This window comes from Kocuria sp. WN036 (genome assembly GCF_002287015.1).
Classification (GTDB): Bacteria; Actinomycetota; Actinomycetes; order Actinomycetales; family Micrococcaceae; genus Kocuria; species Kocuria rosea.
Window position 1 is genome coordinate 112,138 of record NZ_NSKF01000001.1, and the last position, 192,462, is coordinate 304,599.

The 192,462-nt window shown below is 73.4% G+C and carries 183 protein-coding genes, 3 tRNA genes, 1 pseudogene and 2 riboswitches (1 of these 189 only partly in view); of the genes and pseudogenes, 82 read left to right on the forward strand and 105 right to left on the reverse strand.

Features of this window, described 5'->3' with window-relative positions; translation table 11 throughout:
• A protein-coding gene (locus CK505_RS18985) for an HNH endonuclease signature motif containing protein (protein ID WP_095649838.1) crosses the window boundary here: on the forward strand, positions 1-3 show its 3' end. The gene continues 1,860 nt to the left of window position 1, outside the view; the window shows 3 of its 1,863 coding nt (coding positions 1,861-1,863); its start codon lies beyond the left edge, outside the window; it ends in the stop codon at positions 1-3.
• A 264-nt stretch (positions 4-267) separates the two neighbouring features.
• On the opposite strand, the gene CK505_RS00525 is transcribed toward CK505_RS18985, so the two are convergent.
• The 4 genes from CK505_RS00525 to CK505_RS00540 all read right to left on the reverse strand — a co-directional run bounded on the left by CK505_RS00525 (position 268) and on the right by CK505_RS00540 (position 3,756).
• The gene (locus CK505_RS00525; protein WP_095649839.1) at positions 268-1,560 is read right to left on the reverse strand and encodes a CAP domain-containing protein; all 1,293 of its coding nucleotides are present in this window, start codon (positions 1,558-1,560) and stop codon (positions 268-270) included.
• Positions 1,561-1,698: 138 nt separating this feature from the next.
• Positions 1,699-2,424, reverse strand: a complete 726-nt coding sequence (locus CK505_RS00530; RefSeq protein ID WP_095649840.1) for a hypothetical protein — start codon at positions 2,422-2,424, stop codon at positions 1,699-1,701.
• A gap of 13 nt (positions 2,425-2,437) precedes the next feature.
• A complete protein-coding gene (locus CK505_RS00535; protein ID WP_095649841.1) occupies positions 2,438-3,361 on the reverse strand; it encodes an ATP-binding cassette domain-containing protein in 924 nt (307 codons plus the stop codon).
• Positions 3,358-3,756, reverse strand: coding sequence for a GntR family transcriptional regulator (locus tag CK505_RS00540; RefSeq protein ID WP_017833036.1), 399 nt, complete (start codon positions 3,754-3,756; stop codon positions 3,358-3,360). The genes CK505_RS00535 and CK505_RS00540 overlap by 4 nt, the downstream gene beginning before the upstream one ends.
• Before the next feature lie 112 nt (positions 3,757-3,868).
• Between CK505_RS00540 and CK505_RS00545 the strand changes: the two genes are divergently transcribed.
• The 5 genes and pseudogenes from CK505_RS00545 to CK505_RS00565 form a co-directional block, all read left to right on the forward strand.
• Positions 3,869-4,675, forward strand: a complete 807-nt coding sequence (locus CK505_RS00545) for an exodeoxyribonuclease III (protein ID WP_095649842.1) — start codon at positions 3,869-3,871, stop codon at positions 4,673-4,675.
• A 6-nt stretch (positions 4,676-4,681) separates the two neighbouring features.
• Positions 4,682-5,554 carry a hypothetical protein gene (locus CK505_RS00550; protein ID WP_255250853.1) on the forward strand — a complete coding sequence of 291 codons (873 nt, stop codon included), beginning with the start codon at positions 4,682-4,684 and terminating at the stop codon, positions 5,552-5,554.
• 213 nt (positions 5,555-5,767) lie between these two features.
• Positions 5,768-6,073: a DUF4193 domain-containing protein gene (locus tag CK505_RS00555; protein WP_035925540.1), complete on the forward strand. Its 306-nt coding sequence runs from the start codon at positions 5,768-5,770 to the stop codon at positions 6,071-6,073.
• Positions 6,074-6,133: 60 nt separating this feature from the next.
• Positions 6,134-7,381, forward strand: coding sequence for an MFS transporter (locus tag CK505_RS00560; protein WP_095649843.1), 1,248 nt, complete (start codon positions 6,134-6,136; stop codon positions 7,379-7,381).
• A gap of 60 nt (positions 7,382-7,441) precedes the next feature.
• Positions 7,442-8,392, forward strand: a pseudogene (locus CK505_RS00565) (Gfo/Idh/MocA family protein); the annotation flags it as partial.
• Here the strand turns inward: CK505_RS00565 and CK505_RS00570 are convergent.
• On the reverse strand, positions 8,335-9,861 hold the full coding sequence (locus CK505_RS00570; RefSeq protein WP_095649844.1) for a carboxylesterase family protein: 1,527 nt from the start codon (positions 9,859-9,861) through the stop codon (positions 8,335-8,337). The pseudogene CK505_RS00565 and the gene CK505_RS00570 overlap by 58 nt on opposite strands.
• Before the next feature lie 233 nt (positions 9,862-10,094).
• Between CK505_RS00570 and CK505_RS00575 the strand changes: the two genes are divergently transcribed.
• Both CK505_RS00575 and CK505_RS00580 read left to right on the forward strand, forming a co-directional pair.
• Positions 10,095-11,111 (forward strand): DMT family transporter, encoded by a 1,017-nt coding sequence (locus CK505_RS00575; RefSeq protein ID WP_095649953.1) that lies wholly within the window; start codon positions 10,095-10,097, stop codon positions 11,109-11,111.
• Positions 11,112-11,181: 70 nt separating this feature from the next.
• The gene (locus CK505_RS00580; protein ID WP_095649845.1) at positions 11,182-12,888 is read left to right on the forward strand and encodes a glycoside hydrolase family 13 protein; all 1,707 of its coding nucleotides are present in this window, start codon (positions 11,182-11,184) and stop codon (positions 12,886-12,888) included.
• 142 nt (positions 12,889-13,030) lie between these two features.
• On the opposite strand, the gene CK505_RS00585 is transcribed toward CK505_RS00580, so the two are convergent.
• The 6 genes from CK505_RS00585 to CK505_RS00605 form a co-directional block, all read right to left on the reverse strand.
• Complete coding sequence (locus tag CK505_RS00585; protein WP_095649846.1) at positions 13,031-13,528, reverse strand: hypothetical protein; 498 nt, start codon at positions 13,526-13,528, stop codon at positions 13,031-13,033.
• Positions 13,525-13,683, reverse strand: coding sequence for a hypothetical protein (locus CK505_RS18320; protein WP_017833025.1), 159 nt, complete (start codon positions 13,681-13,683; stop codon positions 13,525-13,527). Before CK505_RS18320 ends, CK505_RS00585 begins: the two co-directional genes overlap by 4 nt.
• A 66-nt stretch (positions 13,684-13,749) precedes the next feature.
• The gene (locus CK505_RS00590) at positions 13,750-14,211 is read right to left on the reverse strand and encodes a hypothetical protein (protein ID WP_017833024.1); all 462 of its coding nucleotides are present in this window, start codon (positions 14,209-14,211) and stop codon (positions 13,750-13,752) included.
• A gap of 106 nt (positions 14,212-14,317) precedes the next feature.
• A tRNA-Phe gene (locus CK505_RS00595) sits at positions 14,318-14,390 on the reverse strand.
• Positions 14,391-14,453: 63 nt separating this feature from the next.
• Positions 14,454-14,527 (reverse strand) — tRNA-Asp (locus tag CK505_RS00600).
• 79 nt (positions 14,528-14,606) lie between these two features.
• Positions 14,607-14,679: transfer RNA gene (locus CK505_RS00605), tRNA-Glu, on the reverse strand.
• A gap of 165 nt (positions 14,680-14,844) precedes the next feature.
• Here CK505_RS00605 and CK505_RS00610 point away from each other — a divergent pair.
• Positions 14,845-15,189, forward strand: a complete 345-nt coding sequence (locus tag CK505_RS00610) for a metallopeptidase family protein (protein WP_172604431.1) — start codon at positions 14,845-14,847, stop codon at positions 15,187-15,189.
• Positions 15,190-15,199: 10 nt separating this feature from the next.
• On the opposite strand, the gene CK505_RS00615 is transcribed toward CK505_RS00610, so the two are convergent.
• Positions 15,200-16,279, reverse strand: coding sequence for a universal stress protein (locus CK505_RS00615; protein WP_095649847.1), 1,080 nt, complete (start codon positions 16,277-16,279; stop codon positions 15,200-15,202).
• Positions 16,280-16,459: 180 nt separating this feature from the next.
• On the opposite strand from CK505_RS00615, the gene CK505_RS00620 reads away from it, so the two are divergent.
• Positions 16,460-17,821, forward strand: a complete 1,362-nt coding sequence (locus CK505_RS00620; protein ID WP_095649848.1) for a D-arabinono-1,4-lactone oxidase — start codon at positions 16,460-16,462, stop codon at positions 17,819-17,821.
• A gap of 115 nt (positions 17,822-17,936) precedes the next feature.
• Here CK505_RS00620 and CK505_RS00625 read toward each other — a convergent pair whose 3' ends face one another.
• From CK505_RS00625 to CK505_RS00660, 8 genes are all read right to left on the reverse strand, one after another.
• Positions 17,937-19,364, reverse strand: a complete 1,428-nt coding sequence (locus tag CK505_RS00625; RefSeq protein ID WP_095649849.1) for an FAD-dependent oxidoreductase — start codon at positions 19,362-19,364, stop codon at positions 17,937-17,939.
• A gap of 99 nt (positions 19,365-19,463) precedes the next feature.
• A complete protein-coding gene (locus CK505_RS00630; protein WP_095649850.1) occupies positions 19,464-20,447 on the reverse strand; it encodes an ABC transporter permease in 984 nt (327 codons plus the stop codon).
• A complete protein-coding gene (locus tag CK505_RS00635; protein WP_017833018.1) occupies positions 20,437-21,210 on the reverse strand; it encodes an ABC transporter ATP-binding protein in 774 nt (257 codons plus the stop codon). The genes CK505_RS00630 and CK505_RS00635 overlap by 11 nt, the downstream gene beginning before the upstream one ends.
• Entirely contained in the window at positions 21,207-22,343 is a 1,137-nt protein-coding gene (locus CK505_RS00640) for an ABC transporter substrate-binding protein (RefSeq protein WP_017833017.1), read from the reverse strand. The genes CK505_RS00635 and CK505_RS00640 overlap by 4 nt, the downstream gene beginning before the upstream one ends.
• Position 22,344: 1 nt before the next feature.
• Entirely contained in the window at positions 22,345-23,736 is a 1,392-nt protein-coding gene (locus tag CK505_RS00645; RefSeq protein ID WP_255250855.1) for a sulfate adenylyltransferase subunit 1, read from the reverse strand.
• Positions 23,737-23,738: 2 nt separating this feature from the next.
• Positions 23,739-24,671 carry a sulfate adenylyltransferase subunit CysD gene (gene cysD / locus CK505_RS00650; protein ID WP_031282790.1) on the reverse strand — a complete coding sequence of 311 codons (933 nt, stop codon included), beginning with the start codon at positions 24,669-24,671 and terminating at the stop codon, positions 23,739-23,741.
• Positions 24,672-24,697: 26 nt separating this feature from the next.
• A complete protein-coding gene (locus CK505_RS00655; protein WP_017833014.1) occupies positions 24,698-25,465 on the reverse strand; it encodes a phosphoadenylyl-sulfate reductase in 768 nt (255 codons plus the stop codon).
• Positions 25,462-27,156, reverse strand: a complete 1,695-nt coding sequence (locus CK505_RS00660) for a nitrite/sulfite reductase (RefSeq protein ID WP_017833013.1) — start codon at positions 27,154-27,156, stop codon at positions 25,462-25,464. The genes CK505_RS00655 and CK505_RS00660 overlap by 4 nt, the downstream gene beginning before the upstream one ends.
• 288 nt (positions 27,157-27,444) lie before the next feature.
• On the opposite strand from CK505_RS00660, the gene CK505_RS00665 reads away from it, so the two are divergent.
• Positions 27,445-28,914 (forward strand): NCS2 family permease, encoded by a 1,470-nt coding sequence (locus CK505_RS00665; protein ID WP_017833012.1) that lies wholly within the window; start codon positions 27,445-27,447, stop codon positions 28,912-28,914.
• Positions 28,911-29,300, forward strand: a complete 390-nt coding sequence (locus tag CK505_RS00670; protein WP_095649851.1) for a YchJ family protein — start codon at positions 28,911-28,913, stop codon at positions 29,298-29,300. The genes CK505_RS00665 and CK505_RS00670 overlap by 4 nt, the downstream gene beginning before the upstream one ends.
• A 10-nt stretch (positions 29,301-29,310) precedes the next feature.
• Here CK505_RS00670 and CK505_RS00675 read toward each other — a convergent pair whose 3' ends face one another.
• The 3 genes from CK505_RS00675 to CK505_RS00685 form a co-directional block, all read right to left on the reverse strand.
• Positions 29,311-29,676: a VOC family protein gene (locus CK505_RS00675; protein WP_017833010.1), complete on the reverse strand. Its 366-nt coding sequence runs from the start codon at positions 29,674-29,676 to the stop codon at positions 29,311-29,313.
• 9 nt (positions 29,677-29,685) lie between these two features.
• On the reverse strand, positions 29,686-30,570 hold the full coding sequence (locus CK505_RS00680) for an SDR family oxidoreductase (protein WP_017833009.1): 885 nt from the start codon (positions 30,568-30,570) through the stop codon (positions 29,686-29,688).
• Positions 30,571-30,681: 111 nt separating this feature from the next.
• Positions 30,682-31,707: an AraC family transcriptional regulator gene (locus CK505_RS00685; protein WP_095649955.1), complete on the reverse strand. Its 1,026-nt coding sequence runs from the start codon at positions 31,705-31,707 to the stop codon at positions 30,682-30,684.
• A gap of 69 nt (positions 31,708-31,776) precedes the next feature.
• On the opposite strand from CK505_RS00685, the gene CK505_RS00690 reads away from it, so the two are divergent.
• The 4 genes from CK505_RS00690 (at position 31,777) to CK505_RS18990 (ending at position 37,874) form a co-directional block, all read left to right on the forward strand.
• Positions 31,777-33,324, forward strand: a complete 1,548-nt coding sequence (locus tag CK505_RS00690) for an NAD(P)/FAD-dependent oxidoreductase (RefSeq protein ID WP_095649852.1) — start codon at positions 31,777-31,779, stop codon at positions 33,322-33,324.
• Positions 33,321-34,256 (forward strand): alpha/beta fold hydrolase, encoded by a 936-nt coding sequence (locus CK505_RS00695; RefSeq protein ID WP_095649853.1) that lies wholly within the window; start codon positions 33,321-33,323, stop codon positions 34,254-34,256. Before CK505_RS00690 ends, CK505_RS00695 begins: the two co-directional genes overlap by 4 nt.
• Positions 34,257-34,617: 361 nt before the next feature.
• Positions 34,618-35,988: a polysaccharide lyase family 1 protein gene (locus CK505_RS00700; RefSeq protein ID WP_095649854.1), complete on the forward strand. Its 1,371-nt coding sequence runs from the start codon at positions 34,618-34,620 to the stop codon at positions 35,986-35,988.
• Positions 35,985-37,874, forward strand: a complete 1,890-nt coding sequence (locus tag CK505_RS18990) for a pectinesterase family protein (protein ID WP_095649855.1) — start codon at positions 35,985-35,987, stop codon at positions 37,872-37,874. The genes CK505_RS00700 and CK505_RS18990 overlap by 4 nt, the downstream gene beginning before the upstream one ends.
• 72 nt (positions 37,875-37,946) lie before the next feature.
• On the opposite strand, the gene CK505_RS00710 is transcribed toward CK505_RS18990, so the two are convergent.
• From CK505_RS00710 to CK505_RS00735, 6 genes are all read right to left on the reverse strand, one after another.
• Positions 37,947-38,822, reverse strand: a complete 876-nt coding sequence (locus CK505_RS00710; RefSeq protein ID WP_095649856.1) for a helix-turn-helix domain-containing protein — start codon at positions 38,820-38,822, stop codon at positions 37,947-37,949.
• 43 nt (positions 38,823-38,865) lie between these two features.
• The gene (locus CK505_RS00715) at positions 38,866-39,765 is read right to left on the reverse strand and encodes a macrolide 2'-phosphotransferase (protein WP_095649857.1); all 900 of its coding nucleotides are present in this window, start codon (positions 39,763-39,765) and stop codon (positions 38,866-38,868) included.
• Complete coding sequence (locus CK505_RS00720; protein WP_017833003.1) at positions 39,755-40,654, reverse strand: spermidine synthase; 900 nt, start codon at positions 40,652-40,654, stop codon at positions 39,755-39,757. The genes CK505_RS00715 and CK505_RS00720 overlap by 11 nt, the downstream gene beginning before the upstream one ends.
• Positions 40,651-41,193, reverse strand: coding sequence for a GNAT family N-acetyltransferase (locus tag CK505_RS00725; RefSeq protein WP_081994313.1), 543 nt, complete (start codon positions 41,191-41,193; stop codon positions 40,651-40,653). Before CK505_RS00725 ends, CK505_RS00720 begins: the two co-directional genes overlap by 4 nt.
• Positions 41,190-41,507 (reverse strand): thiamine-binding protein, encoded by a 318-nt coding sequence (locus CK505_RS00730; RefSeq protein ID WP_017833001.1) that lies wholly within the window; start codon positions 41,505-41,507, stop codon positions 41,190-41,192. The genes CK505_RS00725 and CK505_RS00730 overlap by 4 nt, the downstream gene beginning before the upstream one ends.
• A gap of 132 nt (positions 41,508-41,639) precedes the next feature.
• Positions 41,640-42,209 carry a rhodanese-like domain-containing protein gene (locus CK505_RS00735; RefSeq protein WP_035925495.1) on the reverse strand — a complete coding sequence of 190 codons (570 nt, stop codon included), beginning with the start codon at positions 42,207-42,209 and terminating at the stop codon, positions 41,640-41,642.
• Positions 42,210-42,331: 122 nt separating this feature from the next.
• Between CK505_RS00735 and CK505_RS00740 the strand changes: the two genes are divergently transcribed.
• The 4 genes from CK505_RS00740 to CK505_RS00755 all read left to right on the forward strand — a co-directional run bounded on the left by CK505_RS00740 (position 42,332) and on the right by CK505_RS00755 (position 46,636).
• Positions 42,332-42,589 (forward strand): metal-sensitive transcriptional regulator, encoded by a 258-nt coding sequence (locus tag CK505_RS00740; RefSeq protein WP_017832999.1) that lies wholly within the window; start codon positions 42,332-42,334, stop codon positions 42,587-42,589.
• Positions 42,590-42,670: 81 nt separating this feature from the next.
• Positions 42,671-44,764 carry a phosphate acetyltransferase gene (gene pta, locus CK505_RS00745; RefSeq protein WP_035925493.1) on the forward strand — a complete coding sequence of 698 codons (2,094 nt, stop codon included), beginning with the start codon at positions 42,671-42,673 and terminating at the stop codon, positions 44,762-44,764.
• Positions 44,765-44,831: 67 nt separating this feature from the next.
• Positions 44,832-45,989 (forward strand): acetate/propionate family kinase, encoded by a 1,158-nt coding sequence (locus tag CK505_RS00750; protein WP_095649858.1) that lies wholly within the window; start codon positions 44,832-44,834, stop codon positions 45,987-45,989.
• Positions 45,990-46,132: 143 nt separating this feature from the next.
• Positions 46,133-46,636 carry a hypothetical protein gene (locus tag CK505_RS00755; protein ID WP_095649859.1) on the forward strand — a complete coding sequence of 168 codons (504 nt, stop codon included), beginning with the start codon at positions 46,133-46,135 and terminating at the stop codon, positions 46,634-46,636.
• A gap of 31 nt (positions 46,637-46,667) precedes the next feature.
• Here CK505_RS00755 and CK505_RS00760 read toward each other — a convergent pair whose 3' ends face one another.
• The 3 genes from CK505_RS00760 to CK505_RS00770 are packed head-to-tail and all read right to left on the reverse strand — an operon-like array spanning position 46,668 to position 48,993.
• The gene (locus tag CK505_RS00760) at positions 46,668-47,129 is read right to left on the reverse strand and encodes a MarR family winged helix-turn-helix transcriptional regulator (protein ID WP_095649860.1); all 462 of its coding nucleotides are present in this window, start codon (positions 47,127-47,129) and stop codon (positions 46,668-46,670) included.
• On the reverse strand, positions 47,126-47,809 hold the full coding sequence (locus CK505_RS00765) for a CE1759 family FMN reductase (RefSeq protein ID WP_095649861.1): 684 nt from the start codon (positions 47,807-47,809) through the stop codon (positions 47,126-47,128). The genes CK505_RS00760 and CK505_RS00765 overlap by 4 nt, the downstream gene beginning before the upstream one ends.
• On the reverse strand, positions 47,806-48,993 hold the full coding sequence (locus CK505_RS00770; protein WP_017832993.1) for an LLM class flavin-dependent oxidoreductase: 1,188 nt from the start codon (positions 48,991-48,993) through the stop codon (positions 47,806-47,808). Before CK505_RS00770 ends, CK505_RS00765 begins: the two co-directional genes overlap by 4 nt.
• 126 nt (positions 48,994-49,119) lie before the next feature.
• On the opposite strand from CK505_RS00770, the gene CK505_RS00775 reads away from it, so the two are divergent.
• Positions 49,120-51,534, forward strand: a complete 2,415-nt coding sequence (locus tag CK505_RS00775; RefSeq protein ID WP_095649862.1) for a TIM-barrel domain-containing protein — start codon at positions 49,120-49,122, stop codon at positions 51,532-51,534.
• A gap of 70 nt (positions 51,535-51,604) precedes the next feature.
• Here CK505_RS00775 and CK505_RS00780 read toward each other — a convergent pair whose 3' ends face one another.
• Positions 51,605-52,162, reverse strand: a complete 558-nt coding sequence (locus CK505_RS00780; protein ID WP_095649863.1) for a hypothetical protein — start codon at positions 52,160-52,162, stop codon at positions 51,605-51,607.
• A 125-nt stretch (positions 52,163-52,287) separates the two neighbouring features.
• Here CK505_RS00780 and CK505_RS00785 point away from each other — a divergent pair, with 125 nt between their 5' ends.
• From CK505_RS00785 to CK505_RS00795, 3 genes are all read left to right on the forward strand, one after another.
• Entirely contained in the window at positions 52,288-52,752 is a 465-nt protein-coding gene (locus CK505_RS00785; protein ID WP_095649864.1) for an OsmC family protein, read from the forward strand.
• Positions 52,753-52,907: 155 nt separating this feature from the next.
• A complete protein-coding gene (gene ppk2, locus CK505_RS00790; RefSeq protein WP_095649865.1) occupies positions 52,908-53,843 on the forward strand; it encodes a polyphosphate kinase 2 in 936 nt (311 codons plus the stop codon).
• Between the two features lie 10 nt (positions 53,844-53,853).
• A complete protein-coding gene (locus CK505_RS00795; RefSeq protein ID WP_095649866.1) occupies positions 53,854-54,297 on the forward strand; it encodes a DUF1772 domain-containing protein in 444 nt (147 codons plus the stop codon).
• 49 nt (positions 54,298-54,346) lie between these two features.
• Here the strand turns inward: CK505_RS00795 and ppc are convergent, their stop codons facing one another.
• Positions 54,347-57,163, reverse strand: a complete 2,817-nt coding sequence (gene ppc, locus CK505_RS00800; protein ID WP_017832988.1) for a phosphoenolpyruvate carboxylase — start codon at positions 57,161-57,163, stop codon at positions 54,347-54,349.
• 225 nt (positions 57,164-57,388) lie between these two features.
• Between ppc and CK505_RS00805 the strand changes: the two genes are divergently transcribed.
• Entirely contained in the window at positions 57,389-57,919 is a 531-nt protein-coding gene (locus tag CK505_RS00805) for a hypothetical protein (RefSeq protein ID WP_017832987.1), read from the forward strand.
• A 43-nt stretch (positions 57,920-57,962) separates the two neighbouring features.
• Here CK505_RS00805 and CK505_RS00810 read toward each other — a convergent pair whose 3' ends face one another.
• Positions 57,963-58,466, reverse strand: coding sequence for a phosphoribosyltransferase (locus CK505_RS00810; RefSeq protein WP_017832986.1), 504 nt, complete (start codon positions 58,464-58,466; stop codon positions 57,963-57,965).
• A 125-nt stretch (positions 58,467-58,591) separates the two neighbouring features.
• Here CK505_RS00810 and CK505_RS00815 point away from each other — a divergent pair, with 125 nt between their 5' ends.
• Together CK505_RS00815 and CK505_RS00820 are read left to right on the forward strand one after the other, a co-directional pair.
• Positions 58,592-59,167 (forward strand): cysteine hydrolase family protein, encoded by a 576-nt coding sequence (locus tag CK505_RS00815; protein WP_095649867.1) that lies wholly within the window; start codon positions 58,592-58,594, stop codon positions 59,165-59,167.
• A gap of 158 nt (positions 59,168-59,325) precedes the next feature.
• Complete coding sequence (locus CK505_RS00820; protein ID WP_095649868.1) at positions 59,326-61,278, forward strand: hypothetical protein; 1,953 nt, start codon at positions 59,326-59,328, stop codon at positions 61,276-61,278.
• 123 nt (positions 61,279-61,401) lie between these two features.
• Here CK505_RS00820 and CK505_RS00825 read toward each other — a convergent pair whose 3' ends face one another.
• The 6 genes from CK505_RS00825 to CK505_RS00850 form a co-directional block, all read right to left on the reverse strand.
• Complete coding sequence (locus CK505_RS00825; RefSeq protein ID WP_035925669.1) at positions 61,402-62,118, reverse strand: cation diffusion facilitator family transporter; 717 nt, start codon at positions 62,116-62,118, stop codon at positions 61,402-61,404.
• Positions 62,115-62,447: a helix-turn-helix transcriptional regulator gene (locus tag CK505_RS00830; protein WP_095649956.1), complete on the reverse strand. Its 333-nt coding sequence runs from the start codon at positions 62,445-62,447 to the stop codon at positions 62,115-62,117. Before CK505_RS00830 ends, CK505_RS00825 begins: the two co-directional genes overlap by 4 nt.
• Positions 62,448-62,488: 41 nt before the next feature.
• Entirely contained in the window at positions 62,489-64,186 is a 1,698-nt protein-coding gene (locus tag CK505_RS00835) for a heme peroxidase family protein (protein ID WP_176475249.1), read from the reverse strand.
• Positions 64,187-64,351: 165 nt separating this feature from the next.
• Positions 64,352-64,891, reverse strand: coding sequence for a signal peptidase I (gene lepB / locus CK505_RS00840; protein WP_095649870.1), 540 nt, complete (start codon positions 64,889-64,891; stop codon positions 64,352-64,354).
• Between the two features lie 69 nt (positions 64,892-64,960).
• Positions 64,961-66,823, reverse strand: coding sequence for a multicopper oxidase family protein (locus tag CK505_RS00845; RefSeq protein ID WP_255250856.1), 1,863 nt, complete (start codon positions 66,821-66,823; stop codon positions 64,961-64,963).
• 47 nt (positions 66,824-66,870) lie between these two features.
• Positions 66,871-67,422, reverse strand: a complete 552-nt coding sequence (locus CK505_RS00850) for a hypothetical protein (RefSeq protein WP_141246754.1) — start codon at positions 67,420-67,422, stop codon at positions 66,871-66,873.
• Positions 67,423-67,752: 330 nt separating this feature from the next.
• Between CK505_RS00850 and CK505_RS00855 the strand changes: the two genes are divergently transcribed.
• The 3 genes from CK505_RS00855 to CK505_RS00865 all read left to right on the forward strand — a co-directional run bounded on the left by CK505_RS00855 (position 67,753) and on the right by CK505_RS00865 (position 70,924).
• Positions 67,753-68,712: a BTAD domain-containing putative transcriptional regulator gene (locus CK505_RS00855; RefSeq protein WP_176475250.1), complete on the forward strand. Its 960-nt coding sequence runs from the start codon at positions 67,753-67,755 to the stop codon at positions 68,710-68,712.
• Positions 68,713-68,870: 158 nt separating this feature from the next.
• Positions 68,871-69,536 carry a response regulator transcription factor gene (locus CK505_RS18325; protein ID WP_052132837.1) on the forward strand — a complete coding sequence of 222 codons (666 nt, stop codon included), beginning with the start codon at positions 68,871-68,873 and terminating at the stop codon, positions 69,534-69,536.
• Positions 69,533-70,924 (forward strand): sensor histidine kinase, encoded by a 1,392-nt coding sequence (locus tag CK505_RS00865; RefSeq protein WP_095649875.1) that lies wholly within the window; start codon positions 69,533-69,535, stop codon positions 70,922-70,924. Before CK505_RS18325 ends, CK505_RS00865 begins: the two co-directional genes overlap by 4 nt.
• A 29-nt stretch (positions 70,925-70,953) precedes the next feature.
• Here the strand turns inward: CK505_RS00865 and CK505_RS00870 are convergent, their stop codons facing one another.
• The 6 genes from CK505_RS00870 to CK505_RS00895 all read right to left on the reverse strand — a co-directional run bounded on the left by CK505_RS00870 (position 70,954) and on the right by CK505_RS00895 (position 79,444).
• Positions 70,954-72,006, reverse strand: a complete 1,053-nt coding sequence (locus CK505_RS00870) for an LLM class flavin-dependent oxidoreductase (protein ID WP_035925458.1) — start codon at positions 72,004-72,006, stop codon at positions 70,954-70,956.
• A 91-nt stretch (positions 72,007-72,097) separates the two neighbouring features.
• A complete protein-coding gene (locus CK505_RS00875) occupies positions 72,098-72,814 on the reverse strand; it encodes a hypothetical protein (protein WP_035925455.1) in 717 nt (238 codons plus the stop codon).
• Positions 72,815-72,965: 151 nt separating this feature from the next.
• Positions 72,966-74,810: a gamma-glutamyltransferase gene (ggt, locus tag CK505_RS00880; RefSeq protein ID WP_095649876.1), complete on the reverse strand. Its 1,845-nt coding sequence runs from the start codon at positions 74,808-74,810 to the stop codon at positions 72,966-72,968.
• 45 nt (positions 74,811-74,855) lie between these two features.
• Positions 74,856-78,386 (reverse strand): proline dehydrogenase family protein, encoded by a 3,531-nt coding sequence (locus tag CK505_RS00885; RefSeq protein ID WP_095649877.1) that lies wholly within the window; start codon positions 78,384-78,386, stop codon positions 74,856-74,858.
• Positions 78,387-78,517: 131 nt separating this feature from the next.
• The gene (locus CK505_RS00890; RefSeq protein ID WP_095649878.1) at positions 78,518-78,991 is read right to left on the reverse strand and encodes a DUF2867 domain-containing protein; all 474 of its coding nucleotides are present in this window, start codon (positions 78,989-78,991) and stop codon (positions 78,518-78,520) included.
• Between the two features lie 54 nt (positions 78,992-79,045).
• The gene (locus CK505_RS00895; protein ID WP_035925442.1) at positions 79,046-79,444 is read right to left on the reverse strand and encodes an NUDIX hydrolase; all 399 of its coding nucleotides are present in this window, start codon (positions 79,442-79,444) and stop codon (positions 79,046-79,048) included.
• Positions 79,445-79,599: 155 nt separating this feature from the next.
• Here CK505_RS00895 and CK505_RS00900 point away from each other — a divergent pair, with 155 nt between their 5' ends.
• A complete protein-coding gene (locus tag CK505_RS00900) occupies positions 79,600-80,673 on the forward strand; it encodes a low specificity L-threonine aldolase (protein WP_095649879.1) in 1,074 nt (357 codons plus the stop codon).
• An 84-nt stretch (positions 80,674-80,757) separates the two neighbouring features.
• Here CK505_RS00900 and CK505_RS00905 read toward each other — a convergent pair whose 3' ends face one another.
• Complete coding sequence (locus tag CK505_RS00905; protein ID WP_095649880.1) at positions 80,758-81,381, reverse strand: TetR/AcrR family transcriptional regulator; 624 nt, start codon at positions 81,379-81,381, stop codon at positions 80,758-80,760.
• Positions 81,382-81,486: 105 nt separating this feature from the next.
• Here CK505_RS00905 and CK505_RS18330 point away from each other — a divergent pair, with 105 nt between their 5' ends.
• Together CK505_RS18330 and CK505_RS00910 are read left to right on the forward strand one after the other, a co-directional pair.
• Complete coding sequence (locus CK505_RS18330) at positions 81,487-81,624, forward strand: hypothetical protein (RefSeq protein ID WP_176475251.1); 138 nt, start codon at positions 81,487-81,489, stop codon at positions 81,622-81,624.
• Entirely contained in the window at positions 81,621-82,334 is a 714-nt protein-coding gene (locus tag CK505_RS00910) for a DUF899 family protein (protein WP_095649881.1), read from the forward strand. Before CK505_RS18330 ends, CK505_RS00910 begins: the two co-directional genes overlap by 4 nt.
• A 36-nt stretch (positions 82,335-82,370) precedes the next feature.
• On the opposite strand, the gene CK505_RS00915 is transcribed toward CK505_RS00910, so the two are convergent.
• The 5 genes from CK505_RS00915 to eat form a co-directional block, all read right to left on the reverse strand.
• Entirely contained in the window at positions 82,371-83,147 is a 777-nt protein-coding gene (locus CK505_RS00915; protein WP_035925435.1) for a 3-oxoacyl-ACP reductase, read from the reverse strand.
• 81 nt (positions 83,148-83,228) lie between these two features.
• Positions 83,229-84,590: an aldehyde dehydrogenase gene (locus CK505_RS00920; RefSeq protein WP_095649882.1), complete on the reverse strand. Its 1,362-nt coding sequence runs from the start codon at positions 84,588-84,590 to the stop codon at positions 83,229-83,231.
• Positions 84,587-85,417 carry a gamma-glutamyl-gamma-aminobutyrate hydrolase family protein gene (locus tag CK505_RS00925; protein ID WP_095649883.1) on the reverse strand — a complete coding sequence of 277 codons (831 nt, stop codon included), beginning with the start codon at positions 85,415-85,417 and terminating at the stop codon, positions 84,587-84,589. The genes CK505_RS00920 and CK505_RS00925 overlap by 4 nt, the downstream gene beginning before the upstream one ends.
• Positions 85,398-86,780 (reverse strand): glutamine synthetase family protein, encoded by a 1,383-nt coding sequence (locus CK505_RS00930; protein ID WP_095649884.1) that lies wholly within the window; start codon positions 86,778-86,780, stop codon positions 85,398-85,400. The genes CK505_RS00925 and CK505_RS00930 overlap by 20 nt, the downstream gene beginning before the upstream one ends.
• Positions 86,781-86,860: 80 nt before the next feature.
• Positions 86,861-88,291 carry an ethanolamine permease gene (gene eat / locus CK505_RS00935; RefSeq protein ID WP_095649885.1) on the reverse strand — a complete coding sequence of 477 codons (1,431 nt, stop codon included), beginning with the start codon at positions 88,289-88,291 and terminating at the stop codon, positions 86,861-86,863.
• Positions 88,292-88,472: 181 nt separating this feature from the next.
• On the opposite strand from eat, the gene CK505_RS18335 reads away from it, so the two are divergent.
• From CK505_RS18335 to CK505_RS00950, 4 genes are all read left to right on the forward strand, one after another.
• Positions 88,473-88,613 (forward strand): hypothetical protein, encoded by a 141-nt coding sequence (locus CK505_RS18335; RefSeq protein ID WP_176475252.1) that lies wholly within the window; start codon positions 88,473-88,475, stop codon positions 88,611-88,613.
• A gap of 170 nt (positions 88,614-88,783) precedes the next feature.
• Positions 88,784-89,542: a FadR/GntR family transcriptional regulator gene (locus CK505_RS00940; protein ID WP_017832965.1), complete on the forward strand. Its 759-nt coding sequence runs from the start codon at positions 88,784-88,786 to the stop codon at positions 89,540-89,542.
• 54 nt (positions 89,543-89,596) lie between these two features.
• Positions 89,597-89,700: riboswitch (TPP riboswitch) on the forward strand.
• Positions 89,701-89,744: 44 nt separating this feature from the next.
• Complete coding sequence (locus CK505_RS00945) at positions 89,745-90,509, forward strand: 3-oxoacyl-ACP reductase (RefSeq protein ID WP_095649886.1); 765 nt, start codon at positions 89,745-89,747, stop codon at positions 90,507-90,509.
• Positions 90,509-91,831, forward strand: a complete 1,323-nt coding sequence (locus CK505_RS00950; protein ID WP_095649887.1) for an LLM class flavin-dependent oxidoreductase — start codon at positions 90,509-90,511, stop codon at positions 91,829-91,831. The genes CK505_RS00945 and CK505_RS00950 overlap by 1 nt, the downstream gene beginning before the upstream one ends.
• Before the next feature lie 232 nt (positions 91,832-92,063).
• Here the strand turns inward: CK505_RS00950 and CK505_RS00955 are convergent, their stop codons facing one another.
• Both CK505_RS00955 and CK505_RS00960 read right to left on the reverse strand, forming a co-directional pair.
• Complete coding sequence (locus tag CK505_RS00955; protein ID WP_095649888.1) at positions 92,064-93,512, reverse strand: OFA family MFS transporter; 1,449 nt, start codon at positions 93,510-93,512, stop codon at positions 92,064-92,066.
• Between the two features lie 170 nt (positions 93,513-93,682).
• Positions 93,683-95,986 carry a glycosyltransferase gene (locus tag CK505_RS00960; protein ID WP_141246755.1) on the reverse strand — a complete coding sequence of 768 codons (2,304 nt, stop codon included), beginning with the start codon at positions 95,984-95,986 and terminating at the stop codon, positions 93,683-93,685.
• Between the two features lie 427 nt (positions 95,987-96,413).
• On the opposite strand from CK505_RS00960, the gene CK505_RS18340 reads away from it, so the two are divergent.
• Both CK505_RS18340 and CK505_RS00970 read left to right on the forward strand, forming a co-directional pair.
• Positions 96,414-97,064 carry a LuxR C-terminal-related transcriptional regulator gene (locus CK505_RS18340; protein WP_176475253.1) on the forward strand — a complete coding sequence of 217 codons (651 nt, stop codon included), beginning with the start codon at positions 96,414-96,416 and terminating at the stop codon, positions 97,062-97,064.
• A 350-nt stretch (positions 97,065-97,414) separates the two neighbouring features.
• On the forward strand, positions 97,415-98,836 hold the full coding sequence (locus CK505_RS00970) for an FAD-binding oxidoreductase (RefSeq protein WP_095649891.1): 1,422 nt from the start codon (positions 97,415-97,417) through the stop codon (positions 98,834-98,836).
• 9 nt (positions 98,837-98,845) lie between these two features.
• Here the strand turns inward: CK505_RS00970 and CK505_RS00975 are convergent, their stop codons facing one another.
• The 3 genes from CK505_RS00975 to CK505_RS00985 are packed head-to-tail and all read right to left on the reverse strand — an operon-like array spanning position 98,846 to position 101,942.
• Entirely contained in the window at positions 98,846-99,157 is a 312-nt protein-coding gene (locus CK505_RS00975) for an AzlD domain-containing protein (RefSeq protein ID WP_035925411.1), read from the reverse strand.
• A complete protein-coding gene (locus CK505_RS00980; RefSeq protein WP_035925410.1) occupies positions 99,154-99,888 on the reverse strand; it encodes an AzlC family ABC transporter permease in 735 nt (244 codons plus the stop codon). Before CK505_RS00980 ends, CK505_RS00975 begins: the two co-directional genes overlap by 4 nt.
• Positions 99,885-101,942, reverse strand: coding sequence for a glycoside hydrolase family 15 protein (locus CK505_RS00985; RefSeq protein WP_035925407.1), 2,058 nt, complete (start codon positions 101,940-101,942; stop codon positions 99,885-99,887). The genes CK505_RS00980 and CK505_RS00985 overlap by 4 nt, the downstream gene beginning before the upstream one ends.
• Before the next feature lie 98 nt (positions 101,943-102,040).
• Here CK505_RS00985 and CK505_RS00990 point away from each other — a divergent pair, with 98 nt between their 5' ends.
• From CK505_RS00990 to CK505_RS01000, 3 genes are all read left to right on the forward strand, one after another.
• Positions 102,041-102,352 carry a metal-sensitive transcriptional regulator gene (locus CK505_RS00990; RefSeq protein WP_017832956.1) on the forward strand — a complete coding sequence of 104 codons (312 nt, stop codon included), beginning with the start codon at positions 102,041-102,043 and terminating at the stop codon, positions 102,350-102,352.
• A gap of 44 nt (positions 102,353-102,396) precedes the next feature.
• Positions 102,397-102,606 (forward strand): heavy-metal-associated domain-containing protein, encoded by a 210-nt coding sequence (locus CK505_RS00995; RefSeq protein ID WP_017832955.1) that lies wholly within the window; start codon positions 102,397-102,399, stop codon positions 102,604-102,606.
• A gap of 67 nt (positions 102,607-102,673) precedes the next feature.
• Positions 102,674-104,896 (forward strand): cation-translocating P-type ATPase, encoded by a 2,223-nt coding sequence (locus tag CK505_RS01000; protein WP_244296712.1) that lies wholly within the window; start codon positions 102,674-102,676, stop codon positions 104,894-104,896.
• Positions 104,897-104,979: 83 nt separating this feature from the next.
• Here CK505_RS01000 and CK505_RS01005 read toward each other — a convergent pair whose 3' ends face one another.
• The 4 genes from CK505_RS01005 to CK505_RS01020 form a co-directional block, all read right to left on the reverse strand.
• Complete coding sequence (locus tag CK505_RS01005) at positions 104,980-105,171, reverse strand: hypothetical protein (protein ID WP_017832953.1); 192 nt, start codon at positions 105,169-105,171, stop codon at positions 104,980-104,982.
• A 219-nt stretch (positions 105,172-105,390) separates the two neighbouring features.
• Complete coding sequence (locus CK505_RS01010) at positions 105,391-105,840, reverse strand: hypothetical protein (protein ID WP_017832952.1); 450 nt, start codon at positions 105,838-105,840, stop codon at positions 105,391-105,393.
• Positions 105,841-105,900: 60 nt separating this feature from the next.
• On the reverse strand, positions 105,901-106,491 hold the full coding sequence (locus tag CK505_RS01015) for a DUF308 domain-containing protein (protein ID WP_017832951.1): 591 nt from the start codon (positions 106,489-106,491) through the stop codon (positions 105,901-105,903).
• 67 nt (positions 106,492-106,558) lie between these two features.
• Positions 106,559-108,109 (reverse strand): PLP-dependent aminotransferase family protein, encoded by a 1,551-nt coding sequence (locus CK505_RS01020; RefSeq protein ID WP_126346891.1) that lies wholly within the window; start codon positions 108,107-108,109, stop codon positions 106,559-106,561.
• A gap of 94 nt (positions 108,110-108,203) precedes the next feature.
• Between CK505_RS01020 and pdxS the strand changes: the two genes are divergently transcribed.
• Together pdxS and pdxT are read left to right on the forward strand one after the other, a co-directional pair.
• Positions 108,204-109,169, forward strand: coding sequence for a pyridoxal 5'-phosphate synthase lyase subunit PdxS (gene pdxS / locus CK505_RS18640; protein ID WP_217987511.1), 966 nt, complete (start codon positions 108,204-108,206; stop codon positions 109,167-109,169).
• On the forward strand, positions 109,163-109,768 hold the full coding sequence (gene pdxT / locus CK505_RS18645; RefSeq protein ID WP_211309910.1) for a pyridoxal 5'-phosphate synthase glutaminase subunit PdxT: 606 nt from the start codon (positions 109,163-109,165) through the stop codon (positions 109,766-109,768). Before pdxS ends, pdxT begins: the two co-directional genes overlap by 7 nt.
• Before the next feature lie 25 nt (positions 109,769-109,793).
• Here pdxT and CK505_RS01030 read toward each other — a convergent pair whose 3' ends face one another.
• The 6 genes from CK505_RS01030 to CK505_RS01055 all read right to left on the reverse strand — a co-directional run bounded on the left by CK505_RS01030 (position 109,794) and on the right by CK505_RS01055 (position 116,180).
• Positions 109,794-110,678, reverse strand: a complete 885-nt coding sequence (locus CK505_RS01030) for a YgcG family protein (RefSeq protein ID WP_141246756.1) — start codon at positions 110,676-110,678, stop codon at positions 109,794-109,796.
• 135 nt (positions 110,679-110,813) lie between these two features.
• Positions 110,814-111,707: a universal stress protein gene (locus tag CK505_RS01035; RefSeq protein WP_095649895.1), complete on the reverse strand. Its 894-nt coding sequence runs from the start codon at positions 111,705-111,707 to the stop codon at positions 110,814-110,816.
• Positions 111,708-111,746: 39 nt separating this feature from the next.
• On the reverse strand, positions 111,747-112,739 hold the full coding sequence (locus CK505_RS01040; protein ID WP_031282733.1) for a universal stress protein: 993 nt from the start codon (positions 112,737-112,739) through the stop codon (positions 111,747-111,749).
• A gap of 50 nt (positions 112,740-112,789) precedes the next feature.
• Positions 112,790-114,142: an MATE family efflux transporter gene (locus tag CK505_RS01045; RefSeq protein ID WP_095649896.1), complete on the reverse strand. Its 1,353-nt coding sequence runs from the start codon at positions 114,140-114,142 to the stop codon at positions 112,790-112,792.
• A gap of 75 nt (positions 114,143-114,217) precedes the next feature.
• On the reverse strand, positions 114,218-115,675 hold the full coding sequence (locus CK505_RS01050; protein ID WP_095649897.1) for a benzaldehyde dehydrogenase: 1,458 nt from the start codon (positions 115,673-115,675) through the stop codon (positions 114,218-114,220).
• Between the two features lie 127 nt (positions 115,676-115,802).
• A complete protein-coding gene (locus tag CK505_RS01055; RefSeq protein ID WP_017832942.1) occupies positions 115,803-116,180 on the reverse strand; it encodes an RNA-binding S4 domain-containing protein in 378 nt (125 codons plus the stop codon).
• A gap of 291 nt (positions 116,181-116,471) precedes the next feature.
• Between CK505_RS01055 and CK505_RS01060 the strand changes: the two genes are divergently transcribed.
• Together CK505_RS01060 and CK505_RS01065 are read left to right on the forward strand one after the other, a co-directional pair.
• Positions 116,472-117,320, forward strand: a complete 849-nt coding sequence (locus CK505_RS01060) for an ABC transporter substrate-binding protein (RefSeq protein ID WP_095649898.1) — start codon at positions 116,472-116,474, stop codon at positions 117,318-117,320.
• A gap of 148 nt (positions 117,321-117,468) precedes the next feature.
• Positions 117,469-119,448, forward strand: a complete 1,980-nt coding sequence (locus CK505_RS01065; protein WP_095649899.1) for a M13 family metallopeptidase — start codon at positions 117,469-117,471, stop codon at positions 119,446-119,448.
• 42 nt (positions 119,449-119,490) lie between these two features.
• Here the strand turns inward: CK505_RS01065 and CK505_RS01070 are convergent, their stop codons facing one another.
• From CK505_RS01070 to CK505_RS01080, 3 genes are read right to left on the reverse strand one after another with little or no spacing between them, the layout of a single operon-like run.
• Positions 119,491-121,011, reverse strand: a complete 1,521-nt coding sequence (locus CK505_RS01070; RefSeq protein WP_035925380.1) for an APC family permease — start codon at positions 121,009-121,011, stop codon at positions 119,491-119,493.
• A gap of 2 nt (positions 121,012-121,013) precedes the next feature.
• Entirely contained in the window at positions 121,014-121,883 is an 870-nt protein-coding gene (locus CK505_RS01075; protein ID WP_017833993.1) for a universal stress protein, read from the reverse strand.
• Positions 121,880-123,316, reverse strand: a complete 1,437-nt coding sequence (locus CK505_RS01080; RefSeq protein WP_017833994.1) for an NAD(P)/FAD-dependent oxidoreductase — start codon at positions 123,314-123,316, stop codon at positions 121,880-121,882. The genes CK505_RS01075 and CK505_RS01080 overlap by 4 nt, the downstream gene beginning before the upstream one ends.
• 110 nt (positions 123,317-123,426) lie before the next feature.
• Here CK505_RS01080 and CK505_RS01085 point away from each other — a divergent pair, with 110 nt between their 5' ends.
• On the forward strand, positions 123,427-124,173 hold the full coding sequence (locus tag CK505_RS01085; RefSeq protein WP_369680084.1) for a TetR/AcrR family transcriptional regulator: 747 nt from the start codon (positions 123,427-123,429) through the stop codon (positions 124,171-124,173).
• A 17-nt stretch (positions 124,174-124,190) separates the two neighbouring features.
• On the opposite strand, the gene CK505_RS01090 is transcribed toward CK505_RS01085, so the two are convergent.
• The 3 genes from CK505_RS01090 to CK505_RS01100 form a co-directional block, all read right to left on the reverse strand.
• Positions 124,191-125,624: an aminobutyraldehyde dehydrogenase gene (locus CK505_RS01090; RefSeq protein WP_095649901.1), complete on the reverse strand. Its 1,434-nt coding sequence runs from the start codon at positions 125,622-125,624 to the stop codon at positions 124,191-124,193.
• A gap of 162 nt (positions 125,625-125,786) precedes the next feature.
• On the reverse strand, positions 125,787-126,014 hold the full coding sequence (locus CK505_RS01095) for a sulfurtransferase TusA family protein (protein WP_095649902.1): 228 nt from the start codon (positions 126,012-126,014) through the stop codon (positions 125,787-125,789).
• 33 nt (positions 126,015-126,047) lie between these two features.
• Entirely contained in the window at positions 126,048-127,103 is a 1,056-nt protein-coding gene (locus CK505_RS01100) for a YeeE/YedE family protein (protein WP_095649903.1), read from the reverse strand.
• A 141-nt stretch (positions 127,104-127,244) separates the two neighbouring features.
• Between CK505_RS01100 and CK505_RS01105 the strand changes: the two genes are divergently transcribed.
• Positions 127,245-127,742 carry a DUF427 domain-containing protein gene (locus CK505_RS01105; protein WP_095649904.1) on the forward strand — a complete coding sequence of 166 codons (498 nt, stop codon included), beginning with the start codon at positions 127,245-127,247 and terminating at the stop codon, positions 127,740-127,742.
• On the opposite strand, the gene CK505_RS01110 is transcribed toward CK505_RS01105, so the two are convergent.
• From CK505_RS01110 to CK505_RS01120, 3 genes are read right to left on the reverse strand one after another with little or no spacing between them, the layout of a single operon-like run.
• The gene (locus CK505_RS01110) at positions 127,711-129,117 is read right to left on the reverse strand and encodes an MFS transporter (RefSeq protein WP_217987512.1); all 1,407 of its coding nucleotides are present in this window, start codon (positions 129,115-129,117) and stop codon (positions 127,711-127,713) included. The genes CK505_RS01105 and CK505_RS01110 overlap by 32 nt on opposite strands.
• 10 nt (positions 129,118-129,127) lie before the next feature.
• Positions 129,128-130,132, reverse strand: a complete 1,005-nt coding sequence (locus CK505_RS01115; protein WP_095649906.1) for a PDR/VanB family oxidoreductase — start codon at positions 130,130-130,132, stop codon at positions 129,128-129,130.
• A 9-nt stretch (positions 130,133-130,141) separates the two neighbouring features.
• Positions 130,142-131,257 (reverse strand): aromatic ring-hydroxylating dioxygenase subunit alpha, encoded by a 1,116-nt coding sequence (locus tag CK505_RS01120; RefSeq protein WP_017834002.1) that lies wholly within the window; start codon positions 131,255-131,257, stop codon positions 130,142-130,144.
• 174 nt (positions 131,258-131,431) lie between these two features.
• Here CK505_RS01120 and CK505_RS01125 point away from each other — a divergent pair, with 174 nt between their 5' ends.
• The 6 genes from CK505_RS01125 (at position 131,432) to CK505_RS01150 (ending at position 137,121) form a co-directional block, all read left to right on the forward strand.
• Positions 131,432-132,046 carry a PadR family transcriptional regulator gene (locus CK505_RS01125; protein WP_017834003.1) on the forward strand — a complete coding sequence of 205 codons (615 nt, stop codon included), beginning with the start codon at positions 131,432-131,434 and terminating at the stop codon, positions 132,044-132,046.
• A 177-nt stretch (positions 132,047-132,223) separates the two neighbouring features.
• Positions 132,224-133,183: a hypothetical protein gene (locus tag CK505_RS01130; protein WP_095649907.1), complete on the forward strand. Its 960-nt coding sequence runs from the start codon at positions 132,224-132,226 to the stop codon at positions 133,181-133,183.
• 83 nt (positions 133,184-133,266) lie between these two features.
• Positions 133,267-134,319 (forward strand): zinc-dependent alcohol dehydrogenase family protein, encoded by a 1,053-nt coding sequence (locus tag CK505_RS01135; protein ID WP_095649908.1) that lies wholly within the window; start codon positions 133,267-133,269, stop codon positions 134,317-134,319.
• Positions 134,320-134,351: 32 nt separating this feature from the next.
• A complete protein-coding gene (locus tag CK505_RS01140) occupies positions 134,352-134,855 on the forward strand; it encodes a hypothetical protein (protein ID WP_141246757.1) in 504 nt (167 codons plus the stop codon).
• Positions 134,856-134,970: 115 nt separating this feature from the next.
• Positions 134,971-135,159, forward strand: a complete 189-nt coding sequence (locus CK505_RS01145; RefSeq protein ID WP_035925348.1) for a CsbD family protein — start codon at positions 134,971-134,973, stop codon at positions 135,157-135,159.
• A 294-nt stretch (positions 135,160-135,453) separates the two neighbouring features.
• The gene (locus CK505_RS01150) at positions 135,454-137,121 is read left to right on the forward strand and encodes a nuclease-related domain-containing DEAD/DEAH box helicase (protein ID WP_095649910.1); all 1,668 of its coding nucleotides are present in this window, start codon (positions 135,454-135,456) and stop codon (positions 137,119-137,121) included.
• Positions 137,122-137,143: 22 nt separating this feature from the next.
• On the opposite strand, the gene CK505_RS01155 is transcribed toward CK505_RS01150, so the two are convergent.
• The gene (locus tag CK505_RS01155; protein ID WP_095649911.1) at positions 137,144-138,178 is read right to left on the reverse strand and encodes a DUF368 domain-containing protein; all 1,035 of its coding nucleotides are present in this window, start codon (positions 138,176-138,178) and stop codon (positions 137,144-137,146) included.
• 139 nt (positions 138,179-138,317) lie between these two features.
• Between CK505_RS01155 and CK505_RS01160 the strand changes: the two genes are divergently transcribed.
• The 8 genes from CK505_RS01160 to CK505_RS01195 all read left to right on the forward strand — a co-directional run bounded on the left by CK505_RS01160 (position 138,318) and on the right by CK505_RS01195 (position 145,328).
• A complete protein-coding gene (locus tag CK505_RS01160) occupies positions 138,318-139,760 on the forward strand; it encodes a sodium/glutamate symporter (RefSeq protein ID WP_095649912.1) in 1,443 nt (480 codons plus the stop codon).
• Positions 139,761-139,766: 6 nt separating this feature from the next.
• A complete protein-coding gene (locus CK505_RS01165) occupies positions 139,767-140,525 on the forward strand; it encodes a dienelactone hydrolase family protein (RefSeq protein ID WP_095649913.1) in 759 nt (252 codons plus the stop codon).
• A 271-nt stretch (positions 140,526-140,796) separates the two neighbouring features.
• Complete coding sequence (locus tag CK505_RS01170; protein WP_035925329.1) at positions 140,797-141,018, forward strand: hypothetical protein; 222 nt, start codon at positions 140,797-140,799, stop codon at positions 141,016-141,018.
• A gap of 103 nt (positions 141,019-141,121) precedes the next feature.
• Positions 141,122-141,994, forward strand: coding sequence for an N-acetylglucosamine kinase (locus CK505_RS01175; protein ID WP_095649914.1), 873 nt, complete (start codon positions 141,122-141,124; stop codon positions 141,992-141,994).
• A gap of 34 nt (positions 141,995-142,028) precedes the next feature.
• Positions 142,029-142,943, forward strand: a complete 915-nt coding sequence (locus CK505_RS01180) for a DMT family transporter (protein WP_095649915.1) — start codon at positions 142,029-142,031, stop codon at positions 142,941-142,943.
• Positions 142,944-142,988: 45 nt separating this feature from the next.
• The gene (locus CK505_RS01185) at positions 142,989-143,195 is read left to right on the forward strand and encodes a hypothetical protein (protein WP_017834015.1); all 207 of its coding nucleotides are present in this window, start codon (positions 142,989-142,991) and stop codon (positions 143,193-143,195) included.
• A 55-nt stretch (positions 143,196-143,250) separates the two neighbouring features.
• A complete protein-coding gene (locus CK505_RS01190) occupies positions 143,251-144,405 on the forward strand; it encodes an FAD-binding oxidoreductase (protein WP_095649916.1) in 1,155 nt (384 codons plus the stop codon).
• Positions 144,406-144,542: 137 nt separating this feature from the next.
• Positions 144,543-145,328 carry a VOC family protein gene (locus CK505_RS01195; protein ID WP_095649917.1) on the forward strand — a complete coding sequence of 262 codons (786 nt, stop codon included), beginning with the start codon at positions 144,543-144,545 and terminating at the stop codon, positions 145,326-145,328.
• Positions 145,329-145,346: 18 nt separating this feature from the next.
• Here CK505_RS01195 and CK505_RS01200 read toward each other — a convergent pair whose 3' ends face one another.
• Positions 145,347-146,180, reverse strand: a complete 834-nt coding sequence (locus CK505_RS01200; protein ID WP_095649918.1) for a hypothetical protein — start codon at positions 146,178-146,180, stop codon at positions 145,347-145,349.
• The gene (locus CK505_RS01205) at positions 146,177-146,971 is read right to left on the reverse strand and encodes a hypothetical protein (RefSeq protein ID WP_017834019.1); all 795 of its coding nucleotides are present in this window, start codon (positions 146,969-146,971) and stop codon (positions 146,177-146,179) included. The genes CK505_RS01200 and CK505_RS01205 overlap by 4 nt, the downstream gene beginning before the upstream one ends.
• A gap of 65 nt (positions 146,972-147,036) precedes the next feature.
• Here CK505_RS01205 and CK505_RS01210 point away from each other — a divergent pair, with 65 nt between their 5' ends.
• A complete protein-coding gene (locus CK505_RS01210) occupies positions 147,037-147,246 on the forward strand; it encodes a hypothetical protein (RefSeq protein ID WP_017834020.1) in 210 nt (69 codons plus the stop codon).
• 84 nt (positions 147,247-147,330) lie between these two features.
• On the opposite strand, the gene CK505_RS18995 is transcribed toward CK505_RS01210, so the two are convergent.
• The 4 genes from CK505_RS18995 to rhaI are packed head-to-tail and all read right to left on the reverse strand — an operon-like array spanning position 147,331 to position 154,638.
• On the reverse strand, positions 147,331-149,856 hold the full coding sequence (locus tag CK505_RS18995; RefSeq protein ID WP_095649919.1) for a glycoside hydrolase family 3 C-terminal domain-containing protein: 2,526 nt from the start codon (positions 149,854-149,856) through the stop codon (positions 147,331-147,333).
• 50 nt (positions 149,857-149,906) lie between these two features.
• On the reverse strand, positions 149,907-151,379 hold the full coding sequence (locus tag CK505_RS01220; protein WP_017834022.1) for a rhamnulokinase family protein: 1,473 nt from the start codon (positions 151,377-151,379) through the stop codon (positions 149,907-149,909).
• A 5-nt stretch (positions 151,380-151,384) separates the two neighbouring features.
• Positions 151,385-153,430, reverse strand: coding sequence for a bifunctional rhamnulose-1-phosphate aldolase/short-chain dehydrogenase (locus CK505_RS01225; RefSeq protein WP_017834023.1), 2,046 nt, complete (start codon positions 153,428-153,430; stop codon positions 151,385-151,387).
• Between the two features lie 41 nt (positions 153,431-153,471).
• Positions 153,472-154,638, reverse strand: a complete 1,167-nt coding sequence (rhaI, locus tag CK505_RS01230) for an L-rhamnose isomerase (protein ID WP_095649920.1) — start codon at positions 154,636-154,638, stop codon at positions 153,472-153,474.
• A gap of 333 nt (positions 154,639-154,971) precedes the next feature.
• Here rhaI and CK505_RS01235 point away from each other — a divergent pair, with 333 nt between their 5' ends.
• The 3 genes from CK505_RS01235 to CK505_RS01245 all read left to right on the forward strand — a co-directional run bounded on the left by CK505_RS01235 (position 154,972) and on the right by CK505_RS01245 (position 157,925).
• A complete protein-coding gene (locus tag CK505_RS01235; protein WP_095649921.1) occupies positions 154,972-155,340 on the forward strand; it encodes an L-rhamnose mutarotase in 369 nt (122 codons plus the stop codon).
• Between the two features lie 83 nt (positions 155,341-155,423).
• Positions 155,424-156,722, forward strand: coding sequence for an MFS transporter (locus CK505_RS01240; protein WP_095649922.1), 1,299 nt, complete (start codon positions 155,424-155,426; stop codon positions 156,720-156,722).
• A gap of 177 nt (positions 156,723-156,899) precedes the next feature.
• Positions 156,900-157,925 carry a LacI family DNA-binding transcriptional regulator gene (locus CK505_RS01245; protein WP_255250857.1) on the forward strand — a complete coding sequence of 342 codons (1,026 nt, stop codon included), beginning with the start codon at positions 156,900-156,902 and terminating at the stop codon, positions 157,923-157,925.
• Between the two features lie 48 nt (positions 157,926-157,973).
• Here CK505_RS01245 and CK505_RS01250 read toward each other — a convergent pair whose 3' ends face one another.
• Positions 157,974-158,657: a maleylpyruvate isomerase family mycothiol-dependent enzyme gene (locus tag CK505_RS01250; RefSeq protein ID WP_217987513.1), complete on the reverse strand. Its 684-nt coding sequence runs from the start codon at positions 158,655-158,657 to the stop codon at positions 157,974-157,976.
• Positions 158,658-158,759: 102 nt separating this feature from the next.
• Here CK505_RS01250 and CK505_RS01255 point away from each other — a divergent pair, with 102 nt between their 5' ends.
• Entirely contained in the window at positions 158,760-159,212 is a 453-nt protein-coding gene (locus CK505_RS01255) for a MarR family winged helix-turn-helix transcriptional regulator (protein ID WP_031283282.1), read from the forward strand.
• 3 nt (positions 159,213-159,215) lie between these two features.
• Here CK505_RS01255 and CK505_RS01260 read toward each other — a convergent pair whose 3' ends face one another.
• The 4 genes from CK505_RS01260 to CK505_RS01275 form a co-directional block, all read right to left on the reverse strand.
• Positions 159,216-159,398 (reverse strand): PspC domain-containing protein, encoded by a 183-nt coding sequence (locus CK505_RS01260; RefSeq protein ID WP_017834030.1) that lies wholly within the window; start codon positions 159,396-159,398, stop codon positions 159,216-159,218.
• A gap of 83 nt (positions 159,399-159,481) precedes the next feature.
• Positions 159,482-159,967: a pyridoxamine 5'-phosphate oxidase family protein gene (locus tag CK505_RS01265; RefSeq protein ID WP_017834031.1), complete on the reverse strand. Its 486-nt coding sequence runs from the start codon at positions 159,965-159,967 to the stop codon at positions 159,482-159,484.
• A 161-nt stretch (positions 159,968-160,128) separates the two neighbouring features.
• Complete coding sequence (locus tag CK505_RS01270; protein WP_095649924.1) at positions 160,129-160,719, reverse strand: hypothetical protein; 591 nt, start codon at positions 160,717-160,719, stop codon at positions 160,129-160,131.
• Positions 160,716-161,735: a bile acid:sodium symporter gene (locus CK505_RS01275; protein WP_095649925.1), complete on the reverse strand. Its 1,020-nt coding sequence runs from the start codon at positions 161,733-161,735 to the stop codon at positions 160,716-160,718. Before CK505_RS01275 ends, CK505_RS01270 begins: the two co-directional genes overlap by 4 nt.
• A 75-nt stretch (positions 161,736-161,810) precedes the next feature.
• Here CK505_RS01275 and CK505_RS01280 point away from each other — a divergent pair, with 75 nt between their 5' ends.
• Positions 161,811-162,986, forward strand: coding sequence for a PP2C family protein-serine/threonine phosphatase (locus tag CK505_RS01280; RefSeq protein ID WP_095649926.1), 1,176 nt, complete (start codon positions 161,811-161,813; stop codon positions 162,984-162,986).
• A 33-nt stretch (positions 162,987-163,019) separates the two neighbouring features.
• On the opposite strand, the gene CK505_RS01285 is transcribed toward CK505_RS01280, so the two are convergent.
• Both CK505_RS01285 and CK505_RS01290 read right to left on the reverse strand, forming a co-directional pair.
• On the reverse strand, positions 163,020-163,331 hold the full coding sequence (locus CK505_RS01285; protein WP_095649927.1) for a hypothetical protein: 312 nt from the start codon (positions 163,329-163,331) through the stop codon (positions 163,020-163,022).
• 339 nt (positions 163,332-163,670) lie between these two features.
• Positions 163,671-164,156, reverse strand: a complete 486-nt coding sequence (locus tag CK505_RS01290; RefSeq protein ID WP_035925279.1) for an Lrp/AsnC family transcriptional regulator — start codon at positions 164,154-164,156, stop codon at positions 163,671-163,673.
• A 164-nt stretch (positions 164,157-164,320) separates the two neighbouring features.
• On the opposite strand from CK505_RS01290, the gene CK505_RS01295 reads away from it, so the two are divergent.
• The 6 genes from CK505_RS01295 to CK505_RS01320 all read left to right on the forward strand — a co-directional run bounded on the left by CK505_RS01295 (position 164,321) and on the right by CK505_RS01320 (position 171,717).
• The gene (locus CK505_RS01295) at positions 164,321-165,580 is read left to right on the forward strand and encodes an MFS transporter (RefSeq protein WP_095649928.1); all 1,260 of its coding nucleotides are present in this window, start codon (positions 164,321-164,323) and stop codon (positions 165,578-165,580) included.
• 146 nt (positions 165,581-165,726) lie between these two features.
• Complete coding sequence (locus CK505_RS01300; protein ID WP_095649929.1) at positions 165,727-166,359, forward strand: dihydrofolate reductase family protein; 633 nt, start codon at positions 165,727-165,729, stop codon at positions 166,357-166,359.
• A 391-nt stretch (positions 166,360-166,750) separates the two neighbouring features.
• On the forward strand, positions 166,751-167,659 hold the full coding sequence (locus tag CK505_RS01305; protein ID WP_176475254.1) for an SPFH domain-containing protein: 909 nt from the start codon (positions 166,751-166,753) through the stop codon (positions 167,657-167,659).
• A gap of 79 nt (positions 167,660-167,738) precedes the next feature.
• On the forward strand, positions 167,739-168,860 hold the full coding sequence (locus CK505_RS01310) for an alcohol dehydrogenase family protein (protein ID WP_255250858.1): 1,122 nt from the start codon (positions 167,739-167,741) through the stop codon (positions 168,858-168,860).
• Between the two features lie 37 nt (positions 168,861-168,897).
• Complete coding sequence (locus tag CK505_RS01315) at positions 168,898-170,079, forward strand: SGNH/GDSL hydrolase family protein (protein ID WP_095649931.1); 1,182 nt, start codon at positions 168,898-168,900, stop codon at positions 170,077-170,079.
• 297 nt (positions 170,080-170,376) lie between these two features.
• A complete protein-coding gene (locus CK505_RS01320) occupies positions 170,377-171,717 on the forward strand; it encodes a serine hydrolase (RefSeq protein ID WP_095649932.1) in 1,341 nt (446 codons plus the stop codon).
• Here CK505_RS01320 and CK505_RS19045 read toward each other — a convergent pair whose 3' ends face one another.
• On the reverse strand, positions 171,718-172,284 hold the full coding sequence (locus CK505_RS19045) for an LssY C-terminal domain-containing protein (protein ID WP_095649933.1): 567 nt from the start codon (positions 172,282-172,284) through the stop codon (positions 171,718-171,720).
• 97 nt (positions 172,285-172,381) lie between these two features.
• On the reverse strand, positions 172,382-173,350 hold the full coding sequence (locus tag CK505_RS01330) for a GlxA family transcriptional regulator (RefSeq protein WP_095649934.1): 969 nt from the start codon (positions 173,348-173,350) through the stop codon (positions 172,382-172,384).
• Positions 173,351-173,511: 161 nt separating this feature from the next.
• Between CK505_RS01330 and CK505_RS01335 the strand changes: the two genes are divergently transcribed.
• The gene (locus CK505_RS01335; protein ID WP_095649935.1) at positions 173,512-174,120 is read left to right on the forward strand and encodes an isochorismatase family protein; all 609 of its coding nucleotides are present in this window, start codon (positions 173,512-173,514) and stop codon (positions 174,118-174,120) included.
• A 74-nt stretch (positions 174,121-174,194) separates the two neighbouring features.
• On the opposite strand, the gene CK505_RS01340 is transcribed toward CK505_RS01335, so the two are convergent.
• From CK505_RS01340 to CK505_RS01365, 6 genes are all read right to left on the reverse strand, one after another.
• Complete coding sequence (locus tag CK505_RS01340; protein ID WP_095649936.1) at positions 174,195-174,764, reverse strand: DapH/DapD/GlmU-related protein; 570 nt, start codon at positions 174,762-174,764, stop codon at positions 174,195-174,197.
• Between the two features lie 60 nt (positions 174,765-174,824).
• The gene (locus CK505_RS01345) at positions 174,825-175,868 is read right to left on the reverse strand and encodes an NAD(P)-dependent alcohol dehydrogenase (RefSeq protein ID WP_095649937.1); all 1,044 of its coding nucleotides are present in this window, start codon (positions 175,866-175,868) and stop codon (positions 174,825-174,827) included.
• Between the two features lie 544 nt (positions 175,869-176,412).
• The gene (locus CK505_RS01350; protein WP_176475255.1) at positions 176,413-177,564 is read right to left on the reverse strand and encodes an AI-2E family transporter; all 1,152 of its coding nucleotides are present in this window, start codon (positions 177,562-177,564) and stop codon (positions 176,413-176,415) included.
• Between the two features lie 252 nt (positions 177,565-177,816).
• The gene (locus CK505_RS01355) at positions 177,817-179,268 is read right to left on the reverse strand and encodes an L-lactate permease (protein ID WP_255250859.1); all 1,452 of its coding nucleotides are present in this window, start codon (positions 179,266-179,268) and stop codon (positions 177,817-177,819) included.
• 382 nt (positions 179,269-179,650) lie between these two features.
• On the reverse strand, positions 179,651-180,238 hold the full coding sequence (locus CK505_RS01360) for a helix-turn-helix domain-containing protein (protein ID WP_058874577.1): 588 nt from the start codon (positions 180,236-180,238) through the stop codon (positions 179,651-179,653).
• Between the two features lie 228 nt (positions 180,239-180,466).
• Complete coding sequence (locus CK505_RS01365; protein WP_058874578.1) at positions 180,467-181,423, reverse strand: DMT family transporter; 957 nt, start codon at positions 181,421-181,423, stop codon at positions 180,467-180,469.
• A gap of 684 nt (positions 181,424-182,107) precedes the next feature.
• On the opposite strand from CK505_RS01365, the gene CK505_RS01370 reads away from it, so the two are divergent.
• The 7 genes from CK505_RS01370 (at position 182,108) to CK505_RS01395 (ending at position 186,966) form a co-directional block, all read left to right on the forward strand.
• On the forward strand, positions 182,108-182,962 hold the full coding sequence (locus tag CK505_RS01370; RefSeq protein ID WP_095649940.1) for a DUF2382 domain-containing protein: 855 nt from the start codon (positions 182,108-182,110) through the stop codon (positions 182,960-182,962).
• Between the two features lie 209 nt (positions 182,963-183,171).
• Positions 183,172-183,456, forward strand: a complete 285-nt coding sequence (locus CK505_RS01375) for a hypothetical protein (protein ID WP_141246758.1) — start codon at positions 183,172-183,174, stop codon at positions 183,454-183,456.
• Positions 183,457-184,045: 589 nt separating this feature from the next.
• The gene (locus tag CK505_RS18345; protein ID WP_154676745.1) at positions 184,046-184,195 is read left to right on the forward strand and encodes a hypothetical protein; all 150 of its coding nucleotides are present in this window, start codon (positions 184,046-184,048) and stop codon (positions 184,193-184,195) included.
• Between the two features lie 124 nt (positions 184,196-184,319).
• Positions 184,320-185,117, forward strand: coding sequence for a GAF and ANTAR domain-containing protein (locus CK505_RS01380; protein ID WP_229586967.1), 798 nt, complete (start codon positions 184,320-184,322; stop codon positions 185,115-185,117).
• Positions 185,118-185,383: 266 nt separating this feature from the next.
• On the forward strand, positions 185,384-185,650 hold the full coding sequence (locus CK505_RS01385; protein ID WP_095649942.1) for a hypothetical protein: 267 nt from the start codon (positions 185,384-185,386) through the stop codon (positions 185,648-185,650).
• Positions 185,651-185,816: 166 nt separating this feature from the next.
• Positions 185,817-186,455, forward strand: coding sequence for an NAD(P)H-binding protein (locus CK505_RS01390; protein ID WP_176475256.1), 639 nt, complete (start codon positions 185,817-185,819; stop codon positions 186,453-186,455).
• Positions 186,456-186,573: 118 nt separating this feature from the next.
• Positions 186,574-186,641, forward strand: a riboswitch (guanidine-III (ykkC-III) riboswitch).
• 10 nt (positions 186,642-186,651) lie between these two features.
• Positions 186,652-186,966 carry a multidrug efflux SMR transporter gene (locus CK505_RS01395; protein WP_095649944.1) on the forward strand — a complete coding sequence of 105 codons (315 nt, stop codon included), beginning with the start codon at positions 186,652-186,654 and terminating at the stop codon, positions 186,964-186,966.
• 420 nt (positions 186,967-187,386) lie between these two features.
• Here CK505_RS01395 and CK505_RS01400 read toward each other — a convergent pair whose 3' ends face one another.
• From CK505_RS01400 to CK505_RS01430, 6 genes are all read right to left on the reverse strand, one after another.
• A complete protein-coding gene (locus tag CK505_RS01400; protein WP_075873016.1) occupies positions 187,387-187,599 on the reverse strand; it encodes a hypothetical protein in 213 nt (70 codons plus the stop codon).
• 40 nt (positions 187,600-187,639) lie between these two features.
• Positions 187,640-188,101, reverse strand: a complete 462-nt coding sequence (locus CK505_RS01405; RefSeq protein ID WP_095649945.1) for a hypothetical protein — start codon at positions 188,099-188,101, stop codon at positions 187,640-187,642.
• Between the two features lie 466 nt (positions 188,102-188,567).
• Entirely contained in the window at positions 188,568-189,092 is a 525-nt protein-coding gene (locus CK505_RS01410) for a hypothetical protein (RefSeq protein ID WP_141246759.1), read from the reverse strand.
• A gap of 165 nt (positions 189,093-189,257) precedes the next feature.
• Positions 189,258-190,421: a glucose-1-phosphate adenylyltransferase family protein gene (locus tag CK505_RS01415; RefSeq protein WP_095649947.1), complete on the reverse strand. Its 1,164-nt coding sequence runs from the start codon at positions 190,419-190,421 to the stop codon at positions 189,258-189,260.
• A gap of 198 nt (positions 190,422-190,619) precedes the next feature.
• Positions 190,620-191,531 (reverse strand): polyphosphate kinase 2, encoded by a 912-nt coding sequence (gene ppk2, locus CK505_RS01420; RefSeq protein WP_075873020.1) that lies wholly within the window; start codon positions 191,529-191,531, stop codon positions 190,620-190,622.
• A 748-nt stretch (positions 191,532-192,279) separates the two neighbouring features.
• Positions 192,280-192,462: ATP-binding protein (locus CK505_RS01430; protein WP_176475257.1), on the reverse strand; the 183-nt coding region annotated here is incomplete at its 5' end.

Below are 192,462 nucleotides of genomic sequence, written 5' to 3' on the forward strand. Positions count from 1 at the left end.
TGAGACCGGCGAGCCCGCGGCCTCCTGGGCCCGGCTCCCCGAGGCCGGTGTCGTGGTGAGGTGGTCCGGACCGGCCGCGCGAGCGCGCCTGTTGCCCACGGCCGGGAACGACCCGCAGCCGTTTCCCCTGAGCATCCCCTCAGGTCACCAGGGCCGGAACCGCGGTGGAACCGCCGGACGATCCGACGAACCGTGCGCGCCACGTCGGAACACCCCCGGCTCGGCCGATCCCACCGCACGGAGAGACCGACTTCAACCGCTTCGGGCTCAGCGGGTGGCCCAGGTGCGCCCCGCGGCGTAGTGGACGGTGACGCCCTTCGAGAAGCGCTGGCGCACCTCGGCGCCGTAGCGGTACTCGTCGGTGACGGGGAAGCCCCAGCCGCGCTCGGAGCCGGCGGCCTTCCAGGCCCGCCCGATGGCCCCGTACTGCTTGACCGCGCGGGAGCCCGTCCCGGGACTCCACAGGAGCATGGTGGAGCGACCGTCGCGGCGGAAGACCTGGTACGCCCCACTGGTGGCCGGGCGCTCGTCCGTGACGGGCAGGCCGAAGTGGTGCTCCCGGCCGGCCGCGACCCACCGGCCGCCGATGGATCCGTAGTTCTTCACGGCCATCGCGCCGTAGCCGGGGGCCCAGTAGACGGTGGTGGTGCGGGTGCCCTTCCGGAACTGCTGGTAGACGCCGCCCTCGATCAGGCCGCCGCGCTCGTTCATGGTGGGCTCCCCGAGCACGGCCGCCCCGCCCAGACGGTGGTACTTGGTGCCGATCGCCCCCCGGACTGCGTAGGACGGCGCCGTCACCGGGGGTGCCGTCACCGGCGGCACGAACCCCTGCGCCGGGCTCGCGACCGTCCCGGGCACGGCCTGCCCGGCCGGATAGGCGTAGTAGTAGATCGTCAGGTAGGTCTCCCACCCGGGACCACCCGAGCCCGACGTGGCGACGTGACTGACCCCGATCCCGAGGTGGGTCAGGTCCCGGGCGAACTGGTCGGTCCCGTTGCGGGGGAAGAAGTCCAGCAGGTAGTGCGCGAGCGCCTCGACCGCCTCGACGCCCTCGAAGGGGCCGGTGAAGACGCCCTTCCCGTAGTACTGGTCCATCCGGATCCCGCCGGCAGGGGCGCCCGCCCAGGGGTCCGGGTTGCGGGACTCCTTGCGGGCCCCGGCCATGGTCTCCGCCCACTGCTGGGCGTTGCGGGACAGCGCGGTGTTGTAGACCAGCGGGGCGCGCCTCGCCTGGCCGCGGTGGTCGTTGACGATCTTGAAGGCCTCGGTGATGTCCTCGACCGTGGTCGGGTGGGCGCCGGCCGACGCCGTCCCGGCCAGGCCGCCGGCGGCCGGGTCCTCCGCGGCCGCCGGCGCCGGAACCCCGGCCGGGGCGGCGTCGGTGCCCGAGCCGCCGTGCAGGCTCAGGGCGGGCGCGCCCGCGGTGGCGGCCGGCTCGGCCGGACCGGACAGCTCGGGCAGATCGACCGGAGGAGTCGGGGCTGCGAGCGCCGCCGGAACTCCGCCGAGGAGGAGGGCGAAGGTGGTGGACACGACGAGCGCGGTCCGTGCGAGGTTCATGGGGGTCTCTCCCTGCTGGGGGCGGCGCCGCCGGGGGCACGGGCCAGCAGGAAATTAGCATGTGCAACCACCCGGTGGAAGGGCGCGCGGGGAAACCCCTGGTCCCCCGGCGCGGCGGCGCTGGCCGCGCCGGGGTGCTCAGCGGACGGAGACCCGGCGGTACAGGCCCCAGCCCAGCAGCGCGAGCAGCACGGGCGCCGCCGCGGCCAGGAGCACGAGTCCCGCCGGGACCCCCGCGGAACCCGCGCCGACGGCCGCGGCGGAGCCCGCTCCGGTCGCGGCGGCCCACACCAGCACGGCCAGGGTCGTCACGACGGTCCCGATGATGGACAGCGTCAGCGCCACGGGGCCGCCCCGGACGTACACCGTGGCGAAGACCGCCCCGACCAGCTGCGCCCCGAGGTAGACCAGGAACGCCACGAGGAGGGCCCACGCCGGGGACCCTCCGGCGAAGACGCGGACGTCGAAAGCGGGCAGGCCCAGGAACCAGCCGCCGGTGGCGCGCTCCAGGAGCAGGAACGCGGTGAGGACGGCCGCGGCCAGCAGGGCGTGGAGCACGAAGGTCAGCACCGAGCCCCACCACATCGACCGGCGGGTGGTCCCCAGCGCCAGGGCGAGGGGCGTGCTCGTGCCGATCACCTGGGCGGCGTGGACCAGCAGGGCGATCCCGGGCCACCAGAGCAGGACCTGGTTGTAGCGCAGGCCCTCGGCCACGGCGCCCAGCGGGGCGCCCAGGACCACGTGCAGCACGACCCCGGCGAGCAGGCTGAGCAGCCCGGACACCGTGATCACGCCCACGACCATCCAGACCCCGGCGGACCGGTTGACGGTGTTGAGCTTGAGGACAGGGGTGAGTCGTGACATGGCGGAGGTCCTCTCAGGCGTTCTGGAGCTGGTCGGCGGGCACCGGGACGAGCCCGTGGGCGGCCACGGCCGACTGCAGGGAGACGGCGTCGATCTCGATCCCGTGGCGCGCGGCGGCCGCCCGGGCGTCGTCGTCGTGGGGCGCCGCCACGGTCACGGTGCGCAGCGCCCCGATCCGCTGCTCGCGGGAGACCTGGTGCTCGAGGCGCCGCTCGGCCAGGTAGCCGGCGACGTCGGCGGCGGGCCCCGCGACCGTGTGGGCGCTGGCGCGGGCTGCCTCGAGACCGGCGTCCAGCACGAGCCGCCCGCGGTCGAGGAGCAGGACGTGGTCGAGGAGGTTGGCGACCTCGTCGACCAGGTGCGTGGAGATCACCACGGTGCGCGGGTGCCGCGCGAAGTCCTCGAGGAGCCGGTCGTAGAATAGCTCCCGGGCCACCGGGTCCAGCCCGCCGTAGGGCTCGTCCAGCATCGTGAGCTCCGCGCGGGACGCGAGGCCCAGGACGATGCCGAGGGCCGTGTGCTGCCCCGTGGAGAGCTTCTTGATCCTGGTCCGCGACGGGAGCCGGAGGTCCTCGGCGAGACCGCGGGCGAGCTCCTCGTCCCAGCCGGGGTAGAACGCCGGCGCGGCGTCGAGGACGTGGCGGACCCGGAACTCCTCGGGGTAGCGCTGCCGGTCCCGCAGCAGCACCGTGCGGGAGAGCGCCTCGGGGTTCTCCCACCCGGGACGGCCGAACAGCTCGACCCGCCCGCCCCGGTCGGGGCGGACCTGCTGGCCGATCACGGACAGCAGGGTGGTCTTGCCGGAGCCGTTGCGCCCCACGAGTCCGTAGATCCGGTCCGGGGTGAGGTCGAGGTCGACGCCGTCGAGGGCCCGGGTCTCCCGGTAGGTGCGGGAGACGCCGCGCAGGGCGACGACGGGGGCTGGCGTGCCGTTCATGGGGTGGACTCCTGACGGGTCGGTGCAGCGGCCTCGGACCGGCCGAGGGCGGAGCGGACGAGGTCGAGGACGTCCCCCGGCGGGAGCCGGAGGGAGTGCGCCTCGGTGACGAGCGGTGCCACGTAGCGGTCGGCGAACTCCTGCCGCCGCTGCTCGAGGAGCCGTTCCCGGGCGCCGGCGGCGACGAACATGCCGATGCCGCGGCGCTTGTAGAGGATCCCCCGGTCCACGAGCCGGTTGACGCCCTTGCCGGCGGTGGCCGGGTTGATCCGGTAGAAGGCGGCGAACTCGTTGGTGGACGGGACCTGGGTCTCCTCCGGATAGGCGCCCGCGAGGATGTCGGCGCAGATCCGTTCGGCGATCTGCTGGAAGATCGGGCGGTCGTCGGCGATCACGGCCCTCCCCCTCACTGGTTCATTAGTTATGTAACTAACCATGGCACCTGGACCGGTGCTGCGCAAGGGGTGCTGAAAATTCCCGTCCGGGGCAGCCGGTAACGTGGGGCCCATGAGGATCGCCACCTGGAACGTGAACTCCGTCCGCGCCCGCGCCGACCGTGTGGAGGCGTGGCTGCAGCGCTCGGACGTGGACGTCCTGGCCATGCAGGAGACCAAGGCGAAGGACGACAACTTCCCCTGGGAGCTCTTCGAGTACATGGGCTACGACGTCGCCCACTTCGGCCTCAGCCAGTGGAACGGCGTGGCGATCGCCTCCCGGGTGGGCCTCGAGGACGTCGAGCGCACCTTCCCGGACCAGCCGGCCTTCGGCAAGCCCGGCGAGGAGCCCGTGCAGGAGGCCCGGGCGATCGGCGCCACGTGCGCCGGCGTGCGCGTCTGGTCCCTCTACGTCCCCAACGGCCGCGGCCTGGAGGACCCGCACATGCCCTACAAGCTGGAGTGGCTGCGCGTGCTCAAGGACCACGCCAAGCAGTGGGTCGACGAGGACTCCACGGCGCAGGTCGCCCTGGTCGGCGACTGGAACGTGGCCCCGCAGGACGAGGACGTGTGGGACATGCAGTTCTTCCTCGACAACGGCCTGACCCACGTCAGCGCGCCCGAGCGCGCCGCCTTCCGCGCCTTCCTCGAGGAGGCCGGCTACCAGGACGTGGTCCGCCCCCGGCACCCCGGCCCGGGCGTCTACACGTACTGGGACTACAAGGGCCTGCGCTTCCCGAAGAAGGAGGGCATGCGCATCGACTTCCAGCTCTACTCCCCCGCCCTGGCCGGCCGCGTCACCGACGCGTCGATCGACCGCGAGGAGCGCAAGGGCAAGGGCGCCTCGGACCACGCCCCCGTCGTCGTCGAGATCGCCTGAGCCGCCGTGGCCCAGCTGCTGCAGGTCGGCCGGACGTTCCGCTCGGCCACCGGGATCCCCCACCAGTTCGCCCTGCGGGTGTACGTGCCCGCCGAGGAGCTCGACGCCGTGTACGCCCCGCTGGTGCCCCGGGCCCTGTCCCCCGAGGAGGCCGGGGTCAACGAGCTGACCGAGCAGCTCGCCCGCCTGGCCGAGCCGGGCCAGGAGCCCCTGCCCCCGGCCGTGGAGCCGCTATGGACCCTGCCGTTCTCCGCGGCGCCCCGGGGCCGGGACATGCTCGCGGCCGGGGTCGGGGACTTCCCCGTCTACCACCCCCCGCAGCGGCTGCGGCGCTCGCTGCGGCTCGTGGCGCTCGCCGAGGAGGAGGGCGGCCAGCCCCTGCCCAACCTGCTCATCCCCGAGGACGCCGTCCGGGCCGCGGGCGATCGCGTGAGCCGGGAGCACTTCGTGCCCGTGCACGCGCGCCAGTCGGCGTTCACCGTCCCCATGGCGTGGTTCTCCCTCTTCACCGCCCAGGACCACACCGAGAGCTTCCACCACGGCAACCGTGTGCACCGGTGCGCGGTGCCGGTGGACCTCGCGACCCGTCGCGTGGTGCGCGCCGCGCAGGTGGTGGAGGACGCGGGCGGCGAGGACCTCGAGGACCTCGCCGAGGACCTCACGCACCTGGGCCGGTGGCTCGGGGCGTTCTCCGCCAACTCCCTCGTGGTCCTGCACTACGGCTCGCTCGCTGACCCGTTCCAGCCGGACGAGAGTCCGCAGGACTTCTCGGACGCCGTGGAGCTGCTGGCCGCGCGGGACGCCCACGGCGCCGCCGTGGCGTTCCGCCGGCTCATGCACCGCTGGCTGCGCCTCGCGCACCTGGAGAGCACCAGCTGACACCGGACCAGGGCCGGGCGGCGTCCTGCGCGGCGCGCCAGGGACCGATCCGGGCCCCTCCGGGGTGCGACGAGGATCACGCCCGAGACGCCGGACTTCGCCGGGACGCGCGGGGACTCGACAGTTGCCCATGTCGTAGGGGTACACTCTGGTCCTTCCGTGCAGGGCACCCTCTGCACAGCACCACCCCGTTCCAGGAGGACGCACCACATCATGGCCACCGATTACGACGCCCCGCGCACCCGGCCCGAGGACGAGCCGGCCAACGAGTCCCTGGAGGCGATCCAGGTCCAGCGCAGCGCCACCACCCAGACCGCGGTCATCGACGCCGAGGACTTCGACACCGCCGAGGGCATCGACCTGCCCGGCGCCGACCTCTCCCACGAAGAGCTCACCGTGGCCGTCATCCCGGAACAGGTCGACGAGTTCACCTGCGCCTCCTGCTTCCTGGTCCGGCACCGCTCCCAGCTGGCCCGCCAGTCCGGCGAGACGCGGTACTGCACCGACTGCGAGGGCTGAGCGGACCGCTCCGTCCGGCCCGCGCCCCGGTGCCGCCGCGCCCCGTGATAGAACAGGCCGGTGCGCCCGTCCACCCCGCCCCCTGACCGTTCCGCCGTCCCGCCCCGCGTGCCGGGGTGGCTGGTGGTGCTCGCGGTGGCGGTCGTGGCGGTCAATCTCCGCCCCGGGGCCACCTCCGTGGGGCCCGTGCTCGCGGAGGTGCAGCAGGGACTGGGGCTGAGCCCCACGATGGCCGGCGTGCTGACCGCCCTGCCCGGGCTCACGTTCGCCGCGGCGGGGGCGTGCGCGGCCGCGCTCTCGCGCAGGACCGGCATCAGCGGTGCCGTCACCGCCGGTCTGGTCCTGGTCGCCGCCGGGCTGCTGGCCCGGTCGGTCACGGGATCGGTGCCGGTGTTCCTGCTCCTGTCCGTGCTGGGCTTCGCCGGCATGGCCGTCGGCAACATCCTGGTGCCGGCGTTCATCAAGCGCCACGGGGGCCGGCGCACGGCGGCGCTGAACTCCCTCTATACGACCGGCCTGGCCGTCGGCGCCACGCTGCCCCTGCTGGCTGCCGGGCCGCTGGCCGCGAGCGGGCCCGACGGGTGGCGTGCCGCTCTGGGCCTCTGGGGCCTCGTGGCCCTGGCCGCCGTGGTCCCCTGGGTCCTGGTCACCGTCCGCGACCGGCGCGAGCCCGCCACGACCCCCGGCCGCGCCCTGCGTCCCGGCCGCGGCACCTCGATCCTCCGCTCCCGCACCGCCGTGGCGCTGTGCGTCTACTTCGGCATCCAGTCGATGCACGCCTACGTCCAGTTCGGCTGGGTGGCCCAGATCTACCGCGACGGCGGCCTGGGCCAGGCCCAGGCCGGGCTGATGGCCGCCCTCATCGCCGCCATGGGCATCCCGGGAGGGCTCCTCATGCCCGTCCTGGTGGCCCGCTCACCGCGCCTGCGGCGGTGGATCGTGGGCCTGGGCGTCTGCATGGTCGCCGGCTACTCCGGCCTGCTCCTGGCGCCCGCCACCACACCCTGGGCCTGGGCCCTGCTCCTGGGGGTGGGCGGCTTCGCGTTCCCCACCGCCCTGGCGCTGCTCACGGCCCGCTCCCGGGACCCCCGGGTGACCGCGCAGCTGTCCGGGTTCACCCAGCCGGTGGGCTACCTGCTCGCGGCGGCCGGGCCCTTCGCCGTCGGCGCCCTGCACGAGGCCACCGGCAGCTGGACCGCTCCCCTGCTGCTGCTGATGGGCACCGCGGTGCTCCTCGTCGTCGCCGGCGGCGTCGCGGCCGCGCCCCGCTTCGTCGACGACGAGATCGCGGGCCCGGACGGGCCGTAGCGGCCCGGTGCGGCCCGGTGCGGCCCGGTGCGGCCCGGTGCCAGGGGCTATCGTGACCGCATGACTGATCAGGGTGCAGGACGAGTGCTCACCGCCGGACTCGTCGGATACGGCATGGCCGGGCGGGAATTCCACGGGGACCTGCTGCGGCGGGCCGGCGGACGGGTCACCGACATCGTCACCGGCGACCCGGAGCGGGCCGCCCGCGCGGGCGCCGACTGGCCCGGGGTGCAGGTGCACCGGGACCTGCCCGGGCTGCTCGAGCGCTCGCGGCCCGACGTGCTGGTCGTCGCCTCGCCCACGGGGCTGCACGTGGAGCACGCGCTGGCCGGCCTGGAGGCCGGGATCCCCGTGGTGGTCGACAAGCCGCTGGCCATGGACCACGAGGGCGCGGTGGCCGTGGTCCGCCGCGCCGAGGAGACCGGGACCCCGCTGACGGTCTTCCACAACCGGCGCTGGGACAGCGAGCAGCTGACCCTGGCCCGGGTGCTCGCCGAGGGGCACCTCGGGGACGTGCACCGGTTCGAGCGCCGCTGGGAGCGGTGGCGCCCGGTGCCCAAGGACCGGTGGCGGGAGAACGCGGTCGGCCGGGGCGGCGGGCTGCTGCTCGACCTCGGTCCGCACCTCGTGGACGCGGCGATCCAGCTGTTCGGGCCGGTGGCCGCGGTGCGGGCCGAACTGCGCGCGCTGACGACCCCGGCCGAGGACGACGTCTTCCTGGCCCTGGACCACGCCTCGGGCACGATCAGCCACCTGTGGGCCGGGAGCCTCGTGGGGGCGCCGGGGCCCCGGACCCGGGTGCTCGGCTCGGCCGGCGCCTACCTCGTGGCCGGGCACGCCGACAGCCCCGGCCCCTTCGACCTGCTGGACCCCGGGGAGGGCATGACGGGTCTGCTCGTCCGGGGCACCGGGACCGATTCCGTGCCCACCGCCCCCGGCGAGCCCGCCGACTTCTACCGGGCCGTGGCCCGGTGGCTCCTCGGCGACGGCGAGGCCCCCGTGGACCCGTGGGACGCCGTGGCCGTCGCCGCGGTGCTGGACGCGGCCCGGCGCAGCGCCCGCACGGGGGCGCGGGAGGTGCCCGCAGCGCCCTGAGCGCGGCGCACCGCGCCGAGGACACAGCCGAGGACGCGCTCGAGGGGTCGTGCACCCGTGGCCGCGCGGTAGCGCAGGACGCCGGGGACCGCCCCGGCGTCCGCCAGCGGCTCCCCGCGGGCGAAGCCGGCCCACAGCCGCCGGAGGCGCCGGCCGTGGGCCTGGACGTCCTCCCACGGGGCCCCGGCGAGCAGCCCGGTGCCGGCCCATGCGGCCTCGTCGCCGAACAGGAGCGGGAGGTCGACCGTGTGGGCGGATCCGTACGGGCTGCCCGGCGCGCTCCAGGTGAGCAGGTAGGTGTGGGCGCGGCCTCCGGCCCGGGCGTGCCGGGCGGCGAACCGGCGGACGGCCCGGCCGTGGACGGCCGCGGTCACCTGCCCCACGACGGCGCGGCGGAGCACGGGGCCGAGCAGCGGGACGCGGGTGACCCGGTGGAGGAGGGGCAGCGTGGGCAGGTAGAGCCGGGCCTCCTCGGCGGTGTGGCCGATGAGCACGTCGATGTGCGGGGCCACGCGGTCCCAGGCCGCCTCGACGCCCTCCTCGGCGGGCAGGGGGTGGTGGCCGTACTGGGTGCCGAACGGCATCCGGCCCCGGAGCCCGAAGGAGGACGCACCGGCCTCGACCTCGGCCTGCAGCGCCACCACCTCCGCGGCCGGCGTCCCCGCGGTGACGGCACCGGCCGCGCCCGCCATCGCCGCGGTCATCGCCGCCCGGCCGCGGGCGATGCCCAGCGGAGGGCTCTGCAGGATGGCCCGGCGGAACAGCAGCTCCGCGCCCGGGACAGCCATGAGATGGGCCACGGCGTCGCCCCCGGCGGACTGGCCGAACACGGTCACCCGGTCCGGGTCGCCGCCGAAGGCCGCGATGTTGCGCCGCACCCAGCGCAGGGCCTCTAGCTGGTCGAGCAGACCGAGGTTGGCGGGGCGGCCCCGGCCCGCGCCGAGGTAGCCGAACAGTCCCAGCCGGTAGGTGACGCTCACGACCACGACCCGCTGCTCGGCGACCAGGGGGCGGGGATCCATGATCGGGGCGTCCCCGGCCCCGGTGGTGTAGGAGCCGCCGTGGATCCAGACCATCACCGGCAGCCGTTCCGCCGGCCCCCGCTCGAGGGGCAGGGTCACCGACAGCCGCTGGCAGTGCTCGTCCCGCGGGAGCCCGGCGAGGGTGTCGCCGAGGACCCCGGTGAGGAAGGGCGAGTGCGCCTGGGGGCAGGCCGGGGCCGGGCGGGTGGCGTCGAACGGTTCCACCCGGTCCGCGACCGGGACGGGCGCGGCGAACCGGTCCGCCGTGGCGTACGGGATCCCGGTCGCCCGGACGACGTCGCCGTCGACCCGGCCGCGCACCGGCCCGCAGGGAGGCGCGAACGCGCGCGTCGGAGTGGTCATGCCCTCTTCTACCACGCGGCCCGCCCGGGACGGGGGCGGGCCGGCTGCCGCGAACGCGGCTGCGCCCGGCGCACCGCGCCCGGGGCGCCCGTCGCCCGCCCTGGGTAGATTGGACCGTCGACCGACAGGAGCCCGCCCATGACCGCACACCCGCAGCGCCCGGCGCCGCCCCGCGTCCGCGCGCACGCCCGCACGACGACCACCGACGTGCCGGTCGCACCGTGCGCGGCACCGTGAACGGCACCGTGAGCCGCGCCGTGGGGCGCACGGGGCGCCACGCCGGCCTCGGCGTCGCGGCCATCCTGCTCACCGCGGTCCTGTGGGGCACGACCGGGACCGCGGCGACCTTCGCCCCCGGCGCGGGTCCGCTGGCGATCGGGGCCGCCGCCCTGGGCGTGGGCGGGCTGCTGCAGGCGGCGATCGCCCTGCCCGCCCTGCGCCGCTCGCGGCGGGCGCTGCGCTCGCACGCCGGGCTGGTGGCGGCCGGGGCCGCGGCCGTGGCCGTCTATCCGCTGGCGTTCTACAGCTCGATGCACCTGGGCGGCGTCGCGATCGGCACGGTCGTCTCCCTGGCCTCCGCGCCGCTGGCCTCGGGCGTCCTGGAGCGCGTCCTCGAGCGCCGCCCCCTGAGCCGGTGGTGGATGACCGCCGCGCTCCTGGGCGTCCTCGGCAGCGGCCTGCTGTGCCTGTCGAGGGCCGGCGGGTCCGGGGCCTCGGCCGCGGACACCGCCGCCGGCATCGGGCTCGGACTGGTGGCCGGGGCGACGTACGCGCTCTACTCGTGGGTGGTGCACCGGCTGATGGGCCACGGGGTGGGGCGCGCGGCCTCGATGGGCGCCGTCTTCGGCGCCGGCGGGGCGCTCCTGCTCCCGGTCCTCGCCCTCACGGGGGCGCCCCTGCTGGCCACGGGGCAGGCGTTCGCCGTGGCCGCGTACATGGCGCTGGTGCCGATGTTCCTCGGGTACTTCCTGTTCGGCGTGGGACTCGCCCGGGTGCGCCCGAGCACGGCGACGACCCTCACCCTGACCGAACCGGCCGTCGCGGCGGTCCTGGCCGTCGTCGTCGTCGGCGAACGGCTGACGGGCGCCGGCTGGACCGGGCTGGCGGTCCTCGCCGCCGCGCTCGTCGTCCTGGCCCTCGCCCCCACCAACGTGGTCGCGCACCGGCCGGGCGGTCCCAGCCGGACACCGGCCGCCCCGGCGGCCGCCCCAGCGCCGGCCGCCGTGACACCGCGCCCGGGGACTGACTAGGTTGGGGACGCCCCCGCACCGGAGCCGCCCGCACCGGACACCCCCGACGAAGCACCCGAGGAGCACCCCCATGACGCAGCAGGTCAGCCAGTCCCCCGCCACCGAGGAGGGCGAGTGGTGGCGCTCCGCGGTGATCTACCAGATCTATCCCCGGTCCTTCAACGACTCCGACGGTGACGGCCTGGGCGACCTGCCCGGGATCATCGACCGGCTGGACTACCTCGCGGACCTCGGCGTGGACGCCCTGTGGCTGTCCCCGTTCTACGTCTCGCCGCAGCACGACGCCGGCTACGACGTCTCCGACTACCGGGACGTGGACCCCCGCTTCGGCACCCTGGAGGACTTCGACCGGATGCGCGCCCGGATGGCGGAGCTCGGGATGCGGCTGATCGTGGACCTGGTGCCCAACCACACCTCGAGCGAGCACGAGTGGTTCCGGGCCGCCGTGGCCGCCGGGCCCGGCAGCCCCGAGCGGGACCGGTACATGTTCCGGGACGGCCGGGGCGAGCACGGGGAGCTGCCGCCGAACAACTGGCGCTCCGTGTTCGGCGGCGAGGCCTGGACCCGGCTGCCGGACGGGCAGTGGTACCTGCACCTGTTCGACAGCACCCAGCCGGACCTCAACTGGGAGAACCCGGAGGTGTGGGAGGAGTTCCGCTCCGTCCTGCGCTTCTGGCTGGACCGGGGCGCGGACGGCTTCCGCGTGGACGTGGCCCACGGCCTCGTGAAGGCCGAGGGGCTGCCGGACTGGGACCACCAGGTGCACATGGTCGAGGGCGAGCACGACGCGCGGGAGCACGACGCCCCGGACACCCCGCTGAGCACCGGCAGCCCCTACTTCGACCAGGACGGCGTGCACGAGGTCTACCGCGACTGGCACCGGGTGCTCGCCGAGTACGACGGCGACCGGATGCTGGTGGCCGAGGCGTGGGTCGAGCCGGCGCACCGGCTGGCGATGTACGTCCGCTCCGACGAGATGCACCAGGCGTTCAACTTCGACTTCCTGGTGGCCGGGTGGGACTGGGCCCGGATGTCCCGGGCCATCGAGGACTCCCTGGCGGAGTCGGCGAACGTCGGCGCGCCCACCACGTGGGTGCTGTCCAACCACGACACCGTCCGGCACGTCTCCCGCTTCGGGCTCACGGATCCCATCGCCTACCCCAAGGGGATCGACGCGGACGGCGAGCAGCCGGACCACGAGCAGGGCCTCGCCCGCGGCCGCGCCGCCGCGCTGGTGGAGCTGGCCCTGCCCGGCTCCGCCTACCTGTACCAGGGGGACGAGCTGGGCCTGCCCGACCACACGCGCCTGCCCGCCGAGCTGCGCCAGGACCCGGCGTTCGCCCGGACCGGGGGCGAGGAGATCGGCCGCGACGGCTGCCGGGTCCCGCTGCCCTGGGCCGCGGGAGAGCCCGGCCACGGCTTCGGGGCCGACCCGTGGCTGCCGCAGCCCGAGGAGTTCGCGCAGCTCGCGGCGGACCGGCAGGTGGGGGTCCCCGACTCCACGCACACGGTGTACCGCACGGCGCTGCGGGTGCGCCGGGAGCTCGGTCTCGGCCGCGGCTCCTTCGCGTGGCACGCGAGCCACGACGCCGCGACGGGCCTGCTGTCCTTCGTGAACACCACCGGCGCCGGGGAGCGGGTCCTCGTGGCGGCGAACCTGGGCGGCGCCCCGGTCCCCCTGCCCGCCGGAGAGCCGCTCGTGCTCAGCAGCCGGGACGCCGTGCAGGACGGCGTCCTGCGGCCCGAGCGGGCCGTGTGGTGGCGTCTGGCCCCCTGAGCCGTCCTGCCGGCCCTCGGGGCCCCGGCCTCGGGGGCCCCGGCCTCGGAGATCCCGGCGGTCCTGGCGCACGGCGTGCGGCGCCGCACGCCGGCACGCCGCGGACGACCGCTCGTCGCGGACGCCCGGTCCGGCGCGCCGGTCAGTGGCTGGTGCGCCCCCGGCCCGACACGAGCACCGGCGCCACCAGCCGGTCCGCGAGCACGCCGGTGACCACGGAGTACCCCGCCTTGTGCAGGACGTCCACGGCCTGCTCGCCGGCCGGCCAGGTCGACGGCGGGGCCCCGACCCCCGTCGCGTTCTCCACGGTCTGGTCGAAGGCCAGCCGCACCACCGTGTGCCAGGCGTTCGCGCGCGGACCCCGGATGCCGGTCACGGCCCACACGCCGCGCAGGGCGCCGAGGGCGGCGCCCGTGCCGTAGTGCATGGCGGAGTTCCAGCCCGTGGGCTGCTCGCGGTCCCCGGGGTGGCGCCCCAGCAGGGTGAGCAGGGCGCGCGCGGGGACGTAGGAGTCCGGCCGGTGGGTCAGCGCCTGCTCCGCCTTCTCCCCCAGCACCATCAGAGCGGCCCCCGCGATCCCCGCCGCGGCGCCGGTCGCCGCGGCCCGTCCGAGCGCGCTCGTCCGCGCGGGGCCGGTCACGGCCGCCCCTGCTCGTCGCCGGGCCGCTCGGCGCCCAGTCCCTGCTGCTCCAGGTCGCGGTCGAGCTCGGCGCCGGGCTCGACGACCACGCCGTCCTCGCGCTGGTCGTCGACCGGCCCGTGCCCCGGTTCCTGCTCGCGTCGGTGCTCGGTCATGTCGGCTCCTCCCGTCGGGGCCACCCGGGCCGGGCGACCTGCCCCCCAGTCTAGACAGGCTGCTGATCAGTTCGAGGGGGTGGGCTCCGCGCACGCCCGGCGGAGCCAGTCGCCGACCGGCGCGAGCGTCCGCTGCAGATCGGCCAGCTCGGCGGGCTGCACGGACGAGCCCGCGGCGTCCAGGGCGGCCACGGCGTCCTCGAACGCGGGGCGCAGCTCGGCGGGCAGCCGGGAGGTGAGGTCCCGCACGGAGGCAGCCGCCCCCTGGGGGCGGAAGTGGGGGTCCGGCTCGTCGCCGGACAGCGGCACGAGGGTCAGCGCCGTGTAGGCGCTCGCCACGTCGAAGCAGGCCTCCGGTTCCGCGGTGGGCCCGGCCGGCACCGGGGCGGGCGAGCCCGCGGTCGGCTCGAGGACGAGCCCGGAGGACTGCGGGCCGGCGCCGCAGCCAGTGAGCGCCAGCAGGCTCAGGGCGGTCAGCGCGGCCGCTGCTGCCCCGCGGGGGCTCGGGCGACGGGGATACCGGGTCACGGCTCCCAGGGTAGGGAGCGAACCTCCGTGTCCGCTGGCAGCGGGCGGCAGGGCCCCCGGCACGAAGAAACCGCCGGCCCCTCGAGGGGACCGGCGGTTTCCGCGGTGGCTCCGACCGGCGTCGATCCGGTGACCTTACGATTTTCAGTCGTACGCTCTACCAACTGAGCTACAGAGCCCCGGCACATCCGCAGCGGATATGCCGCGACGGCGCCGCATCGACTCGATGAACGCCGTCTGAGCGACCCTGACGGGACTTGAACCCGCGACCTCCGCCGTGACAGGGCGGCACGCTAACCAGCTGCGCTACAGGGCCTTGCTGTTTCCAACGAGGACTGATCTTACCAGCATTCCTCGCCGGTTGTGCAAATCGGTGGGCGGACCCTCCGATCGCGTACCCCCAACGGGATTCGAACCCGTGTCGCCGCCGTGAAAGGGCGGTGTCCTAGGCCACTAGACGATGGGGGCCGGACACCCGCGTCGACGACCACGACCTCGGCGACCGAGGACCGTGACACGGGAGAAACCGAGTACAGCTTAGAGGCTCGCGCGGATCCCGCACAATTCCCGCACTGCCCCCGGGGACCCAGCCGGCGCCCGGGCTCGTGGGGTAGGAAGGAGAGCGTGATCGAGATGACCCGCGAGGAGTTCGACGGCGCCGTCGACGACGCCATCGACCTGATCCCGGACGCCCTGTTCCGGGCGATGGACAACGTGGTGATCCTGGTCGAGGAGGAGCCGCCGGAGCACTCCCCCGGGCTGCTCGGCCTCTACGAGGGCGTGCCCCTGACCGCCCGGGACGGCGGGTGGGGCGCCGGCTCCCTGCCGGACCGGATCTTCGTCTACCGGGGTCCGCTGCAGCGCATGTGCGCGGAGCGCGAGGAGCTCGTGGAGGAGATCACGGTGACCGTCATCCACGAGGTCGCCCACCACTTCGGCATCGACGACGAGCGCCTGCACGAACTGGGGTGGGGCTGAGCCGGCCCGCTCAGGCGTCCCAGGGGCGGATGTCGTCGGAGTCGAAGTCCTTGCGGGTCTCGATCCGCTCGTCGTAGCGGTCCGGGACGATCAGCACGGGTCCCGCGGCGTTGTGCAGCACGCCCTGCGAGGTGGAGCCCAGGAGCATCCCCGCGAAGCCGCCCCGGCCGCGCGTGCCCATCACCACGAGCCCGTTGCGCCGGGTCTGCTCGACCAGCACCTGCACCGGCGCGCCGTCCGCGAGCTCCGAGCCGATCTGCAGGTCGGGGAACCAGCTCTCGAGCCAGGCGACGCCGCCGTTGAGCGCCCGCGCGACGTCGTCGTACATCACCTCGAAGTCCACCGCCGTGGGCATCCACGCGAGCGCCCCGCTCACGGGCGGGAGCGCGCACAGCACCGTCAGGGGCACGCCGAGCAGGCGCGCCTCCTCCGCGGCGTAGAGCATGGCCGCCCGGGCCTGGGTGGAGCCGTCCGAGCCGACGACCACGCGGTCCACGAGGGCCCGGGTGCTCGTGAGCTCCTCCGCGCCCAGGTGCTGCTGCGCCCACGGCAGGGGGACCACGCCCGTGGGGCACTTCGAGTGCGCCGGCACCGCCGTGGAGACCGTGCCGAGCAGCCGGCCCAGCAGACCGCCCCGGCCGCGGGAGCCGAGGACCAGCAGCTCCGCCGTGCGGCTCAGCTCGAGCAGGGCCCCGGAGGGGTCCCCGGTCTCGACGGTCGCCCGCAGCTCGACCCCCACGTCACGGACCTGGTCCGCCGCGTGGTTCAGCAGCTCCTCGACGCCCTGGGTGAGGGCGGCCTCGTCCACGGTGGCGTAGCCGGTGTCGAACCCCGAGCCGGAGAACACGGGCAGGCTGTACGCGGTGACCAGTCGCACCGGACGACCGCGGCGGCGGGCCTCCCGGGCCGCCCACCGCAGCGCCCCGAGGCTCTGCTCGGAGCCGTCGATGCCCACGACGATCTGCCCCGTGGCGTCGAGGGACCGGCTCTGCCCGCCGCCCGAGGGGACGCGGTCGCGCACCGCCTCCTCGCCCAGCGTGGTCTCGTGGGGCTCCTCGCGCTCCCGGTCCGGGGACGGGTGGTCGGTCATGGTGCTGCCTCCTGTGCGCGTCCTCGGTCCGCGGTGCTCCGGATCCCGCCGCGGGCTTCGCCTCCGATGGTACGCGCGGCGGGGCCGCAGGACGGGGTCGTCGAGGGCGCCGGAGCGCCCCCGGGATGACATGATGAGGGCGCACTGTGCACCTGCCTGCGAGGAAGGACGGTCCCGCCGATGAGCGAGGTCTCGCTGCCCGACGCCCTGCCCGGCGAGACGGGGACGAGAGAGTGGGCCACGTGGGGCAGGACGCACTCCGTCACCCCCCGGCACGTGCTGCGCCCCACCTCCGTCCCGGAGCTCGCGGAGGGCGTCGCCGCCGCCGTGCGCCGCGGACTGGGCGTGCGCGCGGTGGGCTCCGGGTGCAGCTTCTCGGCGCTGCCCCTGGCCCCCGACGTCATGGTCGACCTCTCCGGGCTGTCCGGGCTGCCGGCCGTCGACCGGGAGAACCAGCGGGTCACGGTCCTCGCGGGCACCACGATCCGTGACCTGAACCAGGAGCTGGACGCCCACGAGCTGGCCGTGACCAACCTGCCGGACAGCGACTGGCAGACGGTCGCCGGCGCCGTCTCGACCGGCACCCACGGGACCGGCCTGGCCTTCGGCTCCCTCTCCCAGCAGGTGGTGGCCCTGAGCCTGGTCACGGCCGACGGCGGGCTGGTGGAGTGCTCCGCCGAGCAGCGCCCCGAGCTGTTCCAGGCCGCGCGCGTGGGCCTGGGCGCCATGGGGGTCCTCGCGAGCGTCACCCTGGTGTGCGAGCCGACGTTCCGGCTGCACGCGGCGGAGCTCAAGGAGCCCCTCGGCCAGCTCGTGGACACCCTGGGCAGCCGGATGGCCGGGGCCGACCACTTCGAGTTCTTCTGGACGCCGGGCACCGCCACCGCCCAGACCCGGATCCTCACGCGCCTGCACAAGCTCCCGGACTCCTACACCCGGCCCGGCTCCCCCGTGGCCCGCACCGTGCGCCGGCTCGACGACGCCCTGCTGCGCAACACCCTCACCGCGGGGCTCAACCAGCTGGCCACGGCCCTGCCGCGCTCCACGCCGGGGCTCAACCGGCTCGACGCCCTCACGAACAGCCCGCGGCAGTACAGCGACCTGTCCTTCCGGGTGTTCACCGTGCCGCGCCGGACCCGGTTCGTCTCCTCCGAGTACGCCCTGCCGGTCGAGGAGCTCGTCGTGGCCTTCCGGGAGCTGCAGACGCTCATCGAGCGGCGCGACTACTCGTTCTCGCTCCCGGTGGACGTGCGCTGCGCCGCGGCCGAGGACGCCTGGCTCGCCCCCGCCCACGGCCGGGAGACCGGCTGGATCGCGCTGCGGCAGTACTGGCGCCGGTACGACCCGAAGGTGTTCGCCGCGGCCGAGGAGATCTTCGTGGCCCACGGCGGCCGCCCCCACTGGGGCACCGTGCACACGCAGGACGCCGAGTACCTGCGCTCCGTGTACCCGCGGTTCCAGGACTTCCTCGACGCCCGGGCGTCCGTGGACCCGGACGGAGTGTTCCTCAACGACCACGTCCGCGGGCTGCTGGGCCTGTAGGCCCGGGGTCCGGCGGCGCGAGGGATCCGGCGGCGCGAGGGGCCGCGTCCGGCAGGACGCGGCCCCTCGCGGCACGGCGGCACGGCGGCGCGGTGCCGCGGTGCGGTGCTGCGGCTCAGACGGGCGAGGAGACCGGCTCCGCCACGCCCTCGCGGGAGACGCTGACCATCTCCTCGCGCTCGACCACCTTGACGCGCTCGCGCGGGTTGCCCTCGGCGTCGTGCGAGGACTGGCCGAGGCCCTGCTCGTACTCGTCGAGGGCCAGCCACCCCTCCCAGGTGGTGTACTCGACGCCGCGGGCCTCGAGCACGTCGTTGACGGACCCGGGGTCCGGGCGGGTGGCGCCCGGCAGCACGGCGCGGTCCTCCAGGAGGTGGGTGACCGTCTCGAGGGCGTCGGACTTGGTGGCGCCGATCAGCCCGACCGGACCGCGCTTGATCCACCCGGTCGCGTAGAGGCCGTGCAGCACGGTCCCGTCCTCGGCCAGCACGCGGCCCTCGGCGTTGGGGATCACGCCGCGGCCGTCGTCGAACGGCAGCTCGGGCAGGCGGGAGCCGAGGTAGCCCACCGCGTGGTAGACGGCCTGCACCGGGTAGTCGACGTACTCGCCGGTCCCGGACACGGAGCCGTCGCCGTTGAGGCGCGTCCGCTCCATGCGCAGCCCCGTGACCCGGCCGTCCTCCCCCAGCACCTCGCGGGGGCTCTGCAGGAAGTGCAGGTGCAGCCGGCGGGAGGCGGTCTTCGGGGAGTCGTCGGCCCGCCACTTCTCGAGGGTCTTGACCATGACCTTGACCTGGTTGTTCTCGGCGATCGTCAGCTCGGAGCCCTCGTCGTACTGGAAGTCCTCGTCGTAGACGACGATGTCGACGTCCCGCGACTTGGCCAGCTCGCGCAGCTCGAGGGGGGTGAACTTCACCTGGGCGGGGCCGCGGCGGCCGAAGATGTGCACGTCCGTGACCGGGGACGCCTTGAGCCCCTGGTAGACGTTGCCGGGGATCTCGGTGAGGAGCATGTCGTCGGCGTGCTTGGACAGCACGCGGGCGACGTCGAGGGCCACGTTGCCGTTGCCGATGACCGCGATCTCGCGGGCCTCGAGCGGCCAGGTGCGCGGGAAGTCCGGGTGGCCGTCGTACCAGGCCACGAACTCGGCGGCCCCGTGCACGCCCCGGAGGTCGTTGCCGGGGATGTTCAGCGGGGCGTCGTAGACGGCTCCGGTGGCGAAGATCACGGCGTCGTAGTGGGCGCCGAAGTCGGCGAGGGTCAGGTCCCGGCCGAACTCCACGTTGCCGAAGAAGCGGATGTCGCCGCGCCCCAGGATGGCGCGCAGCGCGGTGATGATGCCCTTGATCCGGGGGTGGTCGGGGGCCACGCCGTAGCGGATGAGGCCGAACGGGGTCGGGTAGCGGTCGAACAGGTCGATGCTGACCTCGAGCTCCCCGTTCTTCACGGGCTCGGACTTGGTGAGCATGTCCGCGGCGTAGATGCCGGCCGGACCGGCGCCGATGATGGCGACGCGCAGGGGGCGGGTGGTGGTGTCAGCCACGTGGCTTCCTTTCGATTGCGCGCACGGCGTCCGCCGCGCGCATCGTAGACCGGATACAAGGGTAGTGAATCCGGCGCAGAATCTCCTGGGTGCGGAGACTCACGAGCGGTGGCCGAGCAGCCCTCGCCCGCGCAGCAGGCGCCGTTCCACGGGGTTGAAAAAGAGCAGCTCCACGAGGATGCCCACGACGAGGATCGACAGCACGGCGACCATCACCACCGCCATGTTGGAGACCGTCCGCCCCTGCTCCAGCAGGGAGCCGAGGCCGAACCCGATGGAGCCGCCGATCGCGATGAGCTCGGCGCCCATGAGCGAGCGCCAGGAGAAGGCCCACCCCTGCTTGAGCCCGGCGAGGTACCCGGGCAGGGCGGCGGGGAGCACGACCTTGCTGGCCATGGTCCACCCCCGGGCGCCGAGCACGTGCCCGGCGCGGCGCAGCTGCGGCGGGATCTGGTCCACGCCCGCGAGCATGCCGTTGATGATGGAGGGGATGGCGCCCATGAGCACCACGAAGTACACCGTGGCGTCGGACAGGCCGAACCAGATGATCGCGGCGGGCACCCAGGCGATCGAGGGCAGCACCTGCAGCCCGGAGATGATCGGTCCCACGGCGTTGCGCAGCCCACGCCACTGGGCGATGAGCAGCCCCAGCGGCGTGGCGACCGCCGCCGCCACCAGGAAGCCGCTGATCCCCCGCCACAGGCTCGTTCCCAGGGCGCCCAGCACGGTGCCGTCGCCGACCAGCGCGCCGAACTGCCGCGCGACGTCCAGCGGGCCGGGCACGACGTCGGGGCGGGTGCCCAGGAGCGCGACGAGCAGCTGCCACAGCAGCAGGCCGGCCACCAGGGCGACCAGGGGCGGGGCGACCTTGGTGCGCAGCACTTCGCCCACCGAGGTCTTCCGGGTGCGCTCGGTCTGCAGCGCGTCGAGCCCGGCGAGCTCCTCACCGGTCCCGGCCGGGTCGCCGGACCGGTCCGGGGCGGGCCCGGGGACGGCCCGTTCCGCGCCGCGGCGGGGTGCCGGGGGCGCGGGCGCCACCGGCGGCGCGGCCGGGACGCCGGGCAGGGCGGTGTCATTTCGCATGGCGGCTGATCTCCTCGCGCAGACGTGCGGTGATGGTGCGGGTCAGCTCGCCGAGGGTGTCGTCGAGCGACTGCGCGCTGCCCTCGAAGCCGTAGGACTCGGGGTCCTTCCACGGGCGGGTGTCCCACTCCTGGACCACCTGACCGGGGCGGGAGGACATCAGCAGCACCCGCTGGCCCAGCCGCACGGCCTCGGCGACGTTGTGCGTGATGAACACGATCGTCCGGCCGGTGGTGCGCCAGACGCGCAGCAGCTCCTCGTGCAGCAGGTCCCGGGTGATGGCGTCGAGCGCGGAGAACGGCTCGTCCATGAGCAGGACCTCCCGGTCCTGGGCCAGGGCCCGGGCCAGGGCCACCCGCTGGCGCATCCCCCCGGAGAGCTCGTGCGGGCGCTTGTCCGCCGCGTGCGGCAGCCGGACCAGCTCGAGCAGCTCCCCGGCCTGGTCCCGCCGCCGGGCGGTGGGGACCCCGCGCAGCTCGAGAGCCAGCTCGACGTTGCGCCGCGCCGTGAGCCAGGGGAACAGCGCGGCGTCCTGGAACATCAGGGCCGCGCCCTCCGCGGGGACCGTCACGGAGCCCTCCGTCGGCTCCTCGAGGCCCGCGACGATGTTCAGCAGGGTGGACTTCCCGCAGCCGGAGGCGCCGAGCAGCGCGACGAACTGCCCGCGCTCCACGTCGAGGTCCACGTCCTGCAGGACGGGGCCGTCCTCGGGGGCGAAGCTCTTGCCGAGGCCGCGGAGCCGGATCGCGGTGGTGGTGCTCATGCGCCCCCCTCCGAGCCGGCGCGGACCCGGTCCAGGACCGTGGTGTCCACGAGCCCCTCGAGCGGGGCCTCCTCCGTGGTCCCCGCCGCCACGCCGTCGGCGAGCAGCTGCGGGTAGGTGTCCGCGAGGGGGTCGGTGGTCCACTCGACGGCCTCGAGCGCACCCGCGACCGTCGCCTCGGGCAGCGTCTCGGTCTGCGCGCTCTCCAGGCCCTCGTTCAGGGTGGAGGCCAGCAGCTCGGGCTCCGCCTCGTGCTCGTGCAGCCAGTCCACGGACCGCTGCAGACCGCGCACGAGCTCCTCGACGGTCTCCGGGTGGCGCTCGAGGTAGTCCTTGCGCACCACCAGGACGGTCGTGGGATAGCGCCCGTCCGCCCAGAGGTCCCGCTCGTCCACGAGGACCCGGGCGCCGTCCTGGACGGCACGGGTGGCCCAGGGCTGGGGCAGCCAGGCGCCGTCCACGCGGCCCTGCCGGAGCATCGAGATGGTCTGGCCGTTGGCCATGGGCGTGATCGCCACGGCGCGGTCCCCCTCGCCGTCGGCGTCGTACTCCTGCTCGGCGAGCCAGGTGCGCAGGGCCACGTCCTGGGTGCCGCCGAACTCGGGACTCGCCACGGTGCGCCCGGCCAGGTCCTCCGGGCCCGTGACGGCGGGGCGCACCACGAACTGCGCGCCGCCGGAGGCGGCGCCCGCGACCACGGCCAGCGAGCGGCCCTGGGAGCGGACGAAGGAGTTGATCGCCGGGTTGGGGCCCACGAACGCGGCGTCGATCGACCCGGCGTTCATGGCCTCCACCGCTGTGGGGCCGCTGTTGAAGACCTGCGCGGACAGCGCGGTGTCCCCCAGCTCCTGGGCGAAGTAGTCGTTCTCCAGTCCGACGAGGGCGGGGCCGTGCGTGAGGTTGCCGAAGTAGCCCAGCCGCAGCTCGGCGGCGTCCGAGGTCTCGACCGCGTCCGCCTCCCAGGCCGCGAGCGTCCCGTTGTCGCGCAGCGCGGTGGCGGCGACCGTCAGGGCGGCCAGGAGCGCCAGCGCGGTCAGCACCAGCGGCCATCCCCGGCGGCGGCGGCCCGAGGCGGCGCGCCCTCCGTCACCGGCGGTCACCGTGACGAGGGCGGGCGGCTGCTGCCCGCCCACCTCAGGCGTCCTGCACGAGCCCGGCGGCGAGCGTGTTGCCCGTGGCCGGGTCCACGACCAGGAAGGCGCCGGTGCGCCGCAGCCGGTCGTAGGGGTCGACGGGCAGCGGGGAGGCCAGCCGCAGCCGGACCCGCCCGATGTCGTTGAGCTCGAGGGTGCCGGCGTCCCGCAGCACCAGCTCCTCGAGGTCCAGCCGCCCCTCGAGCTCGACGACCATGGCCTGGACCGTGGCGGCGCCGTGCTTGACGAGCACGCGGGCGCGGGGCTGCAGGGGCCGCTCGCCGAGCCAGGCCACGGAGGCGACGAGGTCCCGGACGGGCTCCGGCAGCTCGTCGTCGGCGCTCGCGACGAGGTCGCCGCGGGCGATGTCGATGTCGTCGGCCAGCCGCAGCGTCACGGACAGCGGCGCCGCGGCCTCCGTGAGCTGCTCGCCGGGCAGGGGCGCTCCGGGGGCGGGCGCGGTGCCCGCCACGTCGATGCCGGTGACCGTGGTGCGCCGGCCCGCGGGCAGGACCACGACCTCGTCCCCGACCGCCACGGTGCCCGAGGCGATCTGGCCCGCGTAGCCGCGGTAGTCCCGCAGCCGCTCGGCGTCCGTGCCCGGGGCCGTGCCGCCCTGGGGGCGGATGACGTACTGGACGGGGAAGCGGAAGGGGCGGGCGGTGCCGCGGCCGGACTCGTCCACCGTGGGCAGCTCCTCGAGCACCCGCAGCAGCGGCCGCCCGGAGTACCAGGGGGTCCGCGCGGACGGCTCCACCACGTTGTCGCCCTCGAGGGCGGAGACGGGCACCACGTGCACGTCCTCGACCCCCAGCCGGGCGGCGATGCCCGTGGCGTCCGCCGCGACCCGGTCGAAGACCTCCTGGTCGTAGTCGACGAGGTCGATCTTGTTCACGGCGACCACCACGTGCGGCACGCGCAGCAGGGACACGACGGCCAGGTGCCGCCGGGTCTGCTCGACCACGCCGTGCCGGGCGTCCACGAGGAGCACGACGGCGTCGGCCGTCGAGGCCCCCGTGACCGTGTTCTTCGTGTACTGCACGTGGCCGGGGCAGTCCGCGAGGATGAAGGAGCGGCGGTCCGTGGCGAAGTAGCGGTAGGCCACGTCGATCGTGATCCCCTGCTCCCGCTCGGCGCGCAGGCCGTCGGTGAGCAGGGCGAGGTCGAGCCGGCCCGTGCCGCCGCCGAAGCCGCGCTCGGCGGAGGTCCGGCCCACGGCCTCGAGCTGGTCGGCGAGGATCGCCTTGGCGTCGTGCAGCAGCCGGCCCACCAGGGTGGACTTGCCGTCGTCGACGGAGCCGGCGGTCGCGAAGCGGAACAGCGAGCCGGGATCGATCGTGGGGACCTGCTCGGCCGCGGGGGCGTGCCCGGTCACGGTGCTGGGGGAAGTCATGTCTAGAAGTACCCGTCCTTCTTGCGGTCCTCCATGGCGGCCTCGGAGATCCTGTCGTCCGCGCGGGTGGCCCCGCGCTCGGTGAGCGTGGACACGGCGACCTCGGCCACCACGTCGGCCACGGTGCGCGCCCCGGAGAGCACGGCGCCGGTGCAGGACATGTCCCCCACGGTGCGGTAGCGCACGGTCTGCCGCTCCACGGCCTCGGCCCCGGCCGGCGCCGAGAACTCGCCCACGGCCATCCACATCCCGTCGCGGCGGAAGACGTCCCGCTCGTGGGCGTAGTAGATGGGCGGCAGCTCGATGTTCTCGCGCTCGATGTAGCGCCAGATGTCCAGCTCGGTCCAGTTGCTGATGGGGAACGCCCGCACGTGCTGGCCGGGGGTGTGCCGGCCGTTGTAGAGGTTCCACAGCTCGGGGCGCTGGTTGCGGGGGTCCCACTGGCCGAACTCGTCGCGCAGGGACAGGATCCGCTCCTTCGCGCGGGCCTTGTCCTCGTCGCGGCGGCCGCCGCCGAACACGGCGTCGAACCGGTGCTCCGCGATGGCGTCCAGCAGCGGGAGGGTCTGCAGCGGGTTGCGGGTGCCGTCGGCGCGCTCGAGCAGCCGGCCGTCGTCGAGGTAGTCCTGCACGCTCGCCACGACCAGCCGCAGGCCGAGCCGCTCCACGGTGCGGTCCCGGAACTCCAGCACCTCCGGGAAGTTGTGGCCCGTGTCCACGTGCAGCACGGGGAAGGGGATCCGGCCGGGCCAGAAGGCCTTGGCGGCCAGGTGCAGCATGACCACCGAGTCCTTGCCGCCGGAGAACAGCATGGCCGGGCGGTCGAACTCCGCCACGACCTCGCGCAGGATGTGGATGGACTCGGCCTCGAGCGCGTCGAGGCTGCTGTGCACGCCGGCCTCCGCGGGGGCCGGGGCGGTGGTGGGGGTGGTCACGTTCGCCTCCGTCGTGGTGGGTGCGCTCACAGGTGGATACCGCACTCGATCTTGTCCTGGCCGGCCCAGCGGCCCGCGCGCGGGTCCTCGCCCGGGGCGGTGGGCCGCGTGCAGGGGGCGCAGCCGATGGAGAGGTAGCCCTCCGCCATCAGCGGGTTCGTCGGCACGCCGTGGTCCTGCGACCACTCGACGAGGTCGTCGAGGCTCCAGCGCACCATGGGGTTGACCTTGACGAGCTTGTGGGTCTCGTCGAAGGTCACCATCGGGGCGTTGGTGCGGGTCCAGGACTCGTCCCGGCGCACGCCGGTGAACCACACCTCGTAGCCCTCCAGGGACTTCTTGAGCGGGGCCACCTTGCGGATCGCGCAGCACAGGCCGGGGTCGCGGGCGAAGAGGTCCTTGCCGTGCTTCTCGTCCTGCTCGGCCACGGTCAGCTCCGGGAGGGCGTCGACCACGGTGATGTCGAGCATGTGCGCCACGGCGTCCCGGGTGCCGATGGTCTCCGGGAAGTGGTAGCCGGTCTCGAGGAACAGCACGTCCACGCCGGGCAGCTGCTCGGCGACCAGGGCCGGGAGCACGGCGTCGGCCATCGAGCAGGCCACGGTGACGCTGCGCAGGTCGAAGTTCTCCGCGACCCAGCGGATGGCCTCCTCCGTGGAGGCCTCCCCCTCGGCCGGGACCCGGCCCTCGGCGTCCAGCTCGGCGTGCAGCGCGGCGGCGCCGGCCGCCGCCAGGTCGCGCAGCTGCTGCTCGTCCCGCAGCGCGGGGCGGGTGCCCGTGTCCGTGCCGGTCATGCCAGTTCACTCTCCTCGACCCGGTGGGTCCACTCGGCGAAGCTCTCGTCCTCGGTGCGCTGGGCCAGGAAGCGCCGGACCAGCCGCTCCACGTAGTCGGCGAGGTCGTCCTGGAAGACCTTCAGCCCGCGCACGGTCCGGCCCAGGCCGGCCTCCGCACGGTCGTCCGCGGCGAGCCCACCGCCCAGGTGGACCTGGTAGCCGGGCTTCTGCCCGCCGTCCTCGGTGGGCAGCAGCTGGCCCTTGAGCCCGATGTCCGCGGTCTGGATGCGGGCGCACGAGTTGGGGCAGCCGTTGACGTGCATCGAGATGGGGTGGGGTAGCTCCACGCCGTCGAGCCGCCGTTCGAGCTCGTCGATGGTGTCCGAGGCGGTCTGCTTGGTCTCGACGATCGCGAGCTTGCAGTACTCGATGCCGGTGCACGCCACGGTCGAGCGGCGGAACGCGGAGGGCCGCGCCTGCAGGTCCAGGGCGTCGAGGTCGGCGACGGCGTTCTCGACGTCGGCCTCCTCGATGTCGAGCAGCACGAGCTTCTGGTGCGGGGTGGTGCGCAGCCGGTCGGAGCCGTACTTCGCCATCACGTCGGCGAGGGCCAGTAGCTTCGCCCCGGAGACGCGGCCCACGCGCGGGGCCACGCCGATGTAGAACCGGCCGTCCTTCTGCCGGTGCACGCCGATGTGGTCGCCGGGGACGGCCGCCTTCTCCGGCGCGGGGCCGTCCGCGAGCGCGTAGCCGAGGTACTCGTCCTGGAGCACCTGCCGGAACTTCTCCGGGCCCCAGTCCTGGACCAGGAACTTCAGCCGGGCGCGGTTGCGCAGCCGCCGGTAGCCGTAGTCGCGGAAGATGCTCGTGACGCCCTTCCACACCTCGGGGGCCTGCTCCTCGGTCACGAACGCGCCGAGGCGCTTGCCGAGGAACGGCACCACGGACAGGGCGCCGCCGACCCACAGGTCGTAGCCGGGGCCGAGCTCGGGGTGGACCACGCCCACGAGGGCGCAGTCGTTGATTTCGTGCACCACGTCCAGGGACGGGTGGCCGGTGATCGCGGTCTTGTACTTGCGCGGCAGGTTGGAGAACTCCGGGGAGCCGATCCAGGTGGACTTGATCCGCTCGATCACCGGGGTGGGGTCGATGATCTCGTCCTCGGCGATCCCGGCGAGCGGGGAGCCCAGGATCACGCGCGGCACGTCCCCGCAGGCCTCGACGGTGTCCAGTCCCGCGTCCTCGAGCCGGCGCCAGATCTCGGGGACGTCCTCCACCCGGATCCAGTGGTACTGGATGTTCTGCCGGTCCGTGATGTCGGCCGAGTCCCGCGCGAAGTCCGCGGAGATCTGCCCGAGCACCCGCAGCTGCTCGCGGGTCAGGGCCCCGCCGTCGAGCCGGACGCGCATCATGAAGTACTCGTCCTCGATCTCGGCGTCGGACAGCGAGCCCGTCCGCCCGCCGTCGATGCCCGGCCGGCGCTGGGTGTAGAGGCCCCACCAGCGGAAGCGCCCGTGCAGGTCCTGGGGGTCGATCGAGGCGAAGCCGTGCTTCGAGTAGACCTCCTCGATCCGGGTGCGCACGTTGAGCCCGTCGTCGGCCTGCTTGAAGACCTCGTTGGGGTTCAGGGGGTCCCGGCCGTCGACCTTCCACTGCCCCTCGGCCTTCGGCTTCCGGGCAGCGCGGGGCGCGCGCGTCGTCTGTGTCATGCGCTCGATTGTTCGCGCGTCCCGCTGGACAGTCACGCCGGTCGTCACAAACCGCCACGAACCGTCGTGACGGGACACAGGGGTGGACACGGGGCCCGGCGTGTGCAAGGACACCGGGCCCGCGGCCCGGCGTCGTCCCGGCGGCGTCCCGTCCCGGCGGGGACGGGCCCCGGCGCGCCCGGACGCGGGGAGGTAGTGTCGTCCCGGTGGCACGCCGGTGCCGCCGTCAGCCCGGGAGCGTCCCCTGTGGAGTCGTGCTCCCTCCCGTCGAGTGCCTGAAGGACCGCCATGGCATCCTCCGCTTCCGTCTCCACCGAGACCCCCTCCGGTCCGCCGCGCAACGGCCTGGACCGCTTCTTCAAGATCAGCGAGCGCGGCTCCTCGGTGGCGAGCGAGGTCCGCGGCGGCGTGGCGACGTTCATCGCGATGAGCTACATCGTGGTCCTCAACCCGCTGATCCTCGGCTACGGCCCGGACGGCGCCGGCAACATCCTTGGCGGTGAGCGGGTCGCGGCCGTGACGGCGCTCGTCGCCGGGGTGCTGACCATCCTCATGGGCGTCGTGGCCCGCGCGCCCTTCGCGATCGCCACGGGCCTGGGCGTCAACGCGTTCCTCGCCGTGACGATCGTGACCACCCCGCAGCTCACGTGGCCCCAGGTGATGGGGCTGGTCGTGTGGGCGGGCCTGATCATGTTCGTCCTGGTGCTCACCGGCTTCCGCACCGCCGTGTTCAACGCCGTGCCGGCGTCCCTGAAGACCGCCATCGTGGTGGGGATCGGCCTGTTCATCGCCCTGATCGGCTTCGTGAACGCCGGCTTCGTGCGCCGCATCCCGGACGCCGCCGGCACCACCGTGCCCGTGCAGCTCGGCGACGGCGGGACGCTGCTGGGCTGGCCCATGCTCACGTTCGTGGTCGGCCTGCTCCTGACCGTGGCCCTCATCGTCCGCAACGTCCGCGGCGCGATCCTGATCGCCGTGGTCGCCACCACGATCCTCGCCCACGTGCTCGAGGCGGTCGTCCCGTCCGGCTCCTCCGTGGACGCCCCCACCGGGTGGTCGCTCGTCGTGCCCGCGGCCCCCACCTCCTTCGTGGCGCTGCCGGACCTCTCCCTCGTGGGCTCGGCCGCCCCGCTCGAGGCGTTCCGGAGCCTCGGGGCGCTCGCCGCGGCGCTGCTGATCTTCACGATCCTGCTCTCCATCTTCTTCGACGCGATGGGCACGATGGTCGGGCTCTCCCAGCAGGCCGGGCTCGTGGGCCGCAACGGGCAGATCCAGAACGTGGACAAGATCCTGCTGGTGGACGCCGCCGGCGCGATCGCCGGCGGCGCGGGCTCCGTGTCCTCCAACCAGATCTTCGTGGAGTCCTCCACCGGCATCGCCGACGGCGCCCGCACCGGCCTGGCCAACGTGGTCACCGGCGTGCTGTTCCTGCTCGCCATGTTCATCACCCCGCTGGTCAACGTGGTGCCGTTCGAGGCCGTGGCCCCGGCCATGGTCGTGGTGGGCTTCCTCATGGCCAAGCAGGTCGTGCGCATCGAGTGGGACGACTGGGGCCTGTCCGTGCCGTCCTTCCTGACGTTCGCCGTCATGCCGTTCACCTACTCGATCGCGGACGGCATCGGCGCGGGATTCGTCTCCTACGTCTTCATCCGCCTCGTGCAGGGCCGCGGCAAGGAGGTCCACCCGCTCATGTACGTGGTGGCGGCGGCCTTCGTGGTGTTCTTCGGCAAGGGCGTGGTCGAGGGCTGGATGGCGTGATCGACGACGACGCCCGCTGCCCCTGCGGCACCGGGGAGACCTACGGCGCGTGCTGCGGGCGCTTCCACGGCGGCCGCCCGGCGCCCACGGCCGAGCTGCTGATGCGCTCGCGGTTCAGCGCCTTCGCCGCCGGGGACGATGCCTATCTGCTGGCCACGTGGCACCCGGGCATGCGCCCGGCGTCCGTGGACCTGGACCCCGCGCTGCGCTGGACCCGGCTCGACGTCCACGGGGTGACGGGCGGCGGCCCCTTCGACGACGAGGGGTGGGTGGACTTCACCGCGCACCGGCGCGGCCCGGACGGGGCGCGGGGGGCCCAGCGGGAGAACTCCCGGTTCCGGCGCGAGGACGGCCGGTGGTACTACGTGGACGGCGTGCTCGCCTGAGCCCGCCGGCTCAGTCCTCCTCGAGGTCGGAGAGCACGCAGAACTCGTTGCCCTCCGGGTCGGCCAGCACCACCCAGGTCACCTCGGGCCCCTGGCCCACGTCCACGCGGCGGGCGCCGATGGACTCCAGGCGGGCGACCTCGGAGTCCCGGTCGGTGTCCACGGCGCGCAGGTCGAGGTGCAGCCGGTTCTTGACGGTCCGGGGCTCGGGGACGACCACGAAGTCGAGGTGCGGGCCGCTGCCCTCCGCGGGCACGATGCCCACGAACCCCTCGGCCTCCGCGTGGACGACGTAGCCCAGGGCGGCGCACCAGAAGCGGGCGAGGGTCTCGGGATCGCGGCAGTCGACGACGACGGCGGACAGGGTGCTGGTCATGCGCTCAGCCTAGGCCCGGCGCCGCCGCCCGGGAAGACGCCGCAGGACCCGGGGCGCATGCTTCAGGACCCGGGGCGCGTGCCGCAGGACCGGCCAGTAGGAGCCCGGGAGGACTCGCGCCACGAGGTCCGGCAGCACGGCGCTGGGCGCCACGAGCAGCCGGTTCCGGCGCCGCTCCACCGCCCCCAGGATGTCGGCGGCCGCACGCTCCGCCGGATAGCTGAGCAGCGCCGCGAAGTCCTCCCGGTCCTTCCGCGCACGCTCCTCCGACACCCCGGCCGGGGTGCGGGCGGTCTCGGCGATCCTGGTCCGGACCCCGCCCGGGTGCACCACGGTGACCCCCACCCGGCCCGCCAGCTCGTGGCGCAGGCCCTCGGAGAACCCGCGCAGGGCGTACTTGCTCGCGGAGTACGCCACCTGCCCGGGCGGGGCGATGAGGCCGAACAGGCTGGAGAGGTTGACCAGGTGGCTGCCGGGGGCGGCGAGCAGGGCGGGCAGCAGCTCGCGGGTGAGCACCACCGGCGCCCGGAAGTTGATGTCCATGAGCCAGTCGAACTCCTCGGCGGAGACCTGCTCGAAGGTCCCGCCCAGGCCCACCCCCGCGTTGTTGACCAGCAGGTCGATCCGCGGGTGCTCGGCCCGGATCCGCTCGGCCACGCCCGGCAGCGCGGACAGCTCGGCGAGGTCGGCCACGACCGTGCGCACCGGCAGGTCCGGGTGCCCCGCGCGGATCGCCCCGGCGACGGTCTCGAGTCCCGCGGCGTCCCGGTCGAGGAGCACCAGGTGGGTGCCGCGGGCGGCGAGGCCGTGGGCCAGCTGCTCGCCGATGCCGGAGGCGGCGCCGGTGAGCACCGCGGTGGCGCCGGCGAAGCGGAAGGGTGCGGACGGGGACACGGGCTGCTCCTGGGGTCGGGGTCGTGGATCGGGGCCTGCTGTCCAGTGTGCGGGCGGGCACCGGTCACCGCTTGACCCACCGCGACAGGAAGTTGACGCGCGGCGACACCGTCAGCCGACCGGGACGCCCCGGCGGCGGACGTCCCGCGGCGGGGCACCCCACCAGCGGCGGGCGCACCGGGTGAGCGCCGAGGACTCCGAGAGCCCCACGAGTCCGGCGATCTGGCCGAGGGGGACGTCGGTGGTGGTGAGCCAGCGCAGGGCCGCGCTGCGCCGGGTCTCGTCCAGGACGGCGCCGAAGGTGGTGCCCTCCTCGGCGAGCCGGCGCTGCAGGGTGCGGGGGTGCAGGTCCAGCACCCGGGCCACGGCCTCGATCTCCGGGGACGCGGTGCCGAGCAGCTGCACCAGCACGCCCCGGACCCGGGGCGCCCACGCGGAGCCGGGCCCGGGGAGCTGGGTGTCGAGGAAGGCGAGCGCCACCTGCCGGACCCCGGCGTCCCCGTGCAGCGGGCGGGCGAGCGTGCTGGTGGGGATCCGCAGGAGGACGTCGGGGCGGCCGGTGCGCACGGGTGCCCCGAAGAACTCCTCGTAGACCCGCAGCGGCGCCGCCGGCCGGTGGGCCAGCTCGACCGTGCGCAGCCCGTAGCGGCCCCCCACCAGGGAGCTCAGGGCCCGGTGCAGCAGGCCCAGGCCCAGGTCGGTGCCCTGCGGGCTGCCGCGCCCGGGGTCCCGGGCGGTCGCGGCGGAGCCGCCGTAGCGCACCGCCGTCACCCCGCGGGCCCCGTAGGGGTCCGGCACCAGCGCCAGCTCGAGGGACGGGGCGTGGACGAAGAGGTAGCGGGAGGTGCACTCGAGGGCGTCGCGCACCGTCTCCGAGTGGCGGGCGGCGAGCGCGAGCGGGCCGAGCACGCCCGGGTCCTGCCGGGCGGCGACCCGCAGCCCCAGGTCGGGGCAGTCCAGCTCCCGGGCGGCGGTCTCCAGCACCCGCGCGACGGCCCGCTCGGGGACCAGGAGGTCGTCGGTGTCCAGGGCCGACCGGGGCAGGCCGGCGGCGTCGGCCAGGGCCTCGGCGTTCCCGCCGAGCTCCGCGACCGCGGCGCGGAAGCCGCGCAGACCTGCGGACCGGATGACCGTCATGTCGCCCAGGGTCAAGCAATCGTCGCGCAGCGTCAAGTCCTGGCGGGCGCGCCGGGCGATCCTGGAAGCATGCGAGCACCTTCCACCGCCAGCGAGCCGCCCCGCGAGATCCCCGGCGGCACCGACCACCGGGACGTCGTCGTCGTCGGAGCCGGCCTGTCCGGCATCGGCGCGGCCTACCGCCTGCAGACCGAGCGCCCCGAGCTGTCCTACGCCGTGCTGGAGGCCCGGGACGACCTCGGCGGGACCTGGGACCTGTTCCGCTACCCGGGCGTGCGCTCCGACTCGGACATGTTCACGCTCGGCTACTCCTTCAAGCCGTGGCGGGACCCGCAGGCGCTCGCGGACGGCCCGTCGATCCTCGCGTACATCCACGAGACGGCGGAGGAGTTCGGCATCGACCGGCACCTCCGCCTCCGCACCCGGGTGGTCTCGGCCGACTGGTCCGGCGCCGAGCAGCGCTGGAGCCTGGGCCTCGAGGTGCGGGACGAGGACGGCGCCGTCCACCGGCGCAGCATGACGTGCTCGTTCCTGTACTCGTGCGCCGGCTACTACGACTACGACCGCGGCCACGACGCCGCGCTGCCCGGCCTGGAGGACTTCGGCGGCCGGGTGGTGCACCCGCAGTTCTGGCCCGAGGACCTGGACTGGACGGGCCGGCGCGTGCTGGTGGTCGGCAGCGGCGCCACCGCCGTGACCCTCGTGCCGGCCATGGCGCGGACCGCCGCGGGCGTGACCATGCTGCAGCGCTCCCCCACGTGGATCAGCGCCGTGCCCGGCCGGGACAGGCGGGCCGACGCGCTGCGTCGGCTCCTGCCCGCGGGGCTCGCCCACCGGGTCATCCGCGCCAAGAACATCCTGTTCAGCACGGCCGTGTACCAGTTCTGCCGCCGCCGCCCGGCCGCGGCCCGGGCGTTCTTCACGTCCCGGGCCGCGCGCATCCTCGGCTCCGAGGAGCTCGTGGCCGAGCACTTCACCCCGTCCTACGACCCCTGGGACCAGCGGTTGTGCGCCGTTCCGGACGCGGACCTGTTCAAGGCGCTGAAGCGGGGGCGGGCCGAGGTGGTCACCGGCGCGATCGACACGTTCGTGCCCGAGGGGGTCCGGCTGAGCGGGGGCCGGGTCCTCGAGGCCGACCTCGTGGTCACCGCCACGGGCCTGCGGCTGCTCCCCTTCGGCGGGATCGTCCTGACCGTGGACGGGACGCCGGTGGAGCTCGCCGAGCAGTTCGTGTGGAACGGGGCGATGCTGACCGGCGTGCCGAACTTCGCGCTGTGCATCGGCTACACCAACGCGTCCTGGACCCTGCGCGCGGACCTCACCCACCGGCTGGTGTGCAGGGTGCTGCGGCACCTGGAGCGCCACGACGCCGGGGCCGTGGTGCCGCGCGCCCCCCGGGGCATGGCCGAGCAGCCGCTGCTGGACCTCAGCTCCGGCTACGTCCGGCGCGCGATCGGCGCCTTCCCGCGCCAGGGCGACCGGCACCCGTGGCGGGTGCGGCAGAACTACCTGCTGGACTCCGCGACCACCCTGCGCACCCCGCTGTCCCGCACCCTCGACCTGATCCCCCGCACCGCGGCCCGCCGCGGCGCCCGCCCGCAGGAGGCCCACGCATGACCGACCGACACGCGCCCGTCCCCGCCGCAGACTCCCCCGCCGGCACCCCGGAGGCCACGACGACGACGGTGGAGGTCGCCGGCCGGCCCGTGCGCACCCGCCGCTCCGGGCCCGCGCAGGCGCCGCCGGTCGTGCTGCTGCACGGCATCGGCCGGAGCCTCGAGGACTGGTCGGCCGCCCACGACCTGCTGGCGCGGGACCACTGCGTGCTGAGCATGGACCTCCCCGGCTTCGGGCTCACCCCCGCCGGCGCGGACCGGCCGGGGCTCGGGACGTTCGCCCGCGCCGTGGTCGGCGTGCTCGACGCGCTCGGCGAGCAGCGGCCGGTGCACCTCATGGGCAACTCCCTGGGCGGCGCCGTGGCCATGACCGTGGCCGCCGAGCACCCAGGGCGGGTCGCGGGGCTGCTGCTCGCCAACAGCGCCGGGTTCGGCCGGGAGGCCAACGTCTCCCCCCTGCCCATGGTGTGGGCGGGGCTGTCCCGGCTGCCCGTGGTGGGCCGCCGGTTCCGGCCCCTGGCGCGGGCCGCCGCGGTGCGGTCGAACCAGAACTGCTTCTTCGACCCGGCCCTGGCCACCCCGGAGCTGCTGCGGCACGCGGCACGGGTGGGCGCCCAGCCGGACTTTCGGGCCACGTTCCTGGGCACCTACCGGAGCATCGGGCTGCCGGTGATCGGCGTCCTGCCCGGCTGGCGCAGGGCCCTGCTGGAGAAGGTGCGGGCAACGGGCCTGCCCGTGCTCGTGGTGTGGGGCGAGGCCGACGCCGTGCTGCCGGCCCACCACGCCGAGGCCGCGGCCGCCGCCCTGCCCGGCGCCCGGCTGCACGTCTTCCCGGACACCGGGCACATGCCGCAGATCGAGCGCACCCAGGAGCTGGTGGAGCTGGCCCGGGAGTTCGTGGCGTCGGTCGAGGCCTCGCGCGCCTCCCGCTGATCCCCGAGCCCACCGGAACGCCGCCGCGGGGTCGCCTCCGCGCCCAGCACACGCGGCGGGTCGCGTTCCGACGTTCAGCACACGCGGCGGGTCGCGTTCCGACGTTCAGCACACGCGGCGGGTCGCGTTCCGACGTTCAGCGCGGCATGTTCTCGCCAATGGCGACCCCTCGGCCACAAGGGAGCGACGAGCGGAGCCACGAGGGGCGTGACGAGGCGTGGGCAGCACCGCCCGAACGCCTGTGCACCTTCTCTGGGAAAGCGCTTTCTGATACCGTCCTGCTCAACGCCCTCCCGTGACCCCTGTCACACAACTACAGCACCTCCCCCGAGGGCGTCCCCCCGATGACGGAAGAGGAACCATGCGGAAACGCACTGCGCACCTGTCCATTCCCACCGCCGTGGCCGTGACGGCCGCCCTCCTCGCGGCGACTCCTGCGTCGGCCGCCCCCAGCCCCCTCGCCGCCCCCGAGGCCCAGACCTCCCGCACCGCGCTCGAGCGCCAGGTCCTGTCGGAGGACGACGGGTGGGCCTCCCTGGGCCCCGGCACGACCGGCGGCTCGGCCGCGGAGGCCGCCGACGTCTACGACGTCACGAACCGGACCGAGTTGCTGGCGGCGTTCGACGCCGCGGGCGAGCGCCCGAAGATCGTCCGCGTCCACGGCCGGATCGACGCCAACACCGCGCCGGACGGCTCTCCGCTGAGCTGCGACGACTACGCGGCGGGCACCGGCTACTCCCTGGAGCAGTACCTGGAGGCCTACGACCCGGCCACGTGGGGCCGTGACCGGGACCCGGCCGGGGCGCAGGAGGAGGCCCGCCGGGCCGCGGCCACGAACCAGGCACGGACGATCCGCTGGGACATCCCGAGCAACACCACAATCGTCGGCGCCGGCGCGGACAGCGAGATCCGTGGCGCGGCCCTGCGGATCAACGGGGCCGACAACGTGATCCTGCGCAACCTCACGTTCTCCGACTCCTCCGACTGCTTCCCCGCCTGGGACCCGGGCGACGGGAGCACCGGGGCCTGGAACAGCGAGTACGACCTGCTCCAGGTGATCAACGGCGCCACCCACGTCTGGATCGACCACTCCGAGTTCACCGACGCCCCGAACCTCGACAGCGAGCAGCCCTCCTACTTCGGCACCCCCTACCAGGTGCACGACGGCGCGGTCGACGTGACCAACGGATCCGACCTGGTCACCGTGTCCTACAACCGGTTCACCGAGCACGACAAGCTGATGCTCATCGGCTCCACCGACTCCACGAACCGGGGCGACCCGGGCAGGCTGCGGGTGACCGTCCACCACAACGTCTTCGAGGACGTCGGGCAGCGGGCGCCCCGGGTGCGCTACGGCCAGGTGGACGTCTACAACAACCACTACGTGGTGCCGGAGGACGGCTCCGTGCCATACGTGTACTCGCTGGGCGCGGGGATCGAGTCGCACCTCTACGCGGAGGCCAACGCCTTCACGCTCCCCGCCGGCACGGACGCCGCGGAGATCATCGGCCGGTACAAGGGCACGACCATCGCCACCGTGGACAACACCGTGAACGGCAAGAAGGTCGATGTGCGGGCCGCGTACAACGCCGCCGTCCCGGAGGCCGAGCGGCTGACCCACGACACCTCCTGGACGCCCGTGCTGCGCACGAAGGTCCACGCGCCCCAGGCCGTGCCAGCACTGCTCGCCCGCACCGCGGGCCCCGTCCTGAGCACCGGCGGCGACCGGTGAGGGCCCCCGGGGCGCCGAGCCGCCGCACCGTCCTGACCGCGCTCGCCCTGGCGGCCGGCTCCGCCGCGCTGACGGGCGCCACGGCCTCCCCAGCCCTCGCCACGACAGGGGCCACCGGCAACAGCGGCGGGACGCGGCGCACCCGGCCGGCGCTGGTCGTCGTCGGGGACTCGACGTCGTCCGCGTACCAGCACTCCGAGCGCCCGCGCGCCGGGTGGGGCCAGGCCCTGCCCCTGCTGCTGGGCCCCCAGGCCGGCGTGCTCGACCTCGCCTGGTCCGGGGCCTCGTCTAAGAGCTACGCGGACGCCGGGCTGCTGGACCGGGCACTGTCCCTGCTGCAGCCGGGCGACCACCTGCTGATCTCCTTCGGCCACAACGACGAGAAGGTCGAGGACCCGGCCCGCGGCACCCTGCCGGGCTCCACCTTCGAGGAGTACCTGCGCCGCTACCTCGACGGCGCCGCCGCGCGTGGGGCGCAGCCCGTGCTGGTCACCCCCGTGGAGCGCCGCCGCTTCGACGCCTTCGGGGCCGCGCGGGACACCCACGGCGCCTATCCGCAGGCGGTGCGCGAGCTCGCCGCGGCCACCGGCACGCCCCTCGTGGACCTGACCGCCTCGTCCAAGGACCTGTGGCAGCGCCTCGGCCCGGACGGGACCACGTCCCACTTCCTGCACCTGGCCCCGGGGCAGCACCCGCAGTACCCGCAGGGCTCCCAGGACAACACCCACTTCCAGGCCCTCGGCGCGCTGGCCGTGGCCCGTCTGGTCGCGCGCGAGCTGCGGTCGAAGCGGATCGTGCCGCCGGGCTGGTTCCCGGATCCCGACGCCGTGACGGACCCCCTGGCCCGGATGTTCTGGCCGAGCGAGCGCCCCGTGGACACCCCCGCGGTGCTCGACGTCGGCCCCGGCAGGCCGTTCCGGACCGTGCAGTCCGCCGTGGACGCGGCGGAGCCGGGCGGCGCCCGCCGGACGGTGATCCGGATCCAGCCCGGGGAGTACCGGGAGGTCCTGCTCGTGCCGTCGGGCAAGCCCCGGATCTCGTTCGTGGGGATGGGCGAGCGCCCCGAGGACGTGGTGCTGGTGCACGACAACGCCTCCGGCACCGTCAAGCCCGACGGCAGCGGACCGTTCGGCACGTTCGGCAGCGCGTCCGCCCGGGTCGACGGGGCGGACTTCGTGGCGCGCAACCTCACGTTCGCCAACGACTTCGACGAGGCCGCGCACCCCGAGATGAAGAACCGCCAGGCCGTGGCCCTGCACCTGACGGGCGACCGGGCGGTCCTGTCCGGGGTGCGCTTCCTCGGCAACCAGGACACCCTGCTGGTCAACTCGCCGGCGAGCGGTGTGGCCTCGAGGTCCTGGTTCGACCGGTGCTGGGTCGAGGGCGACGTCGACTTCGTCTTCGGCCGCGGCACGGCCGTCTTCGGGGACTGCGAGATCCGGTCCCTCGACCGCGGCTCCGCCGGCAACAACGGCTACGTCACGGCCGGCAGCCAGGACCTCGGCATCGCGCACGGCTACCTCTTCGACCGGTGCCGCTTCACGTCCGGGGCAGCCGCGGGCACGGTGCACCTGGGCCGGCCGTGGCACCCGAGCGGGGATCCGCGGGCCGTCGCGCAGGTCCTGGTCCGCGACTCGTGGCTCGGCGCCCACGTCGCGGCGAGCCCGTGGACGGACATGAGCGGCTTCTCGTGGCGCGAGGCGCGCTTCGCGGAGCACCGCAACCGGGGCCCGGGGGCGCAGGTCACCCCGGACCGCCCGCAGCTGCCGGCCGCGGAGGAGACCCGGTTCACGGTCCGCACCTACCTCGAGGGCGACGACGGGTGGGCGCCGCAGCTGGCGGGCACGGCGGCCGACAGCACGGCGCTGCTCGCGCTGCAGGACTGACCCAGGATGCGCGCGGCACCGGTGCGAGCGGCTCGCACCGGTGCCGCGCCGGGCGCGTGCCGCAGCCGCGGATCAGCGCTCGGGGACGGCGGCGTGCCGGTCGGCCGCCCAGGATCCGAGCAGCCGGAGCCGCTCGGCCGAGGGCGAGCCCGGTTCGGCGGTGTAGATCATCAGCACCTGCCCGGGCTCGGCGGTGACGGCCAGCTCCTCGTAGGCCAGCGTCAGCTCCCCCACCACCGGGTGGCGGAAGCGCTTGGTGCCGGTGCCGTGGGTGCGCACGTCGTGGGCGGCCCACAGGGTGCGGAAGGTCTCGCTGCGGGTGGACAGCTCCCCGACGAGGTCCTGCATCGCCCGGTCATGCGGGTCGCGGCCGGCCTCGGCGCGCATGATCGCCACGCACATGCTCGCGAACACCTCCCAGTCCGGGTAGAACTCCCGGGAGGCCGGATCCAGGAACTGGAACCGGGCCAGGTTGGGGGTGCGTCCGCCGTCCCCGAGCAGCGGGGCGTAGAAGGCGCGCCCCAGGGCGTTGGTGGCCAGCAGGTCCTGGTGCTGGTTCCGCACGAACGCCACCCCGCCGGTGATCGCCTCCAGCGCCCACTGGAGACCCGGCCGGGAGCTCGCCTGCCGCGACGCCCGGCGGCGCGGGCGCCGTGCCGCGGACACGCCGTCGGCCGCCCGCGCCAGGTCGAGCAGGTGCGCCCGCTCGGTCTCGTCCAGGCGCAGGGCGGCGGCGACCGCCTCCAGCACCGAGGCCGAGGCCCCGGCGACCGCCCCGCGCTCGAGCTTGGCGTAGTACTCCACGCTCACCCCGGCCAGGGCCGCCACCTCGGAGCGGCGCAGCCCCGGCACCCGGCGGTTGCCCCCGGCCGGCAGACCGGCCTGGGCCGGGGTGAGCTTGGCCCGGCGCGAGACGAGGAAGTCGCGGACCTCGGTGCGGTTGTCCATCCCGCCAGGATAGGGCGCGGCCGGACGGTGGAGCGTGGGGACCTCAGGGACGCAGCTGTGCGGCGGCGGCCTCGCGGTGGCCCGGTTCCCCGGACGCCAGGGCGAAGAGGGCGTAGTTGAGGGGTCCTGCGGCCACGAGGGCCTCGCAGCGGTCGGCGAGGCGGGGTTCGTGGCGGCCGGTGAGCTCCTCGTAGGCGCGGACGGTCGCCGCGAAGGACTCGGGCGGGGCGATGAGGTGCTGGTACATGAGGTCCAGGGCCGGGTCGCCGACGCCGGCCGTCGTCCAGTCCAGGACGGACAGGATGCGGCTGCTGTCGTCGAGCAGCAGGTGGGCGGGATAGAGCTCGCCGTGCGTGAGGACGGTGCGGCGCGGCCACAGCCCGTCGTCGTCGAGCCAGGCCCGCCACCGGGCCGCGAGCTCCGCGGCGACGTCGAACTCCCCGAGCACCCGCTCGAGGTCGGCCGCCCACCGCCGGCGCACCTGCTCGGGGGTCTCGGCGGAGACCCCCGCCGCCGCGGCGGCGGCGGGGTCGAGGCGGTGGAGGGACGCGACGACCTCCGCCAGGGACCGGGCGTGCTCCGGGGAGGCGGTGTCGTAGTGCCAGACCGGCTGCCCCGCGGCGTCGAGGGTGAGACCGGGCCGGCCGGGCAGCAGCGGATAGGCGACGAGCTCCGGCCCCGCGATCCGCCAGTCCGGCACGGCGACCGGGAGCCGCGGGCGCACGAAGTCCAGGATCCGCAGCTCGTCGGCCACCTTCGCCGCGACGTCGGGGCGGCGCGGGATCCGCAGCACCCACTGCTCGCCGGTCCCGGAGGCGGCGGCGAACGCCACCCGGTAGTCCAGACCCGCCTCCTCGAACCGGACGGTCCCCGGTTCCAGGTCCAGGCCGTGCCGCCGGGCGAGGCCGCGCACGTCCTGCTCGGTCGCGGGCTCAGGCGCCATCGCGCGCCCCCTCGGCGACCGGGTCGTGGCGCGGCGGGGTGCCGCCCACGAAGGAGCGCACCCACGCCTCGTCCTTGTACTGGGCGGGCACCGCGCCGCCGAGCAGCTCCCGGCCGAGCGCGGCCGCCCCGGGCGAGCCCTCCAGCGGCAGCGGGGCGGAGGAGGCGGCCAGCACGATGTTGCCGTAGCGGCGGCCCTTGAGCATCGCCGGGTCCGCCACGGCGGCGACGTGCTCGAACACCTCGGACAGCGCGGCGAGCTCGGCGCGCGCCCCGGCGAGGTCCCGGGTGTCGCCGCAGTTGAGCACGTACAGCCCGCCGGGGGCCAGGACGCGCCGCACGTGCCGGGCGAACTCCACCGTGGTGAGCGGCTCGGGGGTCACGGCCCCGGCGAAGACGTCGCGGACCACGACGTCCCGGGTGGCCGGGCTCAGCGACTCCGTGACGGCGCGGGCCTCCCCCACCCGGATCCGCAGCAGGGGGGCGCGCGGGAGGTCGAACCACTCCCGGACCAGCTCGGCGAGCCGCCCGTCGAGCTCGACGACGACCTGCCGCGCGGCCGGGTGCGCGTGGGCGAGGTAGCGGGCGAGCGAGCAGGCGCCGCCGCCGAGGTGCAGCACCCGCAGCCGCTCCGGATCCGGGTGGGCGGCGAGGTGGGCGTCCACGACCGCGGCGATCCAGCGCATGTACTCGAAGTCCAGCCGCTCGGGGTGCTCCGGGTCCACGTGGGAGGAGGGGACGCCGTTGACGTGCAGCACCCAGGAGCCGGGGGCGTAGGCGTCCGGGACGAGCTCGGCGGTGCCGGTCGAGATCTCGTAGCTCCCGGCCGCGGGGCCGGTGGGCCCGGCGGGCGCCGGCGCCGTGCGCGAGCGGCGGGACGCCCGGCTCACGCGGTCCCCGTCCGCAGCATGCGGTGCATGCGCTGCCCGGTCCAGGGCCCGCCGGCGGGGAAGGACTCGGCCAGGGCCCGGAAGCCGTGCCTGGCGTAGAAGCGCTCCGCGCGGGCGTTGCCGTCCATGATCCACAGGTACGCGTCCGCGGAGCCGATCGCGGCCTCCTGCAGGGCAGCGCCGAGGCCCGTGCCGTGGGCGGCCCGCAGCACGTAGAGCTGGAACAGCTGCAGCGGGACGAGCGGGGCGGGCACCCCGGCCCGCCCCTCCCACGCGGCGGGGGCCGGGCCGGCGGAGACCAGCCCCAGGGCGGCCCCGTCGTCGTCGACCGCGAGGAGGGTGCGCACGTGCGGGTCCGCGAGGAGGGCGAGGTCGTAGCCGGCGGTGCGCTCGGCCGCGGCCTGCTGCCGGTCGGCGAAGGCGTCCCCGAAGAGCGGACGGTAGGTCTCGTCGAGGCAGCGCAGGTGCAGGGCGGACCAGGCCCCGGCGTCGGACGGTCCTGCGGTCCGCAGGCGGACCGCCGCGGGGGCAGCGCTCAGGACTCTATGGCCTGCCGCTGGATCGCGGCCTCGAGGCGTTCGACCTTGCCCTGCAGCTCACCGGTGTGGCCGGGGCGGATGTCGGCCTTGAGCACGAGCGAGACCCGGGGCCCGTAGCGGCCCACGGCCTCGGTGGCGCGCTTGACGACGTCCATGACCTCGTCCCACTCGCCCTCGATCGTGGTGAACATGGCGTCGGTCTCGTGCGGCAGTCCGGACTCGCGGACCACGCGGACGGCGGCGGCGACGGCGTCGTGGACGGAACCGCTCGGGTTCTCGCCGCCGGACGGGGAGACGGAGAAGGCAACCAGCATGCCCCCATCCTCCCACCCGGCGGCGTCCGGGTGAACCCCGGGGACGACGCCGGCCCCGCCGCCACGCGAACGGCGTGGCGGCGGGGCCGGCGGATCAGTCCGCGGGGCCGACCCGGCGGATCACTGGACGGATCACTGGGCGGTGAGCTGCTCCAGCACGGCGTCCTTGGAGGGATCCTTGGCACCCTGGTTCCAGGGCATCTTCGAGAGCACGTTGGCCATGGCGCAGGTGTTGGACAGCGCGGAGTACGCGAGCCCGCCGCCGACGCCCGCGGCGACGGCGCGCAGCTTCGGGGAGACCAGCTGCCCGCCCACCACGCTCGCCAGCACGAGCGAGCCGGCGACCATGCGGACCTGACGGTCCATGGCCCAGGTCGAGGCGCCGCGGACGACCGCGCCGCCGGCCTTCTCGAAGTCGTCGACGGTGCCGTCGACGACGTAGGTGTTCTCGGTGCCGGCCGAGGAGAGGATGTCCTGAGCGCGGGTGGCCCGGGCGCCGGAGCGGCAGATCAGGGCGACCTTGCCGCCGAGGGCCGCGGCGATGTCCTGCGCGTGGTCGGCCACGAGGTCGACGGGGACGTTGTAGGCGCCGTCGATGTGCTCGGCGGCGAACTCGGCGGCGGAGCGCACGTCGAGGACGGCGACCTCCTCTCCGGACTCGATCCAGGACTTCAGCTCGGCGGGGGCGACTTTCGAGGTCATGCGGCAGTTCCTTCCGGGTGACGGTGGGTGTGACTCCATGATGCACTATACCCCCCTGGGTATGCAAGATCCCCCAGGGGGTATAGAATCGTCGGAGCAACCACCACACCCAGGAGCGCCCCGTGCAACTCGACCCCCAGGACCTCACCCCCACCATCAACCGGCTCAAGCGGGCCCAGGGCCAGCTCGGCGCCGTCATCCGCATGCTCGAGGAGAGCCGCGAGTGCAAGGACGTGGTGACGCAGCTCTCCGCGGTCTCCCGCGCCCTCGACAAGGCCGGCTTCTCCATCATCGCCACGGGCCTGGACCAGTGCCTGCGCTCGGAGGACCCGAGCCTGGACAAGGCCGAGCTGGAGAAGATGTTCCTCTCCCTCGCCTGAGCGGCCCCACACCCGGTCCTCCGGCGGGTGGGCCCTAGACTGGGCACGGACCCAGCCCGACCGTCGGAGGACCCCGCCACCATGACCCAAGGCATCTACGTCAGCGCCATGACGCCGCAGTCCGGCAAGTCGCTCGTGGCCCTCGGCCTGGCCGACTCGCTGTTCCGCAAGACGGACCGCCTGGGCTACTTCCGGCCCGTCCACCTCGGGGAGACCCCGGCGGAGGACCCGATGGTGCAGCTGATGAAGCGCAACTTCGACCTCCCGGACGAGCGCTGCCGCGGCGGCATCTCCCTGGCGCGCACCCGGGAGCTGCTCGCCGCGGGGGACCACGACGAGCTCGACGCGATGGCCGTGACCGTCTACGGCGAGATGGCCCGGCACTGCGACGTGATCGTGGTGGACGGCACCGACCTCCTGGCGCACAACGCGGCCACCGCCGAGTTCGACATGAACGCCCGGATGGCCAACAACCTGGGCGCCTCCGTGCTGGCCGTGATCGGCGCCGACGAGTCCGAGAGCCCCGAGGACGTGCTCAACGCGGTCGAGGTCACCCGGGCCGAGCTGAACCAGGTGCGGTGCGACATCTTCGCGGTCATCGTCAACCGCGCCCGCCCCGACTGGGTGGAGCAGATCGAGCACAACGCCGCCCGCGGCGTGCGGGGCCTGCCCGTGTACGTCATCGCCGAGAACGAGGCGGTGGCCGCGCCGACCGTCGCGGAGCTGCGGGACCGGCACGGGTTCGGGGACGGCCCGTCCGCGGTCTCCCTGGACCGGGACGTCAAGGGCGTGAAGATCGCCGCGATGACCGTGGGCCACTACCTCGAGCAGCTCGCCGACGGCGACTTCGTCATCACGCCGGGGGACCGCTCCGACATCGTCGTCGCGTCCCTGGCCTCCGCCCTCTCCCCCGCCCTGCCCGTCCCCTCCGGGATGCTGCTCACGGGCGGCTTCGAGACCGAGGGGCGGATCCGGGAGCTCACCGCCGCGGCGCCGTTCCCCGTGCTGACCACCGGGCTGGACACCTACCGGGCCGCCCGGGAGGTGTCCCGGACCCGGGGCACCCTCTCCGGGGCGCACCCGCGCAAGGTCGCGGCCGCGCTCGGCGAGTGGGCCCGGCGGGTGGACGGCGAGGAGCTCGTGAGCCGGCTCGACCTGCCGCGCCCGGCCAAGCGCACGCCCCTGCGCTTCCTGCACGAGCTCGTCGAGACGGCCCGGGCGGACCGGAAGAACATCGTGCTGCCCGAGGGCGAGGACCCCCGCATCCTGCGGGCCGCCGAGATGATCCACCGCCGCAACTTCTGCGACCTCACGGTCCTGGGCGACCCCGGGCGGATCGCCCAGCTGTGCCAGACGGAGGGCATCAACCTCGACTTCGCCGAGGACGGGCTGACCCTCGTGGACTTCGAGCACGACGACGCGCTGCGCGAGAAGTACGCCGGGGAGTACGTGCGGCTGCGCGCCCACAAGGGCGTGCAGCCGGAGACGGCACTGGAGCGGATGCTCGACGGCTCCTACTTCGGCACCATGATGGTGCAGATGGGGGACGTGGACGGCATGGTCTCCGGCGCCGCGCACACCACCGCCAACACGATCCGCCCCGCCCTGGAGTTCGTGAAGACCTCCGAGGGCGTGAGGATCGTCTCCTCCGTGTTCTTCATGCTCCTCGAGGACCGCGTCCTGGTCTACGGCGACTGCGCCGTGAACCCCAACCCGGACGCCCAGCAGCTCGCGGACATCGCGCTCGCCTCCGCCCGCACCGCCCGCCAGTTCGGGGTGGAGCCCAGGGTGGCGATGCTGTCCTACTCGACCGGCGGGTCCGGCTCCGGCGAGGACGTGGACAAGGTCCGGACGGCCACCGAGATCGTGCGCGGCGCGGACCCGGGGCTCGAGGTGGAGGGCCCCATCCAGTACGACGCCGCGGTGGACGCCTCGATCGCGGCCTCCAAGCTGCCCGGTTCCGCCGTGGCCGGCCGGGCGACCGTGTTCGTCTTCCCGGACCTCAACACCGGCAACAACACCTACAAGGCCGTCCAGCAGTCGGCCGGCGCCGTGGCCGTGGGCCCGGTGCTGCAGGGGCTGCGCAAGCCCGTCAACGACCTCTCGCGCGGGTGCACCGTGGACGACATCGTCAACACGGTCGCGATCACCGCGATCCAGGCGCAGGGCATGTGACCCACCGGCCCACCGCTCGCACCGTCCCCGTCCCCATGCCCGTCGCCACAGCCCCAGGGAGTCCTCCATGCTCGTGCTCGTCGTCAACTGCGGCTCGTCCTCGCTCAAGTACCAGGTCCGGGAGCTCGAGGCCGGTGCGGACGGCGGGACGGTGCTGGCCTCCGGGCTGATCGAGAACATCGGCAGCTCGCGGATCGCGGACCACACGCAGGCGCTCGAGCTGCTCGCGGAGCGGCTCGAGACCGAGCTGGAGGGGCGCACGATCGACGCCGCGGGCCACCGCGTGGTCCACGGCGGCGAGCGCTTCTCCGCGCCGGTGCTCGCGACCAACGAGATCATCCGCGACATCGAGCGGCTGGTCCCGCTGGCTCCCCTGCACAACCCCGCCGCCGTCCTGGGCCTGCGGGCCGTCCAGAAGACGTGGCCGCACCTGCCGCAGATCTGCGTGTTCGACACCGCGTTCCACCGCACCATGCCCGAGCACGTGTGGCGCTACGCCGTGCCGGAGGAGTTCTACGAGCGGTGGGGGATCCGCCGCTACGGGTTCCACGGCACGTCCCACGACTGGGTGACAGGTCAGGCGGCGCAGTTCCTGGGCGTCCCGCGCGAACGGTTCAGCTGCGTGGTGGCGCACCTGGGCAACGGCGCGTCGGTGACGGCGGTCAAGGACGGCGCCTCCTACGACACGTCGATGGGCTACACCCCCCTGGCGGGCCTGGTGATGGGCACCCGCACCGGGGACCTGGACCCGTCCGTGGTCACGGCCGTCCTGCGCCGGGACCCCGGGATGACCCCCGAGCGGCTCGACGCCGTGCTCAACAAGGAGTCCGGTCTGCGGGCGATCGCCGGCGACCACGACATGCGCGCCGTCCAGGAGGCCGCCGACCGCGGCGACGAGCGCGCCGAGCTGGCCCTGGAGATGGCCGCCCACCGCCTGGCGAAGTACGTGGGCGGCTACCACGTGGCCGTGGACGGCGCGCAGGCGCTGGTCTTCACGGCCGGGATCGGGGAGAACGCCTCGGCCTTCCGCGCCCGCGTCTGCGGGCGGCTGGGCGCCCTCGGGGTCGTGCTCGACGACGACGCCAACGCCGCCCGCTCGCGGGAGGTCCGCCGGATCTCCGCGCCGGGATCCGCACTGGAGGTCCTCGTGGTGCCCACCGACGAGGAGCAGGCGATCGCGGCGGCGACCGCGGCGCTCGTTGCGGCCGGGACCTCCCCCGCCTGAGCGGATCCGGGCGTCACGCTCCGCCGCACCGGGGCCACGTCGCCGCCAGGTGTTCGCGAATGCGATTCCAGCGGATAGGTTCGGTGCTGGGCCCTGCGCAGGGCCCTCCCCGTGTCAGGCCCGTGCGTCAGGAGGCACCGACGATGTCCCAGCAGCCCCACCAGCCCCGGGGCCACGGCGGCCCGCCGCCGCCCGGCGCTCCTCCCTACGCGAGGGCCCGCCCGCCCCGGCCCCCGGTGACGGCCGATCTGCGGCTGCTGCTCCGGCTCACCGTGGCGTCCTTCGTGGTCGCGGTCCTCGGCAGCGCGGTGGGGTACCTGGCGGCGCCCGAGCAGTACACCGGCCTGCCCGCAGGGGCGTTCGGGACAGTCGTCCTCGCCATCTCGCTCCTGTTCGGCCTCGGGTTCACCGCCGGGCTCTACGCCCTGGTGTACTTCCCGCTGCGCGAGCAGCGGCAGTGGGCGTGGATCCTCGGCATCGTCTTCGCGTCCATGGCGCTCCTGACCACCGTGGCCAACGCCGTGCTGCTGCTCGTGGTCCCGGCGGGCACGTCGATCGGGCTCGTGACGGGCGCGCTCAAGGCCGTCGTGGACGTGGCCTGGCTCGTGGTGGCCGCCCGGCCGGGCGTGCGGGCGGCACTGCGCTGAGCTCGCGGACCGGGACGCCGCAGCCCCGTCCTCAGGCCAGACGGCGGGCCAGCCGGTCCATGACGGCGGCCAGCCGGTCGGCGTCGTCGCCCTCGAGCGCACGGAGGAACAGCTCCTCGACGTCGCGGGCGTGGGCGGGCCGCAGGCGCCGGAAGGCGCGCAGCCCCTCCTCCGTGAGCTCGGCCTCGAGGCCTCGCGCGTCCTCGGCGCAGCGCCGGCGCCGCACCCAGCCGCGCTTCTCCAGCACGCCGATCTGGTAGCTGAGCCGGCTCGGGGAGAAGACCAGCCGCTGGGCCAGCTCCCCCATCCGCAGCCGGTGGTCCTCGGCGTTGCGCAGCAGCAGGAGCACCTGGTAGTCCATGAGCGAGCAGCCGTGCTCCTTGAGCCGCGCCTCGATCTCCGTGGTCAGCCGGGCGGTGGTCTCGAAGAACAGCTGCCACACGTCCCACGGGCGGGCCGCGGGCTCCGGCGCGGCCGCCGGGCGGCCGGTCACCGGCCGGCCCGGGCGAGCAGGTCCGCGAAGTCGGGGACCCCTTCGAACCCGCCGCCCCGCTCGGACCCGGCTGCGCCCGCCGGGACCTCGCCGGCCGCCTGCGCTCCCGGCGCGATCGAGCGCGCCAGCTGCGCGCTGGCCCGCCGGATGCGCGACTCGAGCGATCCGCCGGCCCAGTCCTCGGTGGCGGCGTAGACCCCCAGGGACAGCACCAGCGCCTTGAGGTGGGTGAACAGGGGGCGCATGGCGGTGTCGAGCATCAGGGAGTGGCGTGCCGTGCCCCCGGTCGCGGCCACCAGCACGGGCACGTCCTCCAGCGCGGCGTCGTCGACGAGGTCGAAGAAGGACTTGAACAGCCCCGAGTAGGAGGCCTTGTACGTCGGGGTGGCCGCGATCAGGGCGTCCGCCCCGGCGACCGTGTCCAGGGCGGTCCGCAGCTCCGGACCGGGGAAGCCGGTGAGCAGGTGGTCGGCGACGGCGTGGGCCAGCGGGCGCAGGTCCACGCGCTCGATCCGCACCGGCGTCCCGGCCAGTCCGTCCCGGGCGGCCTCGGCGAGCCGGTCGGCCAGCAGCGAGGTGGAGGACGCGTCGGACATCCCCGCCGACACCACGGCCACGGTGAGCGGGCGCGCCGCGGCGGGGTCCGGCGTCGTCGTCGTGGTGATGTTCCGGGAGCTCATCGGTGGGCCTTCTCCGTGGTCCGCCCCGTGGTCGGCTCCGCGGCCTGCGCGGCGCGGGCCCGCCCGGCGGGCGAGTCCTCGGCGCCGCCGGGCACCGGGTCCTGGCCGGCGCGGTGGCGTTCCAGCAGCGAGGCGTGGGTCGGGGCCTCCGGCACGTGGGCGGGCCTGAGCGCGGCGAACTCCTTGCGCAGCACCGGCACGACCTCCTCGCCCAGCAGGTCGAGCTGCTCCAGGACGGTCTTGAGCGGCAGGCCGGCGTGGTCCATCAGGAACAGCTGGCGCTGGTAGTCGCCCGCGTAGTCGCGGAACCCGAGGGTCTTCTCGATGACCTGCTGCGGGGAGCCCACGGTCAGCGGCGTCTGCGTGGTGAAGTCCTCCAGGGACGGCCCGTGCCCGTAGACGGGGGCGTTGTCGAAGTAGGGGCGGAACTCCCGCACGGCGTCCTGGGAGTTCCGGCGCATGAACACCTGGCCGCCGAGGCCCACGATGGCCTGGTCGGCCGAGCCGTGGCCGTAGTGCTCGAAGCGCGTCCGGTAGAACTCCACCATCCGCCGGGTGTGCTCGGCGGGCCAGAAGATGTTGTTGTGGAAGAACCCGTCGCCGTAGTAGGCGGCCTGCTCCGGGATCTCGGGGGAGCGGATCGAGCCGTGCCACACGAAGGGGGCCACGCCGTCGAGCGGGCGCGGGGTCGAGGTGAAACCCTGCAGGGCGCCGCGGAACCGGCCCTGCCAGTTGACCACGTCCTCCCGCCACAGCCGGTGGAGCAGGCTGTAGTGCTCGATCGCCAGCGGGATGCCCTGGCGGATGTCCTGGCCGAACCACGGATAGACCGGGCCGGTGTTGCCCCGCCCCATGGTGAGGTCCACGCGGCCGTCGGTCAGGTGCTGCAGGTAGGCGTAGTCCTCCGCGATGCGCACCGGGTCGGTGGTGGTGATCAGGGTGGTGGCCGTGGACAGCTGCAGCCGCTCGGTCTGCGCCGCGATGCTCGCCAGCAGGACGGGCGGGTTCCCCGGCGCCACGAACGGCGGGTTGTGGTGCTGGCCCGTGGCGAAGACGTCCAGGCCCACCTCCTCCGCCTTCTTCGCGATCTCGACGGTGGCCCTGATCCGCTCGTGCTCGGTGGGGGTGCGTCCCGTGGTGGGGTCCTCGGTGACGTCCCCGATGGTGAAGATGCCGAACTGCATGTGGTCCTCCTGCTCCGCGGCGGCGTCCGGCCGGACGGCCCGCCCTGTTCTTTCAAATTTGAACTACTACCGTCAAGCGGCGCCCGTCCCGGATTATTCCCGCCCCGGTCCGCCTAGGGTGGACGCATGCCCCTCCCCCACTTCCGTCCCACCGGCGCCGGCACCGCGGACCCGGGCGCCGTCGTCGCCGGCGAGCACTACCGCATCAGCGTGCTGAGCCCCGGGCTGCTGCGCCTGGAGTACAGTCCCGCCGGCCGCTTCGAGGACCGTCCGTCCGCGTTCGCCGTCGACCGCCGGTTCCCGGTGCCGGACTTCCGGGTGCGGCGCACGGCGGCCGGGCTGGAGCTGAGCACGGAGCGGATCCACCTCAGCTACGACGAGCGGGCCTTCAGCCCGACGGGACTGTCCGCGCAGATCCGCGGCGGCGTGACCAGCTACCACAGCGTGTGGCGCTACGGCGTGCCCGCCCCCACCCTGGGCGGGACCGCGCGCACCCTGGACGAGGCCGACGGCCCGATCCCGCTCGAGCCGGGCATCACGTCCCGCGAGGGCTTCGGGGTGATCGACGACTCCGCCTCGGTGCTGCTCACGGACGACGGCTGGTACGCGCCGCGCGCGCCCGAGGAGGGCGCCGTGGACCTCTACCTCTTCGGCTGGGGCCACGACCACCGGCAGGCGCTGCGCGACCTCTACGCCCTGTCCGGGCCGCAGCCCGTCCTGCCGCGCTGGGCGCTCGGCAACTGGTGGAGCCGGTACCACGCCTACGACGAGGCCGAGTACCGGGAGCTGGTCGCCGAGTTCGACCGGCGCCGCCTGCCGTTCTCCGTGCTGGTGGTGGACATGGACTGGCACCTCACGGACGAGCACGTGGAGCGCCGGCACGGCTCGGGCTGGACGGGCTACACCTGGAACCGGGAGCTGTTCCCGGACCCGCGGGGCTTCCTCGCGTGGGCGCACGAGCACGGCTACCGGGTCACGCTCAACCTGCACCCGGCCGACGGGGTGCGCTCCTTCGAGGACGCGCACCCCGCGATGCTCGAGGCCCTGGGGCGCGAGCCGGGCTCGGAAGAGCCCGTGGCCTTCGACGTCACCGACCGGGACTTCGTGGCCGCGTACTTCGAGGTCCTGCACCGCGGCCTGGAGGCCGACGGCGTGGACTTCTGGTGGGTCGACTGGCAGTCCGGGCCGCACTCGCGGCTGCCCGGGGTGGACCCCCTGTGGGTGCTCAACCACTACCACTTCCTGGACTCGGGCGCGGACGGGTCCCGCCCGCTGACGCTCTCCCGCTACGCCGGGCCCGGCAGCCACCGCTACCCGGTCGGCTTCTCCGGCGACACCGTCATCTCCTGGGCCTCGCTGGCGTTCCAGCCGTACTTCACGGCGACGGCGGCGAACATCGGCTTCGGCTGGTGGAGCCACGACATCGGCGGGCACGTCTTCGGCGCCCGCGACGACGAGCTGGCCACCCGCTGGCTGCAGTTCGGGGTGTTCTCCCCGATCCTGCGCCTGCACTCGGGCGACAACGACTTCATCGCCAAGGAGCCGTGGCGCTACCGCTCCCCCTACGCGGAGGCCATGGAGCGCGGCCTCCGGCTGCGGCACCGGCTGGTCCCCTACCTGCACACCGCCAACCGGGCCGCCGCCGTGGAGGGCGTCCCCCTGGTCCGGCCCCTGTACCACGAGCACCCGGAGGCGGAGCAGGCCTACCGGTACGGCCACCAGTACCTGTTCGGGCCCGAGCTGATGGTCGCCCCGGTCACCTCCCCCGCGGACCCCGTGGTCACCCGCGCGGCCGTGCCGGTGTGGTTGCCGGAGGGATCCTGGACGGACCTGTTCACGGGCACCGTCTACGACGGCGGGCGGGAGCTCGTGCTGCACCGGGGTCTCGACGACGTGCCCGTCCTGGCCCGCGCCGGCGCGATCGTGCCCCTCGCGGGGTCCGACGACGACGCCGCGCCGGGCCCCGGCAATCCCGGTGAGCTGGAGGTCCTGGTGGTCGCCGGCGCCTCGCACCGCACCGTCCTGGACGAGGACGACGACAGCGGCGACGGCCTCGACCCGGCCCGCTGGGCGCGCACCCCGCTCGCCCTCGACGCCGCCGCCGGGGAGTTCACGATCGGCCCGGCACACGGCCACCTCGGCTGCCTGCCGGCGGCGCGCACCTGGACCCTCACCTTCATCGGCCTCGAGGAGCCGGCGGAGCCGACCGTGACCGTGGACGGGAGGACCGTCCCGGCCCGCACCGACCGGCGGGGGAACGGCGTGCGCGGGCACCGCACCTCGGTCACCGTCGAGGGGGTCGCCCCCGGGGCGCAGATCGTGGTGCGGTCGGCGGGACTGGGTGCCGTGGCCGCACAGGATCCCGCGGACCGCGTCTTCGACCTGCTCAACGACGCCCAGATCGGCTACGAGGTCAAGCGGCGGGTGCACGAGGCCGTGCGGCGCGATCCCGTGGGGGCGCTCGGGCAGGCACCCGCCCTGGGCGTGGAGGGGCCGCTGCTCAGCGCGCTCACGGAGCTGGTGCTGGCGACGCGGACCTGACCCCTGGTCGCCGGAGGTCGACCCGTCGTGGCGTGCCCCGCGCCCCCGGCCGCCGCCCGCGGCGGAGAGCTCACCCGGGGCAGGGGCCGTCCTCGTCCAGGCCGAGCTCGACGACCAGGATGGGCAGCCTCAGCCGTTCCGCGGTGAAGGACACCACGCGGGCGTGCGGGATGCCCTTCTCCCGGACGAAGCGGCAGGCGACCAGTCCGTGGTCACGGTTCTGGCCGATCATGAGCACCCAGTTCCGGCCCGCGGCGTCCAGCGCGTGCGCCTGGCGCTCCAGGTCCCTCCCGGCCGGGTCCTTCTCGGTGCTGCGCCGGGCGAAACGGGCCGCGTAGGCCCTCATGTCCTCCTCGGTGCGCAGCACCCCGGCGGCGACCCGCCGCGCGTCCTGGACCCTCAGCACGGGCGCGATCTGCTCCTCGCGGATCGCGCCGGCACGGTCCCCGGCCTCCTCCTCGGCGGACCGGCGGGCGGCGTGGATGATGCGCTCGATCCGGCGCAGGCGGGCGTCGTCCTGGTGCAGCCGGCGGTAGTCGGCGATCAGCGCCTCGAGCTCGGCGTCCAGGTGGTTCTGCTCGGGCTCCTCGGGCTCGCGGCCGTCGTGCGCCGGTCGTGATGGGGACAAGCCGGCCTCCTGGGCGCTGGACGGTGACGTTCCCACGTCAACGGTGACGGCCGCAGCGCCTATTCCGCCGGACCCGGGGGCGGTGCCGGGACCGCCGACGCGAGCGGGGTTGGCATCATGGGTGCATGAGTGAGATCAACGACCCCGCCCCGCGTTCCGTCGAGCTGACCCGCACCGCCACCGGCCACTACACCGCCCGCAACGCCGAGGGGGCCGAGATCGCCTTCGGCCGCGGTGAGGGTCTGCTGTCCCCCGTGGAGCTCCTGCTGGCCGCCATCGCCGGGTGCTCGGCCATCGACGTGGACGTCGCGACCTCCCGCAGCTCGGAGCCCTCGGAGTTCCGCGTCGAGGCGACCGGACGGAAGATCCTCGAGGAGAACGGGGCGAACCGCCTGGAGGACCTGCACCTCTCCTTCCACCTCGCGTTCCCCGACGACGCCGCCGGCCGCAAGGCCGCCGGCATGGTCCAACGCCTCGTCACCCTGTCCCACGACAAGTACTGCACGGTCTCGCGGACGGTGGAGCACGGCACCGCCGTCGGCCACGACGTCAGCGTCGACATCGACGGTGCCGCGGGCGAGCCCCTGTAGCCGACCGCACGGGGTTCTGCACGGTCGGCCCCGGGCGGGGCAGGAGGACCGAGCCCCTGGTGTTCACCGGGCGGTCATGTGCCCGCCGTCCGGGCGGGTCAGGATGAGCACGCCTACACTGCGCTCAAGAGACCCTGACCGGAGAGGAACGGCCGATGCCCGACGGAAAACGGCAGTGGATGCCCGCCGACCAGTGGGCCGTGCGGGAGAACCTGCGGGAGTTCATCGACCACCTCACGCAGATGGGCTACACCGTGCCCCACGGGCACGAGGAGGACCCGGACCTCATCGACCCGGGGGGCTCGGCCGTGGAGACCTGGCGGGAGGACCACCCCTACGACGAGCTGATGAGCCGGGAGGAGTACGAGCTGGAGAAGTACAAGCTCCAGATCGAGCTGCTGAAGTTCCAGTACTGGGGCCAGGACCACGACCTCCAGCACGTCATCGTGTTCGAGGGCCGGGACGCCGCCGGCAAGGGCGGGACGATCAAGCGGTTCACCGAGTACCTCAACCCGCGCGCCGCCCGGGTCGTGGCCCTGACCAAGCCCTCGGACCGCGAGGCCGGGCAGTGGTACTTCCAACGCTACATCCGCCACCTGCCCACCGCCGGGGAGATGGTGCTCTTCGACCGCTCCTGGTACAACCGCGCGGTGGTGGAACCCGTGATGGGCTTCTGCACCCCGCAGGACTACGCGTGGTTCATGGACCAGGCCCCGGTGTTCGAGAAGATGCTCGTGGACTCCGGCATCCACCTCACCAAGCTCTGGTTCTCCGTGACCCAGCAGGAGCAGCGGACCCGGTTCGCGATCCGCCAGATCGACCCCGTGCGCCGGTGGAAGCTGTCCCCGCAGGACCTCGCCTCCCTGGACCGGTGGGAGGACTACACCGAGGCCAAGGAGGAGATGTTCCTGCGCACGGACACCGACCACGCTCCCTGGACCACGGTGAAGTCCAACGACAAGAAGCGGGCGAGGATCAACGCGCTGCGCTTCTTCCTGGACCAGTTCGACTACGAGGACAAGGACCCGTCCGTGGTCCACCCGGCCGATCCGCTGATCGTGCGCCGCGGCCGCGACGCCGTCGGCGACTGAGCCCCGCGGCGTGGAGACGTGGCCGGCGCTGGTCGCCGGGATCGGCTCGGGCCTCGTCGGCGGGTTCTACCTGGCGTTCTCCCTGGTGGTGATGCCGGCGCTGCGGCGCCTCCCCGGCGGCGCGGCGGCCTCGGCGATGATCGCCGTCAACCGGGCCGCGGTGCGGGCGCCGTTCCTGGTCCTGTTCTTCGGCACCGCCCTGGCCTGTCTCGTCGTGGTCGGCACGAGCCTCTCCGCACCCGGCGGGCCGCTGCGCGTGCTGGGTGCGCTGGCCTCCCTGGCGGGCTGGGTCCTGACCGTGGCGGTCAACGTCCCGCTCAACGCCCGGCTGGCCCGCACCGATCGCCGGACCGTGGTGTGGTCCGCCTACGCGCGGCCGTGGACGCGGGCCAACCACCTCCGAGCGGGACTGTCCGTGCTCGGCGCCGTCGCCCTGCTGCTCCCCCTCCCCTGATCCGGGTCCGGGCGACCGCGTCCCCCGCGCCGCCGCCCGGCCCGGGCGGTCAGCCGGTGTTGCGCAGGCCGGCGGCCACCCCGTTGATGGTGATGAGCAGGGCCCGCTGCAGGCCCTCGTCGACCTCCCGGCCCTCGGCGTCCTGCTCCCGGATCCGGCGGAGCAGCTCCACCTGCAGGTAGGAGATGGGGTCGAGGTACTGGTCCCGCACCTCGAGCGTCTGCTTCAGGGTGGGGTTGCCGTCCAGCAGCTCCGCCTGCCCGGTGAGCCGGGCGAGCTCGTCGAGGGTGAGCTCGTACTCGCGGCGGATCACCTCGAACACGTGCTGGAGCCGCTCGGGCACCAGGGCCCGGACGTAGTGGGCGGCGATCTCCAGGTCGGTCTTCGCCACGGTCATCTCCACGTTGGAGATCACGGAGCGGAAGAAGTGCCAGCGCTCCAGCATGGTGCGCAGGTCCCCCTCCATCCCCGCCTCGCGGGCGGCGCGCAGGCCCGAGCCCACCCCGAACCAGCCGGGCACGATCTGGCGGGACTGCGTCCAGCCGAAGACCCACGGGATGGCCCGCAGCCCGGACAGACCCTTGTCCGACGACGGGCGCTTGGCCGGGCGGGAGCCGATGTTCAGCGCGCCCAGCTGCTCCACCGGGGTGGCGGACAGGAAGTACTCCGGCAGGTCGGGGTCCTCGACCAGGCCCGTGTAGGAGGCGAAGGCGGCGTCGCTGACCACGTCCATGACCTCGCCCCACCGGTCCAGCTCCTCCTCGGTGGAGCGCGGGTCCTGGTGCAGCGCCGTGGCGCGCAGCACGGCGGCCAGGGACAGCTCGAGGTTCTCCCGGGCCAGGGCGGGGAGGGAGAACTTGTCGCTGATCACCTCGCCCTGCTCGGTGAACTTGATCTCGCCGGCGAGGACGCCGCTGGGCTGGGCGAGGATCGCGTCGTGGGTGGGGCCGCCGCCGCGGCCCACGGAGCCGCCGCGGCCGTGGAAGAGCCGCAGCCGCACGCCGTGCCGGGCGGCGACGTCGCGGAGCCGGCGCTCGGTCCGGTGGATCTCCCACCGGCTGGTCATCACCCCGGACTCCTTGTTGGAGTCGGAGTAGCCGAGCATGACCTCCTGGATGTTCCCGCGCGCCGCGACCACCCGCCGGTAGGCCGGGTCGGAGAGCAGCTCGTCGATGACCTCCGCGGAGCGGCGCAGCTCCCCGACGGTCTCCAGCAGCGGTGCGAAGCCGAGGGTGGCGCGGTCCTGCTCGCCGGTGAGGTCCACCAGCCCGGCCTCGCGGGCCAGGATCACGGGGGCCAGGATGTCGTCCGCGTCGCGGGTCATGGACACGATGTAGGTCTCGACGATCTCCTCGCCGTAGGTCTCCTGGGCCCGGGCGATCTCCCGGAAGACCGCGAACGTCCGGTCCGCGTCGCCGTCGAGGTGCACGGCGCCCGTGGACAGCCCCGGCGGGGCGAGCGGGCGGCGGCCGGCGAGCTCCCCGGCGAGCACCGCGGCGCGCGCGCCCCGGTCCATGTCCGCGTACGGCTGGTCCAGCTCGCCCAGCCGGTCGAGCAGCTGCCCCACGGCCTCGTGGTGGGCGTCGGCGTGCTCGCGGACGTCCAGGGTGGCCAGGCCCAGGCCGAAGCCGGCGATGGTGCGGGTCGCCGCGGCGAGCGAGCCGTCGGCGGCGAGCGCGCCCGCGTGGTGCCGCAGCGAGCGGGCCACCACGTCGAGGTCGGCCACGAGCTCGGCGGTGGTCCGGTAGTCCCGGCCCGGCTCGTGGACGGTCTCCTCCGCGAACCGGCGGCGGGTGTTGATCAGCTTGGCCTTGATGCAGGTGAGCTTGAGCCGGTACGGCTCCTGCGCGTTGAGCTCCAGGACCCGCGGGTCCAGGCCGGGCAGGTGGGCCACGTCCCGCTCCACGGACTCGCGCAGCTCGGGGTCGACCTCGACGATGGCGGTGGAGGGGGACAGCCGGGAGACCAGCACGTCCAGGAAGCTCAGGGCGATGTCCACGGCGGCCTGCCCCTGCAGCTGGAGGACCCGGCGGGTCATCTCGGGGGTGACGTTGGGGTTGCCGTCCCGGTCCCCGCCGATCCAGGACCCGAAGCGCAGCGGCGGGGGGCCGGCCGGCAGGTGCACGTCGTGCTGCGAGAGCTGGTCCTCGAGGTCCGCGAGCAGCACGGGCATGGTCTCGGTGAGGACCTCCCGCAGGTAGTACAGGGCGTTGCGGGCCTCGTCGAGCGGGGTGGGGCGGTTCTGGCGCAGTTCGTCGGTCTGCCAAAGGAGCTCGATCAGCTCGGCGAGGCGCCGGTCCTGGCTGCGGCGCGCGGCGGAGCCCTCGGCGGTCTCGCGGGCCAGGATGTCGGAGAGGTGCCGGATCTTGGTCAGCACGGAGCGCCGGGAGGCCTCGGTGGGGTGCGCGGTGAACACCGGCCGGACGTCCAGGCTGCCCACCGCCTCCCGCAGGGCGTCGGGACCGGCCTCGGCGGCGACGTCGGCGACCGCCGCGGCGAGCCACCCCTCGTCCTCGGGGCGGCGGCCGAGCACGCGCACGCGGTGCACCTGCTCGGCGGCGTTGGCCAGGTGGAAGTAGTGGGCGAAGGCCCGCACCAGGTCCGTCGCCCGGTCCAGGGGCAGGGAGCCGAGCAGGTCGCGGACCTGGCCCGCGGCGTCGTCGGCCCCGGAGGCCTTGGCGTCCTTCGCGTCCTTGGTGAGCCGGCGGACCTGCTCGACCAGCTCCAGCAGCTCCTCGCCGCGCTGACGGGCCAGGGTCTCCCCCAGCAGGGTCGTGATGCGGCGGACGTCCGCACGCAGCGGGGCGTCGATCACCTCGGCGCGGTGGCGGTCGGGGGCGGCGGTCCGGTCGTGCTGAGTCGTCATGTCGCGGCTGCTCCTGGCTGGTCGGTCGTCACGGGTGCGCGCACGACCGACGAGCGGTCGCGCCGTCGGTGCCTACCGTGCCAGCCTACCCCGGGTGATCCACGTCGCACGGGCCGCCCCGGGGAGGCCCCGCGTGGACCCTCTCCTGGAAACCCGTGCCGGCCGGGGCAGGGAGCGGTAGGTTCGGCGGTGAGCACACCTCGCGCGCGCCAGGAGGCACAGGCCATGAGCCAGCACCCGCACGGTCCCGGCGGCCCGCACCGTCCGGGCGGCGGGCCGCCCCCGCGGCTCCCCGGCGGACCGGGTCCCGGCACGGTCCCGCCCGGGCCGCCGATGACGGCCCGGCTGCGCCTGCTGCTGCGGCTCACCCTGCTCTCGTTCGCGGTCAACGTGGCGGACACGTTCGTGCAGGCTGTCGCGGGCCCCAGCGCCCAGCTCCCCGGCATGGAGGACCTGGTGCGGGTGCCGGGGCTCCCCGGCGCCGGGCTGTCCGCCGCGCTGGCGCTCCTCGGCGTGGTGCTGACGACGGCCCTCTACGCGCTGGTCTGGTTCCCGCTGCGCGAGCAGCTGCAGTGGGGCTGGATCCTCGGCATCGTCTTCTGCTCCCTGGCCGTGCTCGGCGACCTCTTCGACCTGGCGGTGTTCCTCCTGGGCGGGCACCTGCTGCCCGGGCTCAGCACCACCGTCCTGGTCGCGGTCAACGTCGTGTGGCTCGTCGTGGCCGGCCACCCCGGGGTGCGGGCGGCGCTGCGCTGACCCGGATGAGGAGCGGCCCGGGCGGGACGCGGCCCGGGGGCGGTCAGGCGCCGGCGGTGACCGGCGGGGCGGCCGACCAGGGGAAGACGATCCAGTCGTCGGTGGCCTTCCACAGGTAGTCGGGCCGGATCACGGAGCGGGGCTTGCCGTAGATGACGGCGGAGCGCGCCTCCGCGCCCAGGCCGCGCAGCAGCTCCAGCACCAGGGCGAGGGTCCGCCCGGAGTCCGCCACGTCGTCGACGACGAGCAGCTTCCGGCCCGCGATGGACTCGGTGTCCAGCATCGGGGCGAGCAGCACGGGGTCCGGCAGGGTCTGGTGGACGTCGGTGTAGAACTCCACGTTGATCGCGTCCGAGAGCTTGACCCCCATCGCGTAGGACAGCGCACCGGCCGGGAGCAGACCGCCGCGGGCCACCGCGATGATGATGTCCGGCAGGAAACCGCTGTCCACGACGCTCTGGGCGAGCTCCTGGGTCGCTTCGCCGAAGCGTTCCCACGTGAGGATCTCCTTGCCCTCGAGCTCGAGGGCGTCCGCGTGATAGGCCATGCGCCTCAGGCTACCGGAGCCCCGGAGCGGGTGGAGCCGCGCGCCCGAAGGTAGTAAGTTCACTGATCGGATCGTTGTCCACCGGAGCCCCCCCGCGGGGCTCCCCCCGCACCGGAGAGGACGCCATGCCCCAGCACCCGGCGCAGGGCCGCACCGCCCTGCTCGTCATCGACATGCAGAACTCGTACTTCGACTTCCCCGAGCTCGAGGAGCAGCGGGAGCCCGTGACGGAGAAGGTCAACGAGCTGATCCGGGCGGCCCGCGACGGCGGCTGCCCGATCGTGCTGATCCGCACCCAGCACGAGCGGGACGGCTCCACGTGGACCGTCAACATGCACGACGACGGGCAGGGCTTCGCGTTCCCCGGCACGGAGCAGTCCGAGTACGTGGCCGGTCTCGACACCGAGGGCGGGACGGGGCTGGTCAAGACCCGGGACAGCGCGTTCTTCGACACGGACCTCGCGGCCCGGCTGCGCAACCTGGGCGCCACCCACCTGATGCTCTGCGGGATCTCCACGCACAGCTGCGTGGCCCAGACCGCGATCGACGCGTTCGCCCACGACTTCCGGGCCGCGGTGGCCCGGGACGCCGTGGCCTCCGAGAACTCGGAGCTCTCCCGCGCGCTGCTGGCCTTCCTCGAGGACGAGATGCGCCAGGACATCCTGCACCAGGACGAGGCCGTGGCCCGGCTGCGGAGCTGAGCGCACTCCCTCCTCCGGGCCCGTCATGACGTCGTGCGTCGGGCCCTCCCCCCTCCCGCTCCGTGGCGGCCCCGGCCCGGGCCCGGTGCCACAGGGTTTTCTCAAGTGCGCTTTTGCATATTCGCGCTATCAGCACCGCCGCTACTTGAGGAGACATCATGAGCACCTCCACCGGGCCCCGCGAACTGCTGCGGGACCCGCCACAGCACCCCCGCGGCCGCCGCACGGTCGCCGCCGCCGCCGCGCTCCTGCTCGGCGCCACCGGCATCAGCGCCTCGACCGCCGCCACCGAGGTCGTCCAGCGCAACCCGGGCGGCCTGACCGCCGTGGGACCCGTGAACACCGAGCACGGGTTCCCGGCCTGGTACGAGGACAGCAGCAAGGTCCGCACGGAACTGTGCCTGGACGGCGACAACCCGCTGTGCGCCTTCCCGCCGGGGGACGTCCCCGATCCGCTGAAGCCCATCTCCTTCCCGGACAACTTCCCCGGCGAGGCCTTCTACATGCTCGCCGGCTCCGAGGTCCAGATCCCCGGCGGCGGGGACGCGGTCCTCACCCTCGCCCTGGAGGCCGCCTTCGCCAACGAGAACCCGATCCCCGGGGACCAGGTCGTCTTCTCCCGCCAGCGCATCGACGTGGACGACGCCGCGCCCAACACCACCCTGACGTTCACGCACCCCTACGGCACCGTGACGGTCGACACCGACGAGCGGGGCCGCGGGCGCCTGGTGGAGGACGTCTCCCCGGCCGTCGGCAACTTCCAGACACCGCTCAAGGGGGACATCGGCCCCTTCCTGCAGTGGGACAGCGGGGCCCCCGAGGGCTACCTGGGCAACCCCGACGTGGAGCACACCGTGACGGGCAGCCCGCTCGGCACGAACTTCTTCGAGGTCACGACCTCGGACGGCGGCACCGCCCGCAACGACCAGTTCTCCGTGATGGGCAAGATCTCCACCAATACGGGGGTGCAGGCCGACCGGGCCGTCGTCGGCGGAGGCCACCTCGACGTCTTCGCCACCAGCCGCGGGGACCAGCTCGAGGTGGTCGGCCAGGACGGCGTGTTCAGCACCACGCCCATGGAGAAGGACGAGGGCGACTCGGAGCGCGCCTACGCCCGCATCGCGTACACGGGCGCCGCTCCGGCGACCGTGACGGTCCGGAACCTCGGGGACAAGCCCGTCAGCAGCGCCGAGGTCGCCGTCACCGACGTCTCGGTCGCCACGGCCGCGACCTACGACGGCACCGCGCTGACCGTCGAGGCGACGTCATCCTCCGGGACCGCCCCGGAGGTCGCCGGCTTCGGGGCGCTCGCCGCCACCGGCACCGCGAACGTCTACAAGGGCTCGTTCCCCACGCTCGCTCCCCCGGTCGAGGCCACGGTCTCCACCTCCGGGACGAGCCGGACCACCGTGCCCGTGGTCGTCACGGGCGGGGAGGCCTCCCCGGTCGGCGAGGACCCGATCGATCCCGCCCCGGATCCCGGTCCCGTCACGGAGGGGACCACCCCGGACAACCCCGACGTCGTGCAGCCCGCGGCCACCGCGGCCGTCGCGGCCCTGCCCGGCTCGGTGGCCCGGGGGATGGCCACGGAGCTGGACGGCAGCGGGTCCACGAACGCGGCCTCCTACGAGTGGACGCAGGTCAGCGGGCCGCAGGTGACGTTCAGCAGCAAGACCGTGGCCAAGCCGAAGGTGGTGGTGCCGTTCTTCACCACGGTCTCCGCCACGGCGCCCGCGGCCGCGGACCAGGACCCGGTCCTCCAGCTGGTGGTCAAGAACGCCGCCGGGGTCGCGAGCGCCCCCGCGACGATCACCCTGAAGAGCGACGACGTGGTGACCGTCGCGGCGGCCTCGCGCCACCGGGTCGGCAAGGAGCTGCGGCTCACCGGCACGGCGCTCGTGCCCGGTGCACCGTCCCTGCTGAACCCGGCGACCTCGGTGAACATCTACAACACGACCTCGGGCACGCCGGTCAAGGTCGGCTCCGCCCCGGTGGACTCGCTCGGCAACTGGGAGTACCGGGCCAAGCCCGGCCCGGGCCAGCGCATCTCGAGCGTGCTCGTGCAGTCCACGCGCGGCGGAGAGGCGAGGGGGGTGGTGGGCACCGGATGAGCATCTGAGACAGCGCTCCCTCCAGCCGGCCCGTGCTCCGACCCCCTCGGCGCACGGGCCGGCCCCTGGGTGCGCTCCCGCCCGGACGGGGCCGGCCGCCCGCAGGGACCGGCAGCCGAGGGGTCAGGGGGCGCAGCAGGAGCAGCCGGGGCCGCACGGGCCGGCGCACCCGTCGCCGTCCTCGTCGTCACCGACGAGCACCGCCGCCGGGGTGCAGCAGGCGTCCCCCCGCCAGGCCTCCAGCCCCTCCTTCACGGCGAACCCGGCGATGACCAGGGCGGCCAGCGGGTCGGCCCAGGACCAGCCCAAGGTGCTGTTGAGCAGCAGTCCGACCAGCAGCACGGCCGAGAGGTAGCTGCAGATCAGGGTCTGCTTGGAGTCGGCCACCGCCGACGCGGAGCCCAGCTCCCGGCCGGTGCGCCGCTCGAACCAGGACAGCAGCGGCATGATCACCAGGCTCACGGCGGCCAGTCCGATGCCGACCGGGGAGTGCTCGGGCTCGGCGGCCCCGAGCAGGCTGCGCAGCGCATCGACGGTGACGAAGGCGGCCAGGCCGAAGAAGGAGAACGCGATCACCCGCAGGGCCACCTTCTCCCGGCGGTGCGGGTCGGGAGCGGCGAACTGCCAGGCGACCGCCGCCGCCGAGAGGACCTCGACGACGGAGTCCAGCCCGAAGCCGATCAGCGCGGCGGAGGAGGCGATGGTGCCGGCGGTCAGGGCGACCACGGCCTCGAGGACGTTGTAGGTGATGGTGCCGGCCACGATCAGGCGCACCCGCCGGTGCAGGACCGCCCGGCGTGCCGAGGTGAGGGGGCCCGGTCCCAGAGTGCGGGAGCTCATGCGCAGGTGCATCCGGCCGGGGAGCAGCAGGTGGGGTCCACGGTCACCACCAGCTCCAGCAGGTCCCCCAGCGCCGGGCCGAGGCGGGGATCGGCCAGCCGGTACCAGGTGCTGCGCCCCTCGGCGGAGGCCGTCACCAGCCCGCATCCGCGCAGGCAGGCGAGCTGGTTGGACATCACCTGCTTGGACACGCCCAGGGCCCGCGCCAGCTCCGAGGGACGGCCCGGGGCGTCGCGCAGGGCCAGCAGGATCTGGAGGCGCGTCTCGTCGGAGAGGGCGGCACCCAGCCGGGACAGCGCCGAGGTGTGGGTGGGGGCGACGGAGGACATGCCCTCACGGTACACGCATCCGTGTACTCACGGCAGGCGGGTCAGGCGCTCCCGGGGTGCTCGTCCTCGGGGGGCTCCCCCTCGGGGTGCTCCTCCTCCGGCAGCTCGACCTCCGGGTCCTCTGCCTCCAGGTCCTCGGCCTCGGAGCCGGCGGGCATGTTCTCGAGGGCACCCGCCATCTCGAGGAAGTCGCCGCACTCGAACGGTGTCCTCGCAGGTGCCCACCCGGTGGGGGCGTTGAGGAACGAGGAGCGGTCCAGGGAGAGGATGCCGAGGACGACCTCCGCGATGATCCTCCCGCCGACGGGGCCCAGCGTCCTGCCGCCGAGCAGCTCCGCCTCCTTCAGGATGTAGTACCAGAGCGGTGCCCGGCCCTTCCAGCCGGGGTCCGTGAGCCCGAGCCTGTCATTGGGGATCGGTGCCACACCCATGGCCTTGGCGACGTCCTGGCCGGCCGGCAGGCCGAGCCGCTTGCCCCGCACCAGGTTCCGGTGGGCCAGGGAGAGGATGGCGCCGTCGACGTGCTGCACCACGGTCGGCGGGAGCTCGTTGAGCGGGAGCGCCAGCTTGGTGTCGATCAGCCGCGTCATGTTGCGGTCGTCCGGCTCGCTCATCCCGGGGACGTCGAAGAAGTAGTTCCAGTCGGCCCGTGCGATGGTCGGCAGCGGGCGGGACCCGCGGAGGTCGTTCGCGGGGTGCCCGAAGAAGGGAATGGTGACCGCGTCGTGCATCTCGTACTCGGCGCGGATCATGCTGTGGCCGAAGCGGTAGGCGGCCACCGAGTACTCGATGGGCATCATGGGCCGGGTGGGATTGCCGGGTTTGTAGAACTTGCAGTCCACCCCGGTCGGTCCGCCCCTGCGCGGCTTGAGCATGCCGGCCACCAGACCCCTGCCCACCATGCGGGGCAGGAAGTCGTGCACGATCAGCCACTGGAAGTGCCACCGGGTCATCTGCTGCGCCTGCTGGAACGTCATGCCCTCGTCCACGAACCTGTTGTGCAGCTGCAGGAAGGTGAGGTGGAACTGGGCGACGATCAGGTTCTCGTCGTTGCGCTGGTCCCCGATGATCGCGGTGCCGTCCGCGTTGCGCGGCAGGTCCGGGAAACCGTCGTGGTTCCGCCCGATGCGCATCCGGCGCCGATCAGCCGGGTCGTAGAGCTGGGGGTCGGCGGCCGGCCCCCTGCCGTAGACGGAGCCCAGCTCGAAGAAGGGGGTGTCGAAGTTGGTGAGTCCCTTCGGGTCCAGGTCCTGCTGTGGCATGGGCGTCTTGTCGAGCGTCATGTCGTGGTCGATGAACTGCCCCAGATAGGCGTAGCCGGCAGGAATGTCCGGGTTGTCGAACCCGTCGTTGCTCAGCGAGACGTCGGCCAGCGGCGGGGTGCGGTCGACCATCTGCTGCGCGAGGTCCGCCAGCAGGTCGTCGCTCGGGGCGAAGGCCGGGAGCTTCTTGAACATGACCCCGAAGCGTCCCTCCTTGGTCCGCCCCGCGGTGACCGCGATGTCGGAGCCCCGCGGCGCCCCCGTACCGTGGCCCGACCGGGTCGCGCTCAGCACGCGAGCCGCAGCGGGAGCCGTGGGCGCGGGGACTTTGGGTGTGGGCGCCTTGGGCGCGGCATGGGCCTGCCCCGTGACCGGCAGCGCGGCCAGGCCGGCCATCACGCCGGTGAGGACGCCTCTGCGCGAGACGCCCTCCGCCGCCGTCTCCTCCGGCACGCGGATCCTCTTCGTGGTTTTCATCGGATGCCCTTCTCCCCCAGTTGGTGCATGTGCAAACAGACAACGGTGCGGGTCTTGGAAATACCTTGCGGATGCCCCGTTCATGACATGGAGGAGCGGGCCCGGGACGAGGGGAGTGGCGAGTCCCGGGCCCGCTGGTGCGGTTGCCGTCGAGCGGCGGCAGGCTCAGGGCCGGGGCAGCAGGACCGTGGCTTCCAGGTCCTCTGCGGGAACGGTGCCGAAGTGCCGGGAGTCGACCGACACGCCCCGGTTGTCGCCCATGACGAAGACGTGTCCGTCGGGGACGGTGACCGGGCCGAAGTAGGTGCCGTCGATCCGGCTGTGGTCGACGAACGGCTCGTCGACCGTCCTGCCGTCGACGACGAGGAGGGAGTCCTCGATCGCCACGGTCTGTCCGCCGGTGGCCACCACCCGCTTCACGGTCATGCTGCCGTCGTCGGGGTGGGGGAAGACGACCGCGGTGCCCGCGGACACCGCGGCGGGATCGGGATCGAGCTTCAGCAGCAGCGCCACGCTCTTCTGCCCCATGGTGGGCTCCATGCTGTCCGAGGCGACGACCACGGGTTCGATCAACCAGACCCGGATGGCCAGGACCAGGACCAGGCCCAGCAGCACCGCCCAGACCGCCCGCGGCCCGATGGGCCGGTGACGTGTCCGGTCCGGCTTCTGCCGGGTCGGGACGGGGGCGGGTCTCAGCTGCACCATGTCAGCTCATCCTCTCTTCTCGGGACAGCGGGGCCGCTGCGCCCGTGCGGCTGATACGACAGGTCCACGTCATCTGCCGGCACGCGGACCCTTGGTCTGCGTCTTCTTCCCGGACTTCTTGGTGGGCGTGGGCGACGGCGAAGGCGACATGGACGGCGACGGCGAGGCGGACGGCGACGGCGACGGCGAGACGGACGGCGACGGCGACGGCGAGACGGACGGCGCGGGCGAGGCCGACGGCGAGGGGGAAGGAGTGGTGCTGCTCGTTCCCGCCGGCACCGCCGGGTCCGCCGTCATCGGATCGTTGGGGTCCGGGTCCACGGACTCGCCGACCTGGTACTGCGCCATCATGTCGTGGTCCTCGTGGACGAGGTTGTGGCAGTGCACCATGTACCGGCCCTGGTGGGGTCCGAACTTCATGAGCAGCCGGACGGTCTCCCCCTCGCCCACGTAGACGGTGTCCTTCGGCCCCTTCTCGTAGGCGAACGGAGCCCGGCCGTTGCGTCCGATGATCTTGAAGTCGATGAGGTGGATGTGCATGGGGTGGAACCACCCGCCCGAGGAGTTCTCGAATTCCCAGATCTCCGTGGCCCCCAGCTCGACCTCCGCCATCACCTTGCGGTAGTTGCTGGCGATCACGTCCGCCCACGTCTCCCCGTCGATCGTCCAGGTGCTGTCGTCGCGCTTCACCCGGAAGTGTCGTCTCCTCGTCGACTGGCTCTCCTGCAGATCCATCACCTCGCTGCCGGCGAGAGCGGTGGGAATCCGGTTCCAGGTGGGGTCGGACGTGTCCACGGGCTCGTCCACGACGTCGAAGGCCATGATCTTGTTCGTGAAGTCGTAGTCGACGTTGTTGTCGTTGGACAGGTTCTGCAGTTCGATCCGCTGTCCCGTCCTGTACTTGCTGAAGTCGACCAGGAACTCGTAGCGCTCGGCGCCGGCGTGCCGGTACTCGCGAACAGGCTGGGCGGTGGGCATCAGCCCGCCGTCCGTGGCGACCATGACGAGCGGGTCCCCCGTGCTGAGCCTGGGCCGGAAGGACCGGGAGATGCAGCAGTTGAGGAAACGGAACCGGTAGACCCGCTTCTGCACCTTCATGACGGGCCAGGGCCTGCCGTTCACGAGAATGACGTCCCCCCACAGCCCCGACCGGCTGTTGTCGTCGTAGCCGAGGGCTCCGTTGGCGGCGAACATCGCGTCGGAGACGGTGAGTGCGACGTCGTACTTCCCCCGCGGCAGGAGCCGCTCCGAGTTGGCGTCGTGCATGTGGTACTGCCCCGCCAGCCCCGAATAGGCGTTGAGCGCGGTGTGGTGGACCCCGTGGTCGTGGTACCACAGGGTCCTGCCGCCTTGGAAGTTCGGGTACTTGTACGTCTTCTGGAACCCCGGGCGCGTGATGTCGCTGGCATAGCCGTCGTACTGGGGCAGCGACGCGGAACCGTGCAGGTGGGTGGACGTGTCCAGGCTGTGACCGTCCAGGGCGTGCTGGCGCGGCAGCTTGTTGACCACGGTCAGCTCGACCTTCGTGCCCTGGTAGACGTCGATCGTAGGGCCCGGGAAGATGCCGTTGTAGCCGAGAATGGGCGTCAGGAGACCCGCCTTCGGCAGGATCTGGGCCGAGGCGGCCTGCTCCGTGACCGTGTAGTACTTGATGGGCTTCCCGTCGACGGGATCGATCGTGGGCCGGCCGAGCGGGTCGTCAGCAGCGAGAACGGGCGCCTGGGCGAACTCGGTCCGGAACGGCCTCGGCATCAGGGAGTCGGCGAGCGCGCTCGCCGACTTGGCGTTGACCGCTGTCGTCGGCACACCCAGAGCCGCCCCTGCGACTCCCAGCCCGCCCAGCAGCAGGACGTTTCTTCTCGAGACGGCCATGATGTTGCTCCCCCTTGGATCGGGACCGTTGCGCTCCGCGCGGTCCCGCGTTCTGGTCATGACATGTGGTGGAACGACCTGCCCCCCGACCGGGTCGTTCCGTGCGGTCAGCGTCCTCTGCTGCCGCTGTGGTGTTCGGTACCCATCGAGAGGCGCACGTCGCCGGCTCCGGCGAGAGTCAGTTCGAGGGCTTTGTCGGGCACCTCGAAGACCAGCTCCGCCTGCACGGTCTCGTTCTGCGCGAGCGGAGCCTCGGACGGCGACGCCCAGACCACCTGCGACGTGCGGCCCCCGAGCCGTTCCACCACGTAGTCGTCGGCGTCGAAGTCCAGACCTTCGGACTCCATCGCGGTGAGCTCCAGCAGGACGATCACCAGGTGGGCGCCGCTCGGAACGTCTCCGCTGAGCTCCGCCGGCACGTCCCGTCCCTCCTGGGCGACGAACTGCGTGTACGGCATGACCCCGTTGAGACGCGCGAGCCCTCCGGGCACGGACCCGGAGGCTCCGAGCATGGTGCCCGGCTCCTTCTCCGCGGAGAGGGCACCGTGGGCCAGCACCAGGAGGACCGCCAGCAGGAACAGCGCCGGCGGCATCCAGCGGTGGCGTCCCCGCCGGGCCGGCGGGGTGTCGACGACGGCTGTTGAGTCCTGAGTGGTCATGACCCCACGGTCGGCACGGAACCTTGGAGAAACGTTGCGGTGCGGACCGATCACCTCCGCACGTCGTCAGCTCGGGGGACAGTCGCCCCGTGTTCATGACGTTCCATGTCGCAGACCGGTGCCGGTGAAGGCTGCGATCGGGCCCGTCCGGCCCCCGGGGCGGGCTGCTTCCAGGCGGTCGAGGCCCGGACTCCCGGGGGCCGGCGCCCTGTGCGCCGGTCGTTCCCTTTGGCACACCCCTCAGATGGGGGGTGCCCCACCCCCCATCCGGTGCTGTTGGCCGAGGGGGCCGCCCGCCACAGTGGAGGCACTTCGGGGGGAGTGATAACGATGGATGTTTCTACTGTCGACGTTCGAACCGCAGCCGGTGCCACGGGGGCCAGGCTGTCGGTGCAGGTCATCGGTCCGTTGGTGGTCCGGTGCGGGAGCCGGACCCTGACGTCCAAGGAGCTGGGGGGTCCCCGGCAGCGGCGGATCCTCGAGATCCTCCTCCTGCATCTGGGGACACGGGTGTCGAAGCAACGACTCGTCGATCTGCTGTGGGGGGACGACGCACCCGCGGCGGCTTCCGCGAACCTGGAGAGCTACGTCAGCGTTCTGCGCCGGCACCTCCAGCCCGGGCAGGGCAGGAACGGTCCGCTGAGGACCACGAACGGCGGCTACGTCATCGACGCCGCCCTGGTGGATCTGGACCTGCCCCGCTTCGAGCGACTGCTGGAGACTGCGATGCGCTCCTCCGCCCGCGAGGCGGATCTGCTGCTGCACCGAGCGCTGGGCATGGCCTCGGGCTCCCTGCTGGAGGACGAGCAGGACTGCGAGTGGATCGAGTCCCAGCGCAGCGCCTTCGCGGCTCGAGTGACCGAGGCCCGTGTGCTGCTGGCCGAGGCAGACCTCGAGCTGGGCCGCTGCGAGGAAGCCGTGGCCCAGGCACGGAAGGTGGTCGCGGCCGACCCGTTGAACGAACGAGCCTGGACCGTGCTCGTGCTCGGGCTCGAAGGGGCTGGGCGCTCGGTCGAGGGCCTGCAGGCCTACGAGCAGTGCCGGTGGACCCTGGACCAGGAGCTGGGATGCGCTCCGTCCGGGGTGCTGCAGTTGGCCTACACCCGCATGCTGCAGGCCACGGCCGCGACCGGCGACGAGCTGGGCCAGGCCCTGACGGCCCTGCTGGTGCTCCACAGCCGGGCCGGCGACCCCGACTGGGTCCCTGGCGCCCGCGTCCCGCTCGCCCGGCAGGAGGCGGTCTCGGTGCTCCAGGCCTTCCTGGGCCGCAGCCTGAGCACGGCCGCATAGGGGGTGGAGGCATGAGCTGGTGCAGCCGACGGCGTTCACGAACCGAATGTCCCCTTGTCAACCCCCAAACAGATGACACTCGCCCGCTTGGTGTCCATGATTTGCAATCGGCATACTACCCACACGTAGTACAGGGGTTGCCGGGGGGCTGGTCCAAGATGGACGCTGACATTGCGGAGGGGCGCGCGGCGCGCACCTCGATCCTGGTGGTGGACGACCACACCACGTTCGCGGAGCTGCTGACCGGCGCGCTGGGCCAGGAGCCGGACCTGTGCAGCGTCGGCGTGGCCGACGACGTCGAGTCGAGCGTCCGCCTGTGCGCGGCGCTGCGGCCCGATGTGGTGGTCATGGACTACCACCTCGCCGGCGGCAACGGGGTGACCGCCTCCGCCCGGATCCTCCGGGACCGGCCGGGGACACGGATCGTCATGCTCACCGGTGACCCCACCCAGCACGTGCTGGAGGCCGCCGCGAGCACCGGGATCTGCGCGTTCCTGCCGAAGGACGGCTCGCTCGCGACCCTGCTGGAGACCATCCGCAGCGCCCGCTGCGGCACGATGGCGGTCCACCCCTCACTGCTCGCGACCACGGATCCGGCCCGCCGGCCGGACCCCGGGGTGCCGGCGCTCACCCGGCGCGAGCTCCAGGTCCTGCGCCTGATGGCCGAGGGGCACAGCGTGGGCGCGAACGCACGACTGCTGAACATCACCCCGAACACCTGCCGCGGCTACGTGAAGACGATCCTCGTCAAGCTGGGGGCCCACTCCCAGCTGGAGGCGGTCGCCGTGGCCTCGAGGCTCGGCCTGCTGACGGTCCGGTCATGAGACGCCTGCTCTCGCACGTGGGCCGCGCCGACCCGGGGGCTGCGGTCGTCTTCGACGACTGGCCGCTGCCCCCGCCGGCCCCGCCGACCGACCGGTCCGAGGTGCGGGCCGCCGTTCGCAGGTTCCTGCTCACGGGACTCGTGGTGCTGCTCGTCGCCGCCGTGCCCACCACCTGGTGGATCCGGGCCGTCGCCGAGGAGCACGCCGTGCAGCACGTCCTGCGCGTCACCCAGCGGCTGGCCACCCACGCCGTGGCGCCCCTGATCACCGACGACCTGCTCGCGGGCGACGCGGCCGCCACGGCCCAGCTGGACGTGCGGATGCAGCCCTGGCTCGACGACGGGACCATCCACCGGATCAAGATCTGGGACGATGAGGGCACGATCGTCTACTCCGACGAGCACGAGCTCGTGGGGCAGAACTACGGCCCGCCCCCGTGGGACGAGGACCTCGTGGCCCGGGGCGAGGGGGTCGCCACCATCGAGCACCAGCAGGCGGCGGAGAACTCCCACGAGTCCGGCGCGGGGCAGCTGGTCGAGGTCTACGTGGGGTTCGTCCCCGCCGGCGGCGAGCAGCTGGTCCTCGAGGCGTACTACGACGACTCGATCGTGCGGGACGAGCAGCGCTCGGTGCTCATGGGCATGGCGCCGGCGCTGCTGCTGACGCTGGCGCTGTTCCAGCTGGCGCAGCTCGCCCCGGCGGTGGGTCTGGCCCGCCGGATCCAGGACCACCGGACGGCCCGCGCACAGCTGCTCCAGCACGCCGTGGACGCCGCCGAGCTGGAGCGGGTGCGGGTCGCCCGGGACCTGCACGACGACGTGATCCAGGACCTGGCCGGCCTGTCCTACTCCCTGGAGGCCCAGGAGATGACGGCTGACGTCCCGGAGCAGCGCAGCGCGCTGGGCCGGTCCCGGACGATCCTGCAGGGCAGCCTCCGCACCCTGCGCGGGATCACCACCGCCCTGTACTCCCCGGACCTGCTCACCCTGGGACTGCCGAAGGCCCTGGCCCGGCTCGCGGACCCGCTGGCCCAGCGGGGGATCGACACGTCCGTGCAGATCGGTCCCGCGGTGTTCCTCACCCCGGAGCAGGAGGGCATGTTCCTGAAGGTGGCGCGGGAGGCGTTCGCGAACATCTCCAAGCACGCCCACGCGTCCACTGTGAGCCTGCGCCTCGGCGTGGAGCACGGCGCCACGGTGCTGACAATCAGCGACGACGGCACCGGCTTCGACGACTCCCGGGGCTCCCCCGAGGGCCATCTGGGCCTGCGGATCATGCGGGACATCGCCGACGCCGCGGGGGCCGCGCTCGAGGTCCGGTCGCAGCCGGGCGTCGGGACCACGGTGCTGGTCACCCTGCCCCACGACGCGGTCACGACGCGGCTCTGAGCGGCCCGCCCCGGCCAGCCGGGGCGGGGCTACGCGGCGGTGCCCGCGGGCAGGTCGGCGGTCATGTCCTCGACGTAGCGGCGCACCTCGGTGCCGAAGAGCTCGATGCTGCGCCGCATCCGGGCGTGGTCCAGGGTGCCCACCGCGTACTTGAGGTCGAAGCGCGAGGCGCCGAGCGCCGCCGAGGACCGGACGATCTTGCGGGCGACCGTCTCCGGGGAGCCCACGAAGTAGGCGCCCTCCGGCCCGCACATCGCGTCGAACTCCGCGCGGGTCAGCGGGCCCCAGCCGCGCTCCCTGCCGATCCGGGCGTGCGTGTACGCCTGGTGCGGGAAGAACTCCTCGCGGGCCTGCTCGTCGGTCTCCGCGACGTAGCCCGGGGAGTGGAAGGCCACCGGCTGCGGCTCCTTCTCGAAGTGCTCGAGGGCCTGGCGGTAGTAGTCGGCGAAGGGCGCGAAGGCCGAGGGGCTGCCGCCGATGATCGCGAAGATGACGGGCAGCCCGTAGTGGGCGGCGCGGACCACCGAGTTGGGCGAGCCGCCCACGGCGATCCACGTGCGCAGCGCGCCGGCCTCGGTCTTGGGGTAGACCTCCAAGCCCTGGATGGGCGCGCGCAGCCGGCCCTGCCAGTCGATCCGGCCCTCGGTGCGGAGCCGGTCGAACAGCTGCAGCTTCTCCTCGAACAGCGCCTCGTACTCGTCCAGCGGGTAGCCGAACAGCGGGAAGGACTCGGTGAAGGAGCCGCGGCCCAGGATGACGTCGGCGCGGCCGGAGGAGAGGGCGTCCACGGTGGCGAAGCGCTGGTAGACCCGCACCGGGTCGTCGGAGCTGAGCACGGTCACCGCGGAGCCCAGGCGGATCCGCTCCGTGACCGTGGCGATGCCGGCGAGCACCGTCTCGGGCGAGGAGACCGCGAAGTCCTCCCGGTGGTGCTCGCCGATGCCGAAGAAGTCCAGTCCCACCTGGTCGGCCAGCACCGCCTCGGCCACGACATTGCGGATCACCTGAGCCCCGCCGAGCATCCGCCCGTCCGGCCCGGGGTAGAGGTCGCCGAAGGTGTTCAGGCCGAGCTGGATGGTCATGCGGGGCTCCTCGTCGCAGATTTTGTGGATACATCCATAAAAGTCGTCGGCGGGCCGGCTTATTCCGGTGCCGCTGCGGCCGGGGTCCGGCTCAGCGGGTGAGCCACTCCCAGGCGGTGTGCTTCTCGGGGCCGGGGACGCCGCTGACGATCCACGCGATGTCGTCCGTGGAGAGCGGGAACGGGGGCTCCCCCTCCTGGTCGACGGGCTCCAGCTCGTCCACGTGCTCGAGGCTCCACAGCTCGGCGAACACCTGGGTGGGGCCGCGCCGGTCCACCAGCCGCTCGCGGACCTCCTCGGCGAGCTCGTCCAGGTGGTCCTGCAGGAACCCGGCGAGCTCCGCCGCGAACCCCTCCGCCCCCTCCTCCGCGGGGTCGATCTCCCACGTCTGCCGCACGACCGCTAGGACCTCGTCGTCGCCCAGGGGGGCGCCGTCCCGGCGGGGGTCGGGCGCCCCGGCCGGGACCGGCTCACCGGCGGCGACGGCCAGGAAGCGCTCCTGGAGGACGAACAGCGCGGCGACGGTCATCAGGTCGCGCACCCGCCGGCCGACGGCGTCGTCGTCGTCCGGCCCGGCGGCCGCGCCGTCGACACCCCCGCCGGCGAGGCCCTCCCAGGCGTGGCGCACCCAGGCGCGGACGCGGTCGGGCTCGCCCGAGCGGATCGAGGACGGGCGGATCGAGGACGGGCGGATCGAGGACGGGCGCCACCCGTCCGTGGCCGCCCGCCACCGGTCGTCCAGGGCGGGGTCCCCCGGCACGACGGGCTCGGAGGGGCCGGGGCGGTCGGCGGGCGGGTGGCTGAACACGGTGCGGCTCCTGGGTCGGACGGACGTGGCGCGGGACGCGCGGTCCGGACCCAGCCTAGGACGTGTCCCGACAAGCCCCGGGCCCCGTCCGGAGCGGACGGGGCCCGGGGCCTCGGTGACAGGTCAGCGGCCGGTCAGCAACAGCGCGGCGTCACGGCTCGGGGTGCACCACCATGGCGGAGCCGCCGTAGCCGCGCTCGGTCTCGGCCGCCGCCTCGAAGCGGCCGTCGCCGAGGATCCGGATGGCGGAGGCGTTGCCGATCCAGCGCACGTCCTCGAGCTCGTGCCCGAGGGCGATCAGTTCGTCGCCCGTGGGCGAGTCGAGGAGGCCCAGGTCGGCGCCCTCGGCCCCGTTGCGGGAGCTCAGCCGGGGCGCGGCCACGGCGTCGACGAGGTCGAGGTCCCGGTCGATGTGCCCGGTGAGGATCTGCGCCACCGTGGTGATGATCGTGGCGCCGCCGGGGGTGCCCACCGACATCCACGGCTCCCCGTCCCGGAGCACGATCGTGGGGCTCATCGACGAGCGGGGCCGCTTGCCCGGGCCGGGCAGGTTCGGGTCCGGCACGCCCTCGGTGACGGGCGCGAAGTTGAAGTCGGTCAGCTCGTTGTTGAGCAGGAACCCGTGGTCCGGGACCGTGATCCCGGAGCCGCCGGTCTGCTCGATGGTGAGGGTGTAGGAGACCACGTCGCCCCACCGGTCGGCCACGTTGAGGTGGGTGGTCGAGACGCCGCCGACCGGCTCGGGCTGACGGGCCCCGGGAGTCCCGCACGCGGCGTAGTCCCCGTCCGGCTCGCCGAAGGGGATCGGCCGCTCCTGGGCCTCAGCGGGGTCGAAGAGGCAGGCCCGCTCGTCGGCGAACTCCTGGCTCGTGAGCTCCTCGACGGGCACGCCCTGCACGTCCCCGATCCACCGGTTGCGGTCGGCGAAGGCGGTCGCCGTGGCCTCCGAGAAGCGGTGCAGGTACTGGGTCCCGGAGACTTCGCCGAGGGCCGTCCCGGTGCGCTCGTCGTAGGCCTCCAGGAGGTTCAGGGTCTCGGCCACCGTGATGCCGCCGGAGCTGGGCAGCCCCATGCCGTAGACCTCCAGGCCGCGGTACTCGGTGGAGACCGGGTCCTTGAGCAGGGCCTCGTAGGATCCCAGGTCCTCGAGGGTCATCTCCCCGGGGAGCACCTCCACGCCCTCGGCGGTGGCGGGCTCCCGGCTCGCGTCGACGACCGCCGCCCCGATCGACCCGTCGTAGAAGGCGCCGGTGCCCTCGTGCCGGATGGTGCGGTAGGTGCGGGCGAGGTCGGGGTTGCGGAACACGGTGCCGACCGCGGGCGCCTCGCCGTCGCGCAGGAACAGCTCCGCGGTCTCGGGGAACTTCCCGAAGCGCTCGGCGTTCTGGGCGGTCTGCTCCTGGAAGTTCTCGTCCACCACGAAGCCGCGGGCGGCGATCCGCTCCGCGGGCCGCAGCAACCGGTGCAGGTCCATCGTGCCGAACTCCTCGGCCGCGGTCTCCCACGTGGCCAGGGTGCCGGGCACGCCCACGGACTTCCCGGAGCTGACCACGGTGGCGAAGTCGAGGGGCTCGCCGCCCTCGTCCAGGAACTCGTCCTCCGTGAACGTGGCCGGGGCCGTCTCGCGCCCGTCGACCGTGCGGACCTCGCCGGTCTCCGCGCTGTAGTGCACGAAGAACCCGCCGCCGCCGATGCCCGCGGAGTACGGCTCGGTGACGCCCAGGGCCGCGGCCGCGGCCACGGCGGCGTCGGCGGCGTTGCCGCCCCGCTCGAGCACGTCGATGCCGACCTGGCTCGCGAGCGGGTCCACGGAGGAGACCGCGCCGCCGCCGCCGGTCATGACGGGGACCTTGGGCAGCTCGGCGGTGACCGGCGAGCCCCGGCCCCCGTGCTGCCGGTCGTCGTGCGCAACGGCCGCGGAGCCGCCGAGAACGGTGCCGGAGACGCCGAGCGCTCCGGCCAGACCCAGTGCGAGGTACCTCAGGGATGCGCGCATGGGCTCAGCCTCGCACCGGCGCCTCGTTCCCACCAGGGGCGACGCCTACATTTCGACCGGTGGCGCCGGGGTGCCCAGGCCCGGCGAGGACGCGATCACCCGGCGCACCACCGTCTCGGCGTCCGTCGAGGGGTTCCCGAAGCGGTGCATCGTCACGGACACGGCCTGCTCCGCGAGCAGCGGGAGCATCTCCACACGGGAGGCGCCGACCACCGGCCCGGTGAGCAGCGCGACCTCGGGCCGCTCGGCGAGCGCCTCGGCCAGGCCCGGCGCGGTGCCCACCACCCGGATCCGTCCGGCCCCGCTCGGATCGGACCAGTCGGCGGCGACGCGGGCGAAGGCCTCGTCACCGCAGGGGTCCAGCACCGAGCGGAAGAGCTCCTGCACCTGCGCGGGGACCTCCCCCGCGGGGACGAGGACCACGCGGGCGCCGGAGCGCACGGCGGCCAGCCCCACCCGGATCACGTCCGTGAGCGGGGCGTCCTCGGCCGCACGCACGACGACGTCGCGCGGGCGGTAGCGGAACAGGTTGGCCTCGGACTGCAGGCCGGTGGGGTCGTGGGCGCGGCCGAACTCCCGGTCCCACCACGCCTGGTCCTGCTCGGCGCAGGCGGTCAGCCAGGCGGCGTCCGGCTCGGGCACGAGGGGGCGGAGCTCCGCGAGGTGGCGGGCGACGGACGCGGAGAGCTCGGTGCCGGCCTGCTCGGCCGGGACCTCCCCGAAAGGGGCCTTCTGCCACGAGCCGAGCTGGACCAGGTAGTTCGGTCCGCCGGCCTTGGCGCCCAGGCCCACCGAGGACCGCTTCCAGCCGCCGAAGGGCTGGCGCTGGACGATCGCCCCGGTGATGCCGCGGTTGACGTAGAGGTTGCCCGCCGCGACGAGCTCCACCCACGTGCTGACCTCGTCGGGGTCCAGGGAGTGCAGCCCGGCGGTCAGCCCGTACTCGACCGCGTTCTGCAGCTCGATCGCCTCCTGCAGGTCCGCGGCCTCCATCAGCCCCAGGACGGGGCCGAAGCACTCGGTGCGGTGGAAGAAGGAGCCGGGGGCCACCCCCGTCCTGATCCCGGGCCGCCACAGCCGTCCGGTGTCGTCGAGCTGCCGCGGCTCGAGCAGCCACTGCTCCCCCGGGTCGAGGCGGGTCAGGGCGCGGTGCAGCTTCTCGCCGGGCTCGGCGATCACCGGGCCCACCGAGGCCTGCAGGTTCTGCGGCCAGTCCACGACCATCGAGGACGCGGCGTCCAGCAGCTGCCGGCGGAACCGCTCGGACCGCGCCACGCTGCCCACGAGGATCCCGAGGGAGGCCGCCGAGCACTTCTGCCCGGCGTGGCCGAACGCGCTGGTCACGAGGTCCCACACGGCCCGGTCCCGGTCCGCGCTGGGCGTGATGACCAGGGCGTTCTTGCCCGAGGTCTCCGCTGTCATCGGCCGCCCCGCCCGCCAGGACTGGAAGAGCCGTGCCGTCTCGTAGGCGCCGGTGAGGACGATGCGGTCCACCCCGGGGTGGGAGACGAGGGCCTGCCCCACCTCCCCCTCCACGGAGTCGACGAGCTGGAGCACGTCCCGCGGCACGCCGGCCTCCCACAGCGCCTCGACCACGGCGGCCGAGCAGCGCCGTGCCTCCGGGGCGGGCTTGTGCAGCACGGCGGCGCCGGCGGCCAGGGCCGCGACCGTGGAGCCGGTGGGGATCGCCAGCGGGAAGTTCCACGGCGGGGTGACCAGCACGAGCCGGTCCGGGACGAACCGGGCGCCGTCCACGGTCTCGAGCTCGAGGGCGCGGCGGGCGTACCAGCGGCAGAAGTCGATCGCCTCCGAGACCTCCGGGTCCGACTGGCCCAGGGTCTTGCCCGCCTCCGCGCCGGCCACCGCCAGCAGGTGCCCGCGGCGGGCGGCCAGGACGTCGGCCGCCCGGTTGAGGATCTCCGCCCGCTCGCGGGCGCCGCGGCCGTGCCATCCCTCGGCGGCGTCCCGTCCCGTGCGCACGAGCCGCTCGACGTCCTGCGCGCCGACGGGGTCGGGCACGGCCAGGGCCTCGTACCAGGAGCGGTCCTGGATCCGGGCCGCGATCCCGTCCGCCCACGCCTGGTTCGCGGGGACCGAGACGTCGGTGTCCGGCTCGTTGCGGAAGGGCTCCTCCAGCGGCAGGTGCGCGGACCCGGCGCCGGGCGCGGTGCGGTCCTGGGCGCGGGCGGGGGCCGGGGCGGTGTCCTGCCGCGGGTCCAGCGCCTCGAGGGCGGCCCGGAAGCGCTGCTCCTCCCGCGCGAAGACCTCGTTGTCCGGGGCCAGCTCGAAGATCCCGGACATGAAGTTCTCGTGCGAGGCGTTCTCCTCGAGCCGGCGCACGAGGTAGGACACGGCCACGTCGAACTCGGCCGGGCGCACGGCGGGCACGTAGAGCAGCAGCTGCCCGACGTCGGCGCTCACGGCCCTCGCCTGCTCGACCGCCATGCCCTGGAGCATCTCGAACTCGATCCGCTCCGTCACGCCGCGGCGCTCGGCGAGCAGGTGGGCGAAGGCGATGTCGAACAGGTTGTGCCCAGCGACCCCCAGCCGCAGCCCCGTCATCCGGCCGGGCACGAACAGCCAGTCGAGGACCCGCTTGTAGTTGGTGTCGGTCTCCTGCTTGCTGCTCCACGTGGCCAGGGGCCAGCCGTGGAGCTCGGCGTCCACGCGCTCCATGGGGAGGTTCGCGCCCTTCACGAGCCGCACCTTGATCCCCGCGCCCCCGGCCTCGACCCGCGCGGCGGACCACACCGAGAGCCGCCGCACCACCGCGAGCGCGTCCGGCAGGTAGGCCTGGACCACGATCCCCGCCTCGAGACCCCGCAGCTCCGGGTGCTCCAGGAGACGGGTGAACACCTCGGTGGTCAGGTGCAGGTCGGAGTAGACCTCCATGTCGAGGTTGATGAACTTGCTCCCGGCCGGGGCCTGGGCGGCGGCCCGGTAGACGGGCAGCAGCCGCTCGACGACCTTCGCCACGGTCCCCTCGAAGCCCCAGTGGGACAGCTGCGGGACCACGGAGGAGACCTTGACGGACACGTAGTCGACGTCGTCCCGGTCCAGCAGCGCCGCGGCGTCGGCGAGGTGCTTGTCCGCCTCCTCCACGCCGAGGACCTCCTCGCCCAGCAGGTTGATGTTGAGCCGGTGGCCCTGGGCCGTCAGCTTCTTCACGGCCTGCCCGAACGGCCGGGGACGGGCATCGACGATCATGTGGCCCACGAGCTGGCGGAGCCGGGTGCGGGCGGCGGGGACGACCACCTGCGGCGCCGAGGCCGAGAGCGCGGCCCCGAGCCGGATCTGGGCGCGGTCCGCCGCGGACATGGTGCGGGGCACGATCTCGGCGAGCGCGTGCAGGGCCCGCCCGGCGGCCCGCACGTCCTCGGTGCGCACCACCCGGTCCACGAAGCCGACGGTGAACTCGAGCCCGTGCGGGTCCTGGAGGACGGTGGCGAGCCGGTCGGCGGCGCCGTCGCGGTGCCGGCGGCCCTCGGCGGCGCGCACGAGCCACTCGCGGACCAGGGCGACGGCCTCGTCGGCCAGGGCGCGGGAGTCGGGGACGGACGGGGCGTCGGCGGTCATGGCGGCACTCTCCTGGAGGCTGCGCCCGGCAGCGGTGCCGAGGCACTCCCCCGGCCGCCGGCCGCGCCCACCGGGCGTCACGGTGGCCGGTGAGTCCACGCTACGGCCGGAGCGGCCGGGGCGGAAGAGCCCTATCCGCCCGCCTGCCGCAGGATGTCCGTGGCGAGCCGGCCCAGGACGGCCTTGTGCGGGGCGAGCATGGCGTACCAGTAGGCCCGGCCGGCCGAACCCGCGGGGCGGAACACCGTGGTCTGGCGGTAGACGAGAGTGCCGTCGGGTCCCGGTTCCAGGCAGATGTCCAGCCAGGCGTCCCCCGGCATCCGCACGACGGACCGCAGCCGCAGCCGCCGCGGCGGCTCGAGGGCCTCGACCGTCCACCAGTCCAGGCGCTCCCCGGCCGCCAGGCGGTCCGGGTGCTCGCGGTGGCGCAGCCGCCCGGGCGGGAGATTCAGCCGGTTGGCCGTGGCGCGGGCGGCCCAGAGGCGGTCGGTGCTGTACCAGCCGCGCTCGCCGCCGATGCCCTCGACGACCGCCCAGACCGCGTCCCGGTCCGCCGTGGTGGTGCGCTCCACGGTGTCGACGTAGAAACCCCGCGTCTGTGCCATGCCCCTATCCAAGCACGCGCTCCGGGCCCGGACGAGAGGCCGGGCCCGCGGGTCTCAGGCCGGGCGGATCCCGAACCGTGCGAGGTGCTCCAGCAGTCCGTCGGTGGTCTCGAGCCCCGGCAGCTCCTCCGGGGCCACCCAGCGCACGGCGTCGGCGTCGTCGCCGGGGCGCAGCACACCGCCGAGGTAGGTCGCGGCGACGTCGTGCACCTCGTACACGAGATCCGGTCCCCCGGGGACGTGCACCACCCCCAGCTCGCGCTCCGCGCGGACCCGGGCGCCGGTCTCCTCGAAGGCCTCCCGGACGGCGGCCTCGGCCACGGTCTCGCCCGGCTCCAGCTTCCCGCCCGGCACGCTCCAGCGCCCGCGCTGGGGCTCCCGGCCCCGGCGGACCAGCAGCAGCCGGCCGTCCTCCCCGACGACCACCGCCGCGGCGGCCCGGACGATGCGCATGCCCCGAGCCTACCGACGGCCCGGGCCGGGCGGCCCCGGGCGGGGCCCGGACCGGACTGCCCCGGGCCCGGTGCGGGTCCGGACTGCCCCGGCGGGGGCGCGAGTAGAGTGCGAGTGCCGCCCGGCACACCGCCGATCCACCGGAAGGGCCACCCGTGACCGACTCCGTCCTGTCCCGCCTGCACGACCCCGCCCGGAAGGGCTTCGCCAGCGACAACCACGCGGGCGTCCACCCCGAGGTGCTCCAGGCCCTGGCGACCGCCAACGGCGGGCACGTGGGGGCCTACGGCGCGGACCCCTACACCGAGGCGCTGCAGGACGTGGTCCGCCGGCACTTCGGCGAGCAGGCGGAGTGCTATCCCCTGTTCAACGGCACGGGGGCGAACGTCGTGGCGCTCGCGGCGATGACCGACCGCTGGGACGCCGCGATCTGCACCGCCACGGCCCACGCGCACGTGGACGAGTGCGGCGCCCCCGAGAAGGTCGCGGGCGTGAAGATGCTGGCGGTGCCCACCCCGGACGGGAAGCTCACCCCGGAGCTGATCGACCGGGAGGCGCACGGCTTCGGCTTCGAGCACCACGCCCAGCCCCGCGTCGTCACCGTCACCCAGTCCACCGAGCTCGGCACGGTCTACACGCCCGAGGAGCTGCGGGCGGTCTGCGAGCACGCGCACGGCCTGGGCCTGACGGTCCACCTGGACGGCGCCCGCCTCGCCAACGCCGCCGCGGCCCTGGACGTCCCGCTGCGGGCGCTGACCACCGACGCGGGCGTGGACGTGGTCTCGTGGGGCGGGACCAAGAACGGTCTGATGGGCGCGGAGGCCGTCGTGGTGCTCACCCCGGACGCCGTGCGCCAGCCCCGGTTCGTGCGCAAGCTCTCGACCCAGCTGGCCTCGAAGATGCGCTTCGTGTCCGCGCAGCTGCTGGCCCTGCACACGGGGGACCTGTGGCTCGAGGCGGCCCGCCGCGCCAATGCGATGGCCGGGCGGCTGGCGGCCGGGATCGCGGAGGTCCCCGGCGCCCGGGTGACGCAGACCCCCCAGGCCAATGCGGTCTTCGCGGTGCTCCCGGCCGGGAGCACCGCCCGGCTGCAGGAGCGCTGGCCGTTCTACGTGTGGGACCCGGCCGTCGGCGAGGTCCGCCTGATGTGCTCGTGGGACACCACCGAGGAGGACGTGGACGGGTTCGTGGCGGCGCTGCGGGAGGACCTGGTCGCCGCCGCCCGCTGACCGGGCGCCGCTCGCGCGACCGCGGGGTGCCGCCGCCCGGGCTCCTGGGAAACGGCGCAGGTCCCGCGGCACGGGCCCGGCGCGTCAGGCGATCCCGGTGATGATGTCGTCCACGACCCGCTCCGCCCACCGGTCGACCCGCTCGGGACTCTGCCCGCGCAGGGGGCCGTGGACCACGAGCTCCGCGAAGCCGTGCACGGCGCTCCAGCAGGCCCACTCCGCGCCGTCCCGCCGCTCGCGCGAGAGCACGCCTGCCTCGACCATGCCGTCCAGCTCCTCCACCAGCAGCGCGAACGGCGGCGGCAGGCGGTCGTGGGGGTCGTGGAGCACGTCGCCCGGCCCGCCGCCCGGTCCGAAGAAGGCCGTCGCGAACCACCCCGGCTCGGCCACGGCGAAGGCGATGTAGCCGAGCCCCACCCCGCGGAGCCGGAGCCGCGCCCGGTCCTGCGGATCGAGGTCCCCCGCCACGGGCATCCGCGCCCGCATCCGCTCGGCCATCCGGTCCTGGATCTCGTGCGCGACCGCCGCCAGGAGGGCCTGCCGGTCGGCGAAGTGCCGGTACGCGGCGTTCGGCGAGACGCCCGCCTGACGGGTGACGTCACGCAGCCCCAGGGCCGCCGCACCGCGGGCCCGCGTCGCGGCGAGGCCGGCGTCGACCAGGGCTCTGCGGAGATCACCGTGGTGGTAGGAATCCCGTGTGCGCGGCACCCTTGACCTCTCTTTCCATCGATGTGTACGGTGTACACACTCTACTGGTCCACGGTGCCGTGGGACGACGGCGCACCCTCTGGGCACGGACGGAGGAGTCACGGCATGCGGACCCTGGTCATCACCGAGAACGTCACTCTCGACGGCGCGATCGAGATGCTCGACGCGCGGTCGTTCGGGTCCGGGGTCACCTACGCCGCGTACCGACCCGCCCGCGGCCGGACACAGGAGGACATGCCATGAACCACCCAGGACGGCCCCGTGTCGTCGACCAGGAGACCTGGCAGCGGGAGCTCGACGCGCTGCGCGTCCGGGAGAAGGCCGCCACCCGGGAGCTGGACGCGATCGCGGCGCAGCGCCGCCGACTGCCCATGGTGGAGCTGCCGGACTACACGCTGGAGGGCGAGGACGGGCCGGTCCGTCTCGTCGACGTCTTCGCCGGGAGGCGGCAGCTCATCACCTACCACCACATGTGGTTCCCCGGCGAGACCTGGCAGTGCGGAGGGTGCACGAGCTTCACCTCGCAGTTCACCCGCCTGGACTTCCTCGACCGCTACGACGCCCGGTTCGTGGTCGTCACCCAGGGCCCGATCGACGAGGCGCTCGCCTACCGCCGTCGCGTCGGCAACCGCATGACCTGGTACTCCACCGCCGGCAGCCCGTTCGGCGCCGACGTCGGGGCTCCTCCGGGCGGAGAGTTCGCCCTGAACGTGTTCTTCCGGGACGGGGACACCGTCCACCGCACCTGGCACAGCAGCGGCCGCGGTGTCGAACAGATCAGCCACACCTTCCCGCTCATCGACCTGCTGCCCTGGGGGCGCCAGGAGGAGTGGCAGGACTCCCCCGAAGGCTGGCCGCAGTCGCCCACCTTCAACGGATGGCTCGGCTCCGAGGAGGTCGCCGCCCTCTACGGCGAGGAACCCGTGAACCGCCCTGCCGCCCCCGCCGACTGACCACGGGGAGGCCCGGCCGACCACGTCACGGCGGGGTCACACCGGGGTGACGTAGGCCCCGGCGATCCCCCCGTCCACCAGGAACGTGGCGGCGTTGACGAACGAGGCGTCGTCGCTGGCCAGGAACGCGACCGCCGCGGCGATCTCCTCCGGCTCCGCGAACCGCCCGGCCGGCACGTGCACGAGCCGGCGCTGGGCCTGCTCGGGGTCCGCGGCGAACAGCTCCTGCAGCAGCGGCGTGTTGACCGGGCCCGGGCACAGCGCGTTGACCCGGATCCCCTCCCGGGCGAACTGCACGCCCAGCTCGCGGCTCATCGAGAGCACGCCGCCCTTCGAGGCGCTGTAGGAGATCTGCGAGGTGGCCGCGCCCATGACGGCCACGAAGGACGCGGTGTTGATGATCGAGCCCCTCCCCTGCTCGCGCATGTACGGGATGGCGTGCTTGCAGCAGTGGAAGACGCTGGTGAGGTTGACCTCCTGCACCCTGCGCCACGCGTCGATCCCGGTGTCCAGGATGGAGCCGTCGTCGGTCGGGTTGATCCCGGCGTTGTTGAAGGCGACGTCCACCGACCCGTAGGCCTCGTAGGTTGCCGCGTAGAGCGCGATCACGTCGGCCTCGTCCGCCACGTCGGTGCGCACGAACAGCCCCCCGACCTCCTCGGCGGCCGCCTCCCCGGCCGCGGGGTTCAGGTCCGCGACGACGACGTGCGCGCCCTCGGCGGCGAGGCGGCGGGCCGCGGCGAGACCGATGCCGCTGGCCCCTCCCGTGATGACGGCGCTGCGGCCGACCAGACGGCGGGCGTTGACCTCCATGGGTCCTCCTTCGGTGGTGGGGGTTCGGTGGTGGGGGTTCGGTGGTGGGGGTTACCCGGGACGGGTGGTGGAACGGCGGCGTCAGTCGGTGGCCAGGAACACGTTCTTGGTCTCGGTGAACGCCTGCGGGGCGTCCGGGCCGAGCTCCCGGCCGAAGCCGGACTGCTTGAAGCCGCCGAAGGGCGTCCAGTAGCGCACCGAGGCGTGCGAGTTGACGGAGAGGTTCCCGGCGTCGACGGCGCGGGACACCCGCAGCGCGCGGCCGACGTCCCGGGTCCAGATCGACCCGGAGAGCCCGTACTCGGTGTCGTTGGCGATCCGGACGGCGTCCGCCTCGTCCTCGAACGGCACCACGGCGAGCACGGGGCCGAAGATCTCCTCCCGGAACACCCGGGAGTCCGGGGACGGGGTGAGCACGGTCGGCGGGAACCACCAGCCGGGGCCCTCGGGGGCGGTCCCGCGGAAGGCGACCCGGGCGTCGTCGTCGGCGAGGAAGCCGGCCACGGAGTCACGGTGCGCGGCGGAGACCAGCGGGCCCATCCGCGTGCCCTCGTCCCACGGGTCCCCGCAGGCGAAGTCCCGCACGGCTGGCTCCAGCAGCTCCAGGAATCTCTCCAGCACGGAGCGCTGGACCAGCACGCGGGAGCGGGCGCAGCAGTCCTGGCCCGCGTTGTCGAGGGCGCCGGCGGGGGCGGACGCGGCGGCCTGCTCCAGGTCGGCGTCCGCGAAGACGATGTTGGAGTTCTTCCCGCCCAGCTCGAGGGTCAGGCGCTTGACCTGCTCCGCGCAGCCGGCCATGATCCGCCGGCCCACCTCGGTGGAGCCGGTGAACACGACCTTGCGGACGGCGGGGTGGGTCACGAAGCGCTCCCCCACCACCGAGCCCCTGCCCGGCAGCACGGTGAGCACGCCCTCGGGCAGACCCGCCTCCAGCGCCAGCTCCCCGAGCCGGATCGCGGTCAGCGGGGTGAGCTCGGCCGGCTTGAGCACCACCGTGTTGCCGGCGGCGAGCGCCGGGGCGAAGCCCCACGCGGCGATCGGCATGGGGAAGTTCCAGGGCACGATCACGCCCACCACGCCCAGGGGCTCGTGGAAGGTGAGGTTGACCCCGCCCTGGACGGGGATCTGCCGCCCCGAGAGCCGCTCGGGCGCCCCGGAGTAGTAGGTCAGCACGTCCCGGACGTTGCCCGCCTCCCAGCGGGCGTTGCCGATGGTGTGGCCCGCGTTGCGGACCTCCAGGGCCGCGAGGTGCTCGAGGTCGGCGTCCACCGCGTCGGCGAAGCGGCGCAGCAGCCGGGCGCGGTCGGCGGGGGCGACGGTCCGCCAGGTCTCGAAGGCCCGCCGGGCCCGTTCGATCGCCGCGTCCGTCTGCTCCAGGGAGGTCAGCTCGACGGTGCCGACGACCTCCTCCGTGGCGGGGTCGATGATCTGCGTGATGGTCATGGGATGCGGGTGTCCTCTCGCTGTGGAGCGTGCTCTGCCCGGCCGGTCCCCCCGGGGCTGTCGTGCCGGGCGCTGTACTGCCGGGCGCGGTCCTGCGCGTAGCCGTGGGCCACGCGGACGAACCCCTCGAAGAGCCGGGAGTCCTTCCGGTTCTCCTCGGGGTGGAACTGGACGCCGAGCGTCCAGCCGCCCTCGGTGGTCTCCACGGCCTCGACCGTCCCGTCCTCGGCGCGGGCGGTCACCACCAGGCCCTCGGCCACCGTCTCCAGGGCCTGGTGGTGGTAGCACGGGGACCACGCCGTCTCGCCCAGCAGCTCGCGGCAGCGGCTGCCCGGCTCGGTGGCGAACTCGACCTCGCCGTACCGGCCCGGTCCGGGCTGGTAGCGCGCGGCGTTCGCGTTGACGTCCGGCAGGTGCTGGATCAGCGTGCCGCCGAGCGCCACGTTGAGGATCTGGGCGCCGCGGCAGATCGCGAACAGGGGCACCCCGCGCTCCAGGGCCGCCCGGGTCAGGGCGAGGTCGTGCTCGTCGCGGGAGGGCTGGGACGAGGTCAGCTCGTGCCGGTCGGCGCCGTAGAACCGCGGGTCCACGTCCACGCCGCCGATGACGACCAGCCCGTCCACGAGCTCGAGCACCCCCGGGTCCGTGCCCACCGGGGGCAGCAGCAGGGGCGTGCCCTCGGCCGCCGCGACGGCCTCCACGTAGGCGCCCGGGACGATCGCCGCCACGGAGCTCCAGACCCCCCAGGAGCCCTCCTGGTAGTAGGTGGTCAGCCCGATCCGCGGCCGGTACCCGGGCCTGCCCGGCTCAGAGGCGCTCGAAGCCACGGCGCAGCTCCCAGTCGGTGACGGCGGCCTCGAAGGCCGCCAGCTCCACGTCGGCGTAGTGCACGTAGTGCTCGACGACGTCCTCGCCGAACAGCTCCCGTGCGAGCTCCGAGCCGTCCAGCAGGTCCCGGGCCTCGCGCATGGTGGAGGGCACCACGGGGGCGTCGGACTCGTAGGCGTTGCCCTCGGTCATCGGCTCCAGCTCGAGCTCCTGCTCCACGCCGTGCAGCCCGGAGGCGAGCATCGCGGCCAGCGCCAGGTACGGGTTCACGTCCCCGCCGGGGAGGCGGTTCTCCATCCGGGCGGACTGCCCGCTGCCCACGAGGCGCACGGCGCAGGACCGGTTGTCCACGCCCCAGGCCACCGAGGTGGGGGCGAAGCTGCCCTCGACGAAGCGCTTGTACGAGTTGATGGTGGGGGCGTAGAACAGGGTGAACTCGCGCATGGTCCGCAGCACCCCGGCGATGAAGTGCTCGTAGGTGCGGGACCGGGCGTTCCGCTCGCGGTCCCAGAAGACCAGTTCGCCGTCCGGTCCGCGCAGGGACATGTGGATGTGGCAGGAGCTGCCCTCGCGCTCGTTGGGCTTGGCCATGAAGGTGATGGACTTCCCCTGCTGGTGGGCGATCTGCTTCGAGGCCAGCTTGTAGACCACGTGGTTGTCCGCGGTGACCATGCCCTCGTCGTAGCGGAACGCGATCTCGTGCTGGCCCAGGTTGCACTCGCCCTTCGCGGACTCCACGGTCAGCCCGGCCGCGTACATGGCGTTGCGGATCTCCCGCAGCAGCGGCTCGACCCGCTGGGAGCCCAGCACGGAGTAGTCCACGTTGTACTGGTTGGCCGGGACCAGGTTGCGGTAGCCGGCGTCCCAGGCGTCCTCGTAGCTCGTGTTGTAGACGCAGAACTCCAGCTCGGTGCCGGTGACCATGGTGAAGCCCATGTCCCGGGCGCGGTCGAGCTGGCGGCGCAGCATGGACCGCGGGGACATCGGGATGGGCTGCCCGCCGTGGCCGGTGAGGTCGCACTGGATGAGGACCTGGCCGGGGTTGTGCGGCATCAGCCGGATCGTGTCGAGATCACAAGCGAACTCCATGTCCCCGTACCCGGAGGACCAGCTGCTGATCGAGTACCCGCCCACGGTGTTCATCTCCGTGTCCACGGCCAGCAGGTAGTTGCAGCCCTCGGCGCCCTCGTCGAGCACCGAGTCGAGGAAGAACTGCGCGTGGTTGAGCTTGCCCTGGAGCCGGCCCTGCATGTCGGTGAAGGCCAGGACCACGGTGTCCACGAGCCCGTCGGCCACGTGCTGCCGCAGCTGCTCGACGGTGAGCATCCGGTCGTTGCGCGGGTGCTGAGGAGTCTGGGTCATGGGTCCGGTCCTTCGTCGCTGGAATCGCTGGGAACGCTGGGGTGCTGGGGTCGCTGGGCGGGGAGTCGGGCGGGACGGGGTCAGTGCAGGTCCGCCTCGGCGGTGCGGATCTGCGCGAACTCCTCCTCGGGGGCGTGGCCCACGAGGCGGTGGCGGCTGTAGAACCAGTAGTAGGCGAGGAAGACGACGAACACGAGCGCGGTGATGGACGCGGCGAGCACGTCGACCAGGAACGTGGCGACCACGGCCACGAGCGCCAGCACCAGGGCGATGCCGGTGGTGACCACGCCGCCCGGGGTGCGGTAGCCGCGCGGGAGGTCCGGCTCGCGCAGCCGCAGCACGATGTGGGAGAGGTTCAGCAGCACGTAGGAGACGGTGGCGCCGAAGACCGCGATGTTGATGAGCAGTCCGCCGTCGCCCGTCACGGCCGCGAGCACGAAGCCCACGGTGCCGGGCACGATGAGGGCGACCCACGGGGTCCGGCGCTTGCCGGTCAGCGAGAGGAACCGGGGCAGGTACCCCGCCCGGGAGAGCGCGAACAGCTGCCGGGAGTAGGCGAACATGATGGAGAAGAAGCTCGCGACCAGCCCGGCCAGGCCCGCGTAGTTGACGATGTTCGCCATCGCGCTGTCCGCCCCGGCGACCGTGCGGATGGCCTCCGGCAGCGGGTTGTCCGAGGTGCTCATCGCCTCCGACCCGGCCGCCCCGGGCACCAGGACCAGCATGAGCGCACCCGAGACCAGCAGGAAGGCCATGGCCACGATGATCCCGCGCGGCATGTCCCGGCGGGGGTCGGCGGTCTCCTCGGCGGCCAGCGGCACGCCCTCGATCGCCAGGAAGAACCAGATCCCGTAGACCAGGGCCGCCATCGCCCCCGCGTAGCCCATGGGCAGGAACGCGCTCGCCCCCGCGGCGTCGTTCGGGACGATGTCGAAGAGGTTGGCGGCGTCGAAGTGCGGCACGAGCGCGACGACGGTCACCCCCAGCGCGAGGACCGCGACCACGGTGATCCCGAACATCAGCTTGAGCGCCTCGCCCACCCCGTACATGTGGATGCCCATGAACACCAGGTAGGTCACGAGGTACACGGGCCAGGAGTTGGTGATCCCGAACAGGCCCAGCGCCTCGATGTAGCCGCCGATGAACGTGGCGATCGCCGCCGGGGCCACGGCGTACTCGATGAGCACGGCCATCCCGGTGGCGAAGCCGCCGAGGGGGCCGAGCGCCCGGCGGGCGAAGCCGTACCCGGCGCCGGCCGTGGGGAGGGTCGAGGAGAGCTCGGCGAGGCCGAAGACCATGCAGGTGTACATGAGGCCCATGAGCACGAAGGCGATGAGCAGCCCACCCCACCCGCCCTCGGAGAGCCCGATGTTCCAGCCGGAGAAGTCCCCGGAGATGACGTAGGCGATGCCCAGGCCCGCGAGCAGAACCCACCCGGCGGCGCCGGAGCGGAGCTGGCGGTGCTGGAAGTACTCGTCGGTGCGGGTGGGCTGTGCTGGGGATTCGGGCATGGGACGATCCCTCCGGGATTCCACAAAGGTCTGAAAACAGACGTTTGGCGCGAGTGGTCACAGTCTGTGGGCTGCCCCGTGCCCCGTCAAGACCCCGCGGGGCGCGGCCGGGCGGCCGCCGGGCCGGGCACGGACCGCGTCGCGGTGGAGCCGGCCCCCCGGATGCCGCAGAATGGTGGGCATGAACCAGACCACGTCCTCAACCACTGACCGCCCCGGCCCCGCCCGCTCCTGGGCCCTCATCGCCATCACGGCGGGCTTCCTCGTCTCCGCCGCCCTGATCATCGCGGTGGGCGTGGTCGCCATGGACCTCACCCACTAGGGCCTCGGCCGGCCGTCCCGGCCGGAGGCAGCGGCGCGCCGTCCGGACCGGGCGGCGCGCCGCTGCTGCTCGTGGCCCCGCCCGGAGCGGTGGGCGGGGCCCCGCCGGAGGCGGTCCCCGGGGACCGTGACACCATGGGCGCACGTCGCACCGCAGGGAGGAGCGCCACCGTGAGCGATCCCGTCCAGCACCCCCGCATCCGGCCCGTGCGCCAGGGCAACGCCTTCGAGGAGGCCGTGGAGCGGATCCTCGACTCGATCCGGCTCGGCCTGTTCCGCCGGGGCGAGCGGCTCCCGCCCGAGCGGGAGACCGCGGCGATGCTCGGCATCTCCCGCGCCACGCTCCGGGAGGCCCTGCACGAGCTCCAGGTCGCCGGGGTCCTGGAGGTGGTCCGGGGCCGGTACGGCGGGACCTTCGTGACCGGTCGCACCGCCCTGCCGGACGAGGCCCTCCCCCCGGTGGACCCCGCGGACGTCGAGGACGTGCTCGTGTTCCGCGCCGTGGTCGAGCCCGCCGCGGCGGAGCTGGCCGCGGCGGCGTCCCTCAGCGCGGCCGCCCGGGAGCACCTGCTCGCGTGCCTGCGGCAGGTCGAGGAGAGCGCCCCGGAGGACTACCGCCCCGCCGACGCACGCTTCCACATCGCGGTGGCCGAGCTGGGCGGCTGTCCCAGCCTGGTCCGCGCCGTCGCGGAGGTGCGCTCGCGGGCCAGCGACCTGCTGGACCGGATCCCCGTGCTTCCGGTCAACCTCGAGCACTCCGACCGTCAGCACCGCGAGCTCACCGACGCCGTCCTGGCCGGCGACGCCCCCGCCGCCCGGGCCGCCTCCCTCGCCCACCTGGAGGGCACGGCCGCGCTGCTGCGCGGTTTCCTCGGCCACGCCGGGCAGTCCGACGACGACGCCCCCGGGGACGACCGCGGCCCGGTGTGACCCGCCGCCGCGAGAAGAACGGGCCGGGCTGCGGGGCCGGTGCTTATACTCGTCCGCAGTGACACGGGGTGCCGGCGCCGCACGACGAGCCGGCTGAGATGACACCCGTCGAACCTGATCCAGTTAGGACTGGCGAAGGGATGTCCTGCCGGGACCGGCCGTGGCCGGCCCGCGTCTCCTCGCCCTGACCCCGGGGAGACCCATGCAGATCGCAGAACAGATCGTCCTCGTCACCGGCGGAGCACGAGGGCTGGGCCGCAGCGTCGTCGAGGCCTTCGCCGCCCAGGGCGCGAGGGTCGTGGTCAACTACCGCGCGTCCCGGACGGCCGCGGAGGAGCTCGTCGACCGGTACGGCCACGAGCGGGCGGTGGCGCTGGCTGCCGACGTCACCGACGCGCAGCAGGTCGCAGACATGCTCCGCGCGGCCCGGGAGCACTTCGGCTCCCCCGTCACCACCGTGGTCAACAACGCGCTGGCGGACTTCTCCTTCAACGGCGACGCCCGCTCCTCCGCGGAGGACATCCGCTGGGAGGAGTTCCACGCCCAGTTCGCCGGCAGCGTCCGCGGGGCGCTCAACACCGTGCAGCAGGCCCTGCCCGGCATGCGGGAACGGGGTTTCGGCCGGGTCGTCAACGTCGGCACCAACCTGTTCCAGAACCCCGTGGTCCCGTACCACGACTACACGGCGGCGAAGGCCGCGCTGCTGTCCCTGACCCGCACCCTCGCCAAGGACCTCGGCGCGCACGACGTCACGGTCAACATGGTCTCCGGAGGTCTGCTGCGCACCACCGACGCGAGCGCCGCCACCCCGGACGAGGTCTTCGACCACATCGCCTCCGCCACGCCCCTGGGCCGGGTCACCACCCCGGCCGAGTTCGCCGACGCCCTGCTGTTCTTCGCCTCGCCGTGGGCGCGCTCGGTCACCGGGCAGAACCTGGTGGTCGACGGCGGGCTGGTCCTCGACTGATGGGGGCCGCCGTGACCGCGCCGCGACAGCTGCACCTCAACGCCTTCCTCTTCGGCGCGGGCCACCACCAGGCGGCCTGGCGGCACCCGGACTCCCCGCTGGAGCGGCTCGGGGACATCGCCCACTGGGAGCGCCTCGCCCGCACCGCCGAGCGCGGCCTCCTCGACGCCGTGTTCTTCGCCGACGGGCACAGCGCCGGTGACGTGGCGGACGGACCCCGGTGGTTCCTCGAACCGCTCACGGCCCTGTCCGCGATGGCGCGGGCCACGGAGCGGATAGGGCTGGTCAGCACGGTCTCGACGACCTTCTGGACGCCGTTCCACGCCGCCCGCCTGCTGGCCTCGCTCGACCACATCAGCCGCGGGCGGGCCGGCTGGAACGTGGTCACCTCCATGTTCGACGCCGAGGCGCGCAACCACGGTCTCCCGGGAATGCCACCGCACGCCCAGCGCTACGCGCGGGCGGCAGAGTTCATCGACGTGACCCGTCGGCTGTGGGACTCGTGGTCCGACGACGCCCTGATCGGCGACCGGCAGGGCCTGCATGCCGATCCCGAGCGGGTGCGCCGGATCGACCACGCCGGCGAGCACTTCCGCGTGGACGGCCCGCTGACCGTGCCGCGCCCGCCCCAGGGGCGTCCGGTCCTGTTCCAGGCGGGCGCCTCCGGGCCGGGCCGGGAGCTGGCCGCCCGGCACGCCGAAGGGGTCTACGCCGTGGCCTACGACCTCGAGAGCGCGCGGGAGTACCGCGCCGATCTGAGGCGGCGCGTCGCCGCGGCCGGACGGGACCCGGAGGGCGTGGCCGTCATGCCGGGCCTGGTCGCCTACGTGGGCTCCACCGAGGAGGAGGCCCGGGCCAAGCAGGCGGAGGTGGACGCCCTGCTGCCCTCGGAGCAGTCCCTGGCCCAGCTGTCCGCGTTCGTCCAGCAGGACTGCAGCGCCTGGGAGCTGGACGCCCCGGTCCCGGAGCTGCCGCCGCTCGAGGGCTTCACCGGGCCGCAGGGCCGGTACGCCACGATCCTGCGGATCGTGGCGGTCGAGCGGCCCACGGTGCGGCAGCTACTGGGCCGGCTGGCCGCCGGGGGCGGGCACTGCACGGTGGTCGGCACCCCGGAGGCCGTCGCGGACCGGATGGAGCGCTGGTTCCGCTCGGGCGCGGCCGACGGCTTCAACCTCATGCCGCCCCGGCTGCCGGACTCCCTCGACGACTTCGTGGACCACGTGGTCCCCGTCCTCCAGCGCCGCGGACTCTTCCGCACCCGGTACACCTCGTCCACGCTGCGCGGGCACCTGGGGCTGCCGCGACCCGGCGGCGCTCAGTGACGTGCTGCGGCGTCTGTTGCGGCGGACGACCCCGGCACCCCGGGACGGTCGGTCAGCACGTCACGGACCGGTCGGCGCAGGCTGTAGGGGAGCTTCGGACCGCGACCCGCCTGTGTCCTGTCCGGCCGGTCAGACGAACAGCGCGGTCACCCGCGTGAGGGTCATCGTCACTCCGTAGGCGAGCGGGACCCCGACGAGGACCCAGCCCAGTGCCAGTCGTGCACGGCTCATGTCATGCCTCCTTCGGGGAGAGCTCGGTGTCGGACGTGCGCGGGGACTCGGTGCCGGCCTCCCCGGAGGCCTCGGCGCCGGACGCCGCGGTCCGGCGCTCGGGCTCGTGGTACTTGGCGTCCACGGGCTTGACCAGGAGGTTGGCGACGAAGCCGACGACCAGCAGGCCGACCATGGTCAGCAGCGCCGGCTGGTACGCCTGCGCTGTGAGCTCCCCGGGGGTGCCCTGGGCGTCGAGGAACGCGTTGACGATGAGGGGCCCGGCGATGCCCGCGGCGGCCCACGCCGTGAGCAGGCGGCCGTGGATGGCCCCCACCTGGAAGGTCCCGAAGAGGTCCCGCAGATAGGCCGGCACCGTGGCGAAGCCGCCGCCGTAGAACGAGATGATGACGAAGGCCAGCAGCACGAACAGCAGCGTGGAGGTTGAGCCAAACAGCGCCAGCACGGTGTAGAGGACCGCCCCGACACCGAGGTAGACCATGTAGATGCGCTTGCGGCCCAGCACGTCCGAGGTGGTGGACCACACGAAGCGCCCGCCCATGTTGCCGATGGACAGCAGGCCCACGAAACCGCCGGCCACGGCGGCCGTCACGAGGGAGGCGCCGTCCGCCTGGCGGAAGAAGTCCTGGATCATGGGGGCTGCCTGCTCGAGGATGCCGATGCCGGCCGTCACGTTGCAGAACAGCACGATCCACACCAGCCAGAACTGCCGGGTGCGGATGGCGTTGCGGGCCGAGACGTGGTTCTTGGTGACGAGGGCCTTCGACTCGACCTTCGAGGGCTCGAACCCCTCGGGCTTCCAGTCCTCCGCCGGAACCTTGATCGTGAACGCGCCGAAGAGCATGTAGGCGAGATAGACGACCGCGAGGGTCAGGAACAGCTTGCCGACGGCGTTCCCGCTCGCCACCCAGCCCTCGGTGCCGGAGTTCGGGTCGTAGAAGTTGAGCAGGGCCGCGGAGAGGGGGCTGGCGATCAGCGCGCCGCCGCCGAAGCCCATGATCGCCATGCCCGTGGCGAGCCCGGGGCGGTCGGGGAACCACTTGATCAGCGTGGAGACGGGCGAGATGTAGCCGATGCCCAGGCCGATGCCGCCGATGACCCCGTAGCCCAGGTAGACGAGCCAGAGCTGCTCGGTGAAGATGCCGAGCGCGCCGACCAGGAACCCGCCGGACCACAGCAGCGCCGCAGTGAACATGGCCCTGCGCGGCCCGCCGGTGTCCACCCACGTCCCGAAGACGGCGGCGGACAGGCCCAGCATGACGATGGCGATGGAGAAGATGATGCCGATCTGGGTCAGGCTCGCGTCGAAGTGCGCCACCAGCGCGTTCTTGTACACGCTGGTGGCGTAGGCCTGACCGATGCACAGGTGCACCGCGAGGGCGGCCGGCGGTATGAGCCAGCGGTTGAATCCCGGTGGTGCCACCGAGTGCTGCCGATCAAGCCATCCCATGCCCCGACTCCTCATCTGGTGCGGACACTGCGCGAAGGGCGCGTCCGGGACGGAATTCGCACGTCCCGGACGCGCCCAAGGGTGAAGCATGTCACACGGACGGGAGAACTGGAAAGCAACCTGCCGACCGGCCGCGCCGGAGCGGGCCGGAGCGGGCCGGAGCGGGCCGCTCATCCTCCGCGCAGGGCCCGCCACGCACGCCGCCAGAAGGCGAGGAAGCCCTTCTCCGCCACGACCTGCTCGAGCCGTTCGATCTGCCGGGTCTGGGCGCGGACCACTTCCAGGAGCTCGTGCGCGAGCTCCTCGGCGGCGTCCAGCCTCCGGTGCAGGGCGCCGGCCTCCTCCGCCGCGGCCCGCCGCAGGTAGAGCGGCAGGCCGATCCCGTTCTCCGCGCTCCACTGCCTGAGATGGCGCTCGCGCACCGCCGCCTCGCCCCGCGCCAAGGCGCGCCCGTCGGTCCGGTCCCGCCGGGCGGTCGGGCGCGCGGGGAGCAGGCCCACGGTGAACGTCTCCAGGAAGCGGAGCACGAACTCCCAGCGCTCCGCGGCGCCGATGGTCTCGTCGTAGTCGCCCAGCACCCCGTGCACCGCGCGCCGGTACAGGAACGGCGCGTCGACCGCGGTGCGGTCGCCGTCCAGCACGTCGGTGAGGGTGAGGGCCTCCCGGTCCGTCGGCACGAGATTCCGTCCCGGCCGACCGGCCGGTACGTCTCGGCCGGTCCCGGGCGGATTCTCGGTTGGCACCACGACCCCGTCGTCGGTCACGAGGGGATCCTCGAGGTGCGCCACGGCGCGCTGCAGGAGCTCGGGCGACCAGGGCTCCGAGCCGTCGTGCAGGACGACGAGTTCAGACTCCCCTGCCCGCAGCCCACGGTTGGCGGCCGCCGCGGCACCGAGGGCCCTGCGGTGGTGGAGGACCGTCGCGCGCCCCGCGAGCTCGTCCCGGCGCGGCGCCAGGACCGCGTCCACCTCGGCGGGGTTCCCGCCGTCGTCCACGAGGACCAGTCGCCAGTCGGTGAACGTCTGCGCCAGGAGGTCGTCGACGGCCCGGCCCAGGCGCGCCGGGGCGCCGTGGTGCCGCAGCAGGACCGCGACGGTGGGCCGTTCGGGCGGCACCGCGGGAACGGTGTACCGGCGGCGGAGGGCACGCACCACCGGGGCACCGACCCCGCGCGGCGCCGCCACCGTTCCCACCGCGGGCCGGGCCTCCTGCCCGCGGAGCGCCCCGGCCACGTCGTCCCACCACCGGGCCGCCGCTTCCCGGACCGCCGGCTCGGCGTCCGCCAGCGCGGCGCGCACCGCCCCCCGGTGCTCCACGGCCTCCGCCGCCCACTGCTGGACGGCCGCGCGGGTGTCCCACGCCACGTCGCCGGGGGTGAGCAGCGCCGCCAGGGGAACGACGGCACCTTCCAGCCCCCAGCGGCTCAGCACGCCGTTCATGTCGTCCGTGGAATATTTGTCCGGGCCCACCGGGAGGACGACGGCCCGCGCCGCGAGGCCGAGGGCCGCACCGCGGGAGCAGGTGGTCAGGACCCAGTCCGCCCGGAGCGCCTCCGTGCCGGCCTCTCCCGGAGCCGCACGCACCCGGTGGACGTCGTCCGGCAGCAGCGCGGCCACGTCCGCCGCGAACTCCTCGTCGGCCGGGGCGCCGCCGCATGCCAGGAGCGTGACCGCTGCGCCCGTCCGGTGCACCAGGGCGTCCAGCAGGGCGGCGAGCACCGGGGCGAGCCGCTCCGCCGGGCAGGGACCGGCCGGCCGCCGCACTGCGGCGAGGATCCGCGGCGGCCCCGCCGGCGCCCCCGGCTCCTCCGCCGACCCGCCCAGCTCGTCCTGCCGCTCGGCCCGTCCGTCCGGATCCTCCGACTCCGCGGCCGGCCCCTCCCACTCCTCCTGCTCCCGCCCGGCCGGGGCGCCCCGCTCTCCTGGGCGACGTGTCGGCCCGTCCTGCTCGAGCGGTCGCGCCGGGGCGGCGGGAGGCGGGAGAAGGAGCGCGTCCTCCCAGCCGACGCGCAGGCCGGGGTGCTCGGGGCACAGCCGGCGGGCCACCGCCAGGGACGTCTCGTCCCGCAGCCCCACGAGGGAGGCGACCGGGAGGAGCCGGCGCACGGCCTCCTCCGGGACGGCATCGGGGTCGAGGGCCAGGCCGGTGACGACGACCGGCCGGCCCGCCGCCGCAGCGGCCCTCGCCCGGTCGAGCCAGAGGAGCAGCCCGGTGTCGCCCACGGGAGCATCCGCCCCGAGGCCGGCCAGCAGGAGCGCCTCCGCCTCGGACCGCGGTGCGGGATCGCCGCCTGCGGGCCCGTGCTCCCGGAGACCCTCCTCCCCCGCGGTCGAGAGCACCGGGTCCGCCCCCGGATCGAGGAGCCGGGGGGCGAGGCCGCGCAGGGAGAGCTCCTCGAGGAGTCCGTGGAGCTCGCGAGCCGCTCCCGGCCGGAGTCCCTGCCCGCCCGATCCCGGGAGAACGTCGATGTGCATGACGGTACGGACCTTTCCTCGACCGGTGCGGGCTCCCCCATTCTTCCAGTCGCACCGCTTCCACCAGCCCTGGCCCCGGCCACGCGCGAGCAGGAAGAGACATCTCACCGCCGGCCCCCGGCACGGCCCGTCGGGCGGCGTGCGGTGTGCGAAGTTGCAGGTCCGCACGGAATCGCCTTGCCCGCGCGCGGGCGGGTCCGCCACTGTGGAGGAACACACTGCACCATCTCCGCCGGCGGCGACCGCCCGGAGGACCCCCTGCCCCGACGGCCCCCGCCACACTGCCCTATATTCCACAAAGGACATATGGGCGTTCGGCGCCGGTCCCGCCGCAGGACACGGCCCTCCCGCTGCCGGAGCGGACCGGCGATCCCCGGCCGCGGAGATCCCGCCCACCTCACAGCGGGAGACGTCGAGGAGTCCCACCATGTTGAACGCCGCCGTGATCAGCCCCCAGCCCATGACGCGCATCGCGATGCAGCGCGAGGCCGTCGAGCACCCCGAGCACGGCGTGCGCGTGAGCGCGGTGGCGGGCAGCGTCCCGGAGTTCCTGGCCGAGAACCCGGCCGAGGAGATGGTGGTCCTGCTGAGCCTGAACACCCTGGACGGCCGCAACCTCGTGCAGAACGTCACGGACCTCACCGCACAGGAGCACACCGTGGTGGTGCTGGTGCCCCCGGACGACCTCGCCCGGGTCCGGTCCGCCTTCACGTGCGGGGCGGCCGGCGCCGTGGGGAAGTGGGAGCCCATCCGGACCGTCTTCCGCACCATGCGGCTCTCCCGGCAGCTGGGCCACTTCGTGAGCGACGTGCTCCAGTCGGCTCTGGCCGAGCTGCCAAGCAAAGCTCCCGCGAAGCTCTCCGCCCGGGAGCGCCAGGTGCTCGCGCTCTACGTGGACGGACTCCAGGAGCAGGAGGTGGCCGCGCTGCTGGAGATCGCCGAGTCCACGGTGGAGGAGCACCTCAAGCGGATCCGCCGCAAGTACGCAGCGGTGGAGCGGCCGGCCCGCACCAAGCTCGAGCTCTACAAGCGGGCCATCGAGGACGGGATCATTCCCCCGGTGCTGCCGCTCGCCTGAGCACGGGATCGGACGTTCCCCGCGTCCACGGGCCGCCCCGTCCGGCCCACGCCCGGCCGAACGGTGCCCGGACGGGTGAGCCCGGACCGTCGTGCCCGGACCGTCGTGCCCGGACCGTTGTGCGCGGACCGTTGTGCCGGGCCGGGGACGCTCCTACTCTGGAGACAGCGCCACTGTGCGCCGTTCCGCATCCCCCCGCACCGGAACTCCAGCCCCGGCGGGGCCGAGCGCCCGGACCGCTCCGAGTCCGCCCGTGACCCTTCCGGCATCGCCGACGACGGTCCGCGCACCGCCGTCGAGCACGAGCACCAGCCCGGGGGCGCGCGCCCCGCCCACAGGAAGCCAGCCCCATGAATGCCGTGGACCGCGGGGAGCACGACCAGGAGATCGCCCGAGAGCTCGAGAAGCTGCGCACCCATCTCACAGGGACGCTGGTCGAGCCCGACGACCCGCTCTACGACGAGGCGAGACGGGTCTGGAACGGCATGGTCGACGTGCGGCCCCGCGCTGTCGTGCAGGCCGGCGCGGTGTCCGACATCGACCCGGTGCTGGCCGCCGCGCAGCACACGGACCTGCCGCTGGCGGTCCGCGGCGGCGGGCACAACGTGGCCGGCCACGGCACCGTGGAGGGCGGGCTCGTCCTGGACCTCGGCGCGCTGCGGCGGGTCGAGGTGGACCCGGAGACCCGGCGCGTGACCGTGGAGCCGGGCGCCACCCTGGCCGACGTCGACCGCGCGACCGTCCCGCACGGTCTCGCGGTGCCCCTCGGCGTGGTGAGCGCCACCGGGGTCGCGGGCCTGACCGTGGGCGGCGGCGTCGGCTGGCTGACGCGCAGCAACGGCCTGAGCCTCGACAACCTCGTGGACGCCGAGGTGATCACCGGGACGCGGGAGCACCTGCACGCCAACGCGGAGCACAACCCGGACCTGTTCTGGGGCATCCGCGGCGGCGGGGGGAACTTCGGCGTCGTGACCTCCTTCACGTTCCGGGCCAGGGAGCTGCCCGCGTCCGTGCTGGGCGGGAACCTGATCTACGGGCGCGAGCACTGGCGCACGGCCCTGCAGGCCTTCGCCCGCTGGACCGACGACCTGCCGGACGAGATGAACGGCATCGTCTCGATCCTCCGGTTCCCGCCGAGTTTCGGGATGGGCGACGAGCCCTGGCTGATCATCGGCTTCGCCTGGATGTCGCCCGATCACGCCGAGGGCCTGCGCCTGGTCGACCGGCTGCGGGCCGACGCCCCGCCGGACGAGGAGGAGGTCGGCCCGGTGCAGTGGACCGAGTGGCAGTCGGCCATGGACGAGCTCTTCCCCAAGGGGGCCCGCGGCTACTGGAAGAACGCCTCGTTCTCCCGTCTCGACGACGAGGTGGTCGACGCCCTGCTCGGCGCGGCCTCGGAGATCACCTGGTTCGGCACGGGCATCGACATCCACCACATGGAGGGGTTCTTCGGGCGGGTGCCCGCCGGCGCCACCGCCTTCCCCAACCGGTCCGCGCGGTACTGGCTCAACGTCTACGGCTACTGGCCGGACGCCGCCGACGACGCCCGCCTCACCGCGTTCGCCCGGAAGGCCCACGCCGCCGTGGAACCGTTCGCCGACGCGGGCCTCTACGTGAACTTCCTCGGTGCCGAGCACGGCCCCGTCACGCCCGAGACCGCGCGGCAGGCCTACGGGGAGCGGACGCACCGGCGTCTCGTCGAGTTGAAGAACCGCTACGACCCGGGCAACCTGTTCCGGCTCAACCACAACATCCTGCCGAGCGTCGCCTGACGTGAGGCGTCAGGGCGCGCCGAGCAGCCGGAGCACGGCCGCCGCGACCGCCCCCAGCACCACCACCAGCAGGAACGGGGCCCGCAGCATCAGGGCCGTTCCCGCCACGAGCAGCGCGCCCAGCCGGGCGTCCAGCACCAGCTCCTGGCCGGAGCCGAACGCGTTCATGACCACGAGCGCGGCGAGCAGGCCCACGGTGACGGTGCCGGCCATGCGCCCGACGCGCGGGTCGTCCAGCACCCGGTCCGGCACGAGGTAGCCGACGAGCTTCAGGGCGTAGGCGAGCGCGCACGCCCCGAGCACCCAGAACCACATGCTCACGCCTCCGCCCCCTCGGCGCCGGGGCCGGACGCCGCGCCGGACGGGGCCGGCCCGGGCCCGCGGGAGCGGCCCAGGAACGCGGCGACCACGGCGGCCACGAGGATCGGCAGGCCCGCCGGCAGCACGGGGATCGTCAGGGCCGTGACGAGGCCGCAGACCACCGCGACCGCCACGGGCTCCCGGGCGCTCAGCCGCGGCCACAGCAGGCCCAGGAACGCGGCCACCGCGGCGCCGTCCAGGCCCCACCGCGCGGGATCGCCGAGGGCGTTGCCCAGCAGGGCGCCCAGCACGGTGAACAGGTTCCAGAGCACGAACACGCCCAGGCCCGCGGTCCAGAAGCCCCGCCGCTCCTCGACGGGGTGCACCTGGGAGGACGCGGCCGCGTTGGACTCGTCGATGGTCACGTGCGCGGCGAGGAGCCGGCGCCAGCCCCGCGGGCGGACGAGGGCGTTCATGCTCATCCCGTAGACGGCGTTGCGGATCCCGAGCAGCGTGGCGGCGCCCAGCGCCGAGGCCCCGGCCCCTCCGCCCGAGACCACGCCGATGAAGGCGAACTGGGAGCCGCCCGTGAACATGAGCGCGGACAGGGCGACGGTCTGCCAGAAGGTCAGTCCCGCCGCCACGGACAGGGCGCCGAAGGAGATGCCGTACAGCCCGGTGGCCACGGACACGGACAGCCCGATCCGGACCGCCGGCGAGGACCGCCAGTCGACCGGAGCCGCGTGGCTCACGAGGCGCCTCCGGCGACGGCGGACGACCCGCCCGTGCCGGCCCCGGCCGCATCCGGGGTCTCGGCCGGGCTCTCCTGCGGCGCCGCCGGGGCGCGGCGCCCCTGGGCGGCGTCGAGGGCGTCCAGGGCCTGGACGAGGGCGAGGTGGGTGAAGGTCTGCGGGAAGTTGCCGGTCATCCGCCGCTGCTCGGGCGACCACTCGGTGGAGAGCAGCCCGAGGTCGTTGGCGCGGGACAGCACGGAGTCCACGAGCTTCCGGGCGCTGTCCGTGCGGCCCGAGCGCGCGTACTGGGCGGCGAGCCACAGGGACGCGCCGAGGTGCGGGTTGTCCTGGCCCGGGAAGCCGTCCACCCCGATGACACCGGCGTACGCGTCGGGGTCATCGGGGTCCACCGGGCCCAGGACGTTGCGGTAGCGGTGGATGAGCCCGCTGGGGTGCCGCAGCTCCTCCTCGATCCGCCGCACGGTGCCGAGCATCCGCTCGTCGTCGTAGGCCACGAACCCCACCTGCGGCAGCTGGAGCAGGGAGGCGTCCACGGTCTTCGCCCCGTAGTACTGCACGAAGGAGCCGACCTCGGGGTCGTAGCCGCTGGTCCAGATCTCCTCCGCGAGGGCGTCCCGCAGCTGCTCCCACAGCTGCGCGTCGCCGGGCAGGCCGTGCACGCGCACGGCGTCCACGCCGCACTGGAGCGCCGCCCACATCAGCACGCGCGAGTGCGTGTAGTACTGCCGTTCGCCGCGCATCTCCCAGAGGCCCTGGTCCGTGACCTCGTAGTTCTCCACGACCGAGCGCAGCATCGCCTGCTGCAGGGGCCAGGAGAGGTGGTCCTCCACGGCGCCGCGCCGGCGGAGCTTCTCGAACACCACCATGACGTGCCCCACGGCGTCCGACTGGTGCTGGCCCGCGGCGCCGTTGCCCTCGCGGACCGGCCGGGAGCGCTCGTAGCCGGGCAGGTCGAGCTGGTGCTCGCGCCCGCGGCGCTCCCCCGCGACCCCGTAGATGTTCTGCAGGTCGTGCGGGTCGCCCGCCACGGCGCGCAGGAGCCAGTTGCGCAGCTGGGCGGCCTCGCGGTCGTGGTCGTGGTCGAGCATGACCTCGAGGGCCATCGCGGCGTCCCGCAGCCAGGCGAAGCGGTGGTCCCAGTTGCGCTCCCCGCCCACCACGTCCGGCAGGGACGTGGTGGGGGCGGCCACGAGCCCGCCCGTCTCCTGGTGCATCAGCGCCCGCACCACGAGCAGCGAGCGCCGGACCACGTCCGAGCGCCGGGCCACGGCGTGGCCGCGGACCGGGACGATGTGCACGGGCTCGTCCTCCCCGACGGCCGGCGGGGAGTACAGCCCGGACCAGTCCTGCCACAGCTCCACGGTCCGGGTGAGCTGCTCGTTGACGTCGACCGGCGCCGGGGGCGTGCGGTGGGACGGGAAGTGCGTGAGGACGAAGTCCCGTGCCTGGCCGGCGGAGACGGTGAAGGTCCCGCGGTGGCGGCGCTCGTCGTCGTCGTCCGTGGACTCGGGGAGGGGCTCACCGCGCAGGACGAGGGCGTCCGGGCCGGCCATGGCCACGAGCATGGGGGGCGCGGGGTCGCCGCCGCCGGGGTCCTCCTCCCCCTCGAAGCGGCTGACCCAGGGGACCACGGCGCCGTAGCCGAAGCGCACCCGCAGCTCGTGGTACATCTCGACCTCGCCGGTGAGGCCCTCGACGCGGCGGACCACGTCCGTGCGGGAGGTCAGCGGGAGGAAGTCGGTCACGCGCACGGACCCCGAGTCGGTGACCCACACGGTCTGCAGCACGAACGTGTTCTCCACGTAGAACCGCTCGGCGACCTGGGCGCCGCTGTCCTCCTCGTCGAGGACCTCGCCGTCGGCCCCCTCCGCGACCGTGCAGGCGGGGGCGAGCAGCCACCGCCCGTGGTCGGGCTCCCCGAGCAGGGCGCCGAAGACCGAGGGGGAGTCGAACCGGGGCGCGCACAGCCAGTCGATGGACCCGGTGCGGGAGACGAGCGGACCCGTGCGCATGTTCGAGAGCAGGGCGTAGTCCTCGATCAGTGAAGCCATGCCTCAAGATTGGCACATCGCCGGGCCGCGGCGGACCGGCCGCTTGAGCTATACCCCCAAGGGGTATACAGTGGTTGCAGGACGACCGAGGAGGACCCATGACCCAGACCCCGCCGCACGGGTACACCCAGGACAAGGACGCGTACCTCAAGCGCCTGCGGCGCATCGAGGGCCAGGTCCGGGGCATCCACCGGATGGTCGAGGAGGACAAGTACTGCATCGACGTCCTCACCCAGATCTCCGCGATCCAGTCAGCCCTCAAGGCCGTGAGCCTGGGCCTGCTGGACGAGCACCTGAGCCACTGCGTCGTGGGCGCCGTCGAGGCCGCCCAGGAGTCCGGGGACGTCACGAGTGTCGACGACAAGCTCCAGGAGGCGTCCGCGGCCATCGCGCGCCTGCTCAAGAGCTGACCCACCCCGCTGAACCACCCCACCGAAACCCCGAGGAGCCCATCGTGCAGACCACCGTCAACGTTTCCGGAATGACCTGCGGCCACTGCGTCAGGTCCGTCACCGAGGAGCTCACCGAGCTGGAGGGCGTCGAGTCCGTCGACGTCGACCTCGTGGCCGGCGGGGTCTCCCCCGTGGTCGTGACGTCCACCCGCGAGCTGTCGGCGGCCGAGATCGAGGAGGCCGTCGAGGAAGCGGGGTACACCGTTGCCTGAGACCCGCACGCCCGTCCCCACCGAGGTCGCCGGGCATCTGCGCACCCTCGAGCTCGAGATCACGGGCATGACGTGCTCCTCGTGCGTCAGCCGGGTCGAGAAGAAGCTGGGCCGGCTCGACGGCGTCGACGCCTCCGTCAACCTCGCCCTCGAGACCGCCACCGTCCACGTCCCCGCGGGCGTGAGCGACGAGCAGGTCGTCGAGACGGTCGAGAAGGCCGGGTACGGGGCCGTCCTCAAGAACGCGCCCGGGGGCGACGACGCAGGCGGCCCGGACGGCTCCGACGCCATGGCCCGGGTCGCCGGGCGCGAGGCGTCCTCGCTGCGCTCGCCCGAGTCCCTGCGCCGGCGCCTCCTCGTGGCGGCCGCGCTCTCCCTCCCGGTGTTCGTGATCTCGATGCTGCCCGGCTTCCAGTTCCCGCACTGGGGCTGGGTGGTCGCGGCCCTGAGCCTGCCGGTCGTGACGTGGGCGGCGTGGCCGTTCCACCGCTCGGCGGCGGTCAACGCCCGGCACCTGACCTCCACCATGGACACCCTCGTGTCCCTGGGCGTGTCCGCCGCGTACCTGTTCTCGCTGTGGAACCTGCTGCGCGAGCCCGGCATGACGGCCGGCGCGATGCTCGGCCACGCGATGGACATGAGCGGGCACCAGCTCTACTTCGAGACCGGCGCCCTGGTCACCGCGTTCCTGCTGCTGGGCCGCTACCTGGAGGCCCGGGCGAAGGCCCGCTCCGGCGAGGCGCTGCGCGCGCTGCTGGAGCTCGGCGCGAAGGACGCGGTGGTCCTGCGGGACGGCGTGGAGACGAGCGTGCCCGCGGAGCAGCTGCGCCCGGGGGACCTGGTCGTCGTGCGCCCCGGCGAGAAGATCGCCGCCGACGGCGTGGTCGTGGACGGCCGCTCGGCCGTGGACACGTCCCTGCTCACCGGCGAGTCCCTCCCGGTGGAGGTGGAGGTCGGCGACACCGTCACCGGCGCCACGATCAACACCAACGGCCGGCTGCTGGTCGAGGCGACCCGCGTGGGCGCCGACACCACCCTGGCCCAGATGGGCCGGATGGTGTCCCGGGCGCAGGCGAGCAAGGCCCCCGTGGCACGGCTGGCCGACCGGATCTCCGGGGTCTTCGTCCCGGTCGTCCTGGTGATCGCCCTCGCCACGCTGGCCGGCTGGCTCCTGCTGACCGGGGACGTGAACGCGTCCTTCGTGGCCGCGGTCTCCGTGCTCGTGATCGCCTGCCCCTGCGCCCTCGGCCTGGCCACCCCCACGGCCCTGCTCACGGGCACGGGGCGCGGCGCGCAGCTGGGCATCCTGATCAAGGGCGCCGAGGTGCTCGAGGACACCCGCACCGTGGACACCGTGGTGCTGGACAAGACGGGCACCGTCACGAGCGGGCAGCTCTCCGTGGCGGCAGTGACGCCCGTGTCCGGGTACTCCCGGGACCAGGTGCTGGACCTCGCGGCCACCGTGGAGCAGCACTCCGAGCACCCCATCGCGCGGGCGGTGGCCGCGGCCACCCCGCACCGGTTCCCGGTCTCCGGGTTCGTCTCGGCCCCCGGCGGCGGCGTCCGCGCGCACGTGGCGGACGGGATGCACTCCCGCTCGGTGGTGGTCGGGCGCACCACGTGGCTGTCCGAGAACGGCGTGCGCCTGGACGGCGCCCAGCTCGACGCGCTGCGCCGCGCCCAGGAGGGCGGGTTTACCACGATCCTCGTGGCCGTCGACGGGGCCCTCGTCGGCTTCGTCGACCTGCGCGACACCGTCAAGGACGACGCCCGCGAGGCGGTCGCCCGGCTCAAGGAGCTGGGCCTGCGGCCCATGCTGCTGACCGGCGACAACGAGCCCGTGGCCCGGGCCGTCGCCGCGGAGGCGGGCATCGCCGCCGAGGACGTCGTGGCCGACGTCAGCCCGGAGGGCAAGGTCGCGGTGGTCCGCGACCTCCAGGACGACGGCCGCGTGGTCGCCATGGTGGGCGACGGGGTCAACGACGCCGCGGCCCTGGCGCAGGCCGACCTCGGGATCGCGATGGGCGCCGGCACGGACGCGGCGATCGAGGCCGCGGACATCACGGTGGTGCGCAGCGACGTCGGGTCGGTGCCCACGGCCATCGCCCTGTCCCGCCGGACCCTGTCGATCATCAAGTCGAACCTGTTCTGGGCCTTCGCCTACAACACGGTGGCCATCCCCGTGGCCGCCGCGGGGCTGCTCAACCCCGTGATCGCGGGTGCCGCCATGGCCTTCAGCTCCGTGTTCGTGGTGCTGAACTCGCTGCGGCTGCGGAGCTTCGGCCGCTGAGCCCGCCGGACGCGACGACGCCCCGGGAAGGACCATCGGCCCTTCCCGGGGCGTCGTGCGTTGTGTCAGGCGCTGGTCCGGGGTCAGACGGAGCCCGGGTCGACCGGGCTCTCCTCGTTCTCCTCGAGCTCGGGCACCTCGGACTTGTGGTCCTCCTGGGCCACGTCCGTGGGGTCCTCGTCGGCGCCGTCCTCCTGCTGGTCGGCCATCCGCTGCTGGACCTTGCGCTCGAACTCCTCGTCGCCCTCGGTGGGCGGTTCCGGCTGCTGGCTCATGCTGGTTCCCGTCGTCCGGTCTCGAGCAGGGCGCGGGTTCGGGCCCTGCTGCTCAGGTGCCGTCCCAATCTACCCAGCGCCCGGCCGGACGCGACAGGGCTGTCCACCGGAGCGGGTCCCTCCCGGGAGCGGGCGCGGAGCGCGCAGGGCCCCGGAACGAGCGGGACCCCCGGGCGCGCGGGGTCCGGCTCGTTCGGGGGCCTCAGGCAGGCGGGATGCTCAGGCGCGCGGGGCGGGGCCGTCGTCGTCCGGGCCGTCCGCCGGGGCGGAGCCGTCGGCGGGGCGGCGGCCGAGGAGGTCCTCGCCCTCGGTGTCGGGCCGGACGCGCTGGCCGAACTCGGCCTCGCCGGGGGGCCGCGCGGCGGCCTGCCGCCGGGCCCGGGCCTCGGCGTAGAGCTTGGCCGAGGAGCGGTTGACGCCCGTGCCCGCGCCGAGGTGGGGGTCGTTGGGCTTCTCGACGATCATCAGCGTGGCGCTGATCACGAGCGTCACGATGAACGCGATGCCGGCGGCGATGAAGGCGAGGTCCAGGCGCAGGGCGTTGTCCGTGCCGCCGCTGGCGAAGATGCCCACGGCGACGAACGCGATCGCCGCGAGCACGGCGGACAGGATCAGGGGGCCCTTGACGTCGGCCCGGAAGCCGCCTCTCGAGCCCTTGCGCTGTGCCACTGGTCCTCCTCGTGAGCTGATGTCCCCGGCGGGCCGGGGCCTGCCGTGCGGTAGCCCAGTCTACGCGGTCCCGGCGGGGGCCCGTCCCCGGCGGTCCTCGTGCCGGAGCGTGAGGGCGGCCAGCAGGTGGGTGACGCCGATGACCACCGCGGCGGCCCCCACCACCCCGAAGAGCGCCTTGGGGCCGAGGTCCACCACCAGGACGAGACCGGTGGCGGCGAGGACCGTGACCAGCCCGGCGATGGTCCAGTCGCGGCCCAGCGGGAAGGTCGTTCGGAACTTCAGCCCGAGCGCCAGCTCCGTGAGCCCGGCCAGGCCCATGATGGACGCCGCGTAGACCACGAGCCACGCGGGGGTGTCGGCGCCCAGGATCGTGAAGACCCCGCCCAGGAGGTACAGCACGCCGTAGGACTGCGGGATCTGCCGGGTGGGGCCCATGTCCACGTGGTCGTTGCCGTTGAGGCGCAGCTGCAGGAGCACGCTCGCCGCGCCCGTGAGCACGAGGTACAGCCCCACGCCCCAGGCCACCACGGGCAGCGTCGGCTCCTGCCAGAACACGGTCACGGCGCCGAACACCAGTGCCACGAGCGCGCGCAGCAGCGTGGGCGCGAACAGGTCGCGGTGGATGCCGGTGCTCGGGTCGGGGTTCACGGTGCGCCTTTCGGGAGCGTGCTCGCGGGAGGACCCCGGCGGGGAGACCCCCGGGGCACCGGCCAGTCTAGCGACCGCGTGCGGGGCCGGGCGCCGAGAGCACCCGGGCCAGGACCGCGAGGGCGTCCGGCAGGGCGTCCCCCTCCGGGGCGGCACCGGTGGCGCCGAAGCCGACGACGACGCCGCGGCGGCCACCCCCCGCGCCGTGCGCCCAGTACGAGCCCAGCGCCGCCACCCGCACGCCCGCGGCCGCGGCCCGATCCACGACGTCCTGCTCCGCCAGGGGCACCTCCCCGGTGAACTCGAGGACGGCGTGCAGCCCCCCGTCCATGGGCACGGCCCGCACCCCGTGGACCCCGGCGAGGGCCGCGGTGAGCAGGTCCCGCCGGCGCCGGTACTCCCGCCGCATCCGGGCGGTGTGCCGGCGCAGGCCGCCGTCGGCCAGGAAACGGGCCATGGCGTCCTGGGCGACCGCGGAGGCCGGGTTGCCCAGGTCCGTGCGCAGCCGCAGCAGGTCCTCCCGGAGGGCGGGCGGGGCCAGCAGGTAGCCGACCCCCAGCCCGGGCGCGAGGACCTTGGTGAAGGAGCCCAGCGTGGCCACGTGGCCGCCGGCGCCGAGCAGCCGGCCGGGGGCGGGGGGCTCCGGGACGGCGCCCGGGGCGTGGTCGAGGGAGGACAGCGCGGGCAGCGGCTCGCCCACGTAGCGCAGCTCGGAGTCGTAGTCGTCCTCGACGATCAGCGCGTCGTGGGCGCGCGCCCAGCCGAGCAGCTCGAGCCGGCGGGCGGCGGGCATCGACGCCCCGAGGGGGTACTGGTGGCTGGGGGTGACGATCACGGCGTCCGGGGGCCGCTCGATCTCCCACTCCCCCGGGCCGGCCCACGCCCCGGACGGCAGCCGGGCGGGGTCGAGGCCCTGGTCGTCGATCGGCACCGGCAGCACCTCGTGGCCGAGCCGCTCCGGCACCCGGCGCAGCGAGGGGTAGCCGGGGTCCTCGACGGCGACGCGCAGCCCGCGGCCCGCGTGGCCGCCGAGCACCGCGAGCAGCAGCTGGAGCCCGTCCCGCGCGCCCGCCGTGACGAAGAGGTCCTCGGGGTCCCGGACCACGCCGCGCATCAGCCGCAGGTGCTCGGCGATCTGCTCGCGCAGCGGCTCCGAGCCCTGGGGCGGGGGCGCCCCCGTGCCGGCGGCGGCCGCGGCGTCCCGCCACGCGGCGCGCCACTGCGGGGTGGCCAGCCGTCCGGTGTCGGGCCGGCCGGGCGTGAGGTCGATCATGGGCCGCTCCCGGGTCCGGCGCCGCGGCGCCGCGGCCGGGCGGGGGCCGGGCCGGGCCGCCGGGGGCTCCGTGCGGGAGCGGGCCAGGTCGGGGTGGACCACGGTGGCGCCGTTGGTCGCGTGCAGATAGCCCTCGCCGTGGAGCTGGTCGTAGGCGGTGACCACGGAGCCGCGCGAGATCCCCAGCCGGGCGGCGAGCCCGCGGGTGGAGGGCAGCGCGTCCCCCGGGCGCAGGGTCCCGGAGACCACCAGCTCCCGCAGCTGCTGGACGAGCTGGGCGGGCAGCGGCGCGGGATCGGCCCGGTCCACGCGCACGGGCAGCTCGACGTCGTGGGGGTGCCGCACGGTCCGCTCCTCTCCCTCGGAACTCCTGTGGTCCAACAGATTCTATCGATGGTGGACCTGTCGGTGGACCACTTCCGGCCGCAGGATGGACTCCATGACCGATCTGCAGACTGCCCATGCCCAGAACCCCGCCGGCGGCACCACCCGCCCCACCGCCTCGGACGCGACCCCGCTGACCGGCTCCCCGCTCGTCAAGCGCGGCCTCGCCGACATGCTCAAGGGCGGCGTCATCATGGACGTCGTCACCGCCGAGCAGGCCCGCATCGCCGAGGACGCCGGCGCCGTGGCCGTGATGGCCCTCGAGCGCGTGCCTGCCGACATCCGCGCCCAGGGCGGCGTGGCCCGCATGTCCGACCCCGACCTGATCGAGGGCATCCAGGCCGCCGTCTCCATCCCCGTCATGGCGAAGGTGCGCATCGGCCACTTCGTGGAGGCGCAGGTGCTCGAGCACCTGAAGGTCGACTACATCGACGAGTCCGAGGTCCTCTCCCCCGCCGACTACGTCAACCACATCGACAAGCAGCGCTTCACCGTCCCGTTCGTGTGCGGGGCCACCAACCTGGGCGAGGCCCTGCGCCGGCTCGCCGAGGGCGCCGCGATGATCCGCTCCAAGGGCGAGGCCGGCACCGGCGACGTCTCCGAGGCCACCAAGCACATCCGCACCATCCGCGGACAGATCGCCGAGCTGCAGGCCCTCTACCGGATCTCCCCCGACGCCCTCTACGTGAAGGCGAAGGAGCTCGCGGCCTCCTACGACATCGTCCTCGAGGTCGCCCGCACCGGGAAGCTGCCGGTCGTGCTGTTCACCGCCGGCGGCGTGGCCACCCCCGCGGACGCCGCCATGATGATGCAGCTCGGTGCCGACGGCGTGTTCGTGGGCTCCGGGATCTTCAAGTCCGGCAACCCCGCGGCCCGGGCGCAGGCCATCGTGAAGGCCACCGCCTACTTCGACGACCCCGAGAAGGTCGCCGAGGCCTCCCGCGGGCTCGGCGAGGCGATGGTCGGCATCAACGTGGGCGACCTCCCGGCCCCGCACCGGCTCGCGGAGCGCGGCTGGTGAGTTCCGCGCCCCGCGTGGGCGTCCTCGCCCTCCAGGGCGGGGTCGCCGAGCACGCCGCGATGCTGCGGGAGCTGGGCGCCGAGCCCGTGCTCGTGAAGACGGCCGAGCAGCTCGCCGGGCTGGACGCGATCGTCCTGCCCGGCGGGGAGTCCTCCACCGTGGACCGGCTGCTGCGCCTGTTCGGGCTGCGGGAGCCGCTGCGGGACGCCGTGCTCGGCGGTCTGCCCACGCTGGGCACGTGCGCCGGCCTCATCCTGCTCGCGTCCGGCATCGAGGACCCCGCCCCCGGCCAGCAGACCCTCGAGGTCCTGGACGTCACCGTGGCCCGCAACGCGTTCGGACCCCAGACGGCCTCCGAGGAGGTCGTGCTCGCGTGGGGCCGCGGCGGGGACGTGGTGCGCGCGGCCTTCATCCGCGCCCCCGCGGTGACCCGCGTCGGCGAAGGCGTCGAGGTCCTCGCCCGGCACCGGGGCGAGGTGGTCGCGGTGGCGAGCGGCGCCGTCGTCGGCATCTCGTTCCACCCCGAGCTGACCGGGGAGACCACGGTGCACCGGCACCTGCTCTCCCTCGTGGCCGCCCGGCGCGGACTCCCCGCCTGAGCCGCCCCGCCCCGTGCGGGGCGGCTCAGTAGCTGCCGGACGCCCCGCCGCCGGTGAATCCGCCGCCCCCGCCGAACGAGGAGCCGCCCTGCCCGTCACCGCTCGTGCCGCCGCCCGAGCCGCCGGAGTACAGCCCCGGGTTGGCCAGGTAGAGCGGGAGCCACACGGCCGGGTTCGTGACGGCGTCCGGCTTGCGGTGGTGGTAGCGGTACGTCCGGTACGCCGCGTGCTGCTCCTCGGTGAGCCGCAGCTCCGGGTCGCGCTGCCGGGCCGCCCGCAGCTCCTCGTCGGCGATCCGGCGCCGGCGGCGGAGGTCCGCGGCGATCCACCACGCCACCAGCACGCCGACCAGGCCGAAGCCGCCCGCGACCCAGCCGAGCAGGGCCCAGTCGAAGGGCTCCCGCGGCGGCTCCCCGCCCTGCGCGTAGACGTGGATCTGCTCGACGGCCTCGCCGAGGCCCTGCGCGTAGCGCTCGTCCGCGAAGGCCGGCGCCAGCACGTCCTCCACCACGCGTTCCGCCTCGTCGTCCGAGAACCGCTCGCGCACCCCGTCCGCGGTCTCGATCCGCAGCTCCCGGTCCCCGGTGGCGGCGACCACGAGCACGCCGTTGTCCGCCCCGGCGTCGCCCACCTCCCAAGCGGTGGCGACCTCGCGGGCGTAGTCCTCGATCGACCCGGTCGCCTCCTCCACCGTGAGCACGGCGACGCGTGCCGCGTCCGTGCCGGCCCCGCGGTCCTCGATCAGGGCGTCGAGCTGCTGCTCCTGCGCGTCCGTCAGGACGCCGGCGGAGTCCAGGACGTTGGACCCGGCCGGCCGGGCGGGGACCTCCACCGGGTCCTCCGCCCCGCCCGAGCACCCGGTGAGCGCGGCGAGGGCCAGGGCGGTCGCGGCGAGTGCTCTGCGGTCCACGGTGTGCTCCCGTCCGTCCGCGGTCGCTCCGCGGGCTCGTCCCCAGGATGGCCCGCCGGCACCGCTCGGCGGATCCGCCCGCAGGAGGAGCCCCCGGTCCTGGACGGGCGGGGGCTCCTCCTGCGGGCGGACGGGTCAGCTCTTCCGGCGGGCCGGGACCACCATCACGGGGCCCTCGCCCTCCTGCAGCACGGCCTGGGAGACGGAGCCCATGAGCAGCCCGCGGAACCCGCCGTAGCCGCGGCTGCCGACCACCACGAGCTCCGCCGACCGCCCGGCCTCCACGAGCTGGTCCGCCGGCTGGCCGGAGAAGACGAACGTCTCGACGTCCAGCTCCGGGTGGTCCTCCCGGACCGACTCCGCCACCTGGTCCACGAGGGACTGTGCGGGCTCGGTGAGCTGCTCGCGCACGGCCCGGTCCAGGTCCGCGGAGCCCGTCGGCATGCTCAGCGCCTCCGGCACCACGGTGACCAGCGCCAGGCCCGCGCCGTGCCGTGCGGCGTACCGCCCGGCCGCCAGGACGGCCGGGTTGTCCCGGCCGAGCCGGTCCACGCCGACCACCACGCGGCCCGCGAAGGGGCCGGTCGCCCCGCGGGCGTCCCGTGCCCGCGGGTCCCAGCGGTCCGGGAGGACGATCACGGGGCACTTCGCGTGCGCCGCCGCCGCGGCCGTGACCGATCCGAGGCGGCCCCGCACCCCGCGCCGGCCCCGGCGGCCGAGCACCAGGGACGCGGCGTCCTCCGACTCGTGCACCAGCACCCCGGCCGCGTCACCGCGCTCGACGACCGCGACCGCGGTGACGCCGGCGTCCCGGGCCCGGGTGACGGCGGCGGCGGCGACCTTGTCCGCCTCCTCCTCGATCGCCTCCAGGAACGGCCCGTAGAGACTGGGGTCCACGGCGACGGGCCGGCCCATGGAGACCACCACCCTGAGCTCGCCGGCGAGGGTGCCGGCCTCCTGGATCGCCCAGTCCAGGGCCCGTTCGCTGTTCTCGGAGCCGTCGTAGCCGACGACGATCTGTTCCGGCATGGGGTGCCGCCTCCTGGTCTCGCCGTGGGGGTGGGGTGCTCAGGGGCGGTGCGCGGGCACCACCATGACCGGGCCGGTGGCGTTCTCCAGCACCGCCTGGGAGACCGAGCCGAGCAGCAGCCCCCGGAAGCCGCCGATGCCGCGGGAGCCCACCACGACCATGTCCGCGGAGTGCGTGGCGTTCATCAGGATGCGGGCGGGCCGGCCCACGAAGATGTGGTGCTCGACCGTCAGCTCGGGGTGCTGCGCGGCGATCTCGTCGGAGATCTGGGTGAGCTTCTGGTCCGCCTCGTGGAAGTACCGGGCCTGGTTGAACTCGTCCTGGAACCAGGAGGGCGTGCCGGACAGGGCCCCGTTCACGGAGACCAGCGCCAGGGCCTTGCCGTGCTCCTGGGCGTAGGCCACGGCCTTGCCCAGCGCCGGGCTGCGGGAGCCGAGGGCGTCCAGGCCCACGACCACCCGGCCGGTGAAGTCGATCTGGTCGGCCTTGACCGGCCCGTCGGCCTCGAGCGCGAAGTCGCCCGCGCTGCCGCCGCGCCGCTCGGGGTGCCGTTCGGGGCTCCGGCTCTCGGCGGCCTCGGGGACGATGATCACCGGGCACTTCGCGTGCGCGGCGACCGCCGCGGACACCGAGCCCAGCCGGCCGCGCAGCGCGCCGCCGCGGCCGCGCTTGCCCATGACCACGAGCGCGGCCTCGCCCGACTGCTCCACGACGGCCTTGGCGGCGTCCCCGCCCGCCTCCACGACCTCGACGGGCAGCCCCGCCTGCTCCACGGTCTGCCGGGCCTCGGCCAGGTGGCCGGCGTTCTCCTTCATCACGGCCTCGGTGAACCGCATCTCGAGGCCGGGGTCCCCGACCCCGATGACCGGATAGGCGCCGAGCAGGCGCACGGTCAGGTCCTGGGCGCGGGCCTCCTCGAGGGCGCGCTCGAGCGCGTGGCGGGCCTGGTCGGATCCGTCGATGCCGACGAGCACGACGTTGTGCCCGGAGTCGGCGGTGGGCTGGTTCTCTGCGCGAGGATCACTGTTCATGTCTGCATCGTAGGTGATCCGCCCCACAACACCGGGTGCGCTCCGGGTTGTTACCGTGCGTTCCGGAGCAGCCAGGAGTCGCCGTGGGCCCGCAGCCCCAGGGTCAGGGCCCGGGCCCCCAGGTAGCCGCCGGCGTAGGCGGTCCACAGCCACACGAACCCTCCGGTCCCCGTCCCGGCGGAGTGCGCCACGAGCAGCAGCAGCGGGGCGTAGACCGCCAGGTTGAGCACTCCGGCCACCGCGAGGTAGCGGGCGTCCCCGGCCCCGATGAGCACCCCGTCCAGGACGAAGACGTAGGCGGCCAGCGGCTGGCCGACCGCCACCACCAGCAGGGCCGCGGCGAACAGGGCCTGCACCGCGGGATCGGGGCTGAGCATGAACCCCAGCCGGGTGCCGACCAGGGCCACCAGGAGGCCCGTGACCACGCCGAAGCCGAGCCCCCACAGGACCAGCCGGTTCATGAGGGCCCGGACCGCCCGCCGCTGCACGGGGTCGGTCACGTCCCGCGCCCCCATGTCCCGGCCCAGCAGCGCCTGCGCCGCGATGGCGAGGGCGTCGAGGGCGTAGGCCAGGAAGTTGAAGAACGTCATCACGAGCTGGTGCGCGGCGAGGTTCTGGGCGCCCTGTCCCGTGACCACCAGGACGGTCGCGAGGATCGCGACCCGCAGGGAGACGGTGCGCAGCATGAGCCAGGAGCCCACCGTGAGGTGCGAGCGCAGCCGGGGCCACGTGGTCGAGGGCCCCACACCGTGCTCGCGGGCGAGCCGGCGGAGGATCCGCAGGTACGCCAGTGCCATGGCCCACTGCACGGCGCTCGTGCCGATCGCCGCGCCGGCCACCCCCAGGCCCGCCCCGTGCACGAGCAGGAGGTTGAGCCCCGCGTTGGCCGCGGCCCCGACCCCGGCGATGAGCAGCGGGGTCCTGGTGTCCTGGAGGCCGCGGAGCACACCGGTGGCCGCGAGCACCAGGAGCATGGCGGTCAGTCCGGGCAGGGACCAGTGCAGGTAGACGACGGCGTGCTCCAGGACCTCGCCGCGCGCGCCCATCAGCGCCAGCAGCGGCCGGCCCAGCGCCCAGCCCGCCGCGGACAGGAGCAGGCCGAACCCCGCGGCCACCCACAGCCCGTCCCGGCCCACCGCCACGGCCTCCTGGAGCCGGCCCGCCCCGAGGTGCCGGGCCACCGCAGGGGTGGTGCTGTAGGCGAGGAAGACCATGAGCCCCACGACCGTCTGCAGGACGGCCGCGGCCACGCCCACGCCGGCGAGCTGGGGGGTGCCGAGGTGGCCGACGATCGCGGAGTCCGCCAGCAGGAACAGCGGCTCGGCCACGAGCGCCCCGAAGGCGGGGACGGCCAGGGCCAGGATCTGCCGGTTGAGGCCGCGGGGGCGGGAGGTCGTCGTCACCGGTCCAGGCTACCGACGACCTCCCGCCCCCCGCGGCGCACCCCCGGACGGGACGCGGCCCGGGAGCGGCGGTGCTCAGAAGGGGTAGTGCGGGACGTCCGGGCTGATCGTGATCCACTGCGTCTCGGTGAACGCGTCGATGTTGGCGGTCGGCCCGCCGAACCGGGAGCCGGTGCCGGAGGCGCCCATGCCGCCGAAGGGGGCGTTGGCCTCGTCGGCGACCGTCATCTCGTTGATGTGGATCTTGCCGGAGCGGATCCTGTCGGCGATCTTCATGGCCTCGCCGACGTCCCCGACGATGGACACCGAGAGCCCGTACTCGGAGGCGTTGGCGAACTCCACCGCCTCCTCCGCGCTGGACACCTTCATCACGGGCGCCACCGGCCCGAAGATCTCGTCCTTCCAGGCCGTCATCTCGTGGGTCAGCTCGGAGAGCACCGTGGGCCGGTAGAACAGGCCCTCGTGGGACCCCCCGGCCACCACCCGGGCGCCGGCGATGGCGGTCTCCTGCACGATCGCGTCGATGGCCTTGAGCTGGCGCTCGTCGATGATCGGGCCGAGGTGCACGGGTCCGCCGGAGGGGTCCCCGACCACCAGGGCCTCCGCCTTCGCCGCGAGCTTGTCCACGTACTCGTCGTGCAGGTCCTCGTGCACCAGGTGGCGCCCGGTGGTCATGCAGATCTGTCCCTGGTGGAAGAAGGAGCCCATCGCCCCGACCCCCGCGGCCAGGTCCACGTCCGCGCCGGGCAGGACGATGACCACGTTGTTGCCGCCCAGCTCGAGGTGGGCGCGCTTGAGGTGCTGCGCCGCCGCGGCGCCCACGTGCCGGCCGGCGGCCGTGGACCCGGTGAAGGACACGACGTTCACGTGCGGGGCCTCGACCGTGGCGGCCCCGACGTCACCGCCGCCGGGCAGCAGCTGCAGGACGCCGTGCGGCAGCCCGGCCTCCTCGAAGACGCGCATGATGAGCGCGCCGCCGGTGACCGAGGTGCGGGGGTCCGGCTTGAGCAGCACCGCGTTGCCCAGGGCCAGGGCGGGGGCCACGGAGCGGATCGAGAGGATCAGCGGGAAGTTGAACGGCGAGATCACCGAGACCACCCCGACCGGCACCCGGCGGGACAGCGACCAGTGCGGGGCGTCGGAGGGCAGGTACTCCCCGTGCGGGTGGCTCGGCAGCGCCGAGGACTCGTAGCACTCCGCGGCCGCGACCGAGGCCTCCAGCCCGGCCTTGGGCTGGATCGCCCCGGTCTCCCGGACCACCCAGTCCATGACCTCCTCGGCGTGCTCCTCGAACAGCAGGCCGGCGCGGCGCAGCACCGCGGCGCGCTCGGAGGGCTTCAGCGCCGCCCACTCCTTCTGGGCCGCCGCGGCCTTCTCGGCCGCCTCGTACACGTCCTCGGGGGAGGCGAAGCCGATCTGCCCCAGCGTCTCGTCCGTCGACGGGTTCGTGACGTCCTCGGTGCCGCCGCGGCCGTCGCGCCATCCGTTGACGTAGATCTTTCCGGTCCACACCGATGTGTCCAGCAGTGCCATGGGTCGAACTCCTCGGGTTCCGGCCGCGGGTCGGACCGCCGGACGGCGGGGTGACCCACGGCACACGTGCAGTGCGGATTATTCTGCGCCTTCCTGGGAGCGCGCACGGAACGCCGCGCGGACGCCGTCACAGCCCCCGGAGGCGGTCCATCTCCCGGCGGTCCTTCTTGGTGGGCCGCCCGGTGCCCCGGTCCCGCCGCGGGACCGCGGCGTGCAGCGCCGGGGGCGGGGGCGGGCTGTGGTCGACGTAGGCCTTCGCGGCGACCGGCGCCCCGACGCGCTTGGTCAGCAGCTGCACCACCTCCAGGACCTGTTCGTGACCGGGACGGCGCACGGCCACCCGCTGGCCGGGCCGCACCGGCTGGGCGGCCTTGACCGAGGTGCCGTCGATCTTCACGTGGCCGGCACGGCACGCGGCCGTGGCGGCGGAGCGGGTCTTGAACACGCGCACCGCCCACAGCCACACGTCCACGCGCACGCTCGCGGGGGCCTGCGGCGCGGTCATCGCGCGCCCCGGTCGCTGCGGCGCTGGTCCTCGGTGCGGGTCATGGGGCCATTGTGCCGAATCCGCCGAGCACGGCCGGCGCCGGAGGGCTCCGCCGCGGGCGCCCGGGCGCGCCGCCCCGGAGGTGTCGCCCGGAGTGGGGACAATGAATTGACTACCGACCAGTGGTGTGCAACATCCCGGCAACGCGCGAACACCTACACTGAGGCACATTCACCGGCGGGCCGCGCACCGGGCACGACGCCGTGCAGCCGACGGCGGACCGCCACCTCCCGAGGGAAGGACAGATCCATGAAGAGCAGGTTCCACGGGGCAGCGACCCTGTCCGTGCTGGCCGTCTCCGCGCTGGCCCTGAGCGCGTGCACGAGCACCGACGACGGCGGGGACGCCGCCGGCGGCGACACGAGCGCGAACGGCGGGGAGATCAGCCTGATCACCCCGGGCACCCTCACGGTGTGCTCGGACATCCCCTACCGCCCCTTCGAGTTCACGGAGGGCGGGGAGACCGTCGGCTTCGACATCGACCTGGTGAACAACATCGCCGAGGACATGGGGGTCGAGACGGAGTTCCTCCGCACCTCCTTCGAGGGCATCCAGTCGGGTGTGGCCCTGGACTCGAACCAGTGCGACCTCGCGGCCTCCGGGATGACCATCAACGAGGAGCGCGAGTCCGTCATGGACTTCTCCGAGCCCTACCTCGACGACAACCTCGCGCTGCTGGTCGCCCCGGACGCCGACATCGACTCGGTGGCCGACGTCCAGGGCAAGCGCGTGGGCGTGCAGCAGGCCACCACGGGCGAGACCCAGGCCCAGGAGAACAACGCCGAGGTCGTGCAGTACGAGGACTCGGCCCTGATGATCCAGGGGCTCAACACCGGTGACGTCGAGGCCGTCATCGGCAACATCTCCGTGATGGGTCCGGCCATCACGGACAACCCGGAGCTGCGCCTGGTCGAGGAGATCGAGACCGGTGAGCAGCTGGGCCTCGCCGTGAAGACCGACAACACGGCCCTGCTCGAGCAGGTCAACGAGTCGCTGGCGACCATGCGGGAGGACGGCACCCTCGAGGAGCTCGAGGGCAAGTGGCTGGGCACCGGCGAGGCGGCAGGGTCCGCGAGCCCGGAGCCGGCCGCGAGCTGACCCGTCGTCGCCCCCGGTCCACGGGGGTGACGAGCAGCACGGCCGCCGTGGCCCGCGCGAAGCGGGCCGCGGCGCCGTCGTCCGCAGGCTGGAGCCGGGCGGACGCCCCCGCGCCCTCCGCCCCGCCACGACGACAGGGGAAGCTCCCGTGACCACCGACTCCGGCCTCGAGCTGCAGCACGCCCATCCCGGCGTCCGACCGCAGGACGACCTGTACCGCCACGTCAACGGCGGCTGGATCGAGGCGCACGAGCTGCCGGACGACCGTGCGTTCGACGGCGCCTCCGCGATCCTCACCGACCGGAACACGCAGCGGGTGCACGAGATCGTGCAGGAGGCGCCCGCCGGGTCGCGGATGGGGGCGCTGTACCGGTCCTTCCTCGACGAGGCGCAGATCGAGCGCCGCGGCCTGGCCGCCCTGGACCCGGACCTCGCGGTGCTCGACGCCGCCCGGGGCCGGGAGGGGCTCGCCCGCGCCTCGGCCGCCCTGCACCGCACCGGCGTGGACGGGCCGCTGTCCTTCTTCGTGGAGAACGACTCCCGGGACTCCTCCCGCTACTCCTTCTTCCTGCGCCAGGACGGGCTGTCCCTGCCCACGGACAGCTACTACACGGACCCGCAGCACGAGCGGCTGCGCACGGCGTTCACCGCCCACGTCGCGGCGATGCTCGAGCTCGCGGGCCTGCCGGCCCGCTGGGGCGTGCCCGCCGGGGACGCCGCGGCGACCGTGCTCGCCATGGAGACGCAGCTCGCCGCCGCCCACTGGGACACCGTCTCCGCACGGGACGTCGAGGAGATGTACAACCCCGTGGACGTGGCCGGCCTGGAGGCCATGGCGCCCGGCTTCCCGTGGACGGCGTGGCTCGAGGGCACCGCCCCGGAGCGCGGCGCGGGGATCTTCGACCGGGTCATCGTGCGCCAGCCCTCCTTCGTGGCGCAGCTGGGCCGGCTGTGGCAGGTGTGGTCCGAGGAGCAGATCCGGATCTGGCAGTCGTGGCGGATCGTGTCCAAGCGCGCCCCGTTCCTGCCCCGGCCGTTCGTCGAGGAGAACTTCCGCTTCTACAGCACCGCCCTGTCCGGGATCACCCGCCCCCGCGAGCGCTGGAAGCGGGCCGAGTTCCTGGTCACCCGGATCCTCGGCGACGACGTGGCGCGCGAGTACGTGGCCCGCTGGTTCCCGCCGGCGCACAAGGCCCGGGTGGAGCAGCTCGTGGCGCACCTGCTGGCCGCGTACCGGGAGCGGATCTCGCGGCTCGAGTGGATGTCGGAGGCCACCCGGGCCCGCGCCCTGGAGAAGCTGTCCACGTTCACGGTCAAGGTCGGCTACCCGGAGACCTGGCGGGACTACTCCTCCCTGGAGCCGGACCCCGAGGACCTGCTCGGCAACGTCCGGGCGGGGCTGGCGCTGGAGCACGACCGCACCGTCGGGAAGATGGGCACCCCCGTGGACCGCGGCGAGTGGTTCCTCTACCCCCACTGGGTCAACGCCTACTTCCACCCCGTGCTCAACGAGGTGGTCTTCCCCGCCGGGATCCTGCAGCCGCCGTTCTTCGACATCGAGGCCGACGACGCCGTGTGCTACGGCGCGATCGGCTCCGTGATCGGCCACGAGATCGGCCACGGCTTCGACGACCAGGGCGCCAAGTACGACGCCCTGGGCCACCTGGAGAACTGGTGGACGGACGAGGACCGGGCGGAGTTCGCCCACCGCACCGCCGCGCTCGTCGCCCAGTACGACGGCTGCACGCCGCGCGGGCTGGACCCGGCCCGGCACCGCGTCAGCGGGGCCTTCACGGTGGGCGAGAACATCGGGGACCTGGGCGGGCTGGAGATCGCCCTGGTGGCCTACCGGATGTCCCTGGCCGAGCGGGGCCTGGACCAGGACAGCGCGCCGGTGCTCGACGGCCTGACCGGCGCGGAGCGCTTCTTCTACGCCTACGCGGCGCTGTGGCGCTCGACCGCCCGGGAGCAGGAGCTGGTCAACCGGCTGGCCACCGACCCGCACGCCCCGGACGAGTTCCGCTGCAACCGGGTGGTGCAGAACATGTTCGCGTTCCACGACACCTTCGGCACCCGCCCCGGCGACGGCCTGTGGCTGCCCCCGGAGGAGCGCGTCAACATCTGGTGACCGTCCCCCTCCCCCCCCCCCGCGAGGGGGAGGAGGGAGGGGCTAGTCCAGGACCGGCAGCTCGGTGGTCTCGAAGCGCTCCCGGAAGAAGGCCGGGTTGCGCCGGTACTGGACGAGCATCATCGCGACGCCGAGCAGCAGGATGCCCACGCCCAGGAGGAACACGAGGCCCACGCCGCCGATCTGCGAGCCGGAGCCGTAGTCCGGGTCCATCGAGTCGTAGGCCGTCTGCCCGAAGAACACGAGCAGCAGGATCCCCCCGAGCAGCGGCGCGAGGAACTTGGTGAACGCGTTCTTCGGCCCCCGGAAGGCCTCGCGGCGGAAGTACCACACGCAGGCCAGGGCGGTGACCCCGTAGTAGAAGCAGACCATCATGCCGAGGGTGGTGATGGTGTCCCAGAGGACGTTCTCGGAGACCACGCGCATCACGGCGTAGAAGCCGGCGGAGATCACGGCCGCCGCGACCGTCGCGTAGCCCGGGGTCTGGAACCGCGGCGTGACCCGGGCGAACTTCCCCGGCAGCGCGCCGTAGTAGCCCATGGCCAGCATCGTGCGGGCCGGGGAGACGAACGTGGACTGCAGGGAGGCCGCCGAGGAGGACAGCACCGCGAGGGACATCAGGATCGCGAAGGGGCCCATCACGGGCCCCGCGAGGGCCGCGAAGATGTTCTCCTGGATCTCCTCGTTGCCCATCCCCAGCCCCTGGTCGGAGACCCCGGAGAACGTGAGCACCGCGAGGGCGATGGTCATGTAGAGGGCCACGATCACGAAGATGGTGGTCAGGGCGGCCCGGCCCGGGGTGGTCGCCGAGCCCTTGGTCTCCTCGTTGATGGTGAGCACCACGTCCCAGCCCCAGTAGATGAACACGGAAAGGGACACGCCCGCCGCGAACGCGGAGAAGGACTCCACGCCGAACGGGTTGAACCACTCGGCGCGCACGGTCAGCCCCTCGTAGGCGGTGCCGGCGGCCACGTGGCCGAAGGCCGCGATCGAGAACCACAGGAGCACGACCGCCTGGAACGCCACGAGCACGTACTGGAACGCCTTGGTGGTCTCCATCCCGCGGTACGAGATCCAGGCGGCCAGGGCCACGAACACGAGGCACGTGGCCACGTTGACGGGCACGTTGCGCGTCAGCTCGGCGATGGCGTCGTTGCCGGTGATCTGGGCGAGGGCGAGGTAGAGGAAGTCCACGGCCACACCGGCGAGGTTGGAGAGCACCAGGATGGTGGCGGCCAGCAGCCCCCAGCCGCCCATCCAGCCCAGCCACGGCCCGAAGGCCTTGGAGCCCCAGGTGAAGGTGGTGCCAGAGTCCGGCATGGCCCGGTTGAGCTGCTGGTAGCCGAAGGCCACGAGCAGCATGGGGATGAAGCCCACCAGGAAGATCGCCGGCAGGGAGGTGCCGACCTCCGCGGCGGTGGGGCCCAGGGCGGCGGAGAGGGTGTAGGCCGGGGCGATGCAGGAGACGCCGATGACCACGGAGCCGAGCAGCCCCACGGCGCCCTTGCTCAGGCCCTTGTCGGTGCCGGAGCGTGCCGGCGCCTCGATGTCGGAAGCGCTCATGATCAGTTCTCCTCCGTGCGGGCCGGTCGTGGGACCACGACCATCGGGACCGGGACGTGCTTGAGCAGCCGTGCTGCGGTGGTGCCCAGGAAGGTCTGCCGCCCCTGGGCGAGGCGGGACGAGCCGATGAGCAGGAGGCCGCCGGGAGCCCAGTCGACGTCCTGCGCGGCCTTCTTGAGGGTCCGCCCGGAGGCGACCCGCACGGTCACGGGCCCGGTCCGGCGGGCCTCGGCCGCTGCGGCCTCCAGGTGCTCCTCGACGCGCCGGCGGGCCTGCTCGGTGGCGCCCGGGTCCGCGGCCTCGCCCTCGAGGAACGAGAGGAGCTCCAGCTCCAGGCCGGAGCGCTCGACCGCCTCGGCGGCCTCCCGGATGACCTGGTGCGCCCCGGGGCGGGTGCCCACGGCGGCGTAGACCCGGGTCAGCGGCTCGTCCCCGGGGTAACGGCGCGGGGCGAGCGCCACGGGGACCGGCGAGCTGTGCAGCAGCGCGTTCACCACGGAACCCAGGGTGAAGCGGCCGCCGCCCGTCCCGGCGCCGACCACGATCATCGCGGCCCCCAGCTCGGTGGCGGCCTCGACCAGGCCGGTGGGCACGGACCGCGCCTCCCGCACGTGGGTGCGGGCCGTGATCCCCTCGGGCACCAGGGCGGCGGCCTCGCGCAGCCACTGGTGGGCCTGCCGGCGGAGCACGGGCGAGATGTCCCCCACCGGCGGGTAGACCTGCTGGTACGGGTCGTCCGCGCGCAGCACGAGGACGACCTCGAGCTCGGCGCCCACGTCGCGCGCGAGCGCGACGCCCAGCCGCACGGCGTCCCGGCTGCGCCGGTCGCCGCTGTAGCCGACCACGTAGCGCGGCACCCCGGCGGTGGTCATCGCTCCGCGCCCGTCAGCGAGCCGGCGCCGAGGACCTCGGCCGCGGCGAGCCGGCCCTGCCGCAGGGCGCCGTCGACGTGCTGGTAGCCCTCGGCCGCGAGGTCGGAGCAGGCCCAGCGGATCGGGCCCACCGGGGTGCGCTGGTGGGCGCCGTAGCGGTGCAGGCCGCCGAGGTCGTAGCTGGCGGCGTAGGCGCCGCGGGTCCACTCCTCGGAGCCGAAGTCGGACTCGTAGTAGACCACCGGGTGCAGGGCCTCCTCCCCCAGGTAGTGGGAGAGGGACTCGAGGATCAGCCGGCGGCGCTCCTCGGCGGGCAGGCCGAAGAGCTCGTCGGCCCGCTCGTCCGAGACGAAGCCGACCAGGGTGCCGCGCGGGTCCCCGTGGTTGGTGTTGTCGTAGACCTCCTGGGAGAGCTCGTGGGCGCCGAAGCCGGTGCCGGAGAGGCCCTTGTCCCGCCAGAAGGGCGTCTCGTAGACGGCGTGCACCTTGATCACGAGGCCCAGCGACTGGTGCTGGTGCATCTGGTGCTGCAGCCGCGGCAGGGGCGGCTCGAAGGAGATCCGGGAGTAGAGGTTGGGCGGGACGGCCACGACCACGTCCTTCGCCCGCACCGTGAGCCGGTCGGACCACACGGTCACCGGGGTGCCCGGGACGTGCTCGGCGTAGGTGCCGCCGTCACCGGCCCAGCGGATCGTGCGCACCGGGGTGTCCAGGAAGACGACGTCCTCGCCCAGCTCCGCCGCCATGGTCTCCGAGACGGACTGCATGCCGCCGACCACGCGCCGGTCGAGGATGAAGTCCTCGTCCACGAGGTTCGAGAAGGACCCGGCGGAGGCGGCCATGAGCACGGCCTGCAGCACGGAGAACGCGTGCGCGGGCTTGGTGAGCATCCCGCCGGCCACGAAGATCCCGATGTTGCTGCAGGCGGCCTCGTCGTCGGAGTGCTGCCGCAGCCAGTGGTGGAAGGAGATGGTGTCCAGCTCCCGGGCCGCCGGGTGCGCCCACGGCTCGGTGGCGCCGATCTCGGCCACGAGCCCGTCCAGGAGCGCGACGAGCTTCTCCATCTCGGCGATCGTGGACTCCCCCGCCGGGAACATCGAGCCGGTGTAGGTGTGGCGGGTCCCGTCCGGCGCCAGGTAGACGGACTCGCCCTCGCGGTAGCGCTGGTAGGTCTCCAGGCCGAGCTCGTCGACCAGCGCCAGCAGCTCGGTCTGGTCGGGGGAGATCCACTGCCCGCCGATCTCCAGGAACGCGCCGTCCACGGTCTTCGACCAGGTGCGCCCGCCCACGCGGTCGCGGGCCTCGAGGACCGCCACGGTCCGCCCGGCGGCCACGAGCGTGCGGGCGGCCATGAGCCCGGCGGGGCCGGCCCCCACGACGACGACGTCGCGCTCGATCGCGGTCTCGCTGCCCAGGGTGCGTTGATCGGTCACTGTGCTCTCCTTCACACTAAAATGAATTAGGTTCATTAAATGGGCTCCGGCCCGTGCTCGTCAAGAGCCGTCACCAACTCGTTGCACCTAGACTCAGGAGGAAGCGCCACATGCCCCGACCGCAGGAGGATCTGCTCATGGCTCCCGCCGGCCCCGCCCCTCGGCGTCGCGGTCGCCCGCGCCATCCGGTGCTCTCCGAGGAGCGGATCACGAAGGCCGCGATCAAGATCGTGGCCACCCGGGGCTACCGGCACCTGACGATGACCGAGCTCGCGCGGGAGCTGAAGGTCTCCACCTCGGCCCTGTACAACCACACGCCGTCGAAGCGCGAGGTGCTGATCCGGGTCCAGGACGCGATCAACCAGGGCATCGACTGCTCCGCCTTCGGCACCGTCCCGTGGGACCGGGCCCTCGAGAGCTGGGCGCGGTCCTACCGGGACTGCTACGCCCAGCACACGGCCATGATCCCGATCATGGCCGTCCAGCCGGTCGCCGACTCCCCGCACACCCTGCAGATGTACGAGACCGTGGCCTCCGGGCTCGCGGACGCGGGCTGGGAGCGCGCCAGCATCGTGGACGTGATCGTCTCGATCGAGTCGCTCGTCTTCGGCGCCGCGTACGACGCGACGGCGCCCGCCGACATCTTCGACCCCGGGGAGCGCGCGGACCTCGCCCCGGTGTTCGCCGCCGCCGTGCAGGCACGGCCGGCGGACGCCGCCGCCGCGGCGGACGCGGCCTTCGACGCGGCCCTCACCGCCATGCTGGAGGGCTTCCGGCTGCGCCTGGCGGCCGCCCGGGACCGGGCCGACCGGCAGGACGGATCCGCCGGCCAGGACGGATCCGCCGGCCAGGACTGAGCCCCGGCCGCACCGGCTCAGGCGTCCAGGGCGTGCATCACGTGCTTGACCTGGGTGTACTCCTCGACCGAGTAGAGCGAGAGGTCCTTGCCGTAGCCGGAGTCCTTGAACCCGCCGTGCGGCATCTCGGAGACCAGCATGACGTGGGTGTTGACCCAGACGCACCCGAACTCGAGCTCGCGGGAGACCCGCATGGCCGTGCCGTGGTCGGTGGTCCACACGCTCGAGGCGAGGGCGTAGTCGACGTCGTTGGCCAGCTCGAGCGCCTCCTCCTCCGTGGCGAAGGGCTGCACGGTGAGCACCGGGCCGAAGGTCTCCTCCTGGACGAGGGCGTCGTCCTGGCGCACCCCGGACACCACGGTGGGCTCGAAGAAGTAGCCGGGGGAGCCCGCCACCGGCTTCCCGCCGGTGACCACGCTCGCGTGCTCGGGCAGCTCGGCGAGCTTGCGGCACACGTCCTCGAAGTGGCGGGCGTTGTTGAGCGGGCCGTAGAAGTTCTTGGACTCGTCCGGGTCGCCCGTCACGATGTCCCGGGCGGCCGCGGCGAGCAGGCGCACGAACTCGTCGTGGGCGCTGTCCTGGACCAGGACGCGCGTCACCGCGGTGCAGTCCTGGCCGGCGTTGAAGGTGCCGAACTCCACGAGCGCCTTGGCCGCGGCGGGCAGGTCGGCGTCCGCGAAGACGACCGCGGGCGCCTTGCCGCCGAGCTCCAGGTGCCCGCGCGTCAGGTTCTGCGCCGCGGCGAGGGCCACGGCACGGCCGGCACGGACGGACCCGGTGATCGAGACCATGGCCGGGGTCCGGTGCCCGGTCATGAGCGCTCCCGTGGAGCCGTCCCCGAGCAGCACGTTGACCACGCCGGCCGGGAAGATCCCGTCGATGAGCCGGGCCAGGACGAGGGTGGACCCGGGGGTGGTGTCCGAGGGCTTGAGGACCACCGTGTTGCCGGCGGCCAGCGCGGGGCCGAGCTTCCAGATCGCCATCAGCAGCGGGTAGTTCCACGGCGTCACCTGCGCCACGACGCCGACCGGCTCGCGCCGCACGTAGGAGGTGTGCCCGCCCAGGTACTCCGCCGCGGCCTTGCCCTCGAGGGTCCGGGCGGCGCCGGCGAAGAAGCGCAGGTTGTCGGCGCCGGCGGCGACCTCTTCGTCGGCGATCATCTGCCGCGGCTGGCCGGTGTTGCGGTGCTGGGCCTCGACGAGCTCGTCGCTGTGCGCCTCGAGCGCGTCCGCGAGCCGGAGCAGCAGGAGCTGCCGCTCGCTCGGCGTGGTGCGCTTCCAGCTCCGGAACGCCGCGCGGGCGGCGGCGAAGGCCCGGTCCACGTCCGTGGCGTCGGAGACCGGGGAGACGGCGACCGTGGTGCCGGTGGTGGGGTCGACCACGTCGATCCGGCCGGTGCCGTGGGCGTCGACGAAGGCGCCGTCGACGTAGTTCTGCAGGACGTCGCTCATGGTGGTTCCTCTCTGCGGGCGAGAACGCGGTGCCTGCCACTCTAAATGATCAGCGTTCATTTTAGTAGGGTCCGGTGTGACCGGGCCCACCGACGACGACGGACCCCCGCGCCCGAGAATGCTCGGTCGCGGGGGTCCGCCGCTGCGTGGGACTGCCGGGGATCAGGCCTTCTGCACGGTGATCGACCACTCGGCCGCACCGCGCTTGCTGAACTGCGTGACGGGGTAGCCGTTCTCGGCCGCCCAGCGCGGGATGGCCTCGGTGCCCTGGGTGCAGTCGAAGTTGATGACGAGCTCGTCGCCGGCGGGCATCCCGGCCATCGCGGCCTTCGCCTCGACCACGGGGAACGGGCAGACGAGACCGTCGGTCTCGAGGATGTGCTGTGCCATGGGTGGTGCCTCCTGGGGCTGGGGGTCGGTGGGTCAGACGCCGGCCGGGACGCGGCCCGGGGCGGCGGACGTCTTGCGGGGGGCGATGAAGAGCTTGGCGGCCGCGCCGGTGCCGAGGATCATGACGGCGAAGCTGACCCAGCCCTGCCACTCGAACGCGGCAGTGGCGACCAGGGCGTTGCCGATGGTGCAGCCCCCGGCCCACGCCGCGCCGACGCCCATGAGGGCGCCGCCGCCGATGGAGCGGACGATGGTCTGCGCATCGGGAACGCGGAGCTTGAACTCGCCCGAGCCCTTGGCCGCGATGAACGAGCCGATCAGGATGCCCAGGACCAGGAACACGCCCCAGTCGACGAGCTCGAGGTCGCCCGTGGTCAGGTAGCTCGCGATGTTCGCGGACGGGGTGGTGATGCCGAGGCCCGACTCGCGGCCGGTGGCCCAGCTGGCGGGCCAGGCGATGATCGCGATGACGCCGATGACCACGGCGGTGGCGAACGGGTTCCAGGCCTTCTCGAACAGCAGGTGGTTCAGGCCGGTCCGCTCCGGCGGGAGCGTGGCCATCTTCATCCGCGGCTTGGTGAGGTGGTGGCGGGCCCACAGACCGGTGACGGCGACGAGGGCCAGCACCAGCACCCACGGGGAGACGCCGAGGGTCTCGTGGATCGAGCCCTGGGTGCCGACCGTCACGCCGCGCATGGCCTCGGTGGTCCCGGCCAGCGGGCCGTACTTGGAGATGGTCGCGAACAGCGCGTAGAAGATGAGCGCGAACCAGGAGCCGACGAGCCCCTCGGAGGCGCGGTAGTAGGTGCCGGTGGCGCAGCCGCCGGCGAGGACGATGCCGAAGCCGAAGACGAAGCCGCCCACGATCGTGGCCAGCCACGGGAAGGCCGAGGCCTCGAGGGTGATGACGCCGAGGGCGTTCAGCACCCAGATGCCGACCGCCTGGACGGCGATGGCCACGAAGAAGGCGGACAGCCACCACGTGTTCTTCGCGATCCAGACGTCGCGGAACGCGCCGGTGACGCAGAAGCGGCCGCGCTGGAGGACGAACCCGAGGGCGGCGCCGATGAGAAGGCCTGAGATGAGCATCCCAGAACCTTATGATTTCCGGGGCAAGCACTCCAGGGTGTCGTCATGCGCCGTAGCATAGTGATGCAGCACTCACCACTGTGTGACGCCCGAAGACCGCGCCGGCCGGCGCGGACGGGCGGGCGTCCGGACGGAGCGCAGATGAGACGACCCCGGCCCGAGACCCCCGGCCCCGGCCAGGAGTCCGTGTGGGACTACCCGAGACCGCCCCGGACCGAGCCCACCCGGGAGCACGTGGAGGTGTGGCTGGGCGGTGCGCGCATCGCCTCCACCACGGCCGCGCTGCGGGTGCTCGAGACCAGCCACCCGCCCACCTACTACCTGCCCCGCGAGGCCTTCGCCGAGGGCGCCCTGGTCCCGTGCGAGGGCAGCTCGTGGTGCGAGTGGAAGGGCGCGGCGGCGTACTTCGACCTCCGGGGCGGGGCCCGCACCGCGCCGCGGGCGGCCTGGACCTACCCCTCCCCCGCGCCGGGCTTCGAGTCCCTGCGCGGGCACGTGGCGCTGATGCCCGGGATGATGGACCGGTGCCTCGTCGCCGGGGAGCAGGTGCTCCCGCAGGAGGGCGGTTTCTACGGGGGCTGGATCACCTCGCGGGTGGTCGGTCCGTTCAAGGGCGCTCCGGGGACCCGGGGCTGGTGAGCCCCGGTCGCTCACCGGCCGGTCCGGCCGCGCCCGCGGCGGACGCGGCGGCGGACTCCTCGGCGGTCTCCTCGGCGGTCTCCTCGTAGGGGCGCAGCCGGACAAGGGCCAGGGCCGCGAGGGCGACGACGACCGCCACGCCGACGTAGAGCTGCGTGGGGGTCCAGCCGGTGTCCAGCAGCGCGCCGACCGCGATGGGGGCGAGGATCGCCCCGGCCCGGCCGACCCCGATGCCCCAGCCCACGCCGGTGGTCCGGATGCCGGGCTCGTAGGTCATGGGCGCCACGGTGTAGAGCCCGGCGATGCAGCCGTTGATGAGCATGCCGACCACCACGCCGGAGGAGAACGCCAGCAGGGGCACGGACGTGGTGGTGATGAACAGCACGAGGGTCACCGCGGAGAGCACCGTGAAGGCCATCAGGGTCAGCCGTTCGTCCCACCTGGTGGTCAGCGCGCCGTAGAGCAGGGACCCGAAAGTGCCGCCCATCGTGAGCATGAGCCCGCCGACGATGCCCTGCTGCTCGGTCATCCCGGTCTCCACGAGGAGCCGGGGCGTCCAGGAGTTGGCGAAGTAGAAGCCGAACATGATGACGAAGAAGGCCGCCCACAGCAGGAGGGTCGCGGTGCGGTAGCGGCCGCTGAGCAGCAGGCCCACGCTGCTCCGCCGCTCGCCGGCGCCCGCCGGGACGGGGCCGAGCTCGACCTCCCCCTCGAGGCGCAGGCGACGGGCGATGCGGTCGAGCTTCTGCACGGCGCCCGCGGGCCGCCGGGTGCGGAGGTAGTCCACGGACTCGGGCAGCACTGCCAGCACGAGCGCGATCGCCACGAGGGTGAGCAGGCCGCCGGTGAGGAACACGGAGCGCCAGCCGAAGGCGGGGATCAGCTGGGTCGCGCCCATGCCGCCGAGGGTGGCGCCCACGCCGTAGCCCGCGGTGAAGATGCTCACGGCCATGCCGCGGTGGCGGGCGCTGGCGTACTCACTGGTGATCACCGTGGCGGAGGCGAGGATGCCGCCCACGCCCAGGCCGGTGACGACGCGCCACAGCCCGAGCTCGAGCACGGACCCGGCCGTGGTGGACAGGAACAGGCCGAGGGCGTTGACGGCGAGCGCCAGCACGAGGATCCTCCGCCGGCCGTACCGGTCCGCGAAGGGCCCGAGGACGAGGGAGCCCACGGCCATGCCGATGAGCCCGGCGCTGAGCAGCCAGCCCAGCTGGGAGCCGGAGAGCCCGAACTCCTCGGTCACGGAGGTGGCCGTGAACGCCATGGCGAGCACGTCGTAGCCGTCGAGGGCGTTGAGGAACGTGGTCACCGCGATGATGAGCCACTGGTACGACGACATCCTGGATGCGTCGATCTGGTGTCGGATGTCCATGGGGAGCCTCTCAGGGGACGTCGATGGTGAGGACGGCGGCCGGGCGCTCGCCGGGATCGGCCGCCGGTGCGGCGGAGACCACCCGCGAGACGCAGCAGCACATGGACGTGCCGGTCTGCTTCTGCCGGTCCGAGTAGAACACGTCGCGGTGGTCGATCCGCCCGGCCAGGCCGAGGACCTTGACCTGGCAGAGCCCGCACTCGCCCTTGCGGCAGTCGGACATCATGTCGAGTCCCTCCCGCTCGAGGGCCTCGAGCAGGGACTCGTCGGGGCCGACGACGGTCTCGGCGCCCAGCCGGGGGACGCGGACCACGAACGGCTCGGCCTCGAACCAGCCGCTGTTGCCGAAGGTCTCGTAGCGCAGGCCGGTCGGGTCCAGCCCGCGCTCGACCCAGGCGCGGCGCACCGCGTCCATGAGCCGGATGGGGCCGCACATGTAGAGCTCGGCGCCCGCAGGCACGCCGGCCACGAGGGCCGGGACGTCGAGCGAGCCGCCCTCGTCGTCGATGTGCGCCTCGAGCCGGTCCCCGTGCAGGGCGGCCAGGTCGTCGAGGTAGGCCATGGCGGGCCGGGAGCGGGCAACGTAGACGAGGCGGTAGTCCGCGCCGAGCCGGCGCAGCAGCGCCGCCATCCCGGCGATCGCGGTGATGCCGATGCCGCCGGCCAGCAGGACGTAGGACGGGGCCCCCACGCGCAGCGGGAAGTTCTGCAGCGGCTGGGTGATCTCGAGGACCTGCCCGGGCTCGAGACCGTGCATGAAGATCGAGCCGCCGCGGGAGGTGGGGGTGCGGAAGACGCTGACGGCGAGCTGCGCGCCGTCAGCGTCGGCGTCGACCACGGAGTAGGAGCGCACCTGCTGCTCGCCGTGGACGAGGACGCGGACGTCCACGTGCTCGCCCGGCCGCACCGGGCAGGGCCGGTCGGGACGCAGGACGACGCGCCGGATGCCGGCGGCGACGTCCTCGACGGCGACGACGGCGGCGCGCTGCCAGACCTCGTGCTGGGAATCGGCCACGACCCCTCCTCAGGCCCCGGCGGGAGCGGCCGGGGCGGCGGCGGGGCGGCCCTCGGCCTCGAGCGCGCGCTCGAGGAGCCGGCGCACCCACATCCCGCCCATGTCGATGTTGAGGTTGTAGAACTCGTGCTCGGGGTTGGCGTCGATGGCCGCCTGCTGGGCCTGCAGCATGGCCTCGTCCTCCCCGAACACCCCGTGCACGCCGTTGCGCAGCTGGGTGGTGATGAGCTGGCTCTCCAGGCGGTAGTTGCGCATGAAGGCCCAGAAGTAGTGGCAGGAGCGGTCCGTCTCCGGGGTGATCGTGTTCATCACGTAGCCGTTGACCCCGCGGGAGCGGTCCCCCTCGGGCGCCCCGGTGCCGGCCTCGGCGACGCCGACGTCGATGCAGATGGTGGAGGGGAAGGTGTAGTGGATGATCTGCCAGCGGTCCACCTTGCCCTCAAAGCCCGGGAACCGGTCCCGCATGTTCTTGAGCCAGAAGGGCGGGGGGTCGATGTTGCGCATCCAGCGGGTCACGGTCACGGAGCGCTCGTCGTGGGTGGTCTCGAACTCCGACTCGGACAGCTCCTCCTGGCCGATGCTGGAGGAGTGCACGAACTCCTCGTGCGTGAGGTCCATGAGGTTGTCGAGGACCAGCTGGTAGTTGCAGGGGGCGTGGATGGTCTCGCCGTCGCCGGCCCACTCGGGGCTGTCCATCTGGTGCATGTCGGGCAACAGGGCGGGGTCCGCCCGCGTGGGGTCGCCCAGCCACACCCACACGTAGCGGTGGCGCTCGAGCACCGGGTAGGACGGCACGGTGGCGGAGGGGTTCAGCGTCTCCTGGGCGGGCATCGAGGTGCACCGCCCCGCGGCGTTGTAGCGCAGCCCGTGGTACGGGCACTGGATCTCGTCGCGGCCCACGAGCCGGCCCTGGGAGAGCGGGGCGAGCCGGTGCCAGCAGGCGTCCGCCAGGGCCACGGGACGGCCGTCCTCGGTGCGGTACAGGGCCAGCGGGCGGCCCGCCACGGTGCGGGAGAGGATGCCCTTGGCGGTGATCTCGTGGTCCCACCCGGCCACGTACCAGGCGTCGAGCGGGTGGGACAGGAGCTTGGCGGTGGAGGTGGTCCTCGTGGCGGCGACGGTCATGGTGCGGTCCTCTGCTGGGCGGTCCGGGGCGAGCACGATCCACTCACTATCTCGATAGATAGTCGTGGCGCAGGACACACAATATCTATGTCCATAGTGAGTGACAAGGGTCACGGGGCCGGCTCCCGGCTAGGCTCAGCAGGACGACCCCTGCTGCGACGGAAGGAACCGCCCGTGAGCCTCCGCTCGGCCCTGCTGGCACTGCTCTCCTCGGGGCCGCTGACCGGCTACGACGTGGTCAAGCAGTTCAGCTCCTCCGTGGGCCACGTGTGGCACGCCCCCGACTCGCAGATCTACCCGGAGCTGCGCAAGATGCACGCGGAGGGGCTGCTCACGAGCCGGCCCGTCCCCTGGGGATCGCGCGGGGCCACCAAGACGGAGTACTCGATCACGCCCGAGGGCGAGCGCGCCCTGCGGCAGTGGCAGGACCAGCCGCTCGGCTACGTCCGGGAGCGGGACCCCGCCCACCTGCGGGCCGCCTACTTCGAGTGGGCCTCCCCCGGCGCCGCGGCCGCGCAGCTGCACGCCCACATCGAGCACTACCGGGACCAGCGCGCGCAGGCCCTCCAGCAGATCAGGGCGCTCCAGGACCGCACGAGCCCCACGCTGGCGCGCCGGCTGGCGGCCAACCCCGAGGAGCAGTGGGAGCGGATCACCCGGTTCAAGGTCTTCGCCTACGAGGGGCAGGTGGCCCGCGCCGACCAGGAGATCGCCTGGGCCGAGCGCGGCCTGCGGCTGCTCGAGGAGCTGGGCGAGCTGGGCGGGTCCGGGGAGCCCGGCACCGCCTGAGGTCCGGCGGGCCGCCGGGTCCCGGGCCGCCCCGGTCGCGGGGTCCCGGACCGCCCGGGTCGCCGCGTGACGCACCCGCGCCGCGGCCGGCACCGTTCCGGGTCCTGTTCCCGTCCGGCGCACCGGCCGGTGCGTAGGCTGGGCGGACCCCCCTGCCCCTCGGCCCCAGGACAGACCATGACCCGCTCGCCGCTGCCCCGCCCCCTCGTCCCGGCCCTGTGCGCCGCGCTCCTCCTGACCGGCTGCGCCCAGGGCGCTGGCAGCGGCTCGGCGGCGACACCGGCGGCGGACGCGTCGCCGTCGTCGGCCGCCCCCTCCCCGACCCCCGTGCCCGAGGAGCCCGCGGAGCTGATCGGCGGGGGCACCGAGGTGTTCCCCGACCGGCGGATGGTGGCCCTCTACGGCCGCCCCGGGACCCCGGCTCTGGGCGTGCTCGGGGAGCAGGGCCCCGAGGAGTCGGCCGTCCGGGCGAAGGAGCTCGCCGCCCAGTACGAGCCCTTCAGCGACGTGCCGGTGGTCCCCGCGTTCGAGATCATCGCGACCACGGCCTCCGCGGGCCCCGGCGAGGACGGGGACTACTCCGAGGAGCTCCCGGTCGAGGAGCTGCGCCCGTACGTGGAGGCCGCGGCGGAGCACGACGTCTACGTGGTGCTGGACCTCCAGCCCGGCCGGCAGGACTTCCTGAGCCAGGCGCAGCAGTACCAGGAGCTGCTCGAGCTCCCCAACGTGGGCCTGGCCCTGGACCCGGAGTGGCGGCTGGGGCCGGACCAGGTGCACATGGTGCAGATCGGCTCGGTGGACGCCGCGGAGATCAACGCGACCACGGCGTGGCTCGCCGGCCTGACCCGGGACAACGACCTGCCGCAGAAGGTGGTGGTCCTGCACCAGTTCGCGGAGTCGATGATCACGAACCGCCACCTCGTGGACGCCTCCCGCCCGGAGCTCGCGCTGGTCCTACACGCCGACGGCCACGGCACCCCGGAGCTGAAGACGGGCACGTGGGAGCGGCTGCAGCAGGGCCTGCCGGAGGGGATCCGGATGGCGTGGAAGAACTTCTACGACGAGGACACGCCCACCTTCACGCCGGAGGAGACGTCCGCGATCGAGCCGCAGCCATGGTTCGTCTCCTACCAGTGAGCCCTGCCGGCCCGGGATCCTCGCGCCTACGATGAGGACGGGCGGCCCGGCAGCCCGCCGGACCGGCGACCGAGGAGGACCCCATGAAGGCACTCGTCTACCACGGACCGGGCCGCAAGGCCTGGGAGGAGGTCCCGGACCCGACCCTCCAAGACCCCACCGACGTCATCGCGAAGGTCGACACGACCACCATCTGCGGCACCGACCTGCACATCCTCAAGGGCGACGTCCCCGCCGTCGTCGACGGCCGGGTCCTCGGCCACGAGGCGGTCGGCACGATCACCGAGGTCGGGGACGCCGTGACCGGGCTGGAGCCCGGCGACCGGATCATCATCCCCGCGGTCACCAACTGCGGGAAGTGCTCCTACTGCAGGAACAACCAGCCCTCCCACTGCCAGACCCTGGGCGGCGTGGGATGGGTGTTCGGGCACCTCATCGACGGCACGCAGGCCGAGTACGTGCGCGTGCCGTTCGCGGAGACCTCCGTGCACAAGGTCCCGGAGGGTCTCGACGACGAGGACGTCCTGTTCCTGACCGACGCCCTGCCCACGGGCTTCGAGATCGGCATCCTCAACGGCAACACGAAGCCCGGCGACACGGTCGCGATCGTGGGCGCGGGGCCGGTGGGCCTGGGCGCGGTCATGACGGCGAACCTCTGCGGCGCCGGGCGCGTCATCACCGTGGACCTCGACGAGAACCGGATGGACAAGGCCCTCGAGCTCGGGGCCACGGACAAGGTCAACGCCGGGGACCCGGACGCCGTCGAGCGGATCAGGGCGCTGTCCCCGGACGGCCTCGGCGTGGACGTGGCCATCGAGGCCGTGGGCGTGCCCCAGACCTTCCGGACCTGCCTGGACGTGGTCCGGCCCTACGGCACGGTGGCCAACGCCGGCGTGCACGGCAAGCCGGTGGAGCTGCCCCTGGACCGGATGTGGATCTCCAACGTCCGCATCAACATGGGGCTCGTGGACTGCCGCACCGTGGGCAGCCTGCTCAACATGGTCCGGTCCGGCCGGCTGGACGCGAAGGCGATGGCCACCCACCGCTTCACCATGTCCCAGATGGAGGAGGCCTACGAGCTGTTCGGCAACGCCGCGCAGCACCGCGCGGTGAAGGTGGTCATCACGGCGGACTGAGCCGCCGGCCCGGCGCTTGCTAGCGTGTGCCCGTGCGGACCGACAGACTCCAGAGCCCCCGGCAGCGCAGGACCATCGACCGGCTGGCCCGGTGGCTCGTCCGCGCCCACGGGACCGAGCCCGGATGGGACGCGCTCGTGCTGGACGTCCTGAGCGTGGGCCGGGACCTGCGCCTGCAGGTGCGAGAGGTCCGCGGCGACCGCACGACCTGCCGCCCCGTGGACGCCGAGGGCCTGCGCAGCACCCCGCGCCGGCTGGCCCGGGCCCTCCAGGAGGACTACGCCGACCTCGTGGACGGGTCGTGGCTGTCCGCCACGCTGATCGTCACCGTGGCCGGGCGGCGCTGGCAGCGCCCCGGCGTGGAGCTCGTGCTCAACTACGACGACGACCCCGCCCTCCCGGCGCACGCCCCGCACCCGGTCGCCGCGGAGGACTGGCGCCGGCACCTCGGGCGCTACCGGAGGATGGACCGCAGGATCCCGGCCTGGCTGCGGGAGCGCCTGGCCGCGGCCGGCCTCGACGTCCCGGAGCGCTGAGCGGGCGCTGTTCGCCCTGGGGGGAATGACCCCTTCCGGGGCGCCCCGCCTGTTCCCTCAGCATGCTGAGGGGTCTACGCTGGTAGCACCTGTTCACCGACCGGAGGGAGAGCCCATGGGACTCGGAGACAAGATCAGCAACGCCGCGGAGAAGGCGAGCGGCACCGCTAAGGAAAAGGTCGGCGACGCCACCGACAACCGCGACCTCCAGGCCGAGGGCCAGGCGGACAAGCTGTCCGGCAGCGCCAAGCAGGCCGGCGAGAACGTCAAGGACGCGGGCAAGAACTTCAAGGACGGAATGTAGCAGCACGGTTCAGCCGTCGAACCACCCGGAGGGCCCCGGTGTCGCAGTCGACACCGGGGCCCTTCGCCGTGCTCCGCCTCCCCCGCCGCCGCGAGGGGTCGCGTTCCGTCTCCCCCCGCCGCGAGGGGTCGCGTTCCGCCTCCTGCCACCGCGAGGGGTCGCGTCCTGTCGGATTGCGCCGCTCGTACCGGCAGAACACGACCCGCCGGCATGAGGGGGTCGCGGATCGCGCCTCGTCACGCGACGGCGCACCGCCTCCCGGTTGCGATGGCACATCCTGGGTAGCCTGGGGCCATGCCGCAGACCTTCCCGGAGTCCCCGGAGTTCCCGCCCGGCTTCGAAGCGGAGCAGTGCGTCTGGGAGGCGTTGCGGGCGCAGCTCCCCGAGGACGCGGTGCTGATCTCGGGGCAGCGCATCACCGGGGACGAGGTCGAGGCGGAACTGGATCTCCTGGTGCTGTGGCCGGGTGTGGGCAACGCGGTGATCGAGGTGAAGGGCGGGGACATCTCGGTCCGGAACGGGCAGTGGCACCAGTCCGGCCGGGGTGGGGCGCACCGGCTGAAGCGGTCGCCGCTGGAGCAGGCCCGGTCCGGGATGCACGCCCTCCTGGACTACCTGGCGCCGCGGCTGTCCCGCGGGGGCGGGCGGACCACGTTCTTCGCGGCCCTGCCCTACACGCGCCTGCCCGGGGACTGGGACGTCCCCGACGCCCCGCGGGACCGGCTGTTCGACCGCACCGACCTGGACGGCATCGCCGGACGGCTGAACCAGGTGCTGCGCCGCAGCACGCAGGCCTACCGCCCACCGGATGCGATCACCGTGGAGCTGATCGTCAAGAACCTGCGCCGCACCCACCTGTCCCTGTGCAACGTGCAGGACCTCGCCCGGGAGCTCGAGGACTCCGGCAACCAGCTCACCCGGGAGCAGGAGCGCACCCTGTCCCTGCTGCGGTGGCAGCACCGCGCGCAGATCACCGGAGGCGCCGGTTCCGGCAAGACCCACCTGGCCATGCTCAAGGCCCGCCGTTTGACCCGCGACGGGCACCGCACGGCGCTCGTGTGCTACTCCCGGGGGCTCGCGCGGTACTTCGAGCTGATGTCCCGGGCGTGGCCGGAGGAGGAGCGCCCGGCGTACATCGGCCTGTTCCACCGGCTGCCCGTCGAATGGGGTGCGGAGCCCGGCGAGGACGACGACCCCGACTACTGGGAGCACCGGCTCCCCCAGCGGCTGCGGGAGCTGGCCGCCGCCCGTCCGGACGGGGACCGGTTCGACGCGATCGTCGTGGACGAGGGACAGGACTTCGGGGAGCTGTGGTGGGAGGCGCTGGTCCAGTGCCTCGAGGACCCGGACCGGGGCGTGCTGTTCGTGTTCACCGACGAGCACCAGCGCATCTTCGACCGGGACGGGCACGCCCCCATCGACCTCAACCCGTTCCCGCTGGACGACAACCTGCGCAACACCGCCACCATTGCCCGGGCCTTCGCCCCACTCGCCCGGGAGCCGCAGCGGTGCCGGAACGGGGAGGGCCCGGCGGTGCGGTTCGTCGACGTCGAGCCGGGGGCCGTCCTGGAGCTTGCCGACGACGCCGTGGTCGCCCTCCAGGACGAGGGGTGGGACCCGGGCCGCATCGCGCTGCTGACCACCGGCAGGCGCCACCCGGTGCAGCGGGAGATCGTGGACACGGAGGGCTTCGGAGCCTACTGGGACGGGCACTTCGCGGAGGAGGACGTCTTCTACGGGCACGTCCTGGGCTTCAAGGGCCTCGAGCGCTCGGCCGTGGTCCTGGCGGTCAACGGCTTCCAGGACATGGTCCGGGCCCAGCACATGGTCTACGTGGGCATGTCCCGCGCGAGGTCCCTGCTCGTCGTCGTCGGCCCCCGGGAGGTCGTGGAGGAGGCTGCCGGCCCGCATTTGATGGCCGCGCTCGACGCGGGCAAGGCGTGGCGCCCGCCCGCGGGCTGAGCCGGGGGCGGCCCGCGGCCGTCTACCGGGTGCTGTCGGTGGCCTCGTCGGCGTCGTCGCCGGACTCGACGCCGGCGAGCTCCTCCTGGGAGCCGTGGCCGGTGCGCGCCCGGGTGCGGGCGTCGACGGCCAGCAGGGCGAGGACGACGACGCAGCCGGCCGCCGCCGCGAGCAGCTGCACCCACCAGTCCCCCTCGGGGGAGAGCAGCGTGCGGTCCTCGAGCTGCCAGGGCCACAGCGTGCGCAGGGCGCCGAGCATGAGCCCGGTGAGCGCCAGCATGGTGACGCGGTGGTGGTGGTCGAGGAGCCACTGCAGGCCCTTGACGATGACCACCATGCCCAGGGCCGCCCCGAGGAAGAACAGGGACAGGTAGCCGAGGTCGAGCTCGTCGACGGCCCGCAGCGTCGGCTGGTAGAGCCCGATGGTCAGGAGCAGGAAGGAGCCGGAGAGCCCGGGGAGCAGCAGCGCGGACACCGCGACCATGGCCGCGAGCACGATGAGCAGCGGCGCGGGGGCCACCGTGGTGGGCGGCACGGACACGAGCACGAACGCGAGCACGGCCGCGAGCGCCACGACGGCCGCGTCCCGGGCCCGCAGGGCCCCGCCCGCCAGACGGAGGGGCACCCCGATGGAGGCCAGGACCATGCCGAAGAACAGCGCCCGCATGGTGACGGGGTACTCCTCGACGAGGTGGCTCATGGGCCCGGCCACGGTGAGCAGGGCCGCGACCATGCCGATCACCACGGGCACCACGATCCGCCAGTGCACCCGGGCCAGGTGGTGCCGCACCCCGGCGGCCCGGTCGGGCCCGAGCAGCGCCCGCCTGCCGGCGGAGACCACGTGCCCGGCGGAGTTGATGAGCTCGTCGTAGATGCCGACCACGAGGGCCACGGTGCCGCCGCTGACCCCGGGGACGGTCTCGACCACGCCGATGAGCGCGCCGCGTACCACGTTGCCCGGGATGCTGCGGCGGACCTCCCCGCCGGGGGTGGTCGTGGCGGTGGTCGTGGTGGCCGGCGGTGTCGAGGGACGGTCCGGGGGCGACGAGGGCGTCACAGGTGCTCCTGGGCAGGGGAAGAGGGGACGCCTGCCAGGGTACCGGGGCGGGCGCCCGCCCCGGCGGCCCCGGGTGTGCCGCCGGACACGCGTGCGTAGACTGGCCCGACCGCACGAGCCTTCGACCCAGGAGCCCGCCATGAGCCCCAACCACGTCGGTTTCGCCCTGATCCTGCTGGCAGCGCTGTTCCTCGTGGGGAAGTGGTTGCGGGTCCGGGTGCGGTGGATCCAGAAGATCTTCCTGCCCAGCTCCATCATCGCGGGCTTCCTCGCCCTGCTCGCCGGCCCCCAGGTCCTGGGCCGGGTCGGAGAGGCCGCCGGGGTCGGCTGGCTCGCGGACGGGGGCGTGTTCACCCCGGAGATCCTCGAGGTCTGGGCCACCCTGCCCAGCCTGCTCATCAGCGTGGTCTTCGCGACGCTCTTCCTCGGGGCGTCCATTCCCGGTCCGCGGCGCGTCGCCCGGCTCGCCGGCCCGCAGCTGTCGGTGGGTCTCGCCTTCGGCTCCGGCCAGTACGTCGTGGGCCTGCTGCTGGTGATCGCGGTCCTCGGTCCCCTGTTCGGGATCTCCCCCATGGCCGGGGCCCTCATCGAGATCGGCTTCGAGGGCGGCCACGGCACCGCGGCCGGGATGCGCCCCGTGATGGAGGAGCTCGGCTTCGAGGAGGGCGCGGACCTGGCCCTGGGCATGGCCACGATCGGCCTGGTGGGCGGCATCGTCATCGGGATCGCCGTCATCAACTGGGGTGTGCGCACCGGGCGCACCAAGGTGCTCAAGGGCAACGTGGAGCAGTCCGTCGAGGAGCAGAAGGGCCTCTACCGCCGGGACGAGAACATCCCCGCGGCCATGATGACCTCCCGGCCGGCCTCGATCGAGCCGCTGACCCTGCACGTGGCCGTGGTGGGCATCGCGATCCTCATCGGCTACCTCATCCTCACGGCCCTGCAGTGGGTCGAGCAGGCCCTGTGGGCGGACACCGTGGAGCTGCTCGCGTTCGTGCCCCTGTTCCCGCTCGCCATGCTGGGCGGCGTGGTGGTGCAGCTGGTCATGGACTGGCGGGGCATCGGCCACCTGCTGGACCACCAGATGATGCTGCGCATCCAGGGGCTCGCCCTCGACTTCCTGATCCTCGCCGCGATCGCGACCCTGTCCCTCACCGCGATCGCCGCGAACTGGGAGGTCTTCCTGGTCCTGTCCGTCGCCGGCGTCGTCTTCTGCACCGGCTTCCTGCTCCTCTTCGTGCCCAAGGTCATCCCCGACTACTGGCTCGAGCGCGGCATCGCGGACTTCGGTCAGTCCATGGGTGTCACCGCCACCGGCCTCATCCTGATGCGCATCGCCGACCCGCACGACGAGAGCCCGGCGATGGAGGCCTTCGGCTACAAGCAGCTGTTCTTCGAGCCGTTCTTCGGCGGCGGGCTGATCACCGCCGCCTCGGTGCCGCTGATCTACCAGTTCGGCCCGTGGCCGCTGCTCGTCGTCATGTCGGTGCTGTTCGTGGTGGCGCTGGTCGGCGGCATGTCCTACCGCAAGCGGCTCGTGGCGGCCGGCACCGCCGACGCCGTGCACGCCCGGCAGGCCTGACGGGCCATGAGCGACGTCCTCGTGGCCACCGGTCACGGGCAGATGCCCGTCCACGTGGCGGTGCCCGACGGCCCGGGGCCCTGGCCCGGGGTGGTGCTCGTGCACGACTTCACCGGGATGAGCCAGGACCTGCGCCACCAGGCGGACTGGCTGGCGGGCGAGGGGTTCCTCGCCGTGGCCCCGGACCTCTTCTACTGGGGCGGCCGGCTCCGCTGCCTGCGCACGATCATGAAGGACATCGGCGCCCGCCGGGGACGCACGTTCGACGACGTCGAGGCGGCGCGGTCCTGGCTCGCCGCGCGCCCCGACTGCACGGGCCGGATCGGGGTCGTCGGCTTCTGCATGGGCGGCGGCTACGCGCTCGCCCTCGCCGTGGAGCACGGGTTCTCGGCCGCGAGCACGAACTACGGCGGGTGCCCCGAGGGCGCCGAGCAGTGGCTCCCGGACGCCTGCCCCATCGTGGGCAGCTACGGCGGGGCGGACACCACTCCCCTGGGCGCCGACGCCGGCCGCCGCCTGGAGGGCATCCTCACCGAGACCGAGGTGGCGCACGACATCAGGATCTACCCCGGGGTGGGTCACGGCTTCATGAACGACCACGACCCCGAGGACCTCTCGCCGATGCTGCGGGTGCTCGGCCGGTTCAGCCGCACGGCCTACGACGACCCGGCCACCCAGGACGCCCGGCGCCGGATCGTCGCGTTCTTCGACCGGCATCTGCGGGAGCCGGCCGATCCGGACGGAGCGCAGGGCTCCGAGGGCTGAGCACCCGGCACGAGGGCGCGCACGACACGGATGACGGTGTGCGACGACGATTTCGTGACGTGTTGTTGTTCACGCGCCCGGCCGGGACGGCCGTCACAGAACGCCGCCCTCGGCACCCTCCGGGCAACCGTTGCAGGTTGCCGACCGGACGGGGGTGTGACGAAGCTCAAGACCTGCGGGCCGTTTGTCAAATCGGGGTCGCTGCGCAGGTCACCGCGGACAGTGCACCATGGAAGCACACACGAACGAAGACTTGATGGGAGGTGGCGGAATGACCGCTGCTGAGAAGTGGATGACCGACCTGAGCCAGATCCAGCCCGGCGACCGGCTCGAGATCTGGGACGAGTTCTACGAGAGCTGCGTCGGCACCGTGGGGCAGGTCTCGCACCCCCTGGGCGTCCTGTGGGTCCTCGAGGCCGGCACCGGCGTCCGCCGGCTGTTCTCCTTCGAGGACTGCCGCCTGCGCCCCGCGCCCCTGGCCCTCGCGGCCTGACCGGACACGGTCCACGACGCCCGATCGGGCCGGTTCGCACCGGCGCCCGGTCGGGCGTCGTCGTGCCCTGGGCCGGCCCGGCCGCGCACGGCAGGATGGACCCATGAGCATCCTCATCGGCCTGGACATCGGCGGCACCACGACCCACGGCCTGCGGGCCGAGGACGGCCGCCCGGTGCAGGAGGTCGTCGGCGGCAGCGCCAACGTGCAGAACGTCAGTCCCGCCCAGGCCTCCCGCGCCCTGGCCGGCGTCCTCGGTGAGCTGGGCGCCTCCGCCGCGGACGTGGTCGTGGCAGGGGCGGGCGGCGTCGACACGCCCGCGGACGCCGAGGCGCTGCGCGCGCTCATCGCCCCGCACACGGGGGCGGCGCGGATCGTCGTCGTGCACGACACCCGGCTGGTCCTGGCCGCCGGCGGGTGCAGCACCGGCATCGCGGTCATCGCCGGCACCGGCTCCGCCGCCTGGGGCGCCGCCCCGGACGGCCGGGAGGCGCGCGCCGGCGGCTGGGGGCACCTGCTGGGCGACGAGGGCAGCGGCTACTGGCTGGGCCGGGAGCTCGTGCGCCGCGCCCTCGCCCGGCTCGACGACGGGCTGCGGCCCGACGCCCTGGACCGGGCGGTGCTGGCGCAATGCGGGATTCCCGAGCCCGGTCAGCTCATCGAGCGCTTCCACAGCGGCGTGGACCGCGGGTTCTGGGCCGGGCTCTCCCGGGTCGCCTTCGAGGCCGCGGCGCACGACGACGACGCCCTGCAGCTGGTGGAGCGCGCGGCCGGGGCGCTGGCCGACCTCGCCGCCACCGTGTCCCGGCGGCTGGAGCTGACCGGCCCGGTGGTGGTGGGCGGTGGCCTGGCACGGCACCAGCCGCTGCTGCGGGACCGGCTGCAGCAGGCCGCCGCGGCCCGCGGTCTCGGGGAGCTGCGGGTGCTCGAGCGCGATCCCGTGCACGGCGCCCTGCGTCTCGGCGAGCGCCGGTGACGGCAGAGCCGCCGGGGAGCCCTACCCTGAACGGGTGACCACCCTCGCTCCCGCCCGCGGCCCCCGGCTGCGCCCGACCCTCTACGTGCTGGCCGCCGTCGTCTCCGTCCAGTTCGGCGGGGCCCTCGCCGCCGTCCTGGTGCCCCTGATCGGGGCGTCCGCCACGGTGACCATGCGGCTGCTCATCAGCGCCGCGATCATGCTGGCCGTCATCCGGCCGCGGCTGCGCGGCCGGAGCCGGGAGGCGTGGCGGTCCGGTCTGTTCTTCGGGGCGGCCCTGGCCGGCATGAACTTCGCGTTCTACCAGTCCCTGGCCACCCTCCCGCTGGGCGTGGCCGTGACCATCGAGTTCCTGGGCCCGCTCGCCCTGTCCGCCGTGCTCTCCCGCCGCGGCCGGGACGTCCTCGCCGTGGCGGCGGCCCTGGGCGGGATCGTGCTCATCTCCCAGGCCCTCACCGTGCCGTGGCCGGAGCTCGACCTCGCCGGCATCGCCTGGGCGGCGCTGGCCGGGGCGGGCTGGGCCGCCTACATCCTGGGCAGCCGGTCCGCGGGCCGGCACTTCGACCAGCTGGACGGTCTCGCCGTGGCCCTGGTCGTGGCGGCGGTCCTGGTCACCCCGGTGGGGGTCCTCACGGCGCACGTCCCCGCCCTGACGTGGGGCGTGCTGGGCGCGGGGGTGGGGATCGCGATGCTCTCCTCCGTGGTCCCCTACTCCCTTGAGCTGCTCGCGCTGCGGGCCATCCCGCCCAAGGTCTTCGGGATCCTGCTGAGCCTGGAGCCCGCGGTCGCGGCCCTCGCCGGGCTGCTGGTGCTCGGGCAGGCGCTCACGGGCCCGCAGCTCGTGGGCATGGGCCTGGTGGTGGCCGCGAGCGCCGTGGTCATGGTCGGCGGGAGCTCCCCCGAGCTCGCCGCGGACGCCGCGGCGGACCCGGCGGCCCGCGAGAACTGATCAGCCCCCTGTTCAATGTCGGACGGCCGTGATGGGATGGAGACCATGGAAGCCAACGAGATCATGGACCGCATCCGCTCCGCCCGGGACCACGCCCTGGAGCAGGAGCGCGAGGAGCGCAGCAACATCGAGAACGCCGACACCGCGGACAAGCAGGGCGCGGCGAGCGTGCGCCTGGCCACCCGGCAGGCCGTGCGGGAGGCCTTCGACGACATCCTCGGCGAGAGCACCGACCCCGGGCAGGACGGCTGAGCGCCCGGACGGCCGCGCGCCCGACCGGTGTGACGAGCGTCCCCGGAGTCCTCCGGTGACCCGCACGGCCGTGGTCGGCGCGGGCATCGTGGGCCTGGCCGCCGCCCACGCCCTGCGGGCGCGCGGCGCCGACGTGACCCTGTACGAGTCCGGGCCGCCCGGCAGCGGGCAGTCCGCCGGGCAGGGCCGGATCTTCCGGCACGCCCACGAGGACCCCCGGCTGGTGGCGCTGGTCGCCCGCAGCCGGGCCCTGTGGCGGGAGTGGGAGGAGGAGTTCGGCGTCGAGCTGGTCTCCCCCGACGGCGCCGTGGCGATCGGGGACGGAGTCGAGGACAAGCTCCGCGCCCTGGAGCCGTTCGAGGACGTCCCCGTGCGGCGTCTGCCGCCCGAGGAGCTGCACGAGCGGCTGCCGCTGCTGGCCGACTGGACCGGCCCGGCGATGCTCGACGTCCGCGGCGGTGCCATCCGCACCCTCGCCGCCGTCGCGGCGCTGTCGCGCCGGCTCGAGGGGTCGATGCTGCGCGAGCACGTGCTCGCGGTCCGGCGCACGGGCACGGGAGCGGTGGAGGTGCGCACCGGAACCACCTGCGAGACCTACGACCACGTGGTGCTGTGCGCCGGCCGGGGCACCGCCCCGCTGGCCCGCGGCGCCGGGCTCGACCTGCCCGTGGAGGTGGGCGCCCACGTCCGCCTCACGTTCGCCCTGGCCCCGGACGGACCGGCCCATCACGGACCGGCCCTTCACGGTTCGGTCCCGGACGGAGCGCCCTCTGGTGTCGCTCGAGGCCTGCCGACCTTCCAGGACGGCAGCGGGGCCTTCGGCGAGACCGGCGTGTACGCCGCGCCTTATCCGGACGGCCGCCACTTCTCGGTGGGCCTCAGCGCCGACACGCCCGCCCACCCGGACGGCGGCCTCGCCGATCCCGCGGCGCTCGCCGCCCTGGCCGACCGGACCGTCTCCTACGTGCGGCGCGCCCTGCCCGGCCTGGACCCGCGCCCGGTGGACCACGTGCACTGCTGGGTCACCCGGCTGCCCTGGGGCGACGACGGCGTGGGGATCTGGTCCGAGGACGGGCTCACCGCCCTCGCCGGGCACAACCTGTTCAAGCAGGCCCCCGCGCTCGGCGAGGCGCTCGCCGGGACCGTGCTGACCGGCACGGTCCCCGGCCACCTCCACCACGGGGAGCAGCTGGGCCGCTCGGCCGGCTGAGCGGACCCGGTAGCGCGTCCGAGCGGGCGCCTAGCCTGGAACGTGTCAGAGGTCACACCGCATCGTGTCCGGGTCATGGACGCCGTGGTGGGCCCCCGGCGGCACCGCTGCACCCGCTTCCCGGAAGGACCTTCGCCATGACCACGCACACCGAACCCTGGCCGGCCGGCACGCCCTGCTGGGTGGACCTGATGGCTTCTGACCTGGGCCGCACCCAGGCCTTCTACCGCGACGTGCTCGGCTGGACCTATTCCGAGTCCCAGCCCGAGTACGGCGGCTACTGCAACGCGCTGCTCGGCGGTCGGGCCGTCGCCGGGCTCTCCCCCACCATGGAGGGCATGGCGGACGCCCCGCACGTCTGGTCGGTCTACCTGGCCACCGAGGACATCTCCGCCCATGCCGCCCGGGCGGTCGAGGCCGGGGCCACCCCGGTGTTCGAGCCCATGGAGGTCGGGGCCTTCGGCTCCATGGGGATGTGGGTCGACCGCACCGGGGCGGCCTTCGGCATGTGGCAGGCCCACGAGCACACCGGCTTCGAGGCGTACGGGGAGCCCGGCGCGGTGGTCTGGTGCGATCTCATGACCGGCGATCCCGCCGCCGCCCGGGGCTTCTACGCCGCGGTCTTCGGCTACGCGTACCAGGACATCGGCGACGACCGGATGCCCTACGCCCTGTTCACCGTTCCCGGCGGGCAGATGCCCGCCGGCGGCATCGGCGGTCTGGACCCCGCGGCCGGTGACGCCCGGCCCGGCTGGTCGGTCGCGTTCCAGGTCGAGGACGTCGACGCCGCCGTGCGCCGCGTGCGCGAGGCCGGGGGGTCGGTCGTCCAGGAGCCCTCCGACTTCGAGTACGGGCGGATGGCGGCCGTCGCGGGACCCGACCGGGAGGCCTTCGTGCTGATGACCCCGAAGGAGGAGATGTAGCTCCCCTGCCGGGGCGCCTCAGCCCTGGTCGAGGCGTCCCAGCGCCGCGGCAACCGGGCGGGCGCCGGCCAGACCGGGCAGCGCGGCGAGGTCCTCGTCGACCGCCAGCAGGTCGGCACGGGCGGCCGGGTCCGCGAACAGCCGGCTGACCCACGCCCGGTGCGGACCGGGGTCGCCGTAGCGGGTGCCGGGCCACCGCCACCGGGCCGCCCCGGAGCGGGCGAGCCGGCGCGCGCTCGCGCTGCGGTCCAGCCGCGCTCCGGCCTCCTCGGCGAAGAACGCCAGGTGCCGCTCCTTCAGTCCCACGATCTCCCGGGCCGTCCCGGCCAGCCGGGGCTCGACTGCCCCCAGCCGCCGGTAGACCGCGGCGAGCACGGCGGTGTCGAGTCCTCCGGTGACCATCTGGGCGCCGGTGGTCTCGGCGCCCAGCAGGTTGCTGGAGACCGCGCCGAGCGCGGGCCGGGCCCGTTCGTCCCAGGTCCGCCGGGCCCGGCCGAGGGGCGTGTCGGCGGGCTCCCGGGCCGTGCGGCCGTCGGCGGCCAGGACCGCCCCCAGGGTCTCGGCGAGCCAGTGCTGCTCGTAGGCCCACGCGGTGAGGAAGGCCGTCACCCGGGCCTCGGCGTGGGTGGGGGTGACCAGCAGGTCCCGCAGCCGGTCCAGCAGGCCGCGCTCGACGCACCACAGGTGCGCCAGCACCTCCAGGGTCCCGGGGGCGAGGTCGTTCAGGGCCTGGAGGTCGAGGTCGGCCGGGCGCAGCGCGTGCGGGTCGCGCGCGTAGGCGCGCACGTCGAACCCGGGTGCGCGCACGTCGGACCGGGGGCCGCCCACCCCGGAGGTGCTGCTCGCGCTCACGCGGCCACGCCCCGGGCGTCCAGGGCGTCGGCCACCACCGTCAGTCCCTCCATGCCGGGCAGCTTCGCGATCTGGCGGTCGATGGCCTCGACCTCCCGGCGGCCCTCGGCCCCGGCGAAGAGGTGGCCCATGACGTGGGTGACCTCCTCCTCGGGCGAGACCCCGGAGCCGACCGGCTGCCAGGCGGTGCGCAGGGCCAGGCGGGCGAGCTTCTGCGCCTTCGGGCTGTCCTGCAGCCGGGCCCGGGCCTGGGTGGTGTAGAACGCGATGTGCTTGGTCTCCTGCGCGGCGATGCGCCGCAGCAGCGGGGCGAGCACGGGGTGGTCCTCGAGCGCGGCCAGGCGCCGGTAGGCGGCGGCCGCGGAGCGTTCGTTCACCGCGCCCCAGAGCATGTGCACGGCGACGAAGTCGGTGCCCACGATGTTGGACAGCAGCGACTGCTTCACCGGGTTGATGCGGTCGCGCCAGCCGAGCTTGACCCGCTTGGCCTTGAGCTCGTCGAAGGCCACGGTGATCCCGTGCAGGGACAGCACGTGGGCGAGGGCCTCCCCGTGCCAGAACTCCTCCCGGTTCCACATGGTCATGAAGGTGCTGACCTCGGGGTCCTTGCGGGAGGGGCTGACGAGCATGTCCCGCAGGTAGCAGACGGTGTGGAACTCGACGTCGCACATGTACCGCAGCGTGCGCAGCGTCTCCGGGGGCAGGGGGTCCTCGCGCAGGGCCTCGAGCCCCAGGTCCTCCCAGTGCAGACTGGTGGACTCCTCGGCGAACCGGTCGATGTCGAAGGCCATGACGCCTCTTTCTCCTCCTCGATGGGGTGCTCTCGTGAGGATGTTCGGCGCCGGGGCGGCATCGGATGGGTGGGTCCCTCCACGGCGTGGACCTCGAGGTCCGGGTCGGGGAGGCGCCCTGGATGGAGCGGATCTCCCCCTTCCACTGGTACATCGGCGCCGAACCGCTGGCCACCGGCGTCGACTGGTCCGGTCTGGGGCTGCTGGCCGCGCCGGCGGTCCTGGCGGCGGCAGGGGGCGCCGCTGCCTTCGAGCGGCGCGACCTCATGGTCTGATCCACGGGCCTGTCCCGGCGCGTCACCGGGCGTCCGGACGGGCACGACGTCCCTGCGGCCCCGCGCGCAGGGACGTCCCCACCGTCAGGCCAGGGGAACCCGTGCCCGGACGTCCCCCAGCCCGCGGGCGAGCACGAGCTCCCCGCCCCCGGCCAGGGGTGCCCAGGTGCCGGCGGCGTCGTCCCAGCGGCGGAGCAGCCGGTCGTCGCAGCGCACCCTGACGGCGGCCGTGGCCCCGCTGGGGACGTCCACCCCCTGGTAGCCGATCAAGCGGATCGGCTGGTCGTCCTCGGCCGGGTCCAGGTAGACCTGCACGGTCTCCCGCGACGCCCGGGACGAGGTGTTCGTGAGCTCGACGTCCACCACCGGTCCGCCCTCGCCCGCCCGGGCCCGCACGGTCCCGTACTCCCAGGTGCCGTAGCCCAGGCCGTGCCCGAACCAGAACAGCGGGGCGGGGGCGTGCCCGGCGTGGTAGCCGCGGTGGCCGATGAACGTGCCGTCGTCGTAGCTCAGTGCCCGGTCGCCGTCCGGGACCACGTCCCACGCCGGGGCCGCCCCGTCCGCGGCGGGCCAGGAGGTGACCAGTCGCCCGGTGGGCTCGAGTGCGCCGGTCAGGGCGGCGGCCACGGCGTGTCCTCCCTCCTGACCCGGCAGCCCGGCCACCAGCACCGCGTCCACCTGGTCCAGCCAGGGCATGAGCACGGGGGTGGCGGCGTTGACGACGACCACGGTCCGCTCGGCGGCGGTGGCCACGCGTCGCACGAGCTCGTCCTGGCGCCCGGGCAGGACGAGGGTCGTCTTGTCGGCGGCCTCGGTCTCCTGCTCCTCGGTCAGGCCGACGACGACGACGGCGGTGCCGGCGGCGGCCGCCGCGGCCTCGGCGGCGGCGAGCAGGTCGTCGTCGGGGCGCGGGGCCGGGGCGGCCACCAGGGCCGTCTTGCCCGCCGTGGTCATCTGCAGCAGGTGGCTCTCCTCGGCCAGTCCCAGACCCGGATCGCCCAGGAGCACCTCCCGCCAGTCGACCGGGGCCGGCGCCACGGTGGCCGTGAGGGTGGCCGCAGCCGGCAGCTCCACGGTCTCGGCGAAGGCCGGTGGGCGCAGCATCGCCTCGCCCGGGTCCTGCCCCTCGAGGCGCAGCTCGGCCGACAGCTCCTGCCCCTCCGCCACCAGGTCCCAGCGCCCGGCGCCGACGGCGCCCAGCCGCACCGGTCCCGCGTCGTTGGCCAGGATGGTGGTGAGCACCGCGGTGGCCGGGACCTCGCCGAGGTCGTCGTGCCCGTCGAGCGAGATCGCCGGGGAGTCGGAGTGGTACCGGGTGAGCTCGGTGCCGTCGGCGCCGAGCAGCACCACCTGCATCCCCGGGGTTCCGGTGGCCGGATCCGTGAGGAAGGCGGGGTCCGCGGGGACCGGGCGGGTCCGCACGGCCGGTCCGTCGGCCACGCGCACGCGGTCCCCGAGCAGCGCGGCCAGCCCCTCGGCGATCGTGGACAGGTAGGGCGGGTTCACGACCGCCGAGCCCCCGCCCATGTCCACGGTGTCGATAGCGTGCCGTCCGATCAGCGCCACGTCCTGGCCGGCATCCCCCTCCACGGCCAGGGGCAGGACGCCGTCGTTCGCCACGACCGTCATGCCCCGGACGGCGATCCGGCGCAGCTGTTCCTTCCGCTGCGGGGAGTCCACCGCGGGCAGGTCCTGGGCCCACGGGCGGGACTGCCGCCCCGGCGGGGTGAGCCCGCCGACCCGCTCGGCCAGGTGCAGCAGCCGCAGCACGTGGTCGTCGATCGTCTCCTCGGCGACCTCACCGGCCCGGACCGCGGTCACGAGGCGCTCGCCCCAGGGCCCGCCGGGGCCGGGCATGACGAGGTCCAGGCCGCCGCTGGCGGAGGCCGCGGTGCGCTTGGTGGCGAACCAGTCGCTCATGATCAGCCCGTCCCAGACCCACTCGCCCTTGACGATCCCGTTCTGGACGTGGTCGTGCTCCGTGGCCGCCACCCCGTTGACATCGTTGTAGGCGGCCATCATCGACCAGGCGCCCGCGTCCTGGACCGCCATCTCGAAGGGCAGCAGGTACAGCTCGCGCAGTGCGGTCTCCGGGACCCGGGAGTCCATGAAGTTGCGCAGCGTCTCGGACTCGTTGGCCACCAGGTGCTTCAGGCAGGCGGCGGTCCCGCGCTCCTGCATGCCGCGCACGTAGGCGGCCGCCGTGCGCCCGGTGAGGTACGGGTCCTCGGAGTAGGCCTCGAACAGCCGCCCGCCCAGCGGGGTCCGGTGCAGGTTGATCGTGGGACCGAGGACCACGTGGATGTGCTGGCGCTGGGCCTCCTCGGCCAGCATCCGCCCCACCTCCTCGGCGATCCCGTCGTCGAAGGCCCCGGCGATCAGGGTCGCGCTGGGGAACAGGGCCACGGCGTCCCCACCGACGAAGGTCAGCCCTCGGACGCCGGTGGGACCGTCCGAGAAGGCCAGGGCCGCCAGGCCGATCCTCTCGTTGCCGGGCAGGGTGAAGGCGGTCTCGCCGGTGAGCAGGTGGACCTTCTCCGCCAGGGAGAGCCGGTCGACGAGCTCCGTGAGGCGGGCGGCCCGGCCGGAGGTCCGGGTGGCGTCGGTCATGGCGGTGTCGCTTTCTCCCGGGGCGTGCTCCTCACCGTGCCACAGATCGCTCACGACCGGCGGGCGGGGCTGAGCACCCGCGGCTCGTAGCGGACGGGTTCGAACGTCCGGGTCACGAGCTCCCGCAGGGCCTCCAGGGTGCCGGAGAGGACGCCGGCGGCCCGCAGCTGGACCAGGACGTTGCCGATCGCGGTGGCCTCCACGGGGCCGGCGTGCACGGTGCGGCCGGTGCGGTCGGCGGTGAGCTGGCACAGCAGGGCGTTCTGCGAGCCGCCGCCCACCACGTGCACGGTGCGGATGCTCCGCCCGGACAGCCGCTCGGCCTGCTCGATCGTGGTGGCGTAGGCCGCGGCCAGGGACTCCAGGATCGAGCGCACCACCTCGGCGCGGCCGCGCGGGGGCTCGACGTCGTGCTCCCGGCACCAGGCGGTGATGCGTGCGGGCATGTCGCCGGGGGGCGTGAAGCGGTCGTCGGTGGCGTCGAAGACGGCCACGGGGCGGGTCACGGCGGCGGCCTCGGCGAGCAGGGCCGCGAGGTCGCTGCTGCGCTGGGCGTCGGTGGCGCCGGGCCCGTCCCAGGTGCGCATGGACTCGGTGAGCAGCCACAGCCCCGAGACGTTCTTCAGGTAGCGGACCCGCCCGTCCACCCCGCCCTCGTTGGTGAAGTTCGCCGCCCGGCTCTCCTCGCCGAGCACCGGGGCGTCCAGCTCGATGCCGACCAGCGACCAGGTCCCGGAGGAGATGAAGGCCGCGTCCTCGGCGGTGCTCGGCACGGCGGCCACGGCGGAGGCGGTGTCGTGGGAGCCGACGGCGGTGACCGGCAGACCCGGGCCGGCGCCGAGCTCGGCCGCCACCGCCGGCAGCAGCGCACCGATCGTGGTGCCGGGGGCGACGACGGGGGCGAGCAGCTCCCGGGCGAACCCGAGCTCGTCCAGCAGCCCGGTGTCCCACTGCCCGGTGCGGGCGTCGAGCAGACCGGTGGTGGAGGCGTTGGTGGCCTCGGCGACCTGTTCCCCTGTCAGCCAGTACCCGATCAGGTCGGGGATCAGCAGCGCCCGGTCGGCCACGGCCAGGTCCCCGGCGAGCCGGTCGGCGGCGAGCTGGAAGACCGTGTTGAACGGCAGGTGCTGCAGCCCGTTGCGCCGGTACAGCTCCTCCCGCCCCACCCGGGCGTGCACCGCCGCCACCCCGGCGGCGGTGCGCTCGTCCCGGTAGTGGTAGGGCACCCCGAGCATCCGTCCGTGGCGCAGCAGCGCGTAGTCCACCGCCCAGGAGTCGACGCCGACGGAGGCGACGTCGTCCTCCTGGCGGAGGGCCTGCGCCAGCCCGGCGGTCACGGACCGGTGGAGCTCGGTGATGTTCCAGTGCAGTCCGGCCCGGTCCCCCTCGTGCAGGCGCACGGGCTGGTTGGGGAAGCGGGCCACGTGGCGCATCCGGAGCCGCCCGTCCACGAGGCCGCCGAGAATCACGCGCCCGCTGGTGGCCCCGAGGTCGACGGCGGCGACCGCCGCGGTGGTGCGCACCGGGCTCACCGGAGGAAGGCGGCGGCCACGCCGGCGTCGACGGGCACGTGCAGGCCGGTGGTGTGGGAGAAGTCGGCGGTGCACAGGGCGAACACCGCGTTGGCGACGTTCTCGGGCAGGACCTCCCGCTTGAGCAGGGTGCGCTGGGCGTAGTACGCGCCCAGCTCCTCCTCCGGCACGCCGTAGACCGCGGCGCGCTTGGCGCCCCAGCCGCCGGCGAAGATCCCGGAGCCGCGCACCACGCCGTCCGGGTTGATGCCGTTGACCTTGATCCCGTGCTCGCCCAGCTCGGCGGCGAGCAGCCGGACCTGGTGGGCCTGGTCGGCCTTGGTGGCGGAGTAGGCGATGTTGTTGGGCCCGGCGAAGATCGAGTTCTTCGAGGAGATGTAGACGATGTCCCCGCCCAGCCCCTGGGCGATGAGCACGCGGGCGGCGTTCTTGGAGACCAGGAAGGAGCCCTTGGCCATCACGTCGTGCTGCAGGTCCCAGTCGGCCTCGGTGGTCTCCAGCAGCGGCTTGGACAGCGACAGGCCGGCGTTGTTGACCACCAGGTCCAGCCCGCCGAAGGCCAGCACGGCCGCCTCGATCGCGGCCTGCACGGCGGCCTCGTCCGAGACGTCGACGGCGACGCCGACGGCCACGTCGGTCCCGCCCAGCTCCGCGGCCGCGGCGCGGGCCTTCTCGGCGTCCAGGTCGGCGATGACCACGCAGGCGCCCTCGGCGGCCAGGCGGGTGGCGATGGCCCTGCCGATGCCCGAGGCCGCCCCGGTGACCAGGGCGATCCGGGTGGCCAGCGGCTGGGGCGCGGGCATGCGCCGGAGCTTGGCCTCCTCCAGGGCCCAGTACTCGATGCGGAACTTCTCGGCCTCGTCGATCGGGGCGTAGGCGGAGATGCCCTCGGCCCCGCGCATGACGTTGATCGCGTTGAGGTAGAACTCCCCGGCCACCCGGGCGGTCTGCTTGTCCTTGCCGAAGGAGAACATGCCCACCCCGGGGACGAGCACGATCGCCGGGTCCGCCCCGCGGATCGCGGGCGAGTCCGGGCCGGCGTGACGGTCGTAGTAGTCCTGGTAGTCCGCGCGGTAGGCCTCGTGCAGCTCCTTCAGCCGTACGACGCAGTCCTCGACCGGGGCGCCGGCGGGCAGGTCCAGGACCAGGGGCTTGACCTTGGTGCGCAGGAAGTGGTCCGGACAGGAGGTGCCCAGTGCGGCCAGGCGCGGGTGCTCGGCGGCAGCGAGGAACTCCAGCACCCGGGCGTCGTCGGTGAAGTGGCCCACCTGCGGACGGTCGTGCGAGGCCAGCCCGCGGATCACCGGGGCCAGGGCCGCCGCCTTGGCCCGACGCTCCGCCTCGGGCAGCGCCCCGTAGCCGTCCAGGACCGGGCCGAAGGGCTCGGGCCGGCCGTGCTGGTCGATGTACTGCTCGGCGGTGCGGATGATCCACAGCGAGTTCTGCTCGGACTCCTCGCTGGTGGCGCCCCAGGCGGTGATGCCGTGCCCGCCGAGGATGCACCCGATCGCCTCCGGGTTCGCGTCCTTGATCGCCGCGATGTCCAGGCCCAGCTGGAAGCCGGGGCGGCGCCAGGGCACCCACACGACCTTCCCGCCGAAGATCTCGGCGGTGAGCCGCTCCCCGTCGGCGGCGGTGGCGACCGCGATGCCGGAGTCGGGGTGCAGGTGGTCCACGTGCGGGGCGTCGACCAGCCCGTGCATGGCGGTGTCGATGGACGGCGCCGCCCCGCCCGCCCCGTGCAGGCAGTAGTCGAAGGCCGCGACCATCTCGTCCTCGTGCTCGACCCCGCGGTAGACGCCGGTCAGCGCGCGGACCCGGTCCAGCCGCAGCGCGGCGAGGCCCCTCTCGGTGAGGGTGCCGAGGTCACCGCCGGAGCCCTTGACCCACAGCAGCTCGACGCCCTCGCCCGTGACGGGATCGGTCGCGGTGCCCTTGGCGGAGGTGTTCCCGCCGGCGTAGTTGGTGTTCTTCGGGTCCGCGCCGAGCCGGTTGGAGCGGACGATCAGGTCGGCGACGACGGAGTGCGTGGTGGTCTGCATGATCAGGTGTCTCTCTGCGAGGTGGTGTGCAGGGGGTGAGGTCAGGAAGCCCAGGAGGCCTGGGTGCCGCCGACGCGCTCGGCGGCCAGGCGCTGCTGGTGCCCGGAGGCGGCGTAGGCGGCCATCGGGTCCGCCGGAAGGCCGCGGGCCTCGCGCCAGTCCGCCAGGGCCGGGCGGACGTCGGTGTAGAAGGCGTCCATCAGGACCTGGTGGGCGCCGAGCACGTCGCCGGCCTCCTGGGCGGCGGTCAGGGCCACCCGGTCCAGCAGCAGGGCGCGGGCGGTCATCTCCTGGACGTTGAGCACCGAGCGGATCTGGCCGGGGATCTTCTCTTCCACGTTGTGGCACTGGTCGAGCATGAAGGCCACGCCCGAGTCCGGGTCCAGGGCCCCGCCGCGGATCACCTCGACCATGATGCGGAAGAGCTGGAACGGGTCCGCCGCGCCCACGATGAGGTCGTCGTCGGCGTAGTTGCGGGAGTTGAAGTCGAAGGAGCCGAGCTTCCCGAGCCGCAGCAGCTGCATCACGATGAACTCGATGTTGGTCCCGGGGGCGTGGTGGCCGGTGTCGAGGCAGACGAGCGCCCGCTCCCCGAGGGCGGTGACCTGGGCGCAGGCCGTCCCCCAGTCCGGGACGTCGGTGTGGTAGAACGCCGGCTCGAAGAACTTGTACTCCAGCACCAGCCGCTGCTCCGCCCCGACCTGGGCGTAGATCTCCGCCAGCGACTCCGCCAGCCGGTCCTGGCGACCGCGCAGGTCCTGCTGGCCGGCGTAGTTCGAGCCGTCGGCCAGCCAGATCTTCAGGTCCCGCGACCCGGTCTCGGCCATGATCTCCAGGCACCGCAGGTGGTGGTCGACGGCCTTCCGGCGCACCGCGGGGTCCGAGTGGGTGAGGGAGCCGAACTTGTAGGCGTCGTCCTGGAAGGTGTTGGAGTTGATGGTGCCCAGCGCCACCCCCTGGTCGGCCGCGTACCGGGCCAGGGCCCCGTAGTCGTCCACCTGGTCCCACGGGATGTGCAGGGCGACGGTCGGAGCCAGTCCTGTGAACCGGTGCACCGTGGCGGCGTCGGCGATCTTCTCCTCGACCGTGCGCGGGGTGCCCGGGGTGGAGAAGACCTTGAACCGGGTCCCCGAGTTGCCGAACGCCCACGAGGGCAGCTCGATGGCCTGGGCGGCCAGCTGGGGCGCGATGTCGTCGAATGCAGTCATGGGCTTCACATCTTTCGTGCGGGGATCGGGGACGCGACCGGGACGGCGGCGTGATCAGATTTTGAATCGTTTCATGACGATAGGCGGTGATCCGGATCACGTCAAGACCCGATCCGGGCTCCGATGACGAGGCCCTCCGTCCCCGTCGGAGATCCCGTCGAACAAAACTGAGGCAGGGGTCTTGAAACGACTCAAAGTGTGACTACGATGGCCCGGTACTGAGAGGCACCTCATATGCCGCGGTCGGCGGGACGTCCGGACCGCCCCTCGGAGCATCACCGCTTCTCCTCCCCGGCCGGTCGTTCCGACGGTCCCACCACGAAGGAGTCCCGCATGGGCGCCCACCCGTCCACCGCGACGCTGCAGGAACTGATCGAGCTGCCCGAGGAGATCACCCGCACCCGCCGGTGCTTCCTCCTCCACGTCCGCCCCGAGAAGCTCGCCGAGTACGTCGAGGTGCACCAGCAGGTCTGGCCCACGATGCTCGCCGCCCTCCGGGAGACCGGCTGGCGCAACTACTCCCTGTTCCTGCACCCGGAGGACGGCCTGGTCGTGGGCTGCTTCGAGGCCGACGACGTCGCGTCCGCCCAGACGCTCATGGACAACCACCCGGTCAACGCGCGCTGGCAGGCCGAGATGGCCCAGTACTTCGTCGAGGGGTCGCACCCCGAACCGCTCCTCCCGTACTTCCACCTGGCCTGAGCCGGGACCACCACCCGCACGGCACCACCGTCACCGTCACCGTCACCGTCACCGTCACCGTCACCGTCACCGAAGGATCACCCATGACCACCACGAAGCTCGGGGGCTGGAAGGCCACCATCGCGGTCTCCATGTCCAACTACATCGAAGCCGGGTCCATCATCGCGCTGGCCACCAGCCTGAGCCTGTGGCAGGAGTACTTCGGCTTCACGAACCTCGCCGTCGGCCTCGTGGCCGCGCTCAGCGCCAACGCCTTCGGCGCGGCCCTCGGCGCACTGATCGGCGGGCCGCTCGGCGACCGGTACGGGCGCAAGTTCATCTACACCTACGACCTGATCCTGTACATGATCGGCACCGCCTTCGTGATCTTCGCCGTGGCGCCGTGGATGCTGGTGCTCGGCGTGGTCCTGACCGGCATCGCCGTGGGCGCCGGCGTTCCCGTGGCCTGGACCTACATCGCCGAGGAGGCGCCGTCCGAGGCCCGGGCGAAGCACGTGGGCACCGCCCAGTTCGCGTGGTCCCTGGCCCCGGCGCTGGTGTTCCTGTTCGCCACCTTCGTGGTGCCGCTGGGGTTGCTGGGCACCCGCATCGTCTTCGCCCACCTGTTCGTGGTCGCCTTCGTCACCTGGTGGGTCCGCCGGGGCCTCTCCGAGTCCCACACCTGGAAGAAGTCCGACGAGGAGCGGCGCGCCTCGGAGGCCACCGGGACCAAGCGGCGCAACTACCGCGAGCTGCTCACCAACCGCACCAACCTCAAGGCGCTGCTCTTCCTCGTGGGCGTGTACGCGCTGTGGAACCTCGTCGCGGGGCAGATGGGCATCTTCATGCCGCGGGTGTACGAGACCGCCGGTGTCGAGTCGGCCACCCAGCAGAACCTGCTCCAGGTGCTGCTGTGGAGCTTCACGGTGCTGGCCACCTGGTTCGGCTTCATGCGCTACGGCGACCGGGTCGACCGGCGCCTGCTCTACGGCATCGGGGCGCTCCTGGGGATCGCCGCCTGGGTGCTGCTGGTCTTCGCCCACGTCACCATGCCGGTGCTGATCCTCTTCGCCGTGCTCTGGGGCGTGTCCGCCGGCATCGGCGCCCAGGCGTTCTACGCCCTGTGGGCCGCGGAGATGTTCGCGACCCGCTACCGTGCCAGCGCGCAGGGCGTGCTGTTCTTCGTCGCCCGCATCGTCGTGGGCCTGCTCAGCTACTGGTTCCCCACCCTGCTCGCCGAGCACGGCGTGCCCTTCGTGGGCATGATCATGATCGGGGCCCTCCTGGTCGCGCTGCTCGTCGGCGTGATCGGCGCCCCGGACACCCGCGGCAAGAGCCTGGAGCAGATCGAGGAGGACCGCTACGGGACGCCCGCCTCCCGGCCGGCCCAGCCGGTGGGCTGAGCCCGGCGCACCGCAGCGACACCACCGGGCCGCGGCCCCTCGGCGTGCCGGCCGGGGAGCCGCGGCCCGGTGCGTCGAGGGGACCGCGGCCCGCCCGCGCGCCGGGCACGCTGACCGCCCCCGGCGGCCGGATCGTTAGAATCGAGGACCTGGACAGTTCCGAGGGAAAGTGACGACGTGACCCCTGCGCGACCGGCGGTGAGCATCAAGGAGGTGGCCCGGGAGGCCGGGGTGTCCATCGGCACCGTCTCCAACGTCCTCAACCGCCCCGAGGTGGTCTCCGAGGACCGCCGCCGCCGCGTGCTCCGGGTCATCGAGGACCTGGGCTACGTCCGCAACGACGTCGCGCGCCAGCTCAAGGCCGGCCGCTCGCGCACCGTGGGCCTCGTGGTGCAGGACTCGGCCAACCCCTTCTACAACGAGATCGCCCTGGGCGCGGAGACGGCCGCCGAGCGGCTGGGCCAGGCCGTGATCATCGGCAACGCGGGGCTCTCCCCCGAGCGGGAGAGCCTGTACCTGGACCTGTTCGAGGAGCAGCGGGTCCGGGGCGTGCTCGTCACCCCCCAGACCCCGGAGCGGGCCCGCGTCGATGTCCTGCGCTCCCGCGGCACCCCGGTGGTGCTGGTGGACGAGCACGCGGCTCCCAGCGAGTACTGCTCGCTGGCCGTGGACGACGTCGAGGGCGGCCGCGCGGCCGTGGCGCACCTCCTGGGGACGAGCCGCCGGCGGATCGCCTACGTGGGCGGCCCCGACTCCCTGCACCAGGTCCGCGACCGCCGGGCGGGGGCGCAGCGGGCGGTCGAGGCCGTGCCCGGTGCGTCCCTGGAGTCCTTCGGCACCACCGCCCTGACGGTGCTGGAGGGACGCCGGGTCGGCGAGCAGATCCTCGAGCTCCCCCCGGGGCGCCGCCCCGAGGCCGTGTTCGCCGCCAACGACCTGCTGGCGCTCGGGCTGCTGCAGGCCTTCGCGTTCACCCACCGCGTCCGGGTGCCCGAGGACATCGCGCTCATCGGCTACGACGACATCGACTTCGCGACCTCGGCGATCGTCCCGCTCTCCTCGATCCGCCAGCCCGCGCGGCTGATCGGGCGCACGGCCGTGGAGCTGCTGGAGGACGAGATCACCGACCCCGGCCACCACCACCGTCACGTGAGCTTCCAGCCCGAGCTCGTCGTCCGGGACTCCACCCGCCCTACGGCCTGAGCCGCCGAGCGCCTCGCCCGGGCCCCTGGGGCCGCGTGGGCCCAGGAGTCACGCGGGCGCGAGCCGGTGCCGCAGCATCTCGACCCCGTCTCCCGCCAGCCGGTCCAGCCCGGCGCGGCGGCCCGTGAGCAGGAGCAGCAGCGCGGCGGCCGGCCCCCGGATCTCGGGGCCCTCGCCCGCGGCCCAGGAGGCGTCGGTGGCGACGAACCGGAAGCCCTCCAGCGGCAGGTGCCGGAACACCCGCGCCGTACGCGTGCCCCCGGTGGACCGCACGCGCTCCGCGGCGACGGCCGCGGCCTCCGGGGGGATCTCGAGCTCGAGGCCCAGCGGCACGGCGATGTCCTGGCCGTGCACCAGGATGTCGGTCAGCGTCTCGAGGCTCGTCACACCCACGTTGTGCCGCCGGAAGCCCACCGTGGCGCGGATGCCCGCGACCAGGCGGTCCGCCGGACGGTGGGCGCGGTCACGGGCGGACTCGAGGATGACGTGGTTGAGACCGCCCGGGTGCCGCAGCGCGGACAGCAGCGCGGCGCCGAGGCCCAGCTGCTGCAGTGTCAGGTGGGCGGCGACGTCCCGCACCGTCCATCCCTCGCACAGCGACGGGTGGTCCCACTGCTCCCCGGAGAGCCCGGCGAGCAGGTCCGCCGTGCGCCGGCGCTGAAGGTCGATCACGGCCCAGACGTCGTCGTCGCCCATCGGGCCGGTCGTGCTGTTCTTCCGGACCGTGCTCATGGTCCTGCCTCCTCGCCCGCGGACGGGGCCGCCACCGAGCCCCTCGTGTCCTCCGGGTGACCCGATTATAGTTCGTTCATAGGACTATTTCGAGGGGCGGGCATGACAGGACAGCTCAGCATCGGGGTGCTCATGTTCATCGCGCACCGCTCGGCGGAGAACCGGATCGTGGAGGCGGTGCGTCGGGCCGGCTACACGGACCTCACCGTGCCGCAGGCGCGCATCCTGGCGCGGATCGGCCCGGACGGGACCCGCCTGTCCGAGCTGGCCGAGCAGGCGCAGGTGGCCAAGCAGACGGCCACGGTGCTGGTGGACCGGCTCGAGCGCGCGGGCTACGTGGAGCGCACGGTCGACCCCCGCGACGCCCGGGCCCGGCTGGTGCGGATCGCGGGCCGGGGGACGGAGCTCGTGCCGATCGCCCGCGCGGAGGAGGCCCGGATCGAGGCGGAGTGGAGCGCACACCTGGGCGAACGGAGGATGCGCCAGCTGCGCGAGGCGCTCACAGCACTGCGCGAGATCACCGACCCGCACGCGGGGCCGGAGGAGCAGGGGTGAGGCTCAGGCCTCCTTGGGGATGATGATCCACAGGGCGATGTAGACCAGCTCCCCCACGCCCACCAGGCCGAAGACGATGAAGCCCAGCCGCAGGAGGAACTTCGGCAGTCCGAAGCGGGCCGCCAGGGCCGCGCAGACGCCGGCGATGAGCTTGCCGTTGCGGGGGCGGACCAGAGAAGTGTTCATGCCCGGATCCTACCAACGCACCCCGGGACACGCCCGGGGGCGGGACCGTCCGGTCCGGGCGGAGCGGACGGCCCCGGCCGGCGTCAGAGGTCGACGACGCCCTTGTCGCCCTTGATCGTGTCGCCGGTGACCTTGGACTTCACGAGGTTGGCCACCTGGGTGACCTTGCCGCCGCCGGGGGTGTCCCAGTACTCGGCGGAGCGGCCGGTGACCTCGATGAGGATGTTGTTCGGGTTCTCCGGCCCGCCCTCGAGCCAGGAGCCGGTGAAGCTGTCCCACAGCTCCTTGAGCTTGGCCTCGTCGTTGAGCACCAGCGCCGTCCCGGTCAGCGAGACCCAGGCGCCGTCCCCGGCGTAGGCGACGTTCACGGCCGGCCGCTGCTGCAGGTCCTGGACCTGGTCCGAGGTGCGCTCGGCGATGAAGTACACGGTGCCGTCGAAGTCCACGTCCTGCGTGGCCATCGGCTTGGAGATCAGGTTCCCGTGCTCGTCCGCGTGGGTGAGCATGGCGATCCGGGTGTCCTTGATGAGCTGGCGCACCTTGGCGGTGCCGTTGTCCTGGTCGGTCATGGGGAGGTCCCTTCTTCGGTGGACTGCTGACGGTGTTCGACTGCTGAACTGCGGTCCGCGGCGCGGAGGGCCAGTCTATGAACCCCGAGCGCGTCGCACGAGTGGTGGGCCGGCGAACGGCCCCGGCCAGGCCGCGGGGAGGACCGCCGCGGCGACCCTTCCTACCGGCCCTCCGGGACCTCAGCGGCGGCCGGGACCACCGCGTTGCGCGCGGTGGAGACCGGCAGGTTCACGGGGCACGCCATCTGCCCGGCGAGGCGGTGGACCACGGCGAACGCGCTCAGGGCGAGCGCCAGCAGCCCCAGCCACGGCTGGACGGGCGCGAACCACGTCAGGGCCCCGGTGGAGCCGAGGGCCAGCAGCGCGAGCTTGTTGCAGACCGGGCAGCCCACGGCGAACCAGGCGGCGAACGTGCCGACCGCGCCCAGCCGGGCGCTGCGGCGCTCGCCGGACTCGACGGCCCGGGCCACGGTGGCCGCGGCGACGTCGTCGTCCCCGGGAAGGGGGGTGCCGCCGGCCACGGGGGACACGTAGGAGGCCACGAGGACACCGGTGAGCGCCGAGGTGGCGATCCAGACGGGGTAGTTCCACCACACGGGCGGGATCTCGCGGCTGAAGACGCCGTTGGGGATGAGCACGGTGGCGAGCCCCAGGACCAGGGCGGTGGCGAGCCCCGCGAGCACCGCGACGCCCCACTGGCGCGGACCCCACAGTCGGAGGGCCTGGGTGGCGGGGCGGAGGCGCTGCGTCATGGGCGGGGTGCCTTTCGGTGGGACGGGGTGGTGCCCCCACTGTGTCGTGGATCGCGGTCCCGCACCAGCGCGGGGACCAGCCGCACCAGCACCACCATCCCCACCAGCTCGACCAGGGTCTGGGTGACGACGACGAACGGCGTCAGCGCGAGCCGCTCCGGCAGCGCCAGGGCCAGGGGGAGCACTACGAGGGAGTTGCGGGTGACCCCGCCGAAGACCAGGGCCCGGGAGACCGGCACGTCCAGGCGGGCCAGGCGGGCGGCCAGGATCCCGATCGGGACCATGAGCACCAGGAAGCCGGCGTAGAGCGGCACGACCGCCGCGAGGTGGGCCAGCTGCTCCCCCACCCCGCGCACCTGCGAGGCGATCACGGTGAACAGGGTCAGCGCCATGAGGGGCACCATCGCCGCGCCCGTCGCGGACTCCAGCCGCCGGGCCGCGGCGGAGCGGGACGCCGCCCGCTGCACGGCCGCCGCCGCGGCCAGGGGCAGCAGGATCAGGAGCACGAACGCCTCCGCGAAGGGGCCGAGCTCCACCAGGGCCACCGCCTCCGGGCCGGCGAGGAGCAGCAGGTAGGCGGGCAGGAGCAGCATCTGCGCGAGCATCAGCAGCGGGGCGGCCGCCAGCAGCCGGTCGGCGGCGCCCCCGGCGAGGCCGGTGAAGACGATGACGTAGTCCACGCAGGGGGCCAGCAGCACGAGCAGCACGCCCAGCAGCAGGGCCTCGTGCCCGGCGACCGGCCGGGACAGCCCGAGGACCACGACCGGGACGACCACGAAGTTCACCACCAGCAGTGCCGCGAGGAAGCGGAGGTCCGCGAAGGCCCGGCCCAGTGCGGCGAACGGGACGGCCAGGAACGTGGCGAACAGCAGCAGCCCCAGGACCGGGGTGATGGCCGGGGCGAGCGCCGGCGCGCCGGGCACCGTCCAGCCCACGAGGACCGCGGCCGCGATGGCCACCAGGTACACGGCCACCTGGTGGCGCTCGGCCCGTGCGGCGACTGTCGGTGCGTTCACCCGCCCAGCCTAGGGGCAGACCCTCCGGGGGGTGCCGGCGGCCGTCGCCGGTCCGCACCCCGATAGCCTGGTGGAATGCAAACGCACACGGCCCGCACGGAGGCCGCCCGGGTCGATGCCCTGCACGCCCTGAAGATCCTGGACACCCCCCGGGAGGAGCGCTACGACCGTGTGGTGCGCCTCGCCCAGGACGTCTTCGGGGTGAAGGCCGCGGCCGTGAACCTCATCGACGCCGACCGGCAGTTCACCAAGGCCGAGGCGGGACTGGACGGACTCGTCCACGCCACCCGCACCGACTCGCTGTGCGCGCGCACCGTCGACCGGGACGCCCCGCTGATCGTCGCCGACGCGATGACCGAGCAGCGCTTCACCGGCAGTTCGTTCGTCACCGGGGACGACCCGGTGCGCTTCTACGCCGGCCACCCGCTGCACGCCCCCGGCGGTGAGCCGGTCGGGTCCCTGTGCCTGGTCGACAGCGTCCCGCGCGAGCTGGACGAGCGGGAGCGGCGCATCCTCGCGGAGATGGCCGGGTGGGTGGAGCGCGAGCTCGCGGCCCAGATGGAGCTGGACCGGGCCGAACAGATCCAGCAGATGCTCATGCCCCGCACCGGGCTGGTCACCCCCGCGGTCGAGGCCGCCGGCCGGTGCCTGCCGGCGCGGTCCATCGGCGGGGACTTCTACGACTGGATGGTCCTGGGCGACGAGGTGCAGGCGATGGTCACCGACGTGATGGGCAAGGGCATCCCCGCGGCCCTGCTGTCCGCCTCCGCGCGCGCCGTGCTGCGCGGGACGTTCCAGTACAACCCCCCTGCGGAGGCCATGAAGCGCGCGGCCGGGGCGCTGACCCCGCTGCTGGAGGAGGCGGGGGCGTTCATCACCGCCTTCATCGCCCGGGTGCACACCGGGACCGGGGAGATGAGCTACATCGACGCCGGCCACGGCCTGGCGCTGATCCTGTCCCCGGACGGCGCCCACCGCCGGCTGATCTCCTCGGGTCCGCCCCTGGGGGTCGTGGCCGAGTGGATCTGGGACGTGCACACCACCACGCTGCTGCCAGGGCAGACCCTGCTGGTGGTCTCCGACGGCTACCTGGACTTCTTCGACGACCTCGAGGCGGCCGTCGCGACCGCCGCAGCCCTCAACACGCTGGCCGGCACCGCCGAAGAGCTCGTGATGCTGTGCAGCGACTACGCCGGCACCTCCGGCGCCGATGACGACACGACGGTCCTCGCGCTCCGGCGCACCGCCTGAGCACCCACCGGTCGCTGCGCCCGGTCCGAGGGCTCACCCCACGTGCCGGCAGGCGGGTTCGCTCGTGTAGGTGAGGACCACCTCGTCGTCCTCGGGGCGTTCCCGGGAGGAGCGGTGGCTGACGGCGGCCAGCACCGCGGTGATGACCTCCTCGTCGTCCTCGGGGCGTTCCCACTCGGAACTCCCGCGGCCGGGGGGTCGCCCGGCGCTTCCGGCCGGTGCGGCGCCGGGCCGGGTCTGCTCCCGGGGCAGGACCTGGAATCCTCGGACGCCGGTACCGATCGTCTGCGGTGCCGGCTGTGCGGGCGGTGTCGCCCCGGAGTGGATGCTGGTCGTGGTGGTCATCGCGCTTCCCTACTTCGTCGTAGTGGTGTGCTCGGTGGTGTCGTGCTGTGCCCGGTCGGTGTCCGTCCCCGCGGGGCGTGACGCTTCCGGTGGAGTGCCCCGCTTCCCGGACCCCCAGGACCGTCGCGGGGCCCGCGGATCCCGGCTGCCCGATGGAACCGGGCGCGCCGGTGGACGCCGAGGAGTCCGGGGGTCGCAGACGGCGCGCTGGTGGGGGATTCGCCTCTGCCCGCAGGTGGACCTGAGACTAGCGACCCGGACCACGGACCGGAACCGCCCGGCGAAATATGTCGACGCATCAGGGCGCGCGAAGCGCGAGAGCGCGCCGGGGAGCGGCCCTCACGCTGACGTGGAGTCGCCCTTCGTCAGCGTTCGCAGGAGGGGCTGGACGCGGTAGGGGATCTGCTCGCTGAGGGCCAGGGACGTCTCGGCGCGGAGGACTCCCCGGATCCGCAGGATCGAACGCAGGACGGCGTGCAGATCACGGGTCTCCCGCGCCGCCACCCGGCACCAGACGTCCCCGCGCCCCGAGATCTCGTGCACCTCCAGGACGTTGTCGATGCCGCGCAGGGCGGTGACGACGGCGTCGAGCTCCCGGTGGGTGACCTCGAGGGTGAGGAACGCCAGGACGTCGAAGCCCACGGAGGCCAGGTCGACGTCTCGACCGCCGGAGCGCAGCACCTCCCGGCGCTCGAGCCGGCGCATCCGCGAGACCACGGTGTTGCGGGCGACCCCGAGTGCGGCCGCCACCTCCCCGATCTGCGCCCGGGGGTACCGCAGGAGGTGCAGCAGCAGCCCGATGTCGACGGCGTCCAGTGTGGTCACGGTGGTCTCCCTGTCAGTGGTCCGCCTCCAACTTTTGATCAGCGTGATCAGTTCCGCAAGCATCTCGGTGGTGCCGGACTCAGTCTCCGGCAGACTGCGTGAGCACACTGCGCCGGCCGCCCACGGCACAGCCCGCAATCGCCGATCCCACCGGAAGGCCCGCGATGACCGTGTTCAACGAGCTGACCATGCGCTCCGGCGCCGGCGACGCAGGCCGGGGATGGAACGCGGGATCGCGCTCCCGCCTGGTGCTGACCATGTCCACGACGGCACTGCTGCTGGTGGGCGCCAACCTGGCCACCCCGCTGTACCCCGCGCTGCAGGAGCGCCTGGGGCTCGGCCCCTTCGCGGTGACGGTGGCGTTCTCCTCCTACGTCCTGGCCCTCATTGCCGGGCTCGTTCTCTACGGGCACTGGTCGGACCACATCGGGCGGCGCACTGCCCTGGTGCTGTCGGTCCTCGTGGGACTGGCCGGTGAGATCGTCTTCGCGACCGCCGGGGGTCTCGCCGGTCTCGTGACCGGTCGGGTCCTGCAGGGCGCAGCCGTCGCGATGGTGACCGGCGCCAGCAGCGCGGCGCTCCGGGAGCTCCTGCCCCACCGCCCGGAGTGGGCCGGCCGCTTCACCCTCCTGGCGTCGGCGGGCGGAGTGGCGGCGGGCCCCCTCCTGGGCGGGGCCCTGGGCCAGCTGCCCCACCCGACGACGACTCCCTTCGCCGTCCACTGCACCATGCTGATCGCCGTCCTGGTGCCGCTGTGGACGCTGCACGCCAGGCCGGCCATCGCCCCGGCCCCGGGATCGGCGGCCTTCAAGGCCCTGCGGCCGCGCCGTCTCTGCCTGCCGCCCGGGGTCCGCACGCGGTTCCAGCAGGCGGCCGCGGTCGGTTTCCTCAGCTTTGCGCTCTTCGGCTTCAGCCTCTCGCTGGCTCCGGGCTACTTCGCACGAACGCTCGGGGTGAGCTCCCCGGCCGGGATCGGGGCGCTGGCGGCCCTCGTGCTCATCGGGTCCGCCGCGGCGCAGCTGGTGGGACGCCCCCGCGTCCGGGCCCTGCCCGGGGCCCTGGTGGGGATGGCCCTGGGCACGGCGCTGATCGGGGTGGCGGGCGCGCTGTCCAGCCTGCCGCTGCTGCTCCTCGCCGCCCTGGTGGCCGGGGCGGCCCAGGGCGTCGCGTTCCGCACGGCGTTCAACGCGCTGTCCGTGGCCGTTCCGGCTGCCGACAACGCCCGGGTGGTCAGCGCGGTCTACGTCGTGACCTATCTGGGCAGTGCCGTGCCGGTCCTGGGCCTCGGGGTCCTGGCCGGCGCGGTGGGCGTCCCCTCCTCCGTCCACTGGTTCGCGGGCACCCTGGCGGGCGCATGCCTGCTGCTGGCGGGAATCGTCCGGCTCCGGGCCGGACGCGGGCCGCGGCGCGGACAGCGGGCCTGACCGGTCGGGGCACGAGGGACAGCACGCGGGGGACCGCCGTCAGGCGATGAGCACCGGCGGCGGCCACAGGCGGCACTTTCCCCGGGCGCGCCGAGCAGTCATCATCGGGGGACGACGGAGTCGCCGAGTGCGAAGGAGCACCAGCCATGTCACGGGTCCGCGTCCACAACTTCTCCATCTCCCTCGACGGCTTCGGCACCGGTGAGGGTCTGAGCCAGAACGCCCCCTTCGGGCACGCCGGACAGAGGCTGCACGAATGGATGATCGCCACCCGGTGGTGGGATCCCGGCGGCAGCGGTGGCGTGGACGACGCCTTCGCCCAGCTGCACGGTGTGGGGATCGGGGCCGAGATCATGGGAGCGGGGAAGTTCGGTCCGCCCGGGTGGCACGAGGACCCGGGCTGGGAGGGCTGGTGGGGTCCCAACCCGCCGTTCCACACGCCCGTCTTCGTCCTCACCCATTTCCCGCGCCCCTCGATCGAGATGGAGGGCGGCACCACGTTCCACTTCATCGACGCCTCGCCCGCAGAGGCGCTCGAGACGGCGCGAACGGCCGCCGACGGCCAGGACGTGCGCCTCGGCGGGGGCCCCACCACGGTCCGCGACTTCCTGGCGGCCGGGCTCGTCGACCACCTGCACGTGGTGGTGGTCCCGATCCTGCTGGGCCGCGGCGTGCGCCTGTGGGAGGGGCTCGAGGGCCTGGAGGCGGACTACCGGGTCGAGGCCACCTCCTCGCCCCGTGGAGTCACCCACGTGACCTTCACCCGGTCGAGCACCTGAGCCGCCCCGGTCGCGAGTCCGGCGGCTGCCGCATCCGATGCCCCTGACCGGCGGAGGCGTCGCCCACGGCCACCTCGATGACGCACGCTCAGAGGAGGCGGCGCACCAACAGCCGACTCTGATCCGGGTTGCCCACTGACCGCTCTGGAACCAGGTCGCTGTGCCTGCTCCCAGTCCGTGACCGGACGCATCTCGCCCGTCAGCCCTGCACCGCGGCCTGCGCGGAGGCGGTGGCGCTCCGGCAGGCACCCCGGTCCCCCAAAGAGTGGGACGGCGACACCCGGGATCCGCGGCCGCCACGATGTCGCGGCATGGGATCGTTCACATCAGTGAACTGCCGCGCCGAGGGCGGTGGGCGGCGAGAAGTCCGAGGAGTGGAGAGCAGGAAGCCATGTTCTACATCGTCACGGCCATCGTCCTGGCCTTTGTCACCGTGATCTCGATCGTCGGCTGGATGATGTCCCCGAAGGAGACCGTCCGGAAGGACGCGAACGGCGAGCACATCCACCCCAGCGCCATGAGGAAGGCGGCCGGCCTCACCGCTGTCAGCGCCCTGGTGCTCCTGCTGCTCGTCACGGCTGGGACGGCTCTCGCCCGAGTGGGCGCACGTGAAGTGGGGATCGAGACCAGCCTCGGCAAGTACTCCCGGACCCTGCAGGCGGGATGGCAGATCAAGGCGCCGTGGGCCGAGGTGGAGACCTTCTCGACCCAGTTGCAGCGCTCGGAGATGGACGCCCCGATCGCCTTCGCCGGCGGCGGCTCCGGCACCCAGCACATGACCGTGCAGTGGACCATCACAGGAGAACAGGCCCAGGAGCTGTGGTCCCGGTACCGGCAGTTCGAGAACGTCGACGGCATGCTCGTCCAGCCCGCGGCCAGGGAGGCGGTCGCGACCGTCCTGGCGTCCTACACCCCCGCGGAGGCCCGCGCCGAGGGCAAGGTGGAAGAGGTGCGGGAGGCCGTGGAGAAGGCCCTGACCGAACGCCTGTCCCCCTACGGGGTGCAGCTGGACTCCGTGGCGCTGCCGCCGGCGGCGCTCGACCAGACCGCCCAGGACGCGCTGAACCGGGTCGTGGAGGCCGAGGCGAACGTGGACCGCGCCCAGTCCCGTCTCGAGCAGGCCAGGATCGATGCCGAGGCGGACCGGGAGCGCAACAAGAACGTCACGGCGGAGAACCTGGTCCTCGAGTGCCTGACCATCACGAACAACTGGAACGTCGAGGAGAACGGGCCCCTGCCGGCCACCTGGAACTGCTTCGGCGGGGACGCCGCGGACGTCCTCGTGAACACGAACCGGTAGCGCGGCCTCGGCCCGCCCGCACGCACACCGCGACCGTCAGCCCGTTGGCATCAGCACCGACCGTGATCCAGGATGAGGGATGACCACGACTCGACCCCTCCCCCGGACGCGCGTCGCCGGCGGGACCATGACGGCGGTCGTCACCACCGGTGTCGGCGGCTACGACCGTCTCGTGCTCTCCCGAGTGCCCGTCCCCGAGCCGGGCGAGGGCGAGGTGCTGGTCCGCGTCCTGGCGGCCGGCATGAACAACACCGAGATCAACACCAGGCTCGGCTGGTACTCGTCGTCGGTGACGGCAGGAACGAACGACGCGTCCGAGGACGTCGTCGGGGACGCCTCGACGAGACCGGACGGCGGCTGGAACGCGGCAACCCCGTTCCCGCTGATCCAGGGCGCGGACTGCTGCGGGCGGATCGCGGCCGTCGGTCGTGAGGGAGACGAGTCCGCCCTCGGAGCACGGGTGCTGATCCGCGCCTGCATGCGTACCGAGGGTTTCTCCTCCTGGGACACGACCTGGCTGGGCTCCGATCTCGACGGAGCCTTCGCCCAGTTCGTCGTCGTCCCGGCGCACGAGGTCTTCCCGGTGGACTGCGACTGGAGCGACGCCGAGCTGGCGACCATCCCGTGCGCCTACGGGACGGCGGAGAACATGGTCCGCCGCGCCGGCATCACCACGGGGGCACGGGTCCTGGTGACCGGCGCCTCCGGAGGCGTCGGATCGGCCGTGGTGCAGCTCGCCAAGCGGCGCGGCGCCCACGTCGTCGGCATGGCCGGTGACGCCAAGCGGGACCAGGTCCGCGCCCTCGACGCCGACGAGGTCATCGGGCGGGACGACCCGCGCAACGTGCTGGGCGCGGACAGCGTCGACGTCGTGATCGACAACGTCGCCGGGCCCGGCTTCCCGGCAGCGCTGGGCCTCCTCCGGAGGGGCGGGACGTACGTCTCCTCCGGGGCCATCGGCGGCCCCCTCGTGGAACTCGACATGCGCACCCTCTACCTGAAGGACCTCACCCTGGTCGGGTGCACGGCGTGGGACGAAGAGGTGTTCCCCGACCTCGTCTCCTACATCGAGCGCGGAGAGATCCGGCCCCTCCTGGCGAGGGTCTTCCCGCTCGAGCAGATCGCGGCCGCCCAGCGGGAGTTCCTCGAGAAGACGCACGTCGGCGAGTTCGCCCTGATTCCGCCCGACCCCGCCCCCTGAGCCACCGCTGCCGGACCCGACACACCCTGGGAAGACCATGCCGATCCCCGACCGACACTGCACCACACCCGTCACCGACGAGCTGCTCCACGGCGTCCTGGAGCTGGAGCGCACGGACGACGGGGTGATCCCGCACCGCCTCCCCGCCTGGGCCAGGAACCAGGCCCGCGACCCGCAGCTGGCCATGGCCGAGTCCCAGCCCTCGGGCGCGCGGCTGCTCTTCGCGACCGAGGCGAGCCGCATCGAGCTCCGCGGGCGCGCCACACGCTTCCGGTACGAGGGCGCACCACCTCGCCCGGCCGGCCTCTTCGACCTGCTGGTCGACGGCCGGCGCACCCGGCAGGCCGGCCTCGAGGCCGCGACCGTGGTGAGCATCGACATGACCACCGGCGACCGGCAGATCACGCAGGCCGGGATCGGCGGCGTCGTCTTCGACGATCTGCCCCCGGGCCCCAAGACGGTCGAGCTCTGGCTGCCGCACAACGAGACCGTGGAACTGGCCGAGCTCCGCTCCGACGCCCCCCTCCGGCCGGTGCAGGACCCGCGCCCGGTGTGGGTGCACCACGGCAGTTCGATCAGCCACGGCTCGAACGCGGTGCATCCCACCGGCACCTGGCCGGCGGTCGCCGCGAGGCGGGCCGACCTCAATCTGCTCAACCTCGGCTTCGGGGGCAGCGCGCTGCTCGACCCGTTCACCGCACGCACCATCCGGGACACCCCGGCCGAGCTGATCAGCGTCAAGCTCGGCATCAACCTCGTCAACCTCGATCTGATGCGGCTGCGGGCCTTCGGCCCCGCAGTGCACGGCTTCCTCGACACGATCCGCGACGGCCACCCCCACACCCCGCTGCTGGTGATCTCCCCCCTCCTGTGCCCGATCCACGAACACACCCCGGGACCCGGCGCCTTCGACCCGGACGCCCTCGCCCGGGGTGAGATGCGGTTCCGGGCGACCGGCGAGCCCGGCGAGGTCGCCGCCGGCAAGCTCACCCTGACGGTCATCCGTGCCGAGCTGGCACGGATCATGACGGAGCGGGCCCACGACGATCCGCACCTGTTCCACCTCGACGGACGCGAGCTCTACGGGGAGTCCGACGCCCGGGAGCTCCCCCTGCCCGACGCCCTCCACCCCGACGCGACCACGCACCTGCGGATCGGCGAGCGCTTCGCCGAGTTCGTGTTCGGCCACGGTTTCCTGCCGGCCGGCGAAGGGGCGTGACATCTTCGGCGGTTGGGTAACGATCCGGGGCAGGTCGGCCGGCCGGTCCGGCAGGCCGTCCTACGCTGGGGGCACCGCCTGTCCCACGCGTTCGCCGGGGCCGGTGCGTGATCCGGGCCGTGGACCGGCCCGTCATCTCATCGATTCCCCGGCCCGTGCGTGCTGTCGGGATGTGCCTTCGCGGTGGAGTGCGGCGCAGGGGTCGACATCGTCGCCCATGGCGACTGCGCCTGAAGCACTGTTCTCCGGGTGCAGGCCCTCCGGAAGCGGCCTGCGCCGATCGAGAAGGAAACGAAGATGTCCGCACCTGCACGATCCACGCGCCGCACGTTCGCCGCCGCCACGGCGGCGGCGCTCCTCCTCGGGACCACCGGCGGGGCAGCCGCCGCGCCGCCCTCCCCGGCCGGGCCGGCGGCCACCCCGGCCGCCGCGGCGGCACCGGCGGCACCGTCGGCTCCGGCCACGGACTCCGAGGCCTGTGTCACCGATGTCGACGACGTCGTCACCCGAGAACCCTCCGCGCAGATGTCCGAGCCGCTGCCCGAGAAACTGGCGACGACGTTGGACGCCGCCGCCCGGGCCTCGTTCGCGCAGGCCTCCACCCCCGGTGCGGTGGTGGGGGTCTCCTCCCCGGAGGGCACCTGGACGGCCGCCTACGGGGTGGCCGACCCGGCCACCGGGGAGCCCATGGAGGTGGGGGTGCACACCCGCGTCGGATCGGTCACCAAGCCCTTCACCGCCACCCTGGTCCTGCAGCTGGCCGAGGAGGGTGAGCTCTCCCTGGAGGACCCCATCGCCGACTACGTCGACGGCATCCCCAACGGAGAACAGATCACCCTGCGCCGGCTGGCGGACATGACCAGCGGGGTGGCCAGCTACACCCGCAGCACCCAGTTCACGGACCGCTTCTTCGCGGATCCGCAGCAGGTCTTCACCCCGGAGGAGCTGGTCGCCGTCGGCGTCTCGGAATCCCCCCTGTTCGCCCCCGACGCGCAGTTCGACTACTCCAACACCAACTACATCCTGCTGGGCCTCGTCGTCGAACAGGTCACCGGCCAGCCGATCGGGGAGGTCCTGGAGGAGCAGATCTTCGACCCGCTGGAACTCGACGAGACCGTCTGGCCCGGTGACTCCACCGAGATGCCGGAACCCTACGCGCAGGGCTTCACGCTCCAGGGCGACACCGCGACGCCGGAGGCGCCGGCCGACGCCACGCACTGGAACCCAAGCTGGGGAGCCACCGCCGGGGCCCTGATCTCGGACGTGGACGACCTGCTGGTCTACGGCCGGGCCCTGGGCACCGGGCACGGACTGCTGGAGCCGGAGGCCCAGCGAGAGCGCCTCACCTCGTTCCAGCCCCCCGAGTCCGGCTACGGGCTGGGCTTCGGGTGCATCGACGGCTGGGTCGGGCACACCGGGACGCAGCCCGGGTACAACACCACCGTCTACTACGACACCACCACCGACACCACCGTGGTCGTGCAGGCCACCAGCGACATCCCCTCCGGGGACTGCCCGGAGTCCCCGGTGCTGGCCGACGACCCCAGGACCCTGCCGTGCGCCACCCCGGCCACACGGATCTTCGCCGAGGTCTCCACCGCCCTGGGCCACACCTTCACCCCCAACCCGGAACGCTGATCACCCGCTCCACCGAATCGGGCGGACATCGATGATGGGCAGGTCCCCGTCCGTCTCGATGGCGTCCCCGCCTCCGTTGCGGGCGTGATAGCCGGTGGAGTACTGCTCGACGACGTGGACCGTGGCGCCGACGGCCTGCAGGGACGAGACGACGAGATCACGCTCGCGGTCGGTGTCCGCGGCGGTCCAGCCGGCCCCGACCATCGCGGCGGACAGCTGCGCGGGGGTGCCGACCACCGCCAGGTTGACCGGGTCCCCCAGCAGGCCGTCGGAGGTGCGGGCCCGCCCGATGAAGTAGCTGGGGACGTAGATGCCGGTGAGCAGACGGTTCAACCGCGGCAGGAGCACATAGGCCGACAGCACCCAGAGGGGCAGGAACAACCAGGGCAGACGCCCGTCGTCGTCGATCTCCTCGAGGACGAGGTGGTAGACGCCCCAGCCGGCCAGCACGCTGGTGACGAGGAAGCCGAACCGGTGCGCCCACAGCACCACGGTGGCCCGCCGGGCACCGCCCCTGGGCTGCGGGCTCCGCTCGTCGCTGTCGGGGTGCCCACGTCCTGCATCCATCTCGTGCTCCCCGCCCCGTCTCCCGCACCGGACGTCCGCGGCGCCGGTCGTGGTGCTCCCAGGCTAAGGGGTGCTCCGGACGTTCCGGAGCCTGCACCTAACGGGATTCCCCTCCGGCCTCTCGGAGGGCGAAGCTCCGCCGGTAGGCGGACGGCGTGGTCGCGTAGGCCGAGACGAAGTTCTGCCGGAGGGTGACCGCGCTGCCGAAGCCGCAGGCCAGCGCGATGCGGTCGACACCCCAGCGCGTGGTCTCGAGCAGGCTGCGGGCCTCGTCGAGGCGTCGCGCGAGGACCCAGCGGGCGGGGGTGGTGCCGGTGGTGTCGCGGAAGCGGCGCACCAGGGTCCGGCGGCTCATCCGGGCGTGGGCGGCGAGCTCGTCGATGGACAGGGGCTCGTGCAGCCGGGCCATCGCCCAGTCCAGCGTGGCGGCCAGGGGATCCCCGCTGTCGGGCCGGGCGACCGGGCGCTGGATGTACTGCGCCTGGCCGCCTTCCCGGTGCGGGGCCACGACCAGGCTGCGGGCGACCCGGTTGGCGGCCGCGGCACCCAGGTGCTTGCGGACCAGGTGCAGGCAGGCGTCCAGGGAGGAGGCCGTGCCGGCGGAGGTCATGACGTCGTCGTGGTCGATGTAGAGCACCGAGTCCTCGACAGCCAGCTCCGGGTGACGGGACGCGAGTTCGTCCATCCCCTCCCAGTGGGTCACGGCGGGCCGCCCGCCCAGCAGACCGGCCTCGGCGACGGCGAAGGCCCCCATGCACAGACCCACCACACCGGACCCATGCGCATGGGCGCGGGTGAGCACGGCGCGCAGCGGCTCGTCGACGGCCACCGGCGGATAGGGCCAGGAGGGGATCACCACCAGGTCGGCGTCCTCGGCAGCCTCTGGCCCGGCGAGACGGCCCAGCGAGTAGCCCTCCGCCGCCGTGACCATGTCCGTGCCCGTGCTCCACAGCACCGTGTCCCAGCCCTCGGCCAGGCCCAGCCGGGTGACCTCGCCGAACACCAGCTGCGGCACGGCCAGGTGGAACATCGTCACACCGTCGAACGCATGGATCGCGATCCGCACCAGACCTCGTTCCTCCCCCCGGGGCCGCTGCGCAGCAAGAATGGCCCGATCTCATCGTCATTATGCCCGCGGGCCAGTCGCGGTGGAACCCGGTCGGATCCGAACATGGACTGCAGGCCATGCACCACCGCTGGCCCACCGCTTTCTTCAGAGGAGATCCCGTGACCATTCCCCGCCGCGCCCTGATCGTCGTCGACGCCCAGATGGAGTACTTCGACGGCCCCATGTCCATCCAGTACCCGCCCCGCGAGGAGTCGCTCGCCAACATCAGCCGCGTCCTCGAGGTCGCCGCCGAGCAGGACATGCCGGTCGTCATGGTCCAGCACGAGACGGACGAGGGCGCACCCATCTTCGCGCCCGGCTCGGCGGGATATCCGCTCCACCCTGATCTCGAGCAGCTCGACGACCGGCAGTGGAAGCAGGTCGTGAAGGGGTACGGCAGCGTCTTCGCCGGCGTCGACACGATCACGGTCGTCGGCTACATGACCAACAACTGCGACCTGGCGACGGCGGTCGAGGCCGAGGGGCTCGGCTTCGCCGCCGAGATCCTCTCCGACGCCACCGGCGCGATCCACCTCGCCAACGAGGCCGGTCAGGTCTCGGCCGAGGATCTGCACCGCACCCTGATGGTGCTGCTGCAGTCGAACTTCGCCGCGGTCACCACCACGGACGCCTGGATCGGGGCGGTCGCCGGCGGCGAGTCGCCGGTCCGCAGCAACCTCGTCGCCTCGGCCATGAACGGAGCAGAAGCGTTCACCAGCGGTTCGTAGACGGCGTGTCGTGACCGCGCAGCCGCGCTGGGGGGCGGGCCGGGGTCCACCGAAGGACACCCACCCGGCGCGGTTCAGTCGCTCACGGAGCGCACGACCCGTGCCGGGGAGCCCACCACCACGGACCTCTCCGGGACGTCCTTGGTCACCACCGACGCCGCCGCCACGACGGCGTCGTCGCCGATCGTCACGCCCGGCAGAACCGTGGCGTTGGACCCGATCCAGACGTTGCGGCCGATCACGATGGGGGCCGGGTGCATGTCCGCCCGGCGGCTGGGGGCGAGGTCGTGGTTGAGGGTGGCCAGCACCGTGTTGTGCCCGATCAGGCAGTCGTCGCCGATGACCACCCCGCCCTGGTCCTGGAACGTGCACCCGGAGTTGATGAAGACCCGCTTGCCCAGGGTGATGTTCTTCCCGAAGTCGGAGTGGAAGGGCGGGAACACCGTCACCGATGCGTCCACCGGCCTGCCGGTGAGCTGGGCCAGCAGCTCCCGCACCCGGGCCGGTTCCCGGTATCCGCCGTTGAGCTCCCCGGTGATGCGCAGGGCCTCCTGGCTGACCCGGTGCATGACCTCGTGCAGGGGCGAGTCCCCCGTGATGGTGCGCCCGGCGTCGAGCGCCTCCAGAAGATCGGTCAGTTCCATGGTGTCCTTTCGGTAGTGTCCGGGCGGCGGGATCCGCAGGCCCAGCGCCTGGGCGCGGGCTCAGACCAGGGTGGCGGCGTCGATGACGAAGCGGTAGCGCACGTCCGAGGCCAGCACCCGCTCGTAGGCCTCGTTGACCCGGTCGGCGGAGATCAGCTCGGTCTCCGGGACGATGCCGTGCTCGGCGCAGAAGTCGAGCATCTCCTGGGTCTCGGCGATGCCGCCGATCATCGACCCGGCGTAGGTGCGCCGACCGCCGATGAGGGAGAAGACGTTGAGGCTCAGCGGCTCCGCCGGGGCCCCGACGTTGACCAGAGCCCCGTCGACGGTGAGCAGGGAGAGGTAGGCGTCCACGTCGATCACGGCGCTGACGGTGTTGAGGACCAGGTCGAAGGACCCGGCCAGCTGCTCGAAGGCGGCCCGGTCCGAGGTGGCGTAGTAGTGCTCGGCACCCAGCCGCAGCCCGTCCTCCTTCTTCTTCAGCGACTGCGAGAGCACGGTGACCTCCGCGCCCATCGCGGCGGCGATCTTCACGGCCAGGTGCCCCAGTCCGCCCAGGCCCACGACGGCGACCTTCCGGCCCGGGCCGGCGCCCCAGCGGCGCAGTGGGGAGTAGGTGGTGATCCCGGCGCACAGCAGCGGGGCGGCCGCGGCGAGGTCCAGGGAGGCGGGCACGGACAGCACGAAGCCGGCGTCGACGACCACGTGGGTGGAGTAGCCGCCCTGGGTGATGGTGCCGTCCCGGTCGGCCCCGCCGTAGGTGGGCACCATGCCCTCGGCGCAGTACTGCTCGTCCCCGTTGCGGCAGTTGGTGCACTGCCCGCAGGAGTTGACCATGCACCCCACCCCGACGCGGTCCCCGACGGCGTGGCCGGTGACCTCGGGGCCGATCTCGGCGACGGTGCCCACGATCTCGTGGCCGGGCACCAGGGGGTAGTGCTGGGGCCCCCAGTCGCCGTTGACGGTGTGGATGTCGGAGTGGCAGATCCCGGCGTAGGCGATCTCGATCAGCACGTCGTTCGGGCCCACCTCGCGGCGGGTGATCGTGGTCGGCTCCAGCGGTGCGTCGGCGGAGGGGGCGGCGTAGGCGTTGACGGTCAGCAAGGGGAACTCCTGATGCGGTGGGGCAGCGGAACGGATCGGGCGGACGTGGTGGGAGACCCGTCCGCGCAGTCGCCCGAGCGTGCGGGAAGGACCCGACGGATCGGCGACTGCACCACCTCATCAGGAACGGCAGGACTCAGGGAGTCCCTGGTGAAGGGCGTACCGGGAGAGCACCCCAGGGTCGGTGCCTCCGCGTTCACACCGCGGCTGGTGGCAGCCCGGGGGTGATGCTGCGTTCGGGCTCACCGTCGCCGCGGTGATGAGGATTCTCCCGCTGCGGGTCCTCGGTGATGGGAGGCGGTGTCGAGCTGACCTCCCCGAGGAGGTCTCGCCACCGTAGAACATCCGGATGTGCATCCGCCCGGCCCCCGCCCGGATCACCGACTCATACCGGCAGGACGCCGTCATGAACCCAGTTGGCTGCCGCCCTGACCGCAGAAAGGCGCCGCCCGGCGGTGGATCGGTCCGCAAGGGAACACGTCGGCGGCGTCCATCCGCCCCCGTCCTCCGGTGACGCTGCCGGTCCTGCGGCGCCCCGAGGCCGTCACCCGTCGACGGGCGCGTCCGGGGCCGGTGGCTTCAGCCGGACGCCGGGACGCGCAGCCGGCCGGGACAGGACATCGGGGTTTCGGGGGTTCGGGAACCAGATCTGGATCAGAGCCCATCCCACCGCGGTCAGCGGGACGGCCAGCACGGCCCCGACGACGCCGGAGAGGATCCCGCCGGCGGCCAGGGCGAGCAGCACCACCAGCGGGTGCAGGCTCAGGGCCCGGCCCAGCACCATCGGCTGGAGCACCCTCCCGTCGAGCTGGTTGATGGCCACCACCACCGCCACCACCACCAGCGCCACGACCGGGCCGTTGGCCACCAGGGCCACCAGGACTGCCACGCCGCCGATCAGGGCGGCTCCCACGATGGGGATGAAGCCGCCCAGGAAGATCAGCACCGACAGGGGCAGGGCCAGGGGCACGCGCAGCACCAGCAGCGTGACCCCGATGACCACCGCTTCCAGCAGCGCCACCACGGCGGTGCCGCGCACATAGCCGCCCAGCACGTGCAGGGTCGTGGTGCCCGAGGTCAGCAGCTTCTCCAGGGTCTCACCGTGGAAACGGCTCAGGACGAACGCCCAGATGCGGGCCCCGTCCTGGAGGAAGAAGTAGAGGATCACGGCCACCAGCACCGCGCCGGTGACCACCTGGGTGGCCGCGGAGATCCCCAGCAGCGCCCCGGCACCGAAGCTGGGGCTGGCCGTGAAGTCCACGACGGCGGTCAGAGCCTCGTCCAGGCCCTGCTGGCCGACCGGGATCGGCCCGGCCACCACGAACTGGCGCAACCGGTCCAGCCCGCCCACCGCGGAGGCCACCAGCTCCGCCCACTCGCTGCGCACCGCGAAGACCATGCCGGTGACCACCCCGCCCAGGACCACGATCGCGGCGACGAACACGATCCAGGTCGCCAGCGCCCCGGGCACACGGTGCCGGCGCAGAGAGGCGACCAGGGGGTTCAGCGCAGCGGCCAGGACCAGGGCGATCAGCAGCGGGATCACCACCAGCTTGAGCTGGATCAGCCCGTAGACCACCACCGCCGTCGCGCTCAGCAGCACCAGCCCCTGCAGGGCCCGGATGGTCGCCCGCCCCAGCGGGTCCGCCCACAGGTCACGAGGATGCGAGATCCTGCGATGCCGTGGACGCGTCACCGGAATCGCCCCTCCCCCGCTCCGCCGCTGGCCTGGTTTCAGGATGCGCCCCGGACTCATCGATGCCAAGACCCCGGACGGTACCCGACGACGCGCCCGGCCGATGCCGACCGCAGGACGGACGGCTCGACGACGCGGCACGAGAGGCGGTCTCCGTGTGCTCACGGGCGATGGCGCGCACGAGCCGCCCGTGCTCGTCCGGGGCAGCGCCCCACCGGCCCGCGGTCGACAGCGTGGACTTCGGAGCGGGAGTCAGCCTGCCGCCGGCATCCAGAGCATGTTCCCGATGCCCCACAGCACCAAGCACACCAGCACGAAGGGCAGGGTCCTCGCCACCAGGGCCCCGCGAGTGAGGACGGGCCCGGGGGTGTCCGCCCGTTGAAGTGGGCCGGCGATCCGGTAGGCGAGCTCGATGCGCGCCGGGCTGGCCAGGCAGGCCAGTCCGGCCGCCACGTTCTGGGAGGCCATCATCCACAGCGGGTCCATGCCGAGGGCACGCGCGGCTGCGTCCTGGGTGCCGCCGAACATGGCGTTGGCGCCCGTGCCCGAGGCCGTGATGTATCCCACCAGGCCACCGACCATGGGCACCAGGAACAGGTAGGCCTGCCCCAGCCCGGTCAGCGCCGCGGCCAGCGCCTCGGCCAGCCCGCCCCCGGAGACCGCGCTGCCCAGCACCAGGTACAGGCCGGTCGGCGCCGCCACCTGGAGCCACATCCGGCGGATCTCCCGCGGCAGTCGCCGCCGGTGTTCCCTGTCCATGGAGAGCACGACGACGCCGACCAGGGCGCCGGTGATGGACCACAGGGCCGGCGAGCCCAGCACCGCGCCGAACCCGCCGGGCGGCAGCAGGCCCTCGAGGAGCTGCCCGATGATGGTGCCCCCCAGCAGCACCAGGTACGGCACCAGAGCGCGGCCCGGGACGGGCCCCATCCGCCCGCGGCTGATCACGCCGGCCCAGCCGGCGGACATCACCAGGGTGGCCACCGCACCGGCCACGGCCGTGCCGAACGCCAGATTGGCGGCGAGGACCAGGACGGACAGCACCACGCCCGAGACCAGTCCCATGCCGATCCAGGCGCCGTAGTCAGCGGGTCGGGGCCGGCCGTCGGAGGTGGGCAGTCCCCGGCCGGCGATGACCGCGGCCACGGCACCGGATCCCAGGAAGGCGATGACGTTCAGGACGCCGGAGGCCACCCCGAGGTCCTGCAGGGTGACGCCGGCGATCTGGGAGCCCAGGAGCGTGCCGGGGCCCATGGAGCCCCACGGGCCCACCATGAGCGCCACCAGCGAGAGCGAGGCCGCTCGCAACGGCGTGAACCCCAGGGACAGCAGCAGCGGCAGCCCGATGATCACGGAGACGCCGAACCCGGTGACGGTCTCCATGAACGGCACCACCCCGTGCACCATGAGCAGCGCCGAGAGCACCGTGGGGCCGCCGCCGTCCGAGAGCCACCGGGCCAGCTTCTTCTGAGCGCCGGTCCGGTCCATGACGCGAGAGAGCAGGATTCCGCCGGCAATGATCGCCAGCACCTCGACCAGGATACAGAAGCCCTCGCCGAAGGCCGAGGACACCTCCGCCACAGGGGTGCCGAACCAGGCCAGGCCGACCACCACGGCCGAGACCAGTCCGGCCGCGGGGGCCACCCACGGCGGCGCCGGCACGAGCAGCAGGCCCAGGGTCAGCACCATGGGCAGGGCTGCCATGAGCACGTCCAACGGCGGCCCACCTCCACACTTCTGCTGTCAGATCTCTGTCACCGGCCGATGCTACGCGCCGACGGCGTCCGGGTGAGCACTGATGCGGAGGACAGCTCCTCCCGCGCCACCGCCTCCTGAGCCCGGCCGGTAGCCCGCCATATGTAAAGCACCGGGCGCCCATTTGCTGTACCGCCCCGACGGGAAGGCCTAAGGCTGCCCCAACGATTGAACCGTCCGCGGAAAGCATCGGAGGGGCTGTAGCCGTAGCTCCTGCCCGGTGGGGTCGACCTGGATGACCGGCCCAGGATATTTCGGCTCTCTCGGAACCCACCAGCCAATGGCGCCCGGCGGGGGCAGCCTGTGGCACCGGGTCCGTGGTGGGGTGCGCCTAGGCTCCGGTGACGACGCGGGTGAATTCGGTCCAGGTGTCGCTGTCGTTGCGGTAGGTGTAGCGCTGGTCGCTGCGGATGCGGCCGGCCTCTCCGGCGCGCAGGACCAGGGCGGACCCGCTGGTGATGATGATGAGTTCCCCGGCGTGGACCTGGTGCAGTTCTTCGGTCCCGGCCGTGTCCGGCTGGGCGTGGTAGGTGTCCCCCGGGGCCAGTCGCCAGGACCATAGTTCGGTGCGGGGAACGCTCTCGGTGGCGAGGAGCAGCACGGCCTCGCTGCCACGGTCCGAGCTCCACACGCGCACCGCTGCCCCGAGTCGCCCCCCGCTGGCTTCTTCCGCGGGGGTGGTGGGGGGCATGGCGAGGGAAACGAAGTCGGTGCCCAGGGCGTGGGCGATGTGGTCGACGGTCACCAGGCTGGGATTCGCCTGGCCCAGCTCGATCTGGGTCAGCATCCGCCGGCTCACCCTGGCGCGGTCGGAGAGCTCCTGGACGCTCCACCCCCGGTGCTGGCGCTGCTGGCGGATCTGTCGGCCGACCGTGGCGACGAACTCCGCGGTGGCTTCACCTTTCTCACGGGTGGCCATCCGTTCCTCCTCCGGTGAGCAACATGGTGGGCACCGGCAATGCGGCGTTCTCACCTGGTGCGCCCTGATGGTACTGCGCGCTTTCATCGGCACGCTGCGCTCTGGGGCGCTTCCGCTGGCGGCTCGGCCAGGCCGGGCCGTTGCCGGCGGCCCTGGTCCCGTCGCCTCCTACTGAGTCGGCCTGCACCGAGCGAGTGGACCTTTGGGCTGCTCGAGCGTCGACGTCCGTCACCTGACCTCAAGGCCTTCCCGGTCCGCGCCCTGATCGGACTCAGGGGCGGGACGCGGTCGGAGCGTCAGATCCTTGGGGCGCAGCTCGCTGACCAGGACACCGACGACGATCAGCACGGCCCCCAGGATCGCCAGGCCCGGCAGGCGATCCCCGGCGATACGCCCGATAATCCCGCCCCACACCGGTTCCCCGGCGTAGATGACGGTGGCCCGGGTGGCCGACACAGAGCGCTGCGCCCAGTTCATCGCCCACTGAATCAGGATGCTCGCCGCCCCGAGCCCGACCCCGGCCACCAGCCACACCCAGGAGAACCCCGGAACCCGTTCGCCGGTCACGGGCATCATCGCGAAGGACAGCAACCCGGCCATCAGCACCTGCACCACGGTGACCCGGCGGGCATCCACCGTGCCGGCGAAACGACTGATGAGCACGATCTCCACCGCGCAGGCCACCGCACTGAACAACGTGAGCGTCTCCCCGGGGCTCAGCCCACCCAACCCGGCGTCCGGACCAGCCAGCAACACCAACCCCGCGAAGGCGAACGCCACCCCGACCAGGGTCATCACCGCCGGGGCCTTGCGCAGCAACACCCACTGCAGCAGAGGCACCATCGGCACGTACAAGGCAGTGATGAACGCCGACTGGCTGGCCGTGATCGTCTGCAGCCCCACCGTCTGCAGGCCGTAACCGAAGAAGATCGACGTCCCGATCACCGCACCGGCGCCGATCTCCTGCCAGGTGATGCCCCGCAGCACGCGCCAGAACACCACCGCCCCGATCAACCCGGCCACCACGAAGCGGACCCCAACGAAGAACAACGGGCCGGTGTGGGCCATTGCCACATGGATGATCAGGAAGGTCGCCCCCCAGATCATGGTGATGCCGATCAGGATCAGTTCGGGGCGACTGACGCGGAGCCTGTTTCCGCCGGTACGAAAGAAGGTGTGCCACACACACCTCAGCGTATGAGAAATATAATGCTCATGCCAAGGTGAAGACCTGGTGCCCTGGCAGGAACCCTTAGCGCAGGGTCGCGGCCCTGGGAAACGTCCGGTAGCCGGCCATATGTAAAGCAACGAGTGAGAGCTCGCCTGCGTCCGTGCCGTCGCTGGTCTGATCAGGAGTTGTCCGGACGACCCTGAGGCAGTGATCGCATCCCGGATACAGGACGCAGCCCGCCTGAAGGTATCCCGGGCACGGAACCGCCAACATAGTGACAAGCATGCTTTCTATCAGTAAGCTTCATACTTACGCTGGCCGTAGTGGTCGGCGTACGGGGTGATCGCACGGTCGGGTACGACGGTGCCGGCACCCCGGGAGCCTGCCGTTGCTCCGCGGTGAGGTTGTCGCCTCCGTACCGCCAGCCATGACGGTGCGGAGGCGTTCCCCGTGGGTATCGACCTTGTGAGACGACCTCAACGGCACCGCCCTGTCTCGGCCGCGGCGGCGAGGGACCGCATGGGTCATCCTGGGCCGCACAGAGCCTCAACTCTTAGTGGGACCGTTGATCAGCAGGCTGATTATCAGTAAGGTGAGAGGCAGCAGCCGAACGCACCACTCCGCCCACCGGCGGGCACCGTCTGCGCCGGGCTTCCGCCCGTGAGTTCGTGCCACGCGAATTACCCAAAGGAGATTTCATGGCCACCTACGACGTCAATGCCCTTCTCTCCGCCACCGCCTACGGGTCGGACGGCGACAAGATCGGCAAGGTCGAGCAGGTCTTCCTGGACGACACCACCGAAGAGGTCACCTTCGTGACCGTCAACACCGGTCTGTTCGGCACCAAGGAGAGCTTCGTCCCCGCCGACGGCGCCCGACAGGACGGCGACCGCCTGGTCCTTCCCTACACCAAGGACGTCGTCAAGGACGCCCCGAACGTGGACGCGGACCAGCACCTCTCCCCGGCCGAGGAGGAGGAGATCTACCGCTACTACAAGATGAACTACTCCGTCACCGGTGGCCGCGAGGACCGACACGCCACGGAAACCGATCGTAGCGCCGCTCCGGCGGCCGGAACCGCCGGGTACACCCGCAATGACCGGTACGCCGATGACACCGCGGACCGTCACGACACCGCCGCTCGCGCTGATCTCGACGATAACGAGGTCATTCGTCACGAGGAGCGCCTGCGCGTGGGCAAGGAGCGTCAGGAGACCGGCCGCGCCCGTCTGCGCAAGTACGTCGTGACCGAGCACGAGACTGTTGACGTCCCCGTTCAGCGCGAGGAGGTCCGGGTCGAGCGCATTCCCCTCGACGGCACCGAGGTCACCGGCGGCACCATCGGTGAGGACACCGTGGAGGTCGCCCTCCACGAGGAGCGTGCCGTGGTGGCCAAGGAGACCGTGGGCGTCGAGAAGATCGAGCTCGAGAAGGAGACCGTCCGCGACACCGAGCGCGTCGACGCCGAGGTCCGCAAGGAGCAGGTCGAGGTCGAGACCGATGCCGAGCGCGGCACCGGCCTGACCGACAAGGATCGCCGCGACCGCATCTGATCGCACCCGATCGACTCCGGGGCCCCCGTCACCGCTGTGGTGACGGGGGCCCCGTCGTCGTGCCGGACACGGTTCACCCCGCTGCCCGCCGGGCCCGCGTACCGGGCACGGCCGCGTAGTAGACCAGGCCCAGCGCGACCACCACCGGTTGCACCGATGAGACCCGGCTGACCCAGTTGGACCAGTCCGAGGTGCCCGCCGAGGAACTGGTGGGCGAGACCATGACCTTGACCAATGAGGTACAGGAGGTGCTCGTGCCCGGAGTCATCGCCATCGGCGCGGAAGACACCATCGTCATGGCCCAGCAATTCCCCGAAGACCTCACCGTCGGGGAGAAGGACGAAGTCACCGGCACCGTAGAAAGCCGAGACGTTTTCACCATCGACGACCTCGAGGCCCTATTGGCGGTCACCGACGAGGAGACCGCCACCCATTACATCGACCGTGAGGACGAACCCATCCTCACCGAGGCCACCGTCACCAAGACCGGCTGACCACCGCCACCAAATGGACCTGCCCCCGACACGTTCCCGACTGAGCCGGCAGCAGACGAACACTCTTCCGCAGTGAGCCGGTCCTCGGTCACGGTGACAAGCATGCTTGCTATTGGTAGAATCGGACGACCGCCCATCCCCGCGATGGGTATACGGGGTGGGCGGGCTACATGCGGTGGCTGGGTCCCCCCGGGGGATCATGCCGCCGCTCACCGGTATGACTGCCGCCTCCGTACTGCGTCCCATGACGGTGCGGGGGCGTCCCTCTCCACACCGGCCGACCACTGCTCGGCGACCAGGACAGGTGGCCGGGGCAACGGCTCCACGGTGGGGTCCCGCCGTCAAGCTGCTGATCATCCCGGTGGGCGATGTTGTCCTGCTCTGTCTGCTCTGGCCAAAGGATCCCGCCGATATGCCCACCCCGGTCCCCCCTGCATCCGCGCCGCTCCCCGATCGTGTTCACCCGGTGGCGCTCAGCCAGCCGGCCGGCCGGCGAGCACCAGCACCGCAATCGGGCGCGAAGGACGATGCTGCGCTCTGGCCGGCCCAGGTCCGGGCAGGGGAAGTGATCGAGGCGTGGATGGGTGGCATGCTCCGGCACCGCGGGGTGCTCGAGGAGATCGCCCCGCAGATCGGGGTGGTGTGGATCCAGGAGCTGGGGACCGGCATGCGGATCATGCTCGATCTGACCGAGACCGACATCCGGGCCCACCCAGCACCGCCGCCGCACCGGGGCTGACCCCTCCGAGGGCCTACTCCCACTCGCGGTCTTCGAGTGGGGCAGGCTCCGCCTGCTCTACCCTGATCTTCCTCCGTCCTGCATTCCCGGCGCCCGCGCCGGCCCCTGCCGAAAGGTGTATCCCGTGACCGACGACTCCTCCTCAGTGGCCCATCGTCCGATCCCGTCGTTCCCGTCGGTCTCCACCCGGTTGCGCCTGCACGAGGTCCTGGCCGAGAGCCAGGATCTGCGGGAGTTCCTGGAGGAGTTCACCCAGGTGATGGCCGCGCACCTCACCGGTGAGCACACCTCGGTGTGGTGCGCGGTGACGCTGTTGCGCGACGGGCGGGTGGGCACGGTCGCCAGCTCCAACGCCCGGGCCTTGGTGCTGGACGAGATCCAGTACGACTACGGGGACGGGCCGTGCCTGACCGCCGCCCGCCAGCAGCTGATCGTCCACGCCCCGGACCTGGCCCAGGGGCCGTGGCCGGAGTACGGGCAGGCCGCCGCCGCCCAGGGGGTCCATGCCGCGGTGGCGGCCCCCTTCGATCTGCCTGGCCCCGACAAGGCCGCGCTGAACGTCTACGCCGGCACCCGTGACGCCTTCGACGAGGACGCGATCGCGGCGATCACCCAGGAGGTCGTGGCCGCCTCCACCGCTCTTCGCCTGGCCCTGCGCCTGGCGAAGCACCAGGACACCGAAACGGACCTGGCCGCGGCGATGTCCTCCCGGACCGCCATCGACGTGGCCGTGGGCATCCTCATCGGCCAGCAGCACTGCACCCAGCAGGAAGCCTTCGATCTGCTGGCCGCCGCTGCGGCCCGGCGTAATCTCAAGGTGCGTGACCTCGCCGTCGAACTCGTCACCTCCACCACCGGACAGGCCCCCACCACCCACTTCAACACCTCCGAAGCACCCTGGGCGGCCCGCGGCACCGCCTGAGACCCCCCAGTCGCCCCACTGACCCCCGGGGCGACTGATGGCTGCACAAGGCGTTGCGCACCGGGGCCGACGGTGGATAAGCTCTCCCCTGGTCGAGTAGCTGACCGATCCCTTGATCGTGCCCAGTGAAAGATCGTTTCCATGCCTTCGAGCTTCCCCGCCCCGTCTGCATCGAGCTCCCCCGCACTTTGCCCCCGACACCCCCTGCACCGTGTTCCGGGACCTGGTTCCCGGGCCGGTTCCGCCCAGCAGTCGGCGGTGACCCGGTGAGCGGCGCAGCGGAGGCCGCCCCCGCCCCCGGCGCCACCGTGACCGCCTCACCGGCCCTGGAGCGGCTGATGCGGTTGGGTCCCGACGACGCCTTCCCGGAGGAGCTGCTGGGGCTGCCCCTGGAGCAGCTGCAGATCCTGCACAGCCGGATCTGCCGGCAACTGGAGCTGGAGTACCTCACCGACCCCGAGGGCGGGCACCCGATCACCTGCGACCGGCTGCACGAGCTGCAGATCGAGTTCACCTCCCGCGTGCTGGGCTGAACCACCACCGGCCCACCCGGGGCCGGCGGTAGTACCGAGGACCCGGCGATACGGGGGCCGGTGGGCCGTAGAACCCCCGTCCCAGGAGGGCCCACCCACCCACCCCCGTCCTCACCCATCTCGGCTCCTGCCCCGGGAGTGGTGCCGGGGCTTCTGAAAGGACATTGTGCGCGTCGTTGTGCTCGGTGCTGGAACACCCCTGGGACAAGAGGTCGTCGAAGACCTCGTGTTCCGCGGACACCACCCCACCGCCGTCCTCGACGGTGAGCCGGTTCAGGACGCTCAGCAGCCGTACCCGGTGGATCTCGCCTACGGGGACATCACCGACACCACGTGGCTGGCCTCCACCGTGGCCACCACCGAGGCCGTCGTGGACGTGCTCAGCGTGTCCCGCAAACAGGCCGCGGCCGCCCGCGCCCGGACTGCCACCCGGCATCTGGTGGCAGCCATGACGGCCCACCGGGTGCACCGCTACGTCGGTCTGGCCCCGCACCACCTCTATCCCGTCCCCGGTGACAGCACCAAGACCGCCCACGTCCGCCAGCAGCTGCGCCAGACGCTGCGCCCGGGCGGTATCGCCCATACCCGCGACCGGTTCCAGATGATCACCGGATCCGGGCTGAGCTGGACCATCGTTCGCACCCCGGTCCTGAGTGCTGGGCCCGCCCGCGGTGTGCGCCACGTGCACCTGCGCCCGGGCCCTCACCGGCGGGCCTCTCTCACCCAGCAGGATGCCGCCCGGTTCCTCGCCGCCCAGGTCCTGGAAACCAGCCTGTTGTGGACCAGTCCCCTGATCAGCAACTGAGAGGTGTCCTGCGAAACTCAGGGCGCCATGCTCACCGGCACCCCCGATCATGAACCGATGCTCGGGGGGTGGTGACACGTCTGACATTGCCCCTCACCACCCGGTGTGAGATTTTGGAAATGAGCCCGAAACACCGGGTTCCCGGACGAGGGGTGCTGTACCCGGTGTGCGACAAGACGGCCCGCAGGAGGCTGTCGTGTCATGGTTCGTTCTGGTGCTCTCCGGGATCCTCGAAGCGGTGTGGGCCACCGCGCTGGGCAAGTCCGAAGGCTTCAGCCGGCTCGGACCGACCCTGGTCTTCGCCTCGGCGCTGGTCGCGAGCATGGCCGGGCTGGCCTACGCCATGCGGGACCTGCCCGTGGGCACCGCCTACGCGGTGTGGGTGGGCATCGGTGCCGTGCTCACCGTCGTCTACGCGATGGCCACCGGCGAAGAACCGGTCGCGATGCTCAAAATCGTGTTCCTGCTGATGATCATCGGCGGGGTCCTCGGACTCAAACTCTCCCACTGAGAACGCAACGAAGCGCTCCTCGCCATCACGAGCTGATGACCGCGTCGAGCAGCCCGAGCCCATAGCAGCCCGGCCACCCGGCCTACCGAGCAGCCACACCGCGGGCTTGCGTGAGTCGAGAGCAACACCGCTCGACCACGCCGCGCAGTGTCACCGGTGTGCCCGCCGATGGGGACCCCGCAATCGGCCTCCCGCTCCCGCCAGCACTTCGAGGACCGGCATGGAACTCCGTGACTGGGTTTTGCTCGGCGGTTTCCTCACCACCGGCGTGCTGACGCCGTGGATCGCCGACCACCGCCGTGCACGTCGGCCACACCCACAGCGCCCCCTGCGGTGAACGCGATGACCTGTGCAGGACGTCAGCGGTCCTCACGCCACCGGTGACAACCTGGAGAGGACCGCTGTTTCACGGGACCAGATCTAGGAATCCGCCGCCACGGACAGCAGTCCGGTGATCCCCACCAGGGCGATCCCGGTGCTGAACAGCACGATCACCGCCACCGCGGCCACCAGTACCGCCAGTGTGGCTGCCGCCCCGGTCGGGCTGTCCCCGGTACGGGCGTCGTGGCGAACCACCACTGCCAGCAGCACGGCGCCCAGCAGCATCCCGGCCACTCCGAGCAGCATCGTCATGACCACTCCTCCTTGCTGTCCTCCACCTTGATGCGGCGACTCATCCGACCATGGCCACGGTCGGGCCCGGCGCCGGGAGCAGTGGAGCGGCCAGCAGGTCCGCCCCGCCCAGATGCACCGGTCGGTGCGTGTTCACCCACTCGCGCAAGTGCTCGGAGTTCTCGCCGATGGCCACGACCACCCGGGCCTGGGCCATGGCCTCGGCCCTCGCCAGGGTGGCCGCATCGGGGCGGTAGGCGATCAGCACCCGGTCGAAGTGGTGGGCGTCCTCGGCCTGGGTGATGGTGCCCATCCGCACCCCACGGCTCTTGAGCCGGCGCAGCTGCTCGAGCTCGGGCACCAGGGACCGGTCCGGGACCACGATTCCCAGCGATGACCAGCTCAGGTCCTCGCTGTGGCTGAAGATCCAGGCCGCCGCGTGGAACACCGCGACACCGGGGGCCATCGGGGCGGCCGTGTAGGCCCGCGGATTGGCAAAAGATTCCCAGGGCCCCACCGACATCGCGCTCCTCCACCCAGTACCGCGCCCGATACACCCGAACGCATTAGTAAGCATACTGGCTAACGGGCTGGTGCCGGTATTCTGGGCGGGTCACCGTGCACTCTGCCCGCACAGGCCCCCTGCTGGGATGCGCCCCTGGGGAGGGTGCACGGTTGTGCCGTCGGCTGCTGTCCAGGTCTGGGGGGACAAACGCTGGTTCATGGTGCTGCGGCCCCGTCCCACCCACCGCACCAGGGGGGTGCGCTCGGGCTTGCCGGCTTCACCTGGGGTGCTGTCGGTGGCCGGTGCACCAGTCCGGTGCTCGTCCGTGGCGGGAGTCCGAGGGGGGTGGCGGCCGGGCCCGCAGTCGTCTCAGTTTACCGCCCGGGCCGCGCCGCGGGGCCTGCGGCGGCCGGGGCCCCGCCTGTCGGCGGCCCCTGGAGCGGTGGCCCCGGACGGGGCGGTGGGCCAGGTCGGTGTTCTGAGCTCAGGGTGCGGGGTGGGGCAGATCGGCCTGGGGCAGGGACCGGGTGGCCCACTGGTGGAGCTCCCAGGCGGTGTCGGGGGGCCAGTGCAGCTGCCAGACCAGGGCGAGCAGGGACTCGGCGGTGAAGTGCTCACCGTGGTGGTAGAGGTGCTCCAGGCGGTGCAGCAGCATGCGCCACACCGGCTCCGGTACGGCCGGCTCCCGCTGGAAGCGGTGGGTGTAGTAGACCATCGCCCGGCGCACCAGCGGCACCGGCAGCACCACCGGGGTGGGGGCCACCGGAGCCCCGGCCAGACACTCGGGGTCGAAGGCATCCACCCAGGGGCGCAAGGTGTCGTTGTTCAACGCCACCACGACGGTGCGGGTCGCGGCCAGGGTCTCGGCCACGGCCAGGGTGGCCAGGGTGGGCCAATACACGACCAGCGGCCCCGCCCACTGCGCCAGGTCACCGGGCTCCTGGGCGGATCCGATGATCGCCCCCTTGCTCTGGGCCTGGCGCAGATGACGCGCCCGATCCAGTGTCACCAGATCCGGCACCAGCAACCCGACCGAGGACCAGCCGACAGGACCACGAGGAACACAGGCCCATTCCAGGGCCCGCTCCGAAGCCTCCCTCGGTGGCACCGGGGCGGGCACATAGGCCCGCGGGCGTTGCCGTGAGCAGAGGGAACGGTGGGGCACGGCGGGGTCTCAGACCCCGTCGGGCAGCACGGCGGAGCGGTCGAAGTCCTCGGTGGTGGCCACCGTCCCGTCCTCGCCGATCAGCGTCACCCCCGCCGGTGAGCCGCGGCGGCTGCCGCCGGAGATCTCCGCACCCACATCGGCCACGACGTTGAGCAGACTCACCCCGGGGCCCACCCGCACCCCGTCCAACAGCACGCAGTTACGCACCGTCGCGCCCTCTTCGACGACGACACCGGGGCCGAGCACCGAGTGCTCCACCACCCCGCCCACGACCGCGCCGGCGGCGACCATCGAGGTGTGCAGCTGCGCGCTGCCGGCGATCCGGGCAGGCACCCGCTGCGGCTGGGCCGAGAGGATCGGCCACCCCGGATCATCCAGGATCACCCCGTCACCGTCGAGCAGCTGCATGTGCGCGGTCCAGTAGGACTGCAGAGTGCCAAGGTCCATCCAATACCCGTGTAGGCGGTGTTCGGCCACGGCACGGTGGGCGACGAACCAGGGCACAAGGTCGTGGCCGTAGTCCTCCAGCTGCCCGTGCTGGGCGTGCAGCTCCTCGAGGGCTTCCAGCAGTTTCTGGGCGTCGTAGAGGAACATCTCCCCGGCCACCAGCCGGCCCTGCGGCTCCTCGGGCTTGTAGTCGAAACCGGTCACCCACCCGTCGTCGTCGACCTGCACCACACCGTAGCGGGAGGGGTCCTCGGCGACCTCGGTGGTGACCATGGTCAGGTCCGCGCCCTTCTCCAGGTGAGTGTCCACGACATCGAGGAAATTGATCGTGTAGAGGTGATCAGCACTGAGCACCAGCACCAGATCCGGGGCGAACTCGCGGATCAGCTCCTTCTGCCGGTAGATCGAGTCCGCGTTGCCCTCGGCGAAGCCCTCCCCGGCCGCACCCTCGTAGGGGGGCAGCACCTGCAGCCCGCCGTGGGAGCGATCCAGATCCCAGGGCCGCCCATTGGCCAGGTGCACATTGAGACTGTGCGGCAGGTACTGCTGCACCACCCACACATCGGAGATGTGAGAGTGCGCCAGATTCGACAGGGCCAGGTCGATGAGCCGATAGGTGCCCGCCACCGGCAGGGCCGGCTTGACTCTCTTCTCGGTCAGAGCACCCAACCGGGAGCCCTTCCCACCGGCCAGCACCAGGGCCAGTATCCGCGGTATCCGCATCAGAACATCCCCCCCCATTCCACAGGCGGGGGCACCATCATCGGCCGCACCGCCCCACCTCACCTGGGCCGCGGCAGTGCGCCACCGCGCATGCCGGGCAACCCACCACCACTACTAAGCCAGCTTAGCTCCCTGCTGGGATCGGTGCCCGATCTGCGCTAGGACCACCTCGCTCGACACCGGCGGCCGCCGGTCGGCTCAGTCGCCCACGGCATCCCGACCGCGCCGGATCAGCGACGCATCCGGGGGATAGACCACCGAGACGTCCTTGTCCTCGTAGTCGAACTGGGTCAAGAATACCCGCATCGCGTTGAGCCTCGCGCGCTTCTTGTCGTTGGACTTCACCGTGATCCAGGGGGCGTGGTCGGTGTCGGTGCGCAGGAACATCTCCTCCTTGGCTTGCGTGTAGTCCTCCCACCGGTCCAGGGACGCCAGATCCATGGGCGAGAGCTTCCACCGGCGCACGGGGTCGATCTGGCGGATCGCGAACCGGGTGCGCTGCTCGTGCTGGGTCACGGAGAACCAGAACTTGGTCAGGTGGATGCCGGAGTCCACGAGCATCTTCTCGAACACCGGGGCCTGGGCCATGAACTGCTCGTACTCCGCCTCGGTGCAGAAACCCATCACGCGTTCCACATTGGCCCGGTTGTACCAGGAGCGGTCGAACATCACGATCTCCCCCGCCGTGGGCAGGTGGCCGATGTAGCGCTGGAAGTACCACTGCCCGGCCTCCCGGTCCGAGGGCTTCGTCAGGGCCACCACCCGGGCCGCCCGGGGGTTCAGGTGCTCGGTGAAGCGTTTGATCGTCCCGCCCTTGCCGGCGGCGTCCCGGCCCTCGAACACGATGACGTGCTTGAGATCGTGGTCCTGGGCCCAGTACTGGAACTTCAGCAGCTCGATCTGCAGCTGGTACTTCTCCAGCTCGTACTCCTGGCGGCTCATCAGCTCCTCGTGCGGGTAGTCCTCCCGCCAGGTCTCCACCGCCGAGCCCCCTGGGTCGATGAGCTCCGGGTCCTCTTCGTTGCCGTGCGGCACGGTGTAGCCCTGACCAATGAGCTTGTCGATGAACTCCCGCAGGTTCTCTCGCCCCGGCTCCGTCGTCTCAGTCATGGATCGATCTCCTCCCGGGCCACACGGCCCACTCAACACTGCACAACGACGCCGGGATCAGCACAAGACCACCTCACCTGCCCTCAGGAGAGGGCACAGCACCAGGGCCCCGCCCGCTTCTCACCCCCGCCCCGGCCAGCGGCAACACCGGCGCGGGCACACCACGACGATTCCCCTAGACCATGGCGTCTGCGTGGCCTCACTCGCCGGGGCCGCCTCGCAACAGCCTACTAGTAAGCACCCTGATTAATGTGGCGGCGGGGAGCATGCCTGGGGATTGCCCTGGTGAGCCGGGACCATGCCGTCCCCCGCCCGGGGGCCTGTCATCGGTCCCCGCCGGTGGACTCTCTGCCCCGCTCATGAGCAGGCACGGGCGGGCCCTGGCTGGAATCGGCCCGGCCGGAGTCCCGGACTCCGGGGCCGAGGACTTCGGTGTCGGTGCATCCGCTCAGCAGCGTCAGGACCATCCACAGACCCACCCGCACCCACAGCAGGATGAAACCGGACGAGGCGCCCATCGACATGGAAGACCCCCTTATCTGTCGGCCACACCTCTGGCCGCACCCGGTGACCACCCCTGACGTGCACCCGGGGCGACTGTCGGCAATCATGGCCCGGAGGCGGGGATCCGTGCACTCTCCAACGCCGTCATCACCTCGACCGGAAGTGGCGAGGAGACCGTGTGTCGGTTCCGCTCGAAGTTTGAGCTGTTTGTCCGTGCGAATAGTGAGCACCTCGCGGGGTTGTTCTAGTTTGCCGGTCCGGTCTCGGTGACGGAAGGCAGGGTCTCGATGCTGGTGTGCCGGATGCGGTAGCTGGTGCCCTTGGTGGTGATGATCTCGGCGTGGTGGACGATGCGGTCGATCATGGCCGCGGCGATCGTGGTGTCCCCGAAGACCTCGCCCCATCTCGAGAAGGGCAGGTTCGAGGT

Coding starts and splice junctions, on each gene's coding strand:
- ppc (WP_017832988.1), bottom strand. CDS start 57,163: ATGACGACTCAGCACGACCGGACCGCCGCCCCCGACCGCCACCGCGCC.
- CK505_RS00770 (WP_017832993.1), bottom strand. CDS start 48,993: ATGCAGTTCGGCATCTTCACCATCGGGGACGTCACCGAGGACCCCACC.
- CK505_RS00785 (WP_095649864.1), top strand. CDS start 52,288: ATGAGTGAGATCAACGACCCCGCCCCGCGTTCCGTCGAGCTGACCCGC.
- CK505_RS00850 (WP_141246754.1), bottom strand. CDS start 67,422: ATGACCACTCAGGACTCAACAGCCGTCGTCGACACCCCGCCGGCCCGG.
- CK505_RS00750 (WP_095649858.1), top strand. CDS start 44,832: ATGCTCGTGCTCGTCGTCAACTGCGGCTCGTCCTCGCTCAAGTACCAG.
- CK505_RS00930 (WP_095649884.1), bottom strand. CDS start 86,780: ATGACCCAGACTCCTCAGCACCCGCGCAACGACCGGATGCTCACCGTC.
- CK505_RS01340 (WP_095649936.1), bottom strand. CDS start 174,764: ATGGAACTGACCGATCTTCTGGAGGCGCTCGACGCCGGGCGCACCATC.
- CK505_RS01000 (WP_244296712.1), top strand. CDS start 102,674: ATGACGTGCTCCTCGTGCGTCAGCCGGGTCGAGAAGAAGCTGGGCCGG.
- CK505_RS00610 (WP_172604431.1), top strand. CDS start 14,845: ATGACCCGCGAGGAGTTCGACGGCGCCGTCGACGACGCCATCGACCTG.
- CK505_RS00845 (WP_255250856.1), bottom strand. CDS start 66,823: ATGACCAGAACGCGGGACCGCGCGGAGCGCAACGGTCCCGATCCAAGG.
- CK505_RS00675 (WP_017833010.1), bottom strand. CDS start 29,676: ATGACCAGCACCCTGTCCGCCGTCGTCGTCGACTGCCGCGATCCCGAG.
- pta (WP_035925493.1), top strand. CDS start 42,671: ATGACCCAAGGCATCTACGTCAGCGCCATGACGCCGCAGTCCGGCAAG.
- CK505_RS01235 (WP_095649921.1), top strand. CDS start 154,972: ATGGGCGCCCACCCGTCCACCGCGACGCTGCAGGAACTGATCGAGCTG.
- CK505_RS01400 (WP_075873016.1), bottom strand. CDS start 187,599: ATGACGATGCTGCTCGGAGTGGCCGGGATGCTGCTGGGCGCCGTGCTG.
- CK505_RS01150 (WP_095649910.1), top strand. CDS start 135,454: ATGCCGCAGACCTTCCCGGAGTCCCCGGAGTTCCCGCCCGGCTTCGAA.
- CK505_RS00865 (WP_095649875.1), top strand. CDS start 69,533: ATGAGACGCCTGCTCTCGCACGTGGGCCGCGCCGACCCGGGGGCTGCG.
- CK505_RS01310 (WP_255250858.1), top strand. CDS start 167,739: ATGACCACGACTCGACCCCTCCCCCGGACGCGCGTCGCCGGCGGGACC.
- CK505_RS01195 (WP_095649917.1), top strand. CDS start 144,543: ATGACCACGCACACCGAACCCTGGCCGGCCGGCACGCCCTGCTGGGTG.
- CK505_RS00635 (WP_017833018.1), bottom strand. CDS start 21,210: ATGAGCACCACCACCGCGATCCGGCTCCGCGGCCTCGGCAAGAGCTTC.
- eat (WP_095649885.1), bottom strand. CDS start 88,291: ATGCCCGAATCCCCAGCACAGCCCACCCGCACCGACGAGTACTTCCAG.
- CK505_RS00655 (WP_017833014.1), bottom strand. CDS start 25,465: ATGACCGGCACGGACACGGGCACCCGCCCCGCGCTGCGGGACGAGCAG.
- rhaI (WP_095649920.1), bottom strand. CDS start 154,638: ATGACTGCATTCGACGACATCGCGCCCCAGCTGGCCGCCCAGGCCATC.
- CK505_RS01405 (WP_095649945.1), bottom strand. CDS start 188,101: ATGTCGGTGGGGCCCTGGGAATCTTTTGCCAATCCGCGGGCCTACACG.
- CK505_RS01295 (WP_095649928.1), top strand. CDS start 164,321: ATGACCGTGTTCAACGAGCTGACCATGCGCTCCGGCGCCGGCGACGCA.
- CK505_RS00945 (WP_095649886.1), top strand. CDS start 89,745: ATGCAGATCGCAGAACAGATCGTCCTCGTCACCGGCGGAGCACGAGGG.
- CK505_RS01175 (WP_095649914.1), top strand. CDS start 141,122: ATGAGCATCCTCATCGGCCTGGACATCGGCGGCACCACGACCCACGGC.
- CK505_RS01415 (WP_095649947.1), bottom strand. CDS start 190,421: ATGCGGATACCGCGGATACTGGCCCTGGTGCTGGCCGGTGGGAAGGGC.
- CK505_RS01240 (WP_095649922.1), top strand. CDS start 155,424: ATGACCACCACGAAGCTCGGGGGCTGGAAGGCCACCATCGCGGTCTCC.
- CK505_RS00915 (WP_035925435.1), bottom strand. CDS start 83,147: ATGGAGGTCAACGCCCGCCGTCTGGTCGGCCGCAGCGCCGTCATCACG.
- CK505_RS01105 (WP_095649904.1), top strand. CDS start 127,245: ATGAGACGACCCCGGCCCGAGACCCCCGGCCCCGGCCAGGAGTCCGTG.
- CK505_RS00825 (WP_035925669.1), bottom strand. CDS start 62,118: ATGAGCTCCCGCACTCTGGGACCGGGCCCCCTCACCTCGGCACGCCGG.
- CK505_RS01160 (WP_095649912.1), top strand. CDS start 138,318: ATGAGCCCCAACCACGTCGGTTTCGCCCTGATCCTGCTGGCAGCGCTG.
- CK505_RS01110 (WP_217987512.1), bottom strand. CDS start 129,117: ATGGACATCCGACACCAGATCGACGCATCCAGGATGTCGTCGTACCAG.
- CK505_RS00765 (WP_095649861.1), bottom strand. CDS start 47,809: ATGAGCTCCCGGAACATCACCACGACGACGACGCCGGACCCCGCCGCG.
- CK505_RS18320 (WP_017833025.1), bottom strand. CDS start 13,683: ATGACCGAGCACCGACGCGAGCAGGAACCGGGGCACGGGCCGGTCGAC.
- CK505_RS01130 (WP_095649907.1), top strand. CDS start 132,224: ATGACCCGCTCGCCGCTGCCCCGCCCCCTCGTCCCGGCCCTGTGCGCC.
- CK505_RS00815 (WP_095649867.1), top strand. CDS start 58,592: ATGCCCCAGCACCCGGCGCAGGGCCGCACCGCCCTGCTCGTCATCGAC.
- CK505_RS01370 (WP_095649940.1), top strand. CDS start 182,108: ATGGCCACCTACGACGTCAATGCCCTTCTCTCCGCCACCGCCTACGGG.
- CK505_RS01075 (WP_017833993.1), bottom strand. CDS start 121,883: ATGACCACCGCCGGGGTGCCGCGCTACGTGGTCGGCTACAGCGGCGAC.
- CK505_RS01170 (WP_035925329.1), top strand. CDS start 140,797: ATGACCGCTGCTGAGAAGTGGATGACCGACCTGAGCCAGATCCAGCCC.
- CK505_RS01040 (WP_031282733.1), bottom strand. CDS start 112,739: ATGAACAGTGATCCTCGCGCAGAGAACCAGCCCACCGCCGACTCCGGG.
- CK505_RS01095 (WP_095649902.1), bottom strand. CDS start 126,014: ATGGCACAGCACATCCTCGAGACCGACGGTCTCGTCTGCCCGTTCCCC.
- CK505_RS00830 (WP_095649956.1), bottom strand. CDS start 62,447: ATGTCCTCCGTCGCCCCCACCCACACCTCGGCGCTGTCCCGGCTGGGT.
- CK505_RS00910 (WP_095649881.1), top strand. CDS start 81,621: ATGAACCACCCAGGACGGCCCCGTGTCGTCGACCAGGAGACCTGGCAG.
- CK505_RS18330 (WP_176475251.1), top strand. CDS start 81,487: ATGCGGACCCTGGTCATCACCGAGAACGTCACTCTCGACGGCGCGATC.
- CK505_RS01265 (WP_017834031.1), bottom strand. CDS start 159,967: ATGACCGACCAGGACAACGGCACCGCCAAGGTGCGCCAGCTCATCAAG.
- CK505_RS01070 (WP_035925380.1), bottom strand. CDS start 121,011: ATGAGCGCTTCCGACATCGAGGCGCCGGCACGCTCCGGCACCGACAAG.
- CK505_RS01260 (WP_017834030.1), bottom strand. CDS start 159,398: ATGAACACTTCTCTGGTCCGCCCCCGCAACGGCAAGCTCATCGCCGGC.
- CK505_RS01035 (WP_095649895.1), bottom strand. CDS start 111,707: ATGCCGGAACAGATCGTCGTCGGCTACGACGGCTCCGAGAACAGCGAA.
- CK505_RS01090 (WP_095649901.1), bottom strand. CDS start 125,624: ATGAGCGACGTCCTGCAGAACTACGTCGACGGCGCCTTCGTCGACGCC.
- CK505_RS00570 (WP_095649844.1), bottom strand. CDS start 9,861: ATGACCACTCCGACGCGCGCGTTCGCGCCTCCCTGCGGGCCGGTGCGC.
- CK505_RS00615 (WP_095649847.1), bottom strand. CDS start 16,279: ATGACCGACCACCCGTCCCCGGACCGGGAGCGCGAGGAGCCCCACGAG.
- CK505_RS01050 (WP_095649897.1), bottom strand. CDS start 115,675: ATGGCACTGCTGGACACATCGGTGTGGACCGGAAAGATCTACGTCAAC.
- CK505_RS00885 (WP_095649877.1), bottom strand. CDS start 78,386: ATGACCGCCGACGCCCCGTCCGTCCCCGACTCCCGCGCCCTGGCCGAC.
- CK505_RS00620 (WP_095649848.1), top strand. CDS start 16,460: ATGAGCGAGGTCTCGCTGCCCGACGCCCTGCCCGGCGAGACGGGGACG.
- CK505_RS01280 (WP_095649926.1), top strand. CDS start 161,811: ATGCAAACGCACACGGCCCGCACGGAGGCCGCCCGGGTCGATGCCCTG.
- CK505_RS00700 (WP_095649854.1), top strand. CDS start 34,618: ATGCGGAAACGCACTGCGCACCTGTCCATTCCCACCGCCGTGGCCGTG.
- CK505_RS00685 (WP_095649955.1), bottom strand. CDS start 31,707: ATGACGGTCATCCGGTCCGCAGGTCTGCGCGGCTTCCGCGCCGCGGTC.
- CK505_RS00660 (WP_017833013.1), bottom strand. CDS start 27,156: ATGACACAGACGACGCGCGCGCCCCGCGCTGCCCGGAAGCCGAAGGCC.
- CK505_RS00755 (WP_095649859.1), top strand. CDS start 46,133: ATGTCCCAGCAGCCCCACCAGCCCCGGGGCCACGGCGGCCCGCCGCCG.
- CK505_RS00990 (WP_017832956.1), top strand. CDS start 102,041: ATGACCCAGACCCCGCCGCACGGGTACACCCAGGACAAGGACGCGTAC.
- CK505_RS00820 (WP_095649868.1), top strand. CDS start 59,326: ATGAGCACCTCCACCGGGCCCCGCGAACTGCTGCGGGACCCGCCACAG.
- CK505_RS01255 (WP_031283282.1), top strand. CDS start 158,760: ATGACAGGACAGCTCAGCATCGGGGTGCTCATGTTCATCGCGCACCGC.
- CK505_RS00970 (WP_095649891.1), top strand. CDS start 97,415: ATGAATGCCGTGGACCGCGGGGAGCACGACCAGGAGATCGCCCGAGAG.
- CK505_RS00920 (WP_095649882.1), bottom strand. CDS start 84,590: ATGACCATCACGCAGATCATCGACCCCGCCACGGAGGAGGTCGTCGGC.
- CK505_RS00525 (WP_095649839.1), bottom strand. CDS start 1,560: ATGAACCTCGCACGGACCGCGCTCGTCGTGTCCACCACCTTCGCCCTC.
- CK505_RS00870 (WP_035925458.1), bottom strand. CDS start 72,006: ATGACCATCCAGCTCGGCCTGAACACCTTCGGCGACCTCTACCCCGGG.
- CK505_RS01145 (WP_035925348.1), top strand. CDS start 134,971: ATGGGACTCGGAGACAAGATCAGCAACGCCGCGGAGAAGGCGAGCGGC.
- CK505_RS18995 (WP_095649919.1), bottom strand. CDS start 149,856: ATGACCGACGCCACCCGGACCTCCGGCCGGGCCGCCCGCCTCACGGAG.
- CK505_RS01060 (WP_095649898.1), top strand. CDS start 116,472: ATGAAGAGCAGGTTCCACGGGGCAGCGACCCTGTCCGTGCTGGCCGTC.
- CK505_RS01120 (WP_017834002.1), bottom strand. CDS start 131,257: ATGACCGTCGCCGCCACGAGGACCACCTCCACCGCCAAGCTCCTGTCC.
- CK505_RS01300 (WP_095649929.1), top strand. CDS start 165,727: ATGTCACGGGTCCGCGTCCACAACTTCTCCATCTCCCTCGACGGCTTC.
- CK505_RS00890 (WP_095649878.1), bottom strand. CDS start 78,991: ATGGCACAGACGCGGGGTTTCTACGTCGACACCGTGGAGCGCACCACC.
- CK505_RS01360 (WP_058874577.1), bottom strand. CDS start 180,238: ATGGCCACCCGTGAGAAAGGTGAAGCCACCGCGGAGTTCGTCGCCACG.
- CK505_RS01320 (WP_095649932.1), top strand. CDS start 170,377: ATGTCCGCACCTGCACGATCCACGCGCCGCACGTTCGCCGCCGCCACG.
- CK505_RS00715 (WP_095649857.1), bottom strand. CDS start 39,765: ATGGCGCCTGAGCCCGCGACCGAGCAGGACGTGCGCGGCCTCGCCCGG.
- CK505_RS00835 (WP_176475249.1), bottom strand. CDS start 64,186: ATGAAAACCACGAAGAGGATCCGCGTGCCGGAGGAGACGGCGGCGGAG.
- CK505_RS01165 (WP_095649913.1), top strand. CDS start 139,767: ATGAGCGACGTCCTCGTGGCCACCGGTCACGGGCAGATGCCCGTCCAC.
- CK505_RS00690 (WP_095649852.1), top strand. CDS start 31,777: ATGCGAGCACCTTCCACCGCCAGCGAGCCGCCCCGCGAGATCCCCGGC.
- CK505_RS18345 (WP_154676745.1), top strand. CDS start 184,046: ATGCTCCGGCACCGCGGGGTGCTCGAGGAGATCGCCCCGCAGATCGGG.
- CK505_RS00695 (WP_095649853.1), top strand. CDS start 33,321: ATGACCGACCGACACGCGCCCGTCCCCGCCGCAGACTCCCCCGCCGGC.
- CK505_RS00955 (WP_095649888.1), bottom strand. CDS start 93,512: ATGGGATGGCTTGATCGGCAGCACTCGGTGGCACCACCGGGATTCAAC.
- CK505_RS01005 (WP_017832953.1), bottom strand. CDS start 105,171: ATGAGCCAGCAGCCGGAACCGCCCACCGAGGGCGACGAGGAGTTCGAG.
- CK505_RS01100 (WP_095649903.1), bottom strand. CDS start 127,103: ATGCTCATCTCAGGCCTTCTCATCGGCGCCGCCCTCGGGTTCGTCCTC.
- CK505_RS00545 (WP_095649842.1), top strand. CDS start 3,869: ATGAGGATCGCCACCTGGAACGTGAACTCCGTCCGCGCCCGCGCCGAC.
- CK505_RS00630 (WP_095649850.1), bottom strand. CDS start 20,447: ATGCGAAATGACACCGCCCTGCCCGGCGTCCCGGCCGCGCCGCCGGTG.
- CK505_RS01185 (WP_017834015.1), top strand. CDS start 142,989: ATGGAAGCCAACGAGATCATGGACCGCATCCGCTCCGCCCGGGACCAC.
- CK505_RS00710 (WP_095649856.1), bottom strand. CDS start 38,822: ATGGACAACCGCACCGAGGTCCGCGACTTCCTCGTCTCGCGCCGGGCC.
- CK505_RS01315 (WP_095649931.1), top strand. CDS start 168,898: ATGCCGATCCCCGACCGACACTGCACCACACCCGTCACCGACGAGCTG.
- CK505_RS00805 (WP_017832987.1), top strand. CDS start 57,389: ATGAGCCAGCACCCGCACGGTCCCGGCGGCCCGCACCGTCCGGGCGGC.
- CK505_RS18325 (WP_052132837.1), top strand. CDS start 68,871: ATGGACGCTGACATTGCGGAGGGGCGCGCGGCGCGCACCTCGATCCTG.
- CK505_RS00580 (WP_095649845.1), top strand. CDS start 11,182: ATGACGCAGCAGGTCAGCCAGTCCCCCGCCACCGAGGAGGGCGAGTGG.
- CK505_RS01225 (WP_017834023.1), bottom strand. CDS start 153,430: ATGCAGACCACCACGCACTCCGTCGTCGCCGACCTGATCGTCCGCTCC.
- CK505_RS00530 (WP_095649840.1), bottom strand. CDS start 2,424: ATGTCACGACTCACCCCTGTCCTCAAGCTCAACACCGTCAACCGGTCC.
- CK505_RS00730 (WP_017833001.1), bottom strand. CDS start 41,507: ATGCTGGTTGCCTTCTCCGTCTCCCCGTCCGGCGGCGAGAACCCGAGC.
- CK505_RS00810 (WP_017832986.1), bottom strand. CDS start 58,466: ATGGCCTATCACGCGGACGCCCTCGAGCTCGAGGGCAAGGAGATCCTC.
- CK505_RS01135 (WP_095649908.1), top strand. CDS start 133,267: ATGAAGGCACTCGTCTACCACGGACCGGGCCGCAAGGCCTGGGAGGAG.
- CK505_RS00665 (WP_017833012.1), top strand. CDS start 27,445: ATGGCATCCTCCGCTTCCGTCTCCACCGAGACCCCCTCCGGTCCGCCG.
- CK505_RS00895 (WP_035925442.1), bottom strand. CDS start 79,444: ATGCGCATCGTCCGGGCCGCCGCGGCGGTGGTCGTCGGGGAGGACGGC.
- CK505_RS19045 (WP_095649933.1), bottom strand. CDS start 172,284: ATGGATGCAGGACGTGGGCACCCCGACAGCGACGAGCGGAGCCCGCAG.
- CK505_RS00535 (WP_095649841.1), bottom strand. CDS start 3,361: ATGAACGGCACGCCAGCCCCCGTCGTCGCCCTGCGCGGCGTCTCCCGC.
- CK505_RS01355 (WP_255250859.1), bottom strand. CDS start 179,268: ATGGCAGCCCTGCCCATGGTGCTGACCCTGGGCCTGCTGCTCGTGCCG.
- CK505_RS01085 (WP_369680084.1), top strand. CDS start 123,427: ATGCCCCGACCGCAGGAGGATCTGCTCATGGCTCCCGCCGGCCCCGCC.
- CK505_RS18340 (WP_176475253.1), top strand. CDS start 96,414: ATGTTGAACGCCGCCGTGATCAGCCCCCAGCCCATGACGCGCATCGCG.
- CK505_RS00555 (WP_035925540.1), top strand. CDS start 5,768: ATGGCCACCGATTACGACGCCCCGCGCACCCGGCCCGAGGACGAGCCG.
- CK505_RS00735 (WP_035925495.1), bottom strand. CDS start 42,209: ATGACCTCGAAAGTCGCCCCCGCCGAGCTGAAGTCCTGGATCGAGTCC.
- lepB (WP_095649870.1), bottom strand. CDS start 64,891: ATGGTGCAGCTGAGACCCGCCCCCGTCCCGACCCGGCAGAAGCCGGAC.
- CK505_RS01210 (WP_017834020.1), top strand. CDS start 147,037: ATGGGTGGGTCCCTCCACGGCGTGGACCTCGAGGTCCGGGTCGGGGAG.
- ggt (WP_095649876.1), bottom strand. CDS start 74,810: ATGCGCGCATCCCTGAGGTACCTCGCACTGGGTCTGGCCGGAGCGCTC.
- CK505_RS01270 (WP_095649924.1), bottom strand. CDS start 160,719: ATGACGCAGCGCCTCCGCCCCGCCACCCAGGCCCTCCGACTGTGGGGT.
- pdxS (WP_217987511.1), top strand. CDS start 108,204: ATGACCGATCTGCAGACTGCCCATGCCCAGAACCCCGCCGGCGGCACC.
- CK505_RS00645 (WP_255250855.1), bottom strand. CDS start 23,736: ATGACTTCCCCCAGCACCGTGACCGGGCACGCCCCCGCGGCCGAGCAG.
- CK505_RS01205 (WP_017834019.1), bottom strand. CDS start 146,971: ATGGCCTTCGACATCGACCGGTTCGCCGAGGAGTCCACCAGTCTGCAC.
- ppk2 (WP_095649865.1), top strand. CDS start 52,908: ATGCCCGACGGAAAACGGCAGTGGATGCCCGCCGACCAGTGGGCCGTG.
- CK505_RS00855 (WP_176475250.1), top strand. CDS start 67,753: ATGGATGTTTCTACTGTCGACGTTCGAACCGCAGCCGGTGCCACGGGG.
- ppk2 (WP_075873020.1), bottom strand. CDS start 191,531: ATGACTGAGACGACGGAGCCGGGGCGAGAGAACCTGCGGGAGTTCATC.
- CK505_RS00950 (WP_095649887.1), top strand. CDS start 90,509: ATGGGGGCCGCCGTGACCGCGCCGCGACAGCTGCACCTCAACGCCTTC.
- CK505_RS01250 (WP_217987513.1), bottom strand. CDS start 158,657: ATGAGCACGGTCCGGAAGAACAGCACGACCGGCCCGATGGGCGACGAC.
- CK505_RS18335 (WP_176475252.1), top strand. CDS start 88,473: ATGAACCAGACCACGTCCTCAACCACTGACCGCCCCGGCCCCGCCCGC.
- CK505_RS00775 (WP_095649862.1), top strand. CDS start 49,120: ATGCCCCTCCCCCACTTCCGTCCCACCGGCGCCGGCACCGCGGACCCG.
- CK505_RS01305 (WP_176475254.1), top strand. CDS start 166,751: ATGTTCTACATCGTCACGGCCATCGTCCTGGCCTTTGTCACCGTGATC.
- CK505_RS01055 (WP_017832942.1), bottom strand. CDS start 116,180: ATGACCGCGCCGCAGGCCCCCGCGAGCGTGCGCGTGGACGTGTGGCTG.
- CK505_RS00985 (WP_035925407.1), bottom strand. CDS start 101,942: ATGGCTTCACTGATCGAGGACTACGCCCTGCTCTCGAACATGCGCACG.
- CK505_RS01285 (WP_095649927.1), bottom strand. CDS start 163,331: ATGACCACCACGACCAGCATCCACTCCGGGGCGACACCGCCCGCACAG.
- CK505_RS00960 (WP_141246755.1), bottom strand. CDS start 95,986: ATGCACATCGACGTTCTCCCGGGATCGGGCGGGCAGGGACTCCGGCCG.